The sequence below is a fragment of the Agrobacterium sp. 10T429 genome (assembly GCF_056393925.1).
This window is the reverse complement of record NZ_JBFTGV010000001.1, coordinates 794,427-995,368: the sequence shown is the minus strand read 5'-3', so window position 1 is coordinate 995,368 and position 200,942 is coordinate 794,427. Positions and strand designations below refer to the sequence as shown.

At 58.5% G+C, this 200,942-nt stretch carries 199 protein-coding genes, 1 tRNA gene and 1 pseudogene (1 of these 201 only partly in view); 80 read left to right on the top strand and 121 right to left on the bottom strand.

Annotated elements, in window-relative coordinates:
• Positions 1 to 112: 112 nt before the first annotated feature.
• Both istA and AC1DCP_RS04890 read left to right on the top strand, forming a co-directional pair.
• Complete coding sequence (gene istA, locus AC1DCP_RS04895) at positions 113 to 1,639, top strand: IS21 family transposase (RefSeq protein ID WP_476774151.1); 1,527 nt, start codon at positions 113 to 115, stop codon at positions 1,637 to 1,639.
• Positions 1,629 to 2,276, top strand: a complete 648-nt coding sequence (locus AC1DCP_RS04890; protein WP_476774150.1) for an ATP-binding protein — start codon at positions 1,629 to 1,631, stop codon at positions 2,274 to 2,276. Before istA ends, AC1DCP_RS04890 begins: the two co-directional genes overlap by 11 nt.
• Positions 2,277 to 2,314: 38 nt before the next feature.
• On the opposite strand, the gene AC1DCP_RS04885 is transcribed toward AC1DCP_RS04890, so the two are convergent.
• Together AC1DCP_RS04885 and AC1DCP_RS04880 are read right to left on the bottom strand one after the other, a co-directional pair.
• On the bottom strand, positions 2,315 to 3,775 hold the full coding sequence (locus AC1DCP_RS04885) for an ABC transporter permease (RefSeq protein WP_476774149.1): 1,461 nt from the start codon (positions 3,773 to 3,775) through the stop codon (positions 2,315 to 2,317).
• Positions 3,772 to 4,731, bottom strand: a complete 960-nt coding sequence (locus AC1DCP_RS04880) for an extracellular solute-binding protein (protein ID WP_065687596.1) — start codon at positions 4,729 to 4,731, stop codon at positions 3,772 to 3,774. The genes AC1DCP_RS04885 and AC1DCP_RS04880 overlap by 4 nt, the downstream gene beginning before the upstream one ends.
• 212 nt (positions 4,732 to 4,943) lie before the next feature.
• Here AC1DCP_RS04880 and AC1DCP_RS04875 point away from each other — a divergent pair, with 212 nt between their 5' ends.
• From AC1DCP_RS04875 to AC1DCP_RS04865, 3 genes are read left to right on the top strand one after another with little or no spacing between them, the layout of a single operon-like run.
• Positions 4,944 to 6,194, top strand: a complete 1,251-nt coding sequence (locus AC1DCP_RS04875) for an ROK family protein (protein WP_013637441.1) — start codon at positions 4,944 to 4,946, stop codon at positions 6,192 to 6,194.
• A 31-nt stretch (positions 6,195 to 6,225) separates the two neighbouring features.
• On the top strand, positions 6,226 to 7,386 hold the full coding sequence (locus AC1DCP_RS04870; protein WP_013637440.1) for a Gfo/Idh/MocA family protein: 1,161 nt from the start codon (positions 6,226 to 6,228) through the stop codon (positions 7,384 to 7,386).
• Entirely contained in the window at positions 7,352 to 8,017 is a 666-nt protein-coding gene (locus AC1DCP_RS04865; RefSeq protein ID WP_081308453.1) for a GNAT family N-acetyltransferase, read from the top strand. Before AC1DCP_RS04870 ends, AC1DCP_RS04865 begins: the two co-directional genes overlap by 35 nt.
• Before the next feature lie 354 nt (positions 8,018 to 8,371).
• On the opposite strand, the gene AC1DCP_RS04860 is transcribed toward AC1DCP_RS04865, so the two are convergent.
• The 6 genes from AC1DCP_RS04860 to AC1DCP_RS04835 all read right to left on the bottom strand — a co-directional run bounded on the left by AC1DCP_RS04860 (position 8,372) and on the right by AC1DCP_RS04835 (position 16,380).
• Positions 8,372 to 9,238, bottom strand: a complete 867-nt coding sequence (locus AC1DCP_RS04860) for an aldose 1-epimerase (RefSeq protein WP_065687595.1) — start codon at positions 9,236 to 9,238, stop codon at positions 8,372 to 8,374.
• Positions 9,225 to 10,412 carry a galactarate dehydratase gene (locus AC1DCP_RS04855; protein WP_013637437.1) on the bottom strand — a complete coding sequence of 396 codons (1,188 nt, stop codon included), beginning with the start codon at positions 10,410 to 10,412 and terminating at the stop codon, positions 9,225 to 9,227. Before AC1DCP_RS04855 ends, AC1DCP_RS04860 begins: the two co-directional genes overlap by 14 nt.
• Before the next feature lie 44 nt (positions 10,413 to 10,456).
• Positions 10,457 to 12,181, bottom strand: a complete 1,725-nt coding sequence (locus AC1DCP_RS04850) for an ABC transporter ATP-binding protein (protein ID WP_065660622.1) — start codon at positions 12,179 to 12,181, stop codon at positions 10,457 to 10,459.
• Between the two features lie 8 nt (positions 12,182 to 12,189).
• On the bottom strand, positions 12,190 to 13,314 hold the full coding sequence (locus AC1DCP_RS04845; protein ID WP_025591532.1) for an ABC transporter permease: 1,125 nt from the start codon (positions 13,312 to 13,314) through the stop codon (positions 12,190 to 12,192).
• Positions 13,315 to 13,323: 9 nt separating this feature from the next.
• Positions 13,324 to 14,310: an ABC transporter permease gene (locus tag AC1DCP_RS04840; RefSeq protein WP_003517191.1), complete on the bottom strand. Its 987-nt coding sequence runs from the start codon at positions 14,308 to 14,310 to the stop codon at positions 13,324 to 13,326.
• A gap of 120 nt (positions 14,311 to 14,430) precedes the next feature.
• On the bottom strand, positions 14,431 to 16,380 hold the full coding sequence (locus AC1DCP_RS04835) for an ABC transporter substrate-binding protein (RefSeq protein ID WP_111790853.1): 1,950 nt from the start codon (positions 16,378 to 16,380) through the stop codon (positions 14,431 to 14,433).
• A gap of 299 nt (positions 16,381 to 16,679) precedes the next feature.
• Here AC1DCP_RS04835 and AC1DCP_RS04830 point away from each other — a divergent pair, with 299 nt between their 5' ends.
• Genes AC1DCP_RS04830 through AC1DCP_RS04820 form a run of 3 tightly spaced genes read left to right on the top strand, consistent with a single transcriptional unit; the run spans position 16,680 to position 19,266 of the window.
• Positions 16,680 to 17,399, top strand: coding sequence for a FadR/GntR family transcriptional regulator (locus AC1DCP_RS04830; protein ID WP_174004091.1), 720 nt, complete (start codon positions 16,680 to 16,682; stop codon positions 17,397 to 17,399).
• Positions 17,400 to 17,455: 56 nt separating this feature from the next.
• Positions 17,456 to 18,337, top strand: coding sequence for an SMP-30/gluconolactonase/LRE family protein (locus AC1DCP_RS04825; RefSeq protein ID WP_111801762.1), 882 nt, complete (start codon positions 17,456 to 17,458; stop codon positions 18,335 to 18,337).
• A 32-nt stretch (positions 18,338 to 18,369) separates the two neighbouring features.
• Positions 18,370 to 19,266: a dihydrodipicolinate synthase family protein gene (locus tag AC1DCP_RS04820; RefSeq protein WP_013637432.1), complete on the top strand. Its 897-nt coding sequence runs from the start codon at positions 18,370 to 18,372 to the stop codon at positions 19,264 to 19,266.
• A 139-nt stretch (positions 19,267 to 19,405) separates the two neighbouring features.
• Here the strand turns inward: AC1DCP_RS04820 and AC1DCP_RS04815 are convergent, their stop codons facing one another.
• Complete coding sequence (locus tag AC1DCP_RS04815; RefSeq protein WP_003517201.1) at positions 19,406 to 19,825, bottom strand: type II toxin-antitoxin system VapC family toxin; 420 nt, start codon at positions 19,823 to 19,825, stop codon at positions 19,406 to 19,408.
• Complete coding sequence (locus tag AC1DCP_RS04810; RefSeq protein ID WP_003517203.1) at positions 19,822 to 20,076, bottom strand: FitA-like ribbon-helix-helix domain-containing protein; 255 nt, start codon at positions 20,074 to 20,076, stop codon at positions 19,822 to 19,824. The genes AC1DCP_RS04815 and AC1DCP_RS04810 overlap by 4 nt, the downstream gene beginning before the upstream one ends.
• 383 nt (positions 20,077 to 20,459) lie before the next feature.
• On the opposite strand from AC1DCP_RS04810, the gene AC1DCP_RS04805 reads away from it, so the two are divergent.
• Entirely contained in the window at positions 20,460 to 21,065 is a 606-nt protein-coding gene (locus tag AC1DCP_RS04805) for a J domain-containing protein (RefSeq protein ID WP_035201472.1), read from the top strand.
• A gap of 533 nt (positions 21,066 to 21,598) precedes the next feature.
• On the opposite strand, the gene AC1DCP_RS04800 is transcribed toward AC1DCP_RS04805, so the two are convergent.
• Positions 21,599 to 22,606, bottom strand: a complete 1,008-nt coding sequence (locus tag AC1DCP_RS04800) for a sensor histidine kinase (protein WP_013637428.1) — start codon at positions 22,604 to 22,606, stop codon at positions 21,599 to 21,601.
• A 156-nt stretch (positions 22,607 to 22,762) separates the two neighbouring features.
• Here AC1DCP_RS04800 and AC1DCP_RS04795 point away from each other — a divergent pair, with 156 nt between their 5' ends.
• Entirely contained in the window at positions 22,763 to 25,897 is a 3,135-nt protein-coding gene (locus AC1DCP_RS04795) for a hybrid sensor histidine kinase/response regulator (RefSeq protein WP_476774155.1), read from the top strand.
• A gap of 341 nt (positions 25,898 to 26,238) precedes the next feature.
• On the opposite strand, the gene AC1DCP_RS04790 is transcribed toward AC1DCP_RS04795, so the two are convergent.
• The 6 genes from AC1DCP_RS04790 to AC1DCP_RS04765 form a co-directional block, all read right to left on the bottom strand.
• Positions 26,239 to 26,445, bottom strand: a complete 207-nt coding sequence (locus AC1DCP_RS04790; protein ID WP_013637426.1) for a hypothetical protein — start codon at positions 26,443 to 26,445, stop codon at positions 26,239 to 26,241.
• 207 nt (positions 26,446 to 26,652) lie between these two features.
• Complete coding sequence (locus AC1DCP_RS04785) at positions 26,653 to 27,189, bottom strand: NUDIX hydrolase (RefSeq protein WP_013637424.1); 537 nt, start codon at positions 27,187 to 27,189, stop codon at positions 26,653 to 26,655.
• A 497-nt stretch (positions 27,190 to 27,686) separates the two neighbouring features.
• Positions 27,687 to 28,175 carry a hypothetical protein gene (locus AC1DCP_RS04780; RefSeq protein WP_476774148.1) on the bottom strand — a complete coding sequence of 163 codons (489 nt, stop codon included), beginning with the start codon at positions 28,173 to 28,175 and terminating at the stop codon, positions 27,687 to 27,689.
• A 448-nt stretch (positions 28,176 to 28,623) separates the two neighbouring features.
• On the bottom strand, positions 28,624 to 29,973 hold the full coding sequence (gdhA, locus tag AC1DCP_RS04775; protein ID WP_013637421.1) for an NADP-specific glutamate dehydrogenase: 1,350 nt from the start codon (positions 29,971 to 29,973) through the stop codon (positions 28,624 to 28,626).
• 89 nt (positions 29,974 to 30,062) lie between these two features.
• Positions 30,063 to 30,965 carry a DMT family transporter gene (locus AC1DCP_RS04770; protein WP_013637420.1) on the bottom strand — a complete coding sequence of 301 codons (903 nt, stop codon included), beginning with the start codon at positions 30,963 to 30,965 and terminating at the stop codon, positions 30,063 to 30,065.
• Between the two features lie 172 nt (positions 30,966 to 31,137).
• On the bottom strand, positions 31,138 to 31,572 hold the full coding sequence (locus AC1DCP_RS04765; RefSeq protein ID WP_041694758.1) for a GreA/GreB family elongation factor: 435 nt from the start codon (positions 31,570 to 31,572) through the stop codon (positions 31,138 to 31,140).
• 519 nt (positions 31,573 to 32,091) lie between these two features.
• On the opposite strand from AC1DCP_RS04765, the gene rnk reads away from it, so the two are divergent.
• Entirely contained in the window at positions 32,092 to 32,505 is a 414-nt protein-coding gene (gene rnk / locus AC1DCP_RS04760) for a nucleoside diphosphate kinase regulator (RefSeq protein WP_003517236.1), read from the top strand.
• 415 nt (positions 32,506 to 32,920) lie between these two features.
• Here rnk and AC1DCP_RS04755 read toward each other — a convergent pair whose 3' ends face one another.
• Positions 32,921 to 33,880, bottom strand: a complete 960-nt coding sequence (locus AC1DCP_RS04755; RefSeq protein WP_013637417.1) for an AraC family transcriptional regulator — start codon at positions 33,878 to 33,880, stop codon at positions 32,921 to 32,923.
• Positions 33,881 to 34,365: 485 nt separating this feature from the next.
• Between AC1DCP_RS04755 and AC1DCP_RS04750 the strand changes: the two genes are divergently transcribed.
• On the top strand, positions 34,366 to 34,686 hold the full coding sequence (locus AC1DCP_RS04750) for an ArsR/SmtB family transcription factor (protein WP_025591476.1): 321 nt from the start codon (positions 34,366 to 34,368) through the stop codon (positions 34,684 to 34,686).
• Positions 34,687 to 35,028: 342 nt separating this feature from the next.
• Here AC1DCP_RS04750 and virB11 read toward each other — a convergent pair whose 3' ends face one another.
• From virB11 to AC1DCP_RS04685, 13 genes are read right to left on the bottom strand one after another with little or no spacing between them, the layout of a single operon-like run.
• On the bottom strand, positions 35,029 to 36,039 hold the full coding sequence (gene virB11 / locus AC1DCP_RS04745) for a P-type DNA transfer ATPase VirB11 (RefSeq protein WP_476774147.1): 1,011 nt from the start codon (positions 36,037 to 36,039) through the stop codon (positions 35,029 to 35,031).
• 8 nt (positions 36,040 to 36,047) lie between these two features.
• Positions 36,048 to 37,220, bottom strand: a complete 1,173-nt coding sequence (virB10, locus tag AC1DCP_RS04740; protein ID WP_476774146.1) for a type IV secretion system protein VirB10 — start codon at positions 37,218 to 37,220, stop codon at positions 36,048 to 36,050.
• Positions 37,221 to 37,234: 14 nt separating this feature from the next.
• Entirely contained in the window at positions 37,235 to 38,089 is an 855-nt protein-coding gene (virB9, locus tag AC1DCP_RS04735) for a P-type conjugative transfer protein VirB9 (protein ID WP_162632387.1), read from the bottom strand.
• Positions 38,086 to 38,757, bottom strand: coding sequence for a VirB8 family type IV secretion system protein (locus AC1DCP_RS04730; protein ID WP_003517248.1), 672 nt, complete (start codon positions 38,755 to 38,757; stop codon positions 38,086 to 38,088). The genes virB9 and AC1DCP_RS04730 overlap by 4 nt, the downstream gene beginning before the upstream one ends.
• Positions 38,758 to 38,760: 3 nt before the next feature.
• Complete coding sequence (locus tag AC1DCP_RS04725) at positions 38,761 to 39,027, bottom strand: hypothetical protein (protein ID WP_065687583.1); 267 nt, start codon at positions 39,025 to 39,027, stop codon at positions 38,761 to 38,763.
• A gap of 35 nt (positions 39,028 to 39,062) precedes the next feature.
• A complete protein-coding gene (locus AC1DCP_RS04720) occupies positions 39,063 to 39,998 on the bottom strand; it encodes a TrbL/VirB6 family protein (RefSeq protein WP_476774145.1) in 936 nt (311 codons plus the stop codon).
• Between the two features lie 4 nt (positions 39,999 to 40,002).
• Entirely contained in the window at positions 40,003 to 40,236 is a 234-nt protein-coding gene (locus AC1DCP_RS04715; RefSeq protein WP_003517253.1) for an EexN family lipoprotein, read from the bottom strand.
• Positions 40,233 to 40,931 (bottom strand): P-type DNA transfer protein VirB5, encoded by a 699-nt coding sequence (gene virB5 / locus AC1DCP_RS04710; RefSeq protein ID WP_013637410.1) that lies wholly within the window; start codon positions 40,929 to 40,931, stop codon positions 40,233 to 40,235. The genes AC1DCP_RS04715 and virB5 overlap by 4 nt, the downstream gene beginning before the upstream one ends.
• Positions 40,931 to 43,312: a VirB4 family type IV secretion/conjugal transfer ATPase gene (locus AC1DCP_RS04705; protein ID WP_025591464.1), complete on the bottom strand. Its 2,382-nt coding sequence runs from the start codon at positions 43,310 to 43,312 to the stop codon at positions 40,931 to 40,933. Before AC1DCP_RS04705 ends, virB5 begins: the two co-directional genes overlap by 1 nt.
• Positions 43,305 to 43,646, bottom strand: a complete 342-nt coding sequence (locus AC1DCP_RS04700; protein ID WP_013637408.1) for a VirB3 family type IV secretion system protein — start codon at positions 43,644 to 43,646, stop codon at positions 43,305 to 43,307. Before AC1DCP_RS04700 ends, AC1DCP_RS04705 begins: the two co-directional genes overlap by 8 nt.
• 2 nt (positions 43,647 to 43,648) lie before the next feature.
• Entirely contained in the window at positions 43,649 to 43,948 is a 300-nt protein-coding gene (locus AC1DCP_RS04695; protein ID WP_013637407.1) for a TrbC/VirB2 family protein, read from the bottom strand.
• Entirely contained in the window at positions 43,945 to 44,634 is a 690-nt protein-coding gene (locus AC1DCP_RS04690; RefSeq protein WP_013637406.1) for a lysozyme family protein, read from the bottom strand. Before AC1DCP_RS04690 ends, AC1DCP_RS04695 begins: the two co-directional genes overlap by 4 nt.
• Position 44,635: 1 nt before the next feature.
• Positions 44,636 to 45,175: a hypothetical protein gene (locus tag AC1DCP_RS04685; RefSeq protein ID WP_013637405.1), complete on the bottom strand. Its 540-nt coding sequence runs from the start codon at positions 45,173 to 45,175 to the stop codon at positions 44,636 to 44,638.
• A 93-nt stretch (positions 45,176 to 45,268) separates the two neighbouring features.
• Here AC1DCP_RS04685 and AC1DCP_RS04680 point away from each other — a divergent pair, with 93 nt between their 5' ends.
• From AC1DCP_RS04680 to AC1DCP_RS04670, 3 genes are all read left to right on the top strand, one after another.
• Positions 45,269 to 45,631: a transcriptional regulator gene (locus tag AC1DCP_RS04680; RefSeq protein WP_080850397.1), complete on the top strand. Its 363-nt coding sequence runs from the start codon at positions 45,269 to 45,271 to the stop codon at positions 45,629 to 45,631.
• 357 nt (positions 45,632 to 45,988) lie between these two features.
• On the top strand, positions 45,989 to 46,393 hold the full coding sequence (locus AC1DCP_RS04675) for a host attachment family protein (RefSeq protein WP_025591460.1): 405 nt from the start codon (positions 45,989 to 45,991) through the stop codon (positions 46,391 to 46,393).
• 856 nt (positions 46,394 to 47,249) lie between these two features.
• Positions 47,250 to 47,639, top strand: coding sequence for a hypothetical protein (locus AC1DCP_RS04670; protein ID WP_025591457.1), 390 nt, complete (start codon positions 47,250 to 47,252; stop codon positions 47,637 to 47,639).
• 104 nt (positions 47,640 to 47,743) lie between these two features.
• Here the strand turns inward: AC1DCP_RS04670 and AC1DCP_RS04665 are convergent, their stop codons facing one another.
• The 3 genes from AC1DCP_RS04665 to AC1DCP_RS04655 form a co-directional block, all read right to left on the bottom strand.
• Positions 47,744 to 48,034, bottom strand: coding sequence for a hypothetical protein (locus tag AC1DCP_RS04665; RefSeq protein WP_029658676.1), 291 nt, complete (start codon positions 48,032 to 48,034; stop codon positions 47,744 to 47,746).
• Positions 48,035 to 48,262: 228 nt separating this feature from the next.
• Entirely contained in the window at positions 48,263 to 49,009 is a 747-nt protein-coding gene (locus AC1DCP_RS04660; RefSeq protein ID WP_476774144.1) for an SDR family oxidoreductase, read from the bottom strand.
• A 54-nt stretch (positions 49,010 to 49,063) separates the two neighbouring features.
• Positions 49,064 to 49,498: a MarR family winged helix-turn-helix transcriptional regulator gene (locus tag AC1DCP_RS04655; RefSeq protein ID WP_013637396.1), complete on the bottom strand. Its 435-nt coding sequence runs from the start codon at positions 49,496 to 49,498 to the stop codon at positions 49,064 to 49,066.
• Positions 49,499 to 49,716: 218 nt separating this feature from the next.
• Between AC1DCP_RS04655 and AC1DCP_RS04650 the strand changes: the two genes are divergently transcribed.
• On the top strand, positions 49,717 to 50,121 hold the full coding sequence (locus AC1DCP_RS04650) for an OsmC family protein (protein WP_025591451.1): 405 nt from the start codon (positions 49,717 to 49,719) through the stop codon (positions 50,119 to 50,121).
• Between the two features lie 143 nt (positions 50,122 to 50,264).
• On the opposite strand, the gene AC1DCP_RS04645 is transcribed toward AC1DCP_RS04650, so the two are convergent.
• The 6 genes from AC1DCP_RS04645 to AC1DCP_RS04620 are packed head-to-tail and all read right to left on the bottom strand — an operon-like array spanning position 50,265 to position 56,214.
• On the bottom strand, positions 50,265 to 50,927 hold the full coding sequence (locus AC1DCP_RS04645; protein WP_025591449.1) for a flavin reductase family protein: 663 nt from the start codon (positions 50,925 to 50,927) through the stop codon (positions 50,265 to 50,267).
• Position 50,928: 1 nt separating this feature from the next.
• Positions 50,929 to 52,353 carry a M24 family metallopeptidase gene (locus tag AC1DCP_RS04640; RefSeq protein ID WP_013637393.1) on the bottom strand — a complete coding sequence of 475 codons (1,425 nt, stop codon included), beginning with the start codon at positions 52,351 to 52,353 and terminating at the stop codon, positions 50,929 to 50,931.
• 23 nt (positions 52,354 to 52,376) lie between these two features.
• A complete protein-coding gene (locus AC1DCP_RS04635; protein WP_013637392.1) occupies positions 52,377 to 53,204 on the bottom strand; it encodes an ABC transporter permease in 828 nt (275 codons plus the stop codon).
• A complete protein-coding gene (locus tag AC1DCP_RS04630; RefSeq protein ID WP_013637391.1) occupies positions 53,197 to 54,024 on the bottom strand; it encodes an ABC transporter permease in 828 nt (275 codons plus the stop codon). The genes AC1DCP_RS04635 and AC1DCP_RS04630 overlap by 8 nt, the downstream gene beginning before the upstream one ends.
• 10 nt (positions 54,025 to 54,034) lie before the next feature.
• Positions 54,035 to 55,075, bottom strand: coding sequence for an extracellular solute-binding protein (locus AC1DCP_RS04625; protein ID WP_013637390.1), 1,041 nt, complete (start codon positions 55,073 to 55,075; stop codon positions 54,035 to 54,037).
• Positions 55,076 to 55,098: 23 nt separating this feature from the next.
• On the bottom strand, positions 55,099 to 56,214 hold the full coding sequence (locus AC1DCP_RS04620) for an ABC transporter ATP-binding protein (protein ID WP_013637389.1): 1,116 nt from the start codon (positions 56,212 to 56,214) through the stop codon (positions 55,099 to 55,101).
• A gap of 625 nt (positions 56,215 to 56,839) precedes the next feature.
• On the opposite strand from AC1DCP_RS04620, the gene AC1DCP_RS04615 reads away from it, so the two are divergent.
• The 5 genes from AC1DCP_RS04615 to AC1DCP_RS04595 all read left to right on the top strand — a co-directional run bounded on the left by AC1DCP_RS04615 (position 56,840) and on the right by AC1DCP_RS04595 (position 61,723).
• Positions 56,840 to 57,772 (top strand): ABC transporter substrate-binding protein, encoded by a 933-nt coding sequence (locus AC1DCP_RS04615; protein ID WP_025591445.1) that lies wholly within the window; start codon positions 56,840 to 56,842, stop codon positions 57,770 to 57,772.
• Between the two features lie 3 nt (positions 57,773 to 57,775).
• Positions 57,776 to 58,648, top strand: a complete 873-nt coding sequence (locus AC1DCP_RS04610) for an amino acid ABC transporter permease (RefSeq protein ID WP_025591442.1) — start codon at positions 57,776 to 57,778, stop codon at positions 58,646 to 58,648.
• 78 nt (positions 58,649 to 58,726) lie between these two features.
• Positions 58,727 to 59,857 carry a sugar phosphate isomerase/epimerase family protein gene (locus AC1DCP_RS04605; RefSeq protein ID WP_013637386.1) on the top strand — a complete coding sequence of 377 codons (1,131 nt, stop codon included), beginning with the start codon at positions 58,727 to 58,729 and terminating at the stop codon, positions 59,855 to 59,857.
• Positions 59,858 to 60,002: 145 nt separating this feature from the next.
• Positions 60,003 to 60,755: a GntR family transcriptional regulator gene (locus AC1DCP_RS04600; protein ID WP_013637385.1), complete on the top strand. Its 753-nt coding sequence runs from the start codon at positions 60,003 to 60,005 to the stop codon at positions 60,753 to 60,755.
• Between the two features lie 215 nt (positions 60,756 to 60,970).
• A complete protein-coding gene (locus AC1DCP_RS04595) occupies positions 60,971 to 61,723 on the top strand; it encodes an SDR family oxidoreductase (protein ID WP_013637384.1) in 753 nt (250 codons plus the stop codon).
• A gap of 871 nt (positions 61,724 to 62,594) precedes the next feature.
• On the opposite strand, the gene attM is transcribed toward AC1DCP_RS04595, so the two are convergent.
• From attM to AC1DCP_RS04580, 3 genes are read right to left on the bottom strand one after another with little or no spacing between them, the layout of a single operon-like run.
• The gene (gene attM / locus AC1DCP_RS04590; protein ID WP_476774143.1) at positions 62,595 to 63,386 is read right to left on the bottom strand and encodes an AttM family quorum-quenching N-acyl homoserine lactonase; all 792 of its coding nucleotides are present in this window, start codon (positions 63,384 to 63,386) and stop codon (positions 62,595 to 62,597) included.
• A gap of 45 nt (positions 63,387 to 63,431) precedes the next feature.
• Positions 63,432 to 64,592, bottom strand: a complete 1,161-nt coding sequence (locus tag AC1DCP_RS04585) for an iron-containing alcohol dehydrogenase (protein ID WP_448731545.1) — start codon at positions 64,590 to 64,592, stop codon at positions 63,432 to 63,434.
• Between the two features lie 20 nt (positions 64,593 to 64,612).
• The gene (locus AC1DCP_RS04580) at positions 64,613 to 66,067 is read right to left on the bottom strand and encodes an NAD-dependent succinate-semialdehyde dehydrogenase (protein ID WP_038496761.1); all 1,455 of its coding nucleotides are present in this window, start codon (positions 66,065 to 66,067) and stop codon (positions 64,613 to 64,615) included.
• A gap of 55 nt (positions 66,068 to 66,122) precedes the next feature.
• Here AC1DCP_RS04580 and blcR point away from each other — a divergent pair, with 55 nt between their 5' ends.
• Positions 66,123 to 66,950 carry an IclR family transcriptional regulator BlcR gene (gene blcR / locus AC1DCP_RS04575; protein ID WP_476774142.1) on the top strand — a complete coding sequence of 276 codons (828 nt, stop codon included), beginning with the start codon at positions 66,123 to 66,125 and terminating at the stop codon, positions 66,948 to 66,950.
• Positions 66,951 to 67,305: 355 nt separating this feature from the next.
• Here the strand turns inward: blcR and AC1DCP_RS04570 are convergent, their stop codons facing one another.
• The 3 genes from AC1DCP_RS04570 to AC1DCP_RS04560 are packed head-to-tail and all read right to left on the bottom strand — an operon-like array spanning position 67,306 to position 71,427.
• A complete protein-coding gene (locus tag AC1DCP_RS04570; RefSeq protein WP_145167133.1) occupies positions 67,306 to 68,373 on the bottom strand; it encodes a lipocalin-like domain-containing protein in 1,068 nt (355 codons plus the stop codon).
• Positions 68,363 to 70,771, bottom strand: a complete 2,409-nt coding sequence (locus AC1DCP_RS04565) for an ABC transporter permease (protein WP_476774141.1) — start codon at positions 70,769 to 70,771, stop codon at positions 68,363 to 68,365. Before AC1DCP_RS04565 ends, AC1DCP_RS04570 begins: the two co-directional genes overlap by 11 nt.
• Positions 70,771 to 71,427 (bottom strand): ABC transporter ATP-binding protein, encoded by a 657-nt coding sequence (locus AC1DCP_RS04560; RefSeq protein ID WP_476774140.1) that lies wholly within the window; start codon positions 71,425 to 71,427, stop codon positions 70,771 to 70,773. The genes AC1DCP_RS04565 and AC1DCP_RS04560 overlap by 1 nt, the downstream gene beginning before the upstream one ends.
• A gap of 552 nt (positions 71,428 to 71,979) precedes the next feature.
• On the opposite strand from AC1DCP_RS04560, the gene AC1DCP_RS04555 reads away from it, so the two are divergent.
• The 11 genes from AC1DCP_RS04555 to AC1DCP_RS04505 all read left to right on the top strand — a co-directional run bounded on the left by AC1DCP_RS04555 (position 71,980) and on the right by AC1DCP_RS04505 (position 82,839).
• On the top strand, positions 71,980 to 72,366 hold the full coding sequence (locus AC1DCP_RS04555; RefSeq protein ID WP_003517325.1) for a hypothetical protein: 387 nt from the start codon (positions 71,980 to 71,982) through the stop codon (positions 72,364 to 72,366).
• Between the two features lie 76 nt (positions 72,367 to 72,442).
• Positions 72,443 to 73,483 (top strand): ABC transporter substrate-binding protein, encoded by a 1,041-nt coding sequence (locus tag AC1DCP_RS04550; RefSeq protein WP_476774139.1) that lies wholly within the window; start codon positions 72,443 to 72,445, stop codon positions 73,481 to 73,483.
• Positions 73,484 to 73,494: 11 nt separating this feature from the next.
• The gene (locus AC1DCP_RS04545; protein WP_421415287.1) at positions 73,495 to 74,379 is read left to right on the top strand and encodes an ABC transporter permease; all 885 of its coding nucleotides are present in this window, start codon (positions 73,495 to 73,497) and stop codon (positions 74,377 to 74,379) included.
• 9 nt (positions 74,380 to 74,388) lie between these two features.
• A complete protein-coding gene (locus AC1DCP_RS04540) occupies positions 74,389 to 75,192 on the top strand; it encodes an ABC transporter permease (RefSeq protein ID WP_173994819.1) in 804 nt (267 codons plus the stop codon).
• Positions 75,189 to 76,268: an ABC transporter ATP-binding protein gene (locus AC1DCP_RS04535; protein ID WP_476774138.1), complete on the top strand. Its 1,080-nt coding sequence runs from the start codon at positions 75,189 to 75,191 to the stop codon at positions 76,266 to 76,268. Before AC1DCP_RS04540 ends, AC1DCP_RS04535 begins: the two co-directional genes overlap by 4 nt.
• Positions 76,269 to 76,377: 109 nt before the next feature.
• Positions 76,378 to 77,244, top strand: a complete 867-nt coding sequence (locus AC1DCP_RS04530) for a TauD/TfdA dioxygenase family protein (RefSeq protein WP_476774137.1) — start codon at positions 76,378 to 76,380, stop codon at positions 77,242 to 77,244.
• 32 nt (positions 77,245 to 77,276) lie between these two features.
• A complete protein-coding gene (locus tag AC1DCP_RS04525) occupies positions 77,277 to 77,927 on the top strand; it encodes an RraA family protein (RefSeq protein ID WP_476774136.1) in 651 nt (216 codons plus the stop codon).
• Entirely contained in the window at positions 77,924 to 78,880 is a 957-nt protein-coding gene (locus tag AC1DCP_RS04520; protein ID WP_003517338.1) for a carbon-nitrogen hydrolase family protein, read from the top strand. The genes AC1DCP_RS04525 and AC1DCP_RS04520 overlap by 4 nt, the downstream gene beginning before the upstream one ends.
• A gap of 13 nt (positions 78,881 to 78,893) precedes the next feature.
• On the top strand, positions 78,894 to 80,288 hold the full coding sequence (locus tag AC1DCP_RS04515; protein ID WP_174041421.1) for an MmgE/PrpD family protein: 1,395 nt from the start codon (positions 78,894 to 78,896) through the stop codon (positions 80,286 to 80,288).
• 101 nt (positions 80,289 to 80,389) lie between these two features.
• Complete coding sequence (locus AC1DCP_RS04510) at positions 80,390 to 81,487, top strand: ornithine cyclodeaminase (RefSeq protein WP_476774135.1); 1,098 nt, start codon at positions 80,390 to 80,392, stop codon at positions 81,485 to 81,487.
• Between the two features lie 11 nt (positions 81,488 to 81,498).
• Entirely contained in the window at positions 81,499 to 82,839 is a 1,341-nt protein-coding gene (locus AC1DCP_RS04505) for an MmgE/PrpD family protein (protein ID WP_476774134.1), read from the top strand.
• Here AC1DCP_RS04505 and AC1DCP_RS04500 read toward each other — a convergent pair whose 3' ends face one another.
• Together AC1DCP_RS04500 and AC1DCP_RS04495 are read right to left on the bottom strand one after the other, a co-directional pair.
• Entirely contained in the window at positions 82,840 to 84,240 is a 1,401-nt protein-coding gene (locus AC1DCP_RS04500; RefSeq protein WP_476774133.1) for an amidohydrolase family protein, read from the bottom strand.
• Positions 84,230 to 84,964 carry a response regulator transcription factor gene (locus AC1DCP_RS04495; RefSeq protein WP_113049197.1) on the bottom strand — a complete coding sequence of 245 codons (735 nt, stop codon included), beginning with the start codon at positions 84,962 to 84,964 and terminating at the stop codon, positions 84,230 to 84,232. Before AC1DCP_RS04495 ends, AC1DCP_RS04500 begins: the two co-directional genes overlap by 11 nt.
• A gap of 812 nt (positions 84,965 to 85,776) precedes the next feature.
• Between AC1DCP_RS04495 and AC1DCP_RS04490 the strand changes: the two genes are divergently transcribed.
• The 9 genes and pseudogenes from AC1DCP_RS04490 (at position 85,777) to tnpC (ending at position 95,309) form a co-directional block, all read left to right on the top strand.
• Positions 85,777 to 86,496: a helix-turn-helix transcriptional regulator gene (locus AC1DCP_RS04490; RefSeq protein ID WP_174041417.1), complete on the top strand. Its 720-nt coding sequence runs from the start codon at positions 85,777 to 85,779 to the stop codon at positions 86,494 to 86,496.
• Positions 86,497 to 86,652: 156 nt separating this feature from the next.
• Positions 86,653 to 87,417: an acyl-homoserine-lactone synthase gene (locus tag AC1DCP_RS04485; protein ID WP_111829578.1), complete on the top strand. Its 765-nt coding sequence runs from the start codon at positions 86,653 to 86,655 to the stop codon at positions 87,415 to 87,417.
• On the top strand, positions 87,414 to 88,124 hold the full coding sequence (locus AC1DCP_RS04480; RefSeq protein WP_174041416.1) for an autoinducer binding domain-containing protein: 711 nt from the start codon (positions 87,414 to 87,416) through the stop codon (positions 88,122 to 88,124). The genes AC1DCP_RS04485 and AC1DCP_RS04480 overlap by 4 nt, the downstream gene beginning before the upstream one ends.
• Before the next feature lie 90 nt (positions 88,125 to 88,214).
• Positions 88,215 to 88,616, top strand: a complete 402-nt coding sequence (locus tag AC1DCP_RS04475; protein ID WP_174041415.1) for a hypothetical protein — start codon at positions 88,215 to 88,217, stop codon at positions 88,614 to 88,616.
• Positions 88,617 to 88,663: 47 nt separating this feature from the next.
• Positions 88,664 to 89,273: pseudogene (locus AC1DCP_RS04470) on the top strand (ATP dependent DNA ligase); the annotation flags it as partial.
• A gap of 224 nt (positions 89,274 to 89,497) precedes the next feature.
• Positions 89,498 to 93,010 carry a YobI family P-loop NTPase gene (locus AC1DCP_RS04465; protein WP_476774132.1) on the top strand — a complete coding sequence of 1,171 codons (3,513 nt, stop codon included), beginning with the start codon at positions 89,498 to 89,500 and terminating at the stop codon, positions 93,008 to 93,010.
• An 84-nt stretch (positions 93,011 to 93,094) separates the two neighbouring features.
• Positions 93,095 to 93,445, top strand: coding sequence for a transposase (locus tag AC1DCP_RS04460; protein ID WP_244517169.1), 351 nt, complete (start codon positions 93,095 to 93,097; stop codon positions 93,443 to 93,445).
• Entirely contained in the window at positions 93,442 to 93,786 is a 345-nt protein-coding gene (gene tnpB, locus AC1DCP_RS04455; RefSeq protein WP_012478067.1) for an IS66 family insertion sequence element accessory protein TnpB, read from the top strand. Before AC1DCP_RS04460 ends, tnpB begins: the two co-directional genes overlap by 4 nt.
• Before the next feature lie 74 nt (positions 93,787 to 93,860).
• Positions 93,861 to 95,309: an IS66 family transposase gene (gene tnpC, locus AC1DCP_RS04450; RefSeq protein WP_476774131.1), complete on the top strand. Its 1,449-nt coding sequence runs from the start codon at positions 93,861 to 93,863 to the stop codon at positions 95,307 to 95,309.
• 668 nt (positions 95,310 to 95,977) lie between these two features.
• On the opposite strand, the gene AC1DCP_RS04445 is transcribed toward tnpC, so the two are convergent.
• Positions 95,978 to 96,298, bottom strand: coding sequence for a hypothetical protein (locus AC1DCP_RS04445; protein ID WP_262514312.1), 321 nt, complete (start codon positions 96,296 to 96,298; stop codon positions 95,978 to 95,980).
• A 50-nt stretch (positions 96,299 to 96,348) separates the two neighbouring features.
• Positions 96,349 to 96,600 carry a transcriptional regulator gene (locus AC1DCP_RS04440; RefSeq protein ID WP_476774130.1) on the bottom strand — a complete coding sequence of 84 codons (252 nt, stop codon included), beginning with the start codon at positions 96,598 to 96,600 and terminating at the stop codon, positions 96,349 to 96,351.
• 93 nt (positions 96,601 to 96,693) lie between these two features.
• Between AC1DCP_RS04440 and AC1DCP_RS04435 the strand changes: the two genes are divergently transcribed.
• Complete coding sequence (locus tag AC1DCP_RS04435) at positions 96,694 to 97,044, top strand: hypothetical protein (RefSeq protein ID WP_476774129.1); 351 nt, start codon at positions 96,694 to 96,696, stop codon at positions 97,042 to 97,044.
• A 183-nt stretch (positions 97,045 to 97,227) separates the two neighbouring features.
• A complete protein-coding gene (locus tag AC1DCP_RS04430; protein WP_476774128.1) occupies positions 97,228 to 97,425 on the top strand; it encodes a hypothetical protein in 198 nt (65 codons plus the stop codon).
• A gap of 151 nt (positions 97,426 to 97,576) precedes the next feature.
• Here the strand turns inward: AC1DCP_RS04430 and AC1DCP_RS04425 are convergent.
• A tRNA-Ser gene (locus AC1DCP_RS04425) sits at positions 97,577 to 97,667 on the bottom strand.
• Positions 97,668 to 97,830: 163 nt separating this feature from the next.
• On the opposite strand from AC1DCP_RS04425, the gene AC1DCP_RS04420 reads away from it, so the two are divergent.
• Both AC1DCP_RS04420 and AC1DCP_RS04415 read left to right on the top strand, forming a co-directional pair.
• Positions 97,831 to 98,172, top strand: coding sequence for a hypothetical protein (locus AC1DCP_RS04420; RefSeq protein ID WP_003512218.1), 342 nt, complete (start codon positions 97,831 to 97,833; stop codon positions 98,170 to 98,172).
• A 95-nt stretch (positions 98,173 to 98,267) separates the two neighbouring features.
• Complete coding sequence (locus AC1DCP_RS04415; protein WP_186438775.1) at positions 98,268 to 98,444, top strand: hypothetical protein; 177 nt, start codon at positions 98,268 to 98,270, stop codon at positions 98,442 to 98,444.
• A 3-nt stretch (positions 98,445 to 98,447) separates the two neighbouring features.
• Here the strand turns inward: AC1DCP_RS04415 and AC1DCP_RS04410 are convergent, their stop codons facing one another.
• Together AC1DCP_RS04410 and AC1DCP_RS04405 are read right to left on the bottom strand one after the other, a co-directional pair.
• On the bottom strand, positions 98,448 to 99,248 hold the full coding sequence (locus tag AC1DCP_RS04410; RefSeq protein ID WP_112152835.1) for an aldolase/citrate lyase family protein: 801 nt from the start codon (positions 99,246 to 99,248) through the stop codon (positions 98,448 to 98,450).
• Positions 99,249 to 99,255: 7 nt separating this feature from the next.
• Positions 99,256 to 100,473 carry an NAD(P)/FAD-dependent oxidoreductase gene (locus AC1DCP_RS04405; protein ID WP_065688160.1) on the bottom strand — a complete coding sequence of 406 codons (1,218 nt, stop codon included), beginning with the start codon at positions 100,471 to 100,473 and terminating at the stop codon, positions 99,256 to 99,258.
• A 328-nt stretch (positions 100,474 to 100,801) separates the two neighbouring features.
• On the opposite strand from AC1DCP_RS04405, the gene AC1DCP_RS04400 reads away from it, so the two are divergent.
• Both AC1DCP_RS04400 and AC1DCP_RS04395 read left to right on the top strand, forming a co-directional pair.
• Positions 100,802 to 101,149, top strand: coding sequence for a hypothetical protein (locus AC1DCP_RS04400; RefSeq protein WP_065688159.1), 348 nt, complete (start codon positions 100,802 to 100,804; stop codon positions 101,147 to 101,149).
• Positions 101,150 to 101,308: 159 nt separating this feature from the next.
• Complete coding sequence (locus AC1DCP_RS04395; RefSeq protein WP_065688158.1) at positions 101,309 to 102,421, top strand: pyridoxal phosphate-dependent aminotransferase; 1,113 nt, start codon at positions 101,309 to 101,311, stop codon at positions 102,419 to 102,421.
• 408 nt (positions 102,422 to 102,829) lie between these two features.
• Here AC1DCP_RS04395 and AC1DCP_RS04390 read toward each other — a convergent pair whose 3' ends face one another.
• Positions 102,830 to 103,096, bottom strand: a complete 267-nt coding sequence (locus tag AC1DCP_RS04390; RefSeq protein ID WP_003496982.1) for an SEL1-like repeat protein — start codon at positions 103,094 to 103,096, stop codon at positions 102,830 to 102,832.
• Positions 103,097 to 103,577: 481 nt separating this feature from the next.
• Here AC1DCP_RS04390 and AC1DCP_RS04385 point away from each other — a divergent pair, with 481 nt between their 5' ends.
• The 5 genes from AC1DCP_RS04385 to amn all read left to right on the top strand — a co-directional run bounded on the left by AC1DCP_RS04385 (position 103,578) and on the right by amn (position 106,768).
• Positions 103,578 to 103,916, top strand: coding sequence for a DUF2147 domain-containing protein (locus AC1DCP_RS04385; protein WP_013635782.1), 339 nt, complete (start codon positions 103,578 to 103,580; stop codon positions 103,914 to 103,916).
• 121 nt (positions 103,917 to 104,037) lie between these two features.
• Positions 104,038 to 104,634 (top strand): AAA family ATPase, encoded by a 597-nt coding sequence (locus tag AC1DCP_RS04380; protein ID WP_367079062.1) that lies wholly within the window; start codon positions 104,038 to 104,040, stop codon positions 104,632 to 104,634.
• Between the two features lie 159 nt (positions 104,635 to 104,793).
• Positions 104,794 to 104,976, top strand: coding sequence for a hypothetical protein (locus tag AC1DCP_RS04375; RefSeq protein WP_013635780.1), 183 nt, complete (start codon positions 104,794 to 104,796; stop codon positions 104,974 to 104,976).
• Between the two features lie 10 nt (positions 104,977 to 104,986).
• A complete protein-coding gene (locus AC1DCP_RS04370) occupies positions 104,987 to 105,160 on the top strand; it encodes a hypothetical protein (RefSeq protein WP_193559220.1) in 174 nt (57 codons plus the stop codon).
• Positions 105,161 to 105,262: 102 nt separating this feature from the next.
• A complete protein-coding gene (amn, locus tag AC1DCP_RS04365) occupies positions 105,263 to 106,768 on the top strand; it encodes an AMP nucleosidase (RefSeq protein ID WP_003512205.1) in 1,506 nt (501 codons plus the stop codon).
• A 212-nt stretch (positions 106,769 to 106,980) separates the two neighbouring features.
• On the opposite strand, the gene AC1DCP_RS04360 is transcribed toward amn, so the two are convergent.
• From AC1DCP_RS04360 to AC1DCP_RS04350, 3 genes are all read right to left on the bottom strand, one after another.
• The gene (locus AC1DCP_RS04360; protein WP_065688155.1) at positions 106,981 to 107,451 is read right to left on the bottom strand and encodes an OsmC family protein; all 471 of its coding nucleotides are present in this window, start codon (positions 107,449 to 107,451) and stop codon (positions 106,981 to 106,983) included.
• Between the two features lie 58 nt (positions 107,452 to 107,509).
• Positions 107,510 to 108,886 (bottom strand): aspartate aminotransferase family protein, encoded by a 1,377-nt coding sequence (locus tag AC1DCP_RS04355; protein WP_065688154.1) that lies wholly within the window; start codon positions 108,884 to 108,886, stop codon positions 107,510 to 107,512.
• Between the two features lie 211 nt (positions 108,887 to 109,097).
• Positions 109,098 to 110,006, bottom strand: a complete 909-nt coding sequence (locus AC1DCP_RS04350) for a diacylglycerol/lipid kinase family protein (RefSeq protein WP_065688153.1) — start codon at positions 110,004 to 110,006, stop codon at positions 109,098 to 109,100.
• A gap of 235 nt (positions 110,007 to 110,241) precedes the next feature.
• Between AC1DCP_RS04350 and AC1DCP_RS04345 the strand changes: the two genes are divergently transcribed.
• Both AC1DCP_RS04345 and mgtE read left to right on the top strand, forming a co-directional pair.
• The gene (locus tag AC1DCP_RS04345) at positions 110,242 to 111,486 is read left to right on the top strand and encodes an MFS transporter (RefSeq protein ID WP_065688152.1); all 1,245 of its coding nucleotides are present in this window, start codon (positions 110,242 to 110,244) and stop codon (positions 111,484 to 111,486) included.
• A 286-nt stretch (positions 111,487 to 111,772) separates the two neighbouring features.
• Entirely contained in the window at positions 111,773 to 113,146 is a 1,374-nt protein-coding gene (gene mgtE / locus AC1DCP_RS04340; RefSeq protein WP_013635773.1) for a magnesium transporter, read from the top strand.
• A gap of 68 nt (positions 113,147 to 113,214) precedes the next feature.
• On the opposite strand, the gene AC1DCP_RS04335 is transcribed toward mgtE, so the two are convergent.
• Together AC1DCP_RS04335 and AC1DCP_RS04330 are read right to left on the bottom strand one after the other, a co-directional pair.
• Complete coding sequence (locus AC1DCP_RS04335) at positions 113,215 to 114,051, bottom strand: undecaprenyl-diphosphate phosphatase (RefSeq protein ID WP_065688151.1); 837 nt, start codon at positions 114,049 to 114,051, stop codon at positions 113,215 to 113,217.
• A gap of 120 nt (positions 114,052 to 114,171) precedes the next feature.
• Positions 114,172 to 114,561 (bottom strand): winged helix-turn-helix transcriptional regulator, encoded by a 390-nt coding sequence (locus tag AC1DCP_RS04330; protein WP_003512185.1) that lies wholly within the window; start codon positions 114,559 to 114,561, stop codon positions 114,172 to 114,174.
• 103 nt (positions 114,562 to 114,664) lie between these two features.
• On the opposite strand from AC1DCP_RS04330, the gene AC1DCP_RS04325 reads away from it, so the two are divergent.
• Positions 114,665 to 115,681, top strand: coding sequence for a zinc-binding alcohol dehydrogenase family protein (locus AC1DCP_RS04325; protein ID WP_013635768.1), 1,017 nt, complete (start codon positions 114,665 to 114,667; stop codon positions 115,679 to 115,681).
• Positions 115,682 to 115,736: 55 nt separating this feature from the next.
• Here AC1DCP_RS04325 and AC1DCP_RS04320 read toward each other — a convergent pair whose 3' ends face one another.
• From AC1DCP_RS04320 to AC1DCP_RS04305, 4 genes are all read right to left on the bottom strand, one after another.
• Positions 115,737 to 116,477, bottom strand: a complete 741-nt coding sequence (locus AC1DCP_RS04320; protein ID WP_013635767.1) for a pentapeptide repeat-containing protein — start codon at positions 116,475 to 116,477, stop codon at positions 115,737 to 115,739.
• A gap of 302 nt (positions 116,478 to 116,779) precedes the next feature.
• Positions 116,780 to 118,444, bottom strand: coding sequence for an electron transfer flavoprotein-ubiquinone oxidoreductase (locus AC1DCP_RS04315; RefSeq protein WP_003512172.1), 1,665 nt, complete (start codon positions 118,442 to 118,444; stop codon positions 116,780 to 116,782).
• 504 nt (positions 118,445 to 118,948) lie between these two features.
• Positions 118,949 to 119,713 carry an isocitrate lyase/PEP mutase family protein gene (locus AC1DCP_RS04310; protein ID WP_065658115.1) on the bottom strand — a complete coding sequence of 255 codons (765 nt, stop codon included), beginning with the start codon at positions 119,711 to 119,713 and terminating at the stop codon, positions 118,949 to 118,951.
• 218 nt (positions 119,714 to 119,931) lie between these two features.
• Complete coding sequence (locus tag AC1DCP_RS04305; RefSeq protein ID WP_476774127.1) at positions 119,932 to 120,852, bottom strand: cation diffusion facilitator family transporter; 921 nt, start codon at positions 120,850 to 120,852, stop codon at positions 119,932 to 119,934.
• 143 nt (positions 120,853 to 120,995) lie between these two features.
• Between AC1DCP_RS04305 and AC1DCP_RS04300 the strand changes: the two genes are divergently transcribed.
• Complete coding sequence (locus tag AC1DCP_RS04300; RefSeq protein WP_065688149.1) at positions 120,996 to 121,784, top strand: SDR family oxidoreductase; 789 nt, start codon at positions 120,996 to 120,998, stop codon at positions 121,782 to 121,784.
• 22 nt (positions 121,785 to 121,806) lie between these two features.
• On the opposite strand, the gene AC1DCP_RS04295 is transcribed toward AC1DCP_RS04300, so the two are convergent.
• A complete protein-coding gene (locus AC1DCP_RS04295) occupies positions 121,807 to 122,784 on the bottom strand; it encodes a sensor domain-containing diguanylate cyclase (protein WP_162696048.1) in 978 nt (325 codons plus the stop codon).
• Between the two features lie 299 nt (positions 122,785 to 123,083).
• On the opposite strand from AC1DCP_RS04295, the gene AC1DCP_RS04290 reads away from it, so the two are divergent.
• The 3 genes from AC1DCP_RS04290 to AC1DCP_RS04280 all read left to right on the top strand — a co-directional run bounded on the left by AC1DCP_RS04290 (position 123,084) and on the right by AC1DCP_RS04280 (position 125,670).
• Positions 123,084 to 124,382, top strand: a complete 1,299-nt coding sequence (locus AC1DCP_RS04290) for an Hsp70 family protein (RefSeq protein WP_065661577.1) — start codon at positions 123,084 to 123,086, stop codon at positions 124,380 to 124,382.
• Positions 124,383 to 124,425: 43 nt separating this feature from the next.
• A complete protein-coding gene (locus AC1DCP_RS04285) occupies positions 124,426 to 125,325 on the top strand; it encodes a uracil-DNA glycosylase (RefSeq protein WP_003512166.1) in 900 nt (299 codons plus the stop codon).
• A gap of 153 nt (positions 125,326 to 125,478) precedes the next feature.
• Positions 125,479 to 125,670: a hypothetical protein gene (locus AC1DCP_RS04280; protein WP_003497027.1), complete on the top strand. Its 192-nt coding sequence runs from the start codon at positions 125,479 to 125,481 to the stop codon at positions 125,668 to 125,670.
• Positions 125,671 to 125,831: 161 nt separating this feature from the next.
• On the opposite strand, the gene AC1DCP_RS04275 is transcribed toward AC1DCP_RS04280, so the two are convergent.
• Positions 125,832 to 126,770: a DMT family transporter gene (locus AC1DCP_RS04275; RefSeq protein WP_003512165.1), complete on the bottom strand. Its 939-nt coding sequence runs from the start codon at positions 126,768 to 126,770 to the stop codon at positions 125,832 to 125,834.
• Positions 126,771 to 127,263: 493 nt separating this feature from the next.
• Between AC1DCP_RS04275 and pepN the strand changes: the two genes are divergently transcribed.
• The 3 genes from pepN to AC1DCP_RS04260 all read left to right on the top strand — a co-directional run bounded on the left by pepN (position 127,264) and on the right by AC1DCP_RS04260 (position 132,951).
• Positions 127,264 to 129,912, top strand: coding sequence for an aminopeptidase N (gene pepN / locus AC1DCP_RS04270; protein WP_367079063.1), 2,649 nt, complete (start codon positions 127,264 to 127,266; stop codon positions 129,910 to 129,912).
• Positions 129,913 to 130,055: 143 nt separating this feature from the next.
• Complete coding sequence (locus AC1DCP_RS04265; RefSeq protein ID WP_003512161.1) at positions 130,056 to 130,376, top strand: carboxymuconolactone decarboxylase family protein; 321 nt, start codon at positions 130,056 to 130,058, stop codon at positions 130,374 to 130,376.
• Between the two features lie 238 nt (positions 130,377 to 130,614).
• Positions 130,615 to 132,951, top strand: coding sequence for a PAS domain-containing sensor histidine kinase (locus AC1DCP_RS04260; RefSeq protein WP_019564062.1), 2,337 nt, complete (start codon positions 130,615 to 130,617; stop codon positions 132,949 to 132,951).
• 62 nt (positions 132,952 to 133,013) lie between these two features.
• Here the strand turns inward: AC1DCP_RS04260 and AC1DCP_RS04255 are convergent, their stop codons facing one another.
• Positions 133,014 to 135,983: a bifunctional [glutamine synthetase] adenylyltransferase/[glutamine synthetase]-adenylyl-L-tyrosine phosphorylase gene (locus tag AC1DCP_RS04255; protein WP_112152832.1), complete on the bottom strand. Its 2,970-nt coding sequence runs from the start codon at positions 135,981 to 135,983 to the stop codon at positions 133,014 to 133,016.
• 323 nt (positions 135,984 to 136,306) lie between these two features.
• On the opposite strand from AC1DCP_RS04255, the gene AC1DCP_RS04250 reads away from it, so the two are divergent.
• Positions 136,307 to 137,170 carry a MipA/OmpV family protein gene (locus AC1DCP_RS04250; protein ID WP_065688146.1) on the top strand — a complete coding sequence of 288 codons (864 nt, stop codon included), beginning with the start codon at positions 136,307 to 136,309 and terminating at the stop codon, positions 137,168 to 137,170.
• A 113-nt stretch (positions 137,171 to 137,283) separates the two neighbouring features.
• Here the strand turns inward: AC1DCP_RS04250 and AC1DCP_RS04245 are convergent, their stop codons facing one another.
• The 21 genes from AC1DCP_RS04245 to AC1DCP_RS04145 form a co-directional block, all read right to left on the bottom strand.
• On the bottom strand, positions 137,284 to 137,709 hold the full coding sequence (locus tag AC1DCP_RS04245; RefSeq protein WP_065688145.1) for a thiol-disulfide oxidoreductase DCC family protein: 426 nt from the start codon (positions 137,707 to 137,709) through the stop codon (positions 137,284 to 137,286).
• A 191-nt stretch (positions 137,710 to 137,900) separates the two neighbouring features.
• Positions 137,901 to 139,310, bottom strand: a complete 1,410-nt coding sequence (locus AC1DCP_RS04240; RefSeq protein WP_025592864.1) for a sensor histidine kinase — start codon at positions 139,308 to 139,310, stop codon at positions 137,901 to 137,903.
• A 9-nt stretch (positions 139,311 to 139,319) separates the two neighbouring features.
• Complete coding sequence (locus tag AC1DCP_RS04235) at positions 139,320 to 140,078, bottom strand: response regulator transcription factor (RefSeq protein ID WP_013635754.1); 759 nt, start codon at positions 140,076 to 140,078, stop codon at positions 139,320 to 139,322.
• 271 nt (positions 140,079 to 140,349) lie between these two features.
• A complete protein-coding gene (locus AC1DCP_RS04230) occupies positions 140,350 to 141,903 on the bottom strand; it encodes a Do family serine endopeptidase (RefSeq protein WP_003512147.1) in 1,554 nt (517 codons plus the stop codon).
• Between the two features lie 156 nt (positions 141,904 to 142,059).
• Positions 142,060 to 142,524, bottom strand: coding sequence for a cytochrome c-type biogenesis protein (locus AC1DCP_RS04225; RefSeq protein ID WP_003512144.1), 465 nt, complete (start codon positions 142,522 to 142,524; stop codon positions 142,060 to 142,062).
• Positions 142,521 to 144,515 carry a heme lyase CcmF/NrfE family subunit gene (locus AC1DCP_RS04220; RefSeq protein ID WP_065688144.1) on the bottom strand — a complete coding sequence of 665 codons (1,995 nt, stop codon included), beginning with the start codon at positions 144,513 to 144,515 and terminating at the stop codon, positions 142,521 to 142,523. Before AC1DCP_RS04220 ends, AC1DCP_RS04225 begins: the two co-directional genes overlap by 4 nt.
• The gene (gene ccmE, locus AC1DCP_RS04215; RefSeq protein ID WP_003512141.1) at positions 144,512 to 145,024 is read right to left on the bottom strand and encodes a cytochrome c maturation protein CcmE; all 513 of its coding nucleotides are present in this window, start codon (positions 145,022 to 145,024) and stop codon (positions 144,512 to 144,514) included. The genes AC1DCP_RS04220 and ccmE overlap by 4 nt, the downstream gene beginning before the upstream one ends.
• Complete coding sequence (gene ccmI / locus AC1DCP_RS04210) at positions 145,021 to 146,175, bottom strand: c-type cytochrome biogenesis protein CcmI (protein WP_065688143.1); 1,155 nt, start codon at positions 146,173 to 146,175, stop codon at positions 145,021 to 145,023. Before ccmI ends, ccmE begins: the two co-directional genes overlap by 4 nt.
• A 143-nt stretch (positions 146,176 to 146,318) precedes the next feature.
• The gene (locus AC1DCP_RS04205; protein ID WP_065688297.1) at positions 146,319 to 146,747 is read right to left on the bottom strand and encodes a hypothetical protein; all 429 of its coding nucleotides are present in this window, start codon (positions 146,745 to 146,747) and stop codon (positions 146,319 to 146,321) included.
• A 107-nt stretch (positions 146,748 to 146,854) separates the two neighbouring features.
• Entirely contained in the window at positions 146,855 to 148,255 is a 1,401-nt protein-coding gene (locus AC1DCP_RS04200; protein WP_003512137.1) for a sensor histidine kinase, read from the bottom strand.
• On the bottom strand, positions 148,245 to 148,916 hold the full coding sequence (locus AC1DCP_RS04195; protein WP_003512135.1) for a response regulator transcription factor: 672 nt from the start codon (positions 148,914 to 148,916) through the stop codon (positions 148,245 to 148,247). Before AC1DCP_RS04195 ends, AC1DCP_RS04200 begins: the two co-directional genes overlap by 11 nt.
• 96 nt (positions 148,917 to 149,012) lie before the next feature.
• Positions 149,013 to 149,267: a hypothetical protein gene (locus AC1DCP_RS04190; protein ID WP_003497070.1), complete on the bottom strand. Its 255-nt coding sequence runs from the start codon at positions 149,265 to 149,267 to the stop codon at positions 149,013 to 149,015.
• Between the two features lie 139 nt (positions 149,268 to 149,406).
• Entirely contained in the window at positions 149,407 to 149,613 is a 207-nt protein-coding gene (locus tag AC1DCP_RS04185) for a hypothetical protein (RefSeq protein WP_065688142.1), read from the bottom strand.
• A 34-nt stretch (positions 149,614 to 149,647) separates the two neighbouring features.
• The gene (locus tag AC1DCP_RS04180; RefSeq protein ID WP_367079066.1) at positions 149,648 to 153,451 is read right to left on the bottom strand and encodes a baseplate multidomain protein megatron; all 3,804 of its coding nucleotides are present in this window, start codon (positions 153,449 to 153,451) and stop codon (positions 149,648 to 149,650) included.
• Between the two features lie 17 nt (positions 153,452 to 153,468).
• Positions 153,469 to 153,903: a C40 family peptidase gene (locus AC1DCP_RS04175; protein WP_065688140.1), complete on the bottom strand. Its 435-nt coding sequence runs from the start codon at positions 153,901 to 153,903 to the stop codon at positions 153,469 to 153,471.
• Positions 153,900 to 154,784 carry a DUF2163 domain-containing protein gene (locus AC1DCP_RS04170; protein WP_065688139.1) on the bottom strand — a complete coding sequence of 295 codons (885 nt, stop codon included), beginning with the start codon at positions 154,782 to 154,784 and terminating at the stop codon, positions 153,900 to 153,902. Before AC1DCP_RS04170 ends, AC1DCP_RS04175 begins: the two co-directional genes overlap by 4 nt.
• Positions 154,781 to 155,419, bottom strand: coding sequence for a TIGR02217 family protein (locus tag AC1DCP_RS04165; protein WP_065688138.1), 639 nt, complete (start codon positions 155,417 to 155,419; stop codon positions 154,781 to 154,783). Before AC1DCP_RS04165 ends, AC1DCP_RS04170 begins: the two co-directional genes overlap by 4 nt.
• A gap of 90 nt (positions 155,420 to 155,509) precedes the next feature.
• On the bottom strand, positions 155,510 to 156,091 hold the full coding sequence (locus tag AC1DCP_RS04160; protein WP_065688137.1) for a phage tail tape measure protein: 582 nt from the start codon (positions 156,089 to 156,091) through the stop codon (positions 155,510 to 155,512).
• 98 nt (positions 156,092 to 156,189) lie between these two features.
• Entirely contained in the window at positions 156,190 to 156,411 is a 222-nt protein-coding gene (locus AC1DCP_RS04155; RefSeq protein ID WP_065688136.1) for a rcc01693 family protein, read from the bottom strand.
• Complete coding sequence (locus AC1DCP_RS04150; RefSeq protein WP_065688135.1) at positions 156,408 to 156,764, bottom strand: gene transfer agent family protein; 357 nt, start codon at positions 156,762 to 156,764, stop codon at positions 156,408 to 156,410. Before AC1DCP_RS04150 ends, AC1DCP_RS04155 begins: the two co-directional genes overlap by 4 nt.
• Positions 156,764 to 157,171, bottom strand: coding sequence for a phage major tail protein, TP901-1 family (locus AC1DCP_RS04145; protein WP_476774154.1), 408 nt, complete (start codon positions 157,169 to 157,171; stop codon positions 156,764 to 156,766). Before AC1DCP_RS04145 ends, AC1DCP_RS04150 begins: the two co-directional genes overlap by 1 nt.
• 107 nt (positions 157,172 to 157,278) lie before the next feature.
• Between AC1DCP_RS04145 and AC1DCP_RS04140 the strand changes: the two genes are divergently transcribed.
• Positions 157,279 to 158,478, top strand: a complete 1,200-nt coding sequence (locus AC1DCP_RS04140; protein ID WP_065658130.1) for an MFS transporter — start codon at positions 157,279 to 157,281, stop codon at positions 158,476 to 158,478.
• 7 nt (positions 158,479 to 158,485) lie between these two features.
• Here the strand turns inward: AC1DCP_RS04140 and AC1DCP_RS04135 are convergent, their stop codons facing one another.
• The 11 genes from AC1DCP_RS04135 to AC1DCP_RS04085 form a co-directional block, all read right to left on the bottom strand.
• Positions 158,486 to 158,881 (bottom strand): DUF3168 domain-containing protein, encoded by a 396-nt coding sequence (locus AC1DCP_RS04135; RefSeq protein WP_065688134.1) that lies wholly within the window; start codon positions 158,879 to 158,881, stop codon positions 158,486 to 158,488.
• Positions 158,878 to 159,213, bottom strand: coding sequence for a phage head closure protein (locus AC1DCP_RS04130; RefSeq protein ID WP_065688133.1), 336 nt, complete (start codon positions 159,211 to 159,213; stop codon positions 158,878 to 158,880). The genes AC1DCP_RS04135 and AC1DCP_RS04130 overlap by 4 nt, the downstream gene beginning before the upstream one ends.
• Positions 159,214 to 159,216: 3 nt before the next feature.
• Entirely contained in the window at positions 159,217 to 159,786 is a 570-nt protein-coding gene (locus AC1DCP_RS04125) for a head-tail connector protein (protein ID WP_013635737.1), read from the bottom strand.
• A 112-nt stretch (positions 159,787 to 159,898) separates the two neighbouring features.
• Positions 159,899 to 161,167: a phage major capsid protein gene (locus AC1DCP_RS04120; protein ID WP_041694343.1), complete on the bottom strand. Its 1,269-nt coding sequence runs from the start codon at positions 161,165 to 161,167 to the stop codon at positions 159,899 to 159,901.
• Positions 161,168 to 161,204: 37 nt separating this feature from the next.
• Positions 161,205 to 161,795, bottom strand: a complete 591-nt coding sequence (locus tag AC1DCP_RS04115; RefSeq protein WP_065661221.1) for an HK97 family phage prohead protease — start codon at positions 161,793 to 161,795, stop codon at positions 161,205 to 161,207.
• Between the two features lie 41 nt (positions 161,796 to 161,836).
• On the bottom strand, positions 161,837 to 162,157 hold the full coding sequence (locus AC1DCP_RS04110; protein WP_003512100.1) for a DUF6107 family protein: 321 nt from the start codon (positions 162,155 to 162,157) through the stop codon (positions 161,837 to 161,839).
• 187 nt (positions 162,158 to 162,344) lie between these two features.
• A complete protein-coding gene (locus AC1DCP_RS04105; protein ID WP_013635734.1) occupies positions 162,345 to 163,511 on the bottom strand; it encodes a phage portal protein in 1,167 nt (388 codons plus the stop codon).
• Positions 163,512 to 163,697: 186 nt separating this feature from the next.
• The gene (locus AC1DCP_RS04100) at positions 163,698 to 164,021 is read right to left on the bottom strand and encodes a Dabb family protein (RefSeq protein ID WP_003512096.1); all 324 of its coding nucleotides are present in this window, start codon (positions 164,019 to 164,021) and stop codon (positions 163,698 to 163,700) included.
• A 43-nt stretch (positions 164,022 to 164,064) separates the two neighbouring features.
• Entirely contained in the window at positions 164,065 to 164,703 is a 639-nt protein-coding gene (locus tag AC1DCP_RS04095; protein WP_065688296.1) for a lysozyme family protein, read from the bottom strand.
• Positions 164,704 to 165,153: 450 nt separating this feature from the next.
• Positions 165,154 to 166,413, bottom strand: coding sequence for a DNA-packaging protein (locus tag AC1DCP_RS04090; protein ID WP_162696040.1), 1,260 nt, complete (start codon positions 166,411 to 166,413; stop codon positions 165,154 to 165,156).
• On the bottom strand, positions 166,410 to 166,937 hold the full coding sequence (locus AC1DCP_RS04085) for a hypothetical protein (protein ID WP_065688131.1): 528 nt from the start codon (positions 166,935 to 166,937) through the stop codon (positions 166,410 to 166,412). Before AC1DCP_RS04085 ends, AC1DCP_RS04090 begins: the two co-directional genes overlap by 4 nt.
• Before the next feature lie 251 nt (positions 166,938 to 167,188).
• Here AC1DCP_RS04085 and AC1DCP_RS04080 point away from each other — a divergent pair, with 251 nt between their 5' ends.
• On the top strand, positions 167,189 to 168,829 hold the full coding sequence (locus AC1DCP_RS04080) for an alpha/beta hydrolase (protein WP_320187407.1): 1,641 nt from the start codon (positions 167,189 to 167,191) through the stop codon (positions 168,827 to 168,829).
• A 26-nt stretch (positions 168,830 to 168,855) separates the two neighbouring features.
• Here AC1DCP_RS04080 and AC1DCP_RS04075 read toward each other — a convergent pair whose 3' ends face one another.
• Positions 168,856 to 169,695 (bottom strand): SDR family oxidoreductase, encoded by an 840-nt coding sequence (locus AC1DCP_RS04075; RefSeq protein ID WP_065688129.1) that lies wholly within the window; start codon positions 169,693 to 169,695, stop codon positions 168,856 to 168,858.
• A gap of 143 nt (positions 169,696 to 169,838) precedes the next feature.
• On the opposite strand from AC1DCP_RS04075, the gene AC1DCP_RS04070 reads away from it, so the two are divergent.
• Complete coding sequence (locus tag AC1DCP_RS04070) at positions 169,839 to 170,210, top strand: winged helix-turn-helix transcriptional regulator (protein WP_112152828.1); 372 nt, start codon at positions 169,839 to 169,841, stop codon at positions 170,208 to 170,210.
• Positions 170,211 to 170,313: 103 nt separating this feature from the next.
• Here AC1DCP_RS04070 and AC1DCP_RS04065 read toward each other — a convergent pair whose 3' ends face one another.
• Complete coding sequence (locus AC1DCP_RS04065) at positions 170,314 to 170,745, bottom strand: Lrp/AsnC family transcriptional regulator (protein WP_003512084.1); 432 nt, start codon at positions 170,743 to 170,745, stop codon at positions 170,314 to 170,316.
• A 147-nt stretch (positions 170,746 to 170,892) separates the two neighbouring features.
• Here AC1DCP_RS04065 and AC1DCP_RS04060 point away from each other — a divergent pair, with 147 nt between their 5' ends.
• Positions 170,893 to 171,993 carry a saccharopine dehydrogenase family protein gene (locus AC1DCP_RS04060; RefSeq protein WP_112152827.1) on the top strand — a complete coding sequence of 367 codons (1,101 nt, stop codon included), beginning with the start codon at positions 170,893 to 170,895 and terminating at the stop codon, positions 171,991 to 171,993.
• A 137-nt stretch (positions 171,994 to 172,130) separates the two neighbouring features.
• Here AC1DCP_RS04060 and AC1DCP_RS04055 read toward each other — a convergent pair whose 3' ends face one another.
• Positions 172,131 to 173,591: a protein adenylyltransferase SelO family protein gene (locus AC1DCP_RS04055; RefSeq protein WP_112152892.1), complete on the bottom strand. Its 1,461-nt coding sequence runs from the start codon at positions 173,589 to 173,591 to the stop codon at positions 172,131 to 172,133.
• A gap of 177 nt (positions 173,592 to 173,768) precedes the next feature.
• Between AC1DCP_RS04055 and AC1DCP_RS04050 the strand changes: the two genes are divergently transcribed.
• The 3 genes from AC1DCP_RS04050 (at position 173,769) to AC1DCP_RS04040 (ending at position 176,852) form a co-directional block, all read left to right on the top strand.
• Positions 173,769 to 174,839 (top strand): HWE histidine kinase domain-containing protein, encoded by a 1,071-nt coding sequence (locus AC1DCP_RS04050; protein ID WP_236736230.1) that lies wholly within the window; start codon positions 173,769 to 173,771, stop codon positions 174,837 to 174,839.
• 63 nt (positions 174,840 to 174,902) lie between these two features.
• The gene (locus AC1DCP_RS04045) at positions 174,903 to 176,621 is read left to right on the top strand and encodes a glycoside hydrolase family 32 protein (RefSeq protein WP_038490330.1); all 1,719 of its coding nucleotides are present in this window, start codon (positions 174,903 to 174,905) and stop codon (positions 176,619 to 176,621) included.
• Positions 176,622 to 176,678: 57 nt separating this feature from the next.
• Positions 176,679 to 176,852, top strand: coding sequence for a hypothetical protein (locus tag AC1DCP_RS04040; protein ID WP_003512077.1), 174 nt, complete (start codon positions 176,679 to 176,681; stop codon positions 176,850 to 176,852).
• Between the two features lie 22 nt (positions 176,853 to 176,874).
• On the opposite strand, the gene AC1DCP_RS04035 is transcribed toward AC1DCP_RS04040, so the two are convergent.
• Positions 176,875 to 178,263 carry an MFS transporter gene (locus AC1DCP_RS04035; RefSeq protein ID WP_162696069.1) on the bottom strand — a complete coding sequence of 463 codons (1,389 nt, stop codon included), beginning with the start codon at positions 178,261 to 178,263 and terminating at the stop codon, positions 176,875 to 176,877.
• 175 nt (positions 178,264 to 178,438) lie between these two features.
• Here AC1DCP_RS04035 and AC1DCP_RS04030 point away from each other — a divergent pair, with 175 nt between their 5' ends.
• Complete coding sequence (locus AC1DCP_RS04030; RefSeq protein ID WP_065688127.1) at positions 178,439 to 178,687, top strand: hypothetical protein; 249 nt, start codon at positions 178,439 to 178,441, stop codon at positions 178,685 to 178,687.
• A 28-nt stretch (positions 178,688 to 178,715) separates the two neighbouring features.
• Here AC1DCP_RS04030 and cueR read toward each other — a convergent pair whose 3' ends face one another.
• From cueR to AC1DCP_RS04010, 4 genes are all read right to left on the bottom strand, one after another.
• Complete coding sequence (gene cueR / locus AC1DCP_RS04025) at positions 178,716 to 179,141, bottom strand: Cu(I)-responsive transcriptional regulator (RefSeq protein WP_065688126.1); 426 nt, start codon at positions 179,139 to 179,141, stop codon at positions 178,716 to 178,718.
• 139 nt (positions 179,142 to 179,280) lie between these two features.
• Entirely contained in the window at positions 179,281 to 179,889 is a 609-nt protein-coding gene (locus tag AC1DCP_RS04020; protein WP_003512068.1) for a class I SAM-dependent DNA methyltransferase, read from the bottom strand.
• Positions 179,890 to 179,923: 34 nt separating this feature from the next.
• The gene (gene blaOXA, locus AC1DCP_RS04015; RefSeq protein ID WP_003512067.1) at positions 179,924 to 180,745 is read right to left on the bottom strand and encodes a class D beta-lactamase; all 822 of its coding nucleotides are present in this window, start codon (positions 180,743 to 180,745) and stop codon (positions 179,924 to 179,926) included.
• A 150-nt stretch (positions 180,746 to 180,895) separates the two neighbouring features.
• Positions 180,896 to 181,375 carry a YcgN family cysteine cluster protein gene (locus AC1DCP_RS04010; protein WP_019564095.1) on the bottom strand — a complete coding sequence of 160 codons (480 nt, stop codon included), beginning with the start codon at positions 181,373 to 181,375 and terminating at the stop codon, positions 180,896 to 180,898.
• Positions 181,376 to 181,630: 255 nt separating this feature from the next.
• Here AC1DCP_RS04010 and AC1DCP_RS04005 point away from each other — a divergent pair, with 255 nt between their 5' ends.
• On the top strand, positions 181,631 to 183,826 hold the full coding sequence (locus AC1DCP_RS04005) for a transglycosylase domain-containing protein (protein ID WP_112152826.1): 2,196 nt from the start codon (positions 181,631 to 181,633) through the stop codon (positions 183,824 to 183,826).
• A gap of 177 nt (positions 183,827 to 184,003) precedes the next feature.
• Entirely contained in the window at positions 184,004 to 184,462 is a 459-nt protein-coding gene (locus AC1DCP_RS04000) for a VOC family protein (RefSeq protein WP_019564096.1), read from the top strand.
• 6 nt (positions 184,463 to 184,468) lie between these two features.
• Here the strand turns inward: AC1DCP_RS04000 and AC1DCP_RS03995 are convergent, their stop codons facing one another.
• Positions 184,469 to 185,368: a LysR family transcriptional regulator ArgP gene (locus AC1DCP_RS03995; RefSeq protein ID WP_112152825.1), complete on the bottom strand. Its 900-nt coding sequence runs from the start codon at positions 185,366 to 185,368 to the stop codon at positions 184,469 to 184,471.
• A gap of 295 nt (positions 185,369 to 185,663) precedes the next feature.
• On the opposite strand from AC1DCP_RS03995, the gene AC1DCP_RS03990 reads away from it, so the two are divergent.
• A complete protein-coding gene (locus tag AC1DCP_RS03990) occupies positions 185,664 to 186,272 on the top strand; it encodes a LysE/ArgO family amino acid transporter (RefSeq protein WP_003512058.1) in 609 nt (202 codons plus the stop codon).
• Here AC1DCP_RS03990 and AC1DCP_RS03985 read toward each other — a convergent pair.
• The gene (locus AC1DCP_RS03985) at positions 186,269 to 187,657 is read right to left on the bottom strand and encodes a M20 family metallopeptidase (protein ID WP_476774126.1); all 1,389 of its coding nucleotides are present in this window, start codon (positions 187,655 to 187,657) and stop codon (positions 186,269 to 186,271) included. The genes AC1DCP_RS03990 and AC1DCP_RS03985 overlap by 4 nt on opposite strands.
• 108 nt (positions 187,658 to 187,765) lie before the next feature.
• On the opposite strand from AC1DCP_RS03985, the gene AC1DCP_RS03980 reads away from it, so the two are divergent.
• Positions 187,766 to 188,353, top strand: coding sequence for a DUF1214 domain-containing protein (locus AC1DCP_RS03980; protein WP_003512054.1), 588 nt, complete (start codon positions 187,766 to 187,768; stop codon positions 188,351 to 188,353).
• Positions 188,346 to 188,894, top strand: coding sequence for a DUF1254 domain-containing protein (locus AC1DCP_RS03975; protein WP_013635715.1), 549 nt, complete (start codon positions 188,346 to 188,348; stop codon positions 188,892 to 188,894). The genes AC1DCP_RS03980 and AC1DCP_RS03975 overlap by 8 nt, the downstream gene beginning before the upstream one ends.
• A 20-nt stretch (positions 188,895 to 188,914) precedes the next feature.
• Here the strand turns inward: AC1DCP_RS03975 and AC1DCP_RS03970 are convergent, their stop codons facing one another.
• A complete protein-coding gene (locus AC1DCP_RS03970; protein ID WP_003512051.1) occupies positions 188,915 to 189,103 on the bottom strand; it encodes a hypothetical protein in 189 nt (62 codons plus the stop codon).
• 555 nt (positions 189,104 to 189,658) lie between these two features.
• Between AC1DCP_RS03970 and AC1DCP_RS03965 the strand changes: the two genes are divergently transcribed.
• Positions 189,659 to 190,567 carry a DUF2336 domain-containing protein gene (locus tag AC1DCP_RS03965; protein ID WP_161986903.1) on the top strand — a complete coding sequence of 303 codons (909 nt, stop codon included), beginning with the start codon at positions 189,659 to 189,661 and terminating at the stop codon, positions 190,565 to 190,567.
• Between the two features lie 57 nt (positions 190,568 to 190,624).
• Here AC1DCP_RS03965 and AC1DCP_RS03960 read toward each other — a convergent pair whose 3' ends face one another.
• The 3 genes from AC1DCP_RS03960 to AC1DCP_RS03950 all read right to left on the bottom strand — a co-directional run bounded on the left by AC1DCP_RS03960 (position 190,625) and on the right by AC1DCP_RS03950 (position 193,516).
• Positions 190,625 to 190,978: a DUF1491 family protein gene (locus AC1DCP_RS03960; protein WP_065688121.1), complete on the bottom strand. Its 354-nt coding sequence runs from the start codon at positions 190,976 to 190,978 to the stop codon at positions 190,625 to 190,627.
• A 113-nt stretch (positions 190,979 to 191,091) separates the two neighbouring features.
• Positions 191,092 to 192,015, bottom strand: coding sequence for a peptidoglycan-binding domain-containing protein (locus AC1DCP_RS03955; RefSeq protein ID WP_013635711.1), 924 nt, complete (start codon positions 192,013 to 192,015; stop codon positions 191,092 to 191,094).
• Positions 191,987 to 193,516: a sensor histidine kinase gene (locus AC1DCP_RS03950; RefSeq protein ID WP_065688120.1), complete on the bottom strand. Its 1,530-nt coding sequence runs from the start codon at positions 193,514 to 193,516 to the stop codon at positions 191,987 to 191,989. Before AC1DCP_RS03950 ends, AC1DCP_RS03955 begins: the two co-directional genes overlap by 29 nt.
• A gap of 485 nt (positions 193,517 to 194,001) precedes the next feature.
• Between AC1DCP_RS03950 and AC1DCP_RS03945 the strand changes: the two genes are divergently transcribed.
• On the top strand, positions 194,002 to 194,427 hold the full coding sequence (locus AC1DCP_RS03945; RefSeq protein WP_025592804.1) for a DUF5330 domain-containing protein: 426 nt from the start codon (positions 194,002 to 194,004) through the stop codon (positions 194,425 to 194,427).
• Between the two features lie 196 nt (positions 194,428 to 194,623).
• Positions 194,624 to 195,040, top strand: a complete 417-nt coding sequence (locus AC1DCP_RS03940; protein WP_025592801.1) for a SufE family protein — start codon at positions 194,624 to 194,626, stop codon at positions 195,038 to 195,040.
• Positions 195,041 to 195,044: 4 nt separating this feature from the next.
• Here the strand turns inward: AC1DCP_RS03940 and AC1DCP_RS03935 are convergent, their stop codons facing one another.
• The 9 genes from AC1DCP_RS03935 to AC1DCP_RS03895 all read right to left on the bottom strand — a co-directional run.
• Positions 195,045 to 195,902, bottom strand: coding sequence for a DUF6456 domain-containing protein (locus AC1DCP_RS03935; protein WP_065688119.1), 858 nt, complete (start codon positions 195,900 to 195,902; stop codon positions 195,045 to 195,047).
• Positions 195,895 to 196,317, bottom strand: coding sequence for a helix-turn-helix domain-containing protein (locus AC1DCP_RS03930; RefSeq protein WP_065688118.1), 423 nt, complete (start codon positions 196,315 to 196,317; stop codon positions 195,895 to 195,897). The genes AC1DCP_RS03935 and AC1DCP_RS03930 overlap by 8 nt, the downstream gene beginning before the upstream one ends.
• Positions 196,318 to 196,707: 390 nt before the next feature.
• Complete coding sequence (ros, locus tag AC1DCP_RS03925; RefSeq protein ID WP_003512037.1) at positions 196,708 to 197,136, bottom strand: MucR family transcriptional regulator Ros; 429 nt, start codon at positions 197,134 to 197,136, stop codon at positions 196,708 to 196,710.
• Positions 197,137 to 197,567: 431 nt separating this feature from the next.
• Positions 197,568 to 197,900, bottom strand: coding sequence for a monovalent cation/H(+) antiporter subunit G (mnhG, locus tag AC1DCP_RS03920; RefSeq protein WP_003512029.1), 333 nt, complete (start codon positions 197,898 to 197,900; stop codon positions 197,568 to 197,570).
• Positions 197,897 to 198,283, bottom strand: a complete 387-nt coding sequence (locus AC1DCP_RS03915) for a cation:proton antiporter (protein WP_003512027.1) — start codon at positions 198,281 to 198,283, stop codon at positions 197,897 to 197,899. The genes mnhG and AC1DCP_RS03915 overlap by 4 nt, the downstream gene beginning before the upstream one ends.
• Positions 198,280 to 198,759 (bottom strand): Na+/H+ antiporter subunit E, encoded by a 480-nt coding sequence (locus tag AC1DCP_RS03910; protein ID WP_038490302.1) that lies wholly within the window; start codon positions 198,757 to 198,759, stop codon positions 198,280 to 198,282. Before AC1DCP_RS03910 ends, AC1DCP_RS03915 begins: the two co-directional genes overlap by 4 nt.
• Positions 198,756 to 200,333, bottom strand: a complete 1,578-nt coding sequence (locus tag AC1DCP_RS03905; RefSeq protein WP_065688117.1) for a Na+/H+ antiporter subunit D — start codon at positions 200,331 to 200,333, stop codon at positions 198,756 to 198,758. Before AC1DCP_RS03905 ends, AC1DCP_RS03910 begins: the two co-directional genes overlap by 4 nt.
• A gap of 20 nt (positions 200,334 to 200,353) precedes the next feature.
• Complete coding sequence (locus tag AC1DCP_RS03900) at positions 200,354 to 200,731, bottom strand: Na+/H+ antiporter subunit C (protein ID WP_003509263.1); 378 nt, start codon at positions 200,729 to 200,731, stop codon at positions 200,354 to 200,356.
• A protein-coding gene (locus AC1DCP_RS03895) for a Na(+)/H(+) antiporter subunit B (RefSeq protein ID WP_003512013.1) crosses the window boundary here: on the bottom strand, positions 200,731 to 200,942 show its 3' portion. It continues 208 nt past the right edge of the window; only the last 212 of its 420 coding nucleotides appear in the window; its start codon lies off the right edge, out of view; it ends in the stop codon at positions 200,731 to 200,733. Before AC1DCP_RS03895 ends, AC1DCP_RS03900 begins: the two co-directional genes overlap by 1 nt.

The window sequence follows — 200,942 nt, the reverse complement described above, 5'->3', positions numbered from 1 at the left end:
TGTTGATTTCCACTGAGAGCTGACCCGGCGCAGCCTGATATTTCCATTGAGAATTGACCCATGTTTCAACCGTCCCTCGCATGTTTTCAGCGGGGGCCCTGGAGTGATCGACATGGCGTTACTGAGCGTGATCCGACGCTGGCATTTTAGAGAGCATTTATCGATCCGGGAGATTTGCCGCAGGACTGGCTTATCCCGGAATACCATCCGCAAATATCTGCGAGCCGGCGGCGTAGAGCCGAAGTTCAACGTGCCGGAGAGGCCGAGCAAACTTGATCCGTTCGCAGATCGGCTATCGGCCTGGCTGAAGACGGAGTCGAAGAAAGGCCGCAAGCAGAAGCGGACGATGAAGCAGCTACACGCTGATCTTGTCAGCCTCGGCTATGAGGGGTCCTACAATCGTGTGGCGGCATTTGCGCGGGAATGGCGCGATGATCGTCAGAGGGAATTGCAGACGACGGGCCGCGGGACTTTTGTGCCCCTGGCGTTCGAACCAGGCGAGGCCTTCCAGTTCGACTGGTCGGAGGACTGGGCGATCATCGGCAATGAGCGCACCAAGCTGCAGATCGCCCACACGAAGCTGAGCTACTCCAGGGCCTTCATCGTCCGGGCATACCTCCTGCAGACGCACGAGATGCTGTTCGATGCCCACAACCATGCCTTCCGTGTCTTCGGTGGCATTCCTGGTCGCGGCATCTACGACAACATGCGCACGGCGATCGACAAGGTCGGTCGTGGCAAAGAGCGCGACGTCAACGTCCGCTTCATGGCGATGGCCCGCCATTATGTGTTCGAACCCGAGTTCTGCAATCCGGCTTCCGGCTGGGAGAAGGGACAGGTCGAGAAGAACGTGCAGGATGCACGTCATCGCTTCTTTCAGCCGATCCCGCGCTTTCCATCACTCGAGGCCCTGAACGATTGGCTCGAGGAGCGTTGCAAGGAGTTCTGGGCCAAGACACCCCACGGTCAGTTGCGTGGCACTATTGCCGACATCTGGGCAGAGGAAGTTCCGGCTCTCATGCCGCTCTCCAGGCCGTTCGACGGGTTCGTCGAATATACGAAACGGGTCACGCCTACCTGCCTCGTGCATCTGGAGCGTAATCGCTACAGCGTTCCGGCATCCTTCGCCAATCGACCGGTGAGCCTCCGGGTCTATCCGGATCGGATCGTGGTTGCCGCAGAAGGCCAGATCGTCTGCGAGCACCGTCGCGTCATCGATCGTTCCCATGATCGTCCAGGACAGACCATCTATGACTGGCGTCACTATCTAGCGGTGGTGCAGCGTAAGCCCGGTGCTCTTCGCAACGGCGCACCGTTCATTGAGCTCCCCGATGCATTCCGGACCTTGCAGCAATACCTGCTCAAGAAGCCGGGTGGCGATCGAGAGATGGTCGATATCCTGGCCCTCGTCCTTCAGCACGACGAACAAGCCGTGCTGTCGGCCGTCGACATGGCGCTGAAGTCTGGCGTTCCGACCAAGACGCATGTGCTGAACCTGCTGCATCGGCTCGTTGACGGTAAATCCTTCACGCCGCCGACCCTCGATGCCCCTCAGGCACTGACGCTCACCAATGAACCCAAGGCCAATGTTGAACGATACGATACCTTGAGAAAGACGGAGGCTCGCCATGCGTCATAATCCAGCAAGCGGCGCGATCGTCATCATGCTGCGGCAGTTGAAGATGCATGGCATGGCCCAGGCAGTCGGAGAGCTTACTGAGCAGGGGTCACCCGCGTTCGAGGCTGCCCTTCCGATCCTGTCGCAGCTTCTCAAGGCAGAGACGGCGGAGCGCGAGGTTCGATCAACGGCCTATCAACTCAAGACAGCACGCTTTCCGGCCTACCGTGATCTGAACGGCTTCGACTTTACCAGCAGCGAGATCAACGAGGCTCTCGTGCAGCAACTCCATCGCTGTGACTTCCTCGATGACGCCAACAATATCGTCCTGGTCGGCGGACCTGGCACGGGCAAGACGCACATTGCCACCGCGCTCGGCATTCAGGCCATTGAGCATCACCACAAGCGAGTGAGGTTCTTCTCGACGGTCGAACTGGTCAACGCGCTTGAGCAAGAGAAGGCGCAAGGCAAGTCGGGACAGATCGCCAATCGGCTCGTTCACTCCGATCTCGTCATTCTCGACGAGCTGGGATACCTGCCATTCAGCGCCTCTGGAGGGGCGCGCTTCCGCTTCAAGAACAGCTCGGCCCATCAGCCCAAAACATCAAAGGAGAAACGCAGGAGCTTGACCCCGACCAACAACGCGAACGATACCTAAAGGCGGGTCAATTCTCGGTGGAAACGCCGGGTCAGCTCTCAGTGGAAATCAACACCGATTGCTGTTGCCGCCAGCGTTCCGGCAATACCAAGCGACAAGGTCACCCAAGCCGGCCCCATGCCGGTGCGCCACATAGTGGCGTAGTTTTCCAGCGTAAAGTTCGCCCTGGGTAGGCCGACCCGCCATTCCATGAAGCTGGAAACCAGCACCGTCAGGTGGGGCGTGAATGCCATGAGAAGGGCAATGATGACCGCGCCAAGCACTGTGACATGAGCAAGAGGCGATAGCGGCTTGCGTTCCAGCGCCCGCGACGACACCACGGCAAAACCGCGTCGCGCCAAATAGATTTGCTGCGCCATGAGGAACAGGCTCGAGATGGTGATGAGCACAATCGATCCTGTGGCCGCAAGCGCCGGATTGCGTCCTGCCTCACTCAGGAAGGACGTATAGATCAGAACCGGCAGTGCGTTGACATCGAGGCCAATGATGCGCGGCGTTCCGAAGTCAGACAGGGCTGCCATCGTTGCCAGATAGAGACCGGTGATGATGCCGGGGAGTGCCAGCGGAATTTCGACCGTCATGCGCACACGAGGCGGCTTGGCACCAAGGCTTTCCGCTGCCTCGATATGGCCAGCGTCCAAACTCTGAAACGAGCTGTGGCTGAGCAGAAAGATGATTGGAAAGACCAGCCAGGTGATGACCCAAATGACGCCATGCAAGCCGACAATCGAGACATCGAGGCCGAGATAGTTGGTCAGAACGCCGTTTCGTCCCAGAAGCAAGCGCCAGGCGTATGCCCCCAGAAATGGTGGAGACACGGACGCCATAGTGACAAGAAAGACGATAGCAGTGCTGCCCGCGACCCGGTAACGTGCGATAAGATAAGCCAGCGATACGCCGATCAAAGCGGCAAGTCCGGTGGACGTCAACGCGATCAGCAGGCTGTTTACCGTGGCGGAAAGGGTTTCCGAGCGTGTAAAGAAGTCGGTATAGTGGACAGCAGAGAGCGACAGCGATTTGTTTTCGAAGGTGATGTAGGCGTTCGCGGCATGTGAGAGCAGGACAGTGTTGAGCGACTGCGCGTTGATATCTAAGGGGGCTGGTGAAGTTGTCGCGAATAGCCCCCGGGGCGCCTGCTGCGAAAGCGTGAACCGAGCCGAGCCCAGATCGAGTTCAAGTAAACCTGCCTCGTCCTTACCAACCGAAATCGGCTCTTGCGAAGAGAGGCGCAGCGTTCGGTCATCCTGGACATCTACAGTCAGACTGTCAGTCGAACTCAGCGTTATCGCAACGCCGTCAGAAAGTTTAGCAACGCTGTATCGGGCGGTCATTTCCGGGACGAATTGCAAGCCGTCTTTATTATGCAGAAGAGTAAAACGGCCGCCCTCCTCCAGGAGGGAGGCGGCCATGAGGCGAACCTGCGGGACAACAATCGTCAGGCCGCAGAGCACGAGCGCGACGATTGAAAATATCAGCCAATTGTCGCGCAGCACCTTCATTTTCCGCGAAGCTCCTGAAAGCGAGCCACGACCACAGGGCGCGGATCGACAGCGGATACGATTGTGAGCGTAGCCATGTCAGGCAGAGCGGCGGGAGGCGTTACATCCTTGCGTGCCGAGCGTCGAACGGTGGCGTCGCGAACAATTTCATGCGCCGTCTTGCTGCCGAGGAAATCGATGAAGCTCTTGGCGTCTTCGATGTGCTGCGCGCCATTGACTATGGCTTGCGCATCGATCTGGCCGGTAACCGCATCGGTCGGATAGACGATTTCGATCGGCAGACCTTGAGCCTTCCACTTGGAACCCAGATCCTCGTTAATCCAGCCAACTGCTGCTTCACCGTCGCGTACGGCGTTGAAGGCGTCATCGGAACCGGGAGCAATGCGCGCACCCTTGGCCATTTGACCGACGAAATCCCAACCGAAATTGCCAGCAAGAGCGGAAAGAATGACATAGCCGGTGCCGGATTTTGCAGGGTCTGGAATAATCAGGCCACCGTTCTTTGCGAAGTCCTGTGAGACGAGATCTTTCTGCGTCCTGGGTATGGAGCCGGCCTCGACGCGTTTGGTGCTGACGACCAGCGGCTGCAGCAGCACCGTGAACGGATGCCAGATGTGATTGGGATCGGTCGTCACCATGTCGGCGTCGGACTTGCTTTCGAACGATTGGAAGAGCGCTGCATTTTCTTCGAAGGTCTGCGTCGGTCCGCCCCACATGACGTCTGCCGAGGAATTGCCACCTTCTGCACGCAGACGCTCGATCAGCTCGCCAGTACCGCCGCGCACGACGGTCACCTTCACATCCGGATTTTCCTTGGCAAAAGCGTCGAGGATGGGAGCAGATGTCGCCTCCCCATGAGCGGTGTAGACCACCAGTTCTCCGGCATTCGCAACACTGATGATCGACGCCGACGCCAACGCGCCCGCTATGATACGCCGCAAGGTCCATTTCAGCATGACTATGTTCCCTTTTTAAAGTCACTGAGAAGAAGGCGACCCTATTAATCCATTTACCAGATTAAAAATCAAGCCGCCTTTTCTTGGGAATTACGGTCCTTGCGTTACAGGATTATGACTGAAGGCTGAGATTATCTGCATTGTGAACTGCTTGACGCCCATAGGCTGGACTGATAAATTCCATTTAATTTATTAAATAGGAATTGGCCCCGATGAGCTTGATGGGCAGCAATCACACATATTCCGGCCGCTACAACCGTCGCCTCGTTTTCGATCTGATCCGATCTGGCAATGGCATAAGCCGGCGTGACCTTGTTGATGTGACAGGCTTGAAGCCACAAACCATGTCCAATATCTGCAAGGACCTGATAGACCGTTCAGTGGTTGTGGAAACCATCCAACAAGAGGGCGCGCGCGGTGCGCCGCAAAAGAAGATGTGGGTCAGAGCCGAGGCCGGTTGCTGCCTGGGTATTCACGTGGATCGCGACGGGCTTCTGGGCATCGTCTGCGATCTGGCGGGGCGGGAGTTGGGTCGCGAAACCGCATCCGCATCGCTCGAAGATCCATCCGACACCATCCGTGCCATCGCCGATATGACACAGCGTCTGCGGTCGGTTACCGTGGATCGTCCCGCCTGGGGCATCGGCATCGCGATGCCCACATTGCAGGAGGCGGAATTCGAACATCCCGTCGGCCCGCCGGGTTGGGATGCGTGGAGCCGTATGCCGGTGGCGGAAGCCATCGAAGATGCATGTGGCCTCCCCACCATCATCGAGAATGACGCCACAGCCGCAGCAGTTGCCGAACTGAGGGTGGGAAGTGCGGGAGGACTGAGCCACTACGTCCATATTTTCGTCGGGCACGGACTTGGGGCAGGCATTATCAATGACAGCATGCCGCTCCAGGGATTTTGGAACAATGCCGGAGAAATCGGTCTCCTGACATGGCCGGCGGAACTTGCCAATCCAGATGCGGGGAAACAGACACCGTTTTCGATCGACGAGCTTGCAGCGATGCTGTCGTGCGAAAGCAGGGAGATTGCGCGGCCTGGGGCATTGGAGAAACTTTACGCTCAACGCGACAGTATTCTGATGCGATGGCTCGATCTCAATTCGAAGCGCCTGCGGTTGCTGGTGTCGCTGCTTGAAAACATCATGGACCCGCAGACCATCGTGGTTGGAGGGCACTTTCCACCAGCGCTCATCAATTCCCTGATCGACCGGGCCTATCCCCTTTTGCCGTCAGTCAGCGCCCGAAGCCACCGCGAAATTCCCCGGCTGTGTGCTGGCGCTCTAGGGCCGGAGGCCGCCGCGATCGGCGCTGCCATGCTACCTGTGATTGCCCATGGCAGCCCAGACTTCAGGCGCCTCTCATCCATGCGCGGACGCAGCCAGACGATCGATTTCGAAAGACGCTTCGATCGGGTCGCAGGCGCGCCAACGGATGACGACACGTCATCCTGATTTACATGACTCTTGCCGACAGGACTAAAACATGAAAATCGCAATTGCCGGGCTCGGCTTTCGGCTTGCCAATGTCATTGCCTCCTTCCGCAAGGCCTGCCCTGAACTGGAAATTGTCGGCTTGATGGACCCGCAGCCTGCTGGGCTGCCAGCCATTCAGTCCGCAGGCATGGCGGCGCCGCGACGTTTCGATACCATCGAGGCTATGCTGACGCAGACGAAGCCGGATCTTCTTATGGTCGGCTCGCCCAATCTTTTCCATCTGGAACATATCACCGCGGGATTGCGCGCAGGCGTGCGGGTTTTCACGGAGAAGCCGGTGGTGATCGACGAAAACCAGACGATGACGTTGGCGCGTCTGCTTGCCGAATATGGCGATGAAAGCGTTATCGTGGGGCTAGTTCTGCGGTACTCTGACCTTTATCGGGATCTGCGCGCAGCGCAGACGCAAGGTCAAATCGGCGCCATCACGTCGATTGAGGCATCCGAGCATATCGCACCCTACCACGGAGCATTCTTCATGCGGGACTGGCGACGGCATACGCGCTATGCCGGGCCGTTTATCTTGGAGAAATGCTGCCACGATCTCGACCTCTATGGCAGCGTTGTTGGGCAGCGGGCGATGGCCGTTGCCAGCTTCGGCGGCCGAAAGTCGTTTATCGCGGAAAACAAGCCGGATCAGTTCTCCGCGTTTCAACAGCGGGAATTCTATAAAAAGCCGAGCGGCTGGCTAGAGGGTGGCGCAGTGTTTGAGAGTGACGGCGATATTATCGACTATCAGACCGCGATTATCGAATATAATGGCGGGGCGACGATGACGTTTCATACCAATCTCAACGTTCCAGATCAGTTTCGCCGCTTCTGCGTGATCGGTAGCAAGGGAATGGCCGAAGGCGATTTCATCCGCAATCGCTTCGAGGTGCACTCTGCAATAACAGGCGAAAAGCTAGTCGAGCGGCGTTACGAGGGGCACGAAAGCGATCACTATGGCGCAGATGATCAGATGGCCTCGGATATCTACAGGCATCTGACCGAGGCCTCTCCGCTGCCCGTCAATATCGTCTCAGCCTTGGAAGCGGGGCTCGTCGCGATCAAGATCGATGAGGCACGCCGTGTCCGGCGCACCATCGAGCTTGCTGAAACCTGGCAGCGCTTCGATGACGCGCTTCGCACCCCTCATGTGGCTGCCTGAGGCCGCGATTATGACCATGCCAGCGTCTTTATCATCCGTTACCATCCGCAACGCCCGACCGTCCGATGAGACGGCGATCCTCGACATATGTGTGCGCACTTCAGATCGAGGCAAAGACGGATCACAATACTACTCTGACCCGAGACTTCCCGGACTTTTATGGGCGCTGCCCTATGTCCGCTTCTGCACAGAAACTGCATTCGTGCTGACGAAGGATGACGTCGTCATGGGCTACTGTGTCGCCGCACCCGATACGATTGCCTATGAAAATTGGCTCGAGGCCGCATGGTGGCCGTCCTTGCTGGAAGAGCTCCGCGATTTCGAAACACGGACAGTAGAGGATGACAACGTTCTTTCCTATATTCGAAGCGCAAGAAAGACCCCGGCTGAGGTCACGCGGCCCTACCCCGCCCATCTGCATATCAATCTTCTGCCTGAGATCCAAAATGGCGGCCATGGGTCGTCGCTACTGCGACATCAACTGGATTCTTTAACGAGGTCTGACGTAAGAGGCGTCCATCTAGGCGTTAATCAGTATAACGAAAAGGTCGTAGCATTTTACGCCAAATTCGGCTTTGTGGAAATTGACCGGACACCATCGATCGTGATGGCGAAGCGGCTGACTGAATAAAATACTTAAAGCGCGTCGCGATTTCTAACGTCGCTCTTCAAGCTGTAGCGCCTTTTGTTTTCTTTTGTCGAAGCTCGAGGATAACCAAAACTTTTCCAGAAATGATTTTCATGGCGAGCTGGCTTTTATAGTCCACTCCGTTTTGCGACAAAGTGTCTTTTCGCCCTGAGGGGGTACGAACCTGCCGCACGTCATTTGTTGTCAGACTTTTTGGCGCAGTTCCATTGGCTTAGAAACACAGTGGAATGGACTCAAACGAAAATTATTGATGAATTTCGTTTAGGTGTTCAGCGCATTGTTGAGGTCATGCAATCCGACCATCAGCATCATGGGAGTGAGGCACCTACGCCCCTGTCAACTTTCAATAGAAAGCCTGATACACCCAGACAGTCGTTGACCGGGCGAGATCGTTTCGACGCCGCTGCCATTTCGCTCTGGTTCCGGTAAGCCAAGCGCTCCGGCGACCATGGAAACGGGCTCAAGACAAAGATAGCGGTCCATACGGTGGGCAGCGAGATTGCTAAAAACGGGATCCGCCTCGAGCAACAGTGAAAAACTGTCAAAACCGATGCGCGCATATGACCAGTCGGTGAAGTGCAAGGTGTATCCCGTCATAGCAGGAATGGGAGGTTTCGAGCGGGGCACCGCTTGCTGGCCGGTTGGCACGTTCTGCACATCGAGGGGATATTGCAGTTTGGCATCGGTGCTGGCGTCGGAGGCCAATTCTGCCGCAAAATAGGGATGCCAGCCAAGCGAAACCGGCACAGGCCGGTTTTCCAGATTGGTTATCGACAATTCCACCGTCAAACGGTTGCTTTCAAGCAAAAAAGATTGTTCAGCGCGGAAGGAAAATGGCCACTCAGCATCCGCCTTATAGTCAAGCACCAGCGTGCACTGATCGGCCGCCAGGCTGGAAATATCCCACGATCGTCGGTGAGCAGGTCCATGCATGGCATCAGGCGAAAGGGCGGGATGTGGAAGAAGGTCGTGCCGGATATCCGCGTGAACGAATGAGCTGCCATATAACCTGTTGTGGTAAGGAATGAGCGGATAGGCACCTGCCCTCGGCCAGTTCAACGGGTCAAAAGACTCCCCCGCTGTCGGCACCAGAATATCGCCGTGATCCTCGTGGTGCAGATGCGTCATCCTTCCACCCCAGGAAGGGCGGAGGCGGGCCGAAAGCTGCCTGAAGGCAATCGTAACCGTTTCAGGCAAAAGCATATGAGCCATCAGGCCGTTTCGGCACGCGTCGCTGCCAGTGAACATAGCCATCTTCCTGCATGGCCTTTTCATCCATCTCGACTCCCCAACCCGGTCGGTCCGGCCTCAGTTCCAGGTATCCATCCTTTGGCAGATAAGGGTCGACAACATAGCGCGTTTCATCCTCGCGTTTTTCGAGGTCAGTGCCACCATAAACATAGCACTGCCCCTTCGGCAGCCTGTATTCAAGAATACGGAAATTCTGCTGGGCGGCGGAGAAATGCACGTTGACGGCGGTGGCGAGCGGCCCCATCGGGTTGTGCGGCGCGATGCTGACGAAATGCGCCTCTGCCAGCGTGGCGATGCGGCGCATTTCGGAAATACCACCGACAACGCAGATGTCGGGTTGAATGATATCGGCGCCCCGGACTTGCAGAAGACGCAGGAAGTCATTGCGATTGTAAAGACTTTCACCCGTTGCCAGCGTGCAGTTCAGCCCCTGCTTCAGGTCTCCCCACATCTCGATATTTTCCGGACGCAACGGCTCTTCGAAAAATAGCGGATCATAAGGGGCAAGCGCATTGCCCAGTTGACGAGCGGCGGCAGGCTCGAAAATCTTGGCATGCGCGTCGAAGGCAATATCGTAGTCGGGCCGCACCGTTTCGCGAAGCGAGCGGAAATATTCKGCCGAACTGCGCACCACCTCACCCCAGCGATGGGCGTGAATATCGACGCGCCATGGGCTTAGCTTGAAGGCTGTGAACCCCCAGTCTTCGTTGAGACGATCGAATTCCTCCCTTGCCGCCGGTGCATCCGGTGCCGTGTAGACGCCGGCGTAAACCTTGATACGGTCACGCACTTCGCCGCCCAGAAGCTTGTACACAGGCACGCCTGCCGCCTTGGCGGCAAGGTCCCAGAGGCAATGGTCAAGCGCTGAGATTGCCGAAAGACCAAGTGCTCCGGGCGGAAAGCGGTTTTGTTGGAGGAGGAGATTGTAGAGATACTCGACCCGAGTCGGATCCTGCCCGGCAAGGAAGCCGTAGAGGTAATCCAGAACCGGGGGCAATGCGAGATCGGGGCCGTGATTGTAGCATTCGCCCCAGCCGGTCAAACCGTCATCGGTATCGAGAGCGACGATAACGCGGGGGCGGTCCTTGTCGCGGGTAACGAATACCCGCATGCGATCGATTTTCATGCTTTGGTCTTCCTCTTGAATTGCGAGAAGCAACAGCCGCGCTGTTATCTGGCAGCAGCTCCGTTCTTGATCTCGGGCGGCTCGACGTAGCGGAACCTTCTCGTGCGGTCGCGGTCGCGCGGATCCGGGCGCGGAATGGCCGACAGAAGTGCCTGCGTATAAGGGTGATCCGGTGCGTTGCAGACTTTTTCGGCGTCTCCCACCTCAACAAGCTTGCCGCGATACATCACTCCGACGCGGTCGCACATGTATCTGATGACGCCGATGTCATGGCTGATGAAGATGTAAGCCAGGCCAAGTTCGTCCTGCAGCCGCATGAGCAGGTCCAGCACCTGGAAACGCACCGAAACATCGAGCGCCGACGTCGCCTCATCCGCAACGATGATGCGCGGCCGGAGCGTGATGGCGCGGGCGATACCGATGCGCTGGCGCTGGCCGCCGGAAAAGGCGTGTGGATAACGCTCACGTCCGGCAGGGTCCAGACCCACCTGCTCCATCAGGGCGCAGACGCGCTCATCCAGTTCCTTGCCTTTCGCAATGCCGTTGACCAGCAGCGGCTCGCCGATGACCTGTGCCACCGTCATGCGCGGATTGAGCGAACCGAACGGATCCTGAAAAACCATGCGCAACTCACGCCGGGCCGCTTTCAGCTCCGCACCTTCGATTTTGGCAAGATCGACCACCGTGCCATCCGCCCGGCGATAGCGCATCTCGCCCCCGGTCGGATCGTAGAGGCGCATGATCGAGCGGCCCATGGTGGTCTTGCCGGAGCCGCTTTCGCCGACGATGCCGAGCGTTTCGCCCGGAAGCAGCTTGATCGACACGCCATCCAGCGCCTTCATCTCACCGAAGTGCATCGAGAGGTCGTCCACTTCCAGGATAGGCGCCGCGGCAAGATCGAGCGGCGGGCGGGCCAGCCGGATTTCCGCCTTCTGCTCCAGCTTCAGAACCGAGCCGATCAGCATACGCGTATAGGGGTCTTGCGGATTGTGGAATATTTCATCGACAGTGCCATATTCCTTGGCGACGCCGTGATGCATGACCAGCACGTCATCGGCAATCTGCGCCACCACGCCCATGTCGTGGGTGATGAACAGCACCGCCATGCCATGCGCCTTTTGCAGCCGCGATATCAGGTCGAGGATTTCGGCCTGCGTCGTGACGTCCAGCGCGGTTGTCGGTTCGTCGGCGATCAACAGTTGCGGTTTGCAGGCCAGCGCCATGGCGATCATGGCGCGCTGGCGCATGCCGCCGGAATATTGGAAGGCATAACGATCCAGCGCCTTTTCGGGGTTAGGAATTTCCACCTGTCGCAGCAGCTCGATGGCTTCCGCCCGTGCCTGCGCCTTGCTCATCTTCAAGTGCAGCCGCAGAACTTCGGTGATCTGATCACCGACGGTATGCACCGGCGACAGCGACGACATCGGCTCTTGAAAAATCATTGCGATGTCTGCGCCGCGCACCGAGCGGATGGCCCGGCTGCGCGGATCGAGCTTTGCGAGATCCAGCGACGTGCCGTCGGCACGGTTGAGGATGATCGACCCGGAAGCGATGTAACCGGGGCTGTCGATGATCTGCAGGATCGAGCGGGCGGTGACGGATTTGCCGGAACCGCTTTCGCCCACAACGCAGAGCGTCTTGCCGGGATCGATGGAAAAAGACAGATCGTTTACGGCGCGGAAAATGCCGTTTCGCACGGGAAATTCGGTGACCAGATTGCGGACGTCAAGCAGCGGTCGGTCTGGCTTCATGGAGAGAATATCGCTCATCCGGGGCCTCACTTGTTATAGGGGTCGGCTGCGTCACGCAGACCGTCACCGAGCAGATTGAGCGCCATGACGGCAACGACAACAGCCACGCCGGGCAGGAACAGCCACGGCGCGGTTGCGATCGAGCGAATATTCTGCGCCTCGCGAAGCAGAACGCCCCAGGAAATGGTCGGCGGCTGGAGGCCAAGACCGAGGAAGGACAGCGAGGTTTCCGCAAGGATCATCGCCGGAACCGCAAGCGTGACCGAGGCGATGATGTGGCTCGAAAAACTCGGCAGCATATGGCGGAAAATGATGCGCCCTTCCGGCACGCCATCCAGCCGGGCTGCCGCCACGAACTCTTCCGTCCTCAGTGAAAGGAACCTGCCGCGCACGACGCGGGCAAGCTGCGCCCAGCCGGTCAAGGACAGGATGATGGTGATCATCATATATTGCAGCGTTGCCGGCCAACCCTGCGGCAGGGCAGCGGCAAGCGCCAGCCAGATGGGAATGGTCGGCAGCGACAAAACGAAGTCGATGACGCGCTGCATGACAAAATCGATGCGGCCTCCGTAATAACCGGAGATACCGCCCAGAACGACACCGAGAAGCAGCGAGAAAAACACGCCGACGAGACCGATGGACAGCGAAATCTGCGAGCCCTGTATTACCCGGCTAAACACATCACGGCCAAGGCGATCCGCGCCGAAAAGGAAGAGCGGTCGGGTCTTGTCGGTCGAGGCCAGCAGATGGATATCCGTGGTGAACAGGCCGAGCACCGAATATTCGTAGCCGCGACCGAATAGCTGGATCGGGATTTTCTTGGCCGTATCTTCGACGAACACCGCCGCCAGCGTTTCAGGATCACGCGTCAGCTTCAGCGGATAATAGTGCAGACCAAGCGAGAGGCCGTCCGTCGTATCGATGAAATGCACACGTTGCGGCGGATGGAAGGTGGCGCGCGCATTCTGCAGAACCGGATCGTTGATGGCGAAGAAACCTGGCAAAAGCGCGACGATATACATTGCGATGGTGACGAACAGGGCGGCCATGGCCAGCCTGTGGCGCTTGAACGCCCACCAGATCAGTTGCCATTGCGAGGCGACGGCAGCGCGGTCCGGCCGGGTATTGGTGGTGATGGCGATATCGCTCATGGCGCCCTCCTATTCGAGACGGATGCGCGGATCGACCAGCGCAAGAAGGATGTCGCTGATGAGCGATCCGATCAACGTCAATCCGCAGATCAAAAGCACAAAGGCGCCGGCGAGATACATGTCCTGCGCCATCAGCGACTGCAAAAGCAGCGGCGCGGCCGTCGGCAGATTGAGCACGATAGCAACCACAACCGAGCCTGAAATGAGATTGGGCAACAGCCATGCAATCGTGGAAATGAATGGGTTGAGCGCAATTCTCAAAGGATATTTCGTCAGCAGCCGGAACTCGGACAATCCCTTTGCGCGCGCGGTTGTCACGTAGGGTTTGGGTAATTCGTCCAGCATGTTTGCGCGCATGACGCGGATGAGGCTTGCCGTGGAGGACACCGCGAGGATCGCAACTGGTAGCCAGATGTGGGCCATCAGATCCATCATCTTGGCGATGCTCCACGAGGCAGTCTCGTACTCCGCCGAAAACAGCCCTCCGACATCGGCCCCAAATTCCACCGCCGCGACATACATCAGCACCAGCGCCAGTAGGAATGACGGTATGGACAGGCCGAAAAAGGAGAAGGCGGTAAAAAGATAATCGCCGATTGAATATTTGCGCACGGCGGAGAAGACGCCGATCGGAAGTGCTATGGCCCAGGTTGCGAGAAGGCTTGCTATGGCCAGAACCAGCGTCAGCGCCATGCGCTCCCAGATGAGGCCGGAAACGGGCTGCTGCCATTCGAACGAGATGCCAAAATCGCCGCGACTGATGATGCCCCATATCCATTTGAGATATTGCACGATCATCGGGTCATCGAGCCCGAAGCGCTCTCGCAGTTGCGCCGCCGTATTGTGGTCTATGACTTCGTTGGACGCAGCAAGCGTGGCGATGTAAGTCGTCACGTAGTCACCGGGTGGCAGCTGGATCAGTACAAAGGCAAGAAAACTGACGGCGAACAGGGACGGTATCATCCACAGCAGGCGTTTTACGATAAATAGCAGCATAACGTTCTCGCAATCACGTTTTACCACACGCGCCGCCATCCACTACGAGACGGCTTTCGGGTGGTCGAAACAACCTGAGAGGCGCCGCCGCGTTGATGAAGCGGCGCCCATGTGGCGGTGTCAGCTTGTGAAGGTGAACTGTTGCGGCAACGCCGGGCCGGGGTTGGGCCATGACCAGCTGTCGGGTTCTTTCTCCGGCACGTTGCGAAGGTTGTTGCGGATGATACCGAAACCACCAACGGCAAGGCAAAGACCGATCGTCTCGAACTCGTCGGCCGCGATATCGAAGATTTCCTTCATCTTCTCGCCGCGCTTGACAAGGTCGGCCGTCGAACGCGCTTCATCGAACAGTTTGAAGCGCTTCTTCTGGCTTTCCGGCGGCTCTTCCCCCTTCTGCCCGTTGGATGTGTACCAAAGCGCCCACGGAATGGCGTAGCGCGACCCCTGCGGGTGGAACGCGAAGAAGTCACGCGGGTCGAGCATCGGATCGAGACCGCCCGGACCCGGCCAGACCGCCGCATCATGGGCGTTATCATCGCCGCGTGTGTAGTACAGCGCGCGCTCAATGGTGTTGACCTTGATATCGACGCCGATTTGCGCCCACTGCGCCTTCACCAGTTCCAGCGCATCGACCAGATCGGGATAGAGTGTCGGGATCACATCGATCGAAAAGAAAATCGGCTGGCCGTCGGGCCGGAGCCGCATGCCGTTGCCGTTCTTCTTGTCGTAGCCGGCCTTGTCGAGAAGATCGTTCGCCTTGGCGACATCGTATTCGGTGTTCTGACGCGCCAGCTTTTCGTGATACCAGGGATGTGTCGGGCGCGGCCCGGCCTGATAGCCCTCGCTCTGGCCGAAATAGACGATGTCGATGATTTCCTGGCGGTTGAGCGCGATAGACAGCGCCTGACGGAACGACTTGTCGCCGAACATCTTGCGCATCTCAGGGTCTTTGTGGGTGATGTTGAGGTAGATCTGGCACTGCTGCGAAGCCGATGGCACCAGCGTCAACAGACGGTAATCGCCCTTTTTCATGTTCTGCGACAGCGTCGGCTTGTTGGCGAGAACGCTGATATGGCGTTCCTGAATGTCGATCTTGCCGGAGATGACGTTCAGCATCAACGATTCGACATCCTGCGAAATGCCGAAATTGACTTCGTTGATATAGGGAAGCTGGTTGCCTTCCGTATCGACCTGCCAGAAGTAAGGATTGCGTGTCATGACCACACGGGTCGCGCCGCCGGAATAGGGTTCCTTGACCACCCATGGGTCGAGCGTCGGCTTGTCGACATTCGACCAGCGCGACGGAATTTCGATGTCGCCGCACTTGGCGCGGAACAGTTCCGTCCAGCTGGACACGCCAGCCGCCTTGACGTCGGCATCGAGCGCCGTGTTGTATTTCGGCAGGAACTTGCTGCAATAATGCTTGGCAAACAGCGTCGGATGCTGGCCGAGCGGCGTGGCGAGGTTTTCCAGATAGAGCGCGTTTGGCGCTGCGAATTTGAACCTGACCGTGAAATCATCAACTTTCTCGACATCGACCGCCTTACCGGCGACGGAGAGTTGCGCCGGGGTAGCGCTGTAAAGCTCCTTGTTCTTGATGCAGTCCTCGATGGCGAACACCACGTCATCTGCGGTAAAGGGATGTCCATCAGACCATTTCGCGCCCTGCAACAGATGGAAGGTGAACTGCGAGGCGTCGTCATTGACCTCCCATTTCTCGGCAAGGTTGGGCAGAACTTCGGTGAAGTCCATGTTCCAGCGCACCAGCCCCTGGTTGCCGACCATGCGCAGGATGCCGTTATGGTCCGACGAACCGCGCAGGCCGCGGCGCAATGTGCCGCCATAGGTGCCGATCTTTTCATGCGGCGTTACCACCATCGGATTTTTTGGCAGACGTTCCGCCAACGGCGGCAGTTTGCCGTCTTTTACCAGGGCTGCCAGTTCCGGCGCTTCCTTGCCGGCAGCAGCCAGGGCCGAGCTCCCGATGACGGACACGGCGGCGACGCCGCCAAGCCCAGCCATAAAGGTTCGGCGCGTCAAGCCCAGTGAAAATTTATCGCCATCGCGCATCGACTATCCTCCCAAAAAATCACCGGCAGCGAGACAGCTTTCACCGAACCGCAACAGCCTCCCGGCCAGCCAGCACACCGATCCTCCACCGGCAGGGCAGACCATATGGGCGTTTTCAGATGATTACAAGTATTGACAGATTTTTACATATTTTTTATTCGTAGGCCGGTTTTCACGATCAGGTTTGAGGAAAGAACCGGCACGACAGTAACCACGTTCATGAAATTCCCGGTATTTCTGTTGCGATTGAAATGCAGGAAACCCATTAACTTCAGCGATTTGCAACGGAAGGGCTGCTGATGGACAATCAAACCGCATCCGCCGCCGCTCGAGGCGAGACTCGCTTGAGCGACATCATCTACGAAAAGATCATCGGAATGATTTCTGATGGGCGGTTTCCCGTGAACGAGCGGTTGCCGTCGGAGCAAAATCTGGCTTATCTGTTCGGGGCTTCCCGGCCTGTGGTGCGCGAAGCGCTGGAGCGGCTGCGCAACGACGGGCTTATCGTTTCGCAGAAAGGTTCCGGCTCCTATGTGCGCCAGCAGCCGGATTCATCCGTGTTGCAGCAGGTTCCTGTCGGCTCGCTTGCCGATGTGCAGCGTTTCTTCGAGTTCCGGTCCGGCCTTGAGTCTGCAGCCGCCGAACTTGCAGCACGCAGTTGGCAGGCTGCCGACAAAGCCCGCATCGAACAGGCCATTACCGCGCTGGAACAGTGTCTTGCGCGCAACGATCTTGGTGCGGAGGAGGACTTTGCCCTGCACGAAGCCATTGCTAAAGCGAGCCATAACCAGTTCCACATCACCGTGCGGATATGGTTCAAGCCGCATTTCGCGATCGGCCAGTCGGTGACACGCAGCCTCAGCCTCAAGCGTACGCCGCAACATGTGCGCGAGGTACAGAACGAACATACGGCAATCGTGGAAGCGATTTTTGCGCGCCAGGAACAGGCCGCGCATGACGCAATGAAAGATCACATCCTAAAGGCCCGTGCCCGCATGTTTCAGGGCGTCGGCAGCTAGAACCGTTTTTTCAACATTTCAAAAGGCGAGCCATACAGGGCAAGGGAAAATAATCAGTGATCCAGCCACGCATCATAGAGCCGAAACTCCGCTCTCTCATCGACACGCCGTTGAAGGTCGGCGAATCACCGGCATGGGATGAGCGTACCGGGAATCTGTGGTTCGTCGACATTCTCGCCCCCGCCATTTTCTGCCTGCATCCGGGCGGCAAACTCGACAGATACGAAACGCCCGCCCAGGTGGGTTGCCTCGGTCTTTGCGACAATGGCCTTGTTGTGGCGGGCCTCAAGACGGGCGTGCACCTTCTAGACCCCGCAAACGGCGCGCTCGAACTGCTGTGCGATCCGGACGAAGGACGAGCAGACAGCCGTCTCAACGACGGCAAGGTCGGCCCCGATGGCCATTTCTGGGTGGGAACCCGCGACGAGGCTGCCGTGCCGACAGGAAATGCCCGCCTCTATCGTATCGCGCCGGATGGCGGCGTCGAGCTTGTCATCAATGGCGATATGTTCACATCGAACGGGCTTGCCTGGAATCTGGACGGAACGCGCATGTATCATTCCGATAGCAGCGGTCTGATGTATCAGGCGTTCGATTTCGATGTCGCGACGGGCAGGCTCGGTCCAGCCGAGCGCCTGCACGATTTCGCACCCGACGAAGGCAGGCCTGATGGCGCGGCGACCGATTGCGAAGGCTGTTACTGGAGCGCCGGCGTTCAGGCCGGGCGTCTCAACCGCTTTTCGCCGGAGGGCGAACTGTTTGAGATATACAGGTTGCCGTTCAAAGGGCCGACCATGCCATGTTTCGGCGGCCCGGACCTCAAAACGATCTATCTGACGAGTCTTGTGACCGAGACGAACGGAACAACCACCCCAGGTACGCTTGTTGCGTTTGATGTGCCTGTCGCGGGCGTAGCCGTTCACAAATTTTCTATCTGAAGATGCCCTTCGATTTTTAAGGAAACCAGTTGATGACGACATTCGATTTCCGCCAGGCTCTGCACGGTATTTCCGGCGTACCCGTAACGGCTTACGAGACAGACGGGGAAGTCGATATAGCTGTCACCATCGAAGCCTATGCCCGTGTAGCAAAGGCGGGCATCCACAATATCGTTGCTGCGGGCAATACCGGCGAGTTTTACGCGTTGACGCCCGCTGAAATTTTCAAGGTCTACGAAGCTGCGATCGAAGGGGTGAACGGGCAAGCCCCCGTTACTGCAGCGATTGGACGCTCGCAGCGGGAGGCCCTGTCCATGGCGCGTCGGGCCAGGGAGATGGGCGCGTCTGCGGTCATGTCCCACCAACCGGTTGACCCGTTCGCAGCGCCGCAATCACAGATCGACTATTTTATCGGCCTGGCTGAAGGCAGCGAATTGCCTCTCGTAGCCTATGTCCGCGCCGACGGGTTCTCGGTCAATGACATGGTCAGACTATCGAGCCATCCGAACGTCGCAGGCATAAAGTTCGCGACGACGGATATTATGCTTCTGTCGCGTGCGATCGCCGCTTCCGATCCTGACGGCTCACTTTACGTGTGTGGACTGGCAGAAAGCTGGGCTCCCGCCTTCTGCGCCGTCGGAGCCCGCGGCTTCACATCCGGTCTCGTCAATGTCGCACCGCAATTTTCCCTGCAAGTTCATGATGCACTGACGGCCGGCGATTTCTCGACCGCACGTAAGATCGTTGAAAAGATCGAGTTGTTCGAACGGCTGCGGACACGATACCGGAACGGCGCCAATGTGACTGTGGTAAAGGAAGCGATGCAGATACAGGGCCTTGCGGTTGGCCCAGTTCGAGCACCAGGACTCGCCCGTCTGGACGACGAGGATCGTGCAACACTTGAAGTCCTGCTTGCCAGCTGGCAATGACAAAAGCCTCATTCCCAACTGTGGAGACACACTACGATGCCGATGATGGCACCCAACCCATCTGTGGAATTATGCGCCTAACCGGCTCGGTTGCGATGGACAAACAATGCCTTGCGTCACGCCCAGACGAACATTGTGGTTATCTGGACCAGGGGTTGATCACTTTCACCCCGGCAGCCTCGAAAGGGCTTGTATCGCGAGTTGAGATAGTGAGGCCATTTGCTGCCGCTGTGGCTGCAATGTAGCCATCGGCCGTGCCGATTGCTTTCCCAGACGCTCGAGCGCGTGCCATCAGTTCAGAGTAGAACTGAGAAGTAGTCAGATCGAAGGACAGGATGCGGCCGGAAAAGTGTGGCAGCACCTCGCCCTCGAGACGGTCGCGGAGGATAGTTTGCCGTCTGCCTGAAGGCATAGCAGCAATTCCGAAGCGAAGTTCCGCAATCGTTATTGCGGAGATGAACAGCGTTTCGACAGCTTGGGCGTCCAACCAGGCAATCACCGCCTCGTCCGGAACCGGTTTCCAAGGTTCGGATATGACGTTGGTGTCAAGCAAGATCATTCGAAGGTCATCGGCTTAGCAGGTGTCTTGTCGCGACTTTTCTGAAGAGCTTCAACGTCGCTGTTGGAAAGCTCGGCGTCGCGACCAATGGCCGCTAGCAAGGAACCGAGCTGAATACGTTCCGGAGGACGAACAGCCGCTTCAATAATGGCACGAATCTCGGCCTCCGTGCTCCGGCCATGATGAGCCGCTCGCACCCTCAGAGCGCGATGTGTTTCTTCAGAAAGGTTACGAATGGTGACTGCCGGCATTGATATCATCCTTGGAAAAATGATCTCTTTGATATCAAAATACCAAGAATGATGCTAAAATTCAAGAGTATTGAGTTTCAGCAGGATTTGACCCGTTTTTCCATTTCGCGGCCGACAATCCGTCGAGAATACCGCAACCACGAGCTATCGTCTTCTCGGGAAGATCTATGCACGCCTTGCGAGAATGATTGTCGAGCGGGCGGGGTTTTCATCGACACATGAGCATGACCCGAAATTTTCCATACTGGCCATTTCCAAATGGCCAATTTCCAAGAAAACAGTGCTTCCCCCGGTGAGGCTGGCTATCGCGCATGCTGTCCGTGTGATCGAGATTGGACGTGTCTGATGTTGCCCTAGGGGTCTTCCGCGTCCATATAGTTCTAATGACGCATGATTCGAAAATATTCGTCGGTCTTCGATCCGCTCGCAAACGCTCGCCATCGCCCAGCCAAGCCACAGGCCCAAAATGCCAATGGGACGGGTGTGAAAAGAGCGGTACTCACCGTGCGCCGGTGGGATCGGGTGCAGAAGGTCTTTACCTCTTATTCTGCCTTGAGCATGTGACTGACTACAACAAGGGTTATAGTTTTACGACGCCACCCTCCAATGCCGACGTCGCCCGTTACCAGAAAGAAGCGACGACGGGTGCGCGCCCGACCTGGGGTAAGAGGGTGAGCGCGGCGACTGAAACTCCGTTACCGTCTTCAGTTCGTTCAGGCTCGGCAAAAACGCTAAATGCTCGCAAAGCCGATCGGCAGGGGCAAACCCGGATCGGCGCCCAACAGAGAAAGCTCAAGGTACTGGAAGCCAAAGCTTTCGAAACACTCGGCCTTTCCTCCCAGGCGACATCCCAAGAAATCAAGAGCCGCTATAAGGAGAGGCTCAAAATGCACCATCCCGACGCCAATGACGGAGACCGCAATTCTGAGGATGCACTTCGAAGCTCGATCGAAGCGTATCGAATCCTCAAATTGAACGGTTTTTGCTAAAGCCTGTTTAAAAGGGGCTTACGATCCCTGCCTTGAAGGGATCAGAACCACTGACCCGTTCCAACGCATAGATGAGATGATCACTCGGACCTCAATCCAAGCCAAAATTTCTCAAATGCATTCAAGGAGCATCTTCGTCATTCGCCCAGCAGCTACGCGCAGACACGTGCTCCTTTGCGCGACGTTGCGCTGAGCAATGGGCCCTCGGCGTGATTTGTATTTTTCGCTATTCGACCGCAAAAGCGAAGACACCGGATGGCCTATTGGACAAACTCTGCCTTGAGGAGAATCGCCGTCATCGCCACTTAGACGGCCGAAAGACACGGGGATACCGATGTCCATGTTGTCACCACGCAACCGTGCGACACTCTGATTGCCCATATCGGTCCTCCAGACCGGTGAAGCTCCATCAGTTTTGGTGGAGCGTGCGTCGATGCCTCCCCGCAAGGGCGCCCAGCCTGTCGGTGGTTGGGACTTCGGCTTTTGTCTCGGCACGCCGGGTGCTTGAGGGCCAACTCTCGGTCCCCGATCATTTATCCAGAAAGATGGCTTTCTTTCATCCTTAGCGTTACAACGACGCCGCCCTCTACCCAGTTATAGTCGATTGATCCACCGAGTTGTCCCGAGACTGTCCTGTGCAACATCTTACTGCCGTAACCGTCTGACGATCTGGGCGACTGGGCAGGGTCGCCTCCGTGTTCGCTCCAGACGATCTCGACCTCGTCTTCGATTACAGAACCGGATATGTCGAGCAATCCCGCATTATTCGACAAGGCACCATATTTGAGCGAATTCGTTGCCAACTCGTGTATCACGAGTGCCAGGCTGGTTGCAGCCTTCTCTCCTAGTCCCATCCGCGGCACAGCAACGCGGATGCGACCTGCAAAAGCTCCGACGTCGTCGTATGGGGCAAGCAGCACAGCAAAGAGGTCGCCGAGCAATGCCGATCTCCCCTGGCCATCGGGGAGCGGGCGCACCAGTTCGTGGGCCCTGCCGAGGGCCGTCAGTCGCTCAGTCAACTGCTTTGCCATTTCCTCTTTTGTCTCGGTCGTACGCGAGGTGATATTTGTTAATCCAGAGGCCAGAGCCAGAATATTCTTGACGCGATGGCTCATCTCGCCGGCGAGGAGTTCATGCCCTTCCTCGGCCTGCTTGCGGCCCGTGACGTCAAGAAAGATGCCTGTCATTTTTTCGGTTGCAGCGTCTCCCTCGTTGCCCTGGCCTCGAGCGGAAATCCAACGAACGTCGGAGGCGTTCGTGAGAATGCGGAAATCAATTTCAAACGGGCCGTCGATGGCGCGGGTTGCGACGAACGCCGCCCTGACGCGGTCTCGGTCGGCGGGATGCACCTTGGCGGAAAGATGCTCGAAAGTGAGGTCTACCTCGCCGCAAATGTCCCAGAGTTCGTAAGCCTTGGCATCCATCACAAACGTGTCTTCATCGACGATCCAGGCCCAGAGCGCGACCCCGGCCGACTGGATAGCACGCCTGAGCTCGGCTGTACTCCATTCAGGTTGTGATGTGCCTTCGCTCAATTTCAAATTTCTCCCACCCCATACAAAAGCTGGTATCGATCTAGAACTAGCTGGCCAGCGAAGCGTTATCAATGTTCTACGTAGGATGTGCTTTATTGGGATGGAAGTGGAATGGCATTAATTTCGGACCGGTATCGGGACATATTTGTTGGCGATGGAGAGATGGCGCAGATGATGCGGCGCCATGATTGGGCGGATAGTACACTTGGTTGTCCGGACGAGTGGCCCGAAGCGCTGAAGGTCGCAATTCGGCTGTTGCTCACCTCAAAATTTGAAATGTGGCTCGGCTGGGGTCCAGACATCGCCTTTTTCTATAACGATGCCTATAGGCCGACCTTGGGAAATAAGCACCCCAACGCGCTTGCTGTGCCGACAAAGATATTATGGTCTGAAATCTGGAATGATATCAAAGGGCGCTTGGAAACCGTTTATTCAAGCGGAGAGGCAACCTGGGACCGCGCGCTGCTCTTGCTTCTCGAACGCGACGGGTATCCGGAAGAAACGTATCATACCTTCTCTTACAGTCCGCTGATCGGAGACAGTGGCAAGGTCGAGGGCGTCTTCTGCGCAGTCACGGAAGAAACCGAGCGGGTCATCAGTGAACGCCGCCTGGCAACCATGCGCACTCTGGCGTCTGGCCTTGCCGTGGCCGACACCGAGGTCGAAGTCTTCAACGCTTCACGCAAAGCGCTTAACGACAACCCTCAGGATCTTCCCTTCTGCGCACTTTACGTTTTTGACGAGAACGGCAATGCGATGCGCCGGTGGGTTTGCGGCACGGCTGAAGACGACACTTTATTGCCGGTAACAATAAACCGTGGTGTGGGCATCTGGAACCTTGAACGCGCCTGGCAAGAACAGGCCATGGATCTGATAAAGTTGTCGGCCACAGACGTCATCCCGTCGGGGCCCTGGCAAAGAGCGCCATCTCAGGCTGCGGTCATTCCTTTGGTCGGACAAGCCAGCGACCAACCCAAGGGGGTAATGATCACCGGGCTCAATCCGCATCGGGCGGTCAGCGACGATTACCTGGATTTCCTTAAATTGATTGCCGGCCAGATCACCTCGCGCTTGGCGAGCGCTGAAGCGTTCGAAACAGAACGTCGACGGGCAGCGGCGCTTGCAGAGGCTGCTGAGATCCGGGAAAAAGCAGCGTTGGCACTCGAGCAGCTCAATCGTCAACTCTCCTCAGAAGTGGAACTTCGGACCGCGGAGCGAGATCGGATGCGCGCCCTGTTCCAGCAAGCCCCAAGTTTCATGTGCATCCTCAGCGGGCCTGAACACACTTTCGAGCTGGTCAACGATGCCTATAATCAACTTGTCGGGCATCGCGAGCTCCTTGGCCTCAGCGTCAGAGAGGCGCTGCCTGAGATTGCCGGGCAAGGCTTCTTCGAATTGCTCGACGGTGTTTTTCGATCGGGCACGCCGTACATAGGTCGTTATGTGCCTGTTTTCCTTGAACGGGATGGCAAGGAGCAGCCGGATCAGCGCTTCGTACATTTGATCTACCAGCCAATTTTTGATCTTAACGGATCAGTGACCGGGATTTTCGTTGATGGCTTCGATGTTACGGACCAAAAGCGTGCTGAGGATCAGCTTCAGAGCCTTAACCACACCCTTGAGGAAAAAGTCGAGCAGCACACTATTGAACTGAGAACTGCGCTTCTGAAGCTAGAGAAAGAAACTGTCGAGCGCGAAACCGCACAGATCGCGTTGAGGCAGGCGCAAAAGATGGAAGCGCTGGGTAACCTCACAGGTGGCGTGGCGCATGACTTCAACAATCTTCTCCAGGTCGTGAGCGGCAACCTGCAGCTTCTCTCCAAAGATATCGACGGCAACAGGCGGGCAGAACAACGCCTGCAAAATGCCTTGGCCGGCGTTGCCCGCGGCGCAAAGCTGGCATCGCAGCTTTTGGCCTTCGGCCGCCGTCAGCCGCTCGAGCCCAAAGTCGTCAATGTTCGAAAACTCATCCAGAATATGGACGATATGCTGCGCCGGGCACTGGGCGAAGAGATAGAACTCGAAACCGTTGTCTCCGGCGGGTTATGGAATACGCTGATCGATCCGAGTCAGCTGGAGAACGCCATCCTTAACCTGGCAATCAATTCGAGGGACGCGATGGAAGGCCGCGGACGATTGACAATCGAGACCGGAAATGCGGTTCTCGACGACAATTACGCCCGTTCGCACGACGATGTCCGTCCCGGACAATATGTACTCGTTGCAGTGACCGATACGGGGTCAGGAATATCGCCAGATATCATCGAGCATGTCCTGGAACCGTTCTTCAGCACGAAAACGGACGGGAAGGGAAGCGGCCTCGGTTTGTCGATGGTTTACGGCTTTCTTAAGCAGTCCGGCGGCCACCTCAAAATCTACAGCGAGGTCGGGCATGGGACGACCATGAAACTCTATATGCCGCGCACGGTGCACGTCGAAGACAGCCTGAGTGATCCAGAGGCCATTGCGGTGACGGGTGGCACGGAAACTGTTCTCGTGGTGGAAGACGATGACGGCGTTAGGGAAACATCGGTGGCGCTGCTGACGGACCTTGGTTACCGCGTCCTCCAAGCGAGAGACGCACAGTCCGCATTCGCCGTCGTCAGCAGTGGCGTTCAGATCGACCTGCTGTTCACGGACGTCGTGATGCCGGGCCCGATGCGCAGCACAGATCTTGCGAGGAAGGCCAAGGCTCAGTTCCCTGGCATGGCCGTATTATTTACCTCAGGCTACACCGAAAATTCGATCGTCCACGGCGGCCGGTTGGACGCTGGTGTCGAGTTGCTATCCAAACCCTACACGCGCGAGGCACTGGCCCGCAAAGTCCGCCACGTCCTGAACAACGCGCAGCAACACAGGATTGCCTTGCAACGGATGGAGCGCCAGGAGCCCGCGCCTGCACCCGAGCAGGAGCCGCGTGATAGCCGCCCAACGGTGTCCGCAAAACCGCATGTCCTTATCGTTGAGGATGAGCCGCTTATCCTGATGTCGACGGTCGACATGGTAGAGGAGCTTGGTCACACGGTGCATGAGGCCAACTCAGCGGAAGATGCCCTCAGCGTCTTTGAGACCAACAGGATCGACATGTTGCTGACAGATGTCGGTCTGCCCGGCATGTCCGGGATCGAACTTGCAAGGCATGTAAGGGAACGCTGGCCAAACGTGCGGATCGTTTTCGCAAGCGGTGACGACAACGCCAAGACAGCCTCGGGTATTTCCGATGCGCAGCAATTATCCAAGCCTTTCAGTATCGATAGGCTGCGACAGGTGTTGGGTAAGGCCGATCGGACCTTGTGACCGCAATTTGGCTGGCATGGCTCGCGCACGGGTATAACCACGTTTGCCATCGCGCTGTTTGGCGATGGCAGCCTGCCACTTGCGCAAGGTTGAGTATCCAGTTCCACCTGCGCTGTTGACCGCCGGGTCATCACGATTGTGGGACTGGATCTGTGGAGATACCTTGACGCCCCCTGGGCAAGCGAGGCCACGGCACGCTTCGCCGGTTAATGGGCCTTTCGGTTTTTATCCGAAGTCGACGCCCGCGCGGCGTAAGGCATAGCTCGACCGACAAGAACCGCGCGGCATAGAACACCACCAGCTCGATCCGGATCAGCCGTACGCCGCGGGGCACGAGATCACTAGAGGCTGACGTCCTCCAGTTTCGCGATCAGCGTGTTGCGATCCTCGACCGATTTCAATCGCACCGTTAGAGCTTCGCTCTTAACCGGCACCTGGGGCGGCAGAGAGACGGCAATGCCGGGAATATTTTCGGCAGCCCACCGCCTGAAACGAGGCAACTTGTTGGGGCCGCTGATAGGGAGGGTGTGAATATATCTGAAAGTCATGACTGCTTCTTTCCGAATGCGGGCAATGCCATGGCACAGGCGGCCAGATTTGCTCCGCAGTTTTCGTGTCGGGTTGCGAGAAACCTGACGCCAATGTCGCGGTCGCAACTATTGGCGCCAGGCAATCAGCGTCCGGCACTAACCCTTCGGATAGGAAAGACGTAACGAATGGTGAGCGCGAAACCCGTTAGCTCCATCGTCGGCATGTCAGACACCAGAACCTTGCCGCTCGTTCAACCCCAGGATCAGGCGGCCAGAGTGACGGCGGGCATGCCAGCACCCCGGCTCTGCATCGAGTTTCCGTACAAAATCGGCAAGCGCGATATCACCCAGCCTGTCCGCCGCCGCTTGTGGAGAAAACCATCGTCTTTTTCGGTGCGCTTTTTCGCGCCAGTGGGTCAAAGTGCCACGCACGTTCATACCGAATATCGTGACACAGCAGACAAGCTGAGGCCCGTCGTTGAGGGTCTCGATATATCTGTGCGTCATTACCGGAGCCGGGGACATGTCGCCAATAATTCCTGCCACCTTGAACGCATGTCGCGAGGCCATGACGAGGGGCGGACATGCTTTAACGAGCGGGCCATTGGGCACGATCCAGCGCTCGCGCTCACGGTCCGTGACAAGCAGCACCTTGCGCTCGCCGTCGCGCCCGATCCGCCAGGGAAGTACTCCGACCTGCTGCAACTGACCTCTGTCATCAGGTGACGAGACGATCCGGCTTGCTGTCGTAGCGCGTGTCATTGTCCTGCGGTCTCCGCAAGCCAGCGAAAGGGCAGCCGGAACTCGTTGCGCTTGCAACTATGAGGCTTGTGTGCGGCTCTCAGTGGAACAGAGGTTTCACACCAAGGGCACCGGGCCGCGGCACCCGGCAGTTGACGGTTGCACGCAGGGCAGATTGGAAGGGGGCGAGGGTGGGACATTAAAACGCTCCATGGCTACGTCGCGCGAGCGACGCATACGAACCGCACTTTCAATTGCGTGGTTCCCGGAGCGGCTGGGTCTATGGCGGCGTTAAAGGTTCAGTGCTGCCAGCTCCGGGTTAGGGAACGTGCCTGATCAATAAGCCTGAAAAATAGGGATTTCATGGGCGTTTTCATGATGCTTATCTGGGCAAGGATCGCGTTGCCTGCAAGGTGACCTTTTGCCGCACGATAGGAATGATGCCGGACCATTCGCGCCAAATCGTACGTGAGCGAACCTCGTGACATCCACTCAGCGGCAACAAGCTCTGCGTCACTTTATGGCCTCACTGTCAGACCCAGAGCTTTTCGCTTGAACGCGCGGACGACGATCGAGACATTGATGGAGGTTTTGCAGACGTAGCTGTTCTCGAACAACAGACCTGACCGGTCGTTGCACAGCACTGACGATTCGAGCGCCTGCTCAGCTAGGTTGCGCCCCCACTCGTTGTGGAAGAACGTGCTTCCATCGGTAAAGCCAAGCCCGGTGCTCTGGTATGTCGGTCGAGCTTGCAGCGATCTTAAGGCGGCAAGATAAGCGGCATCATTGTCCGACCTGCGTCCAGCGATCAATGCTTTTCCCAGAGATTTCCGATCGATGCTGGGACGCCTCCAAATAATGAAGCGGTTCTCAACCAGATCAATGTACTCATCGAGACCAGCAACGGGGATCGAGTGGGCGGCGACAGGTTGATAGAACATGAATGGATCGCTCTCTTCGGCGGCCGCATTCGCCCGGAAACACATAACCGCTTCGAGCGATGCCACTATCTCCGGCCAGGCTTTAAGGACGGAGGACATCACCTGAGGGGCGACTCCAGCCTTCCGCCAGAGTGCATGTATTAAAGCCAGAGCAATCCACCGTGGCTCGCCTGTCGTCTCGTTAGCCGCGTTAGCAATCGGTGCAAGGCAGGCCTCGTCCTCACATAGGATAGCGGCTACGTCAGCCAGAGTAGCATGATCAAGTCCAAAATTGGGCTTGGCAAGCAGGGCAGGAAACAAGGTGGTAACCTCTGAAAAACGCCTTGTTCTCAACAAAGAGAACAAAGACCAGTGGAGCGACTGAATTGGCGAACGACCCGATCGCACGCGTGCGATCGGGTGACGCTCCTGCTTTGAGGGGCAGCGGCTCCGGTCTGGCTTGAGGTCCAATAATCATCACCGATGCGTTCCTCCAGGACAGCATGAGTCGAGCTGGGCCGCCGCTCGTGATCGCCTAGATGACCCCTAACGCGTCCATAGCTTCCGCGACCCGAACAAATCCGGCGATGTTTGCACCAAGGACGTAATCGCCCGGCGCGCCATATTCATCGGCTGTTTCCGCGCAGACATCATGGATCGCACTCATGATGTCTGCGAGGCGCGCCTCCGTTTGCTCAAACGTCCAGCTGTCACGGGAAGCGTTCTGTTGCATTTCCAAAGCAGACGTGGCGACCCCTCCTGCATTAGCGGCCTTGCCAGGCGCGAACATGACGCCTGCCGCCTGAAACAACCTTACAGCCTCGGGAGTCGACGGCATATTTGCACCTTCTCCCACCGCGATGACGTTGTTTCTGACGAGCGTCTTTGCGTCTTTACCAGTCAGTTCGTTCTGCGTTGCACAGGGCATAGCCACGTCACAGGGGACATCCCAGATTGATCCTCCCTCGACAAAGCAAGCATCCGACCCCTTGAGCTTCACGTATTCCGAGATGCGTCCTCGGCGGACCTCCTTGATCTCCTTGACCAGGGCGAAATCAATCCCGCTTTCATCAACGACATAACCGTTTGAATCGGAGCAAGCGACAATCTTCCCGCCGAACTCGCTTACTTTTTCCATTGTATAAATTGCAACGTTGCCCGAACCAGAAACCGATACACGCTTTTCTGAGAAGTCCATTCCCTTGGAGGCCAGCATCCTGCGCACAAAGTAGCTCGCCCCATAACCTGTCGCTTCTTTACGAGCGCGCGAACCGCCATAGAACAGGGCTTTCCCGGTCAGGACACCCGCCTCAAATCGATTGGTGAGCCTCTTGTACTGGCCAAACATATAGCCAATCTCACGACCGCCGACACCGATGTCGCCAGCGGGAACATCGGTGTATTCGCCAATATGTCTATGAAGCTCAGTCATGAACGACTGACAAAAGCGCATAATTTCGCCATCAGATCGTCCGCGCGGATTGAAGTCGGATCCGCCCTTCCCTCCACCGATGGGCATACCGGTCAAGGCGTTCTTGAACGTCTGTTCGAATCCGAGGAACTTGATGATACCGACGTTGACCGAGGGATGAAACCGAATGCCGCCCTTATAGGGACCCAAAGCAGAGTTGAATTGCACGCGGAATCCGCGATTGATTTGGACCTGACCGTTGTCATCCACCCAAGGTACACGAAAGATGATCTGCCTCTCCGGTTCACAAATCCGCTCGATAAGGGCGTTTTCCGCATAACGCGGATGTTTAGCAATGACTCTTCCAAGGCTCTCCAGGACTTCGCGCACRGCCTGGTGGAACTCGAACTCTCCTGCGTTTCGGCGCAAGACTTCGTTGAGAATGGGTTCGAGTTTTTCGTCGACGTGAACCATCAAATACTCCGTTTTTTTAATAGCTTAAGGAAGATCGGCATGGGCAAGGCAGCCTGATCACTGCCGGCGAGGGTGACTGCCTTGGCTCGTCAGACATCGGGGTTCTTTGACCTCACTCGCTCGGACATCATCGCCTGGAAGTTCGACAACAGGATTATGCATCCGCCGATGACGACCCAGGCGTCTACGCCTTCTCCGTAAGCGTAGAACCCGACGACCGCAGCCATGGGTACACGCAAAAAGTCGATAGGCATGATGACAGATGCATCGAGGCGCTTAAGCGCCTGTGCCTGGCAGTAATGCGCACTCAAGGCACCAACGCCGGCAACCATCATCCACGGAATATCGGACAGGCTAACGTCCCTCCAGTCCGTCAACGCGGCCAGCAGTCCCAGCGGCAGTTGAATGAGGATCATCCAGACCACGATGATTGCTGGTGAGCATTCTTTCGTGAGCTGCTTGACGAGAATTAAGGAAAGCCCATAGCCGGCGGCCGCCAGCAGCACTAAACCAGCAGCCGGATCAATGACGCCGAATCCTGGACGCACTATCACCAGAACACCGATGAAACCGCCAAGGGTTGCGAGAAGCCGCGGCCCGGTTAGCTGCTCCTTGAGAAAAAGCCAGGCGAAAAATGCGACCCAGATCGGCATCGTAAATTCGAGTGCAAAGACCGACGCCAGTGGGAGAGAGACCACGCCGATGGTCCAGAAATACTGGGCGGTGAAGTGAACGACGTTTCGGGCGAGATGCCTTGGAAACAGTTTCTTCTGACGGATCTGCGGCAGCAGTGACCGTCCCACCAGCAAAATTACACCGAGACCGACGAGAGCCCGGAAAAACAGCACCTGTCTGATCGACAAGGTCGATGCGAGCTCGCGAGACCCGACAGCCATGCTTATGAAGGACGCCATGCTCAGCGCCATCCAGCCAAGTCCCTGCGCCAAACCTGCCCGCCCCGGCATTCCAGTAAAATGTGCGTCTTTTTCCATGATTGCTCCGGACAGCTTGTGCTGCCGCAATAGGGGAAGCCTTGGTCCGCATTTGGTGGCCAAACATCTGAAGCACCATACGAAACAGATGTTGTTGGTGCGTTCAAAGGGCGGAGGAACGTGCGCAAGCAAGCGCAGACATCCGGTCCTGCAGACCTTTCTTGCGTCGATATCATCGCGTTGAGAGGTGGCTGAAGGCTTCCGCGGCTGCTCGTCGTAAACCGGCACGGCCGACCCGGACGACAGTCAATTGATGTCTGTGTCCATCGCGAGAATTCCACTCCCCGCGCTGTCCGGGCTTAAGGCCCAAGAGCGCCACGCCAACAGGCGTCAATACGGACAAGCGGCCCGCGTCTGCCAGCACTTCATTCGGGAGAACAAGGGTAACCTGGCGTTGCTGCCCCTCTACATCATACGAGACAGTTGATCCTAGGCAGACCGTGTCGAGCGAGACCTGTTCGTCTGCCAAGACCCAGGAGTTTTCCAGCTTCTCACTCAAGTCGGGGCCGACGTCGAAATCATTGGTCAGGGCCACGAGCGTCAGGCGGCTAAGTGTGTGAAAGTCTGTTGCCCCGATTATGGGCATGGTTTGGCTGAGTGAAGACATGTTTATTGTGACCTGCGCAACAACCCCATCGCTAGAGGAAGGGCGTTGACTTGTTTGAAGAGAGACTTGCCGCAGATGGTAAGGCGAACGTGTTGACGTAGCCACTCTGGATCCGGCAGGCGACAGTGGCCGGACCCGGTTACGATCCTGCGATGGGGCAGACCCTGAAAGCGCTCACTGCGCGTCTTTTGCTCTCGTTCAACATCAACCTAGCATTTATGGAAGGTGCCATGAAGTCAAGGGCACTTCCCGAGATCAAAAGCGCCGGGCAGCGTCTCACGGAGCGCTTCTTGACTTCCCCCTCAGGCATGCCATGATTAGGGCACCATGTTGAAAATTGGCAATTCACATAAATTTCGCCTCTGCCGAGAGTATCCCGTCGAAGGATACTAGCCCGGGACGTAGACTGCTGTCGCGCGTCTGAACCCGGGCTTTGATCCTGCGGGATTGCGCGACCTCACCCTCCACAAGCAGTCTTTTTAAAACGCAGCTATTCGGCCGCGGTACGAGGCATATGAAATGAACACCACTGATTACACAAAGCCGTCCATCATCGTCCGGCAGACTGACCACGCTCGTCTGACCGCTCTTGCACTCGCGGCGCCGGGGCGCGACCTCGACGATGCCGAGAAGTTGCTTATCGAACTTGAGCGTGCTGATGTCGTAGAGGATGACCAGTTCCCCGCAGACGCAGTGGCGGTCGGATCGACGGTATCCTACCTGACGGAAGGCGGAGCCAGAAGGACGGTAACTCTTTGTTACCCCGGCCTCGCCGACATCGAACGCTCAATGGTCAGCGTGCTGACCCCGATTGGAGCTGCTCTTCTTGGTCTTTCTCCCGGACAGCAGATCGAGTGGAAGGGCCGTGACGGGCATTCACACAAGTTGACCGTCCTTGAGGTGATGGCCGACTTAACGGTCAACGCCTCTTAAGACCCTCATTCCGGATGATACGAGAACCCGTTTACAAATTGACGGCGACCGTCCGCATCCACCGAGTGACGAGGTCACAATTCAAACGTCGCGAGGTAATCGCGACTATTGCGATCCCAATCGATGCCAGAGAGCTTCATCTTCCACTCCCTTTGTTGGCCATCTGTCCCTGGATGACCCGGCAAGCTTCGATCCATGCATACCGCCTTGCGTTTCAACGTGAAATGAACATCACCTGAATATCTGAATGAGCTACTAGAAGCGCAATCGTTTCGGCACCCATCACCTCTTTCTCGAAGTTGTTCGAGGAGCAGGTGGCGGCTCAGATGGTTATGCTTGACTGATGTCACACATCCTGCAACGCCGTTGCCACGCCGAAAAACGAGGCGGATAAATGCCATGGACGATCCAGCGCCTAAAGTTCGCCCTTCCGGTGTTGAGATGGGCTGACCCCAAATGCTTTTTTGAAGCTCTGGGTGAAGGCACTTTGGGTTGCAAATCCCCACGCCTGAGAAATCTCCTTTACGGACCGATCCTTATTCCGATCGATCTCGTCGCGAGCTTTTTGAAGGCGCAGAGCAAGCTGATACTCACTTATTGTTTGTCCCACGCAGTTCAAAAAGGAATATTGCAAAGAACGAACACTGACCCCGCTCAGGCCCGCCAAGAGTTCAGGAGAGCTTCTAGCCGCTGGGTGCGCATGGATATAATCAATCGCTCGACGGACTTGTCGTGGAGCAATGACGGGCACAGGCGCCTCAAGTTTTTGCGTGTAGTTGTTCGGATAGTTTAGAAGAAAACTGTCAACGATCAGATTACCCATACTGGGAGACTGCTTATTCAATGACCTGGCAATTCCTTGTAACGGTGAACCGTTCAGCATTTGAACAAGAGCCGGAAGCCCTTCGAGTTTGCCATGATCCAGAGCGCGTTTGCTAAATTCGATCGGCTGAACCACAGGCCGATCGAGCAATATCGACATGCGTCTTGATAATAGAGCGTCTGAGATAACGACTGTTGAATGTTCGCTACCATCAAGGACATCCACGCTATCGGCGTGCCGGTAGCCAATGACCTGATTAGCCGCAATCGATAGCCTTTCACCCCGGAAGTCATATTCGGTCGCTCCCTTGCTCGCGAAATTAAACAGAACAGCGTCGAACATCGCAATGGGAGTAACGCGATACGAACCTATGGTCGCCGACCATTCGAAGAATACTTCATCGATTACGGCCAGTTGACCGGTGACCCCGTAGTTGTCGTGTGAGCCCAGTGGCATGACAGCGACGGGAGCATACGCCTCACTCAGATACTCTTCGACTTCCCCAATATCTCTCGACGAGATCTTGAGCTTTTTGTACAGCCCGTCCGACATTTCCCGCACATCCCAACACAGGTTGACGTGATAAAAAGCGCATTAGGTACCAACTCAAATCACCTGAAATGGCATCATATGTCCCTATAATAACCAACGGTGCGGCATCATTTAGATCTGGGAATCAACCGAGGGTATTGCTCCATTTCGGTCGTAATCAGTCATGCTTGCAATCAGCCTCTGCGTTGCGGAAGACGTTCTCAATGTCTAGTGAACGGTTCAGAGGACATTTGTCCGGCACGCTGGCAATAGTCGCAAAAAAATTGCACCTCAGAAACACACCTGCACTTTACAGGTGGCTCATCGGCTTCACGCGCCTTTTGAGAGTGAGAGTTTTCGACTATTCTTAATTATAAACATTGGCGCCTTACCGGTCGCGGCTCTAAACCTCTAAAAAAGGTTCACGTCGAATGGCTTAGCCAAGGATTACGGCCTAAACGTCCGCGACATAAAGTGGTTTGGATACGGATTTGATACAGAGATGTCTGGATGAGCAATCAATTATTTCGGCCTCCAAGCTTTTAGCGGCGATGGAAAACCCGAAAAGGCTCGCAATACTGCGGATTCTCGTTGACGCCGAAATTCCGGTTGGTGAGCTGGCACACCGGGTTGGCCTCAGCCAATCAGCCTTGTCGCAACACCTCGCCAAGCTGCGCAATGCAAACGTCGTACAAACCCGCCGTGAAGCGCAGGTGATCTACTATTTCAGCCATTCCGATGCCGTGCGGCGTATTTTAGCTACTTTGGAAGCGATTTTCCGCGAGCAGCCGCCTGTGTCTCCGGCTGCTGCGCCAAGCGGGCGATAAATTCGCCCCGGCGCATGAAGCTGGTAACGTTATGGATGGCTTCACTGGATTGGACTGGCTGGCCAGTCAAGATTCCTCGCCGCTTTAGACTGTTTTCTTGATGTATTGTAAGCGGTTGTCCGACCGCATATTGTCCGCTGTCGCCTGATCTGTGATCGACACTCCATGGATGAGTGACAACGAGGATCTTGCAGGCATACGTCAGAGTTGCCTTAAGGTGTACTACGCTTATCGACTTACACGGTTACCGTGCTGCTTTCGGCGCTCTTTACGGAGACACACCCAACAAGAAACATCAGGACCACAATCCGCACCTCGGAACTCCGTGAGTCGCTCAGTTTGCTATTCCGTGGCTCTACACTCACTCCTGAAATACACCTCAGACAGCCGAAAGTTTCCTTTGTGTCGCCTGCACTGAGCAACGATATCGATACTCGCCTTCAAAAAAGCCACGATGTCGGCCCGGTCCAGGCCTGCGCCGCCCTGCGACTCCTTAACGAGCAGGACCAGTTGCTCAAAAGCCAATTCGGCCGAGTTCGCATGGACCGTGGTTATTGAGCCAGGATGGCCTGAATTCACGTTCCGGATATAATAAAAGGCCGTCCCATCGCGAAGCTCCTGAAGCAGAATCCTATCCGGCCGCATACGAAGACAGGATTCGAGAAGCTCTTTCGGTCCGGCACGCGAAAGCCCCTGCCCTCCTTTCGAGTAGAACAAGCGCACGTGGTTCGGTTGTGAGATAACGAGCTCGGGAGTGTCCTCGATTGAAATGACCCTCTCGTTTTCGGGAATATGCTTGATCAATGCTTTGGAAAGCGTCGTTTTCGCCGAACCTGTGGCGCCAGAAATAATGATGTTTTTTCGAGCGATGACGGCCTGCCGCAGGAAATCCTTAAAACGGCCGGCACGATATGTTTCGCACAGTTCCTCATCCTGCGCGGAGGAGGGGGTACTGGTCGCTGCGCACGCTGTCTGGAAAAATCCCTTTTCCTCCAGATCATCAAGACTGAAGTCGACCGAGGAAGGCTTGCGGATTGTCATGCTGACAGTGTCATTGATCGTCGCCGGGGGGATGACGATCTGGATTCGTTCGTTCCCGGGTAGCATCGCCGACAATATTGGACGCGTCTCATCAATCGACTGATGGGAAAAACTTGCGACTGCCCGGGCAAGACGCATGAGCTTTTCGAAGGTCAGCTCCGGCATTTCATAGGTCCGCCACCCACCGGGACCTTCCGTCAACACCTGCCCGGGCCGATTGACAATCACCTCTAGGAGAGACTTGTCCTGAAGGAATGTCGAAAACGGCTTCAACAGCTCGGTGACGACAGCCGATTCCTGCCTCTCTGACATTTCGCGCCCTATTTCGTTAGGAGCGTCGATCGTGGCGCGAAATCCCCCAGGACTGCACGATCGAAAACGCGGTTTCTGGGTTCGGTCACCCTAAGACCGTAGATGCCGGAAAAGTCGAGATCGCGAGCGACAAAGATCGAAACCGGTTCACCTTGGTGCTTATTGAGTGTCGGCGGGATATTGATGGACTGCTCGACCGCGATGGCGGCCGCCTGTTGACTGGCACTCGTTGTTTTTTGCGCGTCGACATCGCTGTCCTGCAGCCGACTGCTTGCATAGTTCGTCGCGTCCCCGACAATGGAAAGCAGAAGAGCGCTGCCGAACCGCTCCCACCAATGGGTGTCGACATGGCCGTCGACACCGGCACGACCAAGTGCGTCGGTTGCTGGTGATGCGAGAGTGACGATAACGCCCTTCGGCGTTTTCGCGCGATTCCAGAGAATGAACAGGCGCTTTTGCCCGCGTTGAAGCCCTCCACGATATTCGCCGACAACCTGCGTGCCCTTTTCCATCAAGACCACCCTGCCATTGTCAGAGAGAACATCGCGGTTGATCACACAAGTGGTAAATCCCGGCTGGTCGGATGCTAACGCGGTTTCAAGAACGCAGGGAATGGTCGTTCCCATCGCGACGATGAAATTGCGGTTTCCGAGTGTACCGGCCCTTGAGCCTTCAAGCCGCGTTGGCCGCAGCAGGCCATCGAAACGCTGCTGCTCATTGTTTTGCTGGTTCTGAACAGACATATTGTTGTCGAGTGGCACGAAATTGCTGTTGTCGGAAGGATAAGAGCTGTCGCCTTCCCTCAGCTCTTTCCGATTCCTCTGCCCTCCACTGAAGGCCATCACGGGCGCGCGGCGGGCGGAATCGAGCAGCTTGTCCTGCTCTTCAATGACCGGTTCGACGACAGGCGTTGGCAATTTTACTTCAGGGAGCGCCTGGCCCGGTTCAACTTTCTCTTTTGCGGCCTCGAAGGGGGTCGTCTGACGAATAACGATCCGTTCGGGCTGAAGATTTTCATCCCTTCCCTTCTTTCCCGTCGTCGACCAAAGCGCAAAGCTGACAAACGCGATGATCGCAATGGCAACAGCGCCGCGTTTCAAGAGAGGGCTGTTGTCGATGTGACGACTGGTGACGGTTTCGGCACGCTCTCCGGGGATGCGACCCTCGTCTTCCTGAGCCATGACTGTTCCCTTCCCTATCGCCCGGTAACGTCGCGCTTCACGACGCGCTCCACCGAAGGAGACGTTGTGTTGGTGTCAGGATTGATACCGACGCGGTCGTAGGCTTCGTTGAAGACGCAGAGCACATCCTTGCCCCGACGCAAGATGAACTTGCGGCTGATCGCGTGCACCATCACCAGATCTCCATCGACCGACTTCGGAACAAGGCTTTCGGAGCCGTCGGAGTTCTCCATATAGATCGCGGGCATTTCCTGGTTACCTACAAAGGCGAACGTTGTAATCTTGCCGTTGTCGTAGACGCTTTGCGGCTCCAGTGCCTGCGATCCCTGAGAAGAATAGCGCCAGTTTCGAGGGCCATAGGCTTCGTGAAGCGCGAGCACATTGTCGGCGTCCTTCGCCTGGGCCGCGAGAGCCCTTGACGCTGCCTGCTGGCGGCGAAGCTCGGCGTCATCGCCTGGATACCTGTACTTCACGTAGAAGTAGGTGTTTTGGCCAGCCTCTACGGAGCCATCGCGCGCCGTCAGTTCCATCTGGTAGCTGCGGGTCGAGCCATCCCTGCGCGTCGTAACCACGGAAATATTCGTCACCGGCTGGCTCTCGCGTGGCTTCAGGAACAGGATGTTGCCGGCCGGCGCAACTTCCCAGGCGACGCTATTGCCGAGCGCGACATGGGCGATTTCCTCGTCCGCCGCGAACTCGACCTGTACGGATGACCGCAGAGTGCCGACCACCCGCGTGATGTTGTAGGGTTGGTAGTTCACGAACCGGATACGACTGTCTTGCGAGGCACCTCGTGGTATCTCAAGCGCAAACGCCGGCGACATCGAAAGGGTCACGATGAGTGCAGGAATTCGAGGGATGCGCATCATCTCACCTCCTCCGGATCAGCGCGATACTCGCTGACGACGAAACCGAGCGGGTTTACGAGCCGGTCCGTCGAGGACATCGGAGCGTTCGCGTAGGAATAGGTGATCGACGCAACCCAATGGGTCGTTCGTACTTCCTCGCCACGCGTGATGGTTCTCATGTAGCGTACGGAAACGACATTCTGATTGATGAGGGAGATTGAAGCGATATCGATCCTTGCTGTAGCCCCGCGACCATAAGTATTCTGGGGCGATTGCGGGTTGCTGCCACGGTAGAGGGCCGCGAAACGCGTTTGCTCCGCTTGCGTCGACAAGAGGGCGATGGTGCGGAAATTTTCCTGTGCTTCACTCCAGACGTAACCCTCGCGGGCCCGGACATATTTTGCAGCGAAATATTTCGTCACCGCCTCATCGTAGGTGCCAGCCGTCGATGTCAGCGCTGACACGACGTCGACAATGCCGGTCGAATTGTCGACGCGCACCACAAAGGGTTCAACCGTCTTGAGGGGTGTGAGACACGCGACCGCGAAGACGGCTACAGCGGCGACAATGCCTGAAACTATGGCGATCGACCAGGCAATCCTGTTCGATCGCTCGACCTGGATCATCCGGTCCTGGTCGAAACGACGTGCTTTGTCGAAGTAGCTCTTGAGATTATCTGTCGTCACCATGTTTCATCCCTCACAGCGGCGATAGGAACCGTCGATGTCCAGATGCGCAAAAGCGGAAGTCTCGCTGGCCTCTTTAACGAAAGGTGTGAGGGACGTGGACGAACTCGTGTTGGATTGCTGCTGTTTCAGCTTGCTGCTGCCCTCCCAGTCCCACATCGAGCGGTTCAATGGGCGGCGCGAATAGCCGTCGCAGTTCGGCAATGGGTAGGTCATCGAAGCGCAGCCGACAAGCGTGGCTGAGAAGACGATCAACAGGGCAGGCTTAATCATTCAGCAGGCCTTTATCTAATGTTCTGGACTGGGTGTCATACGCCGGCATTTCTTGATCCGAAGGCGCGGCGAGCAAACCGAGCACCGCGACCGATCATCCGGCCGGTGTGGGAGGCTGCTCTGGCCAGCATGCCTTCATGCGCATCGCGTGCGGTCGTGTAACCATAGACCAGCGAGGCGCCGCCAGACGCCAGCGCCGATGCAATGCCAGGTAGCTGGTAGAATATGTACAGGGCAGCTATCCCGATGGCACAAAAAGCAATAGGGCGCATAAGGACGTCGCTGTAGCTGTCGATTGCGGTGAAGCTCGAGTCCAGGCAGGAGATCAAAAGCGAACCGACGGCAACGACAAGGACCTGAAGGATCACGAAGTTTGCGAGCTGCCCGATCCAGGACTCGGTAAAACGGCGCGTCGATTGAAACATGGCAAGCGCAATGAAAATCGGCCCGATCGCCAGGACGATCGCCAGCGCCAACCGTGCATAAAGGGAAACAACATAACCGATCCCCGCCACCAGAAAGCTGACGCCGATCACCATGATGCCGCCCACACCTGTGACGATGTCAATCGGCCAGGAAGCCCTGGTCCAGATATCGGTCGCAGAGGCCTGGCCCTTGTCGAGCAGACTGTCAAAGGTGCTGGCACTCGGCGCCGTACCTGCATTCAGCGCCTGAGCGATCTCGCGTGGCAAAACATCGAAGAAGATGTTTGTGACATAGGTCTGATATTCGCCGGCGTTCTTCACCAGCATCACTATGATCGCGAGCTTCATCGCGCGGAAGGCGAAGTCAAGGATAGGTTCCTGGACCGAGCCCCGAAGGATGAGATAGMCGTAGAGGACGACGTAGAGGGTCACTGCCACCGTCAACGGACCAGCGACCCATTCTGCTATGTTCGACGTCCCATCCGAGACGAAAGTCTCCAACGGCCGCTTGAACTGACCGTCGATAAACTCAAACACCTGGTACATTTGGTCAGCCTCCCAATGCCTTGCGCATGTTCTGGAGCCGGAGCTTAACCTCGGCCGCTTCCGCGTTCTGGCAATTGGGCGTCTGGCGCAATGCACCCGGGTTGTTGCGGCACTCGGTAATCGTACGGGACAGCAATTCGGTGTCGGCGACGAACTCGTCCACCGTATGAGTTCGCTCCGCCTCTTGCGAACAAGCCGACAAGAGCACCAGGGAAAGGACGATGAGGGTGCACTTCACTGCAGCGCCGCCTTCATATTGTCCATCCGTTGGCGCCAGTCCTCCGCCTTGCGCTGTTCGTCGACCTGGTTCTGCGCCTGCTGCACCATCCTCAGCCCCTCCATCCGCAGGACGTCGGTCTGAAGAAATGCCTGTTCGGCCTGCAGCCGAGCCTGCAGGTCGGCAATCTCTTTGGCGTCGCCAGCCGTGGAAATCTTTCCCCGCAGCTGATCAATCCCGTTGATGCGCTTGGTCGCGGCATCGTAGATTTGCTCACCAAGGCTCATTTGCCCGGCATTCTTGTTCTGAAGCCGGGACAATTCCTGAGCGTAGAAATCATCGGCGTCAGTGCGGTAGGTCGAGTTACCTTCCAGAAACCTTGAGGCGGAATCACCGAACACGCCGGTACCGTTGCCTTTGAGCAATCCCTCGATGGCAGCGAAGTCGGAGGGAAGCGCCTTGCGGATCGCCGGATCGTTGAGAACCTCGGCGACATCCGCCATATCGGTCAGCTTGTTGAGCGAGCCATAAAGCTGCCGAGCCTGGCCGATCTGCTCATTGAGCGCGTCGAGTTGCGACTTGAGCTGCGCGATGCTCTCGATCTGCTTGGCAATCGCAGCCTGATCGTTGACAGGAATCCCCTGCCCTGACGCGCCTTCAGCGGCAAGCATGAGCACCGCGCTGAGCAGTACGCCATGAAGTCGATAGGAAGTCATCAGCTAGCACTCCTTCGCTGTTGGAAAATGGGAAGCCAGTTCTCGACGTCGTCTCCAACCTCCGCGCGGATCGCGTCGAGAAGTTCGACATTGGCGGTCCGGCCGGAGAGGATGGCGAGCTCGTCATCGAAGCCGTTGAGATCGAGCTCGGCAACGACGCTGTTGTGTCCTTGCTTCAACACGAACCTCCGGCTTTCAACGGAAAGCTCGCGCGCTATCAATTCGTATTCGCGCTCGGTGAGCTTGAATCCATCGACATAGTCGGCATGGTTGCCGCGCGAGTTGGGCAGGAAGATCTGTGTCGGGCATTGCTCGATGATCGTGTGCGCGATTGGCGAGTTCAGCGCGTCGCGCGGGCTTTGCGTGGCAAACAGCATCAACCCATTTTGTTTGCGGATGGTCTTCAGCTTGTTTTGCGCAAGATCGCGGAACCCCTCGTCCTGTAGCGCCTTCCAGAATTCGTCGATGACGATGATGATCCGGCGGCCATCGATCATCTGCTCGACGCGATGGAAGAGATAGGCCATCAGCGGTGTGCGAATTTCCTCGTTGTCGAGGAAGTCGGTCATGTCGTAGCCGATGAACTTCCCTGATCCGCCGAAATCCCCAAATCCGATATCTTCGATGACATTGTCGAAGACCCAGCCGAGCGGCCCTCCCTCCTCCCACCGGCGGAGCCTCGCCGCGATACCTTCCGGATCCGTATTGTTGAGGAAAGCCCGCAGCGCCCCTATTGTCCGTCGCTCAGCGGGCAGGTCGGCAAGGCCGTCGATCGCGCCGGAGATGTCGCGAAGTTCGGTGACAGTCAGTTCCCGCGCCCCTGAACCCACAAGCTTGCCGATCCAGCGCGCCAGGAACACCTTGTTCTCCGGCGTCAGGTTGAGGGCCTTTAAGGGAGCGCAGCCGGTGGGGACCCCGTTCTTCAGCGGCAGGTAGGTGCCTCCGGCGGCGCGAACATAAAGGTCCGCGCCGCGATCCTTGTCGAAGAACACCACGTGCGGGTCGTGTTTCTCGAGCTGTGACAGCATGAAATTGACAATCACGGTTTTGCCCGCTCCCGACGGACCGCACATGAAGGTGTTGCCCAGATCGCCATAATGGAGATTGAAGTAGTAGGGCGAGCCTGAAGCGGTCTTGAGCAGGGCGACGGCGGGTCCCCACTCATTGCCGTCCTTCTGTCCGATCGGATAGGAATGGAACGGTGACAATGCTGCGAAATTCTTCGAGCTGATCGCGCCTGAGCGCGCGCGGTAACGAAAATTGCCCGGAAGTTGCGCCCACCATGCCGCTTCGAGACCAAGATCCTCGCGCGCAACGACAGCCCCGCCATTGGTCAGGCTGGCGCGAACCTTTGCCAGATTGTCGGTTAATTCCTTTAACGTGGTCGCAAAGACGGAGAGTGTCAGATGATGCTCGCCGATCACGAAGCGGTTGGACTCCAGGTCGTCCATCGCATCGTCAAGTTCATCGATTTGCGAAGCCGCCTTGTCGCCGCTGCTCACCAACTGGTTTTGCTTACGCCCCATGATGACGCGAGCGTCCGCCTTCGACACAAAGCAGAACGACTGTGAGAGAATGAGCTCAAACGGACTATTTAGAACTCCGTCCAGCATGCCTGTCCTGGTGCGGGCTGGATATTCCTTGAAGCTCAGCATGCCGGCAAAGCGGCTTTCTGCCTCATGCCGGATCTCGATCGTTTCCCGACCTATGATTACGCGATCAGAGTAAATTGCCGAGGCGACGCGACCTTCGGTAAGCGGCACACGCTCACGCCTCCCGCCGACGAGCTGGTGCAGCACCTCGCTCGGTTCAGAGAAGAGCATGCCTTGCTGTTCGTAAAGAGAAAGGACCCGTGGCTCAAAGCGCCTCAAGCCCGCCACTACGTTGACGACTTTGTCCTTAAGCTGTTTCAGAGCCTCTTCATCCAGCTCCATATCGAGTCGTTTTGACCGTCGAAGGTACGACAGCAGCTTCCCCGCCTTGTCTGCAGGGCCACGCGCTGGCGACCAAAGGACGGTCAGATAGAGATCGTTGCGGAAAAGGTGTTCGCGCGCCATGCGTTCCCGGTATTTCTCGTTGAGCGAGGCGGAGAATGGCGTTGCGAACGTTCCGCCCGGATAGTCGCTATCCCTGCGCCGAATGAGATGGGTCCAGATCGCGAGGCGCTCATCGGCAATATTTCGATAGAGCGTGTTGAGGTCGCGATGGAGCGCGTTGATGTCGAGCAGATCAGCAGTTTCGAACGATACGCCTGCGAGCGCGACCATGACCATGAGTGTCCGGGACTCGAGCGCGATTGTCGTCTCGTCGATGTGCCGCACGTAAGGGATAAAAGCCTCTGGCGTGAGTTCGCGTGATCTAAGGGTGGCGATGTCAGGCAATTCCAATATCCCTTTCGTCGAAGCGGCGTGTCAGTCTCAGAGGGGAAAGTGTTGCCCCGCCCCAATAGGCACCGTTGCGTGAACGGCCGCGTGTCTCGACCCAGGCGAGCAGGATGCGGAACATGTTGTGATCGTGCTTGACGAGCGCTTTGAAGATGAGATGGAAAACGATGCCGACGAACGCGTAGGCGATAGATCCGGCGACGATGTAGAGGATCGTCGTGACCATGATGTTGAAGCCCATCGCCTCCATCGTGACACCGGCAATCATCGCGGGACGCGTACACGCGATGAAGAGTGTGTCTTCTTCGAGAACCGTTTGTCCGCCCACCATCTTCAGGCTCCGACGATGGTGTTGACGAGTTCGGTGGCGCCAAAGATGCCGCCAATTCCGATGATCCAGAAGCCCGCTCGCCTCAGGTCCATATAACCAAACATCCAGGCGATGCAGATGACGATGACCGCAATCACAGCGAGAAGCTTGGCAATGTTTCCCGTCAACATGTCGACGATGTTCTGCAGGACGGTTTCGATGCCGGCGGCTTGCGCGAAGGCGGGCTCAACCATCGTCACTACAATGGCGGCAGCCATGACGGACGAAGCGACGACGGGTCTGATCCGGGAACTGATTATCATTCACTCTGCTCCAATTCCAATTGATTGTCTTGAAACACCAGGACGGATGAACGGCTTCGGGTCTTGAAGACGTCCCACGCGGACGCCGCCGAGATCGCGTGTGCTTCCCCCGGAGTGTTTTCCGCCACCACTTCGGCAACGACGTCTGCTTGGGGAGAATTCGCCGACACGTTTGTCTGCAACCCTTTTCCCGTGTCGCCGATTGTAAATCGAGCCACTGTTGGTCCGAGCCGTTCGATTTCGCGGCGAACCTGATCGCCATAGTTGACCACGCCCCCGACCGACGGATCGTCACGTCCATAGCAGGATTGCAGCACCTGCTCGGCCCTGGGACTGTCAGCACCAACCTTCACCGAGAGGCAGCAATAGCCGTCGGATGGCGTCGCTGGAGCATTCAGGTTAAGGCAGCGAGCGAAAGCGGCTGGTATCGAGAGGTTCAATCTCCGCAGTTCTTCCGGCCCGACCCCGTCGGGACCAATGTGTATGTCATGGCATGTTGCCTCCGAGGATGCGGCGACTTCGATTGCATCGGCCTTGGTCGCAGGTTGCCGCCCGAGCGGTGCACGGCTGTTGATCCTGATGGTGAACGGAGCGAACCGGCTTTCGGGGCTGACCACACCCGCAAGAGCCTCCGATGCAACGAAGGGTGCGCAGGTCTGCGCAAGATCTGAGAAGACAACGGGCATGTCAGAACCACACCCTCTGCGTGCCGACGCCCTCAATCGTCACATCGACGTATCGAGGTTTCTCGCGGACCAGGGGTCGCGCCACGGTATTGGCCAGGCATTGGTATCGCCCGTCTACCCTTTGCCACCTCGGTGACGTGACAGAGCCTTTGTTCGGATCGCCACCGTCTCGATCTCGCCGGCAAAAACTGTCGCTCACGGCTTGCAGTGACTTGGAAATGCACGTCGCGTCACGTCCCCTGGGACCGTAGCCAGCAGATAAGCGGTAGCCGGCGTTGCAGTAATATGGTTCGTAAAGAGGGCGAGAGGTCTGAAAACCCACGCCCGCGCAAGTTGGAAACGAACGCCCTTTTGCCAACCACCTCCAAAGCTTCTCGACGGGCGGCCTGCATTCGCCATACTGGGTCGGACCGCCGGGATTGGATAAGCACAGGATAACCTGGCACCCCCATTCGTCGGCACGAGCGCTTCGCTCCGAAATGGTATAGAGTGAAACGAACCCTGACGCTGCTATGATCATTCGAAAGAAAAGGCCCTTCATGCCCCCTACCCTCCGTCTTCCTAAATGTCCGCCTCAACTGAACGGCGACTCGTCTCAATTATTTGACTATGCAAATAATAGATAGTTAAAACGATGGCAAGCAATTTAAGTGAAAGATGGCAGAGTCAGGCCTTGTCCGTATTTGCGGTGCGTGAAATCCTGGAGAAGCCGATCGATGGTGAATCGGCGCAGTCGCGCATCAAGCAGATCGGCATGATGAATATTCTCTATCTGATGCACCAGGCGCATCAGAAATTAACACTCTCAAATGTAATTGATATTACCGGAATGACGCGTGGTGGGGTGATCGAAACCATTGAACTCTTGGTCCGGCGGGGCATCCTTACAGAAACGCTTGGAAGAAACTCAATGGGACGAGGAACGGCTCGACAGTTTGAGTTTTCCCCGCAGGTTTTTGCCGCGCTTGGTGGTGCCGTGGCGACCGGAAATGCGTGATTTTACCAAGTATGTTTTATACAGTGTTTGATGTTGACGCCGTTTTAGATTAAAGGGTCGGCATGTGCCGTACCGCTCACCAGCATTGTCGCGGAAGATTTTCGCCGCCGATGCATACTGCCGAGTTCGTTCCAGGGGTCTATGCCTGGTACAGCAGCCTCGACTGACCCTCTGCCACAGCGATGGCGCGAGGCAGGCCATCAAGCATTTGGCTGGGGTGACTGATCAAGGCGATACGTCAATGCTGGATTTTTGTCGGGCCGACTGCGGAACGGATGGTCTGTAGCGAGGTTATTCTCTGACAGAAACAAGCAGGGTCGGTCATCTGGGCTCGAGCTGCTCACCAAGGAGATCAACATGAACCTTCCGCAGAACACGGTCGTTGCCGTTGCCGATGGCGAAAAGCTTAGCCTTTTTCGGAACGACGGAGATGCGGCGACTGTCAATCTGACTGCGTTGCCAGATCCGGCGATCGACAGCTCGAAGATCTCTTCCGGCGCCCGACATTCCAGTAGCTCGGCTAATCCCGACGATAGTCAGCAAGACGAAGACGGGTTTGGTGCGGGTGTTACGGATATGCTGAACAAGCAGGTGCTTGAGGGCAAGATCAAAAGTCTGGTGATTATCGCGGCACCGCGCACACTGGGCGAGATGCGCAAGGGCTACCATAAGTCGTTGTCGGACGTTCTTATTGGAGAACTGGATAAAGATCTGACTGGCCATTCTGTGCAGGATATCGAGAAAGCACTCACTATCGCTTAAATCCTGCATAAACGGCGTGATCGGCCCCGCCATCCCCGGCGGGGTTTTTGCTTGGCGCTCGTTGGGAATGTAGCGAATCGGCAACAATGTAGTGTTGCCAAATTTCGCTAGTTTGTTCCTGACAGGAACGACGCCGCGACTTTCTGCTTACGTCTTATTTTAGGAGATGGCGGGACTGATCTGAATAGCCGGTACGAGGCGCAAAGCTGACGTCACTCCCGAATTGGCCCAAAGGGGAAAAGAAAGTGGCATGCACTCCGACCGTGAGGGCGACGAGACCACAACTGCGCAAACGCGTCTGAGCGAGGGAACAAACCGGACGAAATCTCCGTTGCTCGTCATAATTGTTCATTTGGAGGCGTGTCATGAAACTCAAGTTGGCCCTAAGCATGATTCTGAGCGTTACCTTCATGGCAGCAGTTGCGGAAGCGCGGACTCAATGGCATCTTTACGGCACGGTTCCGGTGACGGGTGACTACGTACGTGAGATCGCCTATCGGTCAGCACTCGACAGATGCAGTTTTGAATCTTACCCATCATACCACCCCGTCGGTATTTATGCAGGTGCGTATGGCTCTCCCGAAATGCGCAGATGCATGTACCGTATGGGTTTCATCTTGGAAAATGGTGAGCCTCTCGCATACCCCGTGAGGAAGGCGAAGTACCTGTTAAGGTAACAAGACGCCAAAATATGTAAGATTGAAGCGTCTGACAATCACCGTTTCAATCACGATGAACTTGATACGTTTACGGCCCCGGTTCCTCATCAAAGAGGAGCCATTTTGGTTTGCCGAGTGAATCGCGTATTGAAATCCGGCTTCCGAATATCGACTTTCAGGATAACCTGGAGGTCGAAATGATCTACATTGTCATCGCGTTATGCGCGCTCGTCACAGCATTCTTTGCTTGCCGGTACTATGCCGCCAAGATTCTGCTTGTCGAACACGATATCGACAAAGCTATCGCACGGAAATTTGAGTCGAGTGGGAAGGCTATTGAGCTCGCGAAACTTCGAGAAGAAAACGCAGTGATGCGAAACCTTTTGCTCGACCTTCTGGAAAACGAAGTGGCTTTTCCGGTGCAGCAGGCAACGGTATCAGTCGACGACTTATTCAGGATGAAAGCAACCAAGATCCAAAGGTATCGCGAGATACTGGCCGAATCCCGGCACGTCTTGCAGCAGCGTGAGGCCAGTCGCGTTTCCGGGCTCTCCAGCTCACTTAAGAGTACCGAGCGCAGGATGTAAGGTTCAACACACACTCAGCGAAAAACCGAGCAACGGGGATGACGGAAAAGCCGACGGCAAGCCTTCTTGCAGCAGAGCGTCTCCTGTCGGCCCTATGCGGTCATCTACCTTGCAGGTGCGCCGTACCAATAAATGAACCTCTGCCAAGTATCTGGAGTAAGCACTCCCTCGTCCAACAACCCCGCATATTTTGCCAGTTTTTTAGCAAGGCCGATGTCGATACCTTCATTTTTCGGCGACTCTTCCATCAGCTTCAACAGCACCGCCTCAAAGGGTAATTCCCATTGCCCATAGTCAAATGTTTCTGCCTCACGCAGGAAATCCGAATCCAGCAATGCTGCTACTTGGTCCAGGAAAATGAGATAGTCTGCTGGGCCTGCATCGTCTTTTTTCATGCGGTTGCCCTGTTGTAGAAGATTGTACTTACGCTCAATGGCAGGATCAGCCTGCAAACGCCACTTTTTAACGCATCGTCGCCACGGCAGCTTCCGGTCCCAAGTTGGACAATGCATCGCCTCAAGCGAATGACCGCAAATGGCGCGATGTGGACGACAGCGTGCGCTCCGTAGAAGACAATGAGATGCGAACCGGTCGGCCCGCATCCAACAATCGCTGAATACGTATCACCAACTCTTTAGCACAAGTTCGCCTGATGGAGCGCAAGCGTAGAACCCTGCTGTAGGTCCATATGCATGCGTCGTTGCAAGAGTGAATGCAGGACGAGCGCCATCTTCAGGCGAATGCCCCGGTCCGTTGCCTGTCATATCGGTCGATGTCAGGCCGGGGTCTACAGCGTTTACTTTGATCCCTTCCCGATCAAGCTCCTTCGCCAGTTTGACAGTCAACATGTTGAGGGCCGTCTTGGAGGCGGAATATCCGCCGAAACCTACCGTCCATGTTTCGCTCCGCATGTCCAGGGCGTCTGTCAGCGAACCCAGTCCGCTGCTCATCATGACGACCCGAGCAGCTTTGGATTTGCGCAACAAATGCAAGAAGGCCTGAGTGACGCGCATCACCCCGAATACGTTTGTATCAAACATCCGCTGCATCTCTTCAATCGACTCCTCGGCAAGCGAAGGCGGCGGGCCGAACATGAGTCCGGCATTATTGACCAAAACGTCCAGATGATCCACTTCGCTCCCTATAGTCTTGGCGGCGTTGGAAACGCTAGCGCCGTCCGTAACATCGAGTTGCACAGCACGAGCATCAATCCCTATGCCGCGTAACTCGCGAGCTGCCATCTCACCCCGTGCAATATTTCGGCACCCCAGCCAGACCATGTGTCCGCCAGCGCCAAGCTGCTGCGCAATGGCGTGGCCGATACCCTTATTTGCCCCGGTAATGAGGGCGGTGAGTGAGTTGTGAGCCATGATGACATCCCTGATCGTTGCGACGGCAGAGACATACTACGAATTTCGTAATATTCAACTCTCGAATTTTGCAATTTTCTGGGTCAGGCGCAGGAATTCCCTCCGGTCAACGGGATCGAGAGCCTGAAGCATTGCTTTGCAAGAGGCGCGATAACCATCAACGTAGCCTTCAACCGCTTGCCGCCCATTGGCTGCTATCGTCAAAGCCACCGACCTGCGGTTAGCCTCCGGCCGCTGTCGCTCAACCATGCCACGACGCACCAGCCGGTCGGCTGAAGATGACATCGTCGTTAGAGCGACCTGAAGGTGCCGGGCAACATCTCCCAAGTTACACTCAGGATGCTCGTCAATGAAAAGGAGTGCTTGGATGTCGAGAGCGTTGAGCGAATGTTGCATGACTGCCGCTGCCTCGGAGACCTTGAAACGACGCGTAAAGCGCTCAAAGGCGAAAGCGAGTTGTTCGATTTGTTCTGGCGTAGGTTCTGTCATCGCCGGTATTAAGCATTTCCGTTATGTGAACGTAAGCAGCAAACGCTAGAATAGTATTGCAAAATTTGCGCGATGTCCGCTGTTGGCGCGCTCTCGCCAAATTGGCCGCCGCCCCGAGCGTCTTCAGACCTTATTTAAAGAACAGGCTCGAAAACACAGTTGACGAGGCCAACGTTTGCCACGACCTTGCAACGCTCAGACATGGACGGAGTTATATGATGGTGCGGTCGGTCATCGAGTTGCGGAACGTCGCCGGCACTGAGGCAGCGATGGGTTGGGCTGGCGGCCATACGGTGGTGATCGATCGGCCGGAAGGCAAGGCCGGGGGATTAGGGCTCGGTTTCAATGGCGGCCAAATGCTCGCTCTAGCAATCGGAGGCTGCTATTGTAATGACCTACGCTATGTCGCCCATGAACGTGGCGTGGAGATCGAACAAATCGCCGTAACAGTGACACTTGACCTAGAAGGTGAACCGCTGGTCGCCACCAAAGCCGTGCTATCTGTAAAGTGTGAGACATCGGACGGCTCCGATCCGAAAGCCTTGATGGATCATGCGTGGTCAGTGTGCACAGTCGCCAACTCCCTCAATCGGGGGATCCCGACGTTAATACAGATCGCATGACTGCTTTTGGTGCATTGCAGCCGTGACACGTAAAAATTGACGCTTTTGATCGCTCCTAGCTCGCGAACGGATCTGTACCGTAACCAAACAAAGTTTAGCTCTTCCAAATCAGATACGCCTCTGATTTTAAAGATTAAGTGACTTCATTCCGCCGCCACCTTCTCATCCGCCTTCCGGCTTTCCCATTCCTGCGGCGTCAGCGTCTCAATATCGAACTGGTCGCGTGTGCGGGTATAAGTGTGCCCACCCATGCGTCCGACCGCATCCATGAGCTGCTGGTCGATATGCAGGTTAGCAGCATTAACCGCATCACTGCGGACGAAGACGCCGACGACTTCGCCGAGGATGATTTCGCGGGCCGGGCCGACCTGAAGCGTGGTGTGGCGGCGGCATTCCAAGGCGGCGGGGGCGGCGAGGATGCGGGGGCTTTTCACCGTCTGGCCGGGTGCCGTGGCAAGACCCGCCTCCTCCATCTCGTCAACTTCGGGCCCGAACTTGATGGCGCAGATTTCCATCTTCTCGACCAGCGCATTGTCGCAGATGTGGACGGTGAATTCTCCTGTCTCACGAATATTGCGGGCGGTGTCCTTAAAGCGCATGTCGGAATAGTTCTCGACGCCGATGGCGACGATGGCCGGATCATGGGTCAGGACATTGAAGAAGCTGAAAGGGCCAGCGTTTGGTATCCCGTCCTTGCTCACCGTGGTTACCAGAGCGATTGGACGTGGAATGACGGTTCCGATCAGAATCTTGTAACGTTCCCGCTCATTGAGCTTAGCGAAATCAAAATGGGTGTGGTCGGTCATATCAGGCCTCGGCAGCGATGCGGTGGGTTTCAAGGGGAGTGTGGCGGGCGAGGTTCTCGAACCCGTCTTTGGTGACGACATACATATCGCCGACATTGCAGCCTGCCGACAACGGCTCAAGCCATTGCGTGTGCAGAACGAACACCATGCCCTCCTCCATCCGGTCATAATTGTGGGATGAGATGTTGAAACTGTTCTGGCCGCCGGCCAAGCCAACCGAGTGACCCAGATTGGGGTTATGCGGACCATGGGTTGCCGGGTAAATGTGCATCAGCGTACGGCCCTGCGCTTCCCAGTCGATATTCTTCACATATTGGCGCGGGATTAGACGGGCGCTGCCATCGTCCATCGGCGCCCAGTTGTAGGGCATGGTGCGGGCTTCGGGCGAGGACAGCATGCCGCGCTCGATCATCGGCTCGAAGGCGGCGTTGTTGACGTCACGCATCAGGGCACCGGGCCGGATCAGCTTTTCGGCTCGTTTAACGCCCTCGGTGCAGGCCGCCAGCACCTCTTCCTGCCGCTTGGTGATGTCGCCAACTGCGATCATACGGGCGGTCTGGGCGGTATAGCCGCGGTAGGTGATGTTGGAAACGTAGAGATTGATGAGATCTCCCGGACGAACGACATGGCCATAAGGCTTTCCGCAATGGGTACCGAACTCGTTGATGCCAATCTGATAGCCATCACCCGTTTCACCACCAAAGGAAAGCTGGGCCTGCGTGAACGCGGCATAGATTTCGTGATCGGTCACACCTGGCTTGGCGACATGATAGGCCGCCTGCGTAGCGATGCTGACGAGCTGGGCTGCCGCTCGGAACATCTCGATCTCGCGCAGGGAGCGCACTTTCTGCATCCGGTCGAGAATAGCATTGTCGGCGACGAACTTTGTCTTTGGCATCAACTCGTCGAGGGCTGCCCAGAAGGTCAGCGAGGTGCGGTCACCGATCCGGCCAATCTGCGCCTTCGACAGTCCCATGCCGGCCAGAAGTTCAACGCATTTCTCAGCCGTCTTGATGACGCTATCACCCGGTCGGTCGGCATATTCGCGACCGATCGGGCCGATCTGCCAGATATCCTCGACGAGAACCGGTTCGCCGCCCGGCGGCAGAAGCACGGATTGAGTGAAGAAGGACAGAAGCGTCAGCGGCTTGTCGGCGTCCGTCGGGATAATCAGCACGCCCTCGCGCATCCAGTCGCAGATGTAACGCAGATATGCGTTCGAGGTATGGAACCAGCCGACCCCACCGGTGTGGACGATCAGCGCATCATGGCCAGCTTCGACAGCCTGGCGGCGAATGCGCCGGAGACGGTCCTCGAACTCTTCGACGGGCAAAGGCAGCGGTGCGACAAAGTCGAAATCCGGCTGGAAATCGGCCAGCAGCGATCCGATGCGGTAGTCGCCTGCCTTGGTGGCGTGTCTATTCATTGGGTATTCCTTCCAGAGTATTTTTATTGGTCAGCTTGCCGTGCCGGCGCCAATACGCGCCTCGCTACCAGCATCACGATGAGTGTGAGTCCGATCAGAATTCCCGACATTGCCGCGACGCGGACATCGAGCGATTCTTCGATCAGTGCGAACATGCGAAGCGGCAGCACGGTCGTCTGCGCATCAGCCAGGAAGAGCGACACAGAGACGTTGTCGAGCGACTGGATGAAAACGAGAAAGGCACCGGCCAGAATGCCGGGCGCCAGCAGCGGCAGGATCACGCGCCTCAGCGTCGTGTACCAGGTCGCGCCCATGACGGTGGAGGCTTCTGCCAGCGACGGATTGATGCCCTGCGCGACGACGGATGCGGCCCGGTACATCAGAGGACCGAACACGACGACATGGCCGATAACGGTGAGCCAGAGCGACGGCTGGAAGCCGACGAAGTTCGCTACGATCAACGCCGCCAGACCATAAACGAGGCTTGGCAGAACGAGTGGGGCCAATAGAAACGGCTCTAGCGCATTGACCGTGCTACGCCTCATACGCGCCATGCCGATGGTGGCAGGGACGGCAAACAGCAGCGATCCGAGCACCGCAAGGCCCGCGATCTTCAGCGAATTGCCGGCTGCGATATGCTCTGTCCCGGAGCGGACGGGATCGAGGAGCGCCTCGTACCAGCGGAGCGAAAAACCCTCGGGCGGATATTTGAGCGTCTGGCCAGCAGTGAAGGACATGGTGATTGCGATGACGATCGGCGCCACCAAGTAGATCAGGCTGAGGCTGCCGAAGCCAAAGACAAATGCCTTGTAGAGGAGGGTCGGAATCGGGTTTTCGCGAGGACTATGCATGGCCGACAAGCCTCCTGTGGCGGGAAATCATGGTCATGGCAACGAGAAGGATGCCGGTCGACAACAGCAGGACAACGGCAATGGCCGAGGCCATCGGCCAGTCGAACAGCGTGCCGACCTCGCGGTAGATGAGCTGCGGCACATACACATTGCGCGCACCACCGATGACAGCCTGGGTGACGAAGGAAGCGCTGGTGCTGGCAAAGACGAGAATCCAGCCCGCCAGCAGCCCCGGCAACATCATCGGCAAGAGAACGGTCACGAGGATCCGCCACGGACCGGCACCCGAGACCTGTGCCGCTTCGGTGAATTGGACTGGCGTGCGGGACAGGATGGCGATCAGCGGCAGAATGATCAGCGGCAAGTCGATCTGGCACATGGCCAAGACGAGGCCGAGTTCGGTGGACATCAGGGTGAACGGGCGCTCCGCAAGTCCGAGCGCCACGAAGGTCTCGCTGATCGGGCCCTGTCGCCCGAGGATGACGATCCAGGCGAAGGTGCGCACCACGTTGCTGGTCAGCATCGGGATTAGGGTCAGAAATATGATGACCTGTCGCGCGGTCTTGCCGCTATGCCAATAGAGAAGTGCAATCGGAATACCGAGCAAGGTGGTGCTGGCAATGGTCTGCAGACCGAGCGTGGCGGTGTTGACCAGAACGCGGTAATTGAACGCATCGCCGAGAAAGCGCGCGTAGTTGTGAAAGGACGGGCCGTCGGGGCCGATGAAGCTGAACCCGACGAGAACGGCGAGCGGCGTCGCAAAGAACGCCACCGATAGCGCAAGCATCGGGAGAACGTATGGGAAGCCGCTCGCTTTCATTTTATGACCCTCAACCGGCGACAAGAGCGTCGAACTGGCGGATCCATTCCGCACGGTTCTTGTTGATCGCCGCCCAGTCCGGATAAACCAGAGACGCAAGCTGTTCGCGCTTCACATAGGCCTCGATGCCTGGCGTCAGTTCGACCTCCCTGTTGGTCGGGAACATCTCGGTCGGCGGCATCTTCAGCTTGTCCTGCGCTGCCTTGGAGATCGCGGCATCCATATAGGCGTAAGCCGCGTCCGGGTTCTTGGCGCCCTTGGTCAGGTGGATGTTGACCGGAGCTGCCGGAGAGCCTGTTTCGGGCTGGACGAACTCAGCCCTCAGGCCCAATGCCTTCAGCTTCGCGACATTGCCGGTTGAGCACATGAAGACAGCGATCTCGCCCTGCTGGAATAGTGTCATCTGGTGGTTGGTGCTGGCGACAACACCTTTCAGATGCTCCGGATGTTCCTTGAACAGCTTGAAAACGGCATCCATGTCGGTCGGGCCTGAGCCGAAGATCTTGGCGATCTGGGAATAGGCCATGACGCCGGTATTGGAGGCAAAGCCCGTCCACGAGACGAGGCCCTCGTAGGCCGGGTTTTCGAACAGGTCGCGATAGCCCTTCGGTGCGGGCACCAGATCCGGGTTATAGGCGATCCCGTTGACTTCAACGGTCACGGTCGGGCCGTACTCGCCCTGAAACGCCGGATCGAGCAGGCTCCAGTTCTTCAGCTTCGACGGATCGATCTTTTCGATCAGGTCATTCTCGATAGCGACCGCCATCTGGCCGGGTGACATCAGCAGTGTGTCGTAAGGCGGGTTACCGGGGCTTGCCATGACCTTGGCAAGCTGATCCTGCGCCATAGCTGGCGCAACCGTCAGGTCGAAACCTGCTTCCTTAACAAGTGGCGTCAGTACGGTGCGATAGCCGTCTTCCCAGCTGCCGGGAAAGGTCGCGGCAACGGCTGTGCCACCAGCGGCACGAGCAGCGAAGGGGGCGGAGACCGCTACAGCCGCACCGGCAGCAAGCAATCCGAAATGACGTCGTGTGATGTTAAAGTCCTTCATCTGTTCACCTCTATTGTTGTTGTTCATTCACTGGATGGTTCCGGTTCGCTCGGAAAGGCGTGACACCTGGTGGTGTCAATCTCGACAAAGAGCTGAGCTCCCGACTCGGGAATGAAGGTGGAAGGTCCGCGGACCTGCGAAGCGCGCAGGCCCATGCCCTCCTCGAGAAGAAGATCATGGACGAGCGTCGGCCCAAGGGGGACGGACACGGTCAGCCGTGCCGGCAACGAAAAGCCACGGGGGGCCGTCGACAGACGGACGTCTTCGGGACGGAAAGTGATGGTGACCTTGGAGCCGATCGTAAAATTCAGGCGACGCGGCAGAACGAGTGGTTTGCCATTTGCAAGCGCAATCGTCGTTGCCTCGGCATCCAAGCCCTGCACCGTGCCATGCAGCAGATTGGCCTGACCGATGAAGGTGTTGACGAACAGCGTCTTCGGCCGGTCATAAACGGCCATCGGCGTGTCGATCTGCTCGATATTACCCTTGTTCATCAGCACCAGACGCCCGGCAAGGCTCTGCGCCTCTTCCTGATCATGGGTGACGATCAGCGTCGTGATACCGAGCGTCTTCTGCAAATGCAGGAGTTCGACCTGCAAGTCGAAACGAAGCGCCCGGTCAAGAGCACCGAAGGGTTCGTCCAGCAGCAGAAGCGAGGGCCTCCCGGCAATGGCGCGGGCAACGGCCACACGCTGCTGCTGACCTCCGGAGAGTTCACGCGGCAGGCGGTTGCCGTAGTTCTTCAACTGTACGAGCGAGAGCATTTCCTCCACCCGTTCCCTGCGCTCAGCCCGCGGCACGTGCTGGCAGGCCAGCGGATAGGCGATGTTCTCGGCCACGGTCAGATGCGGAAAAAGGGCGTAGTTCTGGAACACCATGCCAATGCCACGGGACCTTGCGGACACATTGGCGAGATCCTGGCCACCGAGTTGAATGGCACCGCTCTTTGGTTGGATCAGCCCGGCGATGGCCCGCAGGACGGTGGACTTGCCGCAGCCGCTTGGCCCCAGAAGCGCGACGATCTCGCCGGCCTCGACCTCGAACGTGATGTCGCTGATCGCGTTCTGCCCACCATAGCTGTGGGTCACACCCCGGACGCTGAGCTGCTTGCCCTCTCCTGACTTCGACGCCTCTGCCATGAACATCCCCTTCGGTTGCGCCGTAACGTCAAAGCGCTTAGCGCCTGGCGGCATCAAGCAGAGATGCGGTCGTTCGACGATGTTAAGTTTAGTGTGGGTCATAGCAAGGGAGTTGCAAGCGGTGTGCCAGTTTGCGATTTCGAACCGAAAAAATATCTAAACCACGGAAATTACAAACTTATATCAGGTTTCTATCGTTTCGAACATTCTGCATAATATTCAACGTTAATTTCTTGCGAATATAAAAAATGTGCAATATTCGTGGGTGAAGATCATATATTGAGCAGCATTCCCGACTTGGATTGGGATCTATTGGCGATTGTTTCTGGTTAAATCGCCGCATATCACGATCCCCAAAAATTGAAATTCAGAGAAATATCAAGCCAAAGCAAAAACTTAGACGATCAATCGTCAATTCACAAACCGTGACTGATGCGAGAGCTGATTCTTTAATCAGTTAGCTTTCGCAAATTCATGCGAATGTTTTCGTTGAGAAGTGGAAATTTGCCGGGTCGGAAAAATACTCGTTTAAAAACAGTCCCCTAAGAAGTTCCGATCAGAATGGCACGCCGATTGCATCGCTGCCCCTGTGAATTCACTCCGATAAAAATCAAAAGGGGATCGCATGCGCAGCTTCACGAAAAGTCTCAAAAACGGCCTTACCGGTATCGCGTTCGCGCTGCTGGCCACATCGGTCCATGCCGCAGAAGGTCCCGCCATCAAGATGGTGCCGGATGCAGACATCGCCAAACTGCCGGGCATCGCGTTTAACCAGACACTGGCGGACCGCCTGCCCACTGCCATCAAGGACAAGAAGATCCTGAAGGTGGCGACGGACCTGACGCCGCCGATCAGCTTCCAGGCGGAGGATGGAAAGCTGATCGGGATCGATGCCGATATCGCCGCAGCACTGGGTGTCATTCTCGGCATTGATGTTCAGATGACCAATGTCGGCGCAGGTGCTGCAATCGTACCCGCCGTCCTCTCCAAGCGTTTCGACATGACCATTTCCGGCATCAACGATGATGTGGAGCTGGAAAAGCAGGTCGATGTCATCGACTACATGTTTGACGCCACGACAATCATGACCATCAAGGGCAACCCGCTCGGCATCAAGAGTATGGAAGACCTCTGCGGCAAGAATGTTGCCGTGCCGGTCGGCACGTTCCAGGCGCGTTTGGTGGAAACGGCATCGGCCAAATGCACGACACCGATGAACATCATGTCCATCCCGAAAATGCCCGACGTCCTTCAGGCCGTGCGCACCGGCCGCGCCGACGCGACTGTCAATGGCTATGCGACCAGCGTCTACACGACCGAAAACCAGACCGGCAAGGGCGTCGGCCTGCAGGCACTCCCAGACGTCCGCCTCGCCGTCGGCTACCTCGGCATGCTGGTATCGAGAGACAATCTGGATTTGCGAGATACGGTGATCGCCTCGCTTCAGCACATGGTCGATAGCGGTGCCTACAAAGCGATCATGGAGAAATGGGGCCTTGGTCCGCTTGCCGTGAAGACCGTGAAGTTCAACGACGCCGCCAGCATGCCGGTGAATTGAGCCATGTCCCTTTTTGCTCAACCCGTCAGCATGGCCATCGCACCTCCGCTCGGCAAGCCGGTGCGGTGGGGGCAGATCACCACAGGTACCAGCGCGATCGTCGCGCTGGCACTCGTCATCCTCACAGTCGCACGAAACCAGACTGTTCAATGGGGCGAAATTCCCCGTTATATGGTCGATCCAGTCGTCATCGACGGCGTAGTTCTGACCCTGCAACTGACGGCGGGCGCCATGGTGTTCGGCACCGCGTTCGGCTGCATCGTCGCTGTCATGGCCACAAGCCAGAACATCGTTTTGAAAGCGATTGCCGTTGCCTTCGTCTGGTGGTTTCGCGGCGTGCCGCTGATCGTCCAGATCTTCTTCTGGTTCAACATCGCGCTGTTTATTCCGATGGTGGGCATCGGCACCTATTCCATATCGATCAACAACCTCGTCACCCCTGCCCTCGCCGGGTTTCTGGCGCTTGGCTTGCACGAAGCGGCCAATATGAGCGAGATCATTCGCGGCGGATTGACCGCCGTCGATCGCGGTCAGCGTGAGGCAGCCTCTTCGCTTGGCTTGCAACCCCTTCAAACGCTTCGGACCGTGGTTCTGCCTCAAGCGATCCGCCTCATTGTCCCGCCGACCGGAAACCAGGCGATTGGTATGCTGAAAGCCAGCGCCATCGTTTCCGTCATCGGCATGCAGGACCTGCTGACCCAAGCGCAGGCCATCTACGCGCGCAACTTCCTTGTCATCGAACTGCTGTGCGTTGCCTCGCTCTGGTACCTGCTCATCACCACCGTCGCATCAGTCGGCCAGCATTTTCTGGAAAAGCACCTCGCGCCAAAAGGTCGAGATGCCCGTGCGCAGAAAGATACCCGACGCCGCGCCTGAAGCGCCACCACCTCAACCACCAATCAAACGGAAATGCCATTGCAGCAAATCCAATCAGGAAACATCAAGGAGCAGATCATGAAGCTAGGCATTGACGGACAAAAACTGCCAGAAGCCAGAAAGCGCGGCCCTCTCAAAAGCCTCGAACACGTCAAGGAACTCGGTCTCGGCGGCATCTTCTTCAGCACGGTGCTCGACATGAGCGAGACACTGGACAACGGCGAACTGGCCGATATCAGGGTAAAGGCTGATGAGCTTGGCCTTTACCTCGAAGCGGGCGTCGGTAAGATCAACCCCTATTGCAGCGCAGAGGCTCCGGAGTTTCGCGCGATCGGCAGTGGCGACGTCATCCTCGGTTTTACCCGAATGATCGAAGCGAGTGCGGCCATCGGCTGCCGCGAACTCTGGGTGTCGCCGGGCAATTTCAAGTCGGAATATCGCGGACGGCTGGCCAATGACCGCTTTCGCACCGATGTGACCTGGGATGAGCAGTTGCTGGGCATCGAAAAGGTCCTACTGAAGCTCGCGCCGGTTGCGCGCGCAAACGGCGTTCATCTCAATATGGAAACCCATGACGAGATCACCTCTTTCGAAATCCTCCGGCTGATCGAAAAGGTTGGCGAAGATTGCATGGGTGTCGTGTTCGACACGGCAAACGGCCTGCAACGCGCCGAGCACCCCGTTTTTGCCGCAAAACGGGTAGCTCCCTATGTGCGCCAAACCCACATCAAGGATGCCTATGTCGGTCATGCCACGGGCGGCCTCGATTTCCAGACCCGCCCCGTCGGTCGCGGCATTGTCGATTTCGCCACGATCATCCCTATCCTTGCCAAAGCCAATCCCGACTTGAACCTCTCCCTGGAGGTCGCGGCCTCCGTCGAGGACAAGCCACGCAAGGCCAATCCCCGCCAATGCATCGAGATCGATGACCCAATTTGGCGTGCCGGCCATCCAGACCTGACGGCAGAGGAACTCGAAGCCTATCTCGGATTGGTGGACGCATTTGAAAAACGTGTGGCCAGCGGAGAAATACCGGACTGGGAGACCTATGAGGCGAGCCAGTATGGCTATCCGTCCTATGAGCACCAGTCCTATGGCTTCAACGAAGCGCTGACCTTCGTCAAGGCTTCTGCACGGCACATTGAAGATATCTGTACACAGAACGGAATTTCGATCTCGATACCTTCCACGAAGCAGCGAGCCGCCTGACATGCCAAAGGTTCAGCACCGGCGACATATGTCTCCGGTGCTCCTTATAACATTCGGAGCCTCTCGACTTTTGGCACCAAGCGCATATACGCAGGAATATTATCATGAAAATAATTGGGTCGCCTGATCGGAGCTGGAGCGGGAAATGAAGAGGACGACACGACGTCAAGGCACCAAGACCGCGCCGAAGGCCAACGGCTCGGTCGATGCGGCAGAAAACGCTCATGACGACGTGACTGAACGCATCCGGATCACGCTTGCCACGGCGATTGGTGAAGGCGCGCTCAAGCCCGGCGTCAAGATCCTTGAGGATGCGATCGCCGACCACTTCGGCGTGAGTCGCACGGTCGTGCGCGGCGCACTCGGCGTTCTGGAAAGCGACCATCTTCTGGAACGCAAGAAAAACCGTGGCACCTTCGTCGCCGAACCGGGCATTGAAGAGGCCAAGGCCTTGTTCGAGGCCCGTCGCAAGCTCGAGCACGTCATCCTGGAGCTTGTCCTCGACCACGCGACTGCCGATCAGTTGGACGCGCTTGAAAAGCTGACCGACGAGGAAGAACACATCCATAACCATGGTGATGAGAAGTCGAAGACGGTGCTGTCAGGCAAGTTCCATGTCGTTCTGGCGGAGCTTGGTGGCAATGCCGTCTTGACGGAGGTGTTGTCAAAGATCGTCGCGCGCCTCTCGCTCGTCATGTCTCTGTACGAGGAGGAGCGTAAAGACGACTGCGGCGCCGATCACCATCGGTTGATAGTCACAGCCCTGAAAGGGAAGGATCTCGCAAAGGCGCAGCAACTGATGGACCATCACCTTGCAGACATCGAGGGCCGCGTACGATTGACTGAGGGACAGGGTGATAGACATACATTCCTGGCCGTGCTGGAGAATTTTTCCTAATCGCGTCGTCTTGATAGGAGTCGGACTTTCGCCATTATAGTCGACCCTCCGATAGGGCTTTGAATCTCCTTTGCACGCGCTTACTCACACTGTGATGGCTGCTTTTTGCCCGAAACGGTCATTCGGGTCTCGGTCTACGAGAGCCGCGTCCATATTGCACCTTGCACACGTTTTAAATTGAGGTAGGACGCGTCTCAAGTTGCAGGAGCAGAGACATGAATTCACTAAACGGAAAAGTTGTTGTCGTTACTGGCGCTGGTCGAGGTCTGGGAGCGGCCTTTGCGCTTTCATTGGCCGATGCAGGCTGTGAGCTCGTGTTGTGTGGCCGCCGACAGTCGGACCTTCAGGAGGTCGCTGATCTGATCATGCAGAGGGGCGGTAAAAGGGCCGATATCGTTACCTTAAACCTTGCCGATACCTCTTCTGTGAATGAAGCAGCGTCTAATATCGCTGCGCTGAAGAGCCAAGTTGATATCGTCATCAATAATGGCGCGATGTGGCTCGAAAGCAGTATCGAACCTTATGCAGAGAGCGATGTTCTGGCGGTTGTGAACGCCGCAATCACTGGAACCTACCTTTTTGTGCAGGGACTTCGCCCCCTTATGCTAACGTCACCGACGCCAGATATCGTGACGATCGGTTCGATCAGCGGCTTGCCAAATGCAGCGTTGCAGTCCGTATCTGTGCCCTTCTATGCGGCCAAACGTGGACAAGTGGCACTCGCAGAGGGGCTCAGGCAGACCTTCATTGGCAGTAAATTCCGATCGATCCTAATAAATCCGCCTTACCTGGACGATGCCCGACCCGACCAACAAGATTGGCTCCATGCAAGCGGGCGCCAGAAGGGGGAGCGCGCGACCAGCCGTGACATTGTTGAAGCTGCTTCTTTCGCACTGACTAGACCCCGTCATCTATCTATGACTATCGACGTTGATGCCGACGATGGCGGCTTGTTCCCATCGACTTGACCTGTCGCCACGCTCCCGTGGTAGTCGTTTGAATTCTGGCCGACGACGTAAGCCAGCTTCGATGTCCGCTGTTGGCGGATAGTGTTGAAAAACTCCCACAGGCGGCTTTCCCTTCGGGCCCACTGAAGTAATATTGCGCTGCCACGCTCCCCAGCGCTTTAGGCGCAATTTGGTTTCAGCTTTGCTGCACCGTCAGAAAACTATACCTAACGATCCGGGCGCGGCGCGCCCTTACCGATGCTGGGGGAGTTTTTCAACAGTATCGGCGCACAGGTGACGTGTTACGCCGCTGTGAAGCGTTGCCTGCTCTAAGGCGCGTCCCGCAGCCTGGGCAGCACGCTGGCGTATGAACGGCGCCGGGCCAGAAGAGGTCCAGGCCAAAATGGGCAAGATTCTGCAGGGTGCGGAGCCACCCCGATCGGAAGACGAGGTCATTTCATTGCTGGAAGCCGTTGGTTTCAACGAACCGCTTCGGTTTTTTGCAAGCCTGTTTTGGGGAGCATGGCTGGCCCGACACGTAGGGAACGCTAAGTGAGCGCCATAATCTGCTCCATTTGCAGACCGTTTGGATCAAAGAGACAAGTTTACTCTAAGCCATCCGGTATTGGCAAATTGTCAGCCCGAACCCTCATGGCTCAACGTAACGCCGGGGCGAAAAACGTCGCATGAGCACACTCGCGCAGCTAGAGGATAGCTTTCAGGCAATTGAAGCGACAACGCGAGCGACCTGAACGAAGGCGTATATCCGGAAAAAAGCCGATGCGCCGACATACACGGTCCCGCTCGGCTCGGTGCCCTTGGCTCATATGATAAAAATCGGCGAGGCTGCATGCAACCTCGCCGTATCTGGCCGTTGACTTGCGCGTTCTATTTACGCGTAAAATTCGGGAGCCTTCTTGAAGTTCGCCCAGGCGTCAGGGTCATGGCCGGTGACGACTGTTGCATTATGCTTTTCGGCATAGGTGCGGAGCTTCTGAACAGAACGGACCGTGTCAACGGTCGAGGCAAGGAAGCCAGGCAAAGCCTTCTCTTCCCAGTGGTCCAGTGTGTAGGCAGCATCGATCGTCAGGAGAAGCGGTTTGCTGTTTGGCAGGCGCACCAGGAAGGACTGGTGGCCGGGTGCATGACCGGGCGTGAAGATCGTGGTGAGTGTGCCGTCGCCGTAAACGTCGTAATAATCGTCCTGCCTACCGTTGAGGAACTGCCACTTCAGACCCGGCTTGTCGAAGTCCTTGCGGATATAGCCGCCGCCAGCAAACCAGTCGGGCGTAAAGGCATACTCATATTCAGAGCGCTGCACGATGTGGGTTGCGTTGGGGAAGCGACCGATGGCGCCGGTATGATCGAGATGCAGGTGCGACTGCACAACATATTTGACATCGGCCGGATCGAAACCAAGCGCCTTGATCTGGTCAACGCAGCCCTGGTCCTTATCCAGCACTGGCCAATAGACATCGCAGATGCCGCCCCAATGGCCACGCGGATCCGTTGCAACTTCAATCGCGTTGCCGCCGTCGATCACGGTGTGCCCAGCCGGATGGGTAATCAGGAAAAACGGAACGGGGATCTCATAGTCCGCACCGTTCCCCTGGTTCATCTTGATGTTGTGTACCTTGCATTTCAGCGTACCCGACTGAAGCATGTAAAGTCTGATATCGGTCACTCGTTTTCCTCCCTTGGGACTGAAGATATTGCTGTAAGAAATGGGTCAGAACGCCTCGCGGTAGAGCGCAAGCGCATCCTCTTCGCGGACTTCGACCGGATTATTGACCAACAGACGGCTCTGTTTCATTGCGTCGGACGCAAGCATGGCGAGCGTGTTGTCCGTCACGCCGACATCGCGCAGACGCCGCGGCGCGCCGCTCTGGTCCATCAGCGTTTCCATATGCTGAACGAACGCATCCGAACGGGTTGCCGCATCCCCTTCACCCGGAACACCCAGCACGTCGGCAAGCTCCGCATAAAGCGACGCTGCAGCCTTCGCGTTAAAGCGTAAAACCGGCCCCAGCATCAGGGCATTGGAAAGCCCGTGTGGCACGTGATAATGGCCGCCCAGCGGATAAGCGAGCGCGTGGACGGCGGCCACCGGTGAGTTGGCGAAAGCCTGACCTGCCAATGTCGCACCCAAAAGCATGCCTTCACGGGCTTTCCGGTCGGCCCCGTTCCTGCAGGCGGCGATCAGGTTTGCACCGAGCAGCCGCAGTGCCTCTCGCGCCAGAGCATCTGATAGCGGGTTCTTCTTGTGTTTGCTGGTGTAAGCCTCGATGGCATGCACCATGGCATCGATACCGGTGGCAGCCGTATGGACCTGCGGCAGTCCCACCGTCAGTTCAGCATCCAGAAGAACGAAATCAGCGTAAAGCTGCGGGGAAACGACCCCCATCTTGGTGGTTTCGCCCGTGGTGATGATCGAGATGTTTGTGACTTCCGAACCTGTACCGGCCGTGGTCGGCACCAGCACGAGCGGCAGGCGTGATCCCTTAACGTTTCCGATCCCGTACATGTCGGCAAGCGTCTGGTCGGAAACCAGAAGGACAGCCACGAGCTTGGCGATATCGAGCGATGAGCCCCCGCCAAGACCGATGACGATATCGACTCCGATCTGCCTTGCGGACTCGACGCAGTCGGCAACGATGTGCTCTGGCGGATCAGCAACGACCTTGTCAAAGATCGTGACGTTAAAGCCGCTGGCCGCAAGTGCGTCAGCAATCGGCTTGATGAGGCCGGCCTTGATGAGACCTGCATCGGTAATCAGCAGCGCCTTGCGCGCCTGAAACCTGCCGGAAAGAATCTCTCCGAGGCGCTGGGCGCCACCCCAGGCAACCTGCATGGAGGGAACGGTGCGGAATTCGAAAGGGTTGATGGTCATCTGATCCTCCCAGCGTGATCTCAGCCGATGGCCGAGCACAGGTATTTGATTTCAAGATATTCATCGATGCCGTAGTGCGAGCCTTCGCGGCCCAAGCCGGACTGCTTCACGCCACCGAATGGTGCGACTTCGTTGGAGATGAGGCCTGTATTGTGGCCCACCATGCCGTATTCGAGCGCTTCTGCGACACGCCATGTCCGGCGGACATTCTCGGTGTAGAAATAGGCCGCCAGACCAAATTCGGTGTCGTTCGCCATGGCGACCGCTTCGTCTTCCGTCCCGAACCGAAAGAGCGGGGCGACGGGTCCAAAGGTCTCCTCACGGGCAACCTTCATGGCCTGGGTTGCACCAGTCAGAACCGTTGGTTCGTAGAATGTGCCTCCAAGAGCATGGCGCTTTCCACCGGTGACGATCTTTGCTCCCTTGCCAAGGGCGTCAGCAACGTGATCCTCGACCTTTGCCACGGCATCCTGGTCGATCAGTGGACCGATCAGAACACCAGGTTCGGTGCCCTCACCGACGGACAGGCTTTCGACCCTTTTGACCAGCTTTTCCGCGAATGCGTCGTAAACACCATCCTGGACATAGATCCGGTTGGAGCACACGCAGGTCTGTCCGGCATTGCGGTATTTCGAAACGATCGCGCCCTCAACAGCCGCATCCAGATCGGCATCATCAAAGACGATGAACGGCGCATTGCCACCAAGTTCCAGCGACAGTTTCTTGATCGTCGGGGCCGATTGCGCCATCAGCAGACGACCGACTTCAGTCGATCCGGTAAAGGAGATCTTTCGCACCGTGTCGCTTTCGGTAAATACCTTGCCGATATCGCGTGCGGCGCCCGTAACCACCTGGAAGACACCGGCGGGAACGCCCGCTTCTTCGGCAAGAACACCCAGAGCAAGTGCGGTGAGAGGGGTCTGCTCAGCCGGTTTGACGATCATCGTGCAGCCTGCGGCAAGTGCCGGGGCCGCCTTGCGGGTGATCATCGCGGCCGGGAAGTTCCATGGCGTGATCGCGGCGCAGACACCGATCGGCTGCTTCAGGATGGTAATGCGCTTGTCCGTGGTCGGCGAAGGAATTGTATCGCCATAAACACGTTTGGCTTCCTCCGCGAACCATTCCACGAAAGATGCCGCATAAAGGGCTTCGCCCCTTGCTTCCGCAAACGGCTTTCCCTGCTCGGCAGTCATCAACGCACCAAGATCGTCAGCGTTCGCCACCATGAGATCAAACCATCGACGCAATATGGCAGCGCGGTCCTTCGCAGCCCGGCGGCTCCACTCGGAAAATGCCTTGTTTGCTGACTCGACTGCAGCTTCAACCTCATCTGCCGACAATGAAGGAACGTGACCGATGATCATCGAGTTGGCGGGATTTTCCACCGCAATCGTCTTGCCATCCGCAGCTTTCAGCCAGCGACCATTCACCAGGCAGGCATCACGCAACAGCGCCGCATTTTTTAGCTTGATCATCGACCTCTCCCGCACTATAGTTCAGCTAATTGAACTTGAATCATTAGAGTGAACTATGGGCCAAAGCGGCCAAGTGTGTCAAGGAAGGTGCATGGCTGAAGATCAACAATCGTCGCAAATATCAGACACTGTACCGGCACTCAGACGCGCCGTGCGTATTCTGGATCTTGTGGCAGGTTCGCCGCGGGACCTTACAGCCGCCGAGCTGACACGATTTCTGGATTTGCCCAAAAGCAGCGCGCATGGCTTGCTTGCGGTGATGACTGAGCTTGATCTTCTGGCGCGATCTGCCGATGGAACCCTGCGTATTGGACCCCACTCGCTCAGATGGGCGAATGGTTTTCTATCGCACCTCGATATCGTATCGACATTCAACGACCATCTTGCCCAGCGCCACGACCTCGATCCCTACACGGTGACCCTCACCGTCCGCGAGGGTGGCGAAGTCGTTTACATCGGCTGTCGCAACTCGGCTCAGCCGCTTGGACACACGTTTCGGATCGGTATGCGTCTGCCGGCGCCATTTACGGCCACCGGGAAGATCCTCCTGTCCGATCTGGGGCCCGGCGAATTGAGGATGCTGTTTTCTCAGTTTCCACAGCCTCTGACATCAAGGAGCGTTGCTGGCCTTTCGCAGCTTGAAGAGGAACTGGCTCTGACGCGCGCTCGTGGCTACTCCATCGACGATGGTCAGATCCGCGAAGGTATGCTTTGCATTGGCGCAGTGATACGCGATTACTCGGGAGCCGCATCTGCCGGCGTTGCAATCAGTCTGATCCGCAGCGAAGCCAGCGACGAAAAAATCGCTAGCCTTGGTGAGGAGCTTCGCACCACTGCCAACGCGCTTTCTGAAAAGCTTGGGTACCGATCGCAGAAAGACTAGTCGTAACCCGTAGCGGTATAGACGATGCCGACCAGCCCAGCTTTGCTGTATGCGCCAGTGCACCGATACCCTAGGTAGCCCCTGTCCCGCGTACGGCTGCGCCGAGCGCAGTTCCGGTCGAGAACATAAAAAACATCATCGATGTATTGAGCACCAAGGGAAAAGACTTCGGTCCGCAGATGCACGATCCACCGCGTTGCCTTATTCCTAACTGGGACGAAGCCGAACAATGGGTTGTCATCACATGACGGCTACTTCGGAGCGTGTCCGGGGTGTCGCGCCTACCCGAATAAGACGGCGTCTGTAAGCTCAGGCACCGTTCCAGCCGATATCTCGTCTGGGACAGTGGGACAGGCTAATATCCGGTCATCTCCAGATAACCTTGTCCTGAGGTGCTTCCATCAAACTCTATTGGCCCCTCCCAGTAGGGGGTTGACGTCGCCATCCAGGCTTTCTCGTTTAGCGGCTTCGTCTTTATGTCTAGACCACGGCTGGGTATCTTCACGCTCCATTCGACCGGAATGCTCTTTCCGTTGATATCCGCGGTCCGCAACGGACTGAGCAAGACGTCTTTCGGATCGACGGGAGACGGCCTGCCATCGGCGGAAATCCAGTTGGCGGAGATGTAGCCGCTTTTGTCGTCACGCAGACGGAAGGCCATGAGTTTTTCGCCGGATGCAAGGTGAAGGGAAAACCAGTCCCATCCCGTCTGGCTCGAGGCTAGCGGTTGCGACGACCATTCCCGATCGAGCCACGCCTCGCCCGTTACCTCATGGGTTTCACCATCAAGAAAGACGCTGCCGCTGACACTGTAGAATGGCTGGGAGTAATAATAGCTTGCCTGGCCCTCTGCCGATTTAACGGAGTAGCCGTTGTCCCCCTGACGCACCAAAGGCCCGTGGGCCTGAAGTTTCAGACGATATCGGAAGCTCTCGCCATTGGCGTTCAAATCAAGCTGATCGAGGTCGTCCCGTGCATCGTCAGTTCCTGCCTTCATTTGCCAATTGTCAATCCAGGCCTCGAAGGGTTCGCCTTTGACCCCCGCCTGCCCCACGCCTCCCCGCGCCAGCCGTTCGGCAACATGGTGGCGGCTCGCAGTCGTCACGGCTGCGTGGCCAATCCAAATTTGAGGGTCGGACCATCCGGGGCGCTCGACAGGTTCAAGTGCAGAACGAAAGAGTGTCCATTGGACGCCCATGCGCTGTCCATCGGCCGTCCGCAGATTTGCAGTAACGTACCACCACTCGATCCTGAAACCGGGATGTGCCTTGTGGTCTTTTGGAAAGACGAGTTCAACGCCTCGTGTGGGAATACTGAAGCCTTCGGCATTTGACCCGAGGCCCGCAAAGCCCTGCCCTATGACCGGCGTGGGCAAGGAAGTGCATGAAGCGCAAAGGAGCAGGAGGACGGCTTTAGCGTTCACTGGCGAATATCCTCAAAAGATCGGCCGGCGCGGTTTTAGCAAGCCGTCGAACAGGGATCAGGACCGAAATGATGGCGGCGAGCAGGGCAACAAGACCCAGCCTCAGCCAGTCCAGCGGAAACAGGATCAGCGGCAGTCGCCATCCAAAAGCCTCCACATTGATGATTGCCAGCAAAACCCAGGCCAGTCCCAGCCCGACAGGAATGGCAGCAATGAATGTCACAAGCCATAGTGCAAGAGTTCGCAGCACCTCCAGCATCGCAAGGTCGCGGCGACGAAGTCCAAGTGCCCAGACAGGAGCAAGCTGCGGCAATCGAAGCGAAGCGAGCGTAAGCTGGCTCGAAAACATGGCAAAACCCGCCACCGCGAGCGTGAGCACATTCAGCGCGCCGGTGACCGCAAACGTCTGTTCGAAGATTGCAGCAGACTGCCGTTTCAGCGAGGCCTGGTCTACAATATTGGCTTCGGGCAGGCCGAACTCCGTCATGAGGCGTTGTCTGAAGCCCGCAACCTCCTGTAGCTCCATGCGAAGGCCGTATCTCAGCTTTTCAATGTCCGGGTAGTGCTGGACGAGGGCATCAAGACCAATGATGATCTCGCCCCTCGGATTGCCATAGTCGGAAAACACCCCGACGACCCGGGCTTTCCAGCCACCTGGCATTTCTATCTCTGCGCCGGGCGACGCCTTGCCTGTCCTCCAGAACTGTTCGTTGACCAGTGCACCCTTCCCGCTCGCAATCTCGTCCCATGTTGCGGGCGAACCCGAAATCAACGGCCAATGATCTCTGTATGTCGCATCGTCAGCGACCCCGAAGATGCGGACCTTCTGCCCCGAAATTTCCCCTTCCGTACTCCAGATGGGTAGAACCGCCCTTGCCTGGTGTGGAAACCACTGCCGCAGACGCGCAGCTTCAGCCTCGTCACGGGCCGTCACATAGACCTCTGCGGCCAGGCGCTGATCGAGCCATCCCACAAAGGTTTGCCTGAAGCTTGAGACCATGGTGCCGACCCCGATATTGGCCGACAAAGCGAGCAGCAATGCCATCAGCGCAAGGGAAAGACCTGGCAGCTGCTGGCGCGTATCGGCGAAAAACCAGCGGGTCAGTCCGTGTCCGGAGATGTGTTCGGCCGCTCTCATGCCCAGTGCCAGCAAGGTTGGAAGAATGAGTGCAGCGCCCAGAAGAAGCGCTGCAAGCACTGCGAAACCTGAAATGAGACCGCCGCCCAGCAGCACAAGCGCGCCAGATACAAAAAGCAGAACCATCCCGGCGGCCGCCTGATGGAGGAGGCTTTTCGTGGACACCATCGCCCACGCCCTGCCCTGTGCCGTGGACAGTATCGGCATCCGCCAGACGCGGAGGAGATGTTGAAGCGAGGAGAGCCCGGTCCCCACCAGCGCCATTGCAAGGCCGGCGATCCACCATTCAGGCCGCAGCGAGAGTGAACCGGCAACACTGGCCCCGTAAAGGCCACGCAGGGTCGCGGCCACGCCCGGCAACAGAGCCGATGCGACCACGTATCCGACAACAATGCCGAGCGCTCCCGATACCAGTGCAAAGAGCGCGGTTTCGATAACCAGCATCAAGGTTAAGGAGCGAAGCGAGACCCCGAGCGACCGTATGGTCCTGAACGTGCCACGCCGTTGCTCGAACGACAGGCCCGTTGCGGAATACACGATGAAGAGACCGACAACGAAGGCAAGAAAACCAAAAGCCGTCAGGTTAAGATGAAAACTGTCCGTGAGGCTTGCGACGTCGGGCCTGCTTTTTGCCTGTTCGAGGGAAAGTTCAGGGGCTATGTTTCCGATCGTCGGAAGATCGGGGTCTTGCGATGGCGAAACGATAAGCCGGCTCAGGTCACCATTGCGTTTCAACAGGCGGTCAGCCGTGGAAATATCGACAAATGCTGCGCCGTCGGGGAGATCCGCTCGTGCCTTAAGGGAAAGGCCAGAGGTATCTTTCAATGTGGCAGCCGTTGCAGGCGAAACGATCATCTGTCCGGGCGTCTGGACGAATTCCACCAGCCCGGACGGATCAGATGGTGCAGGCACCATTCCGTCGGATGGCATGGTCAGGGGGTCGATGCCGATAAGCCTGATACGCGTCGTACCAAACCTGTAATCGCCTTCAATGATCGGAGAGACGTGCAAACCCGCCCTTCGAAGCCGGGCATATGTTTGCGAGGAAATTCTGCCGCCGTCCTTTGCCACCAGTTGATCCAGCTGGTTTTGCGCCAGGACCGAGGCCGCCCGGTCATAACTTGCTCTGGCTTCGGCATTGATTGCCTGGACGGCGCACCAGAGGCCGGTTGCAAGCGTGACGCCGACAATGAGGGTGAGAAGCTGAAGCGGTCGGTAGCGCCAGTGTGAGAGCAGCGCCCGGAAAGCGGTCCAGTTCATTACGAAACCTTTCCACCACTCAGCGCGATACGCCGATCGAGTTTTACCGCCAGCCGGCTGGAATGGGTCACCAGGAGGAGTGTGATCTGCGCGGACTTTGTCAGTCTCAACATAATATCGGTGACGATATCAGCCGTCGCCTCGTCGAGATTACCTGTCGGCTCATCGGCAAGAATGAGGGGCGGTCTTGCCGCAAGCGTACGTCCGATCGCCACCCTTTGTTGCTGACCGCCGGAGAGCTGTTCGGGATAGCGTGCAAGCAGCTCTCCGATCCCCAGCGCCTCGACCAGGCTTTTTTCCCAGACCGGGTCGAAACGGCCCGCCAGCCGGGCATGAAACGAGATATTGGATCCGACATCGAGGCTCGGAATGAGATTGAACTGCTGGAAGATCAATCCCACCTCCCGGCGTCGGAAGCTCGCTCGACCGGCCTCGTCGAGATCGGTTATTTTCCGCCCCCCCACCGTGATGATGCCACTGTCGGGCAAATCAAGGCCGCCGGCCAGATGCAAAAGCGTACTCTTTCCGCTGCCGGATTCCCCCGTCAGGGCAAGACTTTCGCCGGCTTCCAGTGAAAGGTCGACGCCGTTCAGGACCGGGATAATGCCTTCGGCTGTCTGGTAGGATTTCTTGATGCCGGAAAGTGAAAGGACCATGGCTCTTCGATCTCTGCTTCGTCCTATATGGACCGATATGCTGGCGGATCTCAACCGGTTTAGATACCGATATTCCAAGCGCAGCCTTAACGATCGCACTGATTCTGGCTGTAAAGTCGCCCTCCCCTCTGACGTCTCCCCCCTCCCGTTCCGAGCGTGAGATGGCACCCGACACAAAAAACACTCGCCGTAGCCTTCCGACAGTCATGGCGGCTCCAGGGGGCCTGGATTGACCGACGAACTACAACATCAACGTGACGGTTTATGTCGCAGCCGCTTCGATCATTTCTGAGCCGGGCAAAAGTGAGCGGCGTGGCGATGAAGGCTGCCGAGGCAAAATTTCCTCAAAACTTGGGAGTATCCATGTTAGTCACGGGCATCCGATCACTTTGGCTCACATGACAGGCGCATACAGGCTTCACCCTGTTGAAGAATTGTCCTATGCTGTGCAAACATGACAGGCTGTGTGCATCCGGACGGCGAAGGTCGCCAAGGCAGTGTCCGGCCACAAGCAACTTCTAAACTCGGCCGGACTCTCATTGGAGAGTCGTCATGTCGGAACAATCTTTTGCAACGCCGTCCTTGCCGTTCGTACGTGTAGAAACCTGCGACGGAATACACGCCGCTGTCGCCTTTGAGGTGATGCGTGATCACTATGGGGTTTATGCTGCGACAGCCGCGGCATGGTGCGCCATAGAAGCACGTGGCGACGGTAAGGATGACCATTATCGTTTCTGGTTTGGTCTTTTTTGCGATCTTCGCAAGGCGTCCCCGGTCTTCTCTCTTCAGTTGCCACCAGCCTTCAAAATTCCAGGAATTTCTGAGCGCTCCGGAATTCCGTCCGCGGAGAACAGGTGTGACTGCCTCTCGGTGCTGCTCAAATCCCGGCATGTCGGAAACGCAATTATTCGCGAAATACGATCAATAATAAAAAACTAATATTGGATTTGGCGCGGCAGCGTAGCCAATGTCTGCCAGCAAATTGCGAAAAATCAATCCATTACGAGGGCGAACGATGAAACGTGGAATCCTGTTTGTTACATTTGTAGCAGCAACCGGCCTGGTCAGATCTGCAGACGCAGAGCAGTTGATCGTCAACAGCTACGGTGGACCTTACGAAGATATCATCCGGGACCGGATCATCGAGCCCTTCGAAAAAGAATTCGGCGTGAAGGTTATCTACGACGCGGTTGGATCCGCGTCGCAAGACTTTGCGAAAATCAAGGCGACGCGTGGACGACCGGGCTTCGATGTCGTCGTCATGACTGCCTCGCAGTCGCTTGATGGCTGCCGCGATGGGCTTCTGGAGAAGTTTTCGCCGGAAAACGTACCCAATATTGCGAAACTCAACCCTGAAATCAGCAGGATCGCCGGCCCCTGCGGTGCTGTCCACGAAATTCAGTACCTGTCGCTTCTGTGGCGTAGTGACAAGCTCAAATCCACACCAACCTCCTGGTCGGCATTTTTCAGCGAGGAACTGAAGGGCAAGGTTATCCTTCCAACGTTCCAGAACATCATGGCTGCCTATCTCATGGAGATCATGTCGGTTGCGAACGGTGGCGATCTTATCGACAACGTCGATCCCGGCTTCGAGGCGATGGGCAAACTTGCAAAACAATCGATCGGCTTCGAACAGTCTTCCTCAATCATGGAGAATTACATGAAAGAAGGCCAAGTCTGGGCCATGCCATTCTGGAACGGGCGTGCGCAGCTGCTCGTCGACAGCGGTTTGCCGGTTGATTACGTAAGGCCCACGGAAGGGACGATCCCGCTCGTTGCGACCTTGAATGTGCCGATTGGCGCCCGCAATAAAGAAATGGCGAACAAATTCGTCAATTTCTTTCTCGAGAAATCCAGCCAGGAGGCGTGGGTCACGGGCTATAATGTCGGCAGCGCCCGCACTGATATCGATGTTCCCGATGACGTCCGCGCCCGTCAGATCACCACCGAAGACGATCTGAAGACCCTTCTTCTCCCTGATCTTTCCACCGTCGCAGCCAAACTGCCGGAATGGGGAGCTCGCTGGGAGCGTGAAGTGATCGCGGCAGCGAGATAAGGGAGGGCACAATGACAACGCTGGAACTCCTGTCGCCACTTGAACCTGCGCGACGCCGGGCCTTTGCGCTGCGGCCCTATCTTTCTCTAGTGCCTCCTGCAACGGTACTTTTGATCTTCTTTGCTGTGCCAATGGGCATGATGGTCGGGATGAGCTTTCAAGGAGCCGATGATGAGGCGTGGACAACAGCCAACTATCAGCGGTTTTTTTCCGACGATCTGATGCTGGCTGGTCTTGGCCGGACAATGCTCATGTCCGGTCTGGTTGCCATTTGCGTAACCGTTATGGCCTATCCGCTAGCATATTACCTGGCACGTTCGACGTCACGCTGGCGCACAGTCGTGTTTGCACTTGCGATTGCGCCGGAACTTGCCGGTGTTGTGCTGCGCACTTACGGCTGGCTGGTAATCCTGGAGGACCACGGCTTTGTGAACTCGATGCTGATATGGGCAGGGTTGATCTCTGACCCACTGCCACTGTCGAGAAGCATGTTCGGCGTCGTCGCTGGTCTGACGCATGTCGTTCTGCCCTTCGGGGTTCTTTCCTTGCTGACAAGCCTGCAAGGCATCAATCCCAATCTCGAAAAGGCCGCGCAAGTCCTGGGGGCCTCGCGTCCGGCCGTACTCCGCCATATCGTTTTGCCGCTTTCCATTCCAGGCATCGTCAGTTCGCTGCTCATCGCTTTCACGATGGCTGCTAGTGCCTATGCGACCCCGGCACTCCTCGGCGGTGCGGGCTTCAAGGTACTCGCAACGATGGTCTACGAGCAGGTCCTTTTCTACATCGACTGGCCGTTCGCTGCGGTGATGGCGAATGTGTTGCTGGCGGCAATGCTTGTCGCAGTCTTCATTGGCTCTCGCATTGAAGCGCGCCTCCATAACAAGCTGCATCTCTAGGAGAATGACGTGAACCGGTTTTTGTCGATTACCTTCAAGACTTCGCTGGCGCTCATCCTTGCATTCATCACGCTCCCGCTCCTGGTCGTGCTGGTGGCATCCGTGAGCCCGACCGCAAAGATCGTTTTTGCACCATCGCTCTGGACAACGAAGTGGTATGGCGCGCTCTTGACCAGCCGCTGGATCGACCCATTTTTGCTCAGCGTCGAGCTCGCGCTGATTGTAACGGTTCTCAGCGGACTGTTTGGGCTTCTGGCAGCCTTCGCGGTCGCCTACGAAAAATGCCCGGGCCATGCCGCTATCATGTCCTTCCTGTTGTCTCCGCTTTCCGTCCCGCAGATCGTCAAGGGGGTGGCAATCGTGCTGTTCCTTTCCTCGACCGGGTTTTATGGTCTTCTCGGAACGCCCGGCCTGATCATCGCACACGTCATACTCACCTTGCCATTCGTTGTGCGGATGATCGCAGGTGCAATGTTCAATTTCGACAAACGGCTTGATCTTGCGGCGCGTGTTCTGGGTGCAAGCAAGCTGCAAAGGATCCGCTATATCCTGCTGCCCTTGATCAAGCCCGGCCTTTTTTCAGGAATGACCTTCGCGTTCATTCTCTCCTTCAACAACATTCCCCTGTCGGTCTTCCTCGTCCGGCCTGGCGAAACGACACTTCCCATTACCGTTATCAATCACCTTGAATACAGCCTCGATCCGGTTCTGGCGGCAGTCAACGTCACCTCCCTCTTCTTTATCCTCGCGGCCGTCTTTCTCTTCGAGCGGATCGGCGGTTTTTCGACACAGATACATGGTGGAAGCAAATGAGCACAATGGACATAGAACTGATCGCGATCACCAAGAATTACGGTGCCAACCGCGTCGTCGACAATATTGATCTTTCGATCCCGGCAGGCGAATTCGTCAGCATCCTGGGTCCGTCCGGTTGCGGCAAGACAACGACCCTGAACATGATCGCGGGCTTCTCGGATCCTTCCAGCGGAGATATCCGGATCCGGGGGCAAAGCCAGCTGGGTGTCCCCCCGGAAAAGCGCGGGATCGGACTGGTTTTTCAGAACTACGCCTTGTTCCCGCATATGACGGTTGCCGAAAATGTCKCCTTTGGCCTGAAAATGAAAGGTTGCCCAAGAGCTAAAACCGAGGCCGAGGTGCAGTCGGCCTTGAAACGTGTGCATCTCGAGGGTTTCGAACAGCGATATCCCAAGGAATTATCCGGCGGTCAGCAACAACGCACTGCGCTTGCCCGAGCGATCGCGCCGAAACCGTCGCTCCTTCTTCTGGATGAGCCCTTGTCCAACCTGGACCTCAAACTGCGAGAGGCGATGCGTATTGAGCTCAAGGAAATCCAGGAGGAGCTCGGAATGACTTTCATTTATGTCACCCACGACCAGGACGAGGCAATGGCGATGTCTGACCGCATCGTGGTCATGCATGGTGGCCTTGTGGCGCAAGAGGGTAAGCCGGACGATATTTATGACCGTCCACAGTCGCGTTTTGTCGCTGATTTCATCGGGAAATCAAATCTGCTTCCGATCGTATCCCTGAGACGGGATGAAGCAGCGACGATTGCTGTTGTCGAGGGCGGTCTTGAACTGATCGTCGTGTCGCCGGAAAATCCCGATGTCGTCCGGTACTGTTGCCTGCGACCGGAAGCCGTCCGTCTCACGCCCCGGGGAACCGAATTACCCTCCCCTACCAATACGTTCAATGGAACCGTAACCCGGATCGTCAACCTCGGGGCGTATCGTGATTGCTTCGTCACCCTCACGAACGGGACCGTTCTCAAGTCACTCGTGCGATCGACGCGGCTGCCCGATTTGAGGGTCGGTCATCCTGTCCTTCTCTCAATTGATCCCGAGGCTGTACAGCTGCTTGAAGATTGAATTGATCGCGTATTACTATCAATGAACTGAAATTGATATTGGAGATACGAAGGTCAGTAACGCTACTCTTCCCTTGCAGAGATGGAAATTTTCAAGGAAGGAACAGGAAATGCTTAACACTCAAAGAATATCGGCCGTACAGGACGGAAGCAACGTTTGTGCCGACATCGTCGGGTTCGACTTCAACAACTATGACGAAAGGGACATTGAGGAAGTTCGCAAATACTGGCTGCACTACGGCGTTCTTCGTTTCAAGGCCGCTAACATCACTGACGAGCAGCAAGTCGCTTTCTCCCGTCACTTCGGCGAGTTCGTCATTCACCCCAAGCAGTTGCAGGAGGGTGGACATCCGACACACAAGGAAATCCTTGTTATCGCCAATACCATGAAAGACGGCAAGCCTTCCGGTGCCATGGGCAACAGCGAGGCGACCTGGCACACGGATACCTGGTTTTACGAGCGCCCACCAGCAGGTGCAATCTTGCGTGCGGTGGAGGTGCCGGCGGAAGGTGGGGACACCTACTTTCTCTCCACCTATCGCGCCTACGATGCATTGCCGGAAGAGTTTCGCAAGGCAATCGATGGCAGGCAGATATTCTTCCAGAACGTCTACGACAAAACCGGGAAGTTGCGGCTCGGCAAGGTGAAGCCTGCCAGCAAGGATTTCCGGGAATGGAACGGTATTGTCCATCCGCTGGTGCGCACTCACGCGGAAACCGGTCGCAAGGCGCTTTATCTTGGTGGAACGGCTGAAGGTGCATGGATCGTCGGGATGCCACTTGATGAAAGCGATGACCTGCTGAAGCGCCTGTGGCAGCACACGACCGAAACAAGCGAGGTTTTTGTCCAGAAGTGGACGAGAGGCGACATCATGATGTGGGACAATCGTTGCACCATGCATCGCCGGGATTCTTTTGATCCCAACACGATCCGGATCATGCACCGGACCACGACCTTCGGCGAACGTCCGGTCTGATCGTCTCAAGCTTAAGAAAAGCGACCTTAATCATGCAAGAGTACCGGATAGAAAAGGGAGGGGCTCCCCTTCCAACGGACCTTTGTGTCCTGCTGCAGGATGTTGAAACTGCAACGATCGGACATACCGAGCATATTGGCTTTCTCAACACAGGCATCCGTCCGGTCCTTCCTGCGAAGGTCATCGGGCAGGCATTGACCGTCGCGGCACCAGGCCGCGACGGAGTGATCATCTATAAGGCGATCGACCTCATCCGGCCCGGCGATATTCTCGTTATCGCGCGGGTTGATGGGGACGATATCGCCTGTATCGGTGGCGGCGTCGCGACAGCAGCAAAAGCGCGTGGCGCTGCTGCAATTATCGTGGACGGACCATGCACTGATGTCGAGGAAATCGTCGCGTCAGGCCTGCCGGTCTGGTGTTGCGGAGTTTCGGCAAAAACGACGAACCGGGCATTCCGGACTGGTGGCTCCATCAATGTTCCCGTCGCCTGCGCCGGCACCGCGGTGCTTCCCGGTTTCGCGGTCCTCGCAGACACTTCCGGGATCTTCGTCGCAGACCGTTCACGGATGCGGAGCCTGGCTGAGGCGGCACTGAAGCGTCAAGAACGGTCCGCTCGGCTGCGTGCCCATCTTGCGGCAGGCTATTCAATCTTCGCGTACGATGAGGGGCAATCCCAATGAAAATATCGCTTATTCAAATGAACTCTCAGCCGGACCGCAGGGCAAATTTGCGTCAGGCGCAGGCTTTGATGCTCAAGGCCGTCAAGGAGGAGGTGCCGGATCTGATAGTCCTGCCGGAACATTTCGATTGGTCAGGCGGTACCGCCGCGGAAAAGCTGGCGGCGGCAGACTACATGCCCGGTGGTGCAGCTTACCGGATGGCGCAGGAATTTGCTTGCCGGCACGGATTATGGCTCCATGCCGGCAGCATGCTCGAGCGTGTTCCCGGGGAAGAGCGAATATACAACACCACCGTTGTGTTCGATCCCGAAGGCAGGGAAGTCGGCCGCTATCGCAAGATTCATCTTTTCGACATTGTGGCTCCCGACGGCAAGGCCTATCGCGAGTCCGTCACGGTCGCACCGGGGCACGACCTTTTTGTCTACGAGGCTGGCGGCTTCCGGATCGGAGCCGCCATCTGCTACGACCTCCGGTTTTCCCGCCTGTTCGATCAACTTGCCGAGAACAAGGTCGATCTGGTCATTCTGCCGGCTGCCTTCACGATGCAGACCGGAAAGGATCATTGGGAGGTCCTTTGCAGGGCACGCGCCATCGAGTTCCAGGTCTATTTCGCCGCGTGCGGCCAATGGGGCAGTTACCTTGCTGCCGGCGGCGAGACCCGGCAGTGTTTCGGCAACTCTCTGGTTTGCGATCCGTGGGGACAAGTCATCGCCCGCGCCTCGGATGGAACCGGCATTGCAACGGCACGGCTGGACAGCCAACGAATAAATGACGTGCGCCGGCTTATTCCGATGGAGCGCCATCGTCAGCAGTTTCCAAGCGCAGCATCCCGGGCAGGTCTTGCTGAAACGCCGTCACCAACAGCTCAACATCTAGTAGTCGAAAATGCTGCCTGCGACGGGCTATGTTCGACTTGCCGCAGCAAGACAGACCTGCCTGCCTCGTGTGAATAGTCGAGAGAGCGCCATGACGACCCCCGCAACGCAGACCCTTGCCGAATGCCTCGTGAATGCGTGTTTTGAGAACCTTCCGCCGGACGTGGTAGAGAAAGCAAAGCTCTGCCTGATGGACTCGGTCGGATGCTTTTTCGGCGGTCACCAAACCCCGCTCGCTTCGGGCCTGGAACGGATTTCGGCTGGCATCGCCGGAGGTTCCGCTAACCCTCCCCGTCCGGATCCCGCCTGGCACGCATTTCGGTACGCGACTCTGGCCAACGCCCTTGACCTCGATGACATCTACTGGAAGGGGCATCCCGGGGCGACAGTGGTTGCTGCCGCTCTCGCGGTTGCCAACCGGTCGCGCTCCACAGGGCGCGACCTGATTGCTGCAATCGTCGCCGGATACGAGGTGGGATGCCGCATCGGCATGTCGCTCCGCCACAACAGACCGCGCAAGACCGTCCATGGCCATGGCACCTGGCAAATATTCGGCGCGGCCGCCGCGTCGGCGAAACTGCTAAAACTCGATCATAAGCAAGCGGCCCATGCCCTGGCAATCTCGGCTGTCAATGCACCTGTGGCGTCGGTCATGAAGACCGTTTACGGGGCCGTACCGACAATGGCGAAAAACAATTTTGCGACCGCAGCAATGGGCGGCGTCAACGCAGCCTTTCTTGCTCGTGCCGGATTTGAAGGGCCTCTTGACGTTTTCGAAGGAGACACCGGTTTCTGGCAGATGGCGGGAGCCGATGGCGTCGACCTGTCGCAGCTGAAAATCGGGCCCGGTATTCGCTATGAAATACATGACGTCGGCTTCAAGGCGTTCAGCTGCTGCAGGATCATTCAAAGCAGCGTCGAAGCTGCTGTTGAGGCATTCGCCGTCGCGGCTGTTCACGGCAAGGGTCATGACGTCAGGGAAGTCGAGGTCTTCGCTTCCGAGATCGTCTGCCGTCCCCCGTTCAATGATCCCCAACCCCGCGACATCTGGGCGGCCCAGTTCAGCGCACCTTTTTCAATCGCCATGGGCGTGCTCGGACACGCTGCCGGTCCGGAATGGTTCGAGCCTTCCCGTTTCCTGGATCAAACAGTGCGCGAGCTGACGTCAAAAATCCGGCTCTTTCCGCTGAAACCCACGGATCGATTGAGCCATCATCACGGGGCAAAGGTCCGTCTTCACCTGCTCGACGGCCGCGTGGTGGAGGCCAATGTCGAGGTTGCAAAGGGCGATGCTGCCAATCCACTTTCGCCTTCGTTTCTGGAGAAGAAGTTTTTGCGCCTGTCGGCGGGGCGTTTGCATGGGAACGCAAAACTGGAAATGCTGCAGTTCCTCAAGCAGCTCGAGTTGAAAGACGACCTGCTGTTTCTGCTGGACACGATCCGCACACCAAGAGGCGTGCCTCAGTCCATGGACAGTCCTATGTAACCGGAATGAATATTGTCGCATAAAAGATAGGTAATCTTGGCTTTATTTCCCGCTGATTCCTGCTGAAATCCTCTCGTTCGGATGTTCGAGGAGGAACTTGCATGAGTGGAGGAATTATCAGTCCAGGCCTGTCAGACATACCGTGTTACTCCGCGACAGATATCGCCGGGAACGAGGCCCTCCTCGATGGCAAGATCGTCCATGAGGTTGCCGGCAAAGCATGGGACGACATTGCGCGCGGTTCCGCGTACGGCACGAAATCCGTGCTCTCCATCACCCCCGGAGAGATTGACAGGCATCCCTTGATCAAGGATGCAGTATCGCTGGAGGAGCGTCTTGGCTGGAAGTTGTCCTGCCTTTCAAGCGTCAACAGCCGCTATGGGGCAGTGAAAATCGTTGGCGCAAACGCCCTCAATCGCCAGCTCGGTCTTCCACGGTCACGGTCCACGATTGTCCTCCTGGACAAATTTACCCTCCTTCCTCTTTGCCTGCTCGATGGAACCGACATCTCCGCCGCCAGGACGGCGACTTATGCGACGCTTGTTCTTGAACGACTGCTCGCGCGCCGTCGAGATATGTCTATCTTCCTGTTCGGCGCCGGACCGATTGCTGAAAAAATCGTTCTGGCACTCGATCGATGCCACGGGGAAAAGATTTGCGAAGTCTTTATCCGTAGCCGCACAGTTGACTCAGCCAACCGGCTCGCGAGATCGCTGGAAAAGACGGTAACCTTCGACATCATTCCTGTTCGGGACAACGCCGATCTCGGTGGATGCGATTTTGTGATTACTGCATCAAACGCCAAAGCTCCCGTCTTCGAGGCCAGTGAGATAGGCGACGCTCCCGTGCTTCATCTGGGTGGAGATGAAACACCCGCGGGACATTTGGAACGGGCGCTGCGGTGCGGTAGCGTTCTGTGTGACGACGTGGAGATGGTTTCGCGTCGTGGTTCGCAAAGCCTCGCGCTTCACTTCTCGCGGAAAGGAACGACGCTGGAGCAATTGGGACCACTTCTCGGCATCCGGTCAATTACGGCGATCCTGGATCCGTTGGAGATCGCACAGGAAAAACCTGTCCACATCACCTGTGTCGGTTTGCCCATGCTGGACCTTTATGTGGCCGCACATGTCTATGAGGCTTTGTCAGGCGTCACTGATGATAACGCCGGCGGAGCGACGGTTGTTGAAGCGCCCCACTGAGAGATGCTCCCATGTATATGACGAAGCTCCTCGCCGAATGCATTGCTGACGGTGTTTTCCATACCGTGCCGGTAGAGGTGAGGAATAAGGCACTGTGCTGCCTGCTCGACGCCGCGACCTGCGCTCTCGCCGGCAAATACACCACCGGATCGACGAGCGTCAGACTGGTTGCCAGCCGAATTTTCGGTCACGGAAACGCGGCCCTCTGGTTTTCGGAGCATCGCTTATCGACCATCGGCGCCGCCTTCGCCAACTCGGCTTCTGTTTGCGCCCTTGATTTTGATGATGGTCATCGTGCCGCGCGCGGACATCCAGGTGCTGCGGTGATCCCTGCTGTTCTGGCCACCTCCGCTGACGGAGTAATCGACGCGGACGAATTCGTCGCGGCGATCGTCGCCGGCTACGAGATAGCCATCCGGATCGCCGCCGCACAAAACCCTGAGAACATAAAAAGTCGCCAAAGCGGTCTCTGGGCCGGCTATGGTGCGGTCGCTGCAGCCGGCAGTATCAATCGCACACGCGGTGATCATCTTGCCCAAGCCTTGGCGATCAACGGTGTATGGGCCCCCAATCAGGCGGCAAATGGAAGTTCCGGCTATTCGAAGCTCACCGGGAATCATGCGAAAGAAGGAATCCCGTGGAGCGTCCTCACTGGCCTCACCGCACTCGAATTGGCCGAAACGGGGTTTACGGGTCCAGAAGATATTCTCGATCACGCCTCCCATTTTGACAGGGATCGTATCGAGAACGGGCTTGGTCTGACCTGGCAAATCCTGGGGACCTATTTCAAGCCGTATTCCTGTTGTCGCTATATTCATCCCGCCATCGATGCAACGCTGGACCTCATGCAAAGCCGGAGACTCGAGCCGAAAGACGTACTGTCAATCGAGGTCCACACATTCCAGTGGGCTCAGCGGCTGCAAAACAAAGTCATACCGAAAACTCTCGTGGAGGCTCAATACAGTTTGCCTTTTTGTCTGGCAGCGGCCGTCCGGCGTGGCGCCTCTGCGCTCGCGCCCATCGATGAGCGACTTCTCGATGACCGGGAAATCTGTTCCCTTGCCGGCGCCGTTACCTTGGCCCTCGATGAACAGATCGACGAAAAATTTCCGTCAGAAACGTTGGCGCGAGTGACATTAACCACTCCTTCGGGCGAAATAACCTCCACCACCGTTATGCCGCGTGGCGATGCGGGCCGACCGATGCTTTGGGACGACCTTAGGGAGAAGTTCCATGAGGTGTGCAAGGGCAAAATGAGTGCAGCGCGTGAGGACGTTTTCGACACGGCGATTGACCAGCTCAAGTATGGTGATCCTCTGCCGTTCCTGCGAGAGATTTCGGCCGACCCGTGATTATTGATCGCTTCGCTTGGCCGTAGAAGCGCCCGAACCATTGCCTTTGATCGTTCCATTCCAGACCACCACCTTGCCATGGATAATGACGTGACGGACGCGGCCCAGGTTGACGCGATCGACGATCACGAGATCGGCGCGCCTGCCCTTCTCGATCAAACCGCGATCGCTTGCCAGTTGTGGAAAGGCTCGTGCGACGTTCCCGGTTGCCAATGCGACAGCTGCAGCCGGTGACATCTGCTTCATGTTGACAATGCGCTGGATTGCCACGAGGATGCTGTCCCAATGGCCGCCGGCATAGTCAGTCGAGATCGTATCGACGCATCCGGCCTCGATCAGGGCGTCGAAATTTGCCGGATTATTGCGCCAACGAGTCTGGATGCTGTCGAGCGTTGAGACATCGATGGTGACGCCACGCCGTCGCAGTTCGTGGGCGAATGATACGGATTCATCAGGCAGAAACATCGGATGGTTCGTATGACCCGCGACGATGTTTGTGTGGGGGTATTTCTCAGCGACTTCGATCAGACGTTGGACCGACGGCGCAGAATTGTGAAAAATCGCCGGGAAGCCCACTCGCGCGGCTTCTCGCGCCACTTCCTCAAAGCCTCTCAGCGCGAGGTCGACCGGTGGCATTACGGACGCGAGAATAACCTGACGTACGGTTCGCGTGCTGCAGACATCGGACAGACCGCATTCGTTGAGTATCGCCTGCAATTCGCGATCGGAAACTCCATCCTCGACTTTCAGGTATCGGCCGACCACGGCATTTCGCAACTGGCGTGAAACCAGAGGTGATACCTCCCGTCCCGTCGCCCGTTTCATCGCCTCGGGAATGAACCGATATTCCTGTGCACCGCCTCCCAGTGTCTGGCCCCCGCCAACCTCGCCAAGGGCTTTTGCTCCTTGAGACAAAGCATCATCGATGGATGCATGTCGATGTCGTTCGGAAAGACCGGCGCCATCGATTGCCAAGGCGGCTTCGATATTGGAAGGGGTGTGCGCTGTGGAGATATGGACATCAAGCGGATGTGGATCGACCTCAAACGCCTCATCAGGCAACGCCAACCCGCATACATTCAACAATGTCGACGTCCCCTCGAGAAGGTGCCTGTTCCTGTTCCAGACGATCACGTCCCTATCGACAGGAGACGACCCGCTCGGCATAGATGGCCCGCACACGCAGCCATGGGCATGCGCATTGATAACGCCCGGGATAATCGTGTGGCCGTGAGCGTCGATGACGTCGATCTCATCAGGATTGAAGGATATATCGCCTGGCTGGACGAAAACAATTCGGCCTTCTCCGATACCGATGGATGCATTTTCATGAAATGTCGCGCCATCTCCCGTTATCACGGAAGCACCGCGTATGATCCTGTCGAGCCGATTATGAGACATTACGATCGTCCCCCAAACCGTCTGGAGCCTGATGCGCAGGGGATTCCAGAATGTAGCCGACACCCCGGACGGTGCGGATAAGATCGGGTTGCCCGTTCCCGTTCAGTCTCTTTCGCAATCGGCCTATGTGGACGTTCAGTGTGCGCTCTTCTACATGATGCAGACTTGGCCACACCGCACTCATGAGCTCCGCCCGCCGGCAAATTTCGGTCGGTCGCTCCATTAAGTACGACAACACAGCAAATTCCAGTGGTCCCAAATGAACGTTTAGACCGTTTCTTGAAACCCGATGATGCTCGAAATCAATCTCAATGCCGCCATAGGACAACTGGCCTGATCGCGCTCGAGGCAGTGCCCGGCTGAGCGTACGCTTGCGCAGATATTCAAGCAGCTTGACCGGCGCAAATGGCCGGACGAAACATTCTTCGGCGCCGGCGCGCTGCATATCGACATATTGCCCCTCGGCGCCCGCACCAATGATTGCGAGCACGGGGACGCCCGCCGTGCGATGATTTCCCTTGATCCTGTCACAGACCTCAACCGCGGGAAAGGGATCAGGTCTGCAGTCAAGCAGTATAGCCATGACCTGGTGATCGTCGGCCAGGTGCGACATCTCTTCCACGCCTCTGGCCATCCGAACCTGATAACCCTCAACTCCCAGAATATGTGAAAGGAGGAGGAAGAAGTCCGCATCAACCGAACCGATCAGGATCAATTTTTTCATCAAATGTCCTTTGCGTCGGCAGCACCCTACAAAAGCAGGGCTGTTATCTCCTGCATCGAACCAACATACCTACAATCGACACACTACTTTCTCCCATTTTCGATGTGAAATCGACTACTAGAAGTAGTAGTCGCCAAACGTGGCGCGTTGTGGCAAATTTGAAATTTATCTTTGTTATCAGGGGAGACGGTGGCCGCCGACACAGTTTGGCTACTCGCAGGACGATCATTGCAGGGACGGACATTTGACCACATCGAAGAGCGGAAAGACCAGGGATGGCTTCGTATCGAACGCTTGGCAGCGAGATCGGAAACGTGGCGTCGTTACATTTAAATTTTCACTGCATCATCCAAGCAGCCATAAACGGCTGTGCGAAACGGCTATCTATGTTGCCGAAGTTGATGCCTCCACCAACGGGCAACAGGCATTCGGGCTACCACGCCATCGCTGCGGTCTGGTTGGAAGCTACATAGCCCGCAACGGAAAGATGCAGCTGCCAAACCAAGACGGTCGCTCGGCGTGACTCCTGACGGGCGAGCTATCGGCGACCGCGCGGGACGCTGACCAAAGCTAGAAAAATGTTGGTAAGGTGTCGGTTTCGAAGCGATCGTTCCTCCAACGTCGAGCCGATAGCCGAACAATAAGTCTGGACGCGGTACAGCCTGCCACGGCTTCAACCGAAAGACGAGCGGCAAAATCATGAGGATGCCGGTCGTCTAAAACGCTGGCGCGTTGTCGTTGAGCGCCCATGGGGAACGAGGTGCTTGTCGTCTGCGCCGTGAGACTCACCTCACATCGAAAAGGATTACGGCATGAAATCAGTGTCTGCGAATCTCGCCAAGGCTATCGAGACAATCACAGATGCCCCCACAGTCTATGAGGCTCTTTTATGTGTTCAGGAAATTTACGACGTCGATTTCGTCACCTATCATCTCACCGCAACTGTGATCAGCGACCTTGATGCGCCGTTTGTTCAATCAACTTACAGTCCGGAATGGATCGCACGGTATTTCCTGAAGCGATATGTTCAGGTCGATCCTGTTGTGCAACAGGGCTTTTTGCGGCAGCTTCCATTCGACTGGCGTGAATTCGAAATGACGCCCGAAATCGCAGCATTCTTTGATGATGCCCGGCAGCATGGCGTCGGAGAGTTCGGTTATTCGATCCCCATCACTGACAGGGTCGGCCGGCGGGCGATTTTCTCCCTCAGTGCGGAGCACGACCCGAAAGGCTGGGACAGACTTGTTGCAGGTAGTCGGTCAGACTGGATCGAAATCGCCTATCAGATCCATATGAAGGCGATCACGGAGATTCATGGCGGAGAAGACCCTGTTCCGGGTCTAAGTGCACGCGAGCGGGAGTGCCTGTCATGGGTAGCACGCGGAAAAGATCATAAGGATATTGCACTCATTCTCGGAATTTCCGAGCATACGGCAAGAAGCTACCTCAAGTCGGGCCGGTTAAAGCTCGGATGTGCAACTATTTCATCCGCCGCGGTCCAGGCGATGAAGTTCAGGCTGATCAACATCTGATGTAGGAGCACGAACCCGGACTTTCACCCTCGTGGCACAACAACCATAGACCTTCAATTTTCGGCGCAATACCTCAATTGATTGTGCCCATCTGTAGCAATGGGCAACCTGGGATTTACGTGCATCCTATTCCGACACATGATCGGAGATTGGCTCGTGTTCCTTCTTATCCAACCCTATCAGTATTATCGGTACGCAGGCCTGCTGGAGCAGTCGTTCCGATTGCGGAAGCGGGTTTTTCACGATTGTCTTGGCTGGCAGGTTGATGTGCATCACGGCCTTGAACGGGACGCTTATGACGGTCTAGGAGCCGTTTACCTGGTCTGGTGTGACAAGGACGCGCACCATCTCTATGGCACGGTACGGCTCATGCCGACGACAGGGCCGACATTGCTGCATGATGTGTTCAGGCGAACTTTGCCGGCAAAGGATCTGGTGTCTCCAGCCACATGGGAAGGCACACGAATGTGCCTTGATGTCGACCTCCTCAGAGCGTCTCAACCGACGCTCAGCCCATCTAGAGCGTTTGGGTTCCTTTTGCTGGCCCTGTTCGAATGCGCCTTCGCGCATGGCATCAAAACACTTGTGTCGAACTACGAGCCGCCAATGGAGAGAGTATACCGGCGAGCGGGATTGAGAGTAACGGAGATTGGCCGTGCCGATGGTTACGGCCGGCTCCCGGTGTGTTGTGGCGTGTTCGCCGTTTCAGACGAAACTCTCAATCAGATGCGAACAGTCCTTCGGGTTGCGCAACCTCTATACAGGCGATTTTTGCCAGCGGCGTCAGAAGCGGCCGCAGGGCAAACGCCTCAAGGCTCGGACGACATCAAACCTCTTAGAAAAACGGAGATCTTCTGGACCTGCAACGCAGCCCGCAGCCAGACGTGTCTCTCACGGATGGGAGGAAAATACCTCGGATGAAACTCTGGCTACACAAATTGATCGATACAACCTCCATGATGAAAACAAGCCGAGCGGCTGCAGAACTACTCGATCACCTGGCCCAAGAGCTGGGGTTTGACTATTATCATGCGCTGACTGTCCGTCATCCCGGGTTTAGGAACTCCGTCTTGTCGAATGCTCCCGAGGCGTGGCTGGACCAATATCGGCAGGGGCATTTCGACAGGATCGATCCAATCCTGGACCGCACACGTGAAATAATGGCACCATTCGTCTTTGATTTTGAGCATGAGGGAAAAGTCGCGCGCGGAGCCTACCAGACCTTCTATTCCAGTGCCGACGAGGCGGGCATCAGGGCCGGCATATGCATGCCCGTGATGGCGCCTTTCGGCGATTTGTTCACCCTCTCACTTTTCACCGGCGACGTAACATTGCCCCACAAATACCAATTACAGCCTGTTCTGAGTGCAAACGCTGTGGCATTACTCCACATGTGCGTGGAGGCAACCGAGGCCGCATCGATCAGAGCACCGGCCATCGAACTGACGGCGCGGCAGTCAATGGTGCTCAAGTGGGCCGCCGAAGGAAAAACGACCCAGGAGATAGCGCTCCTTGAGAACATGACACACCATACTGTCAATTTTCATATGAAAAACATTCGACAGAAACTTAAGACCGTTACCCTCCCCCAGACAACCGCATTGGCAACAAAGCTGAAACTGATTTAAGCCGTGGGCTTCTGCAAACCACTGAGATAAATCTTCAATAGTGGAAGGAATTGCATTTATAGGGAAGTAGCTGTCGCCGGTGTGGACGACTTGCCCCAAATTCGTGGTAATCCAGTGGGCGGCGTCTCGCAGACGCGGACATTCGTACAGCGCTCTTGCTCTAAGTCCGTGTCACTTTCGTTTTCCTCGCCGGATGAAGCGGACAAGGCGGCGCAGGCGAAAGCCCTCAAGCTTGGCGAGGGCAGCACATTGGTCACGGTCATCGTTGATACCTCGATCTGCGCCGGCGCTCCGCTGCAATACGCCGGCATTCGACCGGCCCTCGATGGCGTGCCCTACATCATCGACACAGCCACGCACAGATTTGGCGCGAATGGCACCTTCACCACCGATGTTTTCAGCAAGCTCTACGATGGCAAATCATCGACTAAAGGAGATAATGGGCGCGCCTTTCGGCGACCGTCTTACGTAAGGGCCAGATTGATGGCATGAATGCACTGTTCTGGTGCTGGGGCTCTCACAAAATTCGCGCTCAGGATAGCGGCAATAAGACGGCCGGCAACGCCCTGCTTTACGCCTTCGATTTTCTCCTCGACGGGCGCGAGCTGCCGTACAGGAGCCGCCGCCACCTGCTTGAAGAAATGCTGGCCAGTTATCAGAACGTCGGAAGAAGTCGATAGCGACAATTCCGGTTTGATGTTGGAACATACTTGTCGCCTCGGGCTGGAAGGGATCATCGGCAAAGATCGAAACAGCCCCTACCGAAGCGGAAGAACCGGAGACTGTATTAAGGCGAAATGCGTTCAGTCAGAGCCGTTCATCATCGTTGGATATGAACCTTATATGGCGGCCAACGGCGGGTTCGCATCACTGTTGCTGGCCGCCTATGACGGTGACGAGTTGCGCTATGTTGGAAGTGTTGGCACGGGCTTTAAAGAGCGCGCGGCAAACGAGCTGCGGAGGGTGTTCGACAAACTATCGTGGCGGAAGAAAAAGCCGCCCGTGGCCTATGCCGGCCGGCGTGAGGTCGTTTGGATGCAGCCGACTCTTATTGCCGAAATCGAATTCCGCCAGATGACGCCAGATCGAAAGCTACGCCACGCACCTTACAAGGGGCTTAGGGAACGACAGGATAACGCGGAGGTGTGAGTAATCCCGAACGACACTTTTTACTTGGGTGGGGCAGGGTTGCCTGTCGAGCGATTTTCATAAGGAGAGTCAGGCAAAGATTTATTGCTGGATAAACCGAGCATTAGAGTTGCAGGATGCCTTGAATCAGCGTGTATTCCCCAATCATGTTGTTAAACTTGTCACTCTCTACGATTAGGCATGTGTCGGCCGAGATCGTTGTTACTTAAGAGCAGGTAGTCCGATTGACCCTTTTCAGCAACTCTCTAGTCAAACGTTTTTGGTCGGCATCCAAGGTTAGGCCGGATACCAGATTTGTTGACCTAGCTCCCACGAACAATGCTGATCGGAGCGGCATATACGCTGCGGCCCTCAATGCTGCGATGGGTAAGAAAGGCGTTTTCAATATCGCTCTCACTGGGCCGTACGGATCTGGCAAAAGCAGCGTGATTAAATCATTTCTCGAGTCATATCCTAGACAAGCACTGCCCTTATCGCTCGCTTCTTTTATTCCTGAAGGCGAAGCGCCGGGAAAAGGGCCAAGCAAACAGGAGATTGAGCGAAGTATCCTGCAGCAGATCTTATACGGGGCCGATGCTAATAGGCTACCGCACTCGCGCTTCAAGCGGATACAGACACCAAACAAGTGGTCGGCTCTCAGCTCTTTGGGGCTTTGTGTCGGCGTATTCTCCATCTGGTACCTTCTCACAAACATATCAGACGTAACGACCGGCGCGTATTTTAAGCCACTCGAATGGTCGAAATGGTTCAACTACCTTGCTTTCCTCGTTGGTACGACCTGTCTGTGGTGGCTTGTTCATGGAGTCTACGTTAAGAGCTTTGGTGTCTCGCTTAAGAGCGTGTCGCTGAAAGACATACAGATTGCTCCAAATGCCGCTGACCAAGAGTCAATTCTCAACCGGCATCTCGATGAGATCATCTATTTCTTTCAATCGACGGAGTACGATCTCGTAGTGATCGAAGATTTGGATCGATTCGAAAATCCGGATATCTTTGTTACGCTGCGCGAAATCAACGGACTGGTGAACGCGAACGCTGGCGTGCATCGCCGCGTTCGATTTCTATATGCTCTCCGCGACGATATCTTCGTTAACACAGACCGAACGAAGTTTTTTGAGTTTATCATTCCGATTATTCCGATAATAAATCACTCGAATTCGGTCGATAAAGTTCTGGCGCATATCAATCGCACTGGTCTGGCAAAACGTCTCGAGCCTCGTTTTGTGCGGGAGGTTTCGCGATATCTGGACGACATGAGGCTGATCGGAAATATCTTTAACGAGTACGTCATCTATTCCGAAAATCTGAGTACGGATGGCGAAGGTGTTCTTGATACCAACAAGTTGCTCGCCGTACTGATCTATAAAAACGTCATGCCGAAGGATTTTGCGGATCTTCACCGCCAAGACGGTGTGCTTGCCAAAATTTTGAGCCGTTACGAAGAGTTCATTGCGAGAGCCGAAAGCAAAATACGAACCAACCTGGCCGAACTCCAAGCTGAAGTCGACCGTGCAGAAGCTCATAAAGTGAGGGACGTCGAGGATCTTCGTAGAATTTACGCCATGGCCATCGTCGCGCGCGTTCCTGCAAATATGACGCTCCTCAATACAGAGTTTGGCCAAATTCCGCTTGGCAGAATCCCAGAACACCCAGAATTCGAAAAATTGCTTGCGATGACTTCGATACCTACGCTCAATCTGAATGGGTATCAGGCTACCGTCCAGATGCAAGGCTTGGAAGCGTCAGTCGATCCCACAGCAACATACACCCAGCGCAAGAACGCGATTGAGCACCAGTCGGCAGGATTCAAGGAGAAAATGGCTGAAGAGACACGCAGATTAAAGCGTGATATTTCGTTGTTGCGAATGAAGAAGTTTAATGAAGTCGTCAGGGAAAGCTCCGAACTCAGCGAAGAGGTGTTTGCGGAAGTCGGTGAGAACAGAGACTTGCTGAGATATCTTATTCTGGAAGGGCATCTTGATGATACTTACTACCAGTACATCTCACTCTTCCATGGCGAACGCCTCTCCCCTTACGACCATAGATTTCTTGTTCAAATCCGCAGCTATACGAACCCCGGTCCAGATTTCCAGTTGGACAATGTCTCTGAAGTTATTTCATCAATGCGCGAGGATGATTTCGGCCGAGAATATGTGTTAAACCGGCACATCATGGATTACCTGCTGGAGAATTATGAACAGAATACTACGCGTATTGAGGCAGCGAATGAATTTATCAAGGACCATTTGAGCGAGTGCGACGAGTTTTTCTCAAGCTACTATACAAGAGGTAAACTCATTGCCGAGCTTGTGTCGATGCTTGTGATCAAGTGGCCCAGTTTCCCTGCCGTCGCTTTGAAAAGCTCGCAAGCTGCGGCTCACGCAGCTAGAATGCTCGCATTCGCTCCCGAAGAGTTGTTCGCTCCACGGAACCCTGCCGGTGTAGCATTATCTCGGTTTCTCTCTGAAAACCTGAGCTTTGTTCTCCATGAGAAAGTCTACTTCGAATTTAAACGTCTAAAGGCGATCGAAGTTTGCGTAGCCGATCTTTCAACTTTGGCTGATTTTAAGGAGGTCGCCTCTTTCGTCGTAGCCGAGCAACTCTATCAAATATCTATCGAGAATATCCGGCATGTTATGCAACACGTTGTTGTGTACCCTGAACTCACCGGCCTTGAAACGCAAAACTTCACCTCGATACGCAGAGCGAATGACAAAGCACTTCTGACGCACATAGAGGCAAATTTTGAAACTTATCTCACTGATGTATTGCTACAGTTGGAATCAAACAAATTAGAAGATGAGGCGTCAGTGATCGATGTACTGAGCCGAGAGGAAACGGATTTCGACAGTCGGGCCCAGTTTCTTGAAATGCAATCCACTGTCCTTAACTCGCTCGAGGCAGTCCCAGAAGCATTCTATGACTTACTGCTGAATGGGCGTAAAATCCGAAGCACTTGGAAAAATTGCCTGACTTACCTTTCAAGTGAGGCGTTTGATGAACAAGTGTTAACCGCTTATTTGCAACCCGGTGAACCTGCTGAAGTTCTTTCCCGAACGCAAGTGCCAGATGGACCGGAATGGTTCAAACTTCGACAGTTTCTGATCGATAGCGATAGCTTGCAGGATGAGGTGTACAATTCGTACGTTCGCAACCTTCCGAAACCGTTCACAAAACTCCCGGCAGTCAGATCTGAGAAAGTCAAAATCTTGATAAGGGCGCGCAAGCTCGTTTTCTCGAAAGAAAATTATGAAAAGATGGAGAAACGCCTTTCCGTTCTTTTCATAGCGACAAATTTTGACAGCTATTGGAGCAAACGCCAAGACCTCTTAGTAGACGATAGCTTCCGCGAAGATCTTTTGAAAGAAGCCATTTCCGACGCACAAAAACTTCAGGTCATTTCCGAAATTGATCCAAGTTTCGTGGTTAGCCATCCATCAGTTGCCGCATCGATAGCTCCTGTCCTAAATCGCTTGCCTATTGCGCCGGGGGATTACAATGCTGATTTCATTCGAGCTGTTATCCTAAATTCCCGAGAAGAAGAATCGCGTATATCCCTCTTCAACAAGCTGGAGGGGGAGCTTAGTCCCGTAGAGATACGCGGTATTCTCGAGGCGTCGCCACCTCCATACAGCGACATTGCGATCCCCGGAAAGAATCCGAGGATCGATAGAACAGATACTAACGTGCAGTTTGCCTCGTGTAAGCGGCAAGCTGACCCCATCTGGCGTCAGTAGCGCGGGCTCAGCTATTGAGTAATGACTATTCACCAGCTGTGAGCTTCTATGTCTGCGCCTATCTCTGGAACTAGAAACTTTCATATGATCGAGGCCGTTCCGGAACGTTTTGAGGGCGCGCCGCGGCAGTTTCGGCGGCGTTGGTCCGATGATTTCAAGGAGCGAGCGGTGGCTGAGGCGATGGAGCCTGGAGCGAGTGTCTCGGCAATTGCGCGTCGCATCGGCATACATCCATCACAATTATTCGGCTGGCGTCGTGATGCTCGCGCCGAACAAGGGGGCTCTTCGGTGCCTGCGTCTGTCGAGGCGGATTTGGGGCCGGTTTGCGCGCGGGCGGTGATCGAGGTGGTTATCGGCGACGTAATTATCCGGGCGGGGGTGGATGCCGATGAAGCACACCTCAGTCGCGTGATCCGAGCGGTGCGGTCGGCATGATCCCGTCGAACGTGAAAGTCTTTCTGGCGAGCCATCCGATCGACTTCCGTAAGGGACCTGACAGCTTGCTATCACTGGTTCGAGATGCTGGCAGTGATCCGTTCAACGGAGCTCTTTATGTCTTCCGGGCGAAACGAGCAGACCGTATCAAGATCGTATGGTGGGATGGCTCCGGCGTTTGCCTTTACGCCAAGCGGCTGGAGAAAGCCCAGTTCTGCTGGCCGCGCATCGGACACAGCCGGGTCCAGCTCAACAATGCCCAGCTTCTGGCTTTGGTGGATGGAATGGACTGGAAACGCGTTCGATCAACACCCATCAAGCCACCAGAGATTGTTGGGTAAAACCCCTGCGGCGAATTGAATCATGCACCTGAAACTGCGGGCGGATCACAGCAAAATATGCTCTGATCATACCCATGACGCGACCCGATATAGAGCTCCCGGATGATGTAGAGGCACTCAAGGCCATGGTTCTTGCCATGGCCGAAAAGGCCGCTCGCGTCGAGGCTTTGGAAAAGCAGGTCGATGATCTCGAGGCCCGAAATGCTGATGCCGATGAGCGCATCGAGCGGCTGACACAGATCCTGAAAGCTTTTGACCGCGCGCGCTTCGGACGGCGTTCAGAGAAACTTGCAGCGGCCAGTGTTGATGACGAGCAGCATGCTTTTGTCTTTGAGGAGATCGAGACCGGTATTGCGGCGATCAGGGCCAAGGTTACGAGTGGCATCAACAAAGATGGCAAACGTCAACCGAGGCCACGCAAGGGCTTTGCGGCGCATCTGGAGCGTATCGAGGTGGTGATCGAGCCGGAAGATTTGCCGGAGCATGCGGGTAAGACCAAAATCCTGATCGGAGAGGACATATCCGAACGCTTGGATGTCGTTGCAGCGAAGTTCCGTGTCATTGTTACGCGCCGTCCCAAATACGCTTTTAAGAACGAAGACGGCGTGATCCAGGCTGCGGCCCCGACACATATCATTGAGGCGGGCATTCCAACAGAAGCGCTTCTGGCTCAGATCGCCGTGTCCAAATATGCCGATGGCCTACCACTCTATCGGCAGGAGGCGATTTACGCCCGCGACAAGGTCGAACTCGACCGCAGGCTCATGGCTCAATGGATGGGAAAGCTGGGGTTCGAGCTCGACATCCTCGCCGATTACATCCTGAACGAAATCAAGAAGGCGGAACGAATATTTGCCGACGAGACGACCCTGCCGACACTGGCGCCTGGGTCCGGGTCGGCGAAAACCGCATGGCTGTGGGCCTATGCCAGGGATGACCGACCGTTCGGAGGCAATGGCCCGCCCATGGTGGCCTATCGCTTCGAAGACAGTCGGGCGACCGACTGCGTGGCACGGCACCTCAGCGGCTATCGCGGGATTCTGCAGGTTGACGGGTACGGGGCCTACAGCAAGCTTGTCCGCAAGGACGGCGGCAACGACGGCGTTGTTCTGGCTGGCTGCTGGGCACATAGCCGTCGCAAGTTCTATGAATTGCATATCGCGAAAAGCTCCAAGGTGGCAACAGAGACCCTCGAGCGAATGGCAACGCTCTGGGAAATAGAAGATACCGTCCGTGGTCAAAGCCCTGAGGCGCGTGTCGCTGCCCGACAAGAACGCTCGGCGGCGATAGTCCGTGACCTCTTCACTCTCTGGCAGACGACTTTGCCGCGAGTATCAGGCAAATCCAAACTCGCCGAAGCTCTACGGTACTCGATCAAGCGTCGTGACGTCTTCGAGCTGCAGACTGCAAAGATGAATTCTGTCGATCCCCAGGCTTGGCTGACGCAGACGCTCGAGCGCCTCGCAAATGGCTGGCCTAGCAGCGAAATCCATACTCTTATGCCGTGGAGCTACAAGGCCTGAACGGCGTCAGCTTGCCGCTTACAATGCATTTCCTCGATGAAGGACTCTACAGGGGACCTATTAGCGGCGCTTCATTTATCACGAACTCAAAAAAGCCTGCCTAGGAAAGACCTAGCCTACGTGCATTTTCCTCAGCAAACCAATCGACGGCTCTTTGCGGCCCGTTAGCAATTGAACTAGTGCGTATAGCGGCGCCGACATAGACCCGCCGACCATCCTTGATGCCGCTTTAAGGGCCCGACCTGCTTCTACAAAGCACCCTGATGTGTAGGCGCTATCCCTCGCGGAAGGGGCCACCAGTGATCCTGAACAATGTTTCGCTATAAGGTAGGCGCAGCAAGATCTTACCATTCTCAGCTATCGCGCCGAGCGCTCCGGCTCGACAAAGAAGACTTACTCCACCTTGGTGCCGATTGCATATGGCGTCTGGGCTATCAATCAATCGAATGTTGCCCACGCCGGCAACAACGATTGTTGCGCCCTCAGGAAGCGCGCCTATTGGCTGAACAACGATTATCCTAACCCGCCCAGCCATATTCCTATAGATGCGATAACGATCACTGCGAGCGCCAACAGCAATTTCATTCTTGTCCCCCGACTTTGGAGAGCAAGATGGTTTAGCCTGGCGGCATGGTCAAGCTGTCTGACCTGCGTATCTCAGCGAAAAGTTACCCCTTCATGCAGGTTAGTTGCCACTGATCGCGGAACACGCCGATCGCTCGATCTTTGCTTTCTTGCATGTTGAAAAACGGGACCTCGTAGGCGTCCATTATCATCTTTCGAAAACCTGGGCCGACCTTATCGTTGCCCTTTGGTATAACGACGTCCAGGGTGCTCTGTAGGGACTTGCCACCCTGTCTGCGCTCCATGACATTTTCCGCTATCCTGCCTACAGCAGCGCATTCCTCGTCTGTCTCAGCCAACGCTGCGGTGCTTAACCCGCTCATCGTAGTGAGCAATATCGCAACGGTGCTGATTGTCTTGTTCATAGCCTACCCCCAAATTCAGGGTAGCAAAATGATCGAGGCATGAGGGCTGGTCAAGTGCGATCGCGCAACCGGACGCCTGGTCCGTTGCCGTTAGACGGGATGAAGATAATTCCGAAATCCAGCAAGGCCTGCACTACAGCAGCGACGTTGTTAGTCATACCGCTGATAGTGCCTTCGCTCGCCTCCATTCTCTTCAAGGTGGGTATCGATATTCTTGCCGCTGCCGCAATCTCAGCCTGCGTTTTCCCAATCAGCGTTCTTGCTGCCGCCAACTGCCGGCCAGATAAACGGTTTTGATCCATTTGTATCATTCTAATCTTTTAGTGTTGACAAACAAGGTTAATTGATCTAAAGGTATCACTAAGATACAAATGACACAACAAGGAACGCGTGATATGGTTAGCGAGTCCCAAACAGATACGGTTAACGAGTCCTTCATCTCCCGCATGACCCGCCTCTTCGCTGAGCTTCACACGATCGGTGAGCGCGTCGGTGAAATGCCGGATGATGCGATGGATCACATAACTGAAGCCCACTGGATCGTCTCTAGGGCCATCATCGACGCGCCGGTCATCTGTGAGGCGGACGTTGCCGGCAAACTACGGCATGCAGCCCTGCTGGTTGAGTGCCCCCACGGAGAGTACCAAGATGAACAGCCTGCAATCGCGGCCGCTCTGAACGGCCTACAGCGTCTTCGCAAAGAGGAATGGGCCGAAGCCGTGAAGGCAGCGAAACGCCGCTCCTGACAGTTCCCTGTGCCAGCCATCCGCATTTCGGGCTGGCCACCTTGCCGGTGTGCGCCTTCGGGCTGCACCCGGTCCTTTATTCCAGCTGCCAATGCCCCCGGCCTAAGAGGCCTCACCAGCTGCACCACGCGCTCCGCCACTGCGCGGGCCGGGGGTGGTAATCAAATAACCGAGGAGACCTTCATGATTTCAGCCATCCTGTGCATGGCAATCGCCGTGTTTTTCGCAGCCTCAATCTTGATGATGATATTGGTGGTTGCCGACGCCCACCCGGACGGCGCAGCGGTAAAGGCGAGTATGTGGACAATGGTAGGAGCGGCGACGTTACTCGGCGGCCTATTGATTGGAATGATGCTGGTGCAGGCCGCAAGCGCTACCTGATTCCACGCCACCACAGCGCCAAGAAGGCCCGCCAGAATCACCAACTGGTGGGTTTTCGCTATCTGGACGACACATCCACAGCGGAAAACGCGCCGGCCAAGTTATGACAAGCGGCGAAAAGATCCAAATTATGCAATGAAAACAAGCGTCATGGCGGAGAGGATGGGATTCGAACCCACGATACGCTTTTGACGTATACTCCCTTAGCAGGGGAGCGCCTTCGACCACTCGGCCACCTCTCCGGTGCGGCCTGATTATTGCTTTAAAAAAATGAATGCAAGGGTTTTTCGCCAAGAAGCTGAAAAACCTGTTGGCCGAACACCCGCCAGCGAAACTTTGCGGGCCATTGGGGAACTTCTTCTCTTCCGGCACGTTCTGGCTTCGGTAACAAAAAGAGGTGTTCTAATGGCTCAGACCAAACTGAATGTTGTCGAAGATACGATCGAAAACCAGATTGCGGAGTTGCGTTCGCAGATTTCGTCTCTCTCCAAGTCCGTTTCCGCTCGTGCGGAAGGCGTTGGTGAAGATGCATCCGAATTTCTGGACGAGGCTCGTGGCCGCGTTCGCAAGGCGGCAAGCAATGTGCGCGCCCAGGGCCAGAACGTTGTGGAAGCAGTCAAGGAAAACCCCGGCACTGCAACCTCGCTGCTGACGATCGTCGGCGCACTCGGCTTTGCGATCGGTTATGCGGTCGGCGCTGGTACTCAGCAGAGTTCTTCGAACAGCAGCCTTTATCGCTGGCGCTGATTGCCGCACTAGAGGCTAGAATTCAGGCAAGGCGGGATACGTTCCGCCTTGCCTGTTCGCATTTATTTCAGAAAATTGACGAACGGGGGGCGGAAATGGTGTTCAGCAGCGATCTTGAAGAAGCATTGTCGGATTTCGCGAGAGATCACGGCATTGACAGGGATGAGGCTATACAGCGCATCGTCCGCGCCGCACTCATCAATAGCGGTTATCTCGCTTCCGGCGAAGAAGGCATTCCGCCGGAAAAGCTGAACGCCAGCAACGATGACTAAGACTCAATATCCGGATTTGGATGGCGCAGGCGCTGCGCCGCCCTTGTAGCGACGGGATAGCGCACGCAGTGTATTGGAAAACTCCGTGACATCGGCGCCAACAGCCACGAAAGATGCGCCGAGTTCCAGATAACGGCGATTGAAGGTCTCGTTGAAGGTGAGAATGCCCGCAGCTTTGCCGGCCGCGACGATCTTGACGATCGCTGCCTCGATTACGGCCTGCACTTCCGGCTCGTCCAGCCTGCCGAGATAGCCCATATCCGCAGCAAGATCGGCCGGGCCTATGAAAATGCCGTCCACACCTTCCACCGCAAGAATATTGTCGAGATCATTGATCGCGGCGCGCGTTTCGGCCTGCACCAGCAGGCACACGCTGTCGGACGCACTGTCGGCATAATCGGTTATGGTGTTGAAGGCTGAGGCGCGGGCAACCGCCGCCCCCATGCCGCGAATGCCGCGCGGCGGATAGTGCATCGCACTGACCAAAGCTTCAGCCTGCGCCGCCGAATCGACCATGGGCACCAGAAGCGTGCGGGCGCCTGCGTCCAGCAGCTGCTTGATCATCCAGCTTTCGCCAACGGGCACACGCACCACCGGTTCGGCGGGCGATGTGGCGAGAGCGCGCAATTGGTCGATGATGCTGCGAAGATCGTTCGGGCCGTGCTCACCATCGATGACCAGCCAGTCGAAACCCGCTGTTCCGGCAATTTCCGCCGTGATGGCCTCACCCATATCGAGCCAGAGGCCGATTTGCGGCCTGCCAGCGTGGATGGCTGTTTTGAAACGATTTTCGGGAGCGGGCATGATGTCCTCAGGAAAGCAGTAATTTCAGATCGGCGGACGGGTCCGCCAGGATGGCGCGATCCGGCTCAGCGCCGGTATCGAGCAGTTTTTTGCCGGAAACATAGGCCTTTGCATCGTTGACGGCATCAACCGCCACGAATCGCCCGTCGCGGAAATACCAGACTGACCAGCTGCCTTCGCGCGCGCCGGGCCGCAGCACCGTCTCGTCATAACCGAGGTTGAAGCCGGCGATCTGCAGCTTTACCTCGTATTGATCCGACCAGAACCAGGGTTTGGCATCATAGGCGACTTCAGCGCCTGCCAGTACGTGAGCGGCGGCCTCGGCCTGATCAACCGCGTTCTGGACTGATTCGAGACGCACAAGCTGGCTCCGCCACGGCAGCAACGCGCAATCCCCCACCGCGTGGATATCCTTGTCCGAGCTGCGGGTGTGTTCATCCACCACGATGCCATTGCCGACATCGAGGCCCGATTCGCGGGCAAGGCGATCGTTCGGGGTTACGCCAATGCCGACGATGACGAAATCCACGTCAAGCACCGAACCATCGGAAAGCTCGGCAGCGGCCACCCGGCCATCCATGCCGACGAGCCGCACGAGGCCGGTCTTTTCGCGGATGGAGACGCCGTGCTCCTGATGGATGCCGCGCATGATATCGGCGGTTTCCTTTGCCGCCACGCGCTGGAGAATGCGGTCGGCCATTTCGATCAGCGTGACCTCGAGACCGAGCTTGTGGGCGACGGCTGCCGCTTCCAGACCGATATAACCACCGCCGATAACCAGCAGCCTGCGGCCGGGTTTCATTTCCTCAAACAGCCGGTCAGCATCGCGCTTGTCGCGAACGGTCAGAACCCCTTCGAGATCGCCGCCGATGCTGGCGGGCAGCTCGCGTGGTGCAGCACCGGTCGCCAGTACCAGCTTGTCGTAGGAAAGCGTGCTGCCATCCTGCATGCGAACGGATTTGGCAGCGCGGTCTATCTCCTCCACGAAGGTGGTGAGCCGGATATCGACATTGTTTTCCGCGTACCACTCCTCAGGGCGAAACATCAGCCGGTCGAAGCTCATCTCGCCTAAAAGGTATTTTTTCGACAGTGGCGGCCGTTGATAAGGATAGGCATCCTCCGAGCCGATGATGGTGATGGGGCGCTCATCCTTCAGCGCCCTGAGCTTTGCCGCCAGCGCGAAAGCGGCCTGCCCCGCCCCGACGATTACCAGCCTTCCCGCCACATTTCACTCCCAGAACAATCGCCAATGGGCAGATTTGCCGCACCCTGCGAAGCCATATTGCGGGATCAGGCGTAACGCCAAGTACGGCCCGCGTCAACCGTACAGCGCCACCAGCCCGGTGCAAGCATGACACATTATCACCCCAGACTGCGACACCCTTGCAACCGGAAGGAGCCGGATGCATTTCCTCAAGGGAAACATCGGCTTCCGACAGGCGGTCTGGCCCATGTCGAGACGCACAACAGACAATTGCGCGGATTTCCTTCACGCACTGGCAAGGAAGCCGCGTTAAAATCGGCATCAGGAAAAGGCAATCCGGGAGGTTGTCATGGCTTTACATATTGATCACCGTCAAAGCGTCCCGCAGGACGAGCAATACGAGAAGTTTCAGATCGACCGGCCCGGAAAGATCACCTTCATCGGGCATCACCTCAGCGCCAAGGATACCATGCGCTGCCTGGTGCGCAGCATCTCGCTTTTTGGCGCAGAGATCGAGGTCAGCCCGCATCTGGAGATGCCCACCAACTTCTATCTGGAAATTCTCGGCATTCGCGATGAGATCGGCTGCAACCTGATCCGCAGGGAAGAGGAAAAGGTCACCATCGGATTCAACATGTTGATCGACGCGGAGTTCCTGCACCATGTGCGCAGGCTGAGTTTCGAGACCAGCGTCTGAGCCGCATCGACCGATTAGCGGCCGAGTTTTTCTCTCACGGCGCGACGGTGGAAAAAACTGTTCCAAAACAGCCATCCGGTAACCGGGCGCGACTTGCGTCCGGTTTTTTTGCACCTATTGTGTGCCGGGTTTTCAAACAGGTACTGGAAATCTCAGCCAATGTCCGCTTTCTCACGTCTTACGCCGCTAGCCGTCTCTCTTCCCTCAACCGTTCCCTTCGTCGGCCCGGAAGCCATCGAGCGGGGCCGCGGCCTGAAGGTGGAAGCGCGGATAGGCGCCAATGAAAGCGGGTTCGGTCCTGCCCCATCCGTGCTTATGGCCATGCGGGATGCTGCGGCCGAGACCTGGATGTATAACGATCCGGAAAATTTCGAACTGAAGGAAGCACTCGCCATCCACCACGGCGTTTCGCGTGGCAATATCGCCATTGGCGGCGGTGTCGATGGTTTGCTGGGTGAGATCGCCAGGCTAATCGTTGAGCCGGGAACGCCGGTGGTCACCTCGCTCGGCGGTTATCCTACCTTCAATTACCATGTGAACGGCTTTGGCGGAAAACTCGTGACCACGCCATATGTCGACGATCACGAGAACCTCGACGGGCTTCTCGATCTCGTCATCCGGGAAAATGCACCGCTGGTCTATTTCGCCAATCCCGACAATCCGATGGGAAGCTGGTGGGAGGCAAGCGAGGTCGTGGCCTTTGCCCGTGCGCTGCCGGAAACCTGCCTGCTCATTCTGGACGAGGCCTATTGCGAGACCGCACCTGCCAGCGCCGTGCCAAGCATCGACGCCCTTATCGGCCAGCCGAACATCCTGCGCATGCGGACTTTCTCGAAAGCCTACGGGCTTGCTGGCGCCCGCGTGGGGTATGCCATCGGCACGCTCGGCAATGTCGAAGCCTTCGACAAGATCCGCAATCATTTCGGCATGGCACGCGTTTCGGTCGCCGGCGCATTGGCGGCGCTGAAGGATCAGGCCTATCTGCATGACGTCGTTGGAAAAATTGCGGTGGCTCGAGATCGCATTTCCGCGATTGCCCGCAATAACGGCCTCTCGCCCCTGCCGTCGGCAACCAATTTCGTCACCATCGATTGCCAGCGCGACGGCACTTACGCCCGCGCCATCGTCGACGGCTTGATGGAACATGGCGTGTTCATCCGCATGCCGGGCGTGGCGCCGCTCAACCGCTGCATTCGTGTGAGTGTGGGACCTGATGACAAGCTTGATCTTTTTGAACAGGCATTGCCGAAGGTCATCAAGGCGCTGGGTTGAGGTTTCGCGTGCCTTCTCATTCCTGTTCTTGTCACAGGAATCCAGCCAGCCCAAGTCCTTGGGCTGAAAGGAATCTTTCGCCATACGGACGTCTGCCGGCCAGATTCCTGTGAGAAGCAAAGGGATGAGGGTGGCGAGCCAGGCGGCATATAGCGCGATCGAACATTGCGTGCATCGATTCAACATCCTCTGACAAACCCCTGTTCGCGAATCGTTTTCCATCAACCGACATCGCAAGACATAAGAAAACCGCGCCGGCCTTGTTCCTGCCGGTCGCGGTTTGATGTGTCAGCGCAAAAGCTCCTTTTCAAAGCCCTCGCCGCATTCCCCTTCGGGTTTACTTTCGTTTGTACCGGTCATCGGGACTGGAGGGAACCGGACCGGAAATTCTGTCGCGGATAAGGTGCGTCAGTGCATCGTCATCCAGTCGCGTGCGGCACGCAGCGCTTCGGCCAGTTCCGCCTTGGTCATGTTGCGGGCAAGATCTGCTCGCAGCGAAGCGGCTCTTTCCGATCCGCGGATCGCGGCGATGTTGAGCCATTTGTGGGCCGCGACCAGATCCACCTTGCATCCCCGGCCGGTCGCATAGACCAGGCCGAGATTGCAAAGGGTGTCGGCGCGGGTTTCGCCACCGGCAACTGCCATTTCGATATCGCGAATTTCAAAGCGTGCCATCGTTTTAATCCCTGTCTTCTCGCCTGTTTCATCAAGTGCCTTCTTGTCGAGGCTAACCTTTGGAACTGCCGTCTTTTGCGGCTTTTTTGTTCTTCCGGCCGGCAGGTTTTCCCTGCGCTTTTGATGACCCCAATATGTCATGAGGCTTTCAACGGGCGCTTAAAAGGCATGATTAATGGGCCGCAAACAAACTGCAAACGATTGGTAAAATTGGGTTTTTGTTAAATATCACGAGGTGCGGAAATTAAGGACTTTCGAGCGAATTTTACGAAAACTTTAGAATTGGATTTCAACCCTTCATTCACCACGATCCAAACAACGGTTTTTTGAATTGCCCCTCTCCCGCTCTCCTGACCGACGCAAATGCCGTCTCGCAGCTGGAATTTTCTGTTTCCTTTTACGTGAACGTCAAATACTATCCGCATGCCCGTGCGGAGGACGAAACGGGCAAAGAAAGCGCGACATGGACGGAGGAGTTTTTATGAAGCGTGTGATGATGATTGCCGCAGGCCTGCTGATCGGCAGCAACCTTGCTTTTGCTGCTGAGCCCATTGAAGGCAACTGGAAGACGGCGAGCGGCGAGACAGCCGTAATCGGCCCCTGCGGCGCAGCTTTCTGCGTGACGCTGAAGACAGGCAAACATGCGGGAAAACAGATCGGCAAGCTTTCCGGCAAGGGAAACAGCTATTCGGGCGATATTACCGATCCCGCCAATGACAAGACCTATAGCGGCTCCGGCACCGTTTCCGGCAATTCGCTGAGTATGAAGGGCTGCGTGCTGAAAATCCTGTGCAAATCCCAGACCTGGACGCGGTTGTGAGATAAGATGCGGCGGACAGGCTTGTAACAGCCTGTCCGTCGTCGCAGACGGACGTCGTGTGTAACGCATATATCCGTTGATGTATCGTCGCGGCCCGAACGAACACTCTTAAGAGCGACGCATGCCTGCCACCCTTTCCATAATCCTGATTTCGGGTACGTCCCATGTCGGCAAAAGCACCCTAGCCGGCCTGTTAAGCGAAAAGCTCCACTGCGTGTCAATTTCAACCGACAGCCTGGCACGCCACCCCGGGAGGCCATGGCCGGGCATACCCGCGCCTGTGGAGGAATATTACAGGCAGCTGTCGGCAGAAACGATCCATTGGTTTCTGAAGGTGCATCACCAGAATATCTGGCCGCTTGTGCGCAAGCTGATCGACAGCAAGACAGCCACCGGCAATATCGTCGTCTTCGAGGGCGCGGCATTGCGGCCGGAATTTATAGCGCCCCTGCTGGGCAGAACGGTTGCCGGGGTCTTTCTTCACGCACAGAATGACTTTCTCTCCGACAGAATGCGCGCGCATGCAGAATATAAAGATGCGACGGCGGGCCAGCGCCGGATCATGGACGCCTTCATTGAGCGGTCCCTGCGCGAAAATACCGAAATGCTGGCATCCGCGCGACACCATCACGTTCCGATCGTCGACATCGCCAATCCCGAAGCATTCGATAGCCTCGTCAACGAACTCACAGCCCGTGCGGTAGCCTCTCCGGCGTGATGCAAAAGCAGGCAATTTGAGGCCGCTGAAGCCAGCCACCGCCCTAATTCACACTGGAAGTATCCCGTTAATCTCCCTGAACACCATATGAACCGGGGTCTCAGGGTCCGTTCAGTCCGAGTGTGGCAAAACTCTGTCCATGAACTCCAATAAAGGGGAATGGACATGACAAAGTTGATCAGCCGGCTGGCAATCTTCGCGTTTCTCATGGCGATCTTCGCCATGTCCTTCGCCTCGCTCGTCGTTAATCCCAACCGCAGCTTTCAGCGGGTAAATGCGGGTGCGGCGCTTGCCTGCCAGCACAGCCCGGCACCCGCCGCCAATTGCCCCGTCGTGCTGTGAGGACCGGCCGATGACGACGAGCTTTTCCAACGGCCTGTTTTCCGCACTGCGACTGGTGCTGGTGGCATCGATCTTTCTAGGCCCGGTGGCGGGACTTGCAGTTTACAAGGCAGATCCCCGCCCGGCATCCAAAGGCGCCGGTTTCGTGCTGCTTATGAGCCTGCAACGCGGCGCGCTCGGCTGATATCTAATCGCCCGCCCTTTGCCGCAGCCATTTTTCCGTTTCTTTTCAGTTTCTTCGTATTTCTGTCGCTTGCCTGTCGAAATAGGCCTCCTATAATGGGCCATGACAATAGCAAAACGAACGATTCCGCCCTTCTCCTTCATCAGCCCCGAGCCTTTCGCGCCGCAGACGTTCACGGACCCGAAAGAAGCTGTTGAGGCTTTGACCGCGCTTTACGAACGCAATACGGCGTTCCTCATCAACTCCTTCACCGAACTTGCCAAGGGTGCGCCGATTACCGGCCGCTACCGCGCCTGTTATCCGCAGGTCAGCCTCGAGACATCCACTTTCGGTCATGTCGATTCGCGCCTTTCCTATGGCCATGTCACCTCCCCCGGCGTCTACACGACGACGATCACCCGGCCGGAGCTTTTCCGCCACTACCTGAAAGAGCAGCTGGGGCTTCTGATCAAGAACCACGGCGTTCCTGTGACGGTTGCCGAATCGGCCACGCCCATTCCGCTGCATTTCGCCTTTGGCGAAGGCGCTTATGTCGAGGCGGCGGCGGCATCCTCGCTGTCCGACGTGCCGTTGCGCGATCTTTTCGACACGCCCGATCTCAACAACACCGACGATCTCATTGCCAATGGCGAATATGATCAGGTGCCCGGCGAACCCGCGCCGCTTGCGCCGTTCACCGCGCAGCGCATCGATTATTCGCTGGCCCGCCTCAGCCATTATACGGCAACGAGCGCCAGCCATTTCCAGAACTTCGTGCTGTTCACCAACTACCAGTTCTATATCGACGAATTCGCCGCATGGGCGCGGCAGTTGATGAAGAATGGTGGCGAAGGCTACACGGCCTTCGTGGAGCCGGGTAACATCATCACCCCCGCTGGCTCCGACAGGCCGGATACGGATGCGGTGCTTGGCCGCCTGCCGCAGATGCCAGCCTATCACCTGAAGAAAAAGGGCCATGCCGGCATTACGCTGGTCAATATCGGCGTCGGCCCTTCCAACGCCAAGACGATCACCGACCATATCGCCGTGCTGCGCCCGCATGCCTGGCTGATGGTTGGCCATTGCGCCGGCCTGCGCAACAGCCAGCGCCTTGGCGATTATGTGCTGGCACACGCCTATGTGCGTGAGGATCACGTTCTGGACGACGACCTGCCGGTCTGGGTGCCGATCCCGGCTCTGGCGGAAGTGCAGCTGGCGCTGGAAGGTGCGGTTGCGGAAGTCACCGGTTACGAGGGCTTCGAGCTGAAGCGCATCATGCGTACCGGCACCGTCGCCACGATCGACAACCGCAACTGGGAGCTTCGCGACCAGGCGGGCCCGGTCAAGCGCCTGTCGCAATCGCGCGCCATTGCACTCGACATGGAATCGGCCACCATCGCGGCCAACGGCTTTCGGTTCCGCGTGCCTTACGGCACCCTCCTCTGCGTCTCCGACAAGCCGCTGCACGGCGAATTGAAGCTGCCGGGCATGGCGACGGAGTTCTACCGCACGCAGGTTGCCCAGCATCTGCAGATCGGCATCCGCGCCGTGCAGAAACTCGCCGCCATGCCAACGGAAACGCTGCATTCGCGCAAGCTCAGAAGCTTCTACGAGACGGCGTTCCAGTAAATTTGCGCATCCATGTCCTCAAGGTGGTGATGTTGCTCAGACACCTTGAGGCGCTGCAAAGGCTGGAAACCTCTCCGTCGTCATCCTCCGGCTTGACCTGAGGATCCACCACCGGTCGACTATGGATCCTAGGGTCAAGCCCGAGGATGACGTTGAATTCGGGCCGAGCAAAATAATCCGCTACGCGCGCTGGGGAAGCACCTACACCCGTCTCAAACCGCCTTCACCGTCCCCTCCACACGCACGGGAAAATTCACCGACCGGGCGATGAAGCATTTGTCGTGGGCATCGTGGTGCAGCTCATCAGCCCGCGCAAGATCACCCTTCGAGATGGTGATGACCGGTTTCAACACCACCTCGCTGAATTGCCCTGCGCCGTCCTTTTCCATAACCAGCGTGCCTTCGGCATTGTCGATGTAGTCTTCAACGATGATGCCGTTGACGGAGCAGAAATGCAGGTACCATAGCTTGTGGCAGGCCGAGAGCGAGGCAACCAGCAGGTCTTCCGGGTTCCAGCGGGAGGCATCGCCGCGAAAGGCGGGATCTGAAGAGCCGGCGATATCCGCTTTTCCGGACGTGGAAATCGTGTAGTCGCGTTCATAGTCACGGTAGCCCGAGGTACCCTTGCCGCGATTGCCGGTCCACTTCACCTGAACGGCATAGTGATGTTCCTGTCCTGCCATTTCATTTCTCCCTTAGAGTTTTTTGTCGCATTTCCCGGACGTAAAACAACTACGCGCTTTATTGGAAATGCTCTGGTGTATCGCGCAGGTGATCGAGCCCCTTGCGCAGAGTCTCGATGATCTGGTCCACCTCCGAGCGGCTGATCGTCAGCGCCGGTGAGGCCAGCATGCGGTCGCCGGTGGCACGCATGACGAGGCCGTTTGCCAGGCAGTGGTTGCGCACGGCGGTGCCGATGTCATCCGGCTTGGCAAAACGCCTGCGGGTCGCCTTGTCGGCCGCAAGCTGCAGGCCACCCATGAGGCCGACATTCACTGCCTCACCCACCAACTCGTGGTCGGTCAGGCTTTTCCAGCCTTGCGAAAAATAAGGGCCGATATCATCCCGCACCCGTTCCACCAGCCCCTCATCCTCGATGATACGAATATTTTCCAGAGCAGCCGCGGCGCAGACGGGGTGGCCGGAATAGGTGAAGCCATGGTTGAAATCACCGACCTCGGACAACATCACATCCGCCACGCGGTCGGAAACGAGGACGCCGCCAATCGGCAGATAACCGGATGACAGGCCCTTGGCGACGGGCGCGAGGTCCGGCTCCACGCCGAAATGCTGGTAGCCGAACCAGGAACCGAGGCGGCCGAAACCGCAGATCACCTCGTCGGACACCAGCAGAATGTTGCGCGCCTTGCAGATGCGGGCGATTTCCGGCCAGTAGGTTTCCGGTGGCACAATGACCCCACCGGCGCCCTGAATGGGTTCCGCCACGAAAGCCGCGACATTCTCTTCACCGAGCTCGTCTATCTTCGCTTCCAGTTCGCGGGCCACCTTCAGGCCGAATTCCGCGGGTGAGAGATCGCCGCCTTCCGCATACCAATAGGGTTGGCCGATATGGGCGATACCCTCGATCGGCAGATTGCCCTGCTCGTGCATCCACTTCATGCCGCCGAGCGAAGCGCCGGCGACCGTAGAGCCGTGATAGCCGTTTCGGCGAGCGATCACCTTGGTCTTCGTCGGATGGCCGAGCGCCTTCCAGTAGACCCGTGCCATGCGAAACCAGGTGTCGGTGGCTTCCGAACCGGAATTGGTGAAGAACACATGGTTCATCTTCGGCCCGGCACGGGAAGCGATCTTCTGAGCCAGAAGTGTCGCTGATGGTGTCGTAGTGCCGAAAAAGGCGTTGTAATAGGGCAGTTCGTTCATCTGGCGCTGCACGACATCGGCGATCTCGCGGCGTCCGTAACCGATATTGACGCACCATAGTCCGGCAAAGGCGTCGAGATACTTCTTGCCGGTGCTGTCATAGATGAAGACGCCTTCTGCACGCTCGATGATGCGGGTGCCGCTCGCGTTCAGCTTACCCATATCGGAAAAGGGGTGCAGGTGATGGGCGGCATCGATAGCGGCAAGGTTGGACACCGGCTTGGAGACTTCATTCATGACAGATCGCACTCCCGCAAAGACGACGGCGCCTTCCGGAGCCGCACCCAACCGAACATGGCCGGGCGGCTTCGATTTGGCAAGACTGGCGTTTTTTGGGGGATCGAGACGATGAGTCGGCCTTGCCGCTTGTGTCTTCTCCCCCGCCGGGGAGAAGAAATGCGCCGCTACCTTTAAGCAGGTTCGATTCCAGCGTTATGGAGGTGGTGCGCTACGCCAAGACCCCTCGCCCCACCAGCACCTTCAATTCGCCGGCATGGACTTCAAGTGCCACGTCGCGCTCCATCGGCAGCAATTCGCCATCGATGACGCAACGCACGTCATGGCGCTTCTTGGGGAAATGAAGTTCCACACCCGTGACGGTCGTGGCCGTTACAGCAGCGTTTTCCTTCAGCTTGCCGCGCAGGATGTCGAAAGCGAGCCTTGCGACGCCCGAGGGGCGCAGGGGATCGGTGAGATAGAAGCCGAGATGGCCGCCCGAGACATTATCCGCGACCAGAAGCGAGTTCTGCCCGAATTCATTGTTGGAGACGGAAATTGCTGACACCTTGCGGCGCTGCGTCTTGCCATTGACCGTATATTCCACCTCGAAGACCGGCGGATTGAGAATGACGCTGATGGCGGCGCGGACGCTTGCCTTGATCTTGCCAAGGCGGGAGGCGAAGGCGAGGTTGTTGCGATAGCGCACCATGCGTGAATGCAGGCCTGCGGAAAACTGGTGGACGAAAAGACGGCCGTTGGCGCTGGCGATATCGACATTGGCGATCTCGCCATTCGCCAGTGTCTCCAGGACGTGGCGGATATCGAGCGGCAGCTTCAGCGAGCGGGCGAACAGGTTCATGGTGCCGGCCGGTACGATACCGAGCGCGATGCCGTGTTTCCAGGCGATACCGGCAGCGGCCGAAATCGTTCCATCACCACCGCCGGCAATGATGCCTTCGATATCAGGCTCATCGGCGGCGCGTTCCATCTCCTCGACAACTTCCTTGCCGGAGACCACGCGGCAGTCGATCGTGTGGCCGGCGCGGGAAAAGACCTCGTGGGCGTGGTCGCAATAGGCATCCATATCCGTGGTGCGGAAGGTGCCGCCGTCACGATTGAAAATTGCAATGAGCTTCATATTTCCAACCTGATCCTGTGAGGCAGCCGCGCGTAAATGCTTGGGGTTATATAGGGTTCCAAACACCATCGCGTGAAGATGCTCTTTTGCCGAGAATCGCTCTACCGCAATGCATCATTTCATGTTAGATATCACTTAAGGTCATTTTCATGACCGCGCATCTCCAGTCAGGGCAGGCCGTTCCCATACGGTCTTGCCCTTTTTTCTGTGGGGTCCTCCCCCTTTTCAGGTCGCAATGAGCCATTCGAATTTGTCGGAAGCCCGCCTCGAGGCGGAGAGTGAAACCGTTGTTGCGGCAAGGCCTGCCGTGGCACTGACGCCGTTTGCCGTCGCACTCATCGAACTGGCGCTTGCGGCCGGCGGTTTCGGCATCGGCACCGGCGAATTCGCCATTATGGGCCTGCTGCCTGACGTCGCAACGACCTATGGCGTCACAGTGCCCCAGGCAGGTTACGTCATCACGGCCTATGCGCTGGGTGTCGTCATCGGCGCTCCCATCATCGCGGTGCTGGCTGCACGCATGACGCGGCGCACCCTGCTTCTCGGGCTCATGGGACTTTTCGCACTCGGCAATATCTTGAGCGCCGTCGCACCTGATTTCCTGAGCTTCACCGTGCTGCGCTTCATCACCGGCCTGCCGCACGGCGCCTATTTCGGCGTTGCAGCGCTGGTGGCCGCCTCCATGGCGCCAATCCACAAACGTGCCCGCGCCGTTGGCCGCGTCATGCTTGGCCTCACCATCGCCACGCTGCTTGGAACGCCGCTTGCCACTTTCTTCGGGCAGATGCTTTCCTGGCGCGCGGCCTTCATGCTGGTCGGCGGCATCGGGCTGTTGACCGTCGCCCTGCTGTGGCTGTTCCAGCCGCGCGACAGGGTAGAGGAAGGTGCCAGCGTTTGGCGTGAACTCGGGGCTTTCCGCCGCGTGCAGGTATGGCTGACGCTCGCCATCGCGTCGGTCGGTTTCGGCGGCATGTTCTCGGTTTTCAGCTATATCGCCAAGACCACCACCGACGTCGCGATGATGCCGGTTTCCACCGTCTCCATGGTCCTCGCCCTCTTCGGCATCGGCATGAATGTCGGCAATGTGGTCGGCTCGCGGCTGGCCGATATCTCGCTCAACGGCACGATCGGCGGCATGCTCGCCTTTAACGTGGTGGTCATGGCCGTGTTCGGCATGACGGCGCAGGACCCGTTCATGATGTGTCTCTGCGTCTTCCTGATCGGCTGCGGTTTTGCCGCCTGCCCCGCCGTGCAGACGCGGCTGATGGATGTGGCAGCGGATGCGCAGACGCTTGCGGCTGCTTCCAACCACTCCGCCTTCAACATCGCCAACGCGCTCGGCGCATGGCTTGGCGGCATGGTCATCGCCATGGGCTATGGATATGCCTCCACCGGTTATGTGGGCGCTGTTCTTTCGCTTCTCGGGCTTGGCGTTTTCCTTGTGTCCGTCACCGTCGAACGGCGCGCAAAAGCCGGCTGAAAGCCGGTTTTTCAGCGGCCGGAACACCCGTTCCGGCACCTGCAATAAACCTTACGGAAATTTCACGATCGGCTCGCTTGACTCTTTTTGGTTTCGGGCGCAACACGGCGTTACGCGCAGGCCGTGACCCGGCACAGCGCGGATTTTAACGGAGCATCATTTGATGTCTAGCGACAGTAGTAGTCGATTGCCTTTGCCGAAAGCGGCGAACGGGAACTGATCCGGCACCTGTCGGCTCACCACCGCGTTCGTCGTAATCGGCGAATCGACGGAAAGGTGAGCAATCATGAACTTCCACACCCTCTCCCAGAGAGCCAGCAAGGCCGCACGTCTTCTCCGCAGCGGAAATGCCGGTTCCACCACCATTGCAGAACGCGTCGAGCACCTCAACACACTCGATACGCATGAGGCAGTCGCCGCCCTGCTCGCCATGCCGCAGGCAAAGGCCGTCGCCATTCTCGACCGGCCGGAACTGCATGACGCAGCCGCCATCATTGCCGGTATTCCGCTTGACCAGGCCGCCCGCTTCGTCAACCTGATGTCTGACGACCGCGTTGCCGACGTCATGGCGGAAATGGACGAAGAGCCGCGCGCAAAGCTGTTTTCCCGGCTGGATCGCACGACCGCGCTCTCCATCAAACATCTGATGGGTTATCCGCCGCGCACCGCCGGCTCGATCATGACCACGGAATTCGTCAGCGTGCCGGATAACTGGACGGTGGAACAGACCCTTTCGCACATCCGCGTCGTCGAGCGGTCGCGTGAAACGGTCTATGCCATCTATGTGCTGGCGCAGGACGGAACGCTGTCCACCGTCGTGACGCTGCGTCGCCTTCTGACCGGCGAGGCCGGCGCCTCCATTCTCTCCGTCGCATCGAAGGAAGGCATCGTCTGTGCCAGCCCCTTGATGTCGCAGGAGGATGTTGCCCGGCTCATCCGCAAACACGACCTTCTGGCGCTTCCCGTCGTTGACGATCATTCGCACATTCTCGGCATCGTCACGGTCGACGACGTGATCGACACCATGATCGCCGACACCACGGAAGACGCTCACAAGTTCGGTGGTATGGAAGCACTCGGCAAGCCCTATATGGCAATGGGCTTTCCGGACATGATCCGCAAGCGCGCAGGCTGGCTGGCTGCCCTGTTCCTGGGTGAAATGCTGACGGCAAGCGCCATGCAGCATTTTGAGGGCGAGCTGGAAAAAGCCGTCGTGCTGACGCTGTTCATTCCGCTCATCATGTCATCAGGCGGCAACTCCGGTTCGCAGGCCACCTCGCTCATCATCCGGGCGCTGGCGCTCGGCGAACTGAAGCTTTCGGACTGGTGGCGGGTGCTGCTGCGGGAAATCCCGACGGGCCTGACGCTCGGCTGCATTCTCGGCGCCATCGGCTTCCTGCGTCTGACCATCTGGCAGCAGGCAGGCTTTTATGATTATGGCGACCACTGGCTGCTGGTGGGCGCTACCGTCTTTGCCGCACTCGTCGGCATCGTCACCTTCGGCTCGCTGGCCGGCTCCATGCTGCCATTCCTGCTGCAGCGTCTGCGGCTGGATCCAGCCAGCGCATCTGCGCCGTTCGTCGCCACGCTGGTGGATGTCAGCGGCCTCGTCATCTACTTCTCGGTGGCGCTGGTTATCCTCAGCGGCACGCTGCTCTGAAACACAAAAGGCCCGCTCTTTCGAGCGGGCCTTTTCATTTGCAGCGTTTTCGACAGGGCAACCACCCCTCAACCGCCGGCGCTGATAACGCCCGTTCCGAGAAGTCCCAAAAGAATGACCCCGATGACCACCCGGTACCAGACGAAGGGCATGTAGCTCTTGGTGGAGACCAGCTTGAGGAAGACAACGATCACGGCGTATCCGACGACGAAGGCGATCAGGGTTGCAAGCCCCGTCTGGCCCCAGCCTACAGGGTTCTCCTCGCCGATGCTTTTGAACAGCTGGTAGAAACCGGAACCGAAGACGGCGGGAACGGCGAGCAGGAAGGAATATCGTGCGGCCGCCTCGCGCGTGTAGCCTAACAGCAGGCCGGCGCTGATGGTGCCGCCCGAGCGCGAGACGCCGGGGATGAGCGCCATGGCCTGCGCGAAACCGAACAGGATGCCATCACGCCAGATCAGCTGGTTCAGCTTGTAGCGCTTCTTGCCGATCCTGTCGGCGACGCCGAGAATGATGCCGAAGACAATCAGCATTACGGCGGTGATATAGAGATTGCGCAGCGAATGCTCGATGGCATCCTTAAAGAACAGGCCGAGCAGCACGATCGGCACCGAGCCGACGATGATCAGCCAGCCAAGCCGCGCATCGGACTTGTCATAGGGTCCGAGGCGAAGGTTCTGCCGGAACCAGGCGGCGGCGATCCGCATGATATCGGACCAGAAATAGACCAGCACCGCCGCTTCCGTGCCGATCTGCGTAATCGCCGTGAAGGCGGCACCCGGATCCGCACCGGAGGGCAGAAACTCCCCGGCTATCCTCAGATGCGCGCTTGAAGAAACCGGAAGAAATTCCGTAAGTCCTTGCAAAAGGCCGAGAAATCCGGCCTCCAACCAACCGATGCTCATGTGATTTGATGTCCCTGCTGCGAATCGAATTCGCAGCATTATGCATCAAACCGGGCAAATCCGTGTTGCATCGCACCATGAAAAAGAAGTGCCGGAGGGCTTGGTTTTACCCGTTATTTTTCAGGCCGCCTTCTCCGCAGCCTCGGGATGAAGGGTGTATTTCGCACCGTTCTTGCACACAACATGGGCGTCGCCCCAGCTTTTCAGCGCCGAGATCACCGGCTTCATGGTTTCGCCAAGTGGCGTCAGCGCATAGTCCACGCGCGGCGGCACCACCGGGAAGACGGTGCGCGAAATCAGGCCCGCCTCTTCCAGTTCCCGCAGCTGCTTGGTGAGCATGCGCTGGGTGACGCTTGGGATGTGGCGGCGCAACTCGTTGAAGCGCAGGGTGCCCTCGTTGATGAGGTGATAGAGGATCACGCCTTTCCATTTGCCGTCGAGAAAACTCAAGGCAGACTCCACCGGGCAGCCCGGAAAATTGCCGGTAAGCTTGGCGCGCGGTCGCGACATCACAGTATCCTTTTTGTATGTATCATCACAAAATGTGCATTCTTGCGATCGATGTTCATATGTATCAAGTAAGAGGCACGCAAACAAGCAAAGGAGACTGTTCATGCGCGCCATCGGTTACAAGACGAGCCAGCCCATCACCGCAACGGATGCCCTTATCGACCTCGACCTGCCGCAGCCGGAGGCGACGGGGCATGATATTCTGGTGGAGGTGAAGGCCGTTTCGGTCAATCCTGTTGACACCAAGGTTCGCCGCAACCAGGCGCCGGAAAACGGTGCTGCCCGCGTGCTGGGCTTCGATGCGGCGGGCGTGGTGAAAGCCGTCGGCGACAAGGTATCGCTGTTCAAGCCCGGCGACGAGGTGTTTTACGCTGGTGTCATCAACCGCCCCGGCTCCAACAGCGAATTCCATCTGGTCGATGAGCGCATCGTCGGCGCCAAACCCAAGTCGCTGAATTTCGAGGAAGCAGCGGCACTGCCGCTGACCGCTATCACGGCCTACGAGACGCTGTTCGACCGGCTGCGGGTGACAGAGCCCGTTCCGGGTGCGGCAAACGCCGTTCTGGTGATCGGTGGCGCCGGCGGCGTCGGCTCGATTGCCATTCAGCTTCTGCGCGCACTGACCGATCTCACCGTCATTGCCACGGCTTCGCGGCCGGAAACGATGCAATGGGCCAAAGACCTCGGCGCGCATCATGTCGTCGATCACAGCAAGCCGATTGCCCCGCAGGTGGAAGCGCTTGGCCTTGGTGCACCGGGCTTCGTATTCTCGACCACCCATAGCGACATTCACGCTGCAGACAGCGTGGCGACCATTGCGCCGCAGGGCCGTTTTGCGCTGATCGACGATCCGGCCGGCGGTTTCGACGCCATGGCGTTCAAGCGCAAATGCGTTTCAATCCATTGGGAAATGATGTTTGCCCGCGCGGTATTCCAGACGCCCGACATGATCGAACAGCACAAGCTGCTCAATCACGTTGCGGAACTGGTTGATGCCGGCAAGATCAAGACGACGTTGACCGAGGTTTTCGGCACCATCAACGCCGCAAACCTCATCAAGGCCCACGCCTTGATTGAAAGCAACACGGCCAAGGGCAAGATCGTGCTTTCGGGCTTTTGATCTACACGTCACACGAAGTGGGAGGTGCGCGCCTGATAAAGCGCGCCCTTCCCGGTCAATCGTCTTCCGGATCTTCCGGGCATGGCCATGCGGCAGGCGTCGTCAGGCCGCTCGGCAGTTTTGTCTTGGCGTCGCCGCAGGCGATGTCGATCTGTTTCTGCTCAAGGCCGGTGGCGGCGGAAAGATCGACCCCCTCTATGCGGGTCAACAGCAGGAAGGCGTTGGCAAAATCCACTGCGCCGCCGAGCTTTGCGCCCTGGAAGCTGGCACGCGACAGATTGGTCAGCGAAAATTTCGAGCCGGACAGGCTGGCATCTTGAAACTCGGCACGCCCGAGTTCAGCCTTGGTAAAATCCGCGCCGTCCAGCTTGGCCTTGTTGAAATTGGTCCGCTGCATTTCCGCATTGATGAATTTTGCGCTGGTGGCGTCGGCGGCGGAAAAGTCACTGCGGTAGGCTTCCACCTTCGTCAGGTTGGCGCCCTGCAGGTTCGCCTCTCCAAGAGCCGTCCGGATGAGTTTCGCCTTTTCAAGATTGGCGCCCTTCAGCGAGGAGCCGCGCAAATCCGTATAGGTGAAATCCGTGCCGTACAGCATCGCCGAATCGAGGTTGCTGCCGCCCAGCATCAGGAGCCGCTTGTTGCATTCGCGCCAGTCGATGCCGGCCATGGCGTCGGCGCGGCAGCTGGCGGCCATCAGCGGGCTGCCACTGAGCGAAACGGCAACTACCATACCTGCCGCCAGACCGGCGACGATCCTTGTATTCCGCACGATATTCAGCCTCTGAAAGCCGGACATTCCATCACTCCTGCCGCCGGGCGACGGCCCAAACGCAACATATGCACATTCAAGGCGTTATCGCATTCCTGACCCACAATCCATGGACCATGCAAAGCTACAACACCCCAACATCCTATATGTAAGAAATCGAAGGGCAATCCACAAATACTAGGGGGGACGAGACTTTCGATGCCTCGCGCACGCGACGTCATCCTTTCGCTTGTCGCGAGGATCCAACCACGTATCGTGAAATCAATCGGTTGCAGATGCCCGGGGCAAGCCCGGGCAAGACGAAGGTTGCCGGCAGACCGGCATCACCATCACATATTGGCGTAAACCGGCCCTTCGCCACCCTGCGGCGGAACCCAGTTGATGTTCTGGTTGGGGTCCTTGATATCGCAGGTCTTACAGTGCACGCAGTTCTGCGCGTTGATCACGTAGACTTCCTCACCGTCCTTCTCCACCCACTCATAAACGCCGGCAGGACAATAACGCGTCGAGGGACCGGCATAGACGTCGTGTTCGGAACGCTTCTGCAAGTCCATATCCTTCACCTGAAGATGCACCGGCTGGTCTTCCTCATGGTTGGTGGAGGACAGGAACACCGATGACAGCCGGTCGAAGGTCAAAACGCCGTCCGGTTTCGGATAGGCGATCGGCTTGTGTTTGGAGGCCGGCTCAAGGCTCTGCGCATCCGTCTTGCCGTGTTTCAGCGTGCCGAAAACGGAGAAACCGAACAGCTGGTTGGTCCACATGTCGAGACCGCCAAGGCCGACGCCAACAAGCGTGCCGAACTTCGACCACAGCGGCTTGACGTTGCGCACACGCTTCAGGTCCTTGCCGATATCGCCGTCACGCCATTCCGCCTCGATCTCGGCCACTTCATCATGGGCGCGACCGGCGGAAATAGCCGCGGCGATCTTTTCCGCCGCCAGCATGCCCGACAACACCGCATTGTGGCTGCCCTTGATGCGCGGCACATTGACGAAACCGGCCGAACAGCCGATCAGCGCGCCACCAGGGAAAGTCAGCTTCGGCACCGACTGGTAACCGCCCTCGGTAATCGCGCGCGCGCCATAGGAAATGCGCTTGCCGCCCTCGAAAGTGTCGCGGATGGCCGGATGCGTCTTGAAGCGCTGAAATTCCTCGAAAGGATAAAGATAGGGGTTCTTGTAATTGAGATGCACCACGAAGCCGACGGCAACGAGATTGTCCTCCAGATGATAGAGGAACGAGCCGCCGCCGGTCTTGAAACCGAGCGGCCAGCCGAAGGAGTGCTGCACGAGGCCCTGTTTGTGGTGTTCCGGCTTGACCTGCCAGAGTTCCTTGATACCGATGCCGAATTTCTGCGGTTCGCGATCTTTCGAAAGGTCAAACCTGGAAATCAGCTGCTTGGCGAGCGAACCGCGCACGCCCTCGCCGATCAGCACATATTTGCCATGCAGCTCCATGCCGCGCGTGAAGGCGGGGCCGGGTTCACCGTTCTTCTCGATGCCCATATCGCCGGTGGCGACACCGATCACTGCGCCTTCTTCATTATAAAGCACTTCGGTGGCGGCAAAGCCCGGATAGATCTCGACGCCGAGCGCTTCCGCCTTTTCCGCCAGCCAGCGACAGACCAGCCCAAGCGAGACGATATAATTGCCGTGATTGTTCATGAGCGGCGGCATCATGAAGTTCGGCAGACGGATGGAGCCCGCAGGGCCTAAGAACATGAACTGGTCGTCCTTGACCTCGGTCTTGAAGGGATGCCCCTCTTCCTCACGCCAGCCGGGCAGAAGCCGGTCGATGCCGATGGGATCAACCACGGCACCTGAGAGAATATGCGCGCCGACTTCAGCACCCTTTTCCAGAACGACGACCGAAAGCTCCGGCTCGACCTGCTTCAGACGGATCGCGGCGGCAAGGCCCGCAGGACCCGCACCGACGATCACAACGTCGAATTCCATCGCTTCGCGTTCCGGCAGTTCCATCGCTTCCGTCATCTTGTCCTCTCACCTCGCCGGTCCCATCCGGCTGTTGTTATATCCGCTTCCGGCATTCGCACCGTGTTGCCTGCACTGGCCGAAAAGCCCGTCTGCGACAACACATTCGCCCTAGCCTGTCTTCGCAAAGCACGACGCCTTTGTCGAGCTTCCATAGCGGCAAAACATGTCGCACGCCACTCAATTGTCAGACAACCTGATGAGTATTTTATTACTTTTACGTGCACGTAAGATTGAGAATAGGAGTTGAGTGGGTGGGCGTCAAGGTTTGTCATTATTTGATGGCAAAGGATTGCCAATTCCAAGGATTGCACCGAGCCTAAGTCGCCAGGGCGGTCAGGACGCTTCCCGCCGTTCATTGCAGCTCGCACTCCCAGCCATCCAGTCGGCCGAAAACTCGAGCTGCAAAGTGTTTTTCCGCCAAGGCCGACCCAGCCGGGCTAACGCCGCTCTTCCGACTCTGACCTCAGCAATGACGAGATCAGGTCAGTACAAGAGTTGCTTTCAGGCAAAAACGCGTGCGCTGTTTTCCAAGTCTCCGGCAACTTTGATGTATGGCGTGGGGCCAAAACTGATCCGGGCCACACCAAGGTCTGCCAGCTCTCGGATATCTTTCAGGTCGCCCGATATCATAACATTGACCGGTAAAGTCGTGCGGTCGCATATTTCTTTGATCAGCTTTTTGTCTTTTAGCCCGGGCACGAAAAAACCATCTGCTCCTGCCGCCTTATAGGCTGCCCCGCGAGCGAGCACCTCATCCAGCAAGACCGCATGATCGATGCCCTCATCTGCCTTGAGAAACACGTCCGTTCTCGCATTGATGAAGACCGGGACACGGTGGTCTTCGGCAGCGCTGCGAATAGCTCGAAGCCGGTCCACCTGATAATCGACATCATAGAGGCCCGTCCCGTGCACCACCTGATCCTCGAAGTTCAATCCGATGACGCCGAGGGTGAGCAGACGACCTACGTTGCGCCTGACCGTTGCAGCATCACTCGAATAACCGCCTTCAAAATCCACAGTGAGAGGCAGATCGATGCATTTCATTATTCGAGCGACGACCGCCAGTGCGTCATCGAGCGGCATCTCCTCACCATCCGAATAGCCTTGCGCGGCAGCAACGGACCAGCTTCCGGTTGCAATGGCCTTCGCACCGCTGCGGGCAACGGCCATCGCGCTTCCTGCATCCCAGATGTTGTAAAGGACGATGGGATCGCCCGGAATGTGCAAGCTTCGAAACTTTTCTGCACGTTCAATCTGATTGCTCATTTTGGTGTCTCCCGTGTGCTATCTTTGAGCTTTCGCTCAATTTCGATCAGCCGTCGCCTGTTCTAAAGGCCGCGGCCGTTACCTGGAAACGACTAGCACCGGGAAAATGCTCAGAACGCCGATTTTCGGGCACCTATTTCTTTTTGTCTAAAATTACGAGAGTCCTCTACTTGCGAATCAGGATGAGTACCGCAAGCAGCTAAAATCAAACATCCCGTTCAAACCGCCCATTCCTCATCCGTCGTAAACACAATCGTCAGCCACCGATCCGTCCCCTCGCCGCCGAGTGCATCGCCGATCTCGTCGCGGATCGCGTCCCATTCTTCGAGACGCCGGGGTGGCCAGTTTTTCGGGACGATGAAGAAGAGTTCGATCTGGCGGCCTCGCCCCACGCGGGCGACATAAGAATAGTGCGAGGCGAAGCCGAATTTTTCGACGGTTTCGGCCGCTACCCTGTCCACATGCTGCTTGAATTCAAAAGGCGTCACCAGAAGGATGTCGGCGAGCGCCTGCTTCACATTGCCGAGCGGCATGGGAATGATGATGAGGCAGACCAGCGCCAGAACGGCGGGGTCGATATAGGGCGCGATCCACTGATGCGCCGTTCCCGTCAGCCCGTAGCCGATGGCGAAGGCGAGGAACAGGGCCGCGCTCAGGAGCGCGCTCATCAGCCAGCTTTTGGCGTCCAGCGCCACGAAGGCCGATTTCAGTCTGCGGTTCTGGCGTTTGACGAACCATGCCATGATGAACGAAACGGCAAAGCTGACGAAGGTGACGATGATGGCGTAATCGAACTCGATCGATCTGCCGCCGTCCATCAGGCTGTCGATGGCGTTGATCAGGGCATAGATCGCAGCGCCCATCAAAAGCGTGCCGTTGAGGCCGAGGACCATCGGCTCCAGATGCCAGAAGCCCATGGTAAAACGCTCTGCCAGCCGGCCACCGGGCCGTGGGGCGGCGGAAGCCGCGATCAGCCGCGCCACCAGTAGCGCCAGCACCGTCATGAAGGCATCCGTCAGGGCATAAACGCCATCGAACACCACCGCGAAAGAGCCGGAAAACAGGCCTGCACCAATGCCGAACGCGGCCAGAAGAACCGTGATGGCAATTGAGAATTTCAGCAGAGATTGTTCGGTCATGACGCGTATTTAACCTTCAAAAGCGGGCGCCGCCTTCCTATAAACAGCACAGATGGAGCGGGATAGCGAAAACTGTGGACGGTTTTCGCCTGTAGTCACGCTTCGATTCTTTGATCTGCTGCAAACAAGACAGGACAAAACCCATGGATCTCGGCATTTCCGGCAAACGCGCCCTCGTTCTCGCCTCCTCTCGCGGCCTTGGGCTGGGCATCGCCACGGCGCTGGCGAATGAAGGCGTGCATGTTCTTCTCGTTGGCAGAAGCAGCGAAAAGCTGGACGCGAACTGCAAGACGATCAATGCACTCGGCAAGGGCAAGGCCGACTGGGTGCGGGGCGATCTTGGCGACGACAATTTCGTCGAGGCCATGGTTCAGGCCGTGAACGACAAGCTCGGCGGCATTGACATTCTTGTCAACAACACCGGTGGCCCGACGCCGGGTCTTGCGCAGGAGATCACGACCGAGAAGCTGGAGAGCTTCTTCCAGTCGATGGTGCTGCGCGTCATCACGCTCACCAATGCGCTGCTGCCGCAGATGAAGAAACAGGGCTTTGGCCGCATCCTGACCGTTGCCTCCTCCGGCGTGTTCGAACCCATCCCCAATCTGGCGCTCTCCAACACGCTGCGTGGGGCGCTGGTGGGCTGGAGCAAGACATTGTCGAGCGAAGTGGCCGGTTTCGGCATCACCTCCAACCTTCTTCTGCCCGGCCGCATCCATACCGACCGCATCGACGAGCTGGATGGCGCCAATGCCAAGCGCCTGGGTAAAAGCATGGAGGAAATCCGCGAGGCTTCGGTCAAGAGCATTCCGGCAGGCAGGCTTGGCACGGTGGAAGAATTCGCCGCCGCCGGGGCTTTCCTCTGCTCGGTTCCGGCAAGCTACATCACCGGCACAATGCTGCGGGTGGATGGCGGCGCGGCGAAATCGAACTGACGCCGGTGCGACGCCGGAGCGGTCAAGAGGCCGCTCCGTAGACTACGAAGCGGTTTCTGCCGGTATTCTTGGCTTCGTAGAGTGCCGTGTCGGCGCGGCGCAGCACATCGCTCGCGCTCTCGCCGGGATCGGCAAAGGCAATGCCGGCCGAACAGCTGTAACGGAAATCCGGCACATCGCTCAGCGGCGATGCCTCGGTCAACGTCGCCAGCAGCTTCTGCATGGTGCTTTCCGCGCTCAGCATTCGCGACCCGCTGAGAACGAGCAAAAACTCCTCACCGCCGATCCGCCCCACCAGATCGTCCCGGCCGATCGCGGCGGAAAGCCGGGTGGCGAAATCCTTAAGGACGAGATCGCCGCAGGCATGCCCGAAACGGTCGTTCACCGCTTTGAAATGGTCGATATCCATGATGATCACCGCAAGCGCCTGCGCCTTGTTGGGGCCAAGCATCTGGTTGAGGATATCCATGGCATAGCGGCGGTTGCCGAGGCCCGTGAGCTCGTCGCTCAGCGCCGATTTCAGCGCCCTGTCGCGCTCCTGCCGCAGATCGCGCAACTGGATGCCAAGCTCGGAAACATCGGTCACGACACACAACATCCAGCCGCCCGGCAGCGTCGTTTCCGTCGTCAGCATCCAGCGTCCATCGTTCAGGCTGGTTTCGATGGTGCGGTAAGGCAACTTGCCGCGCCTTGTCCGCGCCGAGCGCAACCACAGTTCGAAATCGGTGGTTTCGACCGCCGTTCCTGTCGAGCTGCGATACCCGCCGCGCATCAGCTCCATCCAGCTCGGAAAACCGTCCGGAGCCATGCCCAGCGCCTCGCGGAAGGCCGCATTGGCAAAGCGCAACTCGTCGCTGCCATCGAAAAGGGCATAACCCTGCTGCGATGACGCCATGAGGTTCATAAGCTGGGAATGGAAAATTTCCACGTCGCCGCGAACGAGGACCTCCGGCCCGGGCGGCACATCTTGGAGGGCGGAACATGCCTGCTTGCGGGACATCTGGACTTCCGGGTTACAACGCGACAGCTACAATTAAGAAAGCTCCCTGAGGATATAGCCTTTATTTATACTTTGCGATTGCGAAAAAATATTTAATTTGCATGGCGAAACTGTATTTATAACGGAAAATTACTTTATTCTAATGTTTTAATAACCCGAGACGTGGCGCTTGCCATTCTGCCGGGCCTGTGCAATCAACCGCCCTCCTCTGACATCGGGATGCCAAATGCGTCCCTTATTCTCACGCCGGGCCGCCTTTGGGCCGGGCGAGCATTTCTATCGGCGACAAGGATATGGCGATGACGCAAAAGCGGGCACTGGGCCTCGATTTCGGCACGACCAATACGGTCATGGCTCTTTCCGACGGCGGCGGCGAAAGCCGCTCCATGCAGTTTACCAGCAGCGCGGGCACGGATGACAGCATGCGCACCGCGCTCTCCTTCATGAAGGATTCGGGCCTTGGTGCGGCTGCCCTGCACGTGGAAGCGGGCCACGCAGCCATCAGGCAATTCATCGACAATGCGGGCGATTGCCGCTTCCTTCAGTCGATCAAGACATTTGCGGCCTCGCCGCTCTTCCAGGGTACGTTGATCTTCGCCAAGCGCCAGAGCTTCGAGGATTTGATGGACGTGTTCCTGCGCAAGCTGAAAACCTATGCGGGCGCAGAATGGCCAAGCGACGTCTCGACCGTCATCGCCGGTCGCCCCGTGCGTTTCGCCGGCAGCAATCCGGATGAGACGCTGGCGCTCTCCCGCTACAACGAAGCGCTGACGCGTGCCGGTTTTCCGGAAATCCACTATGTCTACGAGCCGGTGGCGGCCGCCTATTATTTCGCCCAGAGCCTGAAGAAGGACGCCAATGTGCTGGTGGCGGATTTCGGCGGCGGCACCACCGACTATTCGCTGATCCGCTTCGAGAGCCATGCCGGCAAGCTCTCCGCCACCCCCATCGGCCATTCCGGCGTCGGTGTCGCCGGTGACCATTTCGACTTCCGCATGATCGACAATCTGGTCTCGCCGGAAATCGGCAAGGGCAGCAAGTTCAAGAGCTTCGACAAGGTGCTGGACGTGCCTTCCGGCTACTACGTGAATTTCGGTCGCTGGAACCAGCTGTCTATCTTCAAGACCTCGAAGGAATTCACCGATCTGAAATCGCTGGTGCGCTCGGCGCTGGAGCCGGACAAGCTCGAACTCTTCATCGATCTCGTGGAGCATGACGAGGGTTATCCGCTTTATCAGTCGATTTCCGCCACCAAGATGGCGCTTTCCTCGGCCGAAGAAGCGGAATTCAACTTCGCGCCGCTCGGCAAGGCCGGCCGCAAGATGGTCAAGCGCAGCGACTTCAACAACTGGATCGCCGACGACCTCGCCAAGATCGAGGGCGCGCTGGACGAGGTTCTGGAGAAGACGCAAGTCGCGCCTGAGGCAATCGACAAGGTGTTCCTCACCGGCGGCACCTCCTTCGTGCCGGCGGTGCGCGAGCTTTTCACCCGTCGTTTCGACGCGGACCGGATCGAAACCGGCGGCGAGTTGCTCTCGATTGCCCATGGTTTGGCCATGATCGGCGAAAGCGGTGACATTCAGCGCTGGACAGCGTGATTTACGGGTTCCCCGGGCGGGGAACATGGGATAATTTCACCCCATGATCGCCGCTCACGACCTCTCCCCGGCCGAACTCGCCGCGCTTCTGCATTTCCATGCGGATGCGGGCGTGGACTGGTTGCTGGAAGACGGACCTGTTGACCGTTTCGCCGAATTTGCCGCCTCCCGCCCTGCCCGACCGGCAGCGCGTCAGGAAAGCTCTGCGCCCGCACACCAGATGGACAGCGGCACGGAGCGTCGTGCCGATGCTCCGCAGCGGCAGACGGCAGGTCGCAGCGCGCCGACGAGAGGCGCGCCGCCTGCTCCGGCACTTCAGCAGAATGTTGCCATGCCGGACGAACAGGCCGTGGCGGCTGCCCGTTTTGCGGCTGAAAGCGCAAGGTCGCTTTCCGAACTGAAAATCGCGCTTGAGGGTTTCAGCGGCTGCAACCTCAAGAACAGCGCCCGCAACACGGTATTCACCGAAGGCGACCCTGCTTGCGCCGTCATGGTGATCGGCCCGATGCCGGATGCGGATGACGACCGCGAGGGCCAGCTTTTTGCCGGCAAGACCGGGCTGCTGCTCGACCGTATGCTGGCCGCTATCGGCCTTGACCGCGCACGCATCATGCTCGGCAATGTCGTGCCCTGGCGTCCACCGGGCAACCGCCCGCCGACTCAGGCCGAAATGGATATTTGCCGCCCCTTCATCGAGCGCCAGATCGCACTTGCGGAGCCGAAACACCTGTTGCTTCTTGGCAACTTGACCGCACGTTTCTTTTTCGGCGGCACCGGAACGATCCATACGCTGCGCGGACAGTGGCGTGATGTCGCAGCCGGGCACCTGGTTTTACCGGCGCTGGCGAGCCTGCATCCGCAGGAACTTCTAAACGCACCTGCCAGTAAGTCATTGGCATGGCAGGATTTATTGGCGTTTCAGGCAAAAATCTCCGAAGGCTGATTGCCTGATTCTTACTCAGAGTAAATGAAGTATGAAAAAAGCCATGCGTATTACGCATAACAGCGGCGCGCTGACCCTGCTTGCCGAATCCATGCTGCACTGCGATAAGCCAGCCTGTGTCTTGGGAGGAATTCGGTTTAAGGAACCAAGGCAATGACCACTCGCTTCCGTCCGGTACATTCCGGCTTTGAAACGCTCCGACTGGCGGGCCTCGGCCCTCGCTCCAGTCAGGGTTACCATCGTTTCGGCGCTGCCGCTAACGAACAGATGACCGCACGTGCTGCCATGCAGCAGGTTCGCGTCACACGTCCTGCAGCTGTCTTTGCGGATTTCCGCGAGCGCTGAGAGCACTCAGGCCGGTGTAAAACCGGTCCATATCTTTGATTGCGCGCTGGCGTCTTTCTTCGGGAAGGCGCCTTTTGCATTTGCGGGACTAGGCGCCGAAACGACAACGGCTCTGGCGCCGACGATGCCGCATGTTTGCGACCTCCGCCAAATTTCGTGCGTCACCCCTGCGGCGTGGAGGCCTTGCGTGCCGCGCGTCTCGCCAGGCCCAGCTGGTGCTCGCGGAAAATGATGAAGATGCCGGCGAAAATCACGATTGCCGTGCCGATCAGCATGGTGAGCGTGGGAATGTCTCCGAACAGGATATAGGAGACCGCTATCCCGAAAACGATGGAGCTGTATTCGAAGGGCGCGATAGTGGAGACCTCCGCGTGGCGATAGCTCTCCGTCAGGAAGATCTGTGCAACGCCGCCACAAATGCCGCTGGTGATCAACAGCACGGCCTGCTTGGTATCCAGAGCGCTCCAGCCGAAGGGTACGCTGACGAGCGACAGCAAGGTGGCCGTGAGCGAGAAATAGAGAACGATGGTCGGCGTCTTTTCCGTTTCCACCAGTTGCCGCACCTGGATCATTGCGAGACCGCCAAGTGCTGCCCCGCAGAGCACGGCAATCGCGCCCAGCCCCTCGCCCGCAGCAAAACCGCCTTCGCGCAACAGGGTCATCTTCGGCCACAGGATAACCAGCACGCCCATCATGCCAACGAAAACCGCGCTCCAGCGGTAGATGCGCACCTTCTCGCGCAGGATGAAGGCGGCGAACACGACGGCCAGCAGCGGTGAGGCATAACCGATGGCGATGAATTCCGGCAACGGCAGCAGCGTCAGCCCGTAAAACCCGCAGGCCATGGAGAGAATGCCGAGAAACCCGCGCTTGAAATGGCCGATGAGATTGTTGGTGTGCAGCGCGCTCGTCAGCGCATGCAGCCAGGCAAGATAAACGACGATGGGGATGATGGCGAAAGCGGAGCGGAAGAAAGTGATCTGACCGGCCGGCACATCGGGACCGGAGGCCTTGATACAAGTCTGCATCACCAGAAAAAAGCCAACCGAAATCAGCTTCAGGCTTATCCCCCGAAAGGGATTTGTCGGTTCGGCGTTCATCGGCAGTTACTCATATCGGCTGCGCAAACACGCCATCGGGAGATTGTTCATGCGGGGGAGGACGACGCGGGGGAATTGGATTTGCACAAGGCTAGAGCATTCCCGAAGCGCTTTACAACAAAAAATGTTATTTACCCATGAATTCCGTTGATCTGGTGAGGCGCAGGATTGCTTTCCCAGGCTTGGGGCCTCCTCACCCCCATTGTTCAGGCCTTCAGCCCTGATGGCGACGTGAGAATCAGACCAAAAGCGACACGCGCTAAAATTTGAAGAAAATAAAATACAATTTCAGCAATCGTTCAACATTTGCTGGCATGGTCCGCAGGTCCGGCAGCGGCAGGATCGTCTGCAGGGCCGGCAAAGCCTTCCATGGCAGGACAGAACGTCCTCCCGATGCGCACATGATTGTGACGAATACTCTACCTATTTTACATCCGGGCCTTATGACGACATGATGCCCGGAGGACAACGACAAAGTTATTCAGGAACAGTCATGCGAACAGACACGGGCCAGATCGTTCACCTGGCAGATTACCGCCCCACCGATTTCGTTCTGGAGCGGGTGGATCTCACCTTCGAACTCGACCCCAAGAATACCAAGGTCGAAGCCCGTCTGATCTTTCATCGCCGAGAGGGCGTCGATGTGTCAGCGCCGCTCGTTCTCGATGGCGACGAGTTGACGCTTTCGGGCCTGCTGCTCGATCAGGTGGACATTCCCGCAAGCCAATATGACGCAACGCCCGATAGCCTGACGATCCGCGATCTGCCTGCGGAGACGCCCTTCGAGATCTGTGTCACCAATTACATCAATCCGCAGGTCAATACGCAGCTGATGGGGCTTTACCGCACCAACGGCGTTTATTGCACCCAGTGCGAGGCGGAAGGTTTCCGCCGCATCACCTATTTCCCGGACCGGCCCGATGTTCTGGCACCCTATACGGTGACGATCATCGCCGCGAAGGAGGGCAATCCGCTGCTGTTGTCGAACGGCAACTTCCTCGGCGGCGGCAATTACGATGAAGGCCGCCACTTTGCAGCCTGGTTCGATCCGCACCCGAAACCCAGCTATCTCTTTGCGCTTGTCGCCGGCGATCTCGGCGTGGTGGAAGACACGTTCACCACCCTTTCCGGCCGCGAAGTGGCGCTGAAGATCTATGTCGAGCATGGCAAGGAGCCGCGCGCGGCCTATGCCATGGATGCGCTGAAGCGCTCGATGAAGTGGGATGAGGAACGCTTCGGCCGTGAATACGACCTCGATATCTTCATGATCGTCGCCGTGTCCGATTTCAACATGGGCGCGATGGAGAACAAGGGTCTCAACGTCTTCAACGACAAATTCGTGCTGGCCGACCCGGAAACTGCCTCCGATGCGGACTACGCCAATATCGAGCGCATCATCGCGCATGAATATTTCCACAACTGGACCGGCAACCGCATCACCTGCCGCGACTGGTTTCAGCTGTGCCTGAAAGAAGGCCTGACGGTCTATCGCGACCAGGAATTTTCCGCCGACATGCGCTCGCGCCCGGTCAAGCGCATCGCCGATGTGCGTCACCTGAAATCGGAGCAGTTTCCAGAGGATTCCGGTCCGCTGGCCCATCCACCACGCCCCGATACCTATCGCGAAATCAACAACTTCTACACGACGACCGTTTATGAAAAGGGCGCCGAAGTCACCCGGATGATCGCCACGATCCTTGGGGAAGACGACTTCAAGAAAGGCATGGACCTTTATTTCGAACGTCATGACGGCGAAGCGGCGACTGTTGAGGATTTCGTCAAGAGTTTTGCCGATGCCAGCGGCCGCGACCTGTCGCAGTTTTCGCTGTGGTACACCGAGGCCGGCACGCCGCTCGTCTCCGTTTCCTCCGCCTACGATGCCGCCAAGGCGACCTTCAGGCTGACGCTGGAACAGACCGTCGCACCAACGCCCGGCCAACCGGTGAAGCAATCGCGTCATATTCCGCTGTCGCTGGCGCTGATTCTCGACAATGGCCAGATCGCCGAGCCGCAGGCTGTTACGGGCGGAGAATACCGCGACGGCGTGCTGCATCTGACCGAACGCAACCAGACATTCTCCTTCTCCGGCATTTCATCGCGCCCAGTGCTGTCGCTCAATCGCAGCTTCTCGGCGCCGATCAACCTGCATTTCGAACAGAGTGCTGCCGATCTGGTGCAGGTTGCCCGGCACGAGACGGATATGTTTGCCCGGTTCCAGGCGCTTACCGATCTCGCTTTGCCGGCGCTGATTGCCGCTACCAGGGCCGTGCAGAACGGCCAAGAAGTACGCTCGGACGCCGACCTCATCGCAACGCTGATCGAAATCGTCGGCGATGCGTCGCTTGAACCCGCTTTCCGCGCACAGGCGCTGGCGCTGCCGAGCGAAACGGACATCGCTCGCGAACTGGGCGGCAATACCGACCCGGACGCCATCCACAAGGCCCGCAACGCGACGATCAAGGCCATTGCCACTGCCGGTATCGAGACGCTCCGCGGGCTCGCCGACAGCGACGGCAATGGTGAAGCCTACAGCCCCGATGCCGACAGCGCCGGACGGCGTTCGCTTCGCAACGGCGCGTTGAGCTTCCTTGCTTTTGCCGAGGGAACGCCTGACAGGGCGGCAAAGGCCTATGCCAGCGCCACCAACATGACCGATCTTGCGCATGCGCTTGGTGTGCTGACCCAACGTTTCCCCGACAGCGCGGAGACAAAGGAGGCGCTTGCCGCCTTCGAAGCCCGCTTTGCCGACAATGCGCTGGTTCTCGACAAATGGTTCTCGCTGCAGGCCGCCATTCCCGGCGACGGCGCGCTGGAACGTATCAAGGCGCTGATGACGTCGAAACACTTCATCGCCTCCAATCCCAACCGGGTACGGTCGCTGGTGGGCACGCTCGCCTTCTCCAACCCGACCGGTTTCCACCGCGCCGATGGTGCCGCCTACCGGTTCCTCGCCGAGCAGATCATAGCCATCGACAAGCGTAACCCGCAGCTTGCCGCGCGCATTCTCACCTCCATGCGCTCCTGGCGGTCGATGGAAGCAAGCCGCGCCGAACACGCCAAGGCAGCACTTTCGACGATTGCTGAAGCAAAAGGTCTTTCGACGGATGTCAGCGATATCGTCGGGCGTATTCTGAAAGGATAATACCCGGCGAACATTCGCCAACTCCCCTATTCCGGACAATGCCTGTGCGCCGTCTTGATTTCCGTCAAGGCGGCGCAACGCATTGCGCGACACAATCGTCAGCGACAGGCCGGAACGCGGCCGCAAGCGGAAAGGGACTTCAAATGACGGATATTTCCAACACCAGCAATTCGTTCCAGCGTTTCATCACCGAAGCCCCGGCCCATCAGGCTGTCTGGCTTCAGGCCGTGCAGGGGCTGGGTGCGGCGTCCACGCTGGATGCCAAGACGCAATGCCTGGTCTATATCGGCATTCTCGCCGCACTGCGGCTTGAAGGGGGTGTGGCATTTCATGTGCTGGAAGCCAAAGCGCATGGCGCAAGTCGTGACGATATCATCAGCGCGGTGCTGACCGGGCTTCCTGCCGCCGGAAACGGCGTTCTCGGCGCACTTGGACCTGCTCTCGAAGCTTTCGACAAGGCTTGAGAACCACCGGCCGTAACACACCGGAACGTCCCAGACCGACTATCGGGGTGTCGGTTTTTCCAATGCCTGGCGCCGCTGTGCAGACCGTAACGCGCTGTCCCGAAAAAATACGGAGTCGGTTCAAGGGGTTAAAATTCTTTTAACTTTTGCCTCTGGACACGGCGAATCGCATTTGATTCACTATGCCTATTCGAGCGGCGGCGCTTCGAATCAGTGGGGATATCTTGAAGGCGGGACAATGACGAACGTGCGGCGGGCGACTGCGGGCGATGAGCGGCCGTATGCCAAATTTTCTGATCTTGCGGCCTGGGGCGAAAGGCTTTCCAGCGACCTGATGGGTTTGATGAACGGCTCCGACCGCCCGATGCCGCAGGTCGAGACCCTGCTGAAGCGCCTCATTCCCATTCTCATTCTTGCATTTCTCGTCGTCATCGCGGCGTCACGCATGCTGGGCATTGTTGCCGAATATAGCCGCATGGAAGAGGCAGCCCGCCACTCTACCGCACTGACAGCGCTGACGGCCAAAGCAGCCCTTATCAACAACGGTATTGTCTTTGCCTCGCAAGAGCGCACCCGCGCAGAGGCGAGCCTTGCCGCAGCGCTGCCTTCGGGCAGCCTTGCTGATGGCACCATGGTGCTTCTGTCGGGCAGTAACGGCCGGATTTTCGCCGGCGCCGGCAAGGGCGCCACGCTTTATATCGGCACCTCCCTGCCGGCTTTGCTTCCCGAAATCGCCATTGTTCAGCGTTTTCCCGGCGCGCCCGGCACCATCGAAACGAATATCGACAACCAGCCGCATTATGCGACGATGATCCCCTTCGGCGACGATGGCGGCATGGTCATCGCGGCGCGCTCGCTTGAGCCGATCCGTTCTTTCTGGCGCAGCGAAATCGCCATGAACGTGACGCTGTTTGCCGGAATCTCCTCGATCCTTCTCGTCGTACTCTACGCCTATTACATGCAGGTCAAACGCGCCCGCGATGCCGACGACATCTTCGCCGAATCGAACCTGCGGGTGGAGACGGCGCTGTCACGTGGCCGCTGCGGCCTGTGGGACTTCGATCTTTCCACGCGGCGCATGTTCTGGTCGGGCTCGCTCTACGAAATCCTCGGCAGACCGCCGAAGGCCGCACCGCTGTCCTTTTCGGATGCGGCGCGCATGATGCATTCCGAAGATGGAAACCTCTACGAGCTTGCTCGTGCTGTCGGCTGCGGTGATCTGCGCCAGATCGACCAGATCTTCCGCATGCGCCACGCGAAAGGCCACTATGTCTGGCTGCGTGCCCGTGCCCAGGTCATCCGCACCAATAACGGCCCGCGCGTCATCGGCATCGCCATGGACGTGACCGAGCAGCACCGCCTTGCGCAACGTTATGCCGAGGCAGACCAGCGCCTTGCAGACGCCATCGAATCCACCTCGGAAGCCTTCGTGCTGTGGGACAAGAATGACCGTCTCGTCATGTGCAACACCCATTACCAGAAGGCTTACGGCCTGCCGGACAGCGTTCTGGTAGCGGGCACCGAAAAGAGCGCCGTGCAGGCGGCTGCGGCGCGCCCGGTCGTGGAGCGGCGCGTTGCGGACCCCGATCAGTCCGGCCTTTCGCGCATGACGGAAGTGCAGCTTGCCGATGATCGCTGGCTACAGATCAATGAACGCCGCACCCGTGACGGCGGCCTCGTCTCCGTCGGCACCGACATTACGCTTCTGAAACGCCATCAGGAGCGCCTGCGTGACTCCGAACGCCGGCTGATGGCCACCATCGGCGATCTTTCCGCCTCGCAGCATAAGCTGGAGCGGCAGAAGACGGAGCTTTCAGACGCCAACGCCAATTATCTCGCCGAAAAAGAGCGCGCCCAGGCGGCAAACCTCGCAAAGTCCGAATTCCTCGCCAATATGAGCCATGAGCTACGCACGCCGCTCAACGCCATTCTCGGCTTTTCCGACATCCTGCAAAACGAGATGTTCGGGCCGGTTGGCTCGCCGAAATATTCCGAATATGCCCGGGATATCCACGACAGCGGCAAGCACCTCCTAAATGTCATCAACGACATTCTGGATATGTCCAAGATCGAAGCGGGCCATATGCGGATCAACCGCGAGACAATCGATCTCGCGCCGCTGATCGAGGAAACCCTGCGGCTGACCGCCATCCAGGCGGAACAGAAGAACATCACCGTGCAGCAGAAGGTCTGCGCCGGGCTGACGATGCAGGGCGACCGCCGCGCCATGAAGCAGATCATGCTCAACCTTCTGTCCAATGCCGTGAAGTTCACCGGTAATGGCGGCCGCGTAGCGCTGCGCACCCATGTGCATCAGGCCGCCATGATCCTCACCATCGCCGATACCGGCATCGGCATTCCCGCCGAGGCGCTCGACAAGATTGGCCAGCCCTTCGAGCAGGTGCAGAGCCAATACGCCAAAAGCCAGGGCGGCTCAGGCCTCGGGCTCGCCATCTCGCGCTCGCTCGTCAGGCTGCATGGCGGCACGATGAAAATCCGCTCCTGCGAAGGCAGAGGCACGGTGGTGACGATTATCATCCCGCATGCGGCAGGGTGCTGTGGCACGGTGCATTGAGGAATATCGGGCTGTGCCCGCTGCGTTGCAGTAAGTGACGGCAGAACGCGCGATACCCACCATCACCCGCCATTCTTCACCGTCGCCACAAAGGCCTTGCGAACGACCTTCGCCAGCCGCTTCACCTCGCCCTCCAGCGTGGAAATATCCGGGCAATCCCCGGCCCGGCAAACCAGATCGATAAGACCGGCAGGCGCTTCCTTCGGATTGAAAGCACCGTCGATGCACAGCCGCACGATCTGCGATATCTCGGTGTAAAGCGCCGTCGCCGCCATGCAGTCGTCGAAGGATTGCTGCTCCATCACCGGGGCGGCCAGCACCTGCAATGCCTCTGCCGTGTTGCGACCCGGTTCGTGCGGCTGGAGACCCTTGGCGGGACCGACCAAAGCCAGATATTGGGCGATGAATTCGAGGTCGATCAGCCCACCATTGATGAGCTTGAAGTCCCAGATGTTTTCCGGCGGCTTTTCCTGTTCGATGAGACTTCGCATTTCCAGCACATCGGCTGAGACTTTCGCCACATCGCGCTTCTGGGACAATACCGAGGCGATGATGCCGCGCGCATCTTCCATCAGCGAGGCTTCGCCACAGATCAGGCGAGCGCGGGAAAGCGCCATATGTTCCCAGGTCCAGGCTTCCTCGCGCTGGTATTTCTCAAAGGCGGAAATGCGCGTCGCCACCGGCCCCTTGTTGCCGGAGGGGCGAAGCCGCATGTCCACCTCGTAAAGCACGCCCTCGGCTGTGGGTGCCGATAGTGCGGCAATCAGCCTTTGGGTGACGCGAGTGAAGTAACGCACCACATCGAGCGGTTTTGCGCCGGTCGATTCATGGGCGGCATCGTCGTAATCGTAGAGGAGAATGAGGTCGACATCCGAACCCGCGGTCAGCTCGAAGGAGCCGAGCTTGCCCATGCCCATCACGGCCACGCGCCCGCCCGGATATGGCCCATGTGCCGTCTCCATCTCCGAGAGAACGGCATTCAGGGCCGCTTCAATTACCAGATCGGCAAGATGGGTGAAGGCGCGGGCGGCGATCTCGCCACGAATCGCGCCTGTCAAAAGCCGCACGCCGATGAGAAAGCGCTGCTCGGCGGCGAAAATACGGAGCCGGTCGAGAATATCCTCGTAGTGGCGGGCATTGGAGAGGAAATTGCCCATGCGCTGGGCAAGATATTCGCGCGTCGGCACGTCGCTCATCAGCGCCGGGTCCAGCATGCCGTCAAAAACATGCGGGCGGGCGGCGATGATTTCGGCAAGGCGCGGGGCCGACGACATGATCGTCACCAGCAGCGACAACAGCGCCTGATTGTTGCCGAGCAGCGAGAAGAGCTGGATGCCCGCCGGTAGCCCGGAGAGGAAATTATCAAAGCGCAGCAGCGCCTCATCCGCCCGCTTGCTTTCGCCAAAGGCGCGCAGCAGATCCGGCGTCAGCTCCGTCAGCCGCTCGCGCGCCTCGACCGATTGCGTTGCCCGGTACCGGCCATTGTGCCAGGTGCGGATGACGCGGGAAATATCCTCCGGCCGCTGAAAACCAAGTGCTGAGAGGGTTTTCAGCGTATCTGGATCGTCCTTCTGGCCCGTGAAGACCAGATTGCCTGCCTCACCGGAGAGTTTCGTCTCCTGTTCGAACAGCGCCGAATAACGGCGCTCCACCAGCCGCAGCACCTTTTCCAGCTTCTCGGAAAACGCCTTGGGATCTTCAAAACCAAGCATGAAGGCAATGCGCTTCAGTTCGGTTTCGGTGTCGGGCAGCACGTGGGTCTGCTCATCGCGCACCATCTGAATGCGGTGTTCCACTTCGCGCAGGAACCAGTAGGCTTCAGTCAGGCTATCGCGCGTTTCGGCATCGATCCATTTCGCTTCGGTGAGCGCCGCCAGCGCCTCCTGCGTCGCGCGGACCCTGAGCGCCGGCATACGTCCGCCGGCAATCAGCTGCTGCGTCTGCGCGAAGAACTCGATCTCGCGGATGCCGCCGCGCCCGAGCTTGACGTTATGGCCCTTAACCGCAATCGCGCCATGGCCCTTATGCGCATGGATCTGCCGCTTGATGGAGTGAATATCGGCAATCGCCGCGTAATCGAGATATTTGCGGAAGATGAAAGGCGTCAGTTCGCGCAGGAAATTGTCGCCGGCCTTCAGATCGCCGGCCACCGGCCGCGCCTTGATATAGGCGGCGCGTTCCCAGTTTTGGCCCCTGCCCTCGTAATAAAGCAGCGCCGCTTCCACGGGAATGGCGAGCGGCGTCGAGCCGGGGTCTGGCCGGAGCCTCAAATCGGTGCGGAAGACGTAACCGTCTGCCGTGCGTTCCTGCATGATACGCACGAGGCGGCGCATCATGCGGCCGAAATTCTCCGTCGCAGCATAGGGATCGTCGATAATGCCAGCCGAGGGTTCGAAGAACACCACTGCGTCGATGTCCGAGGAATAGTTGAGTTCACGCGCACCGAGCTTGCCCATGCCAAGCACGATCAGGCCGGAACCTTCGCTTGGCGCGGCTACGTTCTTCAGTTTGAGCTTGCCGGTCTCATGGCCGACAAGCAGCAGGTGGTCGATGGCGGCCGACAGCGAAGCATCCGCCATGTCGCTCAGCCAGCGCGTGGTATCGCGGGCGGTGAAGATGCGCGCAAGATCGGCAAGCGCTGCGACAAAGGAAAGCCGACGCTTGGCGATCCTCAAGCGCGACATCACCTCGTTTTCGACGGGCACGCCGCCCTCTTGCCCCGGCTTCCAGCAATCGCGCGCTTCACGGACGAGAGCGGCCAGCAGTGGCTCCAGTGGCTTTGAAATCGCGAGCGTCAGCAGCCCCTCATCCGCCGCGGCCATGTCGCGCAGATAGGGCGACAGCGTGAAAGCCGCAGCGATGAAGTCCTTCAGCGGGCTTTCGGCGGCAAGAAGCGCGGCCACAGCTGGCTCGCCCTTGGCGATATCCTTCAGCGTGGAGAGAACGGATTTCAGTTCCGTCTGCGTATAGGGGCGGATAACTCCCGGCAGAACCTCGCTCAGCCGCCTTTCAGCGGTTTCCCGTTTCGTCACTGTCTCTCTCCCTCTCCCGAGCGACCCATCCTTGCGCTTCGACCGTGCCTGATTCTCAGGAAGGATCGCTCCCCGCAAAATCGTCCTGCCGCCACGCATTGTCGAAGCTTCCGGGCGCATACACTCCGCGTTGTAACAAATGCGTGGCGCTTTGCGATCAGGAAAACCGCTTTTGCCGATCTTTTCCGAGGTCTGGCCTGAGGAAGCGCCATTTCAGTCGTGGCCGGCAATCTCGCGTAATGTCTCCGCAATTATGCCCACGTAGCGTCCTGCTCAACGAAACCCGACTCCCAGGTTTTGCAACGCTTGATGCTGCAACGGATATGATCATGAAACAGATTTTTACAGTGAAATGGCAAAAGAACCTGCGTGCAATGGCGTTGTGCCTGACCGCGCTGCCCTTGGCGCAGGCCGTCTGCACGCCCGTCCTCGCTGCCGATCTCGGCAAATCGGACAGGTTCGCCGAACCGCAGGGCAATTTCGACAATGCCCGCTACAGCAGTTCCAGTGAGTGGAAAATCACACTTGGCGTGGGTGCTGCCTACGCTCCCAAATATGAGGGCTCGGACAAGCTGGAAGCAGGCGCGGTTCCCCTGGTTTCCGTTGAGTATGGAGATACGCTGAGCATCGATTTCAGTGGCGTCACCGTCAACCTGCTGAACAGCAACGGCTTCAGACTGGGCGTGAAGGGCGGCTGGGAAGCAGGGCGCAAGGAAAAGGACGACAAGAAAAATCTTCGCGGAATGGGTGACATCAAGGCGGGCGGCGTGGTCGGCGGTGTTATCGCTTATGGCATCGATCCCTTCGAGGTCTATGCGAAGGTGGACAAGACCATCAGCGGCAGCGAAGGGTTGACCGCAACCGTCGGCGCCAGCGTTTCGCACAAAGTCGACCAGTTCATCCTTGGCGCGGACCTCTCCGCCACCTGGGCGGACGACAAGCACATGAAATCCTATTTCGGCGTCACCTCAGCCCAATCCGCCCGTTCCGGCCTGCGCCGCTATGACGCCAAGGCAGGCTTCAAGCGCATCGACGCCAGCGCCTCCCTCACTTATCTTATGACCGAGAATTGGTCGATCACCGGCGCCGGCGGTGTTGGCTTCCTGCTGGGCGATGCCAAGGACAGCCCGCTCTCCAAGAAGGACATCCAGCCCTTCGCGATGATTGGCGTGGCTTATACGTTCTGAGCCGATGGCGACGTGGCGTTGCGGGGATGCGTAAGCATCTCCGCAACGCCGTCACGTGTCTGTCCCGCCGCCTGAAATTGTCGCCTGCCCTGGGCGGAGGATCGTCGCTAAGTTCAGAGAATCCTGTCCCTGTATTCCGGCGGCGCCACCCAGCATTGCGCGCGTTTTCCGAACCAACGGTAGCGATTGCGGGCGACAGAACGATAGACGGGATCGCGCAGAAATGCAGGAATTATGCGCAACATGCCAAGCAGCCGCCAGGGCATGCCAAGCGCCTCATAGATAGCAAGAACGCCGTCGCTGTCCTGTCGCACCCTCTCGCCATCGACGACGAGCAGGCTGACCGGATTTTTGGGGTCCATTCCGTGCCGACGGTAGATTTCCGTGCCGACGGCTCCCTGCATGGAGGCCAGCCGGAAATATCCGGCCTTGTCATGCCGCAGTACGAATTGCGCATTCACCGAACACAGCACACATTCGGCATCGAACAGGATAATCGGTCCATGTTGGTCGCCGACCAAGGGGGCCATGTTTGCCATCGGTCATAAGTCCTTTTGCCGATCGCGATGCGATCCCCTCATAAAGTGCAGCTGTAGAACCTTATAGGATATTCTTCCGATCATCTTTCAATTCAATCTCGGGAGACGATTATTTCTCGGAGGTGAACGAATTTCCGCACAAATAGCGGTGACCAGCCGGTGCTGGTGTCGGCGGCGTTGGACAGCGCGGCTTACTGGGTCGAAACGGGAAAGATCATCGAGACGGTCAGGCCCGGGCAGACGGAATTCGTAGTGTCGGTGTCCGACAGCGCGAGCGATCCGCCGTGCAATTCCATCACGGCCTCCACCAGCGACAGGCCGAGCCCCGTGCCGGGTTTGGAGCGGCTTTCGTCCAGCCGCACGAAACGTTTCAGCACCTCGCCGCGCTTGTCGGCGGGGATGCCGGGGCCGTTATCGGAGACGGACAGCACGATGGCGTCCGGTTTGCTCACCAGACGCACGATGAGTTTTTTGTCGCCCTCGCATTCGCAGGCATATTTCATGGCGTTGTCGATGAGGTTTGAAAGCGCCTGGCCGATCAGCTCACGGTTGCCCTGCACCGAAAGACCGGGTTCGATCTCGGCCTCAAGCGTAAGTCCCGCGTCCTCGGCCACCGGTTCGTAAAGTTCGGCGCTGTCGGCGGCGATTGCCGACATGTCCACATCGGTCATTTCGGCGGCGATGGAGCCGGCCTCGACGCGGGAAATCATCAACAATGCATTGAAGGTGCGGATCAACTGGTCGGATTCGGCGATGATGCCTTCGAGTGCCGCGCGCCGTTTCGTTTCGTCGTTGTCATCCAAGGCGGCGGCTGCCTTGTTGCGCAGCCGCGTCAGTGGTGTCTTGAGGTCGTGGGCGATATTGTCGGACACCTGCCGCAAGCCCTCGTTCAGCTTTTCGATACGGCCGAGCATGGCGTTGAGCGATCCGGACAGCCGATCGAACTCGTCGCCGGAGCGGCCCTGCGGCAGGCGCTGCGAAAGATCGCCGGCCATGATCTTCTTGGTCGCTGCCGACATGCGGTCGATGCGTTTCAAGGCATTGCGGCCGATGCCGAACCAGATGAGCAGCGCACCGGCGCTCATGATGGCAAGCGCCACCATCAGTGCATTGCGCACCAGCGCCCGGAATTTGGTGGGTTCGCCGAGATCGCGGCCGATCAGGATGCGCAGGCCGTTGTCCAGCATGAAGACATTGGCGGTCGCCATATGCTGCACGCTGTCGCCGCTTTCGGAATAACGTTCGTAACGGAAGGGGAAACCCGTCCAGCCCTCCTTGTCAAACACGCCGGGCTGCACGGAAGCGACGTTGCCTGCAAGGATTTCGCCATTGGGGCCGGCGATGATGTAAAGGCTCGCCCCCGGCTGGCGGGCACGGCGCTCCATCATCCGCAACAGCGGGTTGATGCCGCCGCGATTGTAGATGCGCTGCACATCCGACACTTCCTGCAGCACCGCGTCACGCGTCTGCTGGTTCAGCAGCCGTTCGGAAAGGGCGGTGACATAAAAGACCAGAAAGGCGGCGCAGAGCGCAAACAGCAGGATATAGAGCGCAGAAAGGCGCACCGCTGTTGACCGGAACAATATTCTGAGGCGGACCATTTTCGCCAATCAGCCCTCATCCTTCATCATGTAACCCGCGCCGCGAATGGTCTTCAGCAGCGGCTTTTCGAAGTCCTTTTCGATCTTCGAACGAAGGCGGGACACATGCACGTCGATGACATTGGTCTGCGGGTCGAAATGATAATCCCAGACGTTTTCCAGAAGCATGGTGCGGGTCACCACCTGGCCGGCATTCTTCATGAGATATTCCAGCAGGCGGAACTCACGCGGCTGCAACAGAATTTCCTTGCCACCGCGACGGACATCGTGGGACAGCCGGTCAAGTTCGAGATCGCCGACACGGTAGACCATGTCCTGTTCGGGTTTGCCCTTGCGGCGGCCCAGCACTTCGATGCGGGCGAGAAGTTCGGAAAAGGCATAGGGTTTGGGCAGATAATCATCGCCGCCGGCACGCAGGCCGGTCACGCGGTCGTCCACCTGCCCAAGCGCCGAAAGAATGAGAACCGGCGTTTCGATGCCGCGCCGGCGCAGCTCGCTGATGACGGAAAGTCCGTCGCGGCGCGGCAGCATGCGGTCGATCACCATCACGTCATAGGAATTCTCGCAGCCCATGAACAGGCCGCTTTCACCATCGCTCGCGTGGTCGGCAACGATACCGACTTCCCGGAACGCCTTGGTCATATAGGCCGCAGCCTCGAGATCGTCTTCAATAACAAGAATCTTCATGTGCGGGACAATAGCGCCCTCGCCCTTTTCCGCACAACCGGAAACAGATGCGACAGACATTTCCTGAACCTTGTTTTCCATGAGATTTCCTCCTCGGTGCTGACTGGACCGGCTTTGTGGGTCCTTGTCTTCTCCCCCGCCGGGGGGAAGGTGGCCCGAAGGGTCGGATAAGGGGGCAAGGGCGCGGTCTATCGCTGGCCTTGCCCTTGATCCCGCTGCCGCGACCTTCTCCTCCCTAGCGGAGAAGAAACAAGCGGCACGCGCGTTCCACATACTCTGTCCCGCCCTCAAGGTGAGAGACAGTCCCGAGCGACGCCGGCTCGAAGAAGAACCGGCGTCGCATCTCAGATTATCAACCCTGGTCGATATCCAGTGCGATGAAGCGGCTGCCGCTGTCCGTCTGGATCTGGAACAGCGCCTTGGAGCGTCCGTCCTTCTTCGCCTGCTCGAGAACCTTCTCGATATCGGCGGCAGAAGCCACCTGCTGGTTGTTGACGGAGGTGATCTTCTCACCCGTCTTCAGGCCACGGGCAGCGGCGTCGCTGTCCGGATCGACATCAGTGATGGCAAGGCCGTTGCCGTCGTCAGCGGGCGCAACCGTCAGGCCGAGGCTCGACAGCACCTTTGCGCTGGAAGGCTTGCTGCCACTGTCGTTTTCCTGGCCCGGCGTTGCCTTGGAGGCATCGTCGCTTGCGAGATCGCCAAGCGTCACGGTGACCGACTGCGACTTGCCGCCGCGCCAGAGCGAGATTTCAACCTTGCTGTTTGGCGTCATGCTGCCGATGCGGCGCGACAGATCGCGGGCATCCTTGACCGGATCGCCATTGACGGCAGTGATGATGTCACCCTGCTTGATGCCAGCCTTGTCGCCCGGCGAACCGGACTGCGGCGAGACGACGAGCGCGCCCTTCGCTTCGGCAAGACCAAGCGACTCGGCAATGTCCTTGCTGACCGGCTGGATCTGCACGCCGAGCCAGCCGCGTTCGACCTTGCCGTCCTTTTGCAGGTCGGCGATCACGTCCTTGGCAACGGACGACGGAATGGCGAAAGCAATTCCGACATTGCCGCCGGAGGGCGAGAAGATCGCGGTGTTGATGCCAACGACTTCACCGTTGAGATTGAAGGCGGGACCACCGGAGTTGCCGCGGTTCACGGCGGCGTCGATCTGCAGGTAATCGTCATAGGGGCCGGAGCCGATATCGCGGCCACGGGCAGAAACGATGCCCGAGGTTACGGTGCCGCCGAGGCCGAAGGGGTTACCGACGGCTACGACCCAGTCACCGACGCGAATCTTGCTATCGTCGGCAAACTGCACATAGGTGAACTTGCGGTTTACATCGACCTTCAGCAGCGCCAGATCGGTACGCGGATCACGGCCAACGAGCTTGGCTTCGAGTTCGGTACCGTCATTCATCACCACCGTGTAGGCGGAGCCGTCATCGACAACGTGGTTGTTGGTGACGACATAACCGTCTTCGGAGATGAAGAAGCCGGATCCTTGAGCGACCGGGCGCAGCGGACCCTTGCCGTCACGGTGACGGTTCGGACCACGGTCGGGACGGTCCTGGTTGGGGCCGCCGAATTCCTTGAAGAAGCGCTTCAGGGGATGGTCGTCCGGCAGCTGGTCGAGACCACGGCCGCCGAAATTGAAGGAAAAGTTGCTGGAATCATCGGAAGCGGGCTGCACGTTCGACTGGACGCGAACGGAGACGACGGCGGGCGAAACCGCCTCGACCACATTGGCGAAGCTCGGAACCTGCGGCGCAGTCACCTCGACCGGAGCGGCAAAGGAATGAACGATCGGTGCGGCGATGCCTGTGGAAAGCATCAGCGCGGCAAGACCGCCAACGGTCGTTGCCTTCAGAACCGTCTTCAGCGAGGAGCGTCCGTTTTGCGAGTGAGACATGGTGTACCTTCTTTCTTCATTCAGACTGGAACCCGTTTGACCGGGGGAGAAGCGGTGGATGATGAAGATATAGGAGGCGACACCTTACAGCGAAGTGTCTGACGAATGAAAAAACCGTAATGTTGAAAAAGAACCGAGGACGGATATGAAAATCGGTTATTTTTCAATGAGATTACGAATTCTCTCTTCTTCGTCCGCGCTCAGTTTTTCCGGCCGCTCCTGGGTGGCGCGCCGACGCGAAAAAACGAGGATGGCGAATATTCCCGCAAGCGCCAGAACGATGGGCGCGCCCCACAAAAGTGCGGTGCGCATGCTGAAACGCGGTTTCAGCAGCACGAATTCGCCATAACGAGACACGACGTAGTCGACTACAGCCTGATCGCTATCGCCTGCCACCAGCCTGTCCCGCACCAGGACGCGCAGGTCCCGTGCCAGTTCGGCATTGCTGTCATCGATCGACTGGTTCTGACAGACCATGCAGCGCAGTTGAGATGTGAGATTGCGGGCGCGCTGTTCCAGTGCGGGGTCTTTCAACACCTCGTCCGGGTTGAAGGCGAAGGCCGGCCATGACGTAAACATGAGAACGAGAAGGAGCGTGAGCCCCGCCACAACCTCCCTCATTCCGCCGCCTCCGGCATCGCGGCCGTTTTTGCCGGCTTCGCCTTGCGGCTCGGTGCGCCCACCCTCAACCGCCTGTCGGAGAGCGATATCAAACCGCCGGCCATCATGAACAGCGTGCCGCCCCAGATGCACAGGATGAAGGGTTTCCACCAGATGCGCACTACCATGCCGCCATCCGCCATCGGGTCACCGAGCGAGACGTAGAGTTGGCTGAGGCCGAAGGTCAAAATGCCCGCTTCCGTGGTCGGCATTCGCCGTGCGGTGTAGAGCCGCTTGGAGGACCAGACGTCGGCCACTTCCACACCCGCCTTGCGTATGGTGAAATGGCCGCGATCCTCGGTGAAATTAGGGCCGACGGCATGGCGGATGCCATCGAAGGTGAGACTGTAGCCGCCCGCCTTCGCCTCCATGCCCTGCTTCATTTCAAGAACGGTTTCGGTCTCGAAGGTGGTGACGGTGACGATGCCGAGCACGGTGATGCCAAGCCCCATATGGGCAAGTGCGGCGCCGAAGGCCGAACGCGGCAGGCCCTTGAGGCGTCGAAAAGCGATGCCGAAGGCCAGTTTGCCGAAATTGGCCCGATACCAGAGATCGGCAAGCGCCCCGAAGATCAGCCAGAAACCGGCTGCGATGCCAAGTGCGGCGAGTACCGGGCCGCCATTTTCCACGTACCAGAGCGTCAGCCCGGCAAGGGCTGCAATGGCGGCCGCCACATAAAGCCGCTGGAAAGCGCCGAGAAGATCGCCGCGCTTCCAGGCGAGCATCGGCCCGAATGGCGTGACGATCAGGACCGGGATCATCAGGAGGCCGAAGGTGAGATTGAAGAACGGCGCGCCGACAGAGATTTTTTCGCCTGTCAGCGTTTCGAGAATGAGCGGATAGAGCGTGCCGATCAGTACCGTTGCGGTCGAGACCGTCAGGATCAGATTGTTGAGGACCAGCGCCCCTTCGCGTGAGATCGGCGCGAACAATCCACCCACCTTCAGCGAGGGCGCCCGCCATGCGAACAGCGCGAAAGCTCCGCCGATGAAAACGGTAAGGATGCCGAGAATGAAGATGCCGCGGCTCGGATCGGTGGCAAAGGCGTGCACGGAGGTCAAGACGCCGGAGCGCACGAGGAAGGTGCCGAGCAGCGACAGCGAAAAGGTCATGATCGCCAGAAGCACGGTCCAGATTTTCAGCGCTTCGCGCTTTTCCATGACGAGTGCCGAATGCAGCAGTGCGGTGCCCGCAAGCCATGGCATGAAGGAGGCGTTTTCAACCGGATCCCAGAACCACCAGCCGCCCCAGCCGAGTTCGTAATAGGCCCAGTAAGATCCCATGGAGATACCTGCCGTCAGGAAGGTCCATGCGGCGAGCGTCCACGGCCTTACCCAGCGCGCCCAGGCCGCATCGATCCGGCCCTCCAGAAGTGCAGCGACGGCGAAGGAGAAACAGACTGAAAAGCCGACATAACCGAGATAAAGCAGCGGCGGATGGATCGCGAGGCCGAAGTCCTGAAGGATAGGGTTCAGGTCCTGCCCTTCGGCCGGCATCCGCTCCAGACGCATGAACGGATTGGAGGTGAGCAGGATGAACAGCAGGAACGCGACGGAAATCCAGGCCTGCACGGACAGCACATTGGCTTTCAGCGTTTCCGGCAGGTTGCGACCGAAGACGGCAACGAGCGCGCTGAAAAACACCAGGATCAGCAGCCACAACAGCATGGAGCCCTCATGGTTGCCCCAGACGCCGGTCAACTTGTAGAGCATCGGCATCAGCGAATGGGAGTTTTCCCAGACGTTGCGCACGGAGAAATCCGAGACCGCATAGGCCCGCGTCAGCGCCGCAAAGGACAAGGCCACGAGCAGGAACATCACGACGGAGCCGAGCGAGGCGATATCCATCAGCGCCCGGTCGTTGCGGCGCGCGCCGATCACCGGCAGCGTCGAGACGATCAGCCCCACGGCGAGTGCCAGAACCAGAACGTAGTGGCCGATCTCATTGATCATTTTATCGCTCCGGTCTTGTCGGCTGAAGCCCCCGCAGGAGAAGGCGCTGCGCCGGAAGGTTGCCCGCCCTCTCCGGTGTTCTGCCACAGGCCCTTGTCTTTCAGCCGGTCGGCCACTTCCTTCGGCATGTAGTTTTCGTCATGCTTGGCCAGAACGCTGTCGGCAACAAAGCCATGGGTCGCTGCATCGAAAACGCCTTCCGTCACCACGCCCTGCCCCTCGCGGAAAAGATCGGGCAGAATGCCGGTATAGCTGACGGGCACGTTTGCTTCACCGTCAGTCACTGTAAAGCTCACCGTGCGGCCCTCCCCGCGCTTGACGGAGCCTTCCGCCACCAGCCCACCAAGGCGGATGCGGGTGCCGGGATTGACCGGCGTCTTCTCCAGATCGGCCGGCATGTAGAAATAGGCTATGGACTGACCGAAGGCGAACATGACGAGCAGCACGGCTGCGACGATGAAGCTCATGCCGCCGCCGATGATTGCGAGCCGTTTCTGTTTGCGGGTCATTGCGTCACTCCCTGCGGCATCGCGCGCCCTTGCCCGTCCATGCGAACGGGTCCGGCGGAAACTCCCAATTCCTTCGCCAGCGCCAGTAGCTGCTTACCCTCTTCGCCCTCAGGCGGGAAAACCTGCAAACCGGCTCTCAGTGCCTCGCCCGCCTTCGCTGCATTGTTCAAGACGGAATAAGCGCGCACGAGGCGCATCCAGCCTTCGAAATCACCGGGATTTTCCTTGAGCTTGGCGTCGAGGCTCGCCACCATGCCCTCGATCATCGCCTGCCGGTCGGCGGGCGTCATGTCTTTCGCCGCCGCCACGTCGCCTGCGGTCGGGCCGGGCGCTGCCTCGCCGCCGGTTCTGGCGATATGTTCCCGCACCAGCGGCAACCATGGCGCACCGGCTGGTGCATCCGCCGCCAGTGCTGCAAAGGCCGTACGCGCCTCTTGCGCCTTGCCCGCCTGCTCCAGCGACAGCGCCAGATAAAAGCGGGCGCGTGGATTGCCGGGTCTCAGCCGCTCGGCTTCGGCAAAGGCCTCACGCGCAGCCTCGATGACGATGCCGTCATTGCTCGCCACCAGTGTTTCGCCAAGTCCCGTCAGCCGTTCTGTGCTCGGCCCTTGCAGACGAAGCGCGTTGCGATAGGCAAGCTCGGCATCGCCAAGCCGCATCGTCTTGAAATAGATCGGCGCCAGGATATCCCAGCCTGCACCGTCGTCGGGGTTTTCGGCCAGGTGCCGCTCGGCACGGGCGACCAGAAGGTTCATGTCGTTGCCGGGTTGCTCCAGACGCGCCTCGAGCGGCATGTCCGGCACTTCCGGACTTCCCTTCCAGATGTAAAGACAGAGGCCAAGTGCAGGCAGTAAAACGGTAATCAGGGTTACGGCGAGATTGTGACGCAGCGGCCGGTCGCTGCTTTCAGCGTCTTGACGGGTATCGGCTGCGGCAAGCAGCCGGCGGCCGATTTCGGCGCGGGCATATTCCGCCTCCGTCTCGCCGATCAGGCCAGCGGCACGCTCGCGGTCCAGTTCGGCAAGCTGGTCGCGATAGACTGCAACCTCGCCGTCGCGGCGCGTCTGCGACACCTCGGTCTTCCGCATCAGCGGGTACATCAGGACGATGGCGACAGCCGCCGTCAATATCGCAACGACAATCCAGAACATAAGGCTCAATTACTCGAATGCACGGCACATGGAAACATGAAGCGCGGAGATGACGCGAATTTGAGACATCACGCCGCACCGCCCGGCGTCCAGCTGCACCGCTATAGCCCTTCCTGTCACTCGGAAAGGTCCATGACCTTGATTTACGTCAAAGGAGACCAGCTGCCATCGGCATTGCGACAGGCCGCACCGCGAACCCGGGTTTCCTTTTCATCGACAGTCAGCGTGTGGGAATATTGCCGGCAATTCTGGTTGCCCACCTGATAGGGCGCATTGGCAACCACCTGGCCGCTGGCATCGTCGCCGGTCCATGTCACCGGCGTACCGACCGGGGCGCTTTCCAGTGCGCGATATTCGGCCTCCAGCGCTTTGGTGCGGTCGCCCTTTTCGAGCTCCAGACCGCTTCGTCCGACAATGCCGCCCTGCATGTTGGCAAGGAACGGCGTCGAAGGTTGTGCCGAACCGCCGAACAGGCTGCCACCGGCCGAGCGGGTGCCCGTGGTGGTGCAGGCGCTCAGCATCGATACGCACAGGATCGAGAGAAGTGCCGGGCGTGACACCAGCGAACGCATCGTCACGGAGCGGCAGCCATCATACACGTCAACCAAACCCTGTCCTCTTTTCCTTACCGCACCGCGCGTTATATATCGGCATTGAATTTCTTGCCTTTTTTCTTGCCTCACGCAAGCTCTTTCGAGAGGCCAGGCAAAATCAGATCGGCTTTCAGGCCACCTATCCCGCTGCGCGAGAGGGAAAAGTGGCCATGGTACTCAGACACCACTTCGGAAACGATCGACAATCCGAGGCCGGTGCCCGGACGGCTTTCGTCCAGCCGCCTACCGCGCTTCATCGCTTCGCTTATCTGCCCGGGCTCCAGCCCCGGCCCGTCATCCTCCACGATCAACTCCACCCATGAGCGCCGGCCCATTTCGGGGTCGGAGGACGGGTGAGTGCCGGTCGCAAGCGTGACGACGACTTTGGTCTGTGCAAAACGCGCGGCATTCTCGAGAAGATTGCCGACGATCTCCTCCAGATCCTGCTGTTCCATGCCCAGCACCGCCCCCGGATGCTCGAAATTCAGCTCGAACTGCTTGTCGGGGTTGAGGCGGCGCATGACGCGCACCAGCCGTTCCAGCGCCGGCTCCGCTTCCACGCGCGCAAGAATCGAGCCGCGCTGGGCGGCGATGCGGGCGCGCGAAAGATAGGATTGCACCTGCGCCTGCATGGCGTCAGCCTGCGCGCGCACCAGATCGCCATGCTGCGGCTCCAGCGTGCGGGCCTCGTTCAGAAGCACGGCAATCGGCGTTTTCAGCGAATGTGCGAGATTGCCGACCTGCATGCGGGCGCGCTCGACGATGCGCCGGTTGCTGTCGATCAGCGCATTGACTTCGTTCGCCAACGGCTGGATTTCGCGCGGGAATTCGCCTTCGAGGCTTTCCGCCTCCCCGCCCCTGATCTTTCCGAGCGCCAGACGGGCCTGATCGAGCGGCCGCAGACTGTAGAGAATCGCAAGGCCATTGACGACCAGACTGCCGACACCGAAGACGGCGAGCGCCAGATAAAGGCTGTTGGAGAAATTGCGCACATCGTCTTCAACGACGTTGAGGTTGCCGGAAACGCGGAAACGCGCCGCACGACCTTCACCATCCAGCACGACTTCCGTTTCCGCCACCCGCACCTTGTTGCCCGCCTCGTCGGTCACGGCATAAAAACGCTCGTATCTGTTATCGAAGGGAGCATCGATAATGCTCGGCACCGGCAAGGACGCGACGCCGAGCGAAGAGGAGACCAGCGGTGCCGTCTGGAAATTGCCGAGCGGCTCCACCACCCAGTACCAGCCGGTATCGGGCTGCGAGAACCGGAGATCGCCGAGCTGCGGGCTGCCGGCCAGCGTATTCTCGTTCGAAATCGTCACGGAATTAATGACGTTATAAAGCTGCGCCCGCAGAAGATCGGTGAAGCTCCGCTCTACGCCCTGCCGGTAGAGCGTCGAGATCACGACGGCAATGACCACCAGCGCCAGCGCCGACCAGGCGGAGGCGAGAAGAAGAACGCGGGCGGTAAGAGAGCTACTTCGCATCTGCCGGCGCTTGCATCCGGTAACCGAGGCCACGGATGGTCTCGATCAGATCAACCCCGAGCTTCTTGCGCAAACGTCCGACAAACACCTCGATCGTGTTGGAATCCCTGTCGAAATCCTGATCGTACATATGTTCGACCAGCTCTGTGCGCGAGACGACCTCGCCCATGTGATGCATGAGATAGGAAAGCAGGCGGAACTCATGCGAGGTGAGCTTCAGCGTCACGCCGTTGACCGTTGCCTTGGAGGATTTGGTATCGAGCTTGACCGGTCCGCAGACGAGTTCGGAGGAAGCGTGGCCAGCGGCGCGGCGGATGAGCGCACGCACGCGGGCAAGAACTTCTTCGACATGGAAGGGCTTGGTCACGTAATCGTCGGCACCGGCATCGATGCCCGCCACCTTGTCGCTCCAGCGGTCACGGGCGGTGAGAATGAGGACCGGCATGGCCTTGCCCGCCGCGCGCCATTTCTCGACGACGGTGATGCCGTCCATCTGCGGCAGGCCGATATCGAGAACGATAGCGTCATAGGGTTCGGTATCGCCGAGATAATGGCCTTCCTCGCCGTCAAATGCCTGATCGACAACATAACCGGCTTCTTTCAGCGCGTCGGTCAGCTGACGATTGAGATTGGCATCGTCCTCAACCACGAGAATACGCATTATCCGCCCTTTCCTTACGTCCCGGCCCGCGCGCGCGTCGCCGGTCATGCTAACTGTGTCGGATTGTTTTCCGATATTTCGGCGATGCGGGCAAGGCTACATCGGCACGCGCATCGTTACCTTGCGCGGGCGCTCGCCATTACCCTGGACGAGAACGGTAACTACACAGGACTGACCGTCACCGGAGGGATAGACCGAAAGAAGCTGACCACCGGTTTCGCGCACCACGCGGGCAACGGCCGCGCCGCAATCGCTTGCAGCCAGAATGTAATGGCCCTGCAAATCAGCCTCGGGCGCCGTGAAACCGGAAAGCCCGGCTGCAAGCGTCGCGATGATGAGAGGTGATGCCATTGCACAAATCTTCCAAAAAAATCGGCTGCGTCTCGAACCGTATTGTGACCGAATATGTAGCGCAAAGCGTCTGAATGGCAAATGAATGCCGCCCCCGACGCCACGACGCACGGCGGGGACGGTATGGGCGCTAGTGGCGTCAGCGGATGGCACGGGTTGCCGAAAGACGGCCGTAAAGTGCGACGAGGCCGCCAATTCCGCCCGCAACGGTCACCAGTCCCTCCGCCAGCTCGCCCTGCAGGCCGGCGGGAAGATCAAGACCAGCGACGCTGAAAAGCGGTGCGAAAACCGCAACTAGGGCGCCCCATATCGTGCGCGATTGATACCATGCCTTGGTACTCTCCATAATCTCGTCCTTTGCGTTGTTTTTCAGGTGGTTGTCAGAGTGGGAGAACGGCGTGCGCCGCCACTCCCAGAGGCACCGCACGGCCGAGCTGACGGACACGCACGGAAATGTGATCCCGCAAGGTCGGGAAATCTGTGAGTTCGCCCGCTTTGGGGTACAGCCAGAAGGGTTCGGAGACCTCTGCCGTGCGTCGAACGGCCTCGCGATCCAGCACCTCCACGCGGTAACGCTCGAACGGCTCTTCCAGCGGTATCTCGCTCGCGTCCCAGCCATCGGCCTCCATCCGGCCTCGGCGCACCCAGCGCAGCAAAATGCCGTCCCTGCGCCGCTCGGCCGCAAGATGCACCGGCGCAAGCGGCGTTTCAGCCCGCAAGCCACCCTCGAAGACAAAAGGACCGGCCGGGGCGCCCGCCATTCCCGCCGCCTCGGCGATCCAGTTCAGCCGCCGTCCGCGTTCGGTCGCGGCAAGACCGAGCGGCTGCACCGCCGCGTCCAGCACCACAACAGGGGCGCCCACCGGCGCGCCAATGGCCAACGCATCTTCCGTGCCGCCAAGCCCACGCAACAAAGCGGAAAGCCGCCAGCGCGCGGGCGCAATTTCCTCTGCGCGCGCGAAAGCGATGATCTCCCAAACACCGTTTGCCGCCCTCACCGCCATGCGGTTCTCGCCGTTCAGCACCGAAAGCTCCGTGGCCGAGGAAAGCTCGCCGGATGGCAGATCGATCAGGATGGTGTTTTGCCGGTCGAAACGGCCGGAGGGGCCTGATGTCAGCGGCATGGCCAACGTGCCGATCATCGCGGGCCGGTCAAGCACGGCGCGCTGCCGGTAGCCTTCCGTGCCGGCGGAGGACGAAACGACGATTGGCCGCCATGGCCGTGCAAAAACGGCAATCCGCGCCGAATTTTCAGACGCCGTGCCGTCATGGCGCGGCAGGTCGAGAAACAGCACCTCCGGGGCAAAACCTTCCGCGCCGTTTGCCCCGCCAACACGACGCTCATCCACAGCGCCCGCAAAGGCGACGGATGCCGCGGAAAAGGCGCGCGCCTCCACCTGCCGTACAGCACCGTCCTCAATCCGGCTGACCAGAAACCTCCCTGCCGGAGCCTCCGAAAACACATTCTGCGGGAGACGAATGCAATCGCCGGGTTCCAGAGCGATATCTGCGGGCGGCAGGGCAAAACGCACCGTGCGCCGTGCCTGCCTGTTGTCACGCAACAGGGCCTCAGCCGCGACTTCCGCCGTTTCCGCCGGGAGTGCCGCGTTAAGGTCGAGCCGCATGACGCGGCTGCCGGCATTGTCGATACGACGCGAACGCACGCTCGCCTGCTCGTAGTCCAGCGCCGGATTGAACGAGGTCAGCACGGCCTCTGCGGCGAAATCGCTGTCATGTCCGCGATTTTCCGACCACAGCGGTTCGTCGTCCAGATCGGCCAGCACGGCTGCGTCACGCACGGGCAGAAACGCCGTGTTGCGAGAGCGGAAGCGCAGGGTTCCGCCGTCCTCGGCCACATCCACCTGAAACGCCGCCAGCAGCGGCTCCAGGAGGTTGCGGGCCGAGGTCACGTCGCCCTGCACATATCCCGTCAGATCGCCACTGACGGCGGAGACGTCGAAGCCGGAAAATCCATGTTCCGTCAGGATCGCGGCGATGGTATCGGCAAGTGTGGCAGTCCCAAGCCGGCCGTTCAGCCAATGGCCGGTACGCCAGTTGGCCCCATCGCTCCAGGCCGCGCCGTTCTGCGGAAAGGCGGGGAACGGCCGCGCATCCCAGGTCCACATATAGACGCGGTTCTGATCCACCATCGCCGCATCCCCCTTCCCCCTCCAATGGTCGAGATGCGCCTCCAGAAACCGTCGCTGCTGGCTGTCGGCGCGGCTTCTGCGGGAAAAATAGGGATAAGCGTTTTCCGCCGATTTCGGATCGGGAAAGACATTCGGGCGCGTCGCACTCTTGTCCACCGCCGGGCAGCCGAGTTCGGTGAACCAGATCGGTTTCGACCCCGGCACCCATGCGGTTGGCGTCAATTTCTCCGCACCGCGCACCCGGTCAAAATGGGCATTCTGCCACCAGCTTCGCAGGTCCTTGTAGCGGAATACCCACGGCTTGCCCTTGAGACCATCAGTGATGGGCGTGCGCCGCCGCGCCGCGCGGTCGGCATGGCTGGCGTAATACCAGTCGAAACCCTCGCCCGCCGTGATGGCATAACGGAAGGCGCTAGCATCGTCCGGGCCGCTCATACCATCAGGATTGCCGTTTGTGGCATCCTCGTCGCGCCAGTCGGAAAGCGGCATGTAATTGTCGATGCCGATGGCATCGATATCAGGGCTTGCCCACAGCGGATCTAGATTGAAGAACACGTCGCCGGAACCGTCCGCCGGCTGATAGCCGAAATATTCGCTCCAGTCCGCGCCATAGGTCAGTTTCGTTGCCGACCCGACAACGGCGCGCACATCTGCCGCCAGCCGCACCAGTTCCTCCACGAAAGGAAAGGCGTCGTTATGGTCGCGCAGGCTTGTCAGCCCGCGCAGCTCCGAGCCGATCAGGAAGGCATCCACCCCACCCGCCTGCGCCACCAGCGCCGCATAATGCAGCACCATGCGGCGATACCCCTCAGTGCGGTTGCAAAAGGTGGAAATCTCCGTGCGCGTGCCTGCACTGCGGTCGGGCGAACCTGCCAGGCCAGGTGCCGGAAAACAGGTGATGCGTCCGCGCCAGCCATAGGCGTCCTGCTCGCCTTTGCCGTAGGGGTCCGGCAAGCCGTTGCCGGCTGGCACATCCATCATCACGAATGGATAAAGGCAAACCTTCAGACCACGCGCCTTGAGGTCGGCTATCGCCTGCACAACGCTTTGATCATCCGGCGTGCCACCATAGGCCGGGCCGCCGCCGTGATGGCTGACGAGATGCGCTTGCCCACGCGAAACACCGGCGACGGACCATGCCGCACTTTCCCTGTCGCGACCCGCCACTTCCACACCCGGCAGAATGCGGCATTCGCCCGCGCGCATGTCGGTGCCGAACCAGCTCACCACCAGCGCCACGCTTTGCAGATTGGGGCACAGCGCCTGCAATTCGTCGATCGCGGCCTGCCAGTCGGTTAAGGCCGTCAGGCAATTGCGGTTCATGATGCGACTTTCGCCCATGCCGGTTCGTTCCGAAACCTGCGCCGTGGCGTAACCGTGTTCCGTCGCACCGGGAATGACGGTGATGGCACGGATGGCTTTTTCCAGCCGGCCGACCGGTCGCACCACCTCGAACTGCATCAGCGGAATGCGGTTGCCATAGCTGTCAAGCGGCAGGCGTTCGAACACGACATAGGCCAACCCGCGAAAGGCGGGTGCATTGCCTACGCCCTGTTTTGCCTCGATCAGCGGATCCGGTAATTGCGTCTCGCTGCCGGGATAAAAGCGCATCTCGATGGCGCTCAGGTCCAGTTCCCGCCCATCGGCCCAGACGCGCCGCACCATGGCCGCCTCGCCCTCGCACAGCCCGACGGCGAGATTGGCGAAGTAGCGAAAGGTCTCCACCTTCGGGCCGCGATTGCCCTTGCCGCCACGACGCGTCACCTCGACGCTTTCCTCAAAGCCCGTCGCCCAGATCAGCGTACCGCCGATCCTCGCCGTGCCGTAAAGCCGGTTGATGGCCGCGCCTTCGTCCGCACCCGGAATACGCGCTGTGGAAAGCCGGGCGCCGGACACCGTCCGCCCGTTCGAAAGCAGCGCGCGGTCGACGGCATTGCCCGCCAGCGCGCCAGCCGCGCGGCCGATGATGGCACCCACGGGGCCGAAAACGCCGCCGAGTGCTGCACCCGCCGCCTGAAAGAGAATGGTCGCCATGGTCGCCTCGAAAAATGTCAGGGTTCGGGAAAACGGAAGACGCCGGCAATACGTCGCTTCCATCCGGGCACCAGCGCCGAGCGCACCACTGCCGCCTGTTCATAGGCATGGATGAAATGCTGCGGCCCGGCGAGAATGCCGAGATGTTTCGCCGCTGCATCGGCCCGCCAGCGGAACAGCAGCAGGTCGCCCGGCATCGTCTCTTCCATATCAGGCACCGCCGAAAAATAACGTTTCGCGGCCTCCAGCAACCGGTCCTCGCCGCCCCGCTCGGCCCAATCTGGTGTGTAGGGCGGCGGCAGTTCCGGTTCCTCGCCGTAAAGCGAGCGCCAGATGCCCCTGACAAGGCCGAGGCAATCGCAGCCAACGCCTTGCAACGACGCCTGATGCCGGTATGGCGTGCCGATCCAGCCTTGCGCGAGCGCCAGCACTTTTTCTGAGGTACTGCTCATGGAAACAGCGCCCCGCCGTCATGGGTCTGGCCGCCGCTGGCGTAGGAATAGGCGAAATCCGCCCCCGGCAGATGCGGAAAGCCACGAAAGTTCAGGTAATTGGCGAATTTCGCCTTGCAGGTCGCAAAACTCTTGTCGCAACCGGCGATGACGGAAAAGACATCACCCGGCTGCGGCGGTTGCTCCGGAGCGAGCCACAAGGACAGAACCGTGCCGCCATCGCGTTTCTCGTGGCCGTCGAGATCGAAACCCTTGCCGGCAAGTTGGCCGCTCAGAAACTGCAATTTCCCACGGCTGTAGAAACCATCGGCGAAAGCGTCCAGCCCTGTCACCAGCAGGTTGCCCGCCGCGTCCATGCCCGCAACGCTGCCGGTGCCGGTAAATCGCTTGAGATCGACGCCGCATCGCCGATCACCAAGGGCGGCATCGCAGCGTCGCCCATAGACCCTGCCCTGCGGCTGGGAAAGACGATGGGCGATGCTGCGCAGCTCGGCACGAAACGCTCCGCCCGCCCGTGTCACCTCGCCGATTTCGCGCATGTTCAGCAGCACATGCTGTTCCGGCACCTGCCAGTTGACGAGGTAGAGCGCCACCTGCGCACCATCGAAACGTCCGGAGGCCAGATCGCTTTCGGAAATCGCCTCACTGGAAAAGCCGCCCGTCACTTCGCCCGCACTCGCGCCAAGTCCGGCCTCGCTGTCGCTGTCACTCGCACCAAAGCCGCTTGCGGCCAGGTAGGCAGTACCGGCGAAGGAAAGGGTCCCGTCATGGTCGGTAAAACCGATGACCTCGCCGTCCTTCAGTGTCACTTTCCAGCAATGGCAGGTAGTCGTGGCCTCGCACGCCAGATGCTCGGCAAATGCGGCAGGAATGGTCTTCATGGCAGGATTTCCATCAATGGAATGGAGGGAATGCGGCCCGCCTCGAAGGCGGTAAGGTTCACGTCTATGCGGTCGATTGCAAATCGCACCGGCACGTCGAATTCGAAACCGGCCCGGATTGCGGCACCGGTAGGCGGCGCCTTACCGGCGCGAAACGTCACCGTACCGGTCGCATGGTCGACCGAAAAATCCGACAAGACGGCTTTCACCCCATCGACTGAGATGATGACCGAAGCCTCGACCGGCTTCTCCACCCGCCGGGTGAAAGAACCGCCCGCATCGGCATAGGTCTTCACCAGCTGAAAAGCCGTCGTCGTGCCGTCACCCGTGCCAATCTTCTGGTCGCTTGCAGCAGGTGTCTGGCCCGGCGGACATGATTTGAAATCCACCGGGTCGCGAAACCGAAAACCATGGAGTTCACCGCGCCGCGCCTCGAAAAAGGACAGCACCTCGTAAAGATCGGCAACGGAGCGAATGCCCGATCCTGCGTCATAGGCGCGTCTGGCATTCTTCCAACGCTGGTTGCGGTTCTCCCGCCCATTGGAAAGGTTGACGATATCGGTTCTCCTTACCGGCCCGCCGCTCACGCCAAGCGCCAGCCTCAGCGGAAACCGCACTTCATGAAATGCCGCCATGTCGTTGTTCCTGGATTCGTTTTGATAGTCTGGGAAAGATGGAAGGATCACGCTCGACACAGAGGTCTTGCAGGGAGGAGGTCCAATCCGTCACAGGCCGCGCTGGCCACGCCCGACGCTGCGCGCCAGCATGGCGGCGATCTGGCCTTCACTTTTTCTGAAGCTCGCCGCATCCGTCGCCGTCACATTGAAAACGATCTGCGCGCCGCCGCCACCCACCGGTGCGGCAACACCGAGCGCCCCATCCGAACCACGCTTCAGCGGCAGGATCGCCTCGGCACCCGCTTCGCCCATCAGGCCAAGCCCGCCGCCCATCGGGAAGAAGGCCGGGCTTGCGACCACACCGCCATCGGCAAAGGGCGTGATACTGCGTCCCGGCACCCCGCCATCGGCGAAGGCAAACAGCGAACCGCCGCCATTCAAAAGCCCGCCCACGGCATTGCCGATCATGTTCTCAAGCGGCTTCAGCCCGGCGGAAAGCGCAATGCCGGAGAGCCGTTCGCCAAGCCCGCGCAACACGTCATCCAACCCCTTGCCGCCCGTCACCGCGGCCTGCATGGCAGAAGTCAACGCCGCCCCGAACCGCTCGGAACGCCGTTCGAGATCACCCATCACCTCCGAGAGCGCTTCCGCTTCCTCGCGACTGTCCGCAATCGATACTTCGCCTGCCATCACGCTTGCCTTTCTGATTCAAAACGGAGCCGTAGATGTTTGAATTGCCTGGTCGTTTTCACGAAAGATGCACGTCCCCCAAAAATTGCAAACCACACTCACCCATCCGGAAACCGCCGCATCATCGCATCCATCGCCGGGCGGTCGAGGGTGTGGAAAGCGGTGCGGATGCCGCCGATCATGGCAAAGAATTCCCTTGGCGTCAGCCGCCAGAAGGTTTCGGAGGAAAGCCGCAGCAGGTGGAAACCGGTGTGTATTACCGCCTCCCAGGGAAAAGGACGCGGCGTCAGATCGCCCACCTCACCTGCTGCGGCACTCAAGGGTCCGGCGGTGTGCCCCTCGAACCGGCAAAGGTGGCTGTCAGGAGATCGGCGACGATGGCGGCGTGGCCGGCAACGCCGCCTTCCACCGTGGCTGCGGCCACGTCCTCATCGGAAAACACGTTGCCCGCGCCGCGCAGACCTGCGCCGATCACCCGTATCATATCGGTCGCCTTCATACGTCCGGCTACGAAACGTTCGGCTAGCGCGGTGAGATCATCGGCCTGAAAGGCGGTTTCGAGTTCGGCGAGAGCGCCGAGCGTCAGGCAAAGAACGCGCCTTTCGCCATCGATCAGCGCCTCGATCTCGCCGCGATGGCGGTTCGCCCGCCCGTAACGTAACCCTTGCGGCATCACAGTGCTCCGAAATTAAGGAAACCGACCGATTCCAGCGCGGTCTCGAATTGCACTTCGCCATCGTGGCGACCGGAATATTCGAGCGCGACGATCTGGAACGGCCCGGTGATCGTGCCAAAGTCAGGAATGACGATCTGCCAGCCCGGAATGGAGCCGGCGAAAAATGCGCCACGCACCAGGGCATCGCTTGCCTGATCCTTGAAGATGCCCGACGCCGTCAGCGATGCCCGCTGCACGCCGGCGCCGGCCAGAAGCTCGCGCCAGCGCCCGGCGCTTTCGCCGTCGGTAATATCGACCGCCTGCGCGTTGAAGGCCAGACGCTTGGTTCTGAGCCCCGCCACGGTTACATAGGAGCCGGCGTTGTTGAACTTCAGCAGCAGGTCCTTGCCCTTCTGCGCCACCATGGTGTTCTCCCTCTCGTTTCGATTGATGTCGTCTCGTTTGATGTTGCCGGGTCGCAACTGGCCTGCTACCAAAAGCATTCCCGCATCTCGCACCCGCGATTTTCATCATGTCTGATGCCACCCCCTTCACGTCTCGCGCGCGCCTTATCGGCGTGCTTGCGGTTGGGCAGGTCGTCAGCTGGGGCACCGGTTTCGACATGCTGGCCATACTGGGGCCACGCATCGGACAGGAACTGGCCATCGCAAACGAGGTCGTTTTTGCCGGTCTCACCGTCATGATGACGATCAGCGCCCTCTGCGGCCCGCTTCTGGGAAGAACTCTCGTGCGCCGTGGTGCCGCCCCTGTTCTTGTGGCGGGTTCGTTGTTGTTCACGGCGGGTTTTGTCGTGCTCGCCTTTGCGGGCGGCGTGATCAGCTATGTCCTCGGCTGGGTCGTGATGGGTCTGGCCGCGACCTGCGGCCTGACGACGGCGGCCCATACGGCTGTGGTGGAACGTGTCGGCGCGGAAAGTGGCCGGTCGCTGACGCTTCTGATGGTGTTTACCGGGCTTTCGGCAGCGGTTTTCCTGCCCGTCACCACCGTCGCAGATCAGCACCTGGGCTGGCGCGGCACCCTTTTGGTATATGCCTGTCTGCAGATATTCGTGCTTCTGCCACTCTATGTTTTTGTCCTTCCCGGACGAAGGACGAGCAATACTCAGGGCACTTCGAAAGGCGCTGCGGTCTCGACATCGCCTGTCGATACGCGGCGCGCCTTTCTGCTTCTGGCGGCAATGACGACGCTTAGCGCCTTCACGGCCTTTGGCTTTTCGCCGCTCCTGCCTCTGCTGCTGGTCCATGCCGGCGCATCGCAATCGCTCGCCGTGCAACTGGCAGCCGTGCGCAGCGTGCTTGCGATCATGGCGCGCGGATTGGATTTTCTGCTTGGAAAACACGGCAATCCTTTCGTCACCTGCATGATCGGCTTAGGTATGCTGCTCGCATCCTTCGTGCTGTTGCTCGTTTTTGCCCCGGCTATGCCCGCTTTCATCGGCTTCATCATTTTCTTCGGCTTTGGCGCGGGCGTGCTCACCGTCAGTCGCGCGGTGTTGCCGCTCGCGGTATTTTCACCGGAACAATATGGCCTTCAGGCCGCGCGTATCTCCCTGCCGCAGAACCTTGCCATTGCCGTGGCGCCCGTCATTTTCACGCTGGCGCTGGATCGCGGCGGGGTGGCGGCCATGCTCACCATCGCCGCCGTGCTGATCAGCATTTCGTTTCTGCTGCTGATCGTGCTCTGGCGCACCGTGCGCAAACAGAATTCCTGAACCGACCCTATTCCGTTACCGCCCTGAAACGCATTTCTGCGAGGAAGTTCCGTGTCTTCGGCTCCCGCCGCGAACGGCTGGAGAGAAGCTGCAGATTGACGAGCGAGATACCGACAAGCGGAAGGGCGGCATCGTCGAGCAGGGGTTTCACCCGCCCGGCAATCTCACCCGCGCACCTGCGGCCATTGGCATCGCTCCAGATGTCCAGCGACAGAAAATGTTCTTCGGCCTTTTCCGTCGCGGTGGAGTAATCGCGGCTTTCAAGTTCGCCGATAACGATCAAGGGCAGGACGGCGCGCGGCAAAAGCCGGTCGACGATACCGCCGGGGATAAGCGCCATCAGAGCAGCGTCGCCGGAAAGTCTTGCGAAAATCGCCTGTAGAAGCACATTTGCGGCACTCACGGGCTTTCCTCCTCACAGCGGCAGACGATGAAACGGCGGGTCTCGTCCGGATCCATCACGGCCCGGATCGCCAGAATGCGCCGTCCCTTGCGAAAGCGCATGCCGGCGGCAATGTCGCTGCGCCAGACCAGCCAGACGCGGTGGGTGATTGTTACGCCCTCAGCCGAGGCCCGCTCATGCGAGGCATTCGAAACAGGTTCGATGGCAGCCCAGAGCGAACGCAGGACACTCCAGCTTTCCGCGGCCCCACCCTGCCCGTCCGTTACCTCGCTGCGCACCTCAAGCTCCAACCGCGCCGTAAGCTTGCCGGGGTCGAGAAAAACGAGGTTCATGGCTCAGAGCCCAACACGGCAGAACGGAGACACCAGCCGCTCGTAACCGGCCGGAACCGCTGCGGGTTGATTTTCCAGAGCAACGGCTCCGCGGAAGGCGAACATCTGGGCCACATGCATCAGCATGGCGCGTTTCAGCGTATCGGGCACATCGGTTCCCGCCTCACCGTAACCGGCAATGAAGTCGATCTCGATGCCGTTCATCACCCGTCCGGGTGCTGGCGGGTCGCGCAGCCACAGCCGCGCCGGGCGCGCCTCGCCGTCGAGCAATCTGTCAGCGGCTGTGATGTCGGCCGCGCGCCCTTGACCGTCAAAAACCAGAATCGTTTCGATGGTTTGCACCGGTCCCTTACCAATCAGAATCATGCCACTCGGCGGCCACCGGTCGAGATAGAGCCGCCAGGTCTGGCGTATCAGGCAAAGTCCTGTCGTACGTTCCAGATGCTCGCGGGCGGTACGGATCAGCGCAGCCAGCAGCGCATCCTCGTCGCCGCCGTCGAGACGCAAATGCGCCTTCACCTCGGCAAGCGTCAGCGGCTCCGCCTGTGGCGGATGAATGAGGGCATAGGTCATGGGGTCTCCGGATATGGGACAGAAAGAATTCCGGCCGAAAGCGTTTGGCGAAAATGTAGCATCCGCACGCCGTCACCCCCGACTTGGTCCGGGGTGACGGGGAAGATTGTGGTCAATTCACCCCGAACTTCACCAGCTTGATCGCCTCGAAGTTCTGCACGCCGCCGCCCACGCGCTTGGTGGTGTAGAACAGCACATAGGGTTTTGCCGAATAGGGATCGCGCAGGATGCGCACGCCGGTGCGGTCCACCACGAGGTAACCGGCGCGGAAATCACCGAAAGCGATGGCGAAGCTGTTTGCCGCGACATTCGGCATGTCTTCGGCCTCCATCACGGGAAAGCCCATCAGCGAGGCGGGCTGCCCGGCGGCAGCGGGCGGATGCCAGAGATAGGCGCCGCTGGTATCCTTGAAGCGGCGCAGCGCGCCTTGCGTCTTGCGGTTCATCACGAAGTTGCCGTTCTGGCGGTGGCCTGCCTTCAGTCCATAGACGGCATCCAGCAGCACATCCATTGGCCCCGCGGAGGCGAAGCCACCCGCAACACCGGTGGCGACATAACCGATATTGCCCCAGCTCCAGCTGTCATTGGCGACGGCCGTATAGGAGAGGAAACCCTTCGGTTTGTTGGTACCGTCGCCGGCGATGAACGCCGCTGCCTCCTGTTCTGCAAAGGCAATGTCCACTTCCGAGGCGATCCAGGCCTCGATATCCACGGCCGCATCATCCAGCAACCCCTGGGTTGCGGCAGGCATGGCGTAGAGTTCCATAGTCGGGAAGGAAAGTTCGGAGAGCTTCGGTGTTGTCGTCTCGGGGCGAGCCGCAGTTTCAGAAACCCAGCCGGTGGCAAATCCGCCCGGCGAAAACGGCTTCTTCAGCACGGCAGTGGAAACCTGCCGCACAGTCGCAAGCGACCGGATCGGTGAAATCGCCGTCATGCGGCGGCCGATCTCGCCATCCGTTTCGGTGGGCAGCAGATAACCGCCATCGGCGCCTGTCGATCCGGCAAAGGCCTTGGCCTCCAGATCGCGCAGCGCGCCCTCCTCACCCCGGCGGATATAGGCTTCGAAGGCGGCCTTGTGCTCATCCGTATCGAGGGAATGCGCCTGCTTGCGGCCGAGCGCCGGGCGCGCTTTCTTGAGCGCCAGATCATCCATGATCTTGCGGTTGTCATCGAGCGCCTTGTCGATGCGGTCGAGCTTGTCGCGGGTCACGACGTCGGACCCCATCTTGCGTTCGATATCGGAAAGCCGCTGGTCGTTGGTGTCGCGGAAGGCCTCGAAGGCCTCCATGAACTCGTCGAAGGCCGCCGTCATCGTATCGGGCACGGCCTTCACCTGCGGCGCGACCGTCATTGCGGCCGGTTTGGTCATCTGGTCTGTCATGTCGCCATCCTTGTTTTCGGAAGTGTTTGGGAGGAAGTCAGCGTTTGAAGGCTGTGTCGAAAAGCGAACGCGCCGCGCGGCGCATGGTGCGCACCAGCTCGGTTTCGCGGTCGCGGAAGAAGCGGGCGTGTTTGACATCCGATACCCGCGCGGACGGCAGCATCGGAAAGGTCACCACAGAGATTTCCCAGAGATCGGCCTCAAGAATGCGCCTGACGCCAGAGCGTGCCGCCTTGCCGGAGCGCCCCTCCTTGCTGGAACGTACCGTGCGAAAACCGATCGAAAGCCCGTCCAGCGCGCCTGTCTTCATCAGCGAATGGACCTCTCGCGAGCGGGCGACGCCGGGGGCGAGAACACCTTCCACGTAAAGCCCGCGCTCATCCTCGCGGATGGTGCGCCATGCACCGATCGGCTCGGCCGGATCGTGCTGGTAGAGCATCCGGATACCGCCCGCACCGCGTTCCTCGATGGAGCGGCGGAAAGCGCCGCGCTCGATCACGTCGCGGCCGAGATCGACCTCGCCGAAGACGCTGGCATAACCGGAAAACGTACCGTCGCCAGCTATGCCGCGCAGTTCCAGATTGGCGAATTTGCGCGTGGCGGGGCGCGGCCCGCGATAGACGTGCATGGGAAACTCCTGCGATGTGAAAATGGGGTGCCGCGTGGAGGCTAAGCGCGCGGACGGGCGTTGTAACGGTCGGCCACGCGCACCAGCAGGCCAAGCCCCCACCAGGCCACCATGCTGGCAGCGGCGGAGCCCGCCACCATGATTTCCCGGCCGGAAAGCGCGCCGGCAATCTCGAGTTGCTGCACGATCCACAGGCCCACGGGGCCGCCGAAGATCATGCCGCAGGAGACGCCGGTCACGAAACGGCTCGCCGCCTCGCGTTTGCTTTTCGGCAGGAGGTAGACGAGCGACACACCCGCGCCTGCGACGGCACCGGTGATACGGGCGGCCCAGATGCCGCCTTCGTTGGCGAATTCAGACATGGGTAATCATTCCGGTTTAGGATGTGAAAAATCGGACAGACGCGCCGCGTCGCCCGCAGGTCGGGTGTGCAGTTTCAAAACGCCATTTCGCGAGTCTTCAGAATCACTTGAACGGCGAACCTCACAAAACGATTCCGCTGGTTCAGAAATTGGTCGAAGACGCAGCCCGGTGGCTCAAGCACGGAGGCTAATACCCCACCGCCTCCCGCTTTTCCTCGTCGGTCAGAAACGATGCTGCGCCGATCCTTGTCCACAGGGCGTCCCGCTCACCGGCAAGACCGGCGATCCTGTCAAGATCCGGTTCCAGCCGCAGCCCGGAGCCGAAAATCGGCGATAGCCAGCCGCAGAGCCGTGCCGCCGTGCGGTTGACGAGCGGCAGCACGGTGAGACGATAAAAAGCGCGGTTTGCCTCCTGGTAATTGGCATAGGTATTGTCGCCGGGAATGCCGATCAGCATCGGCGGTACGCCGAGTGCAAGCGCGATGTCGCGTGCCGCACCGTTGCGTGCTTCCAGAAAATCCATATCGCGCGGCGAAAGCCCCATGGCCTTCCAGTCGAGACCGCCTTCCAGAAGAAGCGGCCGGCCTGCATTCATCGCGCCCTGATAACCTTCCTCCAGCTCGCGCTTCAGCCGCTCATATTGCTCGGTGGAGAGATTGCCACCCTCCTTCGGCTGATAGACCAGCGCACCGGAAGGGCGAGCGGAATTGTCGAGCAGACGTTTGTTCCACTGGCTTGCGGCATTGTGGAGATCGAGAGCCGCGCCCGCCGAAGCAAGGGGAGCGAACCCGGCCCGATCGTCCAGCGGATGAAAAAGTTTGAGGTGAAGCAGCCCCAGCCCGTCACGTTCAGCGGCAATGCGCCTGATGGCACGGCCCTCGGCACGATAATCGTAACCCACGGGCCAGCCATCCGCGCCTTCGATGATGCTCACCCGGTCCGGCCGCAAAAGATGCAGCTCGCGCAGTCGTTCGCCGACCACTAGCGGCTCGATATAGGCGTTGCCAGCCAACATCAGATGGCCATACAGCGTCTCGAAAAAGTCCGGCCCACCCATATGAGCGCTGGGCTTGCCTAGAAGTGCGAGCAGCGGATGATCGCCGATCTCCTCATCGCCATCGTAAAGCAGCCAGCTCACCGATGCGGAGGCTTCTGCCACCATGCGGGCGGCGCGGTGCGCTACCGGGTTTTTCATGAAGCCCTCGCGGGCGAGTGCGGCATAGGAGCGGCCGGACCAGAATGCCTGCCCACCCTGCGCCGCAACCGCCATGAAGCCGCCCGCCGCTGTCTTGCGTTCAGGCACGGCTCTGCCATCCGCCGGGCGCCGCCACGGCAGGGAAAACGGAAATCGCATGGAATTGTCCTTGTTTTAATGCGGGCTCAGTTTCCCGCCAGGCCCTCATCCCTGTGCTCGTCACAGGGATTCAGCCAGCCCAAGTCTTTGGACTGAAAGCACTCTTTTCGCCGCGCAGACGCGCGTCGGCTGGATTCCTGTGACAAGCACAGGAATGAGGGTGGAGGGCCCGAGTCTTGACGAAACTTACCGGATTGGCGCTTTCACTGCCGTATCGCTGTTGAAATCAGCGGCAACCCGCGTCTCGCGCAGCGGCTTCACCGTACGCGTCGAAAGATCATAAGCGGGGTCGGCTTTGTAGGCCGCGAGCGCCGCCTCGTTTTCGAACTCGCCATAAACGATGAAATCGACCGAATTGCCCCATTGGTCCTTCTTCACATTCTCGCCGATTTCGAGCTTCAGCGAATGCGGTATGGCGGTGAGGCCGGAGAGCCCCTTGCGCACGGCGTCGCGGTTTTCCTCGGGAACGGTGAAAAAAACGATATGGCGGATCACGGTGTCACCTGTCATGCAAAATTCGAATATGGCCCTTGCGGCGCTTGCTAACGGGTTATCATCTGCCCCGCGCCGGTTCAATCCGCGCCGCCAAAAGTGCGCGATGAAATGCCCGGCCGTAGTCCCCGACAAGCCGCGCCCGGTCGCGGCCATTGATGATGGCGCGCGCACCCTCCCAATCCTCACGCTTGCCCTCGAAGACATCGGCAAGTTTCCGGCCGGTAAAGCTGCCGGCTATCATGCCGTGGATCAGGATCGCGGTTGCCACATCCGGTTCCATGGCGCGCTCGGGACGCTCCAGAAGGTCCACACCGGTCAGCTGCGACATGGCCTCGTAATTGCGGCGATGCGTCAGTTGCACGAAACCGCGCCCGAGCCAGCTTCTGCCGTCGGCGTCTGGCCGCCAATAGGGTTTGCGCACCATGGGCAGCCTGCCTGCCGCAAAGGCCCGGTCCAGCCTTGCGATCGCCTCGGCATCGTTTGCCGCCAATGTCTCGCGCACCGGCTGCATGGTCGCAGCCGTCTCGTGAAAAGTGGTGGCCAGCATGTAGGCGAGCCAGCGGGGATCACCGCCCGGCAGGGCCTTGCCGAAGCCGGCCAGGATCGCCTTCGTCCCGTCAAGCTGTGTAGCTCGCAGGCGACCACCGTAGATGGAAATTCGCACCGACGCGAAGAATCGCGCCTCGTCATAGGCCACAGCCGGCTCCTGAAAATCGTGGGCGATATCACCCTTTGTTTTTTCCACATGACGGCCGTCAGAACTAAATCGATTTGAAAAAATCCTAATCGATTTTAATCCGCTGACCGGGGTTTTGAGGTAAAAAATTCCTTGAGTTGCGGAACCTTAGCGCGCTAACTCCATTCACCGCGCACTTCCGCAGCGTTGACCATTCAAGGAGGAATGCCACCATGACAGCGACAATCCCCCAGACCGTTTATGACCGGCTCGAAAACGAGTGGCGCCAGATGCGCGAAACCGGTTCTCAGCCGAAACCCGCGCAGTCTCCGAAGAAGTAGGATCTGCCAGACGTCCGATTTTGGGCGTTAACGGCGACCCGGATTTCTTCTCCCCGCCGGGGAGAAGAACCAATATGCATCGGCTAGATAGGCAATTGGCTCTCATTCATGGGGCCAATAATCGCGGACATCACATCCCTCGCACCCTCGGCTCACTCGCCACAGTCGTCGTCAACGCCGTTATTGCCCAAACCAGCGCATCGAGCCGGTCGGGCGAGCGTCCGGATGAAAGACCGTCGGGTCCGAAATCCGCCATCTGGTCGGTTAGTTTTTCAAACCGTGCGGCGTGGCGTACCCTGCCCTGTTCGTACAGTGCCGCCACCGGCTCGGCGCGGGTGAACTTGCCCCGGCTTGCCCGCACCAGGGTCAGCGGCAGATTGGCGTCTATGCTCTGCAACATTGCCCGCACCATCTCGCCGCCCTGATTGACTTCCGCAACCACCCGGTCGCCCTCATGGCGGCGAACGGCGGCGACAACGGCCCGCGCCCAGCCGCCCGGTGTTTCACCTTCCACCGAACAATCCGCAAGCACGACCAACTTGCCTGATATGCCAAGCCCGGCCGCCACGATGCCGCAGCAGGAATTTTCACCGATACCGGCGGGCGGGTCTACCGCGACCACGATCCGCGCCAGCGACTCATGGTCGGTTTCCACAATTGCTTCCAGATCGGCACGTTTCCACAGCGCGCCTTCGCGCTCATCAATCAGTTCGCCGCCGATTTCCTGACGCCCCAGCCGCGTACCGCCGTAACGGTCGTGCATGGCTTTCAGGAAACCCGGTGAGAGATTTTGCGCATTCATCGCCGTCGGCATTTTGGCCACCCGGCTCGAAGGGTCGGCGAGAAGCGCCTTCAGGAGGGGAATGGGCCGTGGCGTCGTCGTCACCAATTGCCGTGGGGCCTCACCAAGACGCAGGCCAAATTGCAGCATGTCCCAGGTTTCCTGCGGATATTTCCATTTTCCAAGTTCATCGGCCCAAGCCATGTGAAATTGCGGGCCGCGCAGGCTTTCTGGGTCTTCAGAGGAAAACACCTGCGCCATGGCCCCGTTTGGCCAGATGAGCCGGCGGCGCAATACCTCGAAGGCGGGGCGGCAACGGCGGGCGATACGGCAGATACCGGAAATGCCGTCGATCATCACCTCACGGGCATCCCCCAGGGTTTCCGCAACAAGCGCGATGCGCAGATCAGATTGCTTGCCGGCGGACGCAATCCTGTGCACCCATTCGGCCCCGGCGCGGGTCTTGCCGGATCCTCGCCCGCCGATCAGAAGCCACGTCCGCCAGTCACCCTCAGGCGGCTGTTGCGGCAGGTTGCCGATGAAACGCCAGTCGCGCAGAAGGGTGAAGACCTGCTTTTGCAGTTGGGGTTCGCTCGAAACATCCGTCATGTGTCAGCTTCTGTAGATGGACTACGAGCCAGATCTGCCTCCAGCCTCGCGCGGCATTTCTGTTCCGCCAGTTCGTCGATGCGTTTGAGGAAATGCGCCACCGCCATTTCGTAATCTTCGGTATCGGCTTCGTCCTCGCCGGCAAGAGCCTGCCTCTCTTCTGCCAGCACCCGTTGCAGGGCATCGATCCGTTCCAGTGTGCGCACAATCAGCGAAAGCTGATCCGTTGCGGCCTTCACGTCGGCGCGCGCCTGTTTGCCCGAGGCATCCTCCACCGTTGATAAAAATGCCGCTTCGCTTGTCTGCCGCAGGTTGCGGTACATGCAGAACTGTTCGCGCATCTCCACCGTCAGCTCGTTCAGCAATTGCCGCAGATTGCCATTGCGCGCCGCATATTCGGCAGCCAGCTTGTCGGCCCGCGATTTTATCTCAGGTGCGGCCTCCAGCCTGCCCTCGCCGCCATAAGCGCAGCTTTCCTGCCAGACGCCGTGGAGCGCCAGATCGCAATTGCGGATATTTGCCATGAGGTGGACCTGCGAGAGAATGACGTGTCGCGGAAAAGCATCGGCTAAGCCGACCTTTGCCGCTCAGCCGCAAATCTCCGACTGTGACCTAAACCTATCAAACCACCGTCACGCTGTAAAGGATTATTTTCCTATACTTGTGATTTTTATCCTGCGAACAGGGTTTGCACCCTCGCCCGCCGCATACTACACTCGTGCCAGACGGCGGGAAAAAGGGGCAAGTCAAGTTGTTGAAACAATGGGTTGGGCGGTTGTTTGCGGGTCTTTCGGCAACCGGCATCGTCTTTGGCACTATTCTGTTTTGCGCTTCGCTCACGCCGTCTCTTCTGCCGCGCACATGGCTGATGCAGGGTGTGCTGTGCGGATTTTCCTTTGCCATCGGTTATCTGATCGGCGTGGCGCTCACCGCCATCTGGACCTATCTGGAATTGCCCCACCCCTCGCGCCATAACCGGCGCAGCATCCGCTTTCTCATCGCCCTTGCCAGCGCGATAACGGCGATCGCGTTTCTTTGGCAGGCGAAAGACTGGCAGAATTCCATCCGTATCCTGATGGAGCTAGATCCGTTGTCCAGCGCCCACCCCACCAAGACTGGCGGCGTTGCGGTGCTGGTCTCCGCCCTCCTCATCGGCGCTGGACGGCTTTTCCAGCTCATCCGGCGATTCTTCTCGGTGCGCAGCCGTCACTTCCTGCCGCGCCGGCTCGCCAATGTGCTCGGTATAGCCGCCGCCATCGTGCTGTCATGGATGCTGCTGAACGGTCTGATCTTCGATATCGGCCTGAAGTTTGCCGATTCCTCGCTGAAACAGGTGGATGCGCTGATCGAGCCGGATGTACCGCGCCCTTCCGATGCGCTCAAAACCGGCAGCAGCGCTTCCCTGATGACATGGGAATCGCTTGGCCGCAGAGGCCGCGAATTTGTGGCCGGCGGGCCGGAGGCACAAGAGATTTCCGCCTTCACCCACCGCCCGGCCAAGGAACCGCTCAGGGTCTATGCAGGCCTGAATTCTGCGGCAACGCCCGAGGAAAGGGCAGCACTTGCGCTGGAGGAGCTGAAGCGGGTTGGCGGGTTCGAGCGCAAGGTGTTGCTGGTCGTCATTCCCACCGGCACCGGCTGGATCGATCCGGAAGCGCTTGATACGGTCGAATATCTGCATGACGGCGATATCGCCAGCGTTGCCGTGCAATATTCCTATCTTTCCAGCTGGATCGCGCTTCTGACCGAACCGGATTACGGTGTGGAAACGGCGCGCGCGCTGTTTCAGGCCGTCTACGGTTACTGGACCACCCTGCCGAAGGAGACGCGCCCGAAACTCTATCTGCACGGGCTGAGCCTCGGTTCGCTGAACTCGCAGAAATCATCCGATCTTTACGACGTGCTCTCGGACCCGTTCCAGGGTGCGCTGTGGAGCGGTCCGCCCTTTTCCAGCCCCACATGGCGCATGGCCACCAATGGGCGCGTGGCGGGTACGCCGGAATGGCTGCCGCGTTTCCGCGATTCCTCGGTCATCCGCTTCGCCAACCAATATACCACCGCGCATATGCCTGATGCGAAGTGGGGCCCGATGCGCATCGTCTATCTGCAATATGCCAGCGACCCGATCACCTTCTTCGAGGCCGCATCGCTTTACCGGCGACCGCAATGGATGGTTCATCACGGCCCTGACGTCTCCACATCCTTCCGCTGGTTCCCGGTCGTGACCCTGCTGCAGCTCGGTCTTGATGTTGCCGCCGCCACCACGGCGCCGATCGGTTACGGCCATGTCTATGCGCCGGAGCACTATATCAATGCGTGGATGGAGGTAACCGCACCGCAGGGCTGGAATGCGGATGATATCCAGCGGCTCAAGATGTTGTTCAAGGCCCGCCGCGGCTCCGCCGATCCGGCGTGACGCGACGGGCGTGTCGTTTCTGAGCGTCAGTCCTTCAGCGCGGCCACATGGTCGGCCACATAGGTTTCCAGCGAGCGCGGTGCGTGGCCGGTCAAAGTCTCGACATCACCGGTGACCGCCGACGTCCAGCCTTCGCGCACCGGATAGAAGATCGACGCGAGGAAGGCGGCGTAATCCTTCGGAACGCCAGCGCCGGTCAGAATGCCGATGAAAACATCGTCCGAAACCGCGCTATAGCCGACCGGCTTGCCGATGGCCTGCGAGATGATCGCGGCCGCCTCGCCGTAACTCAAAGCCTTCGGCCCGGTCAGGTTGAACGCCTTATTGTCGAAAGCCGTCGAGGTCAGCGCTGCCGCTGCACTGTCGGCGATATCGCGCACGTCGATGAAGCTCGACTTGCCTTCGCCTGCCGGAACGGCGATCTGGCCGTGTTCGATGCCGGCCTTCCAGTAGGTGTGGAAATTATCGGCAAACCAGTTGGGGCGCAGAATGACGTAAGGCGCGCCGGAAGCGATGATCTTCAGTTCCACCTGGCGATAGGGAATGGAATCGTCGGCATCGACGCCGAAGACGCTGAGGAACACGATCTTCACATTGCGGCGGGCAGCTTCCTCGACAACCGGCGTCAGAGCGTCGATTGCATCCAGACGCCCGCCAGCCAGGATCAGAAACAGACGATCGACGCCATCGAAGGCATCCGTGTAGGTCGAGGCATCGGTATAATCGAAGCGCACCCCTTCCGCGCCTTCGGCTGCCTTGCCGGTGCGCGAGGCCGCTTTCACGCTTTCGCCCCTGGCCAGAAGCGCTTTTACCAGCGGCGTGCCGATGGTGCCGGTGGAGCCGATTACGAGTATCTTGCCAGTCATCTCAAATCTCCGTAGTATCTAGTAGAAACCATGTTTCGAAAACATACGTACTGCGTATTCGAAATCAGGAAAAGAGAGCACTTTCCGGTTATCTGGTATCCTCAAGGAAACCGACCCGGGCTTTTCAGAGCGGGATGAGACCCATGGAACTTGTCTATGACGTTTACGAGGATCGCTGCCCCACACGCATGGTGCTGGACAGGATCGCTGACAAATGGGCGCTGCTGATCCTCGACAAGCTTCGGGTGGACGCGGTGCGCTTCAACCTGCTGCGGCGGGAAATCAAGGGCATTTCGCAGAAGGTTCTGTCTCAGACGCTGAAAAAGCTCGAGCGCGACGGCCTGATTTCGCGGCAGGCCTTTCCGACTGTGCCGGTCACGGTCGAATATTCCCTGACGCCGCTCGGGCGCACGCTGACCGACACGGTTGCGGCACTGGCCCACTGGGCGGAGGGCAACATGGACGCGGTGCTGGCGGCGCAGAAGGCTTATGACGAGAGGGGTGGGTTAGGGTAAGGCAGACCCCCGCCTTCCTGATTTCTTTGCTTGTCAAAGGGATGAAGGAGACGAGAGCATTGCGGGCACTCGTCCACCTTTTACCTGCCAAACCCTCCAACACCTACCGAGAAATCCGCGTGGAAAGAATGATCGACGATAGCGTGCGTTCCACGCCGTCCAGCGCGCCGATCCTGTCGATCAACCGGTCAAGGTCGAGAATGGAAGGTGCTGCCAGAATGGCGATCAGGTCGAAAGTGCCGCTGACCGAATGCAGCGTTGTCACCTCCTTGATGGCCGTGAGCGCCGCCGTCACGCCGGGCAGCGCCTTTGGCCCGATGGTGATCAGCACATGGGCGCGCACCAGCCCGGAAAGATAGCTTTCCGAAAGTCTCAGGCCATAACCGGCGATCACCCCTTCGGCCTCGAGCCGCTCGATGCGAGCCTGCACGGTGGTGCGCGAAAGGCCGAGTTTGCGGGCCAGTTCCGCCACCGGCATGCGGGCGTTTTCGGAAAGCAGGGCCAGCAGCGCCCGGTCCTTGTCGGCAATCGTCATAATGACCAATCCTGTCGTCTAATTGTCCAATATTAACCCGCTATCCGCACATAGTGAAGCTGCGAATCGTCCAAAAAAGCTGGCATTCTGTCTATGAAGCGCATCCGGTGCGCAGAGGCATATAAATTTACTGCGGGGAACAAAAACATGAAAAACATCGTCGTCATCGGCGCGGGCAATATCGGTTCAGCCATCGCCTGGATGCTGGCTGTCACCGGCGATTATCGCATCACGGTTGCCGATCGCTCGGCAGACCAGCTGACGAATGTGCCGGCGCATGAGCGTGTCGACACTGAAATCGTCGACATTGGCGACCGTCCGGCGCTGGAAGCGCTGTTGAAAGGTAAGTTCGCCGTGCTTTCCGCTGCGCCCTTCCACCTGACGGCGGGCATTGCGGAAGCTGCGGTTACAGTCGGCACGCATTATCTCGATCTGACTGAAGACGTCGAATCCACCCGCAAGGTCAAGGCACTGGCGGAAACGGCTGAGACCGCGCTCATTCCACAATGCGGCCTCGCCCCCGGTTTCATCTCCATCGTCGCCGCAGATCTTGCCGCCCGGTTCGACAAGCTGGACAGCGTGCGCATGCGTGTCGGCGCGCTGCCGCAATATCCGTCGAATGCGCTCAACTACAACCTTACCTGGAGCACGGACGGGCTGATCAACGAGTATATCGAGCCCTGCGAAGCCATCGTCGAAGGCCGCCTCACCGCCGTTCCGGCGCTGGAAGAGCGCGAAGAGTTCTCGCTCGACGGCGTGACATATGAGGCCTTCAACACCTCGGGCGGCCTCGGCACGCTATGTGCGACGCTGGAAGGCAAGGTGCGGACGATGAATTACCGCACCATCCGTTATCCCGGCCATGTCGCAATCATGAAGGCGCTTTTGAACGACCTCAACCTGCGCAACCGCCGCGATGTGTTGAAGGACCTGTTCGAAAACGCCCTGCCCGGCACCATGCAGGACGTGGTCATTGTCTTCGTTACCGTCTGCGGCACCCGCAACGGCCGTTTCCTGCAGGAAACCTATGCCAACAAGGTCTATGCCGGCCCCGTTTCCGGCCGGATGATGAGCGCAATCCAGATCACCACCGCAGCCGGTATCTGCACCGTTCTCGACCTGCTTGCGGAATGCGCCCTGCCGCAGAAGGGGTTTGTCCGGCAGGAAGAAGTGGCCCTGCCGAAATTCCTGGAAAACCGGTTTGGAAGATATTACGGCGCGCATGAGCCGCTGGCCCGGGTTGGGTGAGTTAACGGGAGCAATCGGCCCCGACACTATCATCCTCGGGCTTGTCCCGAGGATCTAACGTCTCACGAAATCGATAGGTAGCAGATGCTCGGGGCAGGCCCGAGCATGACGACGAGCGGCGGAATGCCTCTCCCAAATCACGTCCCGCAAAAGGTCCGAAACACCTTCTCATCGCTCATCGGCGGCTGCATGTAGACGAAATTGTCCGGCCGTTCCTCAAATGGCGTGGCAATCGCCGCCAGCATGGCGTGGAACGGTTCGAAATCGCCGTCTTCCACCGCCGCCTCGATCAGTTCCTCGATGCGGTGGTTGCGGGGAATTATGGCCGGGTTGACGGCGAGCATCGCCCGCGACCTCTCGGAGGCAGAAACTTCATCCCGCCCGGCCCGCTCCTGCCAGCGCGCCAGCCATGCATCCGCCGCCGCGATATCGATGAACATGCCGCGAAACGGCTCGGCATCGCCCTCTACCGCGTGAGAAAGACGCCGGAAGGTCAGCGTATAATCGGCTTCCGATGCCTGCATCAGCGAAAGAAGCGCCTGCACCAGCTCGATATCGCCCTCCTCTTCGCCCGTCAGCCCAAGCTTTTCGCGCATGCCGGCAAGCCAGCGCTTGGGAAACGCGGCGGCGAAATCAGCGAGCACGGCGTTTGCGAGTTCGGCTGCTTTCTCCACTTGAGGGTCAAGCAGCGGCAACAGGCATTCCGCCAGCCTTGCAATGTTCCATTGGGCGATACCCGGTTGATTGTTGAAGGCGTAGCGCCCCTGTGCGTCGATGGAGGAGAACACCTTGTTCGAATTGTACTCGTCAAGGAAGGCGCATGGTCCGAAGTCTATCGTCTCGCCGGAGATCGCCATATTGTCGGTATTCATCACGCCGTGGATGAAGCCAACCATCATCCAGCGGGCGATGAGTTCGCACTGCCTCTGAGCGATGCCCTGCAACAGGGCGAGATAGGGATTGTCCGCGTTTTTCACTTCGGGATAGTGGCGGTCAATCACATAATCCGCGAGATTTCTGATCCCCTCATCATCCTCGCGCGCGGCGAAGAACTGGAAGGTGCCGACCCTGATATGGCTTGCCGCAACACGGGTGAAAACCCCGCCCGGCAGACCCACCTCGCGCTGCACCCTGTCACCGGACAGGACGGCGGCGAGCGCCCTTGTCGCGGGAATGCCGAGCGCGAACATTGCCTCGGAGACGATATATTCGCGTAGCACCGGGCCGAGCGCTGCGCGCCCGTCGCCCCTTCGCGAAAACGGCGTCGGGCCGGAGCCCTTCAACTGGATATCGCGGCGTTTTCCGTGTTTGTCGATGACTTCACCGAGAAGAATGGCACGACCATCGCCGAGCTGCGGGACGAAACCGCCGAACTGGTGGCCGGCATAGGCCATGGCCAGCGGCTCGGCCCCTTGCGGCACCACATTGCCGGAAAAGATTCCCGCCAGCCTTTCGTCGTCGAGGCCTGAGACGTCGAGAAGAAGCTCGTCTGCCAGCGCGCGGTTGAAGGCGATGAGGCGTGGCGCCTTCACCGGCGTCGGCAATACGGCGGCGCTGAACCTTTCCGGCAGGCGGGCATAGGAATTGTCGAATGTGATCACGGGTAAACTCCCTGCTTTTGCCTGATATGGCGCTTTTTCCGCCCGGTTGCGAGGGGTGAATAGCCACAATTACGGGAAGCCGCAGCGAAGTTTGGAAAAATCAATTTGAACTACAGGTATATTTGAACATACAAACATCCAATGAATGAGCCGCAGTGCAAGCAGGATAAATTCGTGCCAGACTTCCCCTATGACGACAGTGAAATGGGCGAGGCCATCCGCCGCTTCGACTGGGCGTCGACAAGCACGGGACCGATAGAAACATGGCCGGTATCGCTCAAAGCCACCGTGCAAATGATTCTCAAGCAAGGTCATGCGATCTGCCTGTTCTGGGGTCCTGACCTGAACATCATCTATAACGATGCCTACCGCCCGCTTCTGGGGCTGAAGGAACAGGATGCGCTCGGCAAGCCGTTTCACATTCTCTGGTCCGATGTCTGGGACGATGTCAAACCGTTCGTGGACGCAGCCCTTTCAGACAGGGGCACATTTGCAGAGGACTTGCACCTCGTCATGGAGCGCAACGGCTATCCCGAGGACACCTATTGGACCTTTTCCTACAGCCCGCTTTATGACGATGCAGGCAAGGTGGCTGGATTGATCAACATCACGGTGGATACCACGAACAGCGTCCAGAGCCGCAGCCGGGAAGAGGTTCTGCGACGCGAACTCGTCCACCGGGTCAAGAATACGATGGCGATCACTACGGCGGTCGTCAGCGCCACCCTGCGCCACTCGCAGACGCTTGAGGATGCGCGCGACACCATCAAAAGGCGTATCGCAGCGCTCGGCAACGCCCAGAACCTCATTCACGCTTCGGGAAAGGGGGCCAGCATCTCCGCGCTTGTCCGCGATTCCGTTTATCCGCATCTTGACGACAAGGCGCGCGTAACGATTTCCGGACCGGACATGGAAATCGCGCCGCAACAGGCGCTGGGCCTGTCTCTGGCCATTTATGAACTGGCCACCAATGCGCTGAAATATGGCGCACTTTCCAACGAGAGCGGCAAAATAGAAATCGTGTGGACGCTGGACGAGGATGACCACTTCGAACTGCGCTGGCGCGAGACGAACGGACCTGCGGTCAGGACGCCGACGCGTACGGGTTTCGGCTCGCGGCTGACCAACCAGATCGTTGCGGCTTACTTCTCCGGCGAAGGCCGCACCTTCTATCATCCAGACGGGCTGCTGTTCGAGCTGGATGGCAAATATGAGGCTGGCGACGGCGAAACCTCTGGCGGTTGAACTTTCTTTCGTCCCATTCGTTGCGTTTCCTGAACCAAAGTAGCCGCAACGAAAGGAACGGGAATGACCGTCGTTGAAGCCGTAGCCGCCGAGCCGGAAAGCGCAATCCGCATCCTGCACACCGATCTGCCTGTTAACGCCACTTTCCATGTGTGGCTCAAGGCGAAAAAACCGGCGGAACCCGGCGCCGTCTCCTTTTCCAATGCGAATGGAAAATTCGCTGAGGTTTCAAGCCTCAACACGGAAGAGTTCGGATTTAGAATCTATCAGGTGTTCGGCGGCGGCCATGTGGAACTGAGCTACGACACGGTTACCACAGCCGTTTCCGTCATCTACTGGTTCACCGCCGCCGACGTGCTGGAAACCGGCATAACCGTCGTCCATACCAAGCCGGACAATGCCGCACCGGAACTGCCTGACAGCTATCACTTCCGCCCGCCCTTCGGCTGGATGAACGATCCGAACGGCTTTGGCCGGTTCGAAGGACGGCCGCATCTGTTCTACCAGCATTATTCACACGGGCTGCGCTGGAACACCATGCATTGGGGCCACGCGGTTTCCTCCGATTACCTGCGCTGGCGGCATCTGCCGATCTTCCTCTTCCCTTCAGAGGACCTGACAACGCGGCCGGACAAGCGCGGCGGCGCTTATTCCGGCTCGACAATTCCTTTGGTCGAAGGTTCGGGCATCCGCGTGTTCTTCACCGAGCAGGTGCAGGATCGCATTCCCGAACAGCAGATCCAGCTCACCGCCACTTCTTCCGATCTCATCATGGCCGGACAGGCCGAAGTCATTCTCGGCCATCGCCCGGACGGACAGGGGCTGACGCCGGACTTCCGCGATCCTTACGTCTTTCGCGGCCCGGATGGACTTTGGAAAATGCTGCTCGGAAGTCAGAGCGACGGTGGCGGCGTCATCCTGCTTTACGAGACGCTGGACCCGACGGCGGCGTCAGGCTGGACCTATGTGGGCAAGCTTTGGGTGGAAACGCGCTACAAGACCACTGCCATTGAATGCCCCTGCCTTCTGCCGCTCGACGGCCCGGCCAATGCCCGATCCACGCGCTGGGTTCTGGTCTATGGGCTGATGCATTCAGAAGACCCTGAAACCGGCCGCAAGAACCTGACCATGGCCGATGTCGGCTGGTTCGACGGCAAGGTCTTCACCAAGGAATTTGGGCAGGAGCTGGATTTCGGCACCGACAATTACGCCTTCCAGGCGTTTCTGGATGGCGACAGCATCATCGGCATCGGCTGGCTCGCCAATTGGGCGGATGCCAATCCGGAGATCGATTTCCCGACATCCATGACGCTGCCGCGCCGGATCCACTATTCGAACGGCGAGCTACTGACCCCGCCCATCGGTGCGGCGGAAAGCCTGCGAAGCCATATTGTCGATCGCACGCGGCTGGCGGCCGGGGAGCGCGTCACCTTCATCAACGGTGCGGTGGAGATGCTGATCGAGCTTGCTTCGCCCGGCACACCGTTCGAGTTGGTGCTCGATCATCCCGTGGTCACACTGGGCCTCATCGCCGATGAAACGGGCCTGTGGATCCGCCATGATGACGGGCGCGATGGCCCCTCGCCGCACTATATCGCCAGAGGGGCAAGGGCCTCGCACATCCGCGTCTTTCTGGACTACGGATCCATCGAAGTGTTCGCCAACCGGGGCCGGTATGTGGGAACAAAACGCATAGAGGGTTTCGAGCCCGTGCGTTCAGCGCTCCTCAAGGCAGCGCCGGGGGCTGTAGTGCACGCCACCAGCTGGGCGCTGCGTCCGTGAGGAACCTTTTGGCGGATCTGCTGTTGATAAGCAGCAACCGCTCAAAGGAGAAACGGCATGACAAAAATCAGCGATTCCCGCGATCCCATCCTGTTTCCGACAGAAGCCAACGAAAACAAGACCGAGAAAAAACGCGCGGGCAAGGGTGTCGTCATCATTATTGGCGCAGTCGCGATCATGGCTTTCGTGGTTTATCTGGCGGCGATCACCATCGCCACCACACAGTCTTAACCGCACACACGCCGCAGAGGCGTCAGCGCTGTCCGCTTCGCAAGCCGCGGGTTGTCAGGATCGCCAGAAGCGAGACGATGACACCCAGCCCATAGAGATAGAGCATCGGTATCGTCACATCCGCACGATCGATCTGCAGAACGAGATCGCTCGCGGCAGCGACGGTGCCGCTTGCGCCCGCACCGGCCGCGGCACCCAGCGTCGCGACCGTAGGCAGCAGCGCGCCCGTCATCTTGCGTTCCTCTTCCGGCGCGGCTTCCATGGCTGCCTGGCTGATGCCTGCCCAGGACATGCCGAAAGCTGAACCGATCAATATTTGCCCGATCAGCATTTCCGGCCAGTTCCCCGTCGCCAGCCCAAGCCCCAGCAGCGCACAACCCGGCACCATCTGGTAGGGTCCGTAATGCAGGCAAAGCTGCCGCAGGCGGCCCGAACGCAGGCTGCCGATCAGCATTGCCACGAAGCTCCAGGCAAGCGGCATCGTCACGACAATAAAACCGGCGAAGGTCGGCTCATGGTGCCAGAGATTGATGGCGACATAAGCGAGATAGACGCTGCCGAGTGCATGGGCATAGGACATCAGGAACAGCACCCAGAAACCGCTGCCAAGTACCGTCTTCAACCGGAAGGAATCCCTGGGGAACAGGCCGGTGGAAGGCTGGATGCCCGCCTTCAGCGATGCCCACAACAGGGCCGCACCAACCAGCAGCGACATGATGCGCAGACCGGCATCCTCAAAGGCGGAGGGTGCGGAGAAAGCCAATGCGCCAACAAGGCAAAGGAGCAGCGGCACCATCGGCTTGCGCGAGGTCGCGACCGACCGTTCTGCCGAAACCGCAATCGCCGTATAGGCCAGCAGCAGCACGATCAGCGGCGCAGACAGCAGGAATGTGGCGCGCCAGGAGATGTGCTCCGTGGCAAACCCGCCGGTGAGCGGCCCGACGAAGGACGCGACCGCCCAGATGGCCGCCTCGATGGCAAAGACCTTCGGCAGTAGAGCCGAGCGAAAGCCGGCAGGTATGAGGCTGTAACACACCGCCACGATCAAGCCATCGGCAAGTCCCTGCAACGCCCGGCCGATGACGACCCATAAAAAGCTGTCCGCGAGCGCCGACATGACGGAGCCGAAGGAGAAGATAAGGCAGCACAGGAATAGAACGCTGCGCGCGCCAAAACGCTCGCGAAACAGAACGGCGGTGACACCGCCTGCCACGGAACCGACGAAATAGAGGCTGTAGGCCCAGCTATAGAAGGCCGCGCCGCCAATCTCGCGCACCGCGACCGGCAGGGCCGTGACTACTGCAAACTGGTTGAAGGCATGCAGGCCGATACCGGAGGAAATGACGGTCAGAAGCGAGAGGTTCGCCCCACCAAGCAATTCCGACCAGCTATTTTTCTCCGTCATTTCCATACTCGTCAAAGCCGTATCCTTTCCATTCTTGCGATACGGCGGGCAAACTAGAACCTCAAGCACCATTGAGGTCAAGGCGCCTTTTCACCTATTCCGCTCGAGCGAACTTGCAGGCATCAGGAACCCTCTGCCTCCCCGGTCGTTTGCGCAATGACCAGACAGAAAGGATACCACCATGGACCGCAATAAAATCACACCTCTCAACGAAGACGCCATGGACGAGGAACTGCTCGATCTCGATATCGACGCCCTTCCGGCAAAGGGAGAAATTCCGCAGTCCATCGAACATGAAATCGAGGAAGAAGAGGCCGAGAGCGAGGACGACCCCTATCAGGAAAGCGACGAGGCCCTTCCCGATGACGCGGAAGAGCGCGTGATCGACCGCAATCCCTCGCGCGAAGGCGGTGCGTTCGACGAGGTTTAGGGACTGGCGGCGAGGCGGGATGCGGCCGTCAGTGGGCCTTCGCAGGCTTGTGGACGGCCTTTTCGACGCCTGCCGCTAGATCATCGAGGATCGGGCAATCCGGCCGGTGGTCGCCGCCGCAGCAATGGGCAAGGTGGGACAGCGTCTTCACCATGCCCTTCATCTCGGCAATCTTCTGTTCGAGATCGGCGATATGGCCGAGCGCAATGTCCTTCACCGCCGAACTCTCGCGGCTCTTGTCCTGCCAGAGTTTCAGGAGCGTTTCCGTCTCCTCCAGCGAGAAGCCAAGCGTGCGCGCCCGCTTGATAAAGCGAAGATTATGCACGTCCTGCTCGCCATAGACCCGGTAGTTGTTGCCGGTGCGGGCGGCGGGGGTGATGAGGCCGATCTGTTCGTAATAACGGATCATCTTGGCGGAAACGCCGGATGCATCCGAAGCCTGTCCGATATTCATAATGCCACTTCCCTCAGGGCGACTTTCGCCCGTTTATGGCTACTATGTAAGGATTCCCATCATGGGAAGGTCAAGGGATAACGACATTTTTTATCGCACGCACAATCGTGAGAGCCTGGCAAGGGTCTGAATTCGATGGCTACGCCGCCACACGTCTGGCGAGATAAATCGTCGCCCCACCGCAATCGGGATCGTTGACGATGTGGTCGAGAAGTCGAAACCCGTGCGCGGCAAGCAGGCTTTCATATTCTTCGCGAGCGAGGCTGGCATGGTAAAGCGGTTTTCCCTGAAGGGTCCCAGTCGCTTCCCCGTGTCCCGGCCCGGCCGTGAACATCAGTGCGGCGCCGTCATTGGCGTGCTGCCGGAAAATACCGAACATGCGGCGCTGATCGTCGGCCTTCAGATGGAAAAAACTATGCCAGGCAATCAACCCGTCGAAGCGGCAACTCAACACGAGTTCACGCATATCGGCGACCACCCAGCGCTTTTCCGGAAATCTGGTGCGGCAAATTTCTATCAGGGGATATGACGTATCGATGCCGGTCACGTCATATCCGTTGCCGATGAAGTAGCCGGCGATCGGCTCGCCTGAACCGCAGCCGATATCGAGGATGGATCCGCCCTGCGGCAAAAGCGACGTGAACCGATCCAGCCAGGGTTTTTCGGCGAGGGAGCGACCGCGCAGCCTGTCGAAATCAACCCCATGGTCGGTGTAGAGCTTGATCACATCGTTGGAGGCATCCGCCATGTCCGCTTTTCCTTGGGGCTGGCCAGCCGTGTAATCATCTGTGCACCGCCAGCCGGGCAATATCGCGCAGGAAGGCGTCGCGCACTGCGGGGCCGAGCGGTTCACTCGAGGGCTTGTCGGCAACGCGAAGCCTTGCGAAGACGATGTGCTGGCCTTCGCGCTCCGCCCAGCCAACGAACCAGCCGAAGGGGCGGCTTCGGTCGGGGTTGCCTTTTTCGTCGCGCATGAAGCCCGTGCCGGTCTTGCCGTGCACGCTCCAGCTCTCCGGCGCATCGAACACCGGCACGATCGCCCGCGTCTTTGCCTGCGCGTCGCGCGAAACCGGCAGATTTCCGGCCAGAAGGCGGCGGATGAATCCCACCTGCTCGACCGGGGAAACGGTCAGGGAAGCGCCGAGCCAGGAATGGGTGAGACCGTTATTCTTGCCGGGTTCACCGGATACATCGGCATTGCCGTAACCCAGACGTTTGACATAGGCGGCGAATTTTTCCGGGCCGAGGCGGCGGGTGAGTTCGCGCGAATACCACAGCACCGAATCCTGCTCCCATATGGTCGGATCAACCGTCTTGCGGTCCTGCGCGCGGGCCTCCGTGCCGGGTTTCCAGTCCCATGCAGGGGTCTTGTCATCCAGCAGGATGCCGGCGTCATAACCGATCAGAGCCAACGGCACCTTGAAGGTGGAGGCCGGCGCCACGCGCTGATCGCAGGCGCCCTGCTGGTTGATGACAGCGCCGGTCTCGATGGAGGTGACCAGCGTGCATTCAAAAGCCTGCGATTGCTGGGCGGAGGCGGAAAGCGGCAGAATACCCTGAAGGGCAATGCACGAAAGAACGATGGCGGGCAGCCGATAGCGCATGCGTTTTGATGTCCCTCGTCCGCATTCTGCGGATCATATGCCGGAATGGATGAACGGCGGCCCTTGTTTCAGGCATGCCGTGCTTCCGAAACATGCCTTAAGAAAACGATGGGGCAGGAATAGGACCAACACGAAAATTGGCGACTTCCGTCAGCTATTCTCTTTTTCGCCCGCCGTCTCACCCACTGTGAGCGGCCAGTCCACCACATAATCCTCGAAATCGTCAACCTCCACGTCCAGCTCGTTGACGGTGCGGCCGCGCGCGGAAATGCCGGCCTGATGCACCGTGTTCACGTCGCCGGAGACGAGATAGTGCCACCAGTACAGATCCTTGCCATCGCGTACCAGCGCGTAGGCGCAGGTGGGCGGCAGCCAGCCGATTTCGTGCACCTTTTTCAAATCCAGCTGGATACAGTCCGGCACGGTGGCGCGGCGGTTCTCATAGTCGGAGCACCGACAGCTTTCACCGTCAAGCAGCTGACAGCGGACCGACGTGAACACCACTTCGCCGGTGTCCCAATCTTCCAGCTTGTTCAGACAGCACAGGCCGCAGCCGTCGCACAGGCTTTCCCATTCCTGGCCACTCATCTCTTCCAGTGATTTGGTTTTCCAGAACGGCGCGTCATTCATCGTTAACATTTCCGTTCCATTTTGATCTCTTGGAGGGCAAGGTTTAACCGATCCCTAATCCTTAATATCGTATCGCCAAGGGCTGGTTTGTACGATATTTTAGCATTTTGGCGAGTGGCAATGGGTCATTGACCCGCGAGAGGCCGTCGCGTCAAGCAATTCCCGCAGAACCATGTCATGGTTTTGCGTCCGGAATTGGATGAAGCGCAGAAACATCGACAATCCGCGTTGCGTTGAACAGGAAAACATCGCCAGGTGCAGGAAGAAAAAGACGATAAAAACGGTCGCAAAAAGCGGCACATCCTGCTGAGAATCGATAGCTTTATCGACTCCGGCCTGTGGACGGCTGCGGCAAGGCTGGTGGATTTCTGGGAAGACGTCACCATTGCCTCGCGCAAACTGCATGTGCGCGGCTGGAAGAAGCTTCTCGTCAACCTGACCTGCGACGCGCTGACCTTCGGAACGGCCGGCTGTGTCGTGCTTCTGGCGCTTGCCATGCCCGCCTTTGAGGAGACCAAGAAGGACTGGCGTTATCGCGGTGATTTTGCCGTGACCTTCCTTGACCGTTACGGCAACACCATCGGCCATCGCGGCATCATCCATGAGGATTCCGTCCCGATCGACCAGATGCCGGATCATTTCATCAAGGCGGTTCTGGCCACCGAAGACAGGCGTTTCTTCGACCATTTCGGCATCGATTTCATCGGCCTTGCACGCGCCATGAGCGAGAATGCCCGCGCCGGCGGCGTCGTGCAGGGCGGCTCGACGCTGACGCAGCAGCTTGCCAAGAACCTGTTCCTTACCAATGAGCGCTCGCTTGAGCGCAAGATCAAGGAAGCCTTCCTCGCCCTGTGGCTCGAGGCCAACATGTCGAAGAAGGAAATCCTCAGCCTTTATCTCGACCGCGCCTATATGGGCGGCGGCACGTTCGGGGCGGCAGCGGCGGCGCAATTTTACTTCGGCAAGAACCTGACCGATGTCACGCTTGCCGAATCCGCCATCCTCGCCGGCCTGTTCAAGGCGCCGGCCAAATACGCACCGCATGTCAACCTGCCCGCCGCACGTGCGCGCGCCAACACCGTGCTTTCCAACCTGGTGCAGAGCGGGCTGATGACCGAGGGTCAGGTGATCGGCGCGCGGCGCAATCCAGCCACCGTCATCGACCGCGCCGATGTGAAGGCCCCGGATTATTTCCTCGACTGGGCGTTTGACGAGGTACAGCGGCTGGCGGCGCAGGGCAGGTTCAAGGACCATACCGTCGTCGTGCGCACCACCATCGATACCGGGCTGCAACAGGCAGCCGAGCAGGCGATGGAAATGGAGCTGCGCGAGTATGGCGAGGGCTACCGCGTCAAGCAGGGCGCGATGGTGATGATCGAAAACGGCGGCGCGTTGCGCGCCATGGTCGGCGGGCGTGACTACGGCGAAAGCCAGTTCAACCGCGCAACGGCGGCGCTGCGCCAGCCGGGATCCTCCTTCAAGGTCTATACCTACTCGGCCGCCATGGAAAAGGGCATGAAGCCGGAGACGCTGATTTCCGACGCGCCCGTGACCTGGCGCGGCTGGTCGCCGCAGAATTATGGCCGCTCCTACGCCGGCAAGGTGACGTTGCAGGTGGCGCTTGCCAAATCCTACAACACCGTGCCGGTGCGTCTCGCCAAAGACGTGCTCGGCACGCAGGTGATCGTCGACACCGCCAAGGCGATGGGCGTCGCCACGCCGCTGCGCAGCGACAAGACCATTCCGCTCGGCACATCGGAACTGACGGTTCTCGATCAGGCGACGGCCTATGCCGTGTTCCCGGCCGATGGCATGCAATCGCGCCGCCACGGCATCGAGCAGGTGCTGGATTACGAGGGCAAGGTTCTCTACGATTTCGGCCGTGACGAGGAACCCGCCAAGCGGGTGCTTTCCGAAGAGGCCAATTCGAAGATGAACCAGATGCTTGTCACCATTCCCGTGATGGGAACGGCCCGGCGCGGCGCGCTTGAAAACGGCATCGTTTCCGGCGGCAAGACCGGCACGTCGCAGGCTTACCGCGACGCCTGGTATGTGGGCTTCACCGGCAATTACACCACGGCGGTCTGGTTCGGAAACGACGATTTCACGCCGATGAACAACATGACCGGCGGCGCGCTTCCCGCTATGACCTTCAAGCGGCTTATGGACTACGCCCATCAAGGCATGGAGCTGCGCCCCATTCCCGGCATCCAGAACCCGCTGCCGACAGACGCGCGCCCGCAGCCTTCGGCCCAGGTCGCTGCTGCATCCGCCACCGCTGCACCCGCCATGCCGGCACTCACCCGCCCACGCTCGCTCTCAGCCGAAGCAACCCGCGTCATCCGTTCCATCGCCAAGAAGATGAAGGAAGCCGCGCCTTTGACCGTCACGACGCAAAAGGTTGCGGATGCGTCATTGCGGGATGGCCCGGGGGATGCGGCCCGGCGGTGACGGCTTGGCAACCTTGGCTCATAATGAAGGCGTTTTTCCCTCCAGACTGCTGCCTGCACTCGGCTTTAGAAAAATCCACATTTGGTGCTTGACCTCAATCATGGTTGAGGTTGCACAGTCCGGTTGCAAGAAAGCGAATGCCCGAAAGGCGCAGCGCTAGGCAATTGAGGACAGGAAATGGTGAAAGTAAAAGCATTGTTCGAGACGCATTTGACGGTTTCGAACCTGGAACGCTCGGTTGAGTTTTATCGTAATGTTGTCGGTCTGGAGCTGGCACAACGATTCCCTGAACGGAATGTGGCGTTCTTCTGGACCGGCGAACGTGGGCATTCGATGCTTGGCCTATGGTCCATCCAGTCCGCACCCATCAATATGAGACTGCACATCGCCTTCAGCGTCGATTTTGATCAGCTTCTCGCCGCACCGGACTATCTACGCCGTAACGGCGTAACGCCGCTCGGTTTTGACGGCGAAAAGGAGATCGACGAGCCCGTCGTCTTTCCATGGATGCCGGCAGCCAGCGTCTATTTCAAGGATCCCGACGGCCACTCGCTGGAATATATCGCGTTTCTTGGCGGCGAAGCAAAACCGCAGATTCCGCGCGTGTTGAACTGGAGCGAATGGCAGACTATTTGATCTGCCTCAGGAAAGAAGCGCCGCCCGTGCTGTTTCCACCACATGGGCGGTGAGCGTGCCGAGGCGTTCAGCGGCGAGCCGATTGACCTGCCAGTAAAGCGGGATATCGAGCGGCGTGCCGGGAACGACTTCCACAAGCCGCCCCGCCTGAAGGTGCTCTCCCACCAGCTGCACCGGGTTAAGGCCCCAGCCCATGCCGGCAAGACTTGCCTTCACGAAACCGTCGGTCGAGGGCAGCCAGTGGGTGGGATAGGATATATCCTCACCCAGCGCTTTTTTGATCCAGCTGGCCTGCAGCCTGTCCTTCTGGTTGAAGGTAAGCCCCGGCGCGCGGGCAAGCGTGGCGGGCGTGACGCCATCGGAGAAATGGCGCGCCATGAAAGCCGGGCTGGCGGTGGCGTGATATCTGAGCACACCGAGAGCCAAGACCCGGCAGCCCTGCACAGGCTTGGCATGGGCGGTGACGGCGGCGAGCACCCTGCCCCCGCGCAGCCATTCCACCGTATGGTCCTGATCGTCCACCGCGATGTTGACGAGATAGTCGCTGCCACCGGTGAATTTCGAAACCGCGTCGAGAAACCATGTGCCGAGACTATCGGCATTGGTGGCAATGTTGAGTGTGACACGCTCTGCCGCCGCGCCCGCTTCCGAAAGAACCGGAAGCTGCCGGAACAGTTCGGTTTCCAGCATGCCGACATGGTCCATGTGCCGGCAGAGCCACTCGCCCTTTTCCGTCGCCATGCAAGGATTACCGCGCACGATCAGCACCACGCCGAGGCGCTCCTCCAGCTGCTTGATACGCTGGGAAACGGCCGAGGGCGTGACACACAGCACCTGTGCCGCCTTCTCAAAGCTGCCAGTCTGGGCCACGAGCGCCACGGCGCGCATGGAAGGATAGTCCAGCATCACAGGCCTCCTTGTAAAGATTGATATGGGCGTGGTTGGCGGGAAGCGTCCGGGCAGTAGCAGTAGCACTCTCCTCTTCCCTTATTCCTGTCCTTGTCACAGGAATGAGGGTCAGGCGAGGTGCCCGCACATGATCGCCCTGTCGTATAGCTTTTGCCCGTCATTAGTTTTACTTACTTGAACTGAGTTTGTTTAATTTGATTAAACCATGCGAGGGAAATATCAAAGCACTCGGTCTGGAAGCGGTGGCATCATCCATCCGCACAGGCAGAGACAAAAAGGCAGCAGCCAGCACATGGACATTCAGATCTTCTTCACCGGCCTGACGATGGGTCTCAGCCTCATCGTTGCCATCGGCGCGCAGAATGCTTTCGTTCTAAAGCAGGGGCTGGCGCGCTCCCATGTCTTTGCCGTCTGTGCCACCTGCGCAATTTCCGATGCGCTGCTGATCACCGTCGGCGTCTTCGGTTTTCAGCGGATAAGCGCCGTCATGCCGGCACTCGATCCCATCATGCGGTATGCCGGTGCGGCGTTTCTCATCTGGTATGGCGCGAAAAGCCTACATTCGGCCCTGCGTTCGTCGGAGGTGCTTTCGGTGGCGGAAAGGCGGGAGGCGAGCCTCTGGCAGACGCTTGCCATTTGCCTGGCGCTGACCTTTCTCAACCCACATGTCTATCTCGATACCGTCGTGTTGCTCGGCACCATCTCCACGCAATTTCCCGGCTTTGAAAAAACCTTCGCGGCGGGTGCCGCCACCGGCTCCCTGCTGTTCTTCTTTTCGTTGGGTTACGGCGCGCGCTGGCTGCGCCCGATCTTCGAAAAGCCGTCCGCCTGGCGCATCCTCGAAGGGGTTATCGCCTTCACCATGTGGGCCATCGCCTTCAAGCTGGTCATGGGCGCTTAAAGCGGAGGGGTTTCTCCCTCTCCGAGGTCCCAGTAAAGCCCGGCCATGATGGCAAGCGCCTCGCGGGCAATCTCTTTCGGCAGATGTTCTTTCGGCGCATGCTGCGAGCAGCCGGGATAAGAATGCGGCACCCAGATGGTGCGCAGTTTCAGTATATCGGCAAAGATATCGTTGGGCAGCGAGCCACCCAGATTGGGAAGAAGTGCCGGTTTCTTGCCCGTCGTGCGGGCCATGGAACTCAGCGTGAAGCCGACCCATGGGTCCTGCGGATCAAGCCGCGTGGCGCGGAAAATCTCGTCGCCGGCGGGTACGATCCGAACCATGCTGAACCCCTGCCGGTCGAGATGGCGGCGGATGGCGGGCAGCACGGCTTCCGGATCGATGCCGACAACGAAGCGCAATTGCAGCCGCGCCCATGCCCGTGGCGGAATGGCATTGACCGGCGCGCGCGGATTGCCGGTCTCGAAGGCCAGCACCTCCAGCGCACACCAGCCGAACACACGCTCGGCGGTGGAAAGGCCGGGCTCGCCCCAGTCAGGATCGATTTTCGGACCATCCGGGCCGCCATCGATCTCGCAATCGGCAAGCGCGTCACGCACGGCCTGCGGCAGTTCTTCGGGCACCAGTTCGGGCACGCGGATCTGCCCGGATGGGCCAACGAGGCTTGCCATGGCATGCGCCAGCTGCACGCCGGGATTGGACAGCGCCCCGCCCCAATTGCCGGAATGATGCCCGCCTTCCCGCGCCTCGATCACCAGATCGAAGGTAATGCCGCCGCGCGCACCGAGAAAAACGGTCGGCCGCTCCGCATTCAGGCGCGGGCCGTCGGAGGCTATCAGAAGATCGGCTTTCAGCCGCTCGCTATAGTCCCGGCAAACTTCCCTCAAGCCGGGAGAACCCCTCTCCTCGCCCATCTCGATCAGATATTTGGCGTTGAACCCAAGTCTTCCACGCGTCTCCAGCACCGCTTTCAGCGCCGCCATGTTGACCGAATGCTGCCCCTTGTTGTCGGCGGTGCCGCGCCCGTACCACCTGCCATTGCGCTCGGACATCACGAAAGGCGAAAGGCCTTCTGCCCAGCCGTCATCAAGACCACGCACCACATCGCCGTGGCCATAACCCAGCACGGTCGGGAGATCTTCATCCTCGAAACGTTCGGCGATCAGAAACGGCAAATCCGCCGCCGGGTCGCGCAGGATCGTGCAGGAAAACCCCATGGCGGTGAAAGCGGGCTGCATTTCGCGCTCCAGATAGAGCGCCAGCTCGGCACCGCGCGCCTTATCCTGGCTTTCGGTGCGCAGCGAAACGCGCCGCGCCAAGTCCTGCTCGAACCTGCCATCGTCGAAAAAGCGGGTGGCGTGGTCGATGGCGGCTTGTCGCGACATGGTGGAATCCCTCTTCTGGTCATTTCCATCAAGACTAAACAAGGCGTACCATTTTCCAAACAGGGAATCAGTGATAGTCCTCGACCTGTTCAAAAACGGGAAAACAGCGTGTTTCGAGTTCCATTCCTTGTCGGCATCGCCCTATTGATCGCCTTTGGCGGCGGCATTGCCGCGACGCTGGCAGCACTTGAGGCGACATCCGGCTTCGGCTCGATCCGCATCGGCTCATGGGATGCCTTTCCGGAAGCGCAGACGATCGAGGCCGATCCCTACGCCAAGTCGCACCGCGCCGATGCCGGCAAGCTGCTTTATGGAACGGCCGAGGGGCTGGCCTTCACCGCCTCCGTCGACAGCGACGGCCAGCGCCTGACCGGCGAATGCCGTTACCAGCTGGCGGGCGCCGTGCCGCCCTCGCGCTTCTGGACGCTCTATACCGCAGACCAGCAGGGCAATGTTCTGGCGGAAGATGCCGGACGACCCTTTGCGCTCAATTCGCGCACGCTTTTGCGCAGCGCCGATGGCGGCATCGACATCACCATTGCACCCGATGCCCAGACCTATAACTGGCTGGCCGTGCCGCAGGGGCAGACATTCAAGCTGGTCATGACGCTGCTCGACACGCCGGTTGCCGGCAGTTCCGGCCTTATCGACATCGCCATGCCGCAAATCCGCAAGCTGGGGTGTGGCAATGCTTAGGACACTGCTCGCCATCCTCACCGGCCTTGTCGCCGCTGCCGTGCTGCATGTCGTCATTCTTCTGGCGATACCTCATTTCAGCAATCGCGACGCCTATACCCGCGCATTGGCGGAAGGTAAGCCGCATCAGTTTCATCTTCTCGAAGAAACGACGGAGAAAAAGACACTGGGAAGCGGCGATCCCTTCATGCGGGTTGCCGTCTGCACCTTCAATATCGAGGAAAAGCCCGTCAGGCTGACGGCCATCGGCGCGGTGCCCTTCTGGTCGGTCGCGGTTTACGACAAGGCGTCGAACGAGGTGTTCAGCATGAACGACCGCACGTCCGCAGGCGGGGTGATGGATATTCTGGTGGCGGATTCTGTGCAGATCGCGGCCATTCGCAAGGCGCAGCCGCCATCGCTTTCACAGGCCATTCTGGCGGAATCGGATCAGACGGAAGGGTATGTGGTGTTGCGGACCATGGTGCCGCAGCCGAGCTTCGGGGAAGAAGCGGAACGGTTCCTGAACGAAGCGAAATGCCAGCCGACACCCTGGAAATAGCGCCGGTCAACCAAGCGTAATCAGGATTTGAAGACGGTTTCCGGTGCAGGCTTGCGCTTGCGCGCATCCTTGCCAGCCGGTTCCGTATCGCGTTTTTCATAACGCACGCCGGTAAACAGCACGACCTTTGCCGGGCCCATAACCTTGCCGGGCATTCCGGCCGGGCGCAAGCTTCGTCGGGCTTCGGCGATTGGAATAATAACTGCCATGCTCGTCTCCTCTTCGGGAGTCAATGTTGCCCATGGGAACCGCGCAAGCCTCGTCTTGCGTCGGGAATTTCATCACCATCACATTGCGCATAATCCAGCCCACAGACTGGTTTTCGCACGACCCAAAAATCGATGGCGATTTTGCAAGGTGTCGTGCGCATATCAAGGCTTCGGCATGCCATTTTCGAAATTATTCTATCAATCAGAATAACATGGAATCCTAATACTGCCCATGAAATTAGAAACAGACAGAGGTTAATGATCCGTTAACCCTAATCGCAGGGCGCCAACTTATCCTTCATAAAGCTGCACCCGTTGAAAACAAAGGCGAGACGGCAAGGTTCCATGACGTTTTGTCCGTCACGAAGGTTTTAAAATTTCCTTGTTGATAAACGCACAATAACGCTTGCCACCCCCCATAGTTAACAGGGTGTCAACGGATTTGCTCTAATTTGAACCGATATTGTGTTTGCGTTTTTGTTGGGTAGTGCGTTGACCGACCGGTTTCGAGAACTTGAGAGGCCAAGAGCCGTGAGGAAGAAAGATGTGGTGCTAATGGCCACTGTCACGAATTTTGAGACTGTTCCCCATCCGTCAAAAACGGACCTTCGGCAGTTTGCCGAGCTTTTCATGCCGCTTTTCAACGCTTCCACCGAAGAGGCCAAGCGGGAAGCCATTGCAGCGCTTTCCCAGCATCCAAACGTGCCTTCGGCGGTTGCCTTCTTCATCGCCTGCCAGCCGATTTCCATTGCCGCCCCCTTCCTGATTTCGTCGAAGTGCCTTGATGACGACACGCTGATCACCATTGCCCGCACGCAAGGGGCCGCCCATGCGCGCGCCATCGTGCGGCGCGAGGACCTGTCGCCGACCGTCATCGACGCGCTAGTCGGCCTGCGGCACATGGAAGACCTGAAGCGACCCGATGACGCGACGCCTCCCGCCATGCCGGAGCCCGCCATTGCGCAGCCGGCAGACGCCCAGATCAAATCCACCGCCGTGGAAGAGGAAATGCGCCAGCGCATCAAACGGATGGCGCATCAGCTCAGCCGCCCGGAAAGCGACGTTCTTGGCCTGCGCCGCCTGAGTGACGTGCAGGAAGCGCTGCTCGTACGGTTCGCGCGCGAGCGTGATGCGCGGCAGTTTGCGGTGACGCTGGCGGATTCGCTGTCGTCCAGCTACTGGCTGTCGGAGCGCATCATGCTCGACATATCAGGCACGCAGCTCGCCACCACCCTCATCGGGCTCGGCATGGAATTTTCCGAAGCCGCCTTCATATTGCAATGCTTCTATCCGCATCTTGCCGCCGCCGAAGGCGACATGAGCCGCGCCGAGGCCATGCTTGACCGCCTCGAAATCATTGAATGCGAAGAGCGGGTGGAAAGCTGGCGGCGCGCCGACAGCTACACCCACGGCCGCGAACGACCGAACCACAACGCACCTGTCATTCACAGAACGGGGACGTGAGGGTTAAGGCGGCCCCCCTCGTCCGGAGCAATTCCGGGCGCAAAGCTGCTGCACGCTTTAAATCTTCGGTTGGTCCACCAGCGACAGGAGAGTGCCGATCTCGTCCGTTTCGATCTCGACGACCCATAGATCGCTGTCGAAGCGCCGCTCCCTTTCGAGAAGAGCAGCACTTTCCTCCCCCTCCACACCTGCAAGACGCGTCTCGAAACGGCGTTCGGCCCGGACTTCCTCGTCCTCGGCAAAACTCTGCGGCGCAGGCCCATAGAGGTTTTCGCGGCCATCACGAAGGCGCTGGCGGATGAAGATCGCACCGGCCTCTTCGGCACCCTTCTTTTCGACAGCGGCAAAGCCACCAGCGGAAAACACGCGGCGGATAAGGGCTGATACGAAGATTTCGGATTTGAGGCGCATTGGGGGTGCTTTCGATGGAGGCGGCAGGCCGCTGCCTGTCCGTGTTGTTATGCTCTCTTCTTTCCTCGTTCCTGCGCTTGTCACAAGAATGGAGAGAGTTGAGACCCAGTCCCCTAAAGCGCCCCGATCGATTTCAGCTTCTTCAGCACGGCTTCGCTCGGTTCACCGGTCTCCGGCAGGCGGTAGTGTTTTTCGAAATGGCGGATGGCGTTGCGGGTCTGCTCGCCGGCCACACCGTCCACCTTCACATCGGCATAGGCGATATTGATCAGTCCCTGCTGGATCTTTGCAATCAGATCGCGGCTCACCGGCTTTGAAGCGGCGGCAGCGCTGTTCAAGGAGACCGGTTCGGCCTTGGGACGAGGCGCTTCAGCCTTGCGGATTGCGGCCGCGACCGGGTCGATCTCAACGCCGCCGCCGGTGTTGGCGTCGGAAGGCCGATCCTTCGGGATTGCGGCGACGGTTGCGCCGTCGATCCTGAGCGCCGCCAGCACCCGTGTCGTCGGTTCGCCGGTCTGTTCCATGCCAAGCGTTTCTTCGAAGAACATGATGGCGGCAGCCGTGCGCGGTCCCATCTTGCCGTCCGCCTCGCCTTCGTAAAGCCCGCGTTTTTTAAGTTCGGCCTGAATATCGGCAACGATCTGCTGCGGCTTCTGGTTTTCCGCCGCAACCGATGTCGCGGGCGTCGCCGTTGCGGCCGCCGGTTGCTGTGCCGTTTCGGTCTCGCTCGGGCGTTCTATGCGGAAGGTCGTGACATGACCCTGCGTGCCGAGCGGCTCTGCCGCGCGATAACCGGCAATCCCGTTCGGGTTTGCCGCATCGCGGGTACGCAGGAAAGGAGACGGGTGAACGCCCGGCTGGTACCAGAGCGCGTTGGCGGCGACAAAACCGAAGACGACCACGAAGGCGCCTGAGCCGCCCACCAGTTTGGGACGGCGCAGGAGTTCGCGCCCGATGGCCGAAACCACCAAGGAAACAATCCCGGCGCCAATCTGGGCCGTTGTTTTCTTAGGCGATTTTCGCTTTCGCGGGGCCATCGTCACCATCCTTCCTCATAATCGCGGCCATTTCGCCGAGCCGTTTGATGCGCGGCGGAAACTCCACCATGCATTCGGTTTCAGCGTTTTCGCCACCCGCCATGCCGGAACCGTCGGCAGGCAACATGATCGTTACGACCGTCCCCGCGCCGGGCTGGCTGGTGATGGCGAAAGTGCCGCCATGCAGTGCTACCAGACCCTTGACCAGGGACAATCCCAGACCCGTGCCCTCATAGCGACGGGTATATTCATTCTGGACCTGCATGAAAGGCTGGCCCAAGAGTTCAATCTTGTCGGATGCGATGCCGATGCCGGTATCGCTGACCGTCAGTTTCAGCATCCTGCCTTCACGCGCAGCATCGATCGACACTACACCGCCGGCATCGGTGAACTTGATGGCGTTACCGGCCAGATTAATGAGAACCTGGCGGATGGCGCGCTGGTCGGCGGAGATTTCGCCGATACCGCGCTGGATGCGGCTGGTCAATGTCAGACCTTTTTCCTTCGCCTGCAAGCCGAGCATGGCCTCGCAGGACGAGATGGTTTCGCCGATCGGGAAGCTTTCCATCATCAGCTCGTAACGGCCCGCTTCCAGCTTGCTCATATCCAGCATGGTGTTGACCACCGACAGGAGATGCGCGCCGGACTGGCGGATCAAGCTGACATATTCCCGCTGGCGGTCGTTTTCCAGCCGGCCGAAATATTCGCCCGCCAGAATGTCGGAAAAGCCGAGGACGGCGTTGAGCGGGGTGCGCAGCTCGTGGCTGACGGCAGCGAGGAACCGCGACTTGGCGTCGTTGGCCGATTCCGCCTCCGCCGCCTTGCGGGCGACATCGCGGCGCAGAAGTTCCATCTCGGTGACGTCGGAGAGCTGGGCGACGACGCGGCGCAGCCTGCCGGCCGCATTGCGGATCGCCGTCATTTCCATACGCGCGTGGATGAACTGCGCCTGGCGCGATTTCGCGCCGGTTTCGAACCGCAGCTCCACGCTGGACTTTTCCTCGCCCTGCCGCAGAAGGTCGAAAGCCTGCATCAGCTCGATGCGATCAGAAACATAGACATATTCGGCAAAGACATGGCCCTTGCAGGCCTGAAGATCGGCTGGAAACGTTTCAAGGTCGCGGCCGGAGACGCGCTCGACGAGGCCGTTTTCATTGATGGTGAGTACGAGGCCGGGCACCTGCGATGCCGCAACGAGGTCATCGTCGCCGGCTTGAGCGGACAGGGACGCTGCGCCACGGGCAGGACGCGAAAAGGCGATCAACAGGGCGGCTGCGGCCAGATAGAGCGCCAGCACCAGAGCGGCGCCGATGGGCAGCGCGATGGCGGGGCTGAAGACGAGGCTGAACAGGGCGGGAACGACCAGAAAGCCGACGGCGCTGAAGGCAAACAGGCGGCGCAGGCGCGCAACGGTGCCGGCGCGCCTTTCGGCGTCCTCCTCCATACGCGCAAGCCATCTGCCTGCGGCATGGTCGACCAATGCGACCGCTTTTTTTCTCATATTACGCAATACCAAACCTGAATCCCTGAGACGGATCTAACGGCTCCGACAATAGAAGCCCGCGGCTTAAGGAATGGATAAAAAGAACGGCACCAAACAGCCGCGAAATGCGCCGCAGTCCCATTACGGAGCATTTCAACCAAGCTTTGCCAATCATGGTTAATGACGGGTAAGCGACGGATTTCGCTTTATTTTTGCCATCGCGTTAACCTTTGTGGCAGCACGGATGAGCACTTTTGCCCGGAACAGACGGCATCTGTCGCAATTATGCTTAACATGGACTGTTAAAATGCGACGGAATTGCTGGAGCCGGTCCCGATGCGAGGAGAATAGATACAATTTGAATTAAATTGCGCGGCTTTTTGCAATTGGCTGTTCGCCGGTCGCCTGTAGCTTCTCTCCAAGCCCGAAAAACGGGACAAAGGCCGATGACCCAAAACGGGCGGGGCTTCAAAACAAAGATCATCTGGCAGGGTAGTCTGACAATGTGGTTTCTGATCAAAGGAACATTCTGGTTTTCGCTGGTGCTGGTCGCGCTGTCCTATTTCGGTAGCAGCAACGATCCGACCAAGGAACCTTCGGCATTCGATATTCCCAGCGCCGTTTCGGCAGCCGGTGAGGCCTATCGTTATGTCAGCGCCATCTGCATCGAAAAACCCGACGTCTGCGTCAAGGGCGCCGAAACCTTCCACGCGCTCGGTGAACGGGCAAAGGAAGGCGCCAAGGTCGCCTATGAATTGCTCGACGCGCAGCTTGCATCCGGTGATAAAACGGCACCCGCAGCCGAACTCGCCAGCGAGAGCGAAAAACTGGCCGCAGCACCGGCGATCAGCGTCGAATTCCCTGGGAATGCCGACATGCTGAAGACCGGCACCATCATTCCCCTGCCGCAGAAGCGCCCCACCCCCTGATATTTTGCGCCGCCGCTTGACGCCGCGCCGCCCCTTCTCTGCAGCCGGATATGTCCGCCTGCGTGACTGCCTGCCAAACTTGCCCACGGAAACCTGTTTTCCGTGGGCTTTTTCATGGTCCGCATGGTTCAAAACCGTCTGCACTTGCCCTATATCGTAGCAAAGCATGGCAATAACGAACGATACGGCGCGCAACATGGCCTCTCTCGATACGATCCTTGACGATTTCGCCTTCCTCGACGACTGGGAGGATCGCTATCGTTACGTCATCGAACTCGGCAAGGCGCTACCCGACCTTGCGGAAGACAAGCGCACGCCTGAGAACAAGGTGCAGGGCTGCGCAAGCCAGGTCTGGCTCGTCAGCCACAGCGATGGTGCCGAAGATCCTCTCATGACCTTCGAGGGCGATTCCGATGCGCATATCGTGCGCGGCCTCGTCGCCATCGTTCTTGCTGTCTATTCCGGTAAAAAAGCTTCCGAAATCGCCGGTCTCGACGCCATTGAGGTGTTCGACAAGATCGGGCTGGTGGAACATTTGTCCTCGCAGCGCGCCAATGGCCTGCGTTCCATGGTCAAACGTATCCGCGAGGAAGCGAGACTTCTGACCGCCTGAGCCTTCATTCTGTTGCCATCGTTGGCGCCATCGGCGGGCGATAATCTTCGTCGCCCCAATGGTGGCTTGTCTTTCTGCTGCGTTGCGCTTGCGGCGCATAATGCCGGGCAAGCGATAGCAGAGCGGCCCGCAGCAGCAGTTTTGCCGAACGCGCCGGCCATTGCCGCTCGCGCTCCACGGCCTCCAGCCCCTTTTCAAAGCAGCAGATATCGATGGCGACACCTGAAAGTTCAGGCCCCATAGCATCGGCTGCACGGGAAAACCGCGTCCGGGCGGAAATCGCCGCATCGGTAAGATCGAGCTTGCCACCCGCCTCCCCCTTCGTGCGGCTTGCAATTTTCGGTTCCCAAGTTGCCGTCACCTTTGGGTTCAACTGCGCGCGGTGAAAATCGGCGGCGAGGCGTTCGCCCGCCTGCAAGGCGTCGCTGGGGAAGAATGCCGTGCCATCCTTTTCCTTCAGCCGTGAAAGGCCTGTCAGTGGCGAGCTATTGAGGTTGCGCCGGGCCGGTTGCCTGTCCTTGCCGACATCCAGAACCACCGTCTGCAAATCCCAGTGCTGTTCCTGAAAAATCTCGTCGCGATCCCTGGCTATAGCGCGCTTCAAATAGGAGGCGAGCGGCGGCGCGGCGGAGAGCGTGTTTTCGCGTCTTTCGATCAGCCCCGAAGAGAGGGCGAGCTGCACCGTAGCGGCCGGAAACCGCAACGCCGGACGCCCTGTCCTGCCGTTCCCGGCCTCCGGTCGCTGCAATACCATATCGCCGCGATCCTCCGATATCTCAGCCGTGCCCGCAGCAATGCAGCGCAGGAGCCGCAACAGGACAGGATCGGGAAGTATCGATGGAGCGCTTTTTGTCTCACTCATCCCGAACACCCTTCATCACGTTGAAAATGCTGCCGGAAAGCCGCTCCAGTGTGGCGACGAACTCGTCAAAGGCGGGTTCGTCGCGACGATCCTCAACCACCTGGCAGGCATGGCCGACTGTTGTTCTGTCCCTGCCGAAACAGGGGCCGATATCTGACATGGGAATACCGAGCTGCACATGGCACACATACATGGCGATCTGGCGGATATGGCATTCGGTGCGCCGCCTGTCCCGGCGCGCAGCCACACGATCGCCGGTCAATTGCACCATTTCACCGGCCAGTTGCCGGACCAGCCGGCAAATCCGGGAAATCTCATCCCGCCCGGCAGAAGGCGGAAAACGGCGGAAATTGCTATCGGCAACCTGCACACAGGGCCGAAAGGGGGCAGGCAAAGACGATATGTCCGAAGGCATATGCAACTCCTTTACGAATAGGAATTAATTCATACACCTGAGGATGGACGCGGGGAAGGGCAAATTTGGCGTCGAAAACCATGCGATTGATTTCGCTTTGTTTTTGAATAAAGGTGACGCCTCGACAAGGATTTTTTTCCTCTGTCGAAATTGCGCGCGGCAATAAAAAAGCCGGTCTAAGGACCAGCCGGATATAACACTATGGTGCAAGTTGGTATGGAGCGGGCATGCGCGCCCTGCCGCCATCTCCTGCTAAGGGAAAAGGTCACGGCGGCGAGTTAAGGGGCAAGGCCAGCAATATGCCGCCAAGGTCCCCTTTATCCGGCGCTTCGGGCCATCTTTCCCCGGACGGGGAGAAAATACAGCCGCGACACAATCCGTCTTAGAAAATCAACGGTTCGCCTTGCGGCGCTGACCGAGACCCATTTCCTTGGCGAGCCGCGAACGGGCTTCGGCATAGGCGGGAGCAACCATCGGATAATCGACCGGCAGATCCCATTTTTCGCGATATTCTTCCGGCGTCATGCTGTGATGCGTCGTCAGGTGGCGTTTGAGCGACTTGAACGAGCCACCACATTCCAAACAGACGATATGATCGTCCTGAACCGACTTGCGAACCGACACAGCAGGCTTCTGCTTTTCAACATTGACCGCCACCGATGCCGGTGCCGATGTTCCGCTGAGTGCCGTATGAACATCCGAAATAAGGCCGGGAAGCTCAGTTACCGGAACGACGTGGTTGCTAACATAGGCAGCCACAATATCCGCCGTCAGTTCGACCAGCAGATCCTGGGCGTTACCGTATGCAGTTTCCGTCATTTAAGTATCTCCTGTTATTTATCTCCAGACACGGATGAACGCCGCATCGAGCGATGTGAAGTTACCCGGTGCCCCTCCTTCGCCCTGTTGAAACCAACGTGAAATCTACCCCTAGATTTCAAGCGAAACCGGAAACGAATTGATCCGAGATTCAACTTGTAGCCCGCGACATGGCCAACAAAGGTCTGATCAACCATAGATTAGACATTAATAAAATGCCTATGCCGACCATGAAGAGGCTAGATGCAAATCGCAATAAGCAATTTTACACTTAATTTGGATAGCATCAAAACAGCAAAAGTCAAATTCCTATTATGATTTTTTCAGTTCAAAACAGTCTAATTGGAATACAAAAAATCACGGGTAATAAAATACTATGCCAAGTAGTAATGCAAAACGAAGACCCCCCATTATTAGGGGGTAATTCAACTTCAAATTTTCTTTAGGTCATCAACTACCGATTTATCAGCAAGTGGATAACCTGCCTTGTGTGCAGCCATTGCAAGAAGATGTGCGGAGACCGGTGCTGTCAGAACAAAGAAAAAGAAACCGGCAAGTGCCCGTGCCAGCGTCGATATTTCCGTGGAATGAATGCCGACAGCCAGCAGCAACAGGCCTGAGCCCACCGTTCCCGCCTTGGAAGCCGCATGCATGCGGGTGTAGACATCCGGCAGGCGATTAAGCCCGATTGCCGCAATCAGCGAGAAGGCGGCACCTGAGACCGTCAGTGCCGCAACCAGAATAGCCACGATCCAGCCCATCATCGCCCGCCCCTTCTTTTTCCACGCCTGGATACTTGTTTTTCAGGCTTTTCAACAACTTCCGATGCCCGCTCGCCGTCCAGAACAGCCTTTGTCCTGCGCCTGCCATCTGCACCGCGCGACAGGACGAAGCGGGCAAAAGCCACCGTTGCGAGAAAACCCACCAGTCCGAGCGCAATGGCGATATCGACATAAAGATCGACGCCGGTGCGGATGGCGATAACCGCAATGAAGCCGATGGCGATACCGACCAGCATGTCGAGCGCGACGATTCGGTCCGGCAAGGTCGGACCGACGACGACGCGATATACTGTCAGCAAAAAGGCAGCGGACAGTACAACCGTGGCAAGTACAGTTGCAAATGAAACTATGAGTTCCGGCGTCATCCCTGAAACGCCTCCATGATCTTTTTCTCGAAGCCGTTTCTGATGTCATTCTTGGCGGCTTCGATATTGCTGCAATCGATCGCGTGGACGTAGAGCGTTGTTTTATCCTCGGAAACATCGACCGAAAGTGTGCCGGGGGTCAGCGTGATGAGATTGGCAAGCAGCGTGATCTCGAAATCCGTCGTCAGCCTGAGCGGATAGGCGAAGATACCGGGCTGCACATCGAGCTTCGGCCGCGTCACCATCACCGCCACCTTCCAGGCCGACAGCGCCAGCTCCTTGAAGAACAGCATAAGCAGCGACAGCACGCAGACCGGACGCAGCCGATGACGGCCGTCCTTGGGGATCTGGTGACGGATAAGGCCCAGCGCCAGCGCCGAGACGATGAGGCCGAAGAGAATGTTCGCCGGCGTGACGCTGCCACTTACGGCGAGCCATACGCCAACGAAGAGCAGTAACAGGATGTAGCGGCTCATGGTCTGCTCCCTTCGGGAAACACCGACTGGATATAGGCTTCGGGGTTGCCAAGCCCCGCCGCCGCCTGCTGGCTGAGATTGAGCAGGCTTTCCGGAAACAGGCCGAAGAACACCACCAGCAATGTCAGCCCGACCAGCGGGACGAAAGAAGGGGCCGCCAGAGGCGACGCAGGCAGCGACGGCGCCTGGCCGGTTGAGGCCACTGCCGGGCGCCAGAAACATAAGAGGAAGACCCGCCCGAAGGCGATGGTGGCGATGAAGCCGGACAGGAGAAGGGCGGCGGCAAGCCACCAGGCGCCGATATCGATCGCCGATTTGACGAGAACCACCTTCGGCCAGAAGCCGGAAAACGGCGGCAGTCCGGAACCGGCGAAAAACAAGGCGAGCGCGAGGCCCGAAAACCACGGCGCCTGCCGATAAAGGCCACCGAGCGAAGTCAGGGTAAAACTGCCGCCAAGGCGGGCGGCGTGGCCGGCGGCGAGATAAAGCGCCGTCATCAGCACCATGGAGTGCAGCGCGTAAAAGATCGCGCCGGCAACGCCGGAGGGCGTGCCGATGGCGATGCCAGCCATCATGTAACCGATGCCCGATATGACGATGTAACCGAGCATGCGGCGGATATCGTTCTGTGCCAGCGCACCCATGGCGCCGAGCACCATTGTCAGCGCCGCAGAGATGGCGATGACGATACTCAGCTCCTCCCGCTCGACCGGAAACAGCATGACCATGACGCGCAGCAGCGCGTAGATGCCGACCTTGGTAAGCAGGCCGCCGAACAGGGCGGAAACGACGATGCGCGGCGTGTGATAGGAGGCGGGCAGCCAGAAATTCACCGGAAAGGCCGCCGCCTTCATGGCGAAGGCGAGAGCAAACAGGCTGGCAAGCGTCATCAGCGGAGCCGTGCCGCGCAGCTGCGTCGCCTTCAGCGCGATATCGGCCATATTGAGCGTGCCGAAGATGGCATAGAGATAACCGACCGTGATCAGGAACAGCGTCGTACCGATGAGGTTGAGGATGGCGTATTTCAGCGCGCCATCGATCTGCTCGCGCGTGGAGCCCAGCACGATGAGGCCGAAGGACGAGATCAGCAGCACCTCGAACCAGACATAGAGGTTGAAGAGGTCGCCGGTCAGAAACGCACCGGTGACACCCGCCATCAACAGCATCAGGAACGGATAAAAACCGTATCGCCTGCCGCTGGCGTCGATATCGGCGCTGGCATGGATGGCACCGGCCAGCGCTACGATGGCGGCGGCGAGCGACAGCAGCGTTCCGGTCAGATCTGCCGTAAAGGCAATGCCGAAGGGTGGCAGCCAGCGGCCCATGACCATGGTGAACGGCCCTTGGGTCACGACCTTCCACAGAAGCGCAGCATCGAGCAGTACCAGCAGAACAAGTGCCGTGATTGCAATGGGCGCATGCAGACGCATGGTGTGGCGCAGCATCATCAGCACCGCACCTGCGCCTATTGAGAGCGCGACGGGAAGGATGATCAGCCAGTCGGCTAGCGGCACGGGTGCCGTGACAAGCGCCGCGGAAAGATCTGATATTGCGGAAGTGGTGGATGAAGCCATGTGTCTTTGCCCCGCCCCGCTCAATAACCGAGCGGCGGCAAAGGCTCGCCTGCCGGTTCTGCGGTGCGCATTTCGTCGGTGTCGTCGGTCTGCAATTCCTGGAACGCGCGCCAGGTCAGCACCAGCAGGAAACAGAAGAAGGAAAAGGAAATGACGATTGCCGTGAGGATAAGCGCCTGCGGCAGCGGATTGGCGGCACCCGCCGGCAGCGTGTCCATGCCGGGTGGAATGATCGGCGGCACTTCGCGCGTCAGCCTTCCCGCCGTGAACAGCAGGAGGTTGACTGCGTTGCCGAGAATGGCGATGCCGAGCAGCATGCGGATGCTGTGACGCGAGAGCATGAGATAGATCGCCACCGAAAAAAAGATGCCGACGAGAATGGAGAAAACAGCTTCCATCAGTCGCTATCCCTTTCTTCCAGAGCCAGCGCAATGGAGGTGATGGCACCGACCACGACGAGATAAACGCCGATGTCGAAGGACATGACGGTGGAGAGTGGCACTTCCACACCGAGCAGGCTCGGATAGACCCACAGCCCGGTCATGAAGGGCACGCCGGCTGCAATCGAGACGAGACCAGACAACATCGCCAACAGCAGCCCCGCGCCGG

Bases quoted from the DNA above. Each gene is read 5' to 3' on its own strand.
- istA (WP_476774151.1), top strand. From the start codon at position 113: ATGGCGTTACTGAGCGTGATCCGACGCTGGCATTTTAGAGAGCATTTA.
- AC1DCP_RS04890 (WP_476774150.1), top strand. From the start codon at position 1,629: ATGCGTCATAATCCAGCAAGCGGCGCGATCGTCATCATGCTGCGGCAG.
- AC1DCP_RS04885 (WP_476774149.1), bottom strand. From the start codon at position 3,775: ATGAAGGTGCTGCGCGACAATTGGCTGATATTTTCAATCGTCGCGCTC.
- AC1DCP_RS04880 (WP_065687596.1), bottom strand. From the start codon at position 4,731: ATGCTGAAATGGACCTTGCGGCGTATCATAGCGGGCGCGTTGGCGTCG.
- AC1DCP_RS04875 (WP_013637441.1), top strand. From the start codon at position 4,944: ATGAGCTTGATGGGCAGCAATCACACATATTCCGGCCGCTACAACCGT.
- AC1DCP_RS04870 (WP_013637440.1), top strand. From the start codon at position 6,226: ATGAAAATCGCAATTGCCGGGCTCGGCTTTCGGCTTGCCAATGTCATT.
- AC1DCP_RS04865 (WP_081308453.1), top strand. From the start codon at position 7,352: ATGACGCGCTTCGCACCCCTCATGTGGCTGCCTGAGGCCGCGATTATG.
- AC1DCP_RS04860 (WP_065687595.1), bottom strand. From the start codon at position 9,238: ATGCTTTTGCCTGAAACGGTTACGATTGCCTTCAGGCAGCTTTCGGCC.
- AC1DCP_RS04850 (WP_065660622.1), bottom strand. From the start codon at position 12,181: ATGAGCGATATTCTCTCCATGAAGCCAGACCGACCGCTGCTTGACGTC.
- AC1DCP_RS04845 (WP_025591532.1), bottom strand. From the start codon at position 13,314: ATGAGCGATATCGCCATCACCACCAATACCCGGCCGGACCGCGCTGCC.
- AC1DCP_RS04840 (WP_003517191.1), bottom strand. From the start codon at position 14,310: ATGCTGCTATTTATCGTAAAACGCCTGCTGTGGATGATACCGTCCCTG.
- AC1DCP_RS04835 (WP_111790853.1), bottom strand. From the start codon at position 16,380: ATGCGCGATGGCGATAAATTTTCACTGGGCTTGACGCGCCGAACCTTT.
- AC1DCP_RS04830 (WP_174004091.1), top strand. From the start codon at position 16,680: ATGGACAATCAAACCGCATCCGCCGCCGCTCGAGGCGAGACTCGCTTG.
- AC1DCP_RS04820 (WP_013637432.1), top strand. From the start codon at position 18,370: ATGACGACATTCGATTTCCGCCAGGCTCTGCACGGTATTTCCGGCGTA.
- AC1DCP_RS04815 (WP_003517201.1), bottom strand. From the start codon at position 19,825: ATGATCTTGCTTGACACCAACGTCATATCCGAACCTTGGAAACCGGTT.
- AC1DCP_RS04810 (WP_003517203.1), bottom strand. From the start codon at position 20,076: ATGCCGGCAGTCACCATTCGTAACCTTTCTGAAGAAACACATCGCGCT.
- AC1DCP_RS04805 (WP_035201472.1), top strand. From the start codon at position 20,460: ATGACGCATGATTCGAAAATATTCGTCGGTCTTCGATCCGCTCGCAAA.
- AC1DCP_RS04795 (WP_476774155.1), top strand. From the start codon at position 22,763: ATGGCGCAGATGATGCGGCGCCATGATTGGGCGGATAGTACACTTGGT.
- AC1DCP_RS04790 (WP_013637426.1), bottom strand. From the start codon at position 26,445: ATGACTTTCAGATATATTCACACCCTCCCTATCAGCGGCCCCAACAAG.
- AC1DCP_RS04785 (WP_013637424.1), bottom strand. From the start codon at position 27,189: ATGACACGCGCTACGACAGCAAGCCGGATCGTCTCGTCACCTGATGAC.
- AC1DCP_RS04770 (WP_013637420.1), bottom strand. From the start codon at position 30,965: ATGGAAAAAGACGCACATTTTACTGGAATGCCGGGGCGGGCAGGTTTG.
- AC1DCP_RS04765 (WP_041694758.1), bottom strand. From the start codon at position 31,572: ATGTCTTCACTCAGCCAAACCATGCCCATAATCGGGGCAACAGACTTT.
- rnk (WP_003517236.1), top strand. From the start codon at position 32,092: ATGAACACCACTGATTACACAAAGCCGTCCATCATCGTCCGGCAGACT.
- AC1DCP_RS04755 (WP_013637417.1), bottom strand. From the start codon at position 33,880: ATGTCGGACGGGCTGTACAAAAAGCTCAAGATCTCGTCGAGAGATATT.
- virB11 (WP_476774147.1), bottom strand. From the start codon at position 36,039: ATGTCAGAGAGGCAGGAATCGGCTGTCGTCACCGAGCTGTTGAAGCCG.
- virB10 (WP_476774146.1), bottom strand. From the start codon at position 37,220: ATGGCTCAGGAAGACGAGGGTCGCATCCCCGGAGAGCGTGCCGAAACC.
- virB9 (WP_162632387.1), bottom strand. From the start codon at position 38,089: ATGATGCGCATCCCTCGAATTCCTGCACTCATCGTGACCCTTTCGATG.
- AC1DCP_RS04730 (WP_003517248.1), bottom strand. From the start codon at position 38,757: ATGGTGACGACAGATAATCTCAAGAGCTACTTCGACAAAGCACGTCGT.
- AC1DCP_RS04725 (WP_065687583.1), bottom strand. From the start codon at position 39,027: ATGATTAAGCCTGCCCTGTTGATCGTCTTCTCAGCCACGCTTGTCGGC.
- virB5 (WP_013637410.1), bottom strand. From the start codon at position 40,931: ATGACTTCCTATCGACTTCATGGCGTACTGCTCAGCGCGGTGCTCATG.
- AC1DCP_RS04700 (WP_013637408.1), bottom strand. From the start codon at position 43,646: ATGGTGGGCGGACAAACGGTTCTCGAAGAAGACACACTCTTCATCGCG.
- AC1DCP_RS04695 (WP_013637407.1), bottom strand. From the start codon at position 43,948: ATGATAATCAGTTCCCGGATCAGACCCGTCGTCGCTTCGTCCGTCATG.
- AC1DCP_RS04690 (WP_013637406.1), bottom strand. From the start codon at position 44,634: ATGCCCGTTGTCTTCTCAGATCTTGCGCAGACCTGCGCACCCTTCGTT.
- AC1DCP_RS04685 (WP_013637405.1), bottom strand. From the start codon at position 45,175: ATGAAGGGCCTTTTCTTTCGAATGATCATAGCAGCGTCAGGGTTCGTT.
- AC1DCP_RS04680 (WP_080850397.1), top strand. From the start codon at position 45,269: ATGGCAAGCAATTTAAGTGAAAGATGGCAGAGTCAGGCCTTGTCCGTA.
- AC1DCP_RS04675 (WP_025591460.1), top strand. From the start codon at position 45,989: ATGAACCTTCCGCAGAACACGGTCGTTGCCGTTGCCGATGGCGAAAAG.
- AC1DCP_RS04670 (WP_025591457.1), top strand. From the start codon at position 47,250: ATGATCTACATTGTCATCGCGTTATGCGCGCTCGTCACAGCATTCTTT.
- AC1DCP_RS04665 (WP_029658676.1), bottom strand. From the start codon at position 48,034: ATGAAAAAAGACGATGCAGGCCCAGCAGACTATCTCATTTTCCTGGAC.
- AC1DCP_RS04660 (WP_476774144.1), bottom strand. From the start codon at position 49,009: ATGGCTCACAACTCACTCACCGCCCTCATTACCGGGGCAAATAAGGGT.
- AC1DCP_RS04655 (WP_013637396.1), bottom strand. From the start codon at position 49,498: ATGACAGAACCTACGCCAGAACAAATCGAACAACTCGCTTTCGCCTTT.
- AC1DCP_RS04650 (WP_025591451.1), top strand. From the start codon at position 49,717: ATGGTGCGGTCGGTCATCGAGTTGCGGAACGTCGCCGGCACTGAGGCA.
- AC1DCP_RS04645 (WP_025591449.1), bottom strand. From the start codon at position 50,927: ATGACCGACCACACCCATTTTGATTTCGCTAAGCTCAATGAGCGGGAA.
- AC1DCP_RS04640 (WP_013637393.1), bottom strand. From the start codon at position 52,353: ATGAATAGACACGCCACCAAGGCAGGCGACTACCGCATCGGATCGCTG.
- AC1DCP_RS04635 (WP_013637392.1), bottom strand. From the start codon at position 53,204: ATGCATAGTCCTCGCGAAAACCCGATTCCGACCCTCCTCTACAAGGCA.
- AC1DCP_RS04630 (WP_013637391.1), bottom strand. From the start codon at position 54,024: ATGAAAGCGAGCGGCTTCCCATACGTTCTCCCGATGCTTGCGCTATCG.
- AC1DCP_RS04625 (WP_013637390.1), bottom strand. From the start codon at position 55,075: ATGAAGGACTTTAACATCACACGACGTCATTTCGGATTGCTTGCTGCC.
- AC1DCP_RS04620 (WP_013637389.1), bottom strand. From the start codon at position 56,214: ATGGCAGAGGCGTCGAAGTCAGGAGAGGGCAAGCAGCTCAGCGTCCGG.
- AC1DCP_RS04615 (WP_025591445.1), top strand. From the start codon at position 56,840: ATGCGCAGCTTCACGAAAAGTCTCAAAAACGGCCTTACCGGTATCGCG.
- AC1DCP_RS04610 (WP_025591442.1), top strand. From the start codon at position 57,776: ATGTCCCTTTTTGCTCAACCCGTCAGCATGGCCATCGCACCTCCGCTC.
- AC1DCP_RS04605 (WP_013637386.1), top strand. From the start codon at position 58,727: ATGAAGCTAGGCATTGACGGACAAAAACTGCCAGAAGCCAGAAAGCGC.
- AC1DCP_RS04600 (WP_013637385.1), top strand. From the start codon at position 60,003: ATGAAGAGGACGACACGACGTCAAGGCACCAAGACCGCGCCGAAGGCC.
- AC1DCP_RS04595 (WP_013637384.1), top strand. From the start codon at position 60,971: ATGAATTCACTAAACGGAAAAGTTGTTGTCGTTACTGGCGCTGGTCGA.
- AC1DCP_RS04585 (WP_448731545.1), bottom strand. From the start codon at position 64,592: ATGACCATCAACCCTTTCGAATTCCGCACCGTTCCCTCCATGCAGGTT.
- AC1DCP_RS04580 (WP_038496761.1), bottom strand. From the start codon at position 66,067: ATGATCAAGCTAAAAAATGCGGCGCTGTTGCGTGATGCCTGCCTGGTG.
- blcR (WP_476774142.1), top strand. From the start codon at position 66,123: ATGGGCCAAAGCGGCCAAGTGTGTCAAGGAAGGTGCATGGCTGAAGAT.
- AC1DCP_RS04565 (WP_476774141.1), bottom strand. From the start codon at position 70,771: ATGAACTGGACCGCTTTCCGGGCGCTGCTCTCACACTGGCGCTACCGA.
- AC1DCP_RS04560 (WP_476774140.1), bottom strand. From the start codon at position 71,427: ATGGTCCTTTCACTTTCCGGCATCAAGAAATCCTACCAGACAGCCGAA.
- AC1DCP_RS04555 (WP_003517325.1), top strand. From the start codon at position 71,980: ATGTCGGAACAATCTTTTGCAACGCCGTCCTTGCCGTTCGTACGTGTA.
- AC1DCP_RS04550 (WP_476774139.1), top strand. From the start codon at position 72,443: ATGAAACGTGGAATCCTGTTTGTTACATTTGTAGCAGCAACCGGCCTG.
- AC1DCP_RS04545 (WP_421415287.1), top strand. From the start codon at position 73,495: ATGACAACGCTGGAACTCCTGTCGCCACTTGAACCTGCGCGACGCCGG.
- AC1DCP_RS04530 (WP_476774137.1), top strand. From the start codon at position 76,378: ATGCTTAACACTCAAAGAATATCGGCCGTACAGGACGGAAGCAACGTT.
- AC1DCP_RS04525 (WP_476774136.1), top strand. From the start codon at position 77,277: ATGCAAGAGTACCGGATAGAAAAGGGAGGGGCTCCCCTTCCAACGGAC.
- AC1DCP_RS04520 (WP_003517338.1), top strand. From the start codon at position 77,924: ATGAAAATATCGCTTATTCAAATGAACTCTCAGCCGGACCGCAGGGCA.
- AC1DCP_RS04515 (WP_174041421.1), top strand. From the start codon at position 78,894: ATGACGACCCCCGCAACGCAGACCCTTGCCGAATGCCTCGTGAATGCG.
- AC1DCP_RS04510 (WP_476774135.1), top strand. From the start codon at position 80,390: ATGAGTGGAGGAATTATCAGTCCAGGCCTGTCAGACATACCGTGTTAC.
- AC1DCP_RS04505 (WP_476774134.1), top strand. From the start codon at position 81,499: ATGTATATGACGAAGCTCCTCGCCGAATGCATTGCTGACGGTGTTTTC.
- AC1DCP_RS04500 (WP_476774133.1), bottom strand. From the start codon at position 84,240: ATGTCTCATAATCGGCTCGACAGGATCATACGCGGTGCTTCCGTGATA.
- AC1DCP_RS04495 (WP_113049197.1), bottom strand. From the start codon at position 84,964: ATGAAAAAATTGATCCTGATCGGTTCGGTTGATGCGGACTTCTTCCTC.
- AC1DCP_RS04490 (WP_174041417.1), top strand. From the start codon at position 85,777: ATGAAATCAGTGTCTGCGAATCTCGCCAAGGCTATCGAGACAATCACA.
- AC1DCP_RS04480 (WP_174041416.1), top strand. From the start codon at position 87,414: ATGAAACTCTGGCTACACAAATTGATCGATACAACCTCCATGATGAAA.
- AC1DCP_RS04460 (WP_244517169.1), top strand. From the start codon at position 93,095: ATGATCGAGGCCGTTCCGGAACGTTTTGAGGGCGCGCCGCGGCAGTTT.
- tnpB (WP_012478067.1), top strand. From the start codon at position 93,442: ATGATCCCGTCGAACGTGAAAGTCTTTCTGGCGAGCCATCCGATCGAC.
- tnpC (WP_476774131.1), top strand. From the start codon at position 93,861: ATGACGCGACCCGATATAGAGCTCCCGGATGATGTAGAGGCACTCAAG.
- AC1DCP_RS04445 (WP_262514312.1), bottom strand. From the start codon at position 96,298: ATGAACAAGACAATCAGCACCGTTGCGATATTGCTCACTACGATGAGC.
- AC1DCP_RS04440 (WP_476774130.1), bottom strand. From the start codon at position 96,600: ATGGATCAAAACCGTTTATCTGGCCGGCAGTTGGCGGCAGCAAGAACG.
- AC1DCP_RS04435 (WP_476774129.1), top strand. From the start codon at position 96,694: ATGGTTAGCGAGTCCCAAACAGATACGGTTAACGAGTCCTTCATCTCC.
- AC1DCP_RS04430 (WP_476774128.1), top strand. From the start codon at position 97,228: ATGATTTCAGCCATCCTGTGCATGGCAATCGCCGTGTTTTTCGCAGCC.
- AC1DCP_RS04420 (WP_003512218.1), top strand. From the start codon at position 97,831: ATGGCTCAGACCAAACTGAATGTTGTCGAAGATACGATCGAAAACCAG.
- AC1DCP_RS04415 (WP_186438775.1), top strand. From the start codon at position 98,268: ATGGTGTTCAGCAGCGATCTTGAAGAAGCATTGTCGGATTTCGCGAGA.
- AC1DCP_RS04410 (WP_112152835.1), bottom strand. From the start codon at position 99,248: ATGCCCGCTCCCGAAAATCGTTTCAAAACAGCCATCCACGCTGGCAGG.
- AC1DCP_RS04400 (WP_065688159.1), top strand. From the start codon at position 100,802: ATGGCTTTACATATTGATCACCGTCAAAGCGTCCCGCAGGACGAGCAA.
- AC1DCP_RS04395 (WP_065688158.1), top strand. From the start codon at position 101,309: ATGTCCGCTTTCTCACGTCTTACGCCGCTAGCCGTCTCTCTTCCCTCA.
- AC1DCP_RS04390 (WP_003496982.1), bottom strand. From the start codon at position 103,096: ATGGCACGCTTTGAAATTCGCGATATCGAAATGGCAGTTGCCGGTGGC.
- AC1DCP_RS04385 (WP_013635782.1), top strand. From the start codon at position 103,578: ATGAAGCGTGTGATGATGATTGCCGCAGGCCTGCTGATCGGCAGCAAC.
- AC1DCP_RS04380 (WP_367079062.1), top strand. From the start codon at position 104,038: ATGCCTGCCACCCTTTCCATAATCCTGATTTCGGGTACGTCCCATGTC.
- AC1DCP_RS04375 (WP_013635780.1), top strand. From the start codon at position 104,794: ATGGACATGACAAAGTTGATCAGCCGGCTGGCAATCTTCGCGTTTCTC.
- AC1DCP_RS04370 (WP_193559220.1), top strand. From the start codon at position 104,987: ATGACGACGAGCTTTTCCAACGGCCTGTTTTCCGCACTGCGACTGGTG.
- amn (WP_003512205.1), top strand. From the start codon at position 105,263: ATGACAATAGCAAAACGAACGATTCCGCCCTTCTCCTTCATCAGCCCC.
- AC1DCP_RS04360 (WP_065688155.1), bottom strand. From the start codon at position 107,451: ATGGCAGGACAGGAACATCACTATGCCGTTCAGGTGAAGTGGACCGGC.
- AC1DCP_RS04355 (WP_065688154.1), bottom strand. From the start codon at position 108,886: ATGAATGAAGTCTCCAAGCCGGTGTCCAACCTTGCCGCTATCGATGCC.
- AC1DCP_RS04350 (WP_065688153.1), bottom strand. From the start codon at position 110,006: ATGAAGCTCATTGCAATTTTCAATCGTGACGGCGGCACCTTCCGCACC.
- AC1DCP_RS04345 (WP_065688152.1), top strand. From the start codon at position 110,242: ATGAGCCATTCGAATTTGTCGGAAGCCCGCCTCGAGGCGGAGAGTGAA.
- mgtE (WP_013635773.1), top strand. From the start codon at position 111,773: ATGAACTTCCACACCCTCTCCCAGAGAGCCAGCAAGGCCGCACGTCTT.
- AC1DCP_RS04335 (WP_065688151.1), bottom strand. From the start codon at position 114,051: ATGAGCATCGGTTGGTTGGAGGCCGGATTTCTCGGCCTTTTGCAAGGA.
- AC1DCP_RS04330 (WP_003512185.1), bottom strand. From the start codon at position 114,561: ATGTCGCGACCGCGCGCCAAGCTTACCGGCAATTTTCCGGGCTGCCCG.
- AC1DCP_RS04325 (WP_013635768.1), top strand. From the start codon at position 114,665: ATGCGCGCCATCGGTTACAAGACGAGCCAGCCCATCACCGCAACGGAT.
- AC1DCP_RS04320 (WP_013635767.1), bottom strand. From the start codon at position 116,477: ATGTCCGGCTTTCAGAGGCTGAATATCGTGCGGAATACAAGGATCGTC.
- AC1DCP_RS04315 (WP_003512172.1), bottom strand. From the start codon at position 118,444: ATGACGGAAGCGATGGAACTGCCGGAACGCGAAGCGATGGAATTCGAC.
- AC1DCP_RS04310 (WP_065658115.1), bottom strand. From the start codon at position 119,713: ATGAGCAATCAGATTGAACGTGCAGAAAAGTTTCGAAGCTTGCACATT.
- AC1DCP_RS04305 (WP_476774127.1), bottom strand. From the start codon at position 120,852: ATGACCGAACAATCTCTGCTGAAATTCTCAATTGCCATCACGGTTCTT.
- AC1DCP_RS04300 (WP_065688149.1), top strand. From the start codon at position 120,996: ATGGATCTCGGCATTTCCGGCAAACGCGCCCTCGTTCTCGCCTCCTCT.
- AC1DCP_RS04295 (WP_162696048.1), bottom strand. From the start codon at position 122,784: ATGTCCCGCAAGCAGGCATGTTCCGCCCTCCAAGATGTGCCGCCCGGG.
- AC1DCP_RS04290 (WP_065661577.1), top strand. From the start codon at position 123,084: ATGACGCAAAAGCGGGCACTGGGCCTCGATTTCGGCACGACCAATACG.
- AC1DCP_RS04285 (WP_003512166.1), top strand. From the start codon at position 124,426: ATGATCGCCGCTCACGACCTCTCCCCGGCCGAACTCGCCGCGCTTCTG.
- AC1DCP_RS04280 (WP_003497027.1), top strand. From the start codon at position 125,479: ATGACCACTCGCTTCCGTCCGGTACATTCCGGCTTTGAAACGCTCCGA.
- AC1DCP_RS04275 (WP_003512165.1), bottom strand. From the start codon at position 126,770: ATGAACGCCGAACCGACAAATCCCTTTCGGGGGATAAGCCTGAAGCTG.
- pepN (WP_367079063.1), top strand. From the start codon at position 127,264: ATGCGAACAGACACGGGCCAGATCGTTCACCTGGCAGATTACCGCCCC.
- AC1DCP_RS04265 (WP_003512161.1), top strand. From the start codon at position 130,056: ATGACGGATATTTCCAACACCAGCAATTCGTTCCAGCGTTTCATCACC.
- AC1DCP_RS04260 (WP_019564062.1), top strand. From the start codon at position 130,615: ATGACGAACGTGCGGCGGGCGACTGCGGGCGATGAGCGGCCGTATGCC.
- AC1DCP_RS04250 (WP_065688146.1), top strand. From the start codon at position 136,307: ATGATCATGAAACAGATTTTTACAGTGAAATGGCAAAAGAACCTGCGT.
- AC1DCP_RS04245 (WP_065688145.1), bottom strand. From the start codon at position 137,709: ATGGCAAACATGGCCCCCTTGGTCGGCGACCAACATGGACCGATTATC.
- AC1DCP_RS04240 (WP_025592864.1), bottom strand. From the start codon at position 139,310: ATGGTCCGCCTCAGAATATTGTTCCGGTCAACAGCGGTGCGCCTTTCT.
- AC1DCP_RS04235 (WP_013635754.1), bottom strand. From the start codon at position 140,078: ATGGAAAACAAGGTTCAGGAAATGTCTGTCGCATCTGTTTCCGGTTGT.
- AC1DCP_RS04230 (WP_003512147.1), bottom strand. From the start codon at position 141,903: ATGTCTCACTCGCAAAACGGACGCTCCTCGCTGAAGACGGTTCTGAAG.
- AC1DCP_RS04225 (WP_003512144.1), bottom strand. From the start codon at position 142,524: ATGAGGGAGGTTGTGGCGGGGCTCACGCTCCTTCTCGTTCTCATGTTT.
- AC1DCP_RS04220 (WP_065688144.1), bottom strand. From the start codon at position 144,515: ATGATCAATGAGATCGGCCACTACGTTCTGGTTCTGGCACTCGCCGTG.
- ccmE (WP_003512141.1), bottom strand. From the start codon at position 145,024: ATGACCCGCAAACAGAAACGGCTCGCAATCATCGGCGGCGGCATGAGC.
- ccmI (WP_065688143.1), bottom strand. From the start codon at position 146,175: ATGTTCTGGATTGTCGTTGCGATATTGACGGCGGCTGTCGCCATCGTC.
- AC1DCP_RS04205 (WP_065688297.1), bottom strand. From the start codon at position 146,747: ATGCGTTCGCTGGTGTCACGCCCGGCACTTCTCTCGATCCTGTGCGTA.
- AC1DCP_RS04200 (WP_003512137.1), bottom strand. From the start codon at position 148,255: ATGCGAAGTAGCTCTCTTACCGCCCGCGTTCTTCTTCTCGCCTCCGCC.
- AC1DCP_RS04195 (WP_003512135.1), bottom strand. From the start codon at position 148,916: ATGCGTATTCTCGTGGTTGAGGACGATGCCAATCTCAATCGTCAGCTG.
- AC1DCP_RS04190 (WP_003497070.1), bottom strand. From the start codon at position 149,267: ATGGCATCACCTCTCATCATCGCGACGCTTGCAGCCGGGCTTTCCGGT.
- AC1DCP_RS04185 (WP_065688142.1), bottom strand. From the start codon at position 149,613: ATGGAGAGTACCAAGGCATGGTATCAATCGCGCACGATATGGGGCGCC.
- AC1DCP_RS04180 (WP_367079066.1), bottom strand. From the start codon at position 153,451: ATGGCGACCATTCTCTTTCAGGCGGCGGGTGCAGCACTCGGCGGCGTT.
- AC1DCP_RS04175 (WP_065688140.1), bottom strand. From the start codon at position 153,903: ATGAGCAGTACCTCAGAAAAAGTGCTGGCGCTCGCGCAAGGCTGGATC.
- AC1DCP_RS04170 (WP_065688139.1), bottom strand. From the start codon at position 154,784: ATGAAGACCATTCCTGCCGCATTTGCCGAGCATCTGGCGTGCGAGGCC.
- AC1DCP_RS04165 (WP_065688138.1), bottom strand. From the start codon at position 155,419: ATGGCGGCATTTCATGAAGTGCGGTTTCCGCTGAGGCTGGCGCTTGGC.
- AC1DCP_RS04160 (WP_065688137.1), bottom strand. From the start codon at position 156,091: ATGGCAGGCGAAGTATCGATTGCGGACAGTCGCGAGGAAGCGGAAGCG.
- AC1DCP_RS04150 (WP_065688135.1), bottom strand. From the start codon at position 156,764: ATGCCGCAAGGGTTACGTTACGGGCGGGCGAACCGCCATCGCGGCGAG.
- AC1DCP_RS04145 (WP_476774154.1), bottom strand. From the start codon at position 157,171: ATGGTGGCGCAGAAGGGCAAGGACCTGCTGCTGAAGTTCAACAACGCC.
- AC1DCP_RS04140 (WP_065658130.1), top strand. From the start codon at position 157,279: ATGTCTGATGCCACCCCCTTCACGTCTCGCGCGCGCCTTATCGGCGTG.
- AC1DCP_RS04130 (WP_065688133.1), bottom strand. From the start codon at position 159,213: ATGAACCTCGTTTTTCTCGACCCCGGCAAGCTTACGGCGCGGTTGGAG.
- AC1DCP_RS04125 (WP_013635737.1), bottom strand. From the start codon at position 159,786: ATGACCTATGCCCTCATTCATCCGCCACAGGCGGAGCCGCTGACGCTT.
- AC1DCP_RS04120 (WP_041694343.1), bottom strand. From the start codon at position 161,167: ATGACAGACCAGATGACCAAACCGGCCGCAATGACGGTCGCGCCGCAG.
- AC1DCP_RS04115 (WP_065661221.1), bottom strand. From the start codon at position 161,795: ATGCACGTCTATCGCGGGCCGCGCCCCGCCACGCGCAAATTCGCCAAT.
- AC1DCP_RS04110 (WP_003512100.1), bottom strand. From the start codon at position 162,157: ATGTCTGAATTCGCCAACGAAGGCGGCATCTGGGCCGCCCGTATCACC.
- AC1DCP_RS04105 (WP_013635734.1), bottom strand. From the start codon at position 163,511: ATGCGATTTCCGTTTTCCCTGCCGTGGCGGCGCCCGGCGGATGGCAGA.
- AC1DCP_RS04100 (WP_003512096.1), bottom strand. From the start codon at position 164,021: ATGACAGGTGACACCGTGATCCGCCATATCGTTTTTTTCACCGTTCCC.
- AC1DCP_RS04090 (WP_162696040.1), bottom strand. From the start codon at position 166,413: ATGACGGATGTTTCGAGCGAACCCCAACTGCAAAAGCAGGTCTTCACC.
- AC1DCP_RS04085 (WP_065688131.1), bottom strand. From the start codon at position 166,937: ATGGCAAATATCCGCAATTGCGATCTGGCGCTCCACGGCGTCTGGCAG.
- AC1DCP_RS04075 (WP_065688129.1), bottom strand. From the start codon at position 169,695: ATGACTGGCAAGATACTCGTAATCGGCTCCACCGGCACCATCGGCACG.
- AC1DCP_RS04070 (WP_112152828.1), top strand. From the start codon at position 169,839: ATGGAACTTGTCTATGACGTTTACGAGGATCGCTGCCCCACACGCATG.
- AC1DCP_RS04065 (WP_003512084.1), bottom strand. From the start codon at position 170,745: ATGACGATTGCCGACAAGGACCGGGCGCTGCTGGCCCTGCTTTCCGAA.
- AC1DCP_RS04060 (WP_112152827.1), top strand. From the start codon at position 170,893: ATGAAAAACATCGTCGTCATCGGCGCGGGCAATATCGGTTCAGCCATC.
- AC1DCP_RS04045 (WP_038490330.1), top strand. From the start codon at position 174,903: ATGACCGTCGTTGAAGCCGTAGCCGCCGAGCCGGAAAGCGCAATCCGC.
- AC1DCP_RS04040 (WP_003512077.1), top strand. From the start codon at position 176,679: ATGACAAAAATCAGCGATTCCCGCGATCCCATCCTGTTTCCGACAGAA.
- AC1DCP_RS04035 (WP_162696069.1), bottom strand. From the start codon at position 178,263: ATGGAAATGACGGAGAAAAATAGCTGGTCGGAATTGCTTGGTGGGGCG.
- AC1DCP_RS04030 (WP_065688127.1), top strand. From the start codon at position 178,439: ATGGACCGCAATAAAATCACACCTCTCAACGAAGACGCCATGGACGAG.
- cueR (WP_065688126.1), bottom strand. From the start codon at position 179,141: ATGAATATCGGACAGGCTTCGGATGCATCCGGCGTTTCCGCCAAGATG.
- AC1DCP_RS04020 (WP_003512068.1), bottom strand. From the start codon at position 179,889: ATGGCGGATGCCTCCAACGATGTGATCAAGCTCTACACCGACCATGGG.
- blaOXA (WP_003512067.1), bottom strand. From the start codon at position 180,745: ATGCGCTATCGGCTGCCCGCCATCGTTCTTTCGTGCATTGCCCTTCAG.
- AC1DCP_RS04010 (WP_019564095.1), bottom strand. From the start codon at position 181,375: ATGAATGACGCGCCGTTCTGGAAAACCAAATCACTGGAAGAGATGAGT.
- AC1DCP_RS04000 (WP_019564096.1), top strand. From the start codon at position 184,004: ATGGTGAAAGTAAAAGCATTGTTCGAGACGCATTTGACGGTTTCGAAC.
- AC1DCP_RS03995 (WP_112152825.1), bottom strand. From the start codon at position 185,368: ATGCTGGACTATCCTTCCATGCGCGCCGTGGCGCTCGTGGCCCAGACT.
- AC1DCP_RS03990 (WP_003512058.1), top strand. From the start codon at position 185,664: ATGGACATTCAGATCTTCTTCACCGGCCTGACGATGGGTCTCAGCCTC.
- AC1DCP_RS03985 (WP_476774126.1), bottom strand. From the start codon at position 187,657: ATGTCGCGACAAGCCGCCATCGACCACGCCACCCGCTTTTTCGACGAT.
- AC1DCP_RS03975 (WP_013635715.1), top strand. From the start codon at position 188,346: ATGCTTAGGACACTGCTCGCCATCCTCACCGGCCTTGTCGCCGCTGCC.
- AC1DCP_RS03970 (WP_003512051.1), bottom strand. From the start codon at position 189,103: ATGGCAGTTATTATTCCAATCGCCGAAGCCCGACGAAGCTTGCGCCCG.
- AC1DCP_RS03965 (WP_161986903.1), top strand. From the start codon at position 189,659: ATGGCCACTGTCACGAATTTTGAGACTGTTCCCCATCCGTCAAAAACG.
- AC1DCP_RS03960 (WP_065688121.1), bottom strand. From the start codon at position 190,978: ATGCGCCTCAAATCCGAAATCTTCGTATCAGCCCTTATCCGCCGCGTG.
- AC1DCP_RS03955 (WP_013635711.1), bottom strand. From the start codon at position 192,015: ATGGCCCCGCGAAAGCGAAAATCGCCTAAGAAAACAACGGCCCAGATT.
- AC1DCP_RS03950 (WP_065688120.1), bottom strand. From the start codon at position 193,516: ATGAGAAAAAAAGCGGTCGCATTGGTCGACCATGCCGCAGGCAGATGG.
- AC1DCP_RS03945 (WP_025592804.1), top strand. From the start codon at position 194,002: ATGTGGTTTCTGATCAAAGGAACATTCTGGTTTTCGCTGGTGCTGGTC.
- AC1DCP_RS03940 (WP_025592801.1), top strand. From the start codon at position 194,624: ATGGCCTCTCTCGATACGATCCTTGACGATTTCGCCTTCCTCGACGAC.
- AC1DCP_RS03935 (WP_065688119.1), bottom strand. From the start codon at position 195,902: ATGAGTGAGACAAAAAGCGCTCCATCGATACTTCCCGATCCTGTCCTG.
- AC1DCP_RS03930 (WP_065688118.1), bottom strand. From the start codon at position 196,317: ATGCCTTCGGACATATCGTCTTTGCCTGCCCCCTTTCGGCCCTGTGTG.
- ros (WP_003512037.1), bottom strand. From the start codon at position 197,136: ATGACGGAAACTGCATACGGTAACGCCCAGGATCTGCTGGTCGAACTG.
- mnhG (WP_003512029.1), bottom strand. From the start codon at position 197,900: ATGATGGGCTGGATCGTGGCTATTCTGGTTGCGGCACTGACGGTCTCA.
- AC1DCP_RS03915 (WP_003512027.1), bottom strand. From the start codon at position 198,283: ATGACGCCGGAACTCATAGTTTCATTTGCAACTGTACTTGCCACGGTT.
- AC1DCP_RS03910 (WP_038490302.1), bottom strand. From the start codon at position 198,759: ATGAGCCGCTACATCCTGTTACTGCTCTTCGTTGGCGTATGGCTCGCC.
- AC1DCP_RS03905 (WP_065688117.1), bottom strand. From the start codon at position 200,333: ATGGCTTCATCCACCACTTCCGCAATATCAGATCTTTCCGCGGCGCTT.
- AC1DCP_RS03900 (WP_003509263.1), bottom strand. From the start codon at position 200,731: ATGGAAGCTGTTTTCTCCATTCTCGTCGGCATCTTTTTTTCGGTGGCG.